This window comes from Polyangium spumosum (genome assembly GCF_009649845.1).
In the GTDB taxonomy this organism is placed as follows: Bacteria; Myxococcota_A; Polyangia; order Polyangiales; family Polyangiaceae; genus Polyangium; species Polyangium spumosum.
The window spans coordinates 115343-342866 of record NZ_WJIE01000006.1 but is presented as its reverse complement, the minus strand read 5'-3'; the positions used below and the strand labels follow the sequence as shown (position 1 = coordinate 342866).

Here is a 227524-nt window from a genome sequence, read left to right as displayed (position 1 = left end):
GGCGGCGATCGCGACCTCGCGTTCCTGCTCTTGCCCTCACGCGAGCGCGCGCTCGCCCTCGACAAGGCGTATCGGGTGATCGTACGTGCTCAAACGTTCGATCGCGGCCGCGACGCGCTGGTCCGGCCCGCGGCGAACGTGCACCGGACGATCAGGAACGGGTCCACGGCGCTCGGCGCGGCAGGTCGAATCTACACGGACGGGCGGCTGCGCCTCGAATGGTGAGGGTGCTACGCTCGGGGGCGCCATGCCCCACGACCGCCCGAGCCTGACGGCCAAGAAGATCGCCCGGTTCCTGATCCTGATCGACGCGGTGCCCCGACTCGGTCCGCTCTTGCCGGAAGGCGCCGCGAGCGCGGCCGAGGCAATCCTGCGCGCCTCGGGGGCGGTCGGACGTCGGCAGATCGACATGATGCGCGCGCCGTGGACGCAGCGGTTCTACGAGATTGCGGAGGCCTTCACGGCGCGAGGTCAGCTCGTGTGGTTCGGGCTGCGCAAGCGCTGGATGGCAGACGTGGTGGAGGAGGCGATCGCCGGGGGAGCGACGCAGCTCCTTGTGGTGGGCGCAGGGTTCGATCCGCTGGCGGCGATGGTCGCGAGGCGTCATCCGGAGGTGACGTGCGTGGAGGTGGACGCGCCGGCGACGGCGGAGCCAAAGCGAAGAGGTGTGCGTGGAGCCGGGTTCGAAAGGACGAACCTGCACATTTGCGCGGCGGATCTGTCGAAGCGATCACTCGGCGAGGTATTGCGCGGGACGCCGTGGCGAAGCGACGCCCGGAGCGTGGTCGTGGCCGAGGGGCTCTTGATGTATCTGGACGTGAAGGACGTGAAGGCGTTTTTAGGAGCGATACGCGAGCACACGACGGCCGGGAGCCACCTGGCATTTTCGTACGTGGATGGAGACGACGCGGGCCGGCCGCACCTCGGGACGCTGGATTGGCCGATCCGAGCGACGCTGCGAATCGCGGGCGAGCGGATGCGTTGGGGGATCCGGCCGCGGGAGCTCGCAGGATTCGTGGAGGCTGCAGGATTTCGGTTGGTCGGGCAAATGGACGGGGAGGCGTTGCGAAAAAAGTATCTCGCGCCCATCGGTCTGCCGGAGGAGCCGGTGGCGGCGTACGAGCATCTGGGGTTGGTGGAGACCTGAAGGGCCCATCGGCGCGGTGAAATGACCTGCGAAAATCAGCGGAGAAGAAGGGATTCGAACCCCTGGTCGAGTTTCCCCTACGGCGGTTTTCAAAAAACGAGGGTGCGGGTGGAGGGTGGTGTGAGTTAGCGGTTCGGCATCGGCACATGGCGACTGACGCCGGGGGAGCCGCCGGACCTCGCGCTGGGGAAGCTCATCCTCGCCATGGTAAGTGACCCGGCATGACGTGAATGCCGGCGGTACGAGGGGCCTCGTGTACACGCGCCGTCGCCCATGCACGCCGGCCACGCCCCCGTTGCCCATCCGTTGCCCACGCGACCGCCCCGAGGCGTCCTCCCACTGGAGGCGGCTAACGTGGAGGTAAACGCCTGGGTGATGCGCGACGCGACCGCACCCAGGCGCGCTTGCCCGAAAATACGACCGCGATCTCATGGATGGGCTTCGCGCCTCGCTCGCGCAGTTCCTGTGCGTACTCGAGCGTCTCGATCTGCAGGAGCGCGGCGTCCAACGCGGCGTCGACCTTTGCCTTGCTGGGGACCTTGGACCCCGACGCCGGCAGCACCTTGAGCTCCATCACCACACCTGGCAAGCCCGGCCTCTTCGGGATCAGCATCACGTCGTACCGCCCATGCCCGGATTCGCCGTTCGATTTTACCTGGAAAACGCGCTCTTCCAGGGTGACGAGCATTCCCATGAGAAACACGTGGTAGTGCGCTTCGACGTCTTTCGGCGCGCGGTCGTAGCTCGATAGCTTGAGCAGGAAGCCCTCCAGGAGGACGGCGAGCCGCTCCGCATTCCCCTCGAGAAGGGAGAGCTCGAGCTCGGCGAGCCCCGGCTTGCCACCGATGCCAGCCTCCATCCATCGCTTGAAGATGCGCGTGAACCTACCCCTGACCTCTCGGTTCGGGAAGGACAGCTTGCAGAGGGGCTCGCCATCTTCGTCTTCCTCGCGCTGGTCGACAGCCTCGGCCCGCAGGTAGCCGGTCATCACCAGGATGCTCCACACCGTTTCTTGGTGGTTCGTCGCGTCCCGCAGCGCGATATGGTCCTGGATGGGTTTCTCGATGACCTCTTCGCGCAAAAGCTTCTCGAAGTCCTCGTAACACTGGGTGAACCACCTGGCGATCAGCTCTTCGGAGAAGTCGCTCGGGCTCTCCCTCGCCCAGTAGTTGAGAAACCGCACGTCGCTCTGGTGCACGAAGTTCAGCACCGACCATGGATTGAAGATCGACTGCTCGCCAAACAAATACCCCTGATACCAGATTCGCACGCGTTCGAACTGATCATGCCCATCGGCGTCGCGGAGGATCTTCTTCGTCTCCTCCTCCGTGAACCCGAACGAAGTCGCGCACTCCGAACGAAGGATCGAATATGTCACGACGTTATTGAGGCCCGAGAAGATGCTCTCGTTGGAGACCCGAAGGATGCCTGTCAGGACGCCTTTGAACAGGTGGGGGTTGTCCTTGATGCCAGAATGAAGGAACTTACGAATCAGCTCGACGGTCTCGGCGAACGATTTGTGCACCTGGGACAGGTGCAGCGGCGCATCGTATTCATCCACGAGGATGACCACGCGCTTGCCATGGTACCTGTGCAGGAACCGGGACAAATCATCCAGCGCCGAGCCCAGGAGTGCCTCGTCTGCCCGACGTTCGAAGATCTCCAGAAAACGCGCTCGCTCGTGCGGCGTGAGGGCTCCCTCCGTCAGGAGATAGGCATGCGGTTCGTAGATCCGACGCACCTCCTCGCGGAGCGTCTCCCTGGCCTCCACGCGATCGCCGGCCCACACGGTCCCGAGGCGCGTGTAGATGACCGGGTATTGCTGGAAATGAGCGAGGTTGTCCTGGTCGCGCATCACCGCGAGCCCCTCGAACAGCGGCCTCCGGTCCTCCGAGCTCCGCTCGAGGAAGTACTTGAGCATCGACATGTTCAGCGATTTGCCGAACCGCCTCGGTCGAGGGAACAGCAGCACCTGCGGCGGCGCCCGGAGGACATCGCTGATGAACTCCGTCTTGTCGACGTAGTACTTGCCTCCCTCGCGCAGCGCCTTGAAGTCCGAAACCCCGATGGGGACATCAAGCGGTCGCATGGGCACCTCCAGGCACGCTCGTGCCCCGACGAACCACGGAAGTTCGCCGACGGGCAACGGAAAAACCGTATATTTCTTCACACACCCAGAAGGTGAGCGATTTCCGGCAGAATTTCGCCATGGGTCGTGCTCCTGGCGGGTTTGTCTCCAGATCCGTTTGCCATGTACGCCGGTCCGCGGTCAAACTCAAGGGGGGAACGCTCTGCCGTTCAGCCCGCACGTCGCTTTTGTTCACGTCTCCTCGGCGACGCGGAGCTTCTCGGACAGCTCGTGCAGCTTCTCCTCGTACTTCGCGCGCTCTTCCGCGCTCGCCTTGTCGACGTCACGCCGCGCCTTCTCCATCGCCTTGCGGATCGTCTCCTGCTCCTTCTCGGCCTCCTTCAACACCTTCTCGAACTCGCGCTGCGCTCGCTCTTCCTCGCGGATCTGCTCCTTGATGAGCCTCTGCTCTTCACGCTCCTCGAGCTTCAGCTCCTGCGCGACGACGGCCCAGCGCAGCTCCTCGAGCCACGCCTCCAAGTACTCGGGCAGGATCCGGGCGCCGCGGAACGTGCGTCCGTTGTGGTTCACGAGCGTGAAGGCATCGCGGATCTTCTGCTGCAGGGTGCCGTGGTTGCCGTGCCGCAACTCGGCGAGGGTCGCGTCGATTTTGCCATTGAAGGCGTCGAGCACGAACTCGATGGCGGTCGTGCGCCGGTTCGCCTTCACGTAGTCGCACGTCGCACTCGCGCGCTGCCTTGAGCCGCTGCACAGCCTCCGCGAACCCGAACTCCTCGGCGAGAGCATCGAGTAGTCCAGCGGTGGGCATCACGTAGCGGTCGCGGTACCCCTCGATGACGTTCTTCATCGCCCGCACGGTCTGCTCGAGGCGCTTCGAGTCGCGCATGGCTTCGAGGGCACCGGCAGCGATCTCCTCTGCGCGCCGGTTGGCCTCGACGATGATGCGCGTAGCATCGGCCGACGCCTGCGCCGCGGTTGCTTGCGCTGACGAACGTGCCTGCGCGTTGGTCGTCTTTGCTTCTGCGACGAGACGATCCGCCTCGTGCCGAGCTTCGGTCTTCATCTGCGTCGCCGCCGCTTCGGCTTGCGCTCGTGCCTCCGCTGCCCACGTCTCTGCCTTCGTGCGGATGGCAGCCGCAGCTTCTTCCGCGTCGATGACCGTCTGGTAGCGGCTCAGGCGCTTCACCTGCTTCTGCAAGCTCGCGATCTGCTGGCCGAGACCGGCGTTCGCCTGGTTCGCTTGCCGAAGCGCGTCGTCGGCCTTCTTCGCCTTCGACGCGAAGAACCCTACGGCCGCGAGCGCGCCGAGCAGGAGGACAACGAGAAGAATCTCCACGGGGCTCCCCTCTGCCGATGATCAGATGCCGATCCAACATCCTACCCGGAGAAGCTTCGTGAAGGGTTGCGTCCTCTGCGACAAAGGCGTAGTGGCGATCGGTGTGCCCCCCCAGTAAACTCGCCGTCCCATGCGCAACTCGCTTCTGAAAAAGCTACAGCCTGAACCTCTCTGCGCTCACATCTCGGTCGCAAGCCTCGGCCTACTTCGCGGGATTAAGGTTGGTCTCGGCGCAGGGTGGCGAGAGCAGGGCCGCGATGGTCATGGAGCTCTCCTTGTCGCACGCAGCTACCGACGCCCTCGTCGTCCACTGCGTTCCGCCCCGAGGCGCCTGCGGACCTCGAAAAACTCCCATCACCGCAGTTCTATTCAACTGTAGAACCGGCGGGCCGGGCCCACCGTGCTCCTCGGAGGGCCCTTTCCTGTGGTGGGTTGCTTTACGCAGAATAGGATTTCGCCTTCCGGAACCGGATGGCGCTCATATAGTTACTGTACTCACACCAATCACTAGGCCACACATGATCCAGATCAAGAAACATCAGATGGCTGCGTTCGAGAGGCTTGCCGCACTGGACTTCGAGGCGCGTACTGCACGGCGGCTGCGAGAGCATTTCCATGCTGCACTCGCGTCGGTCAGCGAGGACGAGCTGCGCCGGCTCATTCGACTCGGAATCGAGCGCGCGGCGGCCTATGATATTCGCTCTGATTATAACGTCTCACTTTACATTGGAGCCATGGTTCACCTCGGACGAGATTTCGATCGAGATGGCAATTGCCCTTTCTCCACGGAAATTCTCCGAAATGCGTACGTGGATGCGACGACGAAAATGGCTTACATATACGCCTGCACGTCAGGGGAGGGGTAAGCACCATGTGCGACTGCATGCAACGTAAAGAGTCGGCCCCGCGGGCGCCTCGTGTCCAATGGTTGTGGCAGGACGAACGAAACGACGAGAGGTATCGCGAGCTCCTCGCCACACTGAAAGGCAGCAGTGAGCGCCACGCGGATCGGCTCCTTCGCGGGATGTGGTTTTTTGCGGATGCCCCTTCCCTCCTCATACCTGCGCGCGAGATCTGGACGCCTCCCAGGGAGATCCACTTCGCGACCGAGGCCGAGCTAAGGCGAACGCTCCTCCAGCTTGCGGCGCTGAAGCGATTCAAGCGCGCGTCGGCCAAGGAAAACAAGACCAAAGGCAATCCCGCCACGGCCATGTGCTCCACGACCTTTTGCGGCCCCGACGTGACCGAGCAGGTCATCGCCGCGATTAATAAGACGAGGAGCCAGTTCGCCAGCTGGGACGACAATAGGAAATGGGGGGCTTGCGCCGCACTGAATTCGCTTCAGGACAATGGCAACGGGCAGAGCATGGCCTCCGTCGCGTGGGACATCGTCGAACTGCATAACCAGGGTTGGATCGCTAGGTATAGACCGGCCTGCTCGGCTCCTCCCTGCCAAAACACGGTGCAGGTCGGCGATCAGTGTTATTATGCCGGCTCGGTTAATTACGTGATCTTCGGCGTCATGTGCCAACTCTGCTCTTCGTACTACATGGGAAAAGCAGCGAGCTCGGTGTGGACGAGCGATACCTACATAAAGATCGCGATGCAATATTCACCTGCCGCCATGTACGGCATGATCCTCGCCTACAAGGGCCCGCTCCCGGGGCGGGGGGCAGCAGGCAACTATGAAGCGAGCCAGCAATGGGCGCGCGCGGGGTACGACGGCTGGCCGTCCGTGGCAGCTCCCGCAGGTGATCGGCCGAACTGTAATCCGGCCTGCCCCCAGACTTACAGCGGCGGCTCGTTCGATGTCAACTGGCATTGGCTGAATTCATCAGGAGGAGATCGCGCAGAACCCGCCCCTGGGGTCTTCTGAGCACGCACAGATCATTCGTTGACGTGAAGGAGGGTGTCATGGAAGAGGCGCTGAAACGGGTGGTGGAGTGGATTTCGAGGCAAGATCTCGAGCAAGGCCGAGTGCACGAGATCGGGCTACCAGATTCACTCGTGGGCTTGAGCCACAATGGCAAGATTTACGCTGCACACCTGCCAGACGGACGTCGATGCTTGCTGCTCAAGAAGCACGTCGGCTGGAAGGGGAACTTCGAGGGGCTATTTTTTTGCACTCGCCCACTGTTACGCGAAGAGTTCATGTCCCGAGATAACGGCGAGCGTCCCTTCATCTGTATCCAGGGATATGGGCTCTTCGAGGAGCTCTACATTCGCTCGTCGCGGGACCAAAGCGTATTCGAGGTCTATTTCGATCTGAACTGAGGAGGCATGGCTCTCAGTCCGTGGCGCTTCTCGCCGCCATCGTGCGCTTGAACCAAGAGGTTATAAGCGCCTCGCTATCTGCGGGATCGTCGCTCGATCACGCTGGCCAGCAAGCGGCGCGTATCATGCGATTTATTTGCTGCTCGCCCAGCGGCTCCAGCGAGAACGGAGCATGTCCGGCTGGCGGGAGCGATGGCCGTATGGGCGCGGCTGGACGAGGTGGCGCAGACGGCAATGATGGCGCCGGGGGGCCCGGCTTGGGCGGCGGCCTATTTGTCGCACCAAACACTCGGACTTAACTTCCCGCGGAACACTCCCTTCGTTCCTATCACGACACGACATCTCCCAGCGTGGCTCGAGAAGATGATCTCATCCTGAAGCCACGCACCCTACCACCACACGACGCGCATCCGCACGCGGACGCACCCCTGAGCGCCCTCCCGCTTGCCAGAAATTCGCCAGAACCCGCCTCCAGCCCCGTCCGCGCCTGTCCACTCCTGGCCACCCCGGCGACCGCATCAACTACCCAAGATCACTCCGAAAATCAGCGGAGGAGAAGGGATTCGAACCCCTGGTACCCTTCCGGGTACGGCGGTTTTCAAAGACGTTGCTGGGATGTCGGCACGGAGGCGGAAGATGAAGGATGTCGCGGGGTTGGGGATGGGTGGAAACCGCCGCGGGGGGTGCCGTGCCGAGATGCTGCCGAGATTCAGCCAGCACGCTGTCCTCTCAAGGACAAGTGGTCAAGGTCGAGCGGGTCGCTCTCCACGTAGTCCTGAGCGCTCATGTCGGCGAGAGTGACGACGAGGCCCTCCGCCTCCACGAGACGATCGGTCTTCTGAAACAGCGCGAGCCAACGCTGCAAGTACTCGTCCCACGGCTTTCCTGCAAAGTTGTGCTGATCTGGATTCCTGATAAACCAGAAGGTCAGCCGGACCTGGTCTTCATTCCAAGACGGTGCGGCAGTCACCCTGATCTCGCGTAATGCGCGGAGAGCTTGCCCTTCCTCAGATCCCTTATCATGCTTGTCCTTGAGGCGCTTCTGCAGAGCCTGCGATGCTTCCACGAAGTCATCGGGAAAGGCGAAGCGACCACGCTTGCGCCTCAACGCTTCGGCGAATGCTCGAGTTTCAGCATCGTTGCGGCATCCAGGAATGCGCACCCAGTCAGAGATGATGGACTTCTCGATCGTCATGACGCGATCAAGATCTGCGACCAGTCGTTCCTCCTGAAGGGCCGGAATGTGTGCATACTTCAGGAGGTAACCTCGCTCGATCTGTGGCAGCTTACTCTCGTCGACCTCAACGATTGGCGCGACCTCTACGAAGGGGCGATCGACGCAGGTCCGCACGAGATCGCACGTCTGCGTGAGCACCACGAGCCCGATCTCTTCCCCTACGAGAACCGTTGGGCCATCTCCCTGCGCCTCTCCAGCAAGCTTGGTCAGGGGACGAGCTGGATCCCCCATGTGGATGAAGTCCACGGGGCCACGCACGACATCTCCCTGCCGCCACTCCGCAAGCGCATTGTCAATGCGGGCGACTTCAGGATCTTCGGGGGTGAGGCGGTCCACGGGCTCAGGAGCGCTTCTTCAAGGGAATTGCGGCGCGGAGTTTGCTGCTTTCGCGGTGCACGCTGTCGTGAAGAGCTCCCACGAGTTCCTCCGGGGGGCGCGGTGCACGTGCACGCAGAACCTCTGGCGAAACCTTGGGTCGCTCGAAGGGCTTGATGGGAGAGGCGCCAGAAAGCACAAACTCGTCGTATTGCCCGTCACGCAGGAGGTCGAAAGGCAAGCGGGCGTTATTGTCCGGCGAAAGCAGCCAGGCGCGGGTCGCCTGGCTATCTGCAGGAAGCCGCCGTACAAGCGCCAGTATGCGTCCCAATTTTTCACGATTGGTGGCATTCATTGCTCGACCACTCGCCCAAAAGTGCACCGACCGACGATCAACCCCAAACAGATCCCCCAGCTTCTCCCAAGTGAGTCCGGTCCGTCGACGCAGTTCCATGACCAGCGCCGCTTGGTCCTCCTCGGTCGCTTCGCGAGCGTGCGCATCGGTGGGCAGGCTGCCGCGCGTCCACTCTTCAGTCCACATAGGGGACAATCCTGCAACCTTCTCGGCCAATATCGTACCAGTTCCCGGCATCGTGAGTGCCCCCGCTGCGACGATAACAAACACCTGTTTCATCGCACGAGCGCCGATGCCCGCGCCGGTAGGCATAGCATCAATCGGATTAGTGTGCTCCAGAAGCATCATACTTGGCCCCCGTAGGTCCGCAAAAATTCGTCCGTCACGCACCAGCGGAAAAACGCGTATATGGTCTCGGCAAAACGCTGGCCTCGCTCCACCACAACCGACGCATCGAATTCCGGCTGTTTCTCCACAAACATGTCCAGATCAAGAATCCATGATGACTCATCGATTTCTCGGATCGCGGTCGGATCTGTTGTCGCGCGAGGGGGAAGCAGACCCCAGCGAGCTCGTAGCTGGGCATCGTCGACGGCAAAGCTGCTTTCACAAACGGAAAAAATTAGCTCTGGGCCGAATCCGATATTGGCCACTCCCAGAACTTCAGGCTGAACCATCCGCGAGAGGTGCTCCAGTTCCGGATGGCGCACGCGGTTGACATAGCGAATGCCAAACCGCTCATAGCCGGCTGCAACCGGATCGGTGACTCTCACAAGTTCATCGAGCAATTGATGTAATCGCTCAAAGAAGTCTGCTCGGCTACTGTATTTGTTCGCCTGGAGCGAGATAGAGTTGGTCGTAAGCGCTACGCGCCAAACGTCATCTTTGTCGTGGAATCGCCAGAGCATCGTGCTCGGCTGAACGACAGGCCCGTCAACTCCAAGAAGCAGGCGCTCAGGAACTGACTCTGGTCGCAGGATCGGATAACGCCGCCTGATCGCCTCCTGAAAGGGCGCAACCGACTCTTGGCGGCCCAGTGCGAGGATGGGAGGAAAGCGCACCTGCGCGATGACCTGCACGAGCGGAGGTCGCTCGAGGTGCACCTCAGGGGGTTGAGGCGAGCGGAACGGGCTGAGCCTTGAGGTCACGAAGTAAACTTAGTGCACCCTGATCAACCTGTGAAGTAGGGTGTGAACTAATCTCAGCTGCGATGCTCAGAGGGCGCTTCGGCGGCCGATCCTGCCGATTTAGAATCGGCAAGTGGGGAACGATCGCACCAGAGCGCCCTAGCACCCACATCTCTTCTGGCTGCTGCCACCGCCCGCATGTTCCGAACGCTGCCCCCAGGCGGTCGCGTCCACCGTGCATCTCGTAGCGAGAGGGGAAGAGTCAGATGATGGACATCCCGGGAGGCGGCTGGACGGTCCGCCTCCCGGCCTCACCTCGACAAGTACTCGTGCCCCGTCGACTCCGTCGCGAACACCCTGATGTACCGCTCGGTCACGTGGATCCCCGAGTGCCCGAGCAGCACCGAGACGAGCTTGAGCGGCGCCCCCTTCGCGTGGAGGGCGCTCGCCCAGGCCCGTCGCAGGTCGTGCATCGAGAACTTCGGCAGTCCCAGGTGCGTGCGCACCTTTAGGATCGCGTCCCAGGTCGCCTTGTCGTCGAGGCGGACCATCGACCGCGTGCGGATGAACTCAAGCGCCGCCGCGCAAGTCGCCCTCGAGACCGGCACGCGCCGGCAGCGGTAGTTCTTCGGCTGCCAGCCCTCCTTCGGCGTGACGTGCAAGTACCCGCGACGTTCATCGACGATCTCGACGTCCTTCTCGTCGAGGTGACGCGCCTCATCGATCCGCACGCCGCTCCCCGCGACAAGCCCGATCAGCGACGCATGCCCCCCAGGCAGAAGCTCACGTGCCGTGCGCACGACGGCCTCGACCTGCTCGGGAGCGAGCGTGATCGCGTTGGGCCTCGGCTGCGGCTCTTTGAGCTTGAGCTCGCCGAAGTCCTCGCCGCGGAAGGGGTTTGTCGTCATGAGCCCCTCGCGCTTCGCGAACGCGAACATGCGGCGCACCGGGAGCAGATCCCGGTTCACCGTGCGCGCCTTGACCTTCTCGCTCCGGGCGCGGACGTAGGCGGACATCAGCTTGAAGTCGATCTGATCCGCCCTCGTCACGCCGCGCTTCTCGCACCACTCGACCCACATCGTCACGCGGTTCGCGTAGCTCGCGGCCGTCTTCCTCGTGACCCTCGGCGGCACGAGGTGCTCCGCGTAGCGCGCCGCCAGCTCGCTCAGGAGGGGCGGCGGAGGCGCCGCAGGTGCTCGCGCAGCTCGCTTGCGTTCTTCGGCCAGCTCGAGGAGTCGACGCTGGGCCTCGACGGTGTCGGCGGTGCCGAGCGAGACCTCGCGGCCGTCGAAGAGCGCGGACCAGATCTTGGCCTTTCCGCGCTGCCGGAAGAGGTGTGGGGCTCCGCGGATGTACTTCTTTCGCTTCCTCCCTGCCATGTTTGATCCCCAGGGGAGGCGCCAATGCGCGACGCCTCGATCAGACGCGTCACGCTCGAGGCGTCGACGCGCACGACCTTCGATCCGATCCGGTGGGCGACGAGCAGACCCGCCTTGATCCAGCGGCGAACCGTCTTCGTGGTGACGCGCAACGTGCGCGCGACCTCCTCCACCGAGAGGAGCTCCGTGCCCTTCAGGTCGTGCGCTTGATGCACGGGATGGCCGGATTCCTCGCTGTTCTTATGCCCGCCGTAGCCTCTCGTTTTGTCGGTGGGCTCGTCCGCATCCACGCACTGCACGTGTTCGCCGCGCGCCGGTTCTTCGGCATCGACGAGAAGATCTGAACGAGACGTACGGCCTTGCATGGTGGTGCCCTTGCGTGACGCCCACGATGCCGCACCCTTGCTACATCCTCGCGATAGCGCTGATAGGGGTGGGGGTCTCAGCGCTCCGCAGGTTTCACGGGAGCTCTGTCTCGACCGATGGCATCACGCAGTCGACCGCCGCGCGCGGCGTCTTCCACCCGCAAGAGCAGGGCTCGAAGCAGCGCCCCAGAAGCGACCAGAGCATCCTCACCTGGCCCGGACGACCTCGCGCGGCTCATCCGAGACCCCGACGAGCCCCTCTCGTTCTTGCCCGAGGAGCACCGCAGCGCGGCGGCTCAGCGGCGTGTCCTCGAGCAGCTCGTGAAGCTCTTGAACGTGCTCAACGAAAGCTCGAGCTACGTCGGCGTCGACCTCCGCCCGACGTTCCTGACGATGGTCAACGTCACGGGGGCGATGATCGCCATGGCACGCGAGCGGACGGCTGATCCCCCCAGGAAGGCCGTCGCGGAAGCGGTCCGCGTCCTCGAGCGCGGAGCTCTGATGGTGATGAAAGAACTGGCGTCCGACGACGTCCCCCTGCTGCCGTCGACGCACTACGACCTGGATGCGAAGTACAGCCTGAAGGGCAGCAAGCGGGTCTTTCTCGACGTTGTCGCCGATGCGCTCGAAGGTCGCGTGCACCCGGACGAACGGGAAACGGACGGCAAGTTCGAGCCGCGTCTTCTCGATGAGGCCCTGGCGACCAAGACCCCGAACGATGAGGCCGGCAAACGCGCCAAGAAGATCGCCCTGCGCATCCTCTTCCCGCTCGTCACGAACGCGGCGTTCGCGAAGCTCCTCATGCGTCCGGCGGTTTACATGCGTATCGTCGAAGATCGCAGGCGTCTGGCACGTGCCATCCGCAGGCTCATGAAGTTGGGTAACGCCACGGTGGTCCAGGTGGCGCGCGCGGTCCTGTACGTCTTCGGCGCGAGCACGAAGAGCTTGAAGAACAGCTTCAGCCCAAAGTTAGTCGAGGAGTGGGAGACGTCGCGGAAAGGCGGCGTGCGTCGTAGCGACACGTCGAACCCGGCCTGAGCTGACACCCCCTGGGGTCTCAGCCGTACGCAGGGGTGGCGCCCGCATGCCCGCATCCTGCGCGCATGAAGCGCACTCGCTCAACACGAACTCGACACCCCAGCACGCCACCGTGGAACGCGCATCAGCTCCGGCTACTCGCCGTACACGCGGGCGTTGATCCTCGAACCGCCAAGCGCTGGCTGGTCGGCGACCCCCTCTCCTCCACCTGCGCCGCACGTCTCGATGAGGCGTGGAAACGGCTACACGGCGAGGGCGCGCTGCCCGCCGCTCCCGGCAAGGGGAGGTCGTGACCATGGCCGCCTCCCCGATCCCGATGCCAGCGGCGGAACTCAAGCGGGCGCTGACCGAGGTGCCAGCGATCTGCAAGGAGCTCGGCCTGCACAACGGCGCGCGCGTGCAGCAGCAAGGGCTGCTCGTGCTCTGCCCATGGCACGCTGAGAAGAATCCCTCCTGCTCGGTCACGCTGGCGCCCGATGGCTCCGTGCGCGTGAAGTGCTTCGCCTGCGGTGCGAGCGGCGACGTCTTCGCCCTCATCGCGCAGGTCCGAGGCCTCGACGTGACGAAGCAGTTCGGCGCGGTGCTTGCCGAGGGACGACGGATCGCCGCGGGCGCCACAACCGCGGGGACCACGACCAGAACGGAGGTGTCCGATGCTGACGATGCTGACGGTGCTCGCGCTCGGGTCGCCAAGACGCTCCTCGAAGCCTGCCCGCTCGCAGCGGCTCTCGATGCGTCTGCCTACCTGACCACCCGTGGTCTGCTCGACGAGGCGGTGACCGATGGCTGGGGAGCGCTCCCGGAGCCAGTCGAGGACGCCGTTCGCATCATCAACCGGGTGATCGTCGCGCACGGTCTCGAGGACTGGCAGAAGAGCGGATTCGTCACGACGCCAGGTGGCCTGACGTGGCCTGATCACCGGGTGCTAATCCCGTGGCGGGATCCCTCCGGCCGCATCACCACGCTCCAGCGACGACTCGTTCGCTGCGCGGAAGACGAGGTGCAGAAGTACGTGTTCCCGCGCGGCGGCGCAGCTACGTGGCCCTACGGGATCGAGACGGCTGCCCGCGTGGACAACCCCGCTGGCATCGTCTTCGTCGAGGGCGCGTTCGACGTGCTCGCCCTGCGTGCGCTTTACAAGAAGCACGCGGTCCCGCGCGTCGTCGTCGGCGTGCCAGGCGTAGCCAACTTCCGCCGCGCGTGGGCCGAGTTCGCTCAGGGGCGAACGGCTTTTGTGGCCTTCGATCGCGACGAGGCCGGCGACCGCGCGGCCGAGCGGGTCGCCTCCAAGCTCTACACCGCGGGCGCGGCTCGCGTCGTCCGCATCCGCCCCGCCAGCGGGAAGGACTGGGCAGAAGCCCTCCTCCAGGAGGCGTCATGAGCCAAGAAGAACAGGTTTTGTCCTTCGAGCTCTCGGAGGAGATCCCGATGCCAGCCGAGGGCAACGGCGCCACCGAGCCGTCGAGCGGCAAGGGCTCCAAGAAGGGCAAGGGCCCCTCGATCGCGACGCAGCTCGTGGAGCTCGCGAAAGATGTCGAACTGTTTCACACGCCTGACGGCCGCGCGTTCGCGACGATCGAGGAGAAGGGCCACAAGGAGAACTGGCCGGTCCGGAGCAAGCAGTTCTCGCGCTGGTTGGTACGACGGTACTTCCACCACACCGCCAGCGCCCCGAACACGCAAGCCCTGCAAGAGGCCCTGTCGCTCCTGGAAGCCCGTGCCCAGTTCGAGGGAGACGAGGAGCCCGTGCACGTGCGCGTCGCGGCGAAGAACGGCGCCGGGTACCTCGACCTCGGCGACCGCGACTGGCGAGCTGTCGAGATCACGTCGAGTGGTTGGCAGATCGTTGCGAACCCGCCCGTGAAGTTCAGGCGGCCCCGGGGCATGCAGCCGCTGCCGGTGCCCGTACCCGGGGGGAACGTCACCGAGCTGCGCCCCTACGTGAACGTCGGCTCCGACGAGGCGTTCTACCTGCTGGTGTCGTGGCTCGTCGGCGCGATGAAACCACGCGGCCCGTACGTGATCCTGGCCCTCCAAGGCGAACAGGCGAGCGCGAAGTCCACCACGGCGCGCGTGCTCCGGCGTCTCGTCGACCCATCGACGGCGCCCCTGCGCCGTGCCCCGCACGACGAGCGCGACCTCATGATCGCGGCGCAAAACGGGTGGGTGATGTCATTCGACAACCTCTCCGGGCTGCCGGTCTGGCTCTCCGATGCGATCTGCTGCATCGCCACCGGCGGCGGACTCTCCACCCGGGAGCTGTTCACGGACGATGATGAGATCCTCTTTAGCGCGAGCAGGCCCGTCATCCTGAACGGCATCGACGCGATCGCTGTGCGCGCAGACCTCGCGGATCGCAGCATGGTGTCGACCCTCCCGCCGATCCCCGAAGACAGACGGCAGGACGAGGCCACCTTCTGGACCTCGTTCGAGCAGGCCTCACCGCGCATCCTCGGCGCACTCCTCGACGGGGTGAGCACCGCCCTCCGGAACATCGGGAGCGTGACGCTGCCGTTCAAGCCGCGGATGGCCGACTTTGCGCTGTGGGCGACGGCGGCCGAGCCCGCGTTCGGCTGGCCGCGCGGCACCTTCATCAAGGCGTACTCTGGCAACCGAGCCCAGGCCGTCGACCAGTCGCTCGAGGGCGACGTCGTAGCCATGGCGGTACGCGAACTGCTCGCGCGGCAGCCAGACGGCATCTGGGAGGGCAGCGCGACCGAGCTCCACACCATGCTGCGTGAGTTCGTGCCGGTACACGTGCTGCACACGCGCGACTGGCCGCAGGCTGCCAACACCCTGACGAATCGGCTACGGCGTGCTGCCCCTGCCCTGCGGGCGGTGGGGATCACCTACGAGGACCTGCCTCGGAGCGGAAAGGTCGGGGTCCGTAGGCTGCGGCTCATCCGCACAGCGCCGCAAGGAATCGTCAGCATCGTCGGCGTGGCAGGAACGGCGGCCAGCGGGGCTGTAACAGCCGCGCATCAGGCTGACGGTCCGATGTCCACGACCGGCGATGTGGATGGCCTCGAGCGTCAGCCCTGGATGCCCCTTCACGAGGCTGATCATGACGATGATCTCGCCAAGGCAGACGGTGCTGACGATGCTGACGGTCTTCGCGCGGCAGGTTTTGGCGGCACTTCTCCGGCTGTCCTGATCCACCGCGACACGTCAACCCTCTCGGCCCTGGCTGCGGCCATCACGGGGGCCGGAAAGGTTGGGCTCGCCGTGCTCACGACGGGCCCCGACGCGCCGCTCGAGATGACTCGCGTGGTCGGGATCGCCCTGCCCAACGGGGACGTCCACGTCATCGACGTGCGCTCGACGGACGGGCTCGGAGCCGTAGCAGATGCGCTCCGCGAGGTCCTCATCGTGGGCCACGACCTCAAGCCGACGCTCGCGCGTCTCGCCTCGGACTTCGAGGTGGAGACCCGCGCACACTTCGACACGATGATTGCGCGCAAGCTCCTCGACGGCGGCTTGCACCTCGAGGACGAGCGGTTCTTCACCCTCGCCAGCACGTGCGAGGCTGCCGGCGTGCCGCGTCTGGTTGGCGATCCCGTGGCTGCGAGCGAGCCCGCCTTCGATGCGCGGTTCGGTGAGCTCGTGCGAGATGTGAAGCCGCTGCTGGCGCTCGAGGAAGCGATGCGCGAGGCGCTCGAGGCCGACGAACTCGAAAAGGTTGCCGCGCTGGAGAACCCGTTGCTCCCCGTGATCAGCGGCATGGAACTCGTGGGGGTTCCGGTCGACCTTGATCGCTGGGAGCAGGTGGTGGCGGCATGGACCGGAGAGGCGCAGAGGCTGCGCACGCATCTCGCCCTGGTCCTCGGCGTTCAGAACGTTGACAACGGCGCCGAGGTGCTCCTGGCGCTCAGGCGGCACGGCATCCCGGTCGAGCGCACGAAGAGCGAAGATCTAGCTCCTTACATGCACATCGAGCCGGTAGCCCAGCTCGTGCGCTACCGCCACATCAACGGCTTCGTGGTCGGTGCGGGCAGAGGTGTGCTTCGCTCCCTGGGCCAGTTCATGGACGGGCGCGTCGTTCCTGCACTGGACCAACTCGGGGCCTCATCGGGACGTTTCTCCTGCCGTACTCCCAACCTCCTGGGTCTGCCGCGCGAGCCCGAGGTGCGCAGGTGCATCCGGGCGACACCTGGGAACAAGATCGTCGTGAGCGACTACGCCGCCATCGAGCTCCGCGTCCTCGCCGACCGGATCGGGGAGAAGAAGCTGATCGACGTTTTCCACGCGGGCAGCGACCCGCACCGGCTGACGGCCTCGCTGCTGATGGGCGTGCACGAGGCGGCAGTCACACCGGAGCAGCGGCGACGCGCCAAGGCCGTCAACTTCGGCTTCACGTTCGGCATGGGCGCGGAGTCGTTCGTGGCGTACGCACGCAAGAACTACGATATCGAGCTGTCGATCAGCGAGGCGGCAGAATTCAAGGAGCTGTTCCTCGCAGCCTACCCAGGGATCGCCGAATGGCAACGACGCATGCAGGAGGAGATGCCATTCATCGTGCGTACCGGCAGCGGCCGGCTCCGATACTTCCCCGATCAGGACGATGAATACGGCGGACGACTGAGCCACGGCATTCAGGGAACGGCCGCGGATGGCATGAAGAAGGCGCTGGTCCTGCTCCACAACCATCCACGCTTCCGGGAACTCCGCGGCAGCATCCTGCTCGTAATCCACGACGAGCTCCTCGTCGAGGCCCCCGAGGAGCACGCGGAGGAGGTGCGGGAGATCGTGGTGGCCTGCATGGTCGAGGGCATGTCGACCTTCGTGAAGGCCGTGCCGATCGTCGTGGAATCCGAGGTGCGCGACACCTGGGCCAAAGAAGCCGGCAGGGGATGAGCGAGGAAACCATGCATGCACGGGACGAACGGCACCATGGGCACGTGCGCGAGTGGCGGGCGCAGGATCTTAGGTGCGGCGTTCAACCCCCCCTCCCCCCGGTCCTTGTCCGCCGATGCGGTGCAACTACCCGCAAAGGTTGGGCTTTCCGCATGACGAAGCCCGTTCTGGCTGGCAGGGGCTTCCCGGTTGTTCTGCGCGTCGTCCCTATGACTCCCTCGGGACCAGGCACCTGGACGTTTCGTTGGGACTTGAGCCCCAGACCTCGTCCGGGCCGGCAAGTGGCCGGAAAGCCGAGGTTTTGCTCTCCAGGGGCCCGGGACCGACGCGGGCCGCGTTGGGGGAAACGCGGGGGCCGAAGCGTCCGCATCCCGGTCGTGACGAGACGAGTAAAACTCGGCTCGCGGGTCCTTGCGCGAGGATGCCGAGAGCGCCCGGTATGCAAGCGGTGCTCTGGCCCAATCCGGTGCGTAGGTGTCATGGGCTCGATCCAACTTGACTCGAGCTGAACGGGAGAATATACGCCCAGACAGGCGGCTACCCACGCCTCACTCCGCTCGGCCCACCCCCGCGGGGCCCTCGCGCCGGAGCGAAGGGGATCATGTCCTCGGGTAGGCGTGGTCGTGTTCTCACAGCTGCAGGTTCCAGGCGGGGGCTGAGTGCTTGTGGCGCGTGGAGAACCGAGATGACTGCGCAGAAGAACCTGAAGCGTCGCGTTCGCGAGCACATGGAGAAGACGGGCAAGAGCTATCAGGCTGCCCTTCGGGATGTTCGAGTCGCTGCCGGGGTGACCGTCGACTCCCCGCACACGGAGGCCATGTCCATCGACCTGCCCCATATCGCCACGCTTCCGGCATTCGATGCAGAGTGCCAGCTCAGGTACGCGATCGAGCGGCTACCCCCTGGATCGGGCCAGCCAGGAACACGCGCCAAGGTGGAGTATCCAGATCTCGAGTACGTTGATACCAGGATGGAGCCCGGCAAGCCCATCACGGTCGTCGAGCCCACCTACACGGAGTTCCGCTGGGATCACACTGTGTACAAGGGACGCTCGATCACGGCTTGGATTTGGGATGGCGTGCTCGAGGTCCAGGAGTGGGAGGTCGAAGCTGCCGGGGGGATTGGTCGGCTTCCGGAGCGGCTCCGAGAGCAACTCGGTACTGCCTGCATAGCCGTCAAGATCCACCGCCGCGAAAACAACCTCACATTGGTGACCGTCCTTGCGCAGAGCCGCGCGCTCGACCGCCAGGTGAAGTCGGTGATTCTCGAGCACGTGCATGAGTGGGTAGATGCATTGCGGCTGCCCAGGTCCGCCCGGGACCGCCTCATGAGTGAACTGCACGCTGCCATGCTGCACCAGTTCAAGGACGGGACGTGGGAGATCGTTCTGCCCGGCTTGAAGCACCTGGACAAGGGTGCCTACCTCGACTGGCCAGACCTTCGCATCCGAATCGTGGGCGAGCTAGGAACTGGCGACCTAAATGCGGGCAAGGTGATTTTCACTGATCCGGAGCCGCTTGGCCGCTCGCTCTCCTGAAGGGGGCGAGCATCGAGACCCGGCATCGTGGTGCTTGCTTGTCCGGGTTGAAGCGAAAACATGTATGGCGTTAAAAGAACGGGCTTTACCCGTTCTCCGCGGCATCACGCCGCGCGCCGTGCCCACCGGGAGGGCCGGTCTCTCTTGGTGGAGACCGGAGCCGGCGTCTTCCTGGGCCGGCCCCGCGTCTTCGCCCGGACGCCGCTCTCCGGAGCCGGCTCCTCGCTCGCCTTCGCCCGCTTGAGCTGCCTGCGATGGACAGCGGCCGGCATCCCGGCGTGCTCGGCCAGGAGCTCGCCGAGCGCCTTGACCCTGCGGCAGACCGCGACCCTGTCCATGCCGAGCACGGAGCCGATCTCGTCGAGGTCGTGCCCGGCGGCGCGCAGCTCGATGAGCAGGCGGTCCCGCGGGGCGAGCGTCGCCAGCCACTCGTTCAAGCTGATGGCGCTGATGATCCGACCCGTCGGGTTCAGGCTGTATGCCCGTGCCCTGCCGACATCCGCGTTCGACTCCACGTTGTCGATTTGCGGGTTGTCCTCGAACTCCACGACGTACTCGCCGAGGCCCAGAACCTCGACGCGGCGGCGGTTGTAGTTGCGCTGGTCGAAGACGTCCTTGAGCCTCTGGGTCCGATCGCCGGAGGCGAGATGACGGCTCAGGTCGATGGCGCGTAGACGGCAGGCGTGAACGAGCAGGGCGTCGTCGAGGATGTCGCCCGCCTCGGCATGCCGCTTGTAGAGCGCCCAGGTGAAGCCGAGGGCTTCCTGCATCCGCTCCTCGCGGATGTTCTCGTGCAGGAAGCGCGCGACGGGGTTGAAGATGCCGCGCCGGATCTTCTTCTCGAACTCCTGGCGAATGTTCTTCGGAATCGTGGTCGTCACGGGGTCCTCCATGGGAGCGCGCACACGGAGGCCCTCACCTCACATGACGCGCAGGAAAGCGCGCCACGAAGGCGCGGTAGACGAATGGATCGATGGGGGTCTTCCCCTGTATTCTTATCCCTTCGTTATGGCGGTCCTTGCTCCTCCTGGAGGACCGCCTCCCGAGCGTTTCTTCCCCGGTTCATGTTCGCGGACGAACCCGGGTGCTCCGCGATCCTCCCTCGACGCCGGCCGGGCGCAGGGGCATGACGTGAGGCAAGGAGGCCCCATGTCCCTTCGCCGCTTCGTCGCCGCGTGCGCGTTCGCCCTGCTTCTTCCGGCCTTCTTCGTCTTGCCCTCATGCAGCGACCCATCCTGCGCGGACGGGGGCGAGGGGTGCCCGTGCGAAAAGGCCACCGACTGCGGCGACTTTCCCTTCTGCACGGGCTGGATGTGCGACGGCACCTGCCACCGCTTCAACGAGCGCGTGGGGTTCCGCTGCCGCATCGAGCCGTGCGCCAGCGGCGAAAAGTGCCCCGGCGTGTGCGACGGCGCGGGCACGTGCATCGGCTGTCTGCAGGACGCGGACTGCCAGGCCGGGCACACGTGCGAGACCGGGAAGGTGTGCTCGCGCTGTGATGATGGGGTGAAGAACGGGGACGAGATCAGCGTCGACTGCGGCGGCTCGTGCCCGCTGTGCCCGGGGACGTGCAACGTGGATGCAGACTGCCCCGGGGGCTACTGCTGGGAGGGTCTCTGCGCTCGGTGCAACGACGGGATCCAGAACGGAGACGAAACCGGCATCGACTGCGGCAAGGCCTACGGGCACTGCCCCGTTTGCTTCGGCCCGTTCTGCAAGACGAACGCCGATTGCGCGAGCGGTGCATGTGAACTCGGCCTCTGCTGCACGAAACCGTGCCCACTCTGTTACAATTGCGGATTCGATACTGGTGAATGCATACCCCGCCCTTACGGAACGTATGATGGCGACAACGCTGTCGATCCAGACGTGATCTGCGCCGGGGACCACGTCTGCGACGGAAACGGGCGCTGCGCGTTGGACTTTGGCCAGCCCTGCACGGAAAACGCTGCCTGCGCTTCCGAGGTTTGCCTCAACGGCTTCTGCACGTAACGAACTGCGCCGGCTCGGTGGCCATCACGGCGGCGGGACCAGATCCGGGACGCAGCAGTAGGTCACGGGCACCTCGGTCAACGGCTCGCCGATGATGTCGCCACCGCTCGGCTGGCAAGCACCAAGGGTGCTCGAGAGGAGTTCGGCTGTTTTCCCGGCAAGCGCGGTGCCGCTGGTCAGATCGACGCACTTGCTCCCCTCGCTCGACGTGAGCACGAGGCTGCCCCGCTCGTTGCCGCATGCATCATCTGCGTACGCCTTGACCCGCACCTCGCAGAAGCCTCCCTCGGGAAGCCCGCAGGAACACGGCGAGCAGAACCGCTTCTCCTCTACATTCTTCCAGCCGTCGTGCCGCTCCGGCCACGCCTCGGGACAGGTTTGGGCGGCCAGGGGCCCATAGGCCACGAGGCAGAGCCGGTAGCCTGGCGGGGTCTTCATGATGCACCGATCGATCCCACCCTCGCAGGCCCCGATCTGCGCGGGCGAGTACTCGATGACCTTCGTTCGCACGGGCAGGGGCAAAGGGTGGCCCTCGGGCGGTATGGCCGGCTCGGCCACGCATGGCGCCACGACAGGCGGCTCTACGCTCAACGAGCGGACACACGGCCCGCCCTCGCACATCGCGCCTCCCGGGATCGGGTTTGCCGCCGTGCAAGATCCGTCCCACCCGATCGGTGCGTCGAAGGGCGTGGTGTAGGGCGAAGGTAGGTCTTGACAAACGGTCGAGTTCGCGCTCCACGAACTCGGCATCGTGCAGCTGACATCTGGCGGCACGCACGAGCAGACCGGGCAAACCGGCTCGGCGAACACGACATCGACCCACGTCACCCAGGCCATGCCGGGCAGCGGAGGAGCCGGCGTGTCCGTCTCCTTGCCCATCCAGACGAACGACGGGGTCTCGCCCCAGCCGCCGCCGCCCGCAGGCACGCACTGCCCGGGGCAGACCAGAGAAGACGCGTCTGGGCCCGCTTCTGGGCCTCCATCATCATCGCCGGCCTCCGCCCCGCCGTCGTCTCCACCATCGTCACCCGCGTCCGGCGGACACGCGTACTTCTTACCAGGCGGCCCGCAGCAAGGGACGACGCGGTCCTCCTCGTCGGTGCACTTCGTGGTGAAGTCGAAGTACTGAGGGTCGCCGCAGCTCGCGAGCCCGACACCGAACAGCGTCCCCAGAAAAACCACGACCGCGACGCCTCGCATGGTAGAGGACGATAGTCCTTGATCCCGGCAACGACAATGCGCCGGTTCCGAGGGACAAACGCACGATGCGCGTCGTCCTCCCGCTCCACCGGACGGCCAGCGGCCTGTTTGTCGCCGCCGTCCTCGGGTTCGTCGCTCCCGCGAGAGGGGAGCCGTCGAAGGTGCCGCCGTGGCGTCTCGAGTACGTGCGTGCCCCTGGGGCCGAGCTCTGCCCCGACAAGAAGGAGCTGCGCCTCTCCGTCGCGTCGCGCATGGGCTACGACCCGTTCAACGACGCGGCGACGCGGACAATCTCGGTGACGGTGGTGAACACGCCGAAGCAGCTCGAGGCGCTCATCGAGGCGCGCGACGAGAAGGGGCAGATCGTCGCGACGCCGAAGGCTTGGGCGCCCTCGTCCCGGTGTGACCACCTCATCGAGAATGCGGCTGTTTTCCTGGTCGACATCGTGGATCCCGGGACCGTCCCGCAGCCGCCCACGGCGGCCCCACCGCCGGCCGCGACGGCGCCGACCGACTTGCCGCCGCCCGCACATCCTGTGGAGCCGCCGCCGGCAGCGCACGCGGCCCATCGTGAAGACCCCCCGCCGCCGCGTCCTTCTCCAGCTCGGTCGCCATGGACTCCGCAGCTCATGGTCTCGATCAGCGCGGGAGTCGCGTTCATGGCTGCGCCGGGGGTCGCCCCGAGCTTCACGCTGGGGGCAGGGCCTCGGTGGTCGCTGTTTTCTGCATCGTTCGAGGGGCGGTACGATCTACCAGGCCGTGACGGAACGCGGGTCGCGTCGCAGCTCGGCGTCGCCCTTCTGCCCTGCGTTCATCCGCGCCTGTACGGGGCCCGCTTGCTGCTCGAGGCCTGCATCTCCGGCCAGATCGCGCACTTCTGGTTGGAAGCCGCCGGGACGAACGAAACCCGGTTCACCGATGTCGCGTTTGGCGTGGGCCTGCGGGGCGGTCTCGAGATGCGGCTTGGCCCGGTGAGGGCGCGGATCGGGGTCGACACGATCCACTACGATCGGGCTGCGATCATTCGGCTGGATGGAACCGAGAGCTGGAAGATGTCATCGGTCACCGTCGTCCTACGCGGCGGCATCGTGGGCGTCTTCGACGTCTTCTGAAAGTTTGTTGGACGCCCGGCCAGGGTTGGCGCGTGTATCTGCGTGTGGGCCGGATTCATCGTGGTGCCTCCCCGCAGCTCCGCGCTTTCATGGTGCTCTACGACAAGCACCACCAGGCGATCGTGCGCCGGATCCGGAAGCTCGGCGTGCGCGCGGCGGACCTGGAGGACATCGTCCAGATGGTCCTCATCAAGGTGTACAAGGGCATTGAAAAGCTCCCGGTCGAGGAGGACGGGGTCGAACCCTGGCTTTTCTGCATCTGTGCGCGGGAGGCCGCGAGCCATTATCGGCTGCGACGCCACTTATACGAGGTGCCGGAGCCGAACGCCGGGGTCCAGGTTGCCGACGAGGCGAGCCTGCATGAGCGCCTCGAGGACGTCGAGCTCGTCGCCGATGTACTCGAGCAGATGAAGCCCGAGCTGGCTAAGATCCTGCTCCTCCACGAGCTCGACGAGAAGACGCTGCCGGAGATCGCCAAGGAGCTTGGGATCTCACGGAACACGGCCCAGGCGCGCCTCGCTGACGCGAAGGAGACCTTCCAGCGCAGGGTGGAGCGGAGCCTCACGCCGAACACGCCTGCGAGGCGGCGCAGGCTGGCGCTGCTGCCGTTCGGGCTGGGGGCCTTGTTCTCCGCGGAGGGCGATGCTGGCACGCCCCCCTCGGGCGAGCGGCTCGTCGCGCTGAGGGCACCGTCTTCTTCTCGCGCATCGCTGGCGCTCCGTCGATCTGCGAGGCCGGTGCTCGAGCGGCTCTTCAAGAACCCGGCCTTCTGGGGCGTGACCGGCACGCTCGGAGGGCTCGTCGGGGGGTTCATCGGTGGGATGTCGGTGCCGAGGGGGACGACGAAACCCGCCCGAGAGGTCCGGCCCATGGTGACCACCGTCGTCATCGAGGTGGAGCGGGCGGGCCGGGAAGCTTCTAGGGACGCGCCGCCGCCCGTGACCCCGAGCGTGTCCGCGTCGGCGTCCGCGCCCGCGTTGGCCGTCCCCGCAACCACCTCGAGCCCGTGGACCTTCTCCGGCGTGCCTCCCGAGCGGAGGGGCATCGAGCACGCTCGGCACGCCTTGCAGCAGGGCAACTTCGCCGAGGCGATCAGCGTGTTGCAGCGGCACGAGCGCGAGTACCCGGACAGCCAGTACATGGCCGTGCGGACGAGGTATCTGGCTGAGGCGCGGCGGGGCATGGACGGCAGCCCTACCCAGCCAGGATCTGGCTCTCTCCCTTGATCAATCTGCGGGCTGACATCGACCGCTAGTTCAAGATCCTCCGGACCTCCTCGTCGGCCTTGTCGCAGCACGTCTTTACCGTGACCTTGCCCTGCTTGAACGCACCGTCGATGGCTACCGTCACAGTCGCTCCCGTACCGTGCTCCGGGCACCGGAAACCCCTGAGCTTCTTCTCAAAATCCTGACGTATTGAGTCTGTTGCCTGACCGCGAACATCCTTCATGATCTCGTCGGCGAGACGATTGGATTGGATCGTACGGCCATTCTTGGTGATCTTCAGCATCTCTACCTCGCGTAAGTCCTCGTCTGTCACGCGTGCCCGTGGAGAACCCTGACGGACGCACGCACGTTGCCCTTGTAGCCACCCAGATCGATTGCCACGTACCACCGGCCGGAATGAGGCGCGCGTAAGTGGAACGGCGATTGTTTCGCGAGCCCTCCGATACAGCGGTGCGACGCTCCCCGCCGATATCGCTGGAAATTTGCGGAGTCGAGAAGCCTGACGTTGGCCTGGCTGCTCAGCGTGACCTCGATGATGTCGTCAGGGCCCGCGTCGAGCTCGTACTTGAGAAAGTCCATCCGGTCTCCAGGGGCGCCCCGGGTTGAACACGCGCACGGGGGCGCACGTGCGCGCCACGGCCGCGAGGCACGGAAGCGCGGCTGGCAGTCCGCGCTTCCGTGCTCGAACAGATCCGATCCGATCAAGAGCATCCGCGCTTACCAGCGAGTGCCCCCGCTTCGCTCGGGAAGTGCTGCTTCCCAGGAGTCGGGTTCTCGGCGGTCGACGTGGCGTGCTCGTGTGATCCAATCTACTTCTGGACCCGTTGTTCGCGACTGATCGCGCGATCCATCAGCCACATCTAGAACCGCTCGTCAAGCATCAATTTCGCCAACCGAACATCGTCAGCATTGCTGACGTCAGCAATACTTGACAGACCCTGGGGTGTTAGGCGATGACCGCAGCGTGCCCACTTCCATCGAACCGTTTTACGCGGAGGTCGGCCGGCGTCTCCATGCGCTGCGCACGGCGGCCGGCATGACGCAGGACGCGCTGGGGGCACGTCTCCAGCCTCCCATGACACGGGCGTCGATCGCCAACATCGAGACGGGAAAGCAGCGGCTCCTCGCCAAGACCCTCGTCGATCTGGCCGAGGCTCTTGGGAAGGACGTCACGGCACTGTTGCCGCAAAAGGCTCCCGTGGCCAAACAGGCTTCCACCCCGATACGCGCCGAGCTGGAAAAGGAGCTCAAGCTCCCGCAAGAGGACTTTGAGCGACTGATGGCGCAGATCGACGACCAGCCGAGGAGGGGACAATGAGAATCGGCTTCGCGAGGTCGCAAGGAGAACAGCTCGCCGCGCGCTTGGGTGGGTCCGCCCCTCCGATCGACGTCAAAAAGGTTGCCGAGCACTTGGGTTTACGAGTGGTGGAGGAGCATCTCGGTGCCGACGTGTCGGGCCTCCTCATAACAGGTCGTGCTCAGCCGTGCATTTGCGTGCAGAAAGACGACTTCCGTCCAAGGAAGCGTTTCACCATTGCGCACGAGATCGGCCACCACTACCTTCGCCACCAATTCGAGGGCGGCGCACATGTACATGTCGACCGTGGGAACTTCATCAGCCAGCGAAGCCTGCGCTCGTCAGAGGGCGTGGATCCGAAGGAGATCGAGGCAAACCAGTTCGCCGCAGGCTTGTTGATGCCTTCCAAGCTTGTACGAGAAGCGGTCGCCAAGATCGGGGGGCCGCTTCATGATCACCACGTCGCGCAGCTCGCGCGTGACTTCGAGGTGAGCGAGCAGGCAATGACCATTCGGTTGACTACGCTCCGGCTCCTGTAGAGCAGCCCCCACGGCCAGCTACGCGACCACGCGCAGGGACCTCCTCGGCATCTCATCCCACGTTCGGCCTTCGAACTCGCGCCCAGCCTTCTTCTTGTTCTTCCCGCTCCACTGCTTTAAAAAAACCCGGCATACCGGCCTGACGGCACTGGTTCCGGATGTCGATGACTCGCGCCAGCTCTATTGCGACTGCGTCGCTGGGCCGATTGATGGCCGACCCGCGCGCCGTTCCCCCGCCATTCGATAAAAGTGGGTCGGTTACTCCAACCCGATCACCGACTGGTACTTCCGCAACGGGAGCCCCAAGATAGTTCCTTCTCGCTCGTCGCCCCGCAACACCATCGACACGATCTGCCCGTTCCCATCGGCAATCGGTGCGCCACTCGCCCCCCTGTAGTACGCATGGCCCTGATGCTCCCGAGCTAACTTGAAACGGTAGAGGCCGCTCGAGTCTAGGCCGACATACTCCATGTAAAGTTCGTATGATGGTTCCCGACGAAGGGCTCCAATGGGCCGATGGTACTCCATCTGACTCGACGCGGCGAACCCATATATGCCGCTCGAGGTGGGTTCGACATCAAGTGCACGGCGATACGACTTGAACGCCCAGGATTGACCTTTGATTCGTTCATCGCTGCGCAATTGCTCTTCGAGCTTGTCAAGCTCCAGCTCGACCCAGGCGAAGTCCACCTCCGTCACATGGGAATCATCATCTGCTCGGATCTCGATTTGCTGCAGATGCCATATCGGCTGGAGCGGGATAGTCAGGACCTCACGGTTTCTCGAGGTCAGGGTTGTTTCCAGGTACCAACCATCTCCGCGCAACCCGTGACCGGCGGACAGCAGAAAATGCCGACTGCCTCGCTCGATCACGAAGCCGCTACAGCCATTGGTGGGCAGCCGCGTCGACGGGTCAAGCCGCACGAGGTTCAACGTGGCACCCAGCATCATATCAATGAATGCGCGCTCGGCTTCTTCGTCTCTTTTCGTCCGGCGTCCCATATCTCCGCTCTCGCTGATCGCGAAGCGCCATCGCTCCATCTCGGTCCAGGATGTCGGATGTCCGACGCTCGTTGGCGCCACGATGGTCTACCTGGCCGTAGGGTTCGTGCAACCGCTAGCCGTGCCGAGATCCGTGCCGAGATCCGGGTCCCCATGGGGGTCCTGGAGGGCTCTCCTGTCCCTCAGCCCGACCACCCCAACCCACGCACAACCCCACGATCTTCCTCAAGAACTCAGCGGAGGAGAAGGGATTCGAACCCCTGGTACCCTTCCGGGTACGGCGGTTTTCAAAACCGCTGCCTTCGACCACTCGGCCACTCCTCCCGAACGGACGCCGAAAATCTTCGGCTTTTTCTGCCTGGTTTGTCAATCCCCTGCCGGTCGGTCCTCCCTCTCCTTCCTCCTTCGCTTCCGTCTTGGTGGCCCTTCCCGACCGGCGTCTGGGCGGGGGGCTCGGGGAGGACTACCACGCCTCGGCCCTCGTCGCACCTCCTCGCCGCGCGCCTGGCGTGCGATGCTCGGCCGTGAGAGGTGCCATGAACACGCCTGCCTTCGTCGTTGATACCTGGATCCAGCATCCTACGGGCCCATTTCTGCGCGATCCCCTCTTTGCCACCCTGCGGCGGTGGATGGGCCTCGCCGAGCATCAGGTGCCGGACGTCATTCCCGACGCGTTCACCCTTGGCGCGCTCGAGGCGGCTTCCGTCTCGGTCGCGCTCGTGTCGGCCTGGTGGGGGCCTTCGGGCGCCATGCTCGACAACGATTTTGTCGCCGCGTTCGTCGGTCGGTATCCGGATCGGCTCGTGGGTGTCGCGTCCGTCGACCTCGCTCGGCCCATGGATGCCGTGCGCGAGCTCCGGCGCGCCGTCCGCTCCCTCGGCATGCGCGCCCTTCGCGTCCTGCCCTGGCTCTGGGGCTTGCCCCCGAATGACAGGCGGTATTACCCCCTCTATGCCGAGTGCATCGAGCTCGATGTGCCCTTTTGCCTCCAGGTCGGCCACGCCGGGCCGCTCCGGCCCAGCGAGCCTGGAAGGCCCATTCCTTATCTCGACGAGGTCGCCTGCGATTTCCCCGAGCTCCGCATCGTCGGCGGGCACGTCGGTTACCCCTGGACGAACGAGATGATCGCCCTCGCCACCAAGTACCCGAACGTCTACATCGACACCTCGGCGTACAAGCCGAGCCGCTATCCCCCCGAGCTCGTCTCGTTCATGCGCGGGCACGGCCGGCGCAAGGTGCTCTTCGGGAGCAACTGGCCCATGCTCTCACCCGTGGATTGCCTTGACAAACTAGATACCCTCGGGCTCGACGACGAGGCGCGCGCCGACTTTCTCGGCGAGAACGCGCGGCGGGTGTTCAATCTACGTTAACGCAGCCATTCGCGGGTGAAGTAACGGTCCCAGCTATCGGCCAGGATCGCGACCACCGGGCCCTGCAGATCGCCGCTCGCCGCCACCCGCAGCGCCGCGACCACGGCCGCGCCCGAGGAGGCGCCCACGAAGAGGCCCTCCTCGCGGATCAATCGTCGCGTCATGAGGAACGCGTCCTCGTCGCTCACCGTGATCGCCTCGTCGATCACCGTCCGATCGAGCAGCTCCGGGGGCCGGCTCGCGCCGATGCCCTCCATCCGGTAGGGTTCGTCCGGGCCGATCTCGCCCGTCTCCGCCCAATGCGCGAGGACCGAGCCGCGCGGGTCGGCGAGGACGACCCTCACCCCGGGCGCGAGGCGCTTCAAATATCGGCCGACGCCCGTGATCGTGCCGCCCGTGCCCGCGCCGGCCACGAATGCGCCGATCTTGCGGCCCATCGACACCAGGATCTCCGGGCCCGTCGTCTCCTCGTGCGCCCGGACGTTCGCCGGGTTCCGGAACTGGTCGGTCAAGAACCAGCCCTCGGTCTTCGCCAGCCGCTCGGCCACGTTCCGGAAATTATCGGGGCTGTCCGGCGGGTCGTTCGGCGTGATGAAGAGCCGCGCCCCGAGCGAGGAGAGCGCGGCGCGTTTGTCGAGGCTCATCTTCTCGGGCATCACGCAGACGAGCTCGTAGCCCCGCACGGCCGCCATGAGGGCGAGGCCCATGCCCGTGTTGCCCGCCGTGGCCTCGACGAGCGTCGCGCCGGGCTTGAGGCTGCCGCGCTTCTCGGCGTCCTCCACGATCGCCCGCGCGATGCGGTCCTTGATGCTGCCGCCGGGGTTCAGGTGCTCGCATTTGACGTACACCGGCACGGGCAGGCCCTTGCCGATACGCCTGAGCGGCACGATGGGGGTATGGCCAATCTCGTCGAGGATCGTCCGCGTCTTCGTCATCGTCCCGCGCGGGTGCTGCCCGCCTCGCCGTTCGGTGGTGCGGCCTGCCAAACCTCCCCCAACCACGCGAGTGCATCGGCGCAGCCCCCTCGCGCCCGCGGCTTTCCCCCATTCCTCTCGTACGGGCCCGCGACGAACGTGATGTCCCGGCCGCGCGCGTCCCACGCGGCGGGGCCGAGGGTGTCACGCTCGCGGCAACCCTTGCCATATTTACGCTCGAACAGCGCCGCGACCTCGGCCGCGTCCGCCACGGTATCCATGCGGAGCCGGAAGGCCACGGCGAAGAGCCGCTTCTCCCCCTCCTCGCGCGCGGCCACCACGAATCGATCCCCGCCCCAGCCAGCCGCGCCGCGTTGTGCCTCCGCGCGGCTGCCGACGTCCTCGAGCAGGATCCGCAGCCCCTGCTCGCCCACCACGTCGTCGACGAGCGGCTTGTACCCCTGCCGCCCGAGCGCGCCGAGCACCGGCGGCGCCACGTCCTCCGCGGGCTCACGCGCGAGGAGTTTGTCCACGTGTAACAATTGCTCCGTCGTCTCCGGCATCGCCCGCCAGACCTCGTCGACCGCGGCCCAGTCGCCGCGGCGGCGCAGGGCCTGGATGAAGGCGAAGCCGTCGATGTAAGGCGCGACGAGCGAGGCGGTGATGGCGCGCGGGGTCTTCTGGCCGACGTCGCTCATCGCCGTGGCGGCGACGAACGCGAGCCGCACCGCGTCCTCGGTCATCTTGAAGGCCGAGCCGAGCGTGACGTCGAGCATCGCGCTCGTCGCGTCTCCCTCGATCACCGAATGCACGGCCGAGAGGCGATCCCCCTTGCCCGGCGCGTAATCGACCATCGGGGCGAGCGGGAACGTCTGATCGGCGAGGGCGTGGGCGAGCTCGTGGGCGAGCGTCTCGGCGGCCTCGGCTTCGTCGAGGTCGTCGGCGAGGTACATCGCGCCGTCGTCGGGATCGTAAAACCCCGCGACGCGCCCGCCGAGCAGGGCGAAGGCGCCGGCGACGAAATCGTAATCGGAGGGGACGAGGTCGAGCGCGGCGAGAAACTCGCCCTGCGCGACGAGCGCGTCCTTTGGCGTGTCCTCCTCGACCGTCTCGCGAATGCGGCGCAGCATCGTGTCGCGATCGAGGACCTTGCCCGGCACGGCCCGCTTGATCGGCAGGCCTCTCGCGCGCGCGACCCGCTCGAGCATCACCTGCACCGCCGCCGAGCTCTCGGCGTCGGGCGGGCCCTGGCTCTCCTCGTCCAGGTTGATCTCGCGCGGCGGACTCGGGGGCGGCTGACTCGAACGCGCGGGTTCTGGCGCGCGGGAAGGCGCAGGCGAGGGGCCGCAGCCACAGGCGAGCGCGAGGGCAAAAGCGCCGAGCAGAGCGCGCTTCACGCCGCGGCTCCTGCGCCCTTTTCCGCGTCCTCGCGCAGCGCGCGGATGGCCGCGGCGTAACGCGCGACGCGCTCGTCGAACGAGAGCTCCCCGGCGCCTGCGGCCGCGTTGAAGACGGCCGAGCCGGCGACGAGCACCCGCGCGCCTGCGCGGACGACCTCACGCGCGGTGCCGACCGCGACGCCGCCGTCGATCTCGAGGTCCACGGCGAGGCCCTCCTCGTCGATCACGCGGCGCAGCGCTTCGAGCTTGGGCAAGGCGCTCGGGATGAACTTCTGTCCGCCGAAGCCGGGGTTCACGCTCATGACGAGCACGAAGTCGCAGTCGGGCAGCACGTAGCGGATCGCCTCCTCCGACGTGCCCGGGTTGAGCACGACGCCGGCCTTCTTCCCGAGGGCGCGGATCTGCTGGAGGGTGCGGTGCAGGTGCGGCGAGGCCTCCACGTGCACGCTGATGAGGTCGGCACCGGCTTTCGCGAAATCCGCGACGTACTTCTCGGGCTCGACGATCATGAGGTGCACGTCGATCGGCAGCGTCGTGGCGGCGCGGACCGCTTGCACGACGAGCGGGCCGATCGTGATGTTTGGCACGAACCGCCCGTCCATGACGTCGACGTGGATCCAGTCGGCGCCGGCGGCCGCGACGGCGCGGACCTCCTCGGCGAGGCGACCGAAATCTGCGGAAAGTATCGAGGGTGCGATGCGGATCGCGCCGAGGCTCACGGTGCTACGGCTAGCATGTTTTTGATGTGGGGTCCCCGGGTCGAGTGCGGCTAGGCTGGGGGTGCCCGAGCCGGGCTCATGAAGGAGGCGCCGTGGAGCTGACGACGAGACCTCTCAAGAAGTCCGACTACGACGAGATCGTACGCGTGATCGACCGCTGGTGGGGCGGCCCCACGAGCGCGCTCGCGCACCCGATCTTCTTCTACGAGCTCGGCAAGCTCGCGCGGGTGGTGGAGCACGACGATCAGCTCGTGGGCTTCCTGTTCGGGTTCATCGCGCCCGACGGGCCGGTCGGGTACGTGCACATCGTCGGCATCCATCCGGACTACCGGCGCCGCGGCGTCGCGCGCCTGCTCTACACCGCGTTCGAGGCCGACTGCCAAGCGACGGGTTGCCGCATGATGAAGGCGATCACCACGCTCGGAAACGAGGGCTCGGTGCGCTTCCACGACGCCCTCGGCTGGACGAAGGCCCAGGTCGAGGACTACGCCGGCCCGGGCAGACAGCGGATCGTGTTCACGAAGGAGCTCACCGCTCGTTGATCTTTCGCCAGACCGCGTCATCGTGAGCACGACCTAGGGCGTATGTCTCTGAATCTCGGCTTCCAGGGTACCGAACGGTTGCGGGAGATCGGCCTCTTCGGCGGGCTCGGCGACGAGGTCTTGAACGACCTCTCGGGCTCGCTCGGGATGATCGAGCTCACGCCTGGATCGGTGGTGTTCCGCGAGGGCGACAGCGGTCGCGAGATGTTCGTCTTGCTCGACGGCGAGATGGAGGTCTTGAAGCACTCGAAGCGCAAGCACGACACACGCGTGGCCGTGCTCGGGCCCGGCGACTGGTTCGGCGAGATGTCGATCCTCGACGTGCTGCCGCGCTCGGCGACGGTGCGCGCCGTGGCGCCTTCGAGGCTCTTGCGGATCACCGCGCACGACCTCGACTCGCTCTACCGGCGCGACCTGCGCGCCTACTCGCTGCTCGTGCTCAACATCGCGCGCGAGATGTCGCGTCGCCTGCGGGTCTGCGACAACCTGCTCGCCGAGCTCGTGGCGAACGTGATCGACGAGTACACGCGGCCAAACCGGAGCTGACTCCCGCGCGGGAGCCAGCTCCTTCGGCTTCGACGACGCGCCGCTACTTGGAGCCGGAGCCACCTTCGCCGCCGCCGGCGCCACCAAAACCACCGGCGCCGCCGCCGCCACCAGCGCCGCCGGCGCCACCTTCGCCGCCGCCGCCGCCTTCGCCGCCAGCGCCGCCGCCCTCACCGCCGCCCCCGGAGCCGGGCAGGCCGCTGTCGCCGCCTTCACCACCGGTGCCCGGACCTGCGTCGCCGCCGTCCGTCGAGAAGCCGCCCGCGCCGCCTGCGCCCGTCGCGTTGCCCCCGCCCGCGCCCGCGGTGCCTGCGGTCTCGTTGGCTCCAGGCGGATCCGGCTGCGGGTTGAAGGTACACGCCGAGATGGCGAAGCCCGTGACGACAAAGAGGACAAAAAGCTTTCGCATGGCTGAGGACGTTGTGCCGCAACCATCATGCCACGTCGAGGATCGTCGTTTCCACGATGGAACTGGGCTCGATTTCGGCACAGCCTGGCACGTCCCCGGACGCCCGGATCGCGCTCGCGTCTGGCACAGGTCCGCCGCTCGCGAGGGGCGGGAGGCGCGGTATCGTGAGGCCCCGTGAACGAGCAAGACGGCACGATCTCCACGCGCCTCGCCGCCGTACGAGCGCGCATCGACGAAGCAGCGATCCGAGCTGGGCGGAGCCCGACCGCCGTGCGCCTCGTCGCGGTGTCGAAGACCAAGCCGCCCGAGGTGATCCGCGAGGCGTACGCCGCCGGTCAACGCGACTTCGGCGAGAACTACGTGCAGGAGATGGCGCAGAAGGCCGCGCTGCTCGCGGACCTCGCGGAGCTGCGGTTTCACTTCATCGGCGCGCTCCAGCGCAACAAGGCGAGACAAGCGGCGAGCGTGGCGAGCGTGATCCACACGGTCGACCGCGAGGAGCTCGCGACCGAGCTCGATCGACGCGCGGGCGCGCTCGGGCGGACGCTCGACGTGTTGCTCGAGGTGAACGTGGGCGGCGAGGCGTCGAAGGCCGGATGCGCGCCCGAGGCCGTGCCTGCGCTGCTCGAAGCGGCGCGGCGCGCCGAGCATCTGCGGGTCGTGGGGCTCATGGCGATCCCGCCCTACCTCGAAGATCCCGAGGCCGTCCGCCCGTACTTCGCGCGGCTGCGCGCGCTGCGCGACACGCTCGAGGCCCCCGCGCTCTTGCCCGAGCTCTCGATGGGCATGTCCCACGATTTCCACGTGGCGATCGAGGAGGGCGCGACGATCGTCCGCGTGGGGACGGCCATCTTCGGCGCGCGATAGCCTTCTCCGGAGAGGCGACCTAGAGTCTCCCATCATCATGCGCGGCTGCCTTCATTTCAGCCTGTTCGCTCCTCGCGTGTTCGCTTGCGTGGGGGCGATCGGCCTCCTCGGTTGCGCGCCGGCCCTGCCTGCGTCGATGGGCCATCCGCTGCTCGGCGCGGCGTCGCCGCCGTTCCACGAGACCGCGATCGACGAGCGTTCGGTCGACGTGCCGGGCACGCTCCGCACACACGTGACCGTGATCGACTTCTGGGCGTCGTGGTGCGGCTCGTGTCAGCAGACGATGCCCGCGCTCGAGGCGCTGTATCAGGACAGGCGCGCCGAGGGGCTCGTGGTCGTCGGCGTGAGCGTCGACGACCACGAGGAGGACGCTGCGCGAGGGGCCGAGGCGTTCGGGGTGTCGTTCCCGATCGTCTACGACTTCGGGCATCGGCTGCAGTACGCGTTCGACGTGTCGAGCGTGCCCATCACGTTCGTGGTCGACAGATCGGGCACGGTGCGCTTCGTGGGGCGTGATCCGTCGAGCATCCGGCGCGCGGTGATCGCGCTGATGGACCGGTGAAGCATGACGGCGCGGAGGAGCAGCCGCGGCGACAAGGAGGCCGGCCCGACGCTCTTCGAGGCCGCGCTGAAGCGTGATCCGAAGCTCGCCGAGCTCGTGCCGCTGGCCGAGCGGATGCGACCACGCGCGCTCTCGGACCTCGTGGGGCAATCCCACCTCGTCGGCGAGGGCAAGCTGCTCGCGCATGCGATCGCCGCCGATCGTGTGCCGTCGATGATCCTCTGGGGGCCGCCGGGATCGGGCAAGACGACGCTCGCGCGGATCGTGGCGGAGTCGACGCGCGCGCGGTTCGTCCCGTTCAACGCGGTGCTCGGCGGCATCCCGGAGCTACGCGTCGTGATGGCCGCGGCGAAGGAGGCGCGCGCGTACGAGGGCAAGAGGACGATCCTCTTCGTCGACGAGATCCACCGCTTCAACCGCGCGCAGCAGGACGCGTTTTTGCCGCACGTGGAGGACGGGACGATCACGCTGATCGGCGCGACCACGGAGAACCCCTCGTTCGCCGTGAACGCGCCGCTGCTCTCGCGCTGCCGCGTCTTCCGGCTGAACCTGCTCGACGAGAAGGGGATCACGGAGCTGCTCCGCCGCGCGCTCGAATCGCAGGAGGGTCTCGCGGGATCGATCGGCGCCGACGAGGAGGCGATCGAGGCGATCGCGAAGCTCGCGGGTGGTGATGCGCGCAGGGCGCTGACGACGCTGGAGATCGCGGCCGACGAGGCGAAGCGTGAAGGGCGTGCGAGTGTCACGCGTGAGGACGTGGTGCAGACGAGCGGGCAGAAGACGCTGCTCTACGACAAGGCGGGGGAAGAGCACTACAACGTCGTCAGCGCGTTCATCAAGTCGATGCGCGGCTCGGATCCGGACGCGGCGATCTACTGGTTGATGCGCATGCTCGAGGCGGGCGACGATCCGCTGTTCCTCTTGCGGCGCATGATGATCTTCGCGAGCGAGGACGTGGGCAACGCCGACCCGCGCGCGCTCGACGTGGCCGTGGCGGCGGACGCGGCGTTCCAGCGGGTGGGGATGCCGGAGGGCATCTACTTCCTCTCGCAGGCGGCGATCTACCTGGCGTGCGCGCCCAAGTCGAACGCGTGCAACGCCGCGTGGAAGGCGGCGCAGGAGGTCGTGCGCGAGCGGGGCAGCCTTCCCGTGCCGATGAAGCTGCGCAACGCGGTGACGGGCCTCATGAAGCGCGAGGGTTACGCCGCGGGATACCGCCACGCGCACGACGAGAGCGGCGGCGTCGCGTGGGGCGAGACGTACCTGCCCGACGCGATCGCCGGGACGCGCTTCTACGAGCCCACCGAGCGCGGCTACGAGAAGGTGATCGCCGAGCGCGTGCGATGGATCCGCGCGCAACAATCTCCTCCCCTCTCCCGAGAGGGAGAGGGGATGGGGGTGAGGGAGTCGTCCGACGAGAGGAAAGAGAGCGCAGACGGCTCTGACGAACCGAAGCCTCAGTCGTCGTCGAGCGCCGACAAAGCCGACTGAATCTCCGACAGCGCGTGCGAATCACCCTTGGCGCGCGCCCGCGTGACGCCCTCCTCGAGCCACTCGCGCCCTGCGTCCACGCGCCCCGCCTTCACGAGCATCTGCCCGCACATCAGGTACTGCGGCACGTAGCCGGCATCCATGTCGCGCAGCGTGGTGAACGTGCGGAGCGCATCGTCGATCCGATCGGCCCCTGCGTACTCCAGCGCGAGCGCGTACCAGGCGAAGGGATCCTTCGACCCCTTCTGGATCATGCTCTCCAGGGCCGCGAGGCGCTTGCTCACGACGACGACTCCACGAGGCCGATATACGGCAGGTTGCGGTAACGCTCGGCCCAGTCGAGCCCGTAGCCCACGACGAACTTGTCTTCGATCGTGAAGCCCAGGTAGTCGATCGGCACCTGGATGCGCGTGCGCGCGGGCTTGTGCAGGAGCGAGCAGACCTTCACGCTCGCGGGCTTGCGCGTGCGGAGCAGGTCGAGCAGGTGCGCGATCGTGAGGCCCGTGTCGACGATGTCCTCCACGACGAGGACGTCGTCGCCCTCGACGGGCTTGGTGAGGTCGTGGGTGATTTGCACGACGCCGGAGGACTTGGTGTCCTCGCCGTAGCTGCGCACGCCGAGGAACTCGACGCGCATCGGCAGATCGATGTGGCGCACGAGGTCGGAGGTGAAGACGAAGCTGCCCTTGAGGACGCAGACGAGGACGAGGTTGCGCCCGACGTAGTCGCGCGTGATCTCGGCGCCGAGCTCGCGGACGCGCTGGGCGATGCGGTCGGAGTCGATCATCGTGGAGACGTTGGTGGCCATCGAGGGCGCGAGGTAGCACCGGCAGAGCGGGGCGCCTAGGTGGACGTGGGGGGAGCTCGCTCCCGGTGGGTTCTTCGGAGCGTTCTCTTGCCGGAGCTCGATCTCGGGCTACTCCAGAGCTTCCTCGAATCGCCGAGCCAGAGCCAAGCCGTGCGGGCGTTCCGGGAGGCGTTGCGAGGATCGATGGGCGGGTGACAACGGGGCTTTTTCGGGATGACGAGACCGGTCATCCGTGATGACGACCGCGTCCCGACGTGATGACGAGACCGCTCTCCGTGATGACGACGGCGTCCCAACGTGATGACGACCGCGTCCCGACGTGATGACGACGGCGTTTGCCGATGGCCTCCCGGCCGGATGACGATGGCCTCCAGGCCGGATGACGATGGCCTCCCGGCCGGATGACGATGGGCATTCGCCGCCGCCGGCGAGGCCCCGGGGCGCCGCGGCGCGTGCCTTTACACCCTGCCCCCTCCCATCGTACCGTCCTCCGCCCCTCTCACCCTCCGGCGACCCTTCATGCACCCGCCGCCGGCCGGCAACGTCTTGTGATGGCCGCCCCCGACCAAAAACAGCCGCCCCCCGCCCACCTCACGAGCCGCATGACCCTCTCCGTCCGCTTCTGCGAGACGGACCTCATGGGCATCGTGCACCACGCCAACTACCTCACCTACTTCGAAGCCGGCCGCGTCGACTGGCTCCACCGCCGCGGCATCTCCTACGAGAAGTGGGTCGAGATGGGCATCCACCTGCCCGTCGTCGAGGCCAAGCTCCGCTACCGCAAGGCCGCGCGCTTCGACGAGACGCTCGTCGTGGAGACGACGTGCGCCGAGGTCTCGCGCGTGACCGTGCGCTTCAGCTACCGCATCGTCCGCGGCGCCGACGTGATCTGCGAGGGCGAGACGCTGCTCGCGTGCGTGGGCAACGAGCTCGCGCCGAAGCGCTTGCCGCCCGAGATCGCCGCCGTGTTTCGTAGCCCCGAGACGGTCTAGTTCGAGGTCCCGCCCGCGTCCGGCGCGCCCGCGTCCGGCGCCTCGCCGAACGAGAGCCGCGCCGGCATGTCGATCGTGCTCGACGGGCCGATGCGATCACCGAGGAACGTGCGCCACTGGATCACGTAGCGGCCCCGCGCCGTGCCGATCACGTAACGCTGATCGTTCGGCGGGACCGCCACCACGGGCACGCCGTCCACGAGCACGTACGCGAGCATGTCGGACGCGTTCACCGCGATGAACCCCTCACCCGGCGCGAGCGGATCCGTGCTCGGACCAAGGCCCTGCGGCACCCCGGTGCGGAACGCGGCGACCTCGTCGCGCGTGAGGAACACGCCGCCCGGCGAGGTCGGAAGGCCACTCGCCTGGTACGCCGATCCAGGCGGCGGCACGAGCGTCTCGTTCGTCGGGATGTCCGTGCGGCGCGTCAACGTCGTGACCTCGAAGTCGATGCCGCCGCCGTCCTGCCACGTGTACGCCGCCGCGAGCGGCACCTCGCCGCTCTGACAAACCGACGTGCGCGGATCGACGCCGACGATCTCCACGAGCGCGCGGCAGAGAAGCGCGCCGCCCTCGCCGATCTCCGCGGACTTGCCGAGCTCGAGCCGCACCGAGCCGAGGCTCGAGGTGATCTCCACCTTGCGCGTCGCGAGCTGCAGCCGCTTGCCGTCGCCGAGCGGACGCGCGACGCCGGGCGAGAGCGGCGTGACGTCGACGCGTCGCTCGCCGAGCACCGTACGAAGCGCCCCGGGCGGCACGACGCGGTAGTCGGTCGCGTCGGGCCAGAGCACGACGTGGCCGTACCGATCGGCGCGCGCGCGGATCTCCGAGCGCTTGGGCAGCGGCATCGCCCGCGAGGCGAACTCGATCCGCATGCGGCCCGTGTCGGTGAGGTCGATCTTCCACTTCGGCGCCGTGAGCTCCGCCGCGGCCTTGATGCCGTCCTGCGAGACCTCGGGCGCGCGGGGCGCGGGCGGGACGTCGCGCAGGCGGAAGACGGCCTCGAGCGTGGCGCCCGCGAGGTCCTTCGAGGCCGGCGCCTCGGCGGCGATCGCCTCGTCGCCGCGCAAGACCCCCGGCGGCGGCGGGCCCGCGTCCGGCACGATGAGCCGGCCCGAGGGGTCGGCCAAAAGGCCGATCGGCGCGCCGTCAGGCGGGCCAGCGTCCGTGGGCTCGTCGGCCTCGGTGGCGAGCGGCGCGGGCAGGATGCTCGCGTTCGGGCTCGCGGCGTCGGACGCGGACGTGGACGAAGAGGACGAACCCGGCGGCGCCTCACAAGCGACGAGGGCGGCCGGCAGGAGCAGGGCGAGCGCGACGGGCAGTTTCATGGCTCGAGCTCGAAGGAGTGGATCACGTGGACGCGTGGATCGAGCGGCGGCGGATCGGGGGCGTATTGCGTGTCCACGAAGACCGCCGTCGCCGCGGGGTGGATCTCCAGGAACAGGTTACAGTTCGCCGGCTCGTTGTCGAAGACCGCGACGACCTCGCCGAGCCGAAGGAGCGCAGGCGCGACCTCTCGCTTGAAGACGGCGTCGGGTGTATCGAAGTCGGGCTTGACGACGAGCTCGGCGCCGACGACGCCGATGGGGAAGCCGAGGTCGCGCAGGCTCGCGAAGGAGCCGAGGGCCATGTTGGGCAGGTCGCGGCCCGTCAGGTACACGACGATCGCGCCCGCGTCGTAACAGGCGCGCACGAAGGCGCCCGCCCCGGGGGTCTCGGTGTCGTGGCGAAGGTGCGGGTCCTGGAAGAAGCGCTCGCGCCAGAAGCGGAAGCCCTCTTCGTGGAGCGTGGGTTCGCTCACGCCGATGCGGCGCATGGTGTCGACGATGCCGTAGACCACGTCGTCGACGGTGGCGGCGGCGAGCGCGGTGGCCTCGTTCGGGTGCCGCGCGCGCCAGACCTCGGCGAGCTCGTGCAGGATGGCGACGACCCGCGGCCGGTTGTCCATGATCGTGCCGTCGAGGTCGAAGACGACGACCTTCGCGCACCCGGACGGATCCCGCACCCGGTCCAGCACCTCGCGGAGCAGCCGCTTGCGTTCGACCTCACCGAGCCTGCGATGCGTGAAGAGCTCTCCCACCGGCGGTAGCCTTTGCGCAGGTCGAGGGCGCTTGTCCAGCCCCCTCGGGTGGTGTCCGTGAGGGACGCACCTTCAGCGCGGCACATTGTCGCCTGATCTCCTACATTTGTTGGCCCCTGGATCCAGGCTCCCTTAACGTTTGGACCAGCCGGCGGACCTGGCGCGCGCGTGGAGAGCGCGGCTTTGGGTCGTCGGCCGGAGGCCCATGCGTTTTTCCAAGAAGACGGCCCTCGCCCTTTTGGTCGTCGCCCTGTCTGCGTCGGGTTGCGGCAAGACGCCGAAGGACCGGCTGCAAGGGCGATGGCTCGGAGAGTCGATCGAAAACGTGCCGGAGCCGCACCTCGCCAAGGCCATGGGCTGGGTGAAGGGCACGGCATTCGAGTTCGCCGGGAGCAAGGTGACCGTGACGATCCCGGCCGAATCCCCGCGCACCGGCGCGTTCCGCGTGACCGAGGCGAACGGCGACCGCGTGCTCGTGAGCTTCCTCCGCGAGGAGGGCGGGCGCGACGAGGCGGAGCTGCAGCTCGTCGGCGAGGGGCAGATGCGGTGGAAGATCGGGGACGGTCGGGAGATCGTGCTCGTGAAGGCCGTGCGGAACTAGCTACCGCCGCACCCGCTCCCGCCGGACCCGCAGCCTCCGCGGCTTCTCCCCTTCCCCCTCCGGCACGAGCGTCAGCACCACGTCCTCGGCGAGCGGCCCCGAGATGCGCCTTCGCGCGTCCTCGATCGTCCGCACCTGCTTGCCGTTCACCTCGAGCAGCTTGTCCCCCGGCTCCACGCCCGCGAGCTCGGCCTCGCCGTTCGGCGGCACCATCACGACCACGATCACCTTCGCCCCGCGCTCGGTCCGCTCGCCGAGCGTCAGCGCGATGCTGCCCGCGCCCTTCGCCTCGCCGCTCGCGCTGCCCTCCCCCGGCAGCGTGATGTCCACGCGTGACGTGCTCCTGCCCGCGCGCACTTTCACCGTTGTCGCAGCGCGCCCGAGATCCGACGAATACGCCTCGATCGTCGCCTCGCCCTCCGGCACACCCGCGAGCTTGAACCGGCCCTCGCGATCCGTGCTGACGACCCCACGCGGCAGCGGGCCGAGCGGCAGGTACGTCGGCACCATCCCGAACGCCACACGCGCGCCCACGACGGGTTCGTCGTTCGGATCGATCACCGTGCCCTCGACCTCACCCGCCTCGGCGAGGTCCACCGCCCCGAGATCCACCTCGCGGCTCGGCGCGGGCGCGACCGTGGTGATCTTCTCGCCGGTCGCGAAGTCCGCGTGCGACGCGACGATCCGCACGCGGCCCGGCGCGAGGTCCTTCACCTCGAACGCGCCCTCGGCGTCGCTGCGCGCGCGGCGCACGCCCGCGTCCGTGTAGACGACGACCTCGGCCCCCTCGACGCGCTCGCGCCCGTCGCGCCCCGTGACCTCGCCCTTCGCCGTGATGCCCTCGGCGAGCTCGTACGTGAGTTTGGCCGGCGTGATCTCGACCTCCTGCACGAGCGGCGCCTTGCTCGGCCGCGAGAGCACGAAGCGCAGCGGCAAGCCCGCGGCGTCGGGGATCTCCACGTCGCCGTCGTCGTCCGTGAAGAGCGTGCGCCGGAGCGGGACCGTGGGGTCGAGCGAGACGGCGCGCACCTCGACGCGATCGAGCGCATAACCGCGATCGTCGGTGACGTGCACGAGGACGGCGTCGCGCTGGCGCGGCAGGACGATCTCGACCTCCTTGCGCTCGTTGTCGGGGATCTCGACGATGAGCCGCGCCGCGACGTCGGACGGCGTCTCGGGCCGCGCCACGCTGATCAGGACCTCGTCCGGGACGGCGCCAAACGCGAAGGTGCCGCTGTCGTCGGTGTACGTGACGCGCTCGAGCGTGCCCACGGCCGCGGCGAGCTCGACCCGCGCGCCCGAGACGGGGCGGTGATCGGCGTCGACGACGCGGCCTTCGAGCGAGCCGCCTTGATGCAGCACGACCTTCACGCGCGCCTCGCCGCCAGAGACGATGGTGACGGTCTCGCTCTCGGCCTCGACGTAATCGGGGTGGCGGACGATGGCGTGTACGCGGCCGGGCGGGATGGGCTCGGCGCGGAACTCGCCGTCGGATCGCGTCACCCAGGGGTCGCCGCCACTGCCGAGGGAGGTCGCGGCGAAGCCGCCGGCGCGTGGCAGGTCGGGGATGGGGCCCGGCATCACGCCGAGCTCGCCGATGGGCAGGAGCGGCAGCGGGCCGGGCAAAGCGAGGTCGAAGTGATCCTCGCGGAACTCGGCCATCGCGCTGGTCTCGTCGATCGGCATGCCCTCGATGTCCACGCCGACGACCTCGATCGTCGCGCCGCCGACGGGGAAGCCTCGATCATCAACGACCTCGCCGACGAGCGCGCCGCCGCGCAGGAGCGAGACGCGCACCTCGGTGGCCTCATCGTCCACGGGCACGGCGCTGCGAGGCACGAAGCCCGGCGCGCGCGCGCTGACGGTGGCGTAGCCGAGCGTGATCGGCCCGAGCACGACGACGCCTTTTGCGTCGGTGCGGCCGTGGATCGGGAACGGGCTCAGCCCCTCCTCGACGAGCACGACGCTCGCCTCTTTCACGGGTGGCGCGTTCTCGCCCTCGCCGTCGGTGACCGTCACCGTGATCCGCCGGCCCGGGCCGAGGACGAGCTTCACTTGTTTCTGCGCGGCCCGCTCGATCTCGACGCCGAGCTCGGTCTGGCTCACGCGCTCGCCGAGCTCGGCCTTGAGGTCGTACCCGCCGCGCCGCAGGCCCACGATCCGCGCGATGCCGTTCGCGTCGGCGACCGTGCTGCGCGCGGGCCAGAGGCTCGCGCCTCCGCAGAGCACGCGCGCGTAAGGCGCGGGGGAGCCGTCGGCGTTGACGACGAGGACCTCGAACGCGCCGAGGCGCTCGAGCTTGATCCGCACGGGGATCGGGCCTGGCATCACGCCCGTCCGCACGACGTCGTCGTACCCGCGGCCCGACGCGCGCACCGAGAAGGGACCTTGTCCCAGCCGATCGATCCGCGCGCGCCCATCCGCGCCGGTGACGGCGACGTAGGGGAGCGGATCTGCGCCCGTGACGGTGATCTTCGCGCCGGGGAACGGTTGTTCCGCCTCGTCGACGACGACGACATCGACGGCGGCGGCTGGCTGGAGCACCAGCCTGACGACACGCTCGCCGGGCCCGAGCACGACCCGAACGGACCCTCGGGCGCGCCCCTCGCCGTACGCGAGCAGCCACGCTTCGCCGCGCGGCATGGCTTCGAGCGAGGCGACGCCGTCCTCGCCTGCGCTCGCCTCGCCAGCGAAGTAGGTGGTGCCGTTCTGGATCGAGAAGAGGCGCACGAACGCGCCTGGCAGCGGTTGATCGTGCTCGTCGACGAGGGCGACGCGCAGGTCGGCGTCGCGGGTGGTGAGCGCCGCGGGAAGCGCGGGCGCCTGCATGACGAGGTCGAGGCCCGTGAGCCGCGTATCGAAGAGCCCCGCGACGTAGAGCAGGCTCACGAGCGCCGCGAGCAGCGCGACGATCCGCGCAGCGCGCGTCGGCCTCGGAGCGGGGGGCAAGGAGCTCACGTCGCTTTTTGCTAGCGCGGGTGGCGGGAGGGGACCAGCGGCAAAGGGCGGGGGTTATGGGAGGACGCAGGTCCCGCCACCTCCCCGATCGATGTTCCACATCGTCCCCGAAGGTCCCGCGACCTAACGCGCCTTCATCTCGTCGACGACCGCCAGGATCTCCTCGTCCGAAAGGATGTGGCTCGACCCCTTGGCCTTCTTCAGGATCGCCTCCACGAGCTCCTTCGACGGCTCGATCCTCCGCTGCCGCAGCCAGAAGTTCACGTTGCTCGCCCCGGACATGTAGCCCACGCAGATCTCCTGCTTTCGCCCGAACATCCCCGCGGGCACGCCCGAGTAGATCCGGTCCGCGAGCCACGCGTCGCCCTTGCCTTGCGCCTTGATGATCGCCGCCGCGTGTACACCCGTCGCCGTGCGGAACGCGTCGCGGCCCACGAGCGGGTAGTTGATCGGGATCTGCCAGCCCACCGCCTCCGCCGCCGTGTTGCAGTAGTCCAGCATGTGCGTGAGGTCCTGGTGCTCGAGCAACCCGAGCAGCTTCAGGTTGAGCAGGATGAGCTCCATCGCCGCGTTGCCCACGCGCTCGCCGATCCCGAGCGCCGTGCCGTGCACCCGGTCCGCCCCGAACTCCAGCGCCCAGAGCGCGTTCTCCAGCGCGAGACCACGATCGTTGTGCCCGTGCCAGTCGATACGCACCTTCCCGTCCGCGCCGTGGCCCGCGATGATCGACTTCGTGAACGCGATCAGGTTGCGCACGCCGTCCGGCGTCGCGTGACCCACCGTGTCGCAGAGGCACAGCCGCGACGCGCCGTGATCGATCGCCATCTTGAACAACGTCGCCAGCATGTCCGGCCGCGAGCGCGTCGTGTCTTCCGTGACGTACGCGACGGGCAGGCCCGCCTTCACCGCGACGTCGATCGCCTCGGCGCTGCGCTTGACGATCGTGTCGAGGTCCCAGTCCTCGGCGAGCTGGCGGATCGGGCTCGAGCCGATGAAGCAGTAGACCTCGACCGGGATCCCGGCGCGCTGGGAGATCTCGATCATCGGGGTGATGTCGGAGACCACGGTCCGACCCGCGCACGCCACGCCGAGCGGCAAGCGGTTGTCCGTGATCTCGCGGCACATGCGCAGGACGTCGTCGAACGCGCGCTTGGAGCTGCCGGGCAAGCCGATGTCCGCGACATGAATGCCGATCTTGGACATCAGGTGAATCAGCTTCAGCTTTTGCTCGATGTTCGGGTCCGCGACGGAGGGGTTCTGCAGCCCGTCGCGCAAGGTCTCGTCGAAGAACGTGACGTCCCGGGGAATCAGGCGCCCTTTGCGGCCGATCTCGTTCCAGTCGTAGATGAGGTCGTCGGATCGGAAGTCGGGCGTGGCGCTCATGCGCAAGAGTATAAGCGCGTTCGCTCCCGTCGGACGAGGGGACGCGTATTTGCCGCCGCGCGTCGTCTCGGTCGCTCTCCCCCATGAAGCGCCGACGAGGCGTCCTCGGGAAATAGGGCGCGTCGACGTGGCCCCCGGCGCGTGGCCGGCCTAAGCTCTGGCCCCCGCCATGTCGATCTGGCAATCGCTCCCCGAGTTCGGAACCGGCGTTCTTTACGCCATCCTGATCGCCGCGGCGTACACGTTCGCCGTCGCGCTCGCCTCGAGCACCGGCAGGCCGCGCCTGCTGCAGGCCGCTCGGCTCGGCGCGTACGGCACCGTCGCGCTCGTCGGCCTCTCGGTCCTCGTCCTCGCGTTCGCCTTCGTCAGCCACGATTTCCGCATCAGCTACGTCGCTCGATACAGCGACCGCTCGATGACCACGCCCTACCTCGTCGCGGCCCTCTGGGGCGGGCAGGACGGGTCGCTCCTCTGGTGGCTCTTCCTCACGTCCGGCTTCACCGCGGGCTGCGTGGTCTGGCTCCGGCGCAAATACCTCGCGCTCCAGCCCTTCGTGATCGCGACGCTGATGACCATCATCGGCTTCTTCGCGATCCTCATGATCTTCGCGGCGAACCCCTTCGCCACGAGCGCGGGCGGCGCGCCCGTCGACGGGCAGGGGCTGAACTACCAGCTCCGCAACTTCTACATGATCATCCACCCGCCGAGCCTGTACGTCGGGTTCACGAGCTCGGCGATCCCCTTCGCCTTCGCGATCGCGGCGCTCGCCACCGGCCGGCTCGACAACGAGTGGATCGTGGCGACGCGCAAGTGGATGCTCTTCGCCTGGCTCTTCCTCTCGATCGGCAACGCGCTCGGCATGCTCTGGGCCTACGAGGAGCTCGGCTGGGGCGGCTACTGGGCCTGGGATCCCGTGGAGAACGCGGCGTTTTTGCCGTGGCTCACGGCGAGCGCCTACGTGCACTCGACGATGATCCAGGAGCGTCGCGGGATGCTGAAGGTCTGGAACGTCTTCCTGATCTGCGCGACGTTTTTCCTCACGATCTTCGGCACGTTCCTCACGCGCTCGGGCCTGATCTCCAGCGTGCACTCCTTCGCGCAGTCCGGCATCGGCATCTTCTTCGTCTGGTACATGGGCGTCATCGCCGCGACGAGCCTCGGGCTCATCGTCTACCGCCTGCCGAAGCTGCGCAGCGACGGCGTCTTCGAGTCCGTGCTCTCGCGCGAGACCGCGTTCGTGCTGAACAACTGGGGCCTCCTGAGCCTCACGATCTTCATCGCGACGGCGACGACCTGGCCGCGCATCAGCGAGTGGCTGCTCAACCAGGAGTCGACGCTCGGGCCGACGTTCTACAACACCTGGATCCCGCCGCTCGCGCTCGTGATCTTCTTCCTCATGGGCGCGGCTCCGCTGCTCGGCTGGCGCAAGACGAGCCCGGAGCTCTTCCTGAAGAGCTTCCGCTGGCCCGTGGCGGTGATGCTCGTCGTCGGCGTCTTGCACCTCGCGCTCGGCAAGCGCGTCGGCTACCCGGCCTTCTACGACGCCGCGCCGATCTACGAGGGCACGCTCGGCCGCGTGCTCGCCTGGACCTCGGGCAAGCTGCCGTTCATCACGGTGATGCTCGTCGCGTTCAACATCACCGTGGTCGTGCAGGAGTTCTACCGCGGCGTCGCGGCGCGGCAGCGGAGCAAGAGCGGCGAGGGCCTGTTCAGCTCGCTCTTCAACCTCGTGGCGAAGTCGCGCCGTCGGTACGGCGGCTACGTCGTGCACGTGGGCATCGCGCTCATGTTCCTCGGCTTCACGGGCCGCTCGTGGGGCGTCGACAAGGAGCTCAGCATGTCGCCGGGCGAGTCGGCCCAGGTCGAGTACTACGACATCAAGTACCTCGGCACGCGCATGGAGGTCGACAACGAGAAACGCGCGATCTTCGCCGACCTCGAGGTGACGCGTCAGGGCAAGCCGATCGGCCGCGTGACGCCGGCGAAGTTCATCTACAAGACCGGCGCCGATCAGCCCTCGACCGAGGTCGCCAAGCACATGACCATCCGCGACGATCTCTACGTGATCGTAGGAATGGTCAACCCGACGACGAAGGTCGCGGCGTTCCAGTTCCACGTGAACCCGCTCGTGAACTTCATCTGGATCGGCGTGGGCATCCTGATCCTCGGCGCGATGTTGTCGATGTGGCCCGACGTCGCGCTGGAGGAGGCGGGCGCGTTCGGCTACATCCGCGCCGCGGCCTCGGTCGCGACCTCGGTCATCTTCGCCCTGCTGCTCGCGGGCGGCCCCTCGCTCGCCTACGGCGGGACAAACGGCTCGCGCGCCCCGCCCGCGCCGACGATCGAAGCGCCCTCCCCCGCGCCTGCCCTCGGCGCCGCCCTCGCTCCCGCCAAGTAACACCGAATGACGACTCGACGAACCCCGCTCCACCTCGCGCTCCTCACCGCGGCGGCCATCGCCGCGGCGTGGCTGACCTTCGTCCCGCAGCTCGCGCACGGTCAACACACGGGCGGCACCGGGACCGTTTCGATCCAGAACGAGACCGAGCGCCAGCTCTTCTGGAGCCTCATCTGCACCTGCGGCTGCCCGCGCGAGACGCTCGGCACCTGCCCCTGCGACATCGCCCATCAGCGCCGCACCGCGCTGCGCGAGCTGCTCGCCGAGGGCAAGACCGTCGAGCAGGTGCAGGACATCTACGTCTCGCAGTACGGCTCGAAGTCGCTCGCGGTGCCGCGCAACCAGGGGGCGAGCCGCGCGCTCTGGGCCGTGCCGGTCGTGTCGATCGTGGGCGGCGCCGGGCTCGTGTTCTTCGTCCTGCGCCGCTGGCAACGCCGCGGCCTCGCAGCCGCGCGCGCGGGCGCGAAGGGCCCGATCAAGAACGAGAAGCGTGACGCCTACGACGACAGGCTCGATCAGGAGCTGAAGGACCTCGACGACGAATGAGCTCCGAGACCAAGACGGAAAAACGCGCCGGAGCGGAGCCCCCGAGCGTCGACCAGGATCTCGAGCGCAAGATCGCGGACGCCGTGAAGCTCGGTCTTCCGGCGGTGACGGTCTTCCTCGCGCTGCTCGGTGGCCTGTTCGTCGACGTGTCCACGGCGTTCCTGGTGCTCGCGGCGGGCGTGCTCGTGACGGTGATCGCGTCGTTCTGGGCGAGCTTGCGCACGCTGCTCGGCGAGACGCCGCTCTCCGGCGCCGACGCCTACGCGATCGGCGCGCCGCCCCGCGCCGAGGAGGAGCAGAAGCGCGCCGTGATCCGCGCGCTGAAGGACCTCGAGTTCGAGCGCAGCGTCGGCAAGATCAGCGAGGAGGACTATCGCACCCTCGTCGCGAAGTACCGCGCCGAAGCGAAGCGCCTGCTCCAGGCCCTCGACCAGCAAGCAGCGCCCGGCCGCGAGCGGGCCGAGGCGCTCGTGCAAAGGCGCCTGAAGCAGCTCGGCCTGCTCGACGTCGAGCAGGACGAATCCGACGACGAGGACGAGGCCGAGGCCGAGGCGACACACGAGGCGGCCGAGACCGACGAGGTCGCCGAGGCGCCGGAGCCGGTGAAGGAAGAGGTCGTCGAGGCCCCGCGCAAGGCGAAGAAAAAGAAGAAGGCGAAGAGGCCCGCGGCGGCGAGCGACGACGAGGCGGCCGCCGAGCGCGCGTGTGACGCGTGCGGCACGATGAACGACGAGGACGCATTGTTCTGCAAGAAGTGCGGGGCGCGCGTGGCCGCGCCCGAGCCCGCGGGAGAGACAAGCGAGGCGAAGAAGGCCGACGAGGAGGCGGAGGCGTCGTGAGCGCGATTCGACGAAAGCGCCTCGGGATCGTCGGCCTGGCCCTGACCGTCGCGACGGCGGCGATCTCGCTGCCCCACGTGGCGACGGCCGCAGGCGGGGACAAACCCGACGCAGGCGCGAGTGACGCGGGCGCAGGTGACGCGGGCGCAAGCGACGCGGGGAAGGCCGCCGGGCCGCTGCCGGAGGGGCATCCAGGCGTCGGCGAGCTGCCGCCGGGGCACCCGAGCGTCGGCGAGGGCGCGGAGGCGGATCCGCACGATCACGGCGCGAATCCGCACGGGGCGAACCCACATGGAGAGGCGCGCCGCGGCAATAGCGGGTTCTTCGAGCCGCCGCCCGACACGGCCGTCGAGGATCAAGCGCTGCCGCCGGGGACGATGGTCTTCACGATCAAGGACGCCGAGGATCGGCCGATCCCGAACGCGACCGCGATCATCGGCATCCTGAAGAGCAGCGTGGCCCAGGGCGACAAACGCGAGCGGCGCGAGGTGACGACCGACGCCGAAGGCTCGGCGCGGCTCGACGGGCTCGCGGTCGGCGCCGGGACGAGTTACCGCGTGACCACGCAGCGCGGGCTCGGGACGTACGCGACGCAGCCCTTCGCGCTCTCCGACAAGGCAGGCAAGCGCGTCGTCCTGCACGCGTACGAGGCGACCGACGACGTGAACAACGCGCTCGTCGGCAAGCAGGCCTTCGTGTTCGTGTCGCTGCGCGAAGGCGTGTTGCGGGTGGAGCACCTGTTCAACGTGTTCAACATCGGCAAGGTCGCGTGGGTGCCGGGCAAGGGCGCCGCGCAGGTGAATTTGCCCGAGGGTTACGAGGCCTTCCGCATCCCCGACGGCATGACCGACGTCCGGTTCGTCGACGAGGCCGGCAAGGGCCCGTGGCTCAGCGGCACGATCGCGCCCGGGAGGCACGAGGCGTCGTTCAGCTACCAGATCCCGCTCGAAGGCAAGGACCGACAAACCTTCCGCGTGGAGCTGCCGCCGCGCGTCGGCGAGGTGCGGATCTTCTCCGAGGCGAACAAGACCATGGGCCTTCAGGTCGCCGGCTTCCCCGAGGCGCAACGCCAGACGGGTCGCGACGGCCGCAAGGTGATGGTGACGATGCGTCAGGCGATGCAAGGCGAGCGCGGGATCCGCGCGCTCGACGTCACCATCACGGGCCTGCCCGTGCCGAGCATCACGCGGTGGATCGCGCTGCTCGTCGCGCTCTCGGCGGCAGGGCTCGCCGCGGCGTACACGATCCGGCAGCGCGCCGAGGGCGCGGTGCCCGACGAGGCGAAGGACGATCTGATCGAGGCACGCGAGGCGCTGCTCGGCGAGTTCGTCGCGCTGGAGAAGGCGCACAAGAAGGGCGACATCGGGCCCAAGACGTACGGCCGGCTCAAGGCCGCGTTGCTCGACGCGCTCGCGCGGATCGAGGCGCGCCTCGACGAGGTGAAGGCCGCGCGCGCCGAGATGCGGAGGCGCGAGCGCGGCGAGGCGCGACGACCGAGGCCGGAGGCCCGCGGCGAGGGTGGCTCGGCCTGAAGCGCGCAAGGCGAGGCCGTTCGTCCGGACGATCGGCCTCGCCGCCCTCTCGATCGGGCTCGCCCTCGCCGTGGTGATCGTGGCGCGGGATCGAAGCGCGCCGCCGGCCCGGTGCGCCAGAGGGATGGTCCCGCTCGGGGCGCGGTGTTGCGGCGAGGGACAAACGCTCGCGGGCGATCGTTGCGTGGGCAAGCCGGCGCGGTGCGCCGAGGGGCTCGTCGTGACGGAGGCAGGGTGCGTCGCGCGCCCGCGGGCGACGCCGATCGAGGCGGGCGTCTTGCGGATCGGGCCGAGTGACTGGGAGGCGCAAGGTCAGGTGACGCCGCGCGTGGTCACGATGGAGGCGTTCGCGATCGACGCCTACGAGGTCACGGAGGCGCGTTATGCGGCCTGCGTGGCCGCGTCCGCCTGCGCGCCCGTGCCGCTGTCGGAGGAGCCTGGCCGCGCGCTCTCGCGGGTCACGCTGGCCGAGGCGCGGGCGTTTTGCGCCTGGGCCGGGGGCATGGTGCCGACGCCGGAGGAGCTCGCCTTCGCGGCGGCCGGCGCCAAGGGGCGGCGGTACGCCTGGGGCGACACGGGGGCGGTTTGTCGGCGGGCGGCGTGGGGGCTCGTGGGCGGGCCTTGCGGCGCGGGCGCGACGGGGCCCGAGGTCGCGGGCTCGCACCCGGACGGCGCTTCCCCCGAGGGCGCGCACGATCTCGCCGGCAACGTGGCCGAGTGGGCCGCGCCGAGGACGAGCGAGGCTGTGGGGCCAGAGCTCGCCGAGGCGCGGGGCGGGTCGTTCGGGGACGGCGCGGCGAGCGCGCTCCGGAGCTGGAATCGCCTGGAGATCGCGGCGAGCACGCGATCGGCCGAGGTGGGCTTCCGGTGTGTGTATCCGTTCGCGGCGGCGGCCGAGGGCGGCGCCCTTGCGCGCTGAATCGTGCTCCTTTCGCGATCATGGGCCTCGTCAAGGGCACGTGATGGGATAGAGTGCATGCCCCCAAAATGACCGCCGCGATTCTCTCGATTGGTACCGAGCTCACCCGGGGCGAGATCGTCAACACGAACGCCGCGTGGCTCTCCGCGGAGCTGACGGCCGCGGGTTTTTCCGTGGCCGTGAACGACGCGATCCCCGATGACCTCGAGCAGATCGTCGCGACCCTGCGCGCGCTCGCGCAGACGCACCGGCTGGTGGTCGTGACCGGCGGGCTCGGGCCGACGACGGACGACCTCACGGCGGCCGCAGCGGCGAAGGCCGCGGGCGTGTCGCTCGTGCGCGACGAGAGCGCGCTGCTCGCGATCCGGCGGCGCGTGGAGTCGCGCGGCAAGACGATGAACGCGGGGCACGAGAAGCAGGCGGATCTGCCCGCAGGCGCGGATGTCCTGGCGAATGCGGTGGGCTCGGCGCCGGGGTTCTCGATCCCGATCGGCGACACGCCGCTCTTCTTCCTGCCGGGCGTGCCGCGCGAGATGAAGCGCATGTTCAACGACCAGGTGCTGCCGCGGATCCGGCCCTCGGCGCCGAACAACACGTTCCAGGTGCGGCTCCGGACGTACGGGCTCGGCGAGAGCCTCGTGGGGCAGGCGCTCGCGGGCATCGAGGGCTCGCACGCGGGCGTGACGCTCGGGTATCGGGTGCATTTCCCCGAGGTCGACGTGAAGGTGAACGCGCGGGGCGCCAATCGAGAGGTCGCGCGGGACCTGGCGATCCGGGCGGCGGCCGAGGTGAAGGCGCGGCTCGGCGACGTGGTGTACGGCGAGGGCGACGAGGCGTTCGCCGAGATGGTGGGCCGCGCGGTGCGGAGCCGCGGCTACCGGCTGGCGCTCGCGGAGTCGTGCACGGGCGGGCTCATCGCGCACACGCTGACGCGATACCCGGCGAGTGATTACCTCGTGGGCGGCGCGGTGACGTACGCGAACAGCGCGAAGACGCGGCTGCTCGGGGTCTCGGAGGACACGCTGCGCGGGCACGGCGCGGTGTCGGCCGAGGTGGCGGCGGAGATGGCCGAGGGCGTGCGGCGGGTCTGCGAGACGGACGTGGGCCTGTCGGTGACGGGTATCGCGGGGCCGACGGGCGGGACGGCGGAGAAGCCCGTGGGGCTCGTCTACTGGGCCGTCGCGCATCCGGGCGGCACGGTCGTGCGGAGCAAGGTTTTTCAGGGCGAACGCGAGGAGGTGCAAATCGCCGCGGCGTACGCCGTGCTGGACCTCTTGCGCCGGATCGCGCTCGGCTTGCCCGAGCGGGCGCAGTAACGAGCGTTCGGCGCGAACGCGAACGAGCTGCAGAAACAAAAACCCCCTCTCCGCTGCGGAAAGGGGGTTTTCGTTTTCCGGGCGAACGAGCGATTACTTCGCCATCTGCCTGAGCACGTACTGGAGAATGCCGCCGTTCAGGTAGTAATCCGCCTCGTTCGGCGTGTCGATGCGGGCCGTGACGGTGAACTTCTTCGTCGTCCCGTCCGCCTTCTTCGCGACGACCTCGAGCTTCTTGAAGGGCGTGACGCCCTCGGCGATGCCCTTGATGTCGAAGGTCTCGCGCCCGTCGAGGCCGAGCGATTGCGCGTCCTCGCCCGCGGAGAACTCGAGCGGGAGCACGCCCATGCCGACGAGGTTCGAGCGGTGGATGCGCTCGAAGCTCTTGGCGATGACCGCGCGCACGCCGAGGAGCTTGGTGCCCTTGGCCGCCCAGTCACGCGACGAGCCCGTGCCGTACTCGACGCCCGCGAGGACCACGAGCGGCACCTTCTCCTCGGCATACTTCATCGCCGCGTCGTAGATGCTGAGCTTCGTGCCCTCGGGCAGGTGGAGCGTGTTCGGCCCCTCCTCGCCGCCGAGCAGCGCGTTCTTGATGCGGATGTTGGCGAAGGTGCCCCGCATCATGACCTCGTGGTTGCCGCGACGCGCGCCGTACGAGTTGAAGTCGGAGGGCTTCACGCCGTGCTCCATGAGGTAACGCGCCGCAGGGCTCGTCTTGGCGATGTTGCCAGCCGGCGAGATGTGGTCCGTGGTGACGCTGTCGCCGAGGAGCGCGAGCACACGCGCGCCCACGATGTCCGTGAGCGGCTGCGGCTGCTTGCCGAGGTTGTCGAAGAACGGCGGCTTGCGGACGTAGGTGGACTTGTCGTCCCAGGCAAACGTCTTGCCCGCCGGGACGTTGAGCTTCCGCCAGGCGACGTCGCCGACGAGGGCATCGTCGTAGCGGGTCTTGAACTGCTCGCTCTTGACGGCGGCGCGGATGGTGCTTTGGACCTCGTCGTTCGTCGGCCAGATGTCGCGCAGGTAGACGGGCGTGCCGTTGCGATCCTTGCCGATCGGCTCGGAGTACGGGTCCCAGTCCATGTCGCCGCGCAGGGCGTACGCGACGACGAGGGGCGGCGACATGAGGAAGTTCATGCGCACGCTCGGGTTGATGCGGCCCTCGAAGTTGCGGTTGCCGCTGAGCACGCTCGCCGCGACGAGGTCGCCCTTCTTGATCGCGTCGACGATCGAGTCGGGCAGCGCGCCGGAGTTGCCGATGCAGGTGGTGCAGCCGTACCCGACGAGGTGGAAGCCGAGCGCCTCGAGGTACGGGAGCAGGCCCGAAGCCTCGTAATAATCCGCGACGACCTGCGAGCCAGGCGCGCAGGAGGTCTTCACCCAGGGCTTGACGGTGAGGCCCCGCTCGACGGCCTTCTTCGCGAGGATCGCCGCCGCGAGCATGACGGCCGGGTTCGAGGTGTTGGTGCAGGAGGTGATCGCCGCGATGACGACGGAGCCGTGGCGGAGGTTGTACGAGGTGTCGCCCTCCTCGACGGCGACAGGCTTCAGCACCTTGTCGCGGACGAGCATACGCGCCGCGATGGACTCGTCGGTGGGCTTGTCCGCGCTCGGCTCGTCGCACCACTTCGCGACAGACTGCGCGTCGACGTCGGCGAAGCTCTTCTCGATCATCGCGTGCAAGCTCTTGCGGTAGCTCGTGCGCGCCGCGGCGAGGCGGATGCGATCCTGCGGGCGCTTGGGGCCGGCGATCGAGGGCTCGACGGCGCCGAGGTCGAGCTCGAGGGTGTCGCTGAAGACGGGGTCGGGCATGCCCTCGGTGCGGAAGATGCCCTGCTCCTTGCAGTACGCCTCGACGAGCGCGACCTGCTCCTCGGAGCGGCCGGTGAAGCGCAGGAAGTTGATGGTCTCGCCGTCGATGGGGAAGAAGCCGATCGTGGCGCCGTACTCGGGCGCCATGTTGGCGATGGTGGCGCGGTCGGGCAGCGAGAGCGAAGCGAGGCCAGGGCCGTAGAACTCGACGAACTTGCCGACGACCTTCTTCTTGCGGAGCATCTCGGTGACGGTGAGGACGAGGTCGGTCGCGGTGGCGCCCTCGCGAAGGCTGCCCGTGAGCTTGAAGCCGACGACCTCGGGGACGAGCATGGTGACGGGCTGGCCAAGGAGCGCCGCCTCGGCCTCGATGCCGCCGACACCCCAGCCAACGACGCCGAGGCCGTTGATCATGGTGGTGTGCGAGTCGGTGCCGACGAGGGTGTCAGGGAAGGCGCGGCCCTCGGCGTCGGTCATGACGGCGCGGGCGAGGTACTCGAGGTTGACCTGGTGGCAGATGCCGGTGTCGGGCGGGACGACGCGGAAGCTCTCGAACGCCTGCTGGCCCCAGCGGAGGAAGACGTACCGCTCCTCGTTGCGCTGGTACTCGAGCTCGGCGTTACGAACGAGGGAGTCGCGCGTGCCGAAGTAGTTGACCTCGACCGAATGGTCGATGACGAGGTCGGCCGGAGAGAGCGGGTTGATGCGGTTGGGATCGCCGCCCATGCCCGCGAAGGCCTCGCGCATGGCGGCGAGGTCGACGACGGCCGGGACGCCAGTGAAGTCCTGGAGGAGGACACGCGCGGGGTGGAAGGAGATCTCCTGGGATGGCGCGGCCTTGGGATCCCAGCGGAGGACAGCCTCGACATGCTCCTTGCGAACGACACGGCCATCTTCATGGCGGAGGAGGTTCTCGAGGAGGATCCGCAGGGAGACCGGGAGGCGCGCGAGGTCGGCGTCACCCGCGAGGGCCCTGAGGCGGTAGATCGTGTAGGACTTGCCGGAAACCGAGAGGGTGCTCTTTGCACCGAAGCTGTCTGCCATGGGGGTCACCTTGGGGAGCGGCACAGGGTGAGACAAGGGATCCGGAGGCCGCGCGGCGGAAGGCTTCTCAGGAAATAGGGCAGAGAGCAAGAGGGGAGAGACGGAAGAGAAGGGTGCGGGGGTTTTGTCGGAGGGTTTGTGCCTGGGGCTGAAGGGGCGACGGCGGGCGGCTCCTTTTGGGGGGCGGGGCGGTCCCCCCCAAAACGGGCCCCCCCCCGGGGCCCCCCCCCCCCCCGGGCCCCCCCCCCCCCCCCCCCCCCCCCCACCCCCCCCCCCCCCGCCGAGGGCGCGTTCCGTTCAGGCTATCGGCCCAGGAAGCGCATGAGGAAGGTGATGGGGTCGACGGAGACCTGGAGGCGGAGTTCGTTGTGGCCCGCGCCCGCGATGGAGCTGTAGATCCATTGGTGGGCGACCTCGGCCGCGATGCCGCCATTGTAGAGCATGAGGACGAGGCTCGAGCGGGGGCCAATGGCGAAGCCGCCAGCGACGTCGCCAATGACGAGTTTTTCGAGGATGCCGATCGAGGTCTGGTTCGTCCCGAAGAGGGGGCCGGCGCCGGCGGCGACGAAATGGCCAGGGCCGAGGGTGTCGTAGGAGTAACCAGCCTCGGTCCAGACGGAGGTGTAGGAGGCGACGCCGAAGCGGACGCCGAGGCCCGCGTCGAGGGCAAAGGCAGGCTGGGCCGAGCTGCCAGGGACGAAGTGAAAGCTGGCGCCCGGGGAGACGCGCAGGGTGAGCTGGGTCTTGGGCTTGCGTGAATTGCTTTCGATGTAGTTCGGCGCAGGGCCGTAGGCGCCAGGATAAGGCTGCTGGTAGGGGTTCGGCTGCTGGTACGGGTAGGGTTGTTGATAAGGATAGGGTTGCTGATACGGGGAGGGTTGTTGATAGGGATAAGGCTGCTGGTAGGGGTAGGGCTGGGGCGGCGGGTAATACTGCGCCGCGGCGACGGTCGCCTGGAGCGACACGAGGAGGACGGCGGCCGCGGCGAGGGGCTGGGGAGGGACACGTTTCATGGCGAGGAGGTGCGCCGTGCAAGCGGGAGGCCATCGGTCGAGCCGCAGGGTTCGCCCACGAAGGGAGGGCGCCGAGAACGGCGAAACATACGGGCGTGGCAGAAATGTCAGGGGGACGGGGCCCGCTACGGGGCGTCGCAGTAGCCGAATCCAGGGCCGAAGAGGCGCTCCTCTTTGCAGTCGAGGCCCGTCGGGCAATCCAGGTCGTCGCGCGCGTAGCGGCAGAGGGGGTGCCCCACGGCGTCGCAGGAGCTCGTGCACTCGACGGCGGTGTACACGAACGCGGCCTCGTCCCACAGGCCACAACAAATGCCGCCGACATGCGCGCAGTCGTCCGGATCGTCGCAAGGGACGGTCAACGCGAGGCAGGCGTCCGGGGAGGTGCACGCGCTCGTGGGTGTGTCGCCCTGATCGATGCAGCAAATCTCGGAGGGGCCGCAGACGTCGTCCCCACAGTGGACCTCGCGGGCCGACGGCGTCGGGCCGCCGCCTCCTGCCTGGCCCGATGGCGGCTCGTAGTCGCCGAGAAAGCACGCGCTCGCCGCCGAGAGGAGGCCCACCAGCATCAATCGAAGGAGGATCCGGGTGCGCACCATGCCACGACAGGATGGCACGGCAGAGCACGACCGCGAAGTTCACAGGGACCGTCGATCACGCTTTCACGCGCGGCTCGCCCTCGGCCGGCGTTTTCCAGGGATCTCGCGCGAGCCCGTCGAGCAGGCGCCCATGCACGAGGTCCGACACGGCGCGCACGTCGGACAGGCCAAACGGCGCGAGCGCGCCCGACATCACGAGGACGGCGAGGCCCTGGTGCATTGCAAAGGCAGAGATCACGCAGGGGAGCGGCTCGCCTTCGCCGAAATACCCCGCCGCCTGCGCCTCCGCGATGTACCGGTACAAGAGGCCGACGCTGCGCTCCCGGCCGGCCACGACCGCAGGGTCGTTCGGGTCGGCGTCAGCCGCGAACATGGCCTGGAAATAACCCGGGTGGTCGATCGCGAAGCGCACGTAGGCGTGCGCCCCCGCGAGGAACCGCGCCCGAAGGTCGGGCCCCGCCGCCGCGAGCGCCGCTTCGACCGCGTCCGCGAGGCGATGCGCCCCCTCGGCCGAGAGCGCCGTGAGCAGCGCCCGCTTGTCGGCAAAATGCCGGTAGGGCGCCGCATGCGAGACGCCCACCCGCCGCGCGAGCTCGCGCAGCGTGAACCCCATCGGCCCACGCTCCTCGATGAGCGCGAGCGCGCCCTCCCGGAGAGCCCGAGGCAGGTCGCCATGGTGATACGGGCGAGGCGGTCGGCGCGGCACGAGACCCATCCTACCACGCGCGTCCGGGGCGAATGTAGACGAACGCAACATTCGATGTTGCCGGTGGAAACTTTGGCATGTTGGCGATGTCTACATGGGCAGGAGGAGAGCTCATGACGACGATCCGAACCCGAACCGACCTCGAAGCTCGCTTGCTCGCGTCCGTCGCCCGGGTGCGCCCGATCGCGGAGGCGCACGCGGACGCATCGAACGAGGCGGCCACGCTGCACCCGGCGGTGGTGGAGGTGATGAAGCAGGAGGGGCTGTTCGCGCTCGCCGCGCCCAGGGAGGTCGGCGGGCAAGGGGCCGACGGGCGCACGCAGCTCGTGGTCTACGAGGCGATGGCACACGCGGACCCGTCCGCAGGCTGGGCGCTGATGATCGGGGCGATCATGAACGGGATGATGGGCGCGTATCTGCCAGAGGCGGCAGCGCGGGTGATCTTCGCGGAAGGAATGCCGACGTCGGCGGGGCTGCAGGTGCCGACGGGGAAGGCGCGGCGGGTGCCGGGGGGGTTCGAGGTGACGGGGCGATGGGCGTTCGGGAGCGGGATCCGGCACGCGAGCTGGGTGTACACGGCCGCGGTGATCGAGGGGCCGGTCGAGGGAGGGCCGCCGGCGTTCCTGCAATTCGCGGTGCCCGTGAAGCGGGTGACGATCGAGGATACGTGGAACACGGCGTTTTTGCGGGGGAGCGGGAGCAACCATTACCGCATGGAGGCGGTGTTCGTGGAGGAGGCGTTCACGTGTCCGTATCCGGCGGCGCCGCGGAGGCGGGGCGGGGCGTATTTCGAGCTGCCGTTCATCGCGATGGTGACGCCCGGGCACATCGGATTCGCGCTCGGGGTGGCGCGGCGAGCGCTCGAGGAGATCACGGCGATCGCGCCGCGCCGGATCAAGGCCTGGCACGGGGAGGCGCTCGCCGCACAATCGAGCTTCCGGGTGGAGCTCGGCCGGAGGCGCGCGGCCCTCGACGCCGCGTGCGCGCTCGCCCGCGAGGTGGTCGAGATGTCGATGCAAAAAGCCGAGGCAGGGGCGCCGCTGTCGCCCGAAGATTGGGCCTCGGTGCGGGCGGCGACGACGTATACGACGGAGGTCGCCGCGGAGGTGACGTCGTTTGCGTTCCGGGCAGGTGGGTCGAGCGCGATTTACGCGGGCACGGTGCTCGAGCGGTGCTTCCGGGACATCCACGCGGCCGCGCAGCACATCGCCGCGACGGACGACGCATACGATTACGCGGCGCGCGTGAGGATGGGGGAGACACCTTCCAATCCGCTGCTCTTGCCGCGGGGTTTGGCCTAGAAACCAGCGCCGAAGCTGATGTACCCGAAGGGCAGGACGCCGACGGCGGTGGGGTCGTCTCCGAAGACGTTGAACCCGGGACCGATGAGCGCCATCGCGCCGACGCGGAACTGGAAGCCCGCGCCGTCCACGGGGTGCAAGCGATAGCCGACCATGGCGGTGCCATACGCGCCGACGCCCGAGCCCGAGGCGCTCGAGCCGAAGCTGTTCGACGCCTGCGCGGTCGCATACGTGATCGAGACGCCGCCGCCGGCCTCGAGCGCGTGCTTGCCACTTCGAAGGCCGAGGTAGCTGGCCGTGATGGGGAAGGTCAAGAGGCTCGCGCTCGCGCTCGACGACCCCGCCCCCGTGTCGATCGAGGCCCCGATCGAGATGTAGCTGATGCCGACGCGCACGCCGAGGTCGTCGATGACGCGGCGCTCGTAATTGAGCGAGTACCAGAGGCCGGCCCCGAGGCCCTCGGCGTAGACCGAGTTCGGCGCGGGTTTGTCCTTGGTGTCTTCCTTGGGCTCGGCCGGTGCCGCAGCCGGCGGAGGCGCAGCCGGCGGAGGCGCGGCCGCAGGCGGAGCCTCGGCCGCAGGAGGAGCGGCCTGGCCCTCGGGCGCGGGCGGCGCCGCCTCGCCCTCCTGCGCGAACGCGACGCTTGGTGTCAGGAGAAGAAGGGCGCTTGCCGCAATGCAATAGGACGAAATGGTGGCCATGGGACCTCCCTGAAGAAATGGGTGAAGCCCCAAAGCACATGAAATGGTCCGCTCGGTCAAGCGAAAAAGCCCGTCCAGGACGTGGTAATTCCACTGCTCAGTCAATCGAGTGCGAATCCGGTTGCGCGCTTTTTACCGCTACGTATGGAGGCTGGGTTTATTCAAGGTTCATTGCACAAAAAAGAAGCGCGGCGGGCCCCCCGACCCGCCGCCTCCCATTGCTACCCCCGCGGGTGGCGGCCCCCCCGAGCCGCCACCCTCGTCGACCGCGACCCGCGCAGAGGACGGCCCCCCCGAACCGTCACCCCACGATTGCCGCGTCCCCCGATGGCGGCCCCCCCGAGCCGCCACCCCCGATGCATGACGAGGCCTGGCCTAGCCGCGCGCGCGCTGCTTGCGCGTGGCCGTCACCGCCTGACCACGCGCGCCGCCACGCGCCATCCCCTTCTGTCCACCACGCACGCCGCTCTGGCCACCACGCGCCGCGCCGCCGCTCTGCGACTGCGTCCGCGACGCCCCCTGGCCACGCGCCGCCGGGGCCTTCTGGGTGCTCGCCGCCTTGCGCGACTGCGTCCGCGACGCCCCGCCCGCCGCCGCGCCGCCGGTCCGCTTCTGCGCCGCCGCCGCGCCACGCTTCGCCGGGGCCGCCTTCGCCGCCCCGCCACGCTTCGCCGCCGCGCCGCCACGCTTCGCCGCCGCGCCGCCACGCTTCGCCGGCGCCGCCGCGCGCTTCGGCATCGCGCGCTTCGCAGGCGCCCGCTTCCGCGGCGCCGCAGCCTTCTTCGCCCCGGGCGCCTGCGCGGCCACCTGGCGCGCCGCGATGCCCAGGCTGCGCTCCAGGATCGGGCGGTGCCCCTCGGCGAGCCGCTCCGTGAACCGCGACTGGAGCCGGTCGCCGAGCTGCTCGAGCTGCTCGCGCTCCATCTCCCCCTCCGCCTGGGGCAGGAGCTCGCTCTCCTCCTCCTCGACGTGGTTCATCACGATGTCCTTCAGCGCGCCGAGCTTGGCCGAGAACGTCTCGTCGCCCACGCTGACCGACATCAGCCGGTAGAGCGCGAAATCCGCCACCGCGTGCTCCTCGAAGGCCTCGCGGATGCGACCGCTCGGGCCGAGCACCTCCATCGCCGCCGGGTAGAAGATCTCTTCCTCGATCGAGGTGTGCGCGGCGAGCGCGTTGGCCAGCTCCTCGCGCAACGAGGCGCGCTCGTCCTCGTCCTCGGCACCCTCGATCTCGCGGAACAACTCTTCGACTTCGCGGTGATGTTGCTTGAGTAGGTCGGTCGCCTTCATGTCGAGCTCCTCAATCCGTTCCTTCTCGGCGCGTCGCGCCTCGCCGAGGCGGCGCCCTTCGTTCGTGCTCGCGGCTCCTTGCGCGTGGCATGCCAAGCTCGAAGGGCCCCGCCAAAAAGCGAGGGACGGACGCGCCAAAGCCCCAGGACGGTTCCCCCGAACCGAGGCCAGGACCCACGCAAAAGCACGCGCAAAACGAGGCAACGAGCCGAGGCGGAGGCCAGGGCCGCGTGTCTCCGGCGAAGGCCCACGCCCCGCTCGTCCCGCGCGCCGGCACACACGCCTCGGAGCAGCGTGACCGCGCGCGGCCGGCGCAGTTGATCCCCGGGGTGGCACGGAGATGCGCACACGCGGATCACGCGGCGCGCGCGCACGGGCAACAAAGGAGCAGACGGCTAGAGCGCGGGCGGCGCCTCGCCCTCCACGAACACGAACGACGGGGGGTGGGTCGAGACCATGCGGATCACGACGGCGTCATGGTCACGCGCGCCAGGCCCGATCACGAACGGATCGAGGCCCTCATCGAGCGCGGCGCCAAAATCCACCGCGGAAAACCAGGACGCGACGTCGAACCGGACCTCGAGCCGCGAGGTCGCCTCGGTCACCGTTCCCTCGACCTGCGTGGTCGGCACGGCGCGCTGGCCCCGAAAGAGCGGGACGACGTCGATGTTGGCCTCGAACCGGACGGACGTGCCCGCGCGGCTCGCCACGCCCCGCACGCGCGCCGAGTGCCCCCCCGGCGCCTCGGGCGCCGCCGCGGCCTCCTGCTGCGGCAAGAACCAGTGGATCCCGTAATCGTACGAGGCGCTCCGCACGTCCCCCGCGAACCCCTCGTACGTGCCGAGCGGCGCCTCGGCCATGGCGAGGGCGTCGACGGCCGTGACGCGCCGGATCTCCCCGATCGCCGCCTCGCAGAGGGTGGCCGAGCCCGAGGCGCTGGCGCAAAAATACGCAGGCCCGAAGGCCACACGCGCCTCGTCCAGCGTGACGGTGACATCGTCCACGACGAATTCGTTCGTCGCAGGAGAGGTAAAAACCGCCGGGAACGAAACCTCGGGCTGTCCGGTGCCGGACCCGCAAGCGGCGAGGACGGGGACAAACACGAGGAGCGAGCGCAGGAGACGTCGCATGGCAGACCTCGGGCTCAGAGGTGAAAGGTCAGATTGCCGAGGATCGTGAGCGGCGATCCGGCGGAAATGTGGCGCGCGGGCAGATGCGAGGGGATGTCGCTCGTCCGCCAGTCGGAGACGAAGACGTACTCGGTGTCGGCGTAGCGGGCATTCAAGAGGTTCGTGGCGTCGACGCCGATCTCCACGAAATCGCGGCGCAGGCCGAGCGAAGCGTCGACGACGAAGACGGCGCGGGCCTCCTGGGCATACGGGAGCGGGCGCGGCGAGAGGAAGGTGGCGCCGTAACCCGCGCGGCCGACGAGGGGTTTGCCGAGGAGCTTGGCGAGCGGGCGTCGATAGGAGACGTCGGCCCGGACGACGACGGGCGGGACGAAGGGGAGCGATTGTCCCTCGACGTAGGGCGGCGTGGGGTTCTCCGGGGTCGGGGGCGGCGGAGAATCGAGGGTGGCGCGGACGAACGTGGCCGAGAGGGAGGCATTGAAGCCGCTGACGGGGCTCGCCTGGAGGTGGGCGACGAGGCCACGGCGGGTGGTCGGGCCGATGCGCTCGAGCCGGCCTTCCTCGGGGTCGAAGGCGAGGTCGTAGGAGAGGCGGGTCTCGTAGGCGACGAGGGTGGTGGTGATGCGGGCGGGCTCGTACGTGAAACGGGCGCCGGCCTCGTAGCTGTGGACCTTGGCGAAGGGCGCCTGCTCGCCCTCCTCGAGCTGCCGGGCCTGCGGGGAGCGATACCCCTGGCCATACGCGGCGAAGAGGCGCAAGGAGGGCAAGGGGTCGACCTCGAGCGTGGCGCGCGGGCCCCAGGCGATGCCGGCGGCGGTGCGGCGATAACCGACGAAATGGGTCTCCTCGCGGGTCGAGGGAATCCGGTTGCCGAGGCGGTCGTCGATGTCGAAGGAGATGAGGTCGGCGCGCAGGCCGCCGCGCAGGCGCGCCCAGCGGGTGACGGTGAAGAGGGCGTCGGCGTAGGCGCCGGCGCGGAGCGAGCTCAGGCTCGTGTCGACGCGGCGGTCCCAGGTCTCGTTTTGCGGGGCCTCGAGGAGGTTCTGGGCCTGGTCGATGGAGTGGATCTCGGCGTCGCCGCCGAGCGTGAGCTGGGCCTTGAGCCAGGAGGCGGCCTCGTAGCGGCGGGTGCGGTAGGAGGCGCGGGCGCCGAAGCCTGCGTCGGCGTTCGATTGCTCGATGAGGTCGCCGCGGCCGGCCCAGGTGGGCCGCTGGCGCGAGCGCTGGGTGTAGCCGGTGAAATTGAGGCGACTGCGGTAGGTGGCGTGGGCGCCCCAGAGGCCGAAGGAGGCCTCGGAGCCGTCGTCGCCATTGCGCTGGAGGGAAAAACTCGCCTGGGCGCGGGTGGCCGCGGCCGACTGCGAGCGGGCGGAGGTGTCGGGGTAGGCGCCATAAAAATCGACGATACGATTGTCGATGTCGGCGCGGCGGAGGACGCCGGCGACGCCGGAGCGGGCGCCGTAGGCGGAGACGTGGACGAGGGCGGAGAGGTCGCCCGGGAGCTCGAAGCGGTACTGTCCGGTAAAACCGCCGGAGAGGCCGCCGCGCGTGCCGTCGCCGAAGCCGTCCGTGGTGCGGACGACGGCGGCGCCGAAGGTCTCCTCGGATTGGCCGGCGGGCGCGAAGACGGCGACGAGGCGCTTCGTGTCGAAGGAGCCGTACGTCGCGGTGGCGCGGACGCCGCGCTCCTCGACGCCGAGGTCGAAATCGACGCTGCCCGCGACGGCGAAATCGCCCTGGTGCGGATCGTAGACGCCCTCGAGGACGCGCACGCTGCGCACGGTCTCGGGGATCAGGACGTTGAGGTCGGCATACCCCTGGCCGTGAATATGGGAGGGTTGATTGAGGGGGACCGTGCCGGCGAGGGTGAACTGGATGTCCTGGCCATGATCGGCGTCGAAGCCGCGGAGATAGACGCGCTGGGCGACGGCGTCGCCCTCGGGGCGCATGACGTGAATGCCAGGCGCGGATTTGAGGATGTCGGCGGCCGTGGGGCGCGGGGCGCTGTCGAGGACGGCGCGGCCGATACGAAAATCGGAGGCGCCGCGGCGCGGAGGGTTCGGCCGGCCCTGGACGTGAATCTCGATGGGTTTGCCCGGCTCGGCGACGGCGTGAGGTAATGCGAGGCCGGAGTCGAGCTCGGCCGGATGGTCGTGTTTGTCGGGGTGGTGTTGGTCCGCGGGGTGGGATTTGTCCGCGTGCGTGGGCGCAGCGCCGTCCGGGGGCGTCTCGGCGGGGGCGCCGGGCGGGACGGGGACGGGCGGATGGGGCTCGGGGGCGAAATGGAAGGGGACGCGGATACGAGCCCGGATGGGGACGCCGTCGCGGGTGGCCGGGCTGAAGCGCCAGCGGCGGACGGCGGCGAGGGCGGCGGCGTCGAAGGCCTCGCCGCCGGAGACGGCGATCTGCGCGTCACCGACGGTGCCGTTTCGCTCGACGGTGACGAGGACCTCGACGTTGGTGTCGATGCCCTGGGCGAGCTTGTCCGGGGGATACACGGCGTCGACGTGCTCGACGACGGTGGGAAGGGTGACGTTGGCCGGCGCCGCGGGGGCCTTGGGGCCGGGCGGCTGGGCGGACGCGGGGCGCGCAGCGAGGAGGCCCGCAGCTAGGGCGATGGCGTGTGACCATCGAGACAAAACGCTCCTCAACCGATCCTCCGTCGGGCCCCTTCGGATGGGTGCTTTACACGGGGAGGGCGGGGAGAGGAACGCGAAAATCGCGCGGGGATGCGGATCTCACTCGATCGTCCCCCAGACCCGCATCGCCGCCGCCGTGTCGGGGTCGAGCGTCGCCGGCTCCCGCTTTTGCCACTCCGAGCGGGTGGCCTGGTCGCGCGCCATGATCCGGCGGAAGAGGGCCATGGCCGCGTGGGGGAGGGTCTCGCGGCGGTTGAAGGCGCAGGTCGGGTCGATCTCGAGGTCGCAGAGGAACGGCGCGGCGTCGTAGCGGCCCGTCATGATGAGGTCGCCCCAGCGGGCGGAGAAGCGATCGTCGAGGGTGGCGATCTGCGGCTCGAAGGAGCTGTCCTCGAGGCCCGAGGCGACGGCGGAGAGGTCGCGGCCGAGGCCGGGGCGCGAGAAGGAAATGCCGAGCGCAGAAAGCGTGGTCTGGCTCAGGTCCCAGATCTCGGTGGGCAGGTTGACGTGGGCGCCGCCGTAGCGGGCGTCCGGGAAGCGGACGTAGAGCGGCAGGGTGAGCAGGGGCTCGGCGAGGTCGTCGCCCTCGGCGTAGAGGGCGGAGGCGCCGGAGGCGACGTCGCCGGTGACGACGAAGACGGAGCTCTCCCAGATGCCGGCGGTCTTGAGGGCGGCGACGAGGTTGCCGAGGGCGCGGTCCTGCGCGGCCATGGCGGTGGCCTCGAGGGCCCGGACGCGCTCCTGATCCTGGGCGGAGAGGACGTCCTTCTTGTTCTTCCGTTTCCGCAGGATCGCGAGCTGCTGGGCCCCGCGGCGTGGCTCGATGATGCCGGTGTAGTTGCTCGGCGGGAGCTGGGCCTGCTCCTTGGGCGAGACGTCCCAGGGCGGATGGCCGCCGCGGGCGTGCACGACGAGCAGCAGGCGGGCCTCGGGCGACTGGCGGAGGACCTCGGTGAGCCAGGCGGCGGCGTCGTCGAGGGGGGCGGTGGCGGGGTCGTTGCCGTAGGGCGGATACTGGACGAAATGCTCCCAGCCCTCGCCGAACCCGAACGATTTGAAGGTGGCGGGGACGCCGGTGAACATGGCCGCGCGGATGCTGGCGTCGTGGGCGACGGCGCCGAGGGTGGTGTTCGAGGCGGGCAAGCGGGCGCCGAAATCGGTGAAGGTATGGGCCCGCGGGGGCATGGCCGTGAGCAAGGAGGCGACGACGCTGCCCGGGAAGGTGGTGGGGGCGCGGTGGCGGTTGAAGGTGGTCGCCGTGAGGGCGAGCTCGGAGAGGGTGGGGAGCTGCGGCGTGGGGCCCGCATGCCAAGGCGGGAGGCTGTCGCGGTCCATGCCGTTCATGACGACGAGGACGACGGCGCGGGCCTTGGAGGTGGCCGGAGGCGGGGCCGCCGGCAGGACGATGACGGGGTCGCCGAAGAGGACGCGGGCGCCCTGGGAGGTGCCCTCGGCGCTGAGCTCGAGGGTGGCGAGGGGGCCGCCCTGGAGGTCGAGGGGGAAGTCGAGGTCGGTCCAGGTGGCCTTGTCGCCGCCGGTGAGGTGCTGGGTGAAGAGCTCGACGGGCTTCTGTCCGTCGCGGAGGAGGCGGAAGACCGCGTCGGCCTCGCCGGGGCCGAGGACACCCACGGAGGCGCGGAGGCGCGCCCCCGGCGGGAAGCGGAGGGTGCAGCGGACGGCGCCAGGGCCGCGGAGGGCGATCGAGCGGTGCGGGACGGCCGAGAGGGCCGCCCGGGGGAGGATGACGTCGCGGAGGGTGGGCGGGCCGTAGGTGGCGGTGCTCTCGTCGGGGACGCCGATGCGGATCCAGTCGAGGTCGGCGAGGGGATCGCCGGACCGAGCGCGGCCCATGAAGCGGAAGGTGAGGGTGTGGAGGCCGGGATCGACGGGGAGGGAGGTGGCCCCGGTGGTGGCGATGCGGATCTGGTCACGCTGGAAGTTGAGGGTGCCGAGGGGCTGGCCGTCGAGAGAGACGGTGGCCGCGCGGGCGCCGAAGCCCATGGAGCGGGCGGCGACGAAGATGGGGCTCGCCTCGGGCTGGACGAAGGCGACGCGGAGGGTGCGGTTCGAGACGCGCATCCAGGTGGATGCGTCGTGCTCGATGATATCGATGCCCCGCGGGGCGGTGCCGGTCCAGGCGAAGCGGCCGATCATGGCCTCGGTGCCGGTGTCGAGCAGCAGGCCGCGGTGCTCGAGGTCGCAACCAGGGACCAGGTCGACGACGTCGGCGATGGTCCGCGCGGGTGAAGGCGGCTGGGGCGCGGCGGCGCTGGCGCTCGGCGCTGGCTTGCCGTCCTCGCGGCTCGCGCCGGGGCTGCATCCGCGGCCACAAGCGCTCGCGCCGAGCGCGAGGGCGAGGAGGGACGAGAGGACGAGCGGGGCAGAACGGGTCAACGCGACCAGGGTGGCGCGATGCGCAGGCGCGTCAAGCGGGGTTGTGGGGGTTCTTGTTGTAGATAGCTCACCAAAAAAGCCCTCCGCGGGGGTCGCGAAGGACGTTCGTTCCGGCCTCGGCGCCTCCGCGGCGGTCGGGAAGGCGTCGCGGAAAATCGAGTCGCGCCCGCGGGTCCCAAGACGCCGCCAAAACGGCCACGAGAGTCCTTCGCGGGCCCCCCGACGCCGCCAAAACGGCTACGAGAGTCCTTCGCGGGACCCGCGACGCCGCCAAAACGGCTACGAAATCGCTTTGTGAGCGCCGCGGAGGCGCGCCGTAAGTTACGGAGCGGCTTCGCGACCTGCCCGAACGAGGCCCCATCGGACCGTCAACGTGACCAGGGGGGCGCGATGCGCAGGCGCGTCAAGCGTCCTTCCTTGACGAGGGCGAACCGGACGCGCTCCTCGCCGCGGAGGCGGACGCGGATCTCGTACGGGTCCTTCTTGGGGGCGAGCTTCGCCTGGACGACGGGCCCGGTCCCGACGAGCTGGCCGTCGACGTGGACCGAATCACTCGGCCCGACCACGACCTCGAGCAGGCCCTGGCCGGCAGGGACCTTGTGCTCGGCGCGGAGGGGGAGGTCCTCGGGCATGACCGGGAAGTCGGCGGATTCACCCTCGCGCCGATCGCCGGGGGCCGCCGCGGTAGCCTCGGGCTCGGGGGCAGGCGCGGTCGCGGCAGAAGGCGGCTCGGCGGAGGCAACGGCGGTCGGCGCGGCGAGCGCAGCGGGCGCGGGCGCCGGAGCGACGCGCTGGTTCGCGATGCGGCTGCCGACGGCGAAGACGGTGCCGGCGACGGCGAAGAGGATCCAGGCGCTCAGGCGGGTGCGGGAGCTGCCCTCGCGGCGGGAGGGCGGCGCCGAGTCGCGGCTGACCCGCTCGTTGCGACGGAAGCGGCTCGGGCGGCTCTCGCTGTCGGGATCGAGGGTGCGCGCGGCAGGCGCGTGGGCCGAGGGCAAGGACGCACGCGGGGGCGGCGGGAGATCCTCGACCGGCGGGGGGACGAGGGTGCCAAGGGAGGTCGGGATCGGTCGAACAGACGCGACCGAGGCGGCACGCGGGGCGGGAGCAGGCGCGGGCGGGGCGGGGGGCGCGGCGGCAGCGACGGGCACAGGCGTGGGCGACGGCTGCTTCACGTCGACCACCGGGCGGCGCACGTCGAGCGTCGGCTCCTCGGTGGGCATGTGCGCGAGGTCGAGGACCGATCCGACCTCGACCGAGAGGACCTCGTCGGGCTGGAGCGAGAGGACCGACAGGGCCGGCGAGGCCTCCTCGCGAGCGAAGACCGGGCCAGGGGTCGCCGACCGGTCGATGATCGCCGAGATCGGCTCCGGCGTGCTCGGCGCGGGCTCGGGCAGGATGTCCGCGAGCGCCGGGACGAGCGTCGGCGGAGGCGGACGACGCACGCCGCGGAGCCGCTCGGTCTCGCGATGCACGGCCGGCGTGAGCAGGTCCGCGCCGGCCTCGCCGACGACGGCGGTGATCGCGCCGTGGGCGGCCGCGTCGCAGAGGACGTCCTCGACGAGGTGCGCGGCGGCCTTGCCGTTCGCGACGAGCGCGCGGGGCGAGGCGCCGGCGGCGATCGAGCGCAGGAGGGAGCGCAAGGGCTCGGGGGTCGCGTGCTCGGCAGCGCCGAGGAGGTCGAGGTCGATCTCCACCCGCGTGGCGTTCATGAGGGACGCGCCCGAGAGCAGGCGTTGCGCCGCGCGCGCCGAGGCGATCGGCGCGATGAGCTGCTCGGCGAGCGAGCCTTCGAGGTCGGGGCGGGCCCCCGAGAGGCGCGCGGTGTCGTCGTCGGCAGGCGCGACGACGAAGCGACCCGCGCCGAGGCCGAGGAGGCGCGCGAGCACGCCGGGGCCTCGCTCGAAGGAGCCGTCGGCCGTGGTGCGCGTGGCGCGCACGGGGCGGCCGTCGCGGATCTCGACCTCGTAGAGGTAGATCGCGTCACGCACGGTGAGCGTGGAGGCAGGCCGGTGGGCGCAGGCGAGCGCGAGCAAGGTGCGAGGCGTGAGGCCGTCGAGGCGGCCGCGGACCTCGCCGCCTTGCGCGAGGCGCTCGGCGACGCGCAGGCGGGGGCGCAGGATCTCGCGCAGGCGCTGCACGATCGCCGCGGCGCTGGCTTCCTTGCGGAGGTAGCCGTCGGCGCCGACGCCGAGCTCGCGCACGCGCTGGAGGAGGTCCTCTTTCCACGAGAGGAGCACGACGGGGACGTCACGGAGCGCGAAATCCCGCTTGAGCGCGCGGCAAAGGGCGAAGCCGTCGAGGCCGGGCATGACGATGTCGCTGACGACGAGGTCGGGCGAGACCTCGCACGCGAGCTCGAAGGCGCGCTCGCCGTCGTGGGCCTCGTACACGGTGGCGCCGGCAGCGCGGAGCACGCCCGCGAGGAACCAGGTGACGGCGGCGTCGTCGTCGGCCACGACCACGCGCAGGCGATCGAGCGAGGGCACGCGCGCGCCGCGGGCCTCGCCGAGCGCGCGCACGCGGGTCGCCTTGCCCGACTGCTCGGGGCCGCCGAGCCACGGCGCGAACGGGAGCGCGCCCTCCGGCCCGCTCGGCGAGAACCGGACCTTGCCTTGCGACTCGATCGTGACGAGGTCCCGGATACGCGCGACCGCGCCCCAGAGCGCCGCGAGCACCTCGCTGCCCTCGCCGAGCTCGACCCGCGTCGCGCGAGCGCGCGCGTCGGCCGCGTCGCACAGGCCGCGGCGTAGCTCGTCGGCGAGGCGCGCGCCGAGGTCGTCCAGCGTGACCTCGCCGATCGGCGCGCGCGCGATCTCGCGGCGCACCTGGCTCGTGATCACCTCGGCGCAGGCCTTGCGCAGGGCATCGGGGGAGACGGGCTTCGGCAGGGTCCGCGTGACGCCGAGCGCCGCGTAGAGCGCCGCGTCGTCGGGCCGGGAGAAGCGCCCGAGCAAGACGAGCGGGACCTCTTCGATGAGGGGATCGGCGAGCAGGGAGGCGACGAGCTCTCGCGCGCCGGGCCTGTCCGCGTCGATGACGATGACGTCGGGCGCGAGCGCGCGCGCGAGGTCGGGCGCGGCGGCGATGTCTTCGGTGCGCTCGACCTCGAAGAAGGAAGCGGCCTCCTCGGCGTGATCCTTCGCGAGGGAATGGGCGAGCTTCTCGGGTCCGACGAAGAGCACGGTCTGCGGGATGCCCGAAGACGCGCCCGGCGCCCTCTCGCTTTCGGGGCGCTCGGCCGAGGGCAACGTGCGTGGACCGCTGCTCGCCGATCGCGGCGCGGCGTCGCGCTCCGGCTGGAGGAGCGAGGCCTCACCCCAGGCGAGCTCGGGCAGACGATCGAGCAGGCTTCGCAGCTCTTTCCACTCGTCGTCCGTGAGCCTCCCGCGCTCGGCGATACGGTCGACGAGGGCCTCGCCGCTCTTGAGCTCCTCGGCGAGTTTGTTGAACCGGAGGAGCCTCGCGGCTGCGGCGAGGGCGTGCACGCGCCTGCGCAGATCGTCGCGGCGCGCGGGGGAAGCTGGCTCCTCGGCGAGCTTGGTGACGGCGGTGCGGAGCTCGACGACGCGGCGGCCGAGGGTGGCCACGAAGTCGGCGCGCACGCCGCCGAGCCGCTCGGGAGAGGGCGCTGGCCGAGCCTCCTTGGCCGCCTCGGGGCGCCGCTCGGGCGTCAAGGGCGGAGCGATGCCCTCGAGCGTGATCACGCCCATGGCCTCGGGACGTCCGCCTTCAGTTCGGTCCAACGCGGTAGCTTGCGCGCCCATTGGTTGGGGCCGTATCACGGGTCGGCGGGGCAGCTCCAATTTGTGGCGATGCACGCGGGGGGCCTGATCGCGATCGGCCGTGCGATTTTACGCAACTGCCGGCCCCCTCGCGTCGACGTAGCGTTTGTGGAGCCGTTACTCACGCGCCGAGGTATGCTGCGTCGCATGGTGGCATTTGCGATGGCAGACGTGCTTCAGCCGGGACCGATGACGCTCGAGCAGTGGGCCGACATGGACGAGGACGAGCCGGGCGAGCTCGTCGACGGCGTGCTGGTGGAGGAAGAGGTGCCGACGAATTTGCACGAGCTCATCGTTGGATGGCTCTTGTACGAGCTCATGACCTGGGCGAAGCAAACCGGCGGGCGCGTGCTCGGCTCCGAGCACAAGCTCGGCGTGGCCCCGCGCCGTGGCCGCAAGCCCGACGTGGCGGTGTACGCGCCCCGCACAAGGGTGAACTGGCAGGCGCCACTCTCTCGGGTACCTCCGCTCCTGGTGGTGGAGGTGATCTCCCGGCGTGCGCGCGACGTGCGGCGCGATCGCGTGGAGAAGCTCGGTGACTACGCGTGCTTCGGCGTGCGCTGGTACTGGCTTCTCGACCCTGATGCGCGGCTCCTCGAGATCCTGGAGCTCGGCGCGGATGGGCGGTACACGATCGCGCGGCAAGCCTCGGACGAGCGCATCACCGTGCCCGGATGCGAAGGGCTCGAGCTCGATCTGGCCGACCTCTGGAAGACGGTCGACGACGCTAGGGCGGAGGAGGGCGACTACGGCGAGGAGGGCGACGACGGCGAGGAGGCGAACGACGAACGCGGGAGACACTGAGGCGCCAGGTCACCGCGTCCGCCGCTGGCAGCACCATCCATCGTGCCTACAGCTCCCTCGCCACCCGCTCGCGCACCCACGCCGCGGCCGCGCGTGTGCCGAGCGTGCCGCCCACGTCCACCGTGCACGCCTTCTCCTCGATCGCAGCCGCCACCACCCGCTCGATCCGCCTCTCCTCGTCCGGCCAACCCAGGTACGTGAGCATCATGCCCACCGTCAGGAGCGCCGCGAACGGGTTGGCGATGTCCTTGCCCGCGAGCGGCGGCGCCGAGCCGTGCACCGGCTCGAAGAGCGCCACGCGCCCCGGATCCGAGGCGTGCACGTTCGCGCTCGCCGCCATCCCGAGCCCGCCCTGCAGCGCCGCGCCGAGGTCGGTCACGATGTCGCCGAAGAGGTTGTTCATCACCAGCACCTCGAACTGCGTCGGGTCCTGGATCACGAGCAGGCAGAGCGCGTCCACGTAGAGGTGGCGCGACTCGATCTCCGGGTACTCGCGCCGCACCTCGTCGAACACGCGTAGCCAGAGCTCGTGCGCGTGCCGCATCGCGTTCGACTTGTCCGCCATGCACACGCGCTTGCGCCCCGTGCGCTTCGCGTACTCGAACGCCGCGCGCACGATCCGCTCGACGCCCTTGCGTGTGTTGAGGTCCTCGTTGATCGCGACCTCGTCGGGCGTGCCTCGCTTGAACTGCCCGCCCATGCCGACGTAGACGCCCTCGGTGTTCTCGCGGAACACCACGATGTCCACGTCCTTCGCGCCTCGACCCTTGAGCGGCACCAGGCGATCCGAGAGCGCCTTCACGGGCCTGACGTTCGCGTAGAGGTCGAAGCCGAAGCGCATGCCGAAGAGGATGTCCCGCGCGTGCTCCATGCCGGGCACGCGCGGGTCCCCCAGCGCCCCGAGGAGGACCGCGGCGCACTCGCGTTGCACCGCGATCTGGATCTCCTTCGGGAACGTCACGCCGTCGCGCAGGAAGCGATCGGCGCCCAGGTCGAGCTCCCAGAGATCGAGCGGCAAGCCCGCCTTGTCTCGGTAGACCTCGAGCAGAAGCTTCGCCTCGTGCGTGACGCTCGGCCCGATCCCGTCTCCCCCGATGATGGCGATCTTCTTGCGCTGCGATCCCACGGCTCTCCCTTTCCGCTCGGATCAGCCGAGCGCGCGCTCCGCCGGCACGAAATCGAGGTTGTGCGCCTGCGCCACGGCGTCGTACGTCACCGCGCCGCCGAACGTGTTCAAGCCGAGCAAGATCGAGCGATCCGCGCGCGCCGCCGCCGCCACGCCCTTGTCCGCGATCGCGAGGCCGTACTGCAGCGTCGTGTTCGTCAGCGCCCAGGTGCTCGTGTGGCTGACCGCGCCCGGCATGTTCGCCACGCAGTAGTGCACGACGCCGTGCACCTCGTAGGTCGGGTTGTCGTGCGTCGTCGGGCGGCACGTCTCGATGCAGCCGCCCTGATCCACGGCCACGTCGACCACCACGCTGCCCTTCTCCATCTCGGTGAGCAGCTTCTCGGTGACGAGCTTCGGCGCCTTCGCGCCCGTCACGAGCACCGCGCCGATCACGAGGTCTGCGCGCGACACGCACGCCTCGATGTTGTCCGCGTTCGAGTAGAGCGTCTCGATCGCCCCGCCGAACACGTCCTCGAGGTACTCCATCGTCTCGCCGCGCACGTCGAGCACGGTCACCTGCGCGCCCATGCCGACCGCGATCGTCGCGGCGTTCTTGCCGACCACGCCGCCGCCGAGGATCACCACGCGCCCGCGCCGCGTGCCGGGCACGCCGCCGAGCAGGATGCCCTTGCCGCCGTGCTCCTTCTGCAGGCACGCCGCGCCCACCTGCACCGCCATGCGGCCTGCGACCTCGCTCATCGGCCGCAGGAGCGGCAGCGACCCGTCGGGCAGCTCGATCGTCTCGTACGCCACGCCCGCGACGCCCGTCTCGACGAGCTTCTTCGTGAGCTCGGGCTCGGCCGCGAGGTGCAGGTACGTGTACAGGATGAGGTCTTTCCGGAAGAACCCGTACTCCGCGGCGAGCGGCTCCTTCACCTTCACGACCATCTCGGCGCCCCAGGCATCGGCTGCCGTCGGCACCATGGTCGCGCCGGCGCGCACGTAGGCCTCGTCCTTGATGCCGCTGCCTTCGCCGGCGCCTTGCTGGACGAGCACCTTGTGCCCCCGGCCCACGAAGGCGCGGACGCCTGCCGGCGTCATCCCGACGCGATACTCCCTGGTCTTGATCTCCTTCGGAACTCCGATGAGCACGATGCTTCCTCCCGATCTGTCGACGCTTGGGCGCCGCGATGGCGCGCGCGACGATAGCAGAAGGCGGGAGGTCGGGAAGGGCTTCCGCGAAACGACGCGACGCGGCGAATGGCGGGGATGTCCGGATTTTCGTGGCGCGGTGCGCGACCGCGGTGCGTCAGCCGTCGGCGTTCGGTTTGGCGCTCGGGGGCGTCAGCTTGGTGGCAGAGCGGCAGAGCTTCTGCGCCATGCGCATTGCATCGATATTGTTGACGCCATCCTCGATGAAGCAGCGATACGACGTCCCGTCGACGGTCACCTGGCTGTAGTACCCGATCCTCTTCTGAACCTTGCCATTCAGGAAGGAGTAATACAGGTCCCAGCCGTTCTCGAAGGACTCGGATTCTCCGAGCGAGAAACCCGTCGAGGCGGTCCTGAGCTCCGTGAGCTTGGTCTCGGCGTCCGGGCTGGGATCCTTCTTGTCGATGACCACGTACATCCGGGATGCGCCCCAGAAGACGCGGACGTACCCTTCCTCCGCGCCATAACGATCGATATCCTTGGGCCCTCGAACCTGAAGACCGAGGTTCTCCAGCGCCACGGTCCGGGTCCCATCGGAATGCTCCTCGAGGGTGGGGAGCTTGCTCTCCGGGGAGCCAAAAAGCATCGCGCATCCGCTGAGCGCGCCGGCGAGGAGCAAAACCACACCAAAAGCTCCAGCGCCGCGGCTCCGCGCTTCTGCAATGGATCGTACACGATTGAACACCACCGTCTCCAATCTCATCTCGTCATCGAGCAAACGCTCGTGCTCGACTTGGGGGAGCCGCCAGTAACACCTCCTCTCGCGTATTGTCCAGACCTCGTATCCGTGCTCCGCAGAAAAATTCGACCGTTACGTAACAACCTCTCGCCCGAACGAATGCAGCGCAAAAATGCTTACGCAGGTCGTCGGTATGCTCGGGTGCACGCAAAAGATTGTATGCCGTGATGTGCTGGAGTAGAGGGGGGCTGCTTGCTCAGGCGACGTACCCACACCGAGACGGATGACTTCTGATGCGTTGCGATCCTTGTGTTCTTCGCTTCGACGAGGGAATGAGCCTCCCCCTCGAACAGCTCGGCGAGCGGCTCGCGCCGTGTGAAAGCTGCGACGTCGTGAAGCGCTCGCCGGAGGTCCGCCACCTGCTCGAGCGGCACAACGAGCTCTCACGCGCGCTCCGCAAGGCCGAGCAGCAGGCCCGGCGCTGGGAGAACCGTTATCGAGAGCTCGAGGAGGCCACGCAGGAGCAAGACGCGCGGATCGGCACGCTCGAGCGGATCCAGGAGACCGGCATGAGCGAGCTCGAAGCCGAGCTCCGCACGAAGATCGCGCTCATCGAGGAGCAACGCCGCGCGATCCACCTCCTCTCCGTCCCCCTGCTCCACGTCGGCCCCCGCGCCCTGGCGATCCCGCTCATCGGCGTGCTCGACGACGAGCGAGCCGCGCGGCTCACGGAGCGGCTGCTCCAGGCGATCTGCGAAAAGGCCATTCGCTTCACGGTCGTCGACCTGACGGGCGTCGAGTCGCTCGACGAGCGCACCGCTTGCCACCTCGGGCAGCTCTTCCAGGCGGTGCGCCTGCTCGGCGGGGCGGTCGTGATCACGGGGGTCCAGGGTGACGTCGCTCGTGCGATGATCCGCGAGGGCATCGACCTCACGGGCGTCCGCATCGAGCGGCACCTGCGGGATGCGCTGCGGTGGTGCCAGCAGAAGGAGCGGGAGGGTTCATCACGATGATCGAGGCGAAGACGATATCGATCCAGCACGACGACGCGCGGGAGGCGGGGGCGCTCGCCTGGGGGGAGCTCTCCGATGGGCTCGGAAGAGCGCCCGACTTCGTGCTTTTGTTCATCGCGGGCCACCTCGACGCCCACGTCGTGATGGAGGGCTTCGGCCGCGACCTGCCGGCGCGGACGCGGGTTGTCGGCTGCTCGACGTTCGCGGAGATCGGCGAAGAGGGAGGCCTCTCGCGCTCGGTGACGGCGATGGGCCTGTGTCTCGGCGGCGGCGTGGAGGCCGAGGGGTTTTCCGTGGAGGACCTCGCGGGCCGGGAGCGGGAGGCGGGGCGCGAGCTCGGCGAGCGAGCAAGAGCCTTCGGGCCGAAGCTGCTCGTGTTACTCGCGGACGGCCTCGTGAACACGGACCGGCTCATCCAGGGCCTGCAGGACATTCTCGGCGCGACCTTCCCGATCGTGGGCGGCATGGCCATCGACGACGGTCGGTTCGAGCGGGCGTACGAGATCCTCGATCGCCGGGTCCTCTCGGGCGGCGCGGTGGCGCTCGGGTTCCGCGGGCCGGTGGAGCTCGTGGCGGGCGCGAAGAGCGGCTGGGTGCCGATCGGCGCGACGCACATCTGCACGCGGGTCGAAAACGGCAACGTCGTGCTCGAGATCGACGGTCGCCCCGCGCTCGACCTCTACCTCGAATACCTCGGCCCGCGGGCGGGCGAGATGCCGTCCGTGAGCGCGGACTTTCCGATCGGGATCGTCGACGCGCAAGAGGCCATCGCGCTCCTGCGCTCGGTGAAGGGCGTGGACGAGGCGCGCCGGGCGCTCGTGTTCGGCGGCGACATCCCCGAGGGCGCGCGGATTCGTATGACCCGGGCGACGCGCGACGACGTGATCCGAGGCGCGAACGAGGTCGGGGCGAAGCTCGTCGCGTCGATGCCGGAGCCGAGCCTCGCGCTCTTCTTCGATTGTGGCGGTCGGAAGATGGTGCTCGGCCCGCGGTATCGCGAGGAGCTGCGCGAGACGTTCGCGCGGCTCGAAGGCGTGCCGAAGGTCGGGTTTTATTGCGCCGGCGAGTTCTCGCCCGTCGACGGGGTGACCATGCACCACGACGAGACGTTCACGATGGCGCTCCTCCGGGGCTGACGTCCCCGCCCTACCAGGCCCCCGCCGCCGACTCGAGCGCCGACCGCAGCAGCGCCGCGAGCTCCGCCGGGATCGTCGCGTCGAACGCCCCGATGAGCCCGTCGGCCTCGAGCAGCATCACCTCCACCGCCTCGCAATGTGCCTCGAGCGCCGCGCGCTCCGCGTCGCCCACCCGCACCACCGCCGCCGTCCCCGGCAAGGACAGCGCCCACGTCGGCGCCATCGTCTCGTCCGTCGGCAGGCCGATCACCGCGACCTCCACCCCTTCCCCGAGCCGCATCGTCCCCAGCGGGCGCGGCAGCGGCGCGCGCGCCGTCGGCTCCGGCGCCACCGCCACGTCCGTGATCCGCCGCATCGAGTAGGCCAAGACCCCCAGCCGCGACGCGCTCGTCGCCAGGACCAGCCGCGGCGGCGCCGAGAACCCCGGCCGCACCAGGCGCGTCGCCAGCGATCGCAAGATCGGGATCTGCTCCGGCGTCGCCAGCGGCGTCGTCAACGTCGCCAGCGGGATCATCTTGATCTTGCCGCTCTTCTTGAGCTGCCCGAGCGCCTCGAGGATCTCGAGGTCCGGCCCGTCGATCTCGTCGAGCAGCTCGTCGATGCTACGCGGCATCTGCAGGAGCTCGAAGATCCGGCCTCGCATCGACGACGGATCCGGCATCGACTCCGGCCCGTCGAGCAGCCCCGACAGGCTCGCCAGGTCCGACAGGGCGAACACCTCGCCCTCGGGCGCCAGGGTCGCGCGGCGCTCGTTGAGCTCGTCGACCTGCCGCATCGCCTCCATCAGCAGCATGTTCGTCGAGGCCTGGATGCGGCGCGCGCTCGACGGCTCGCCGGGCGAGAAGGCGAAGCGGCCCCGGCGCTCGGCGAGCAGCCGGTAGAGCGCGCGCTCCCCCGTCCGGCGGCTGAAGCTCGCGTCGACGATCTGCCCCTCGACGAGCTTCACGTCGCCCGGACCTCGCGCCGTCGTGAGGCTCAAGGTCCCCGTGCGACGGTTCATCGCCAGGAGCTGCAACATGTCCACGAGCGGCACCTGCTCCAGGTCGCCGCGGATGTCCGCCGGCAGCGGCGGGCGCGACACCCGGCGCGACACCTCCGAGATACGCGAGACGATCTGGTCGACGTCGACCCGCATCACCTCGTCCGGCTCGAGCTCCCGCGCGCCGAGCTTGTCGACCAGGAAGAGCACCGGGATGTCGGCGAACTCGGCCTTCTCCTTGAACGCCGCGCGCACGTTGCCGCCGCGATCGACTTGCCGCGCCGCGAGCACCACGTCGGGCCGGCTCTGGTAGGCCTGCTCGAGCGCGCTCTCGGCGCTGTTCGCGTTCGCCACCCCGAGGCCCATGGCCCGGAGCTGGGAGGCCAGCGCGCCGAGCGCGTCGACATCGGAGTCCACGAGGAGTACGCGTCGCGACATGGCCTTCCCTTACCCGATCACCCGCACGCCCGCGGCCCGGCCGAGCCTCTCCGCCAGCACGTCGGCGAGCAGCGGGTCGGCCGCGTGCGCGCCGCGCAAGATGCCGTCGTCGTGCCGCGCCAGAAGCGCGTAGGCCCCGTGCTCCGCGATCACCGCCAGCGCCTCGATCCGCTCGCAGCCCGGCACGGCGCGCAGGTCGAGCGCGTGCAGCGCGACGTTGTCGACCTCGTGCCCCAGCGCCGAGCGCACCGCCGCGCCGAGGCACAGGCCCGCGTGGTGCGCCACCACGATCGTCGCCGCCCCGCCTCGTTGCGCGTCCGCCACCACCGCCTGCGCGAGCGCCTGCGCCTCCGCCGTGTCGAGCTCGATCGGCCGCACCGCTGACGTCTGCCGCGCCGGCGCCGCGTTCACCGTCTCCCAGATGAGCATCTCGAGCAGGTCCGGCACCGTGTTCGAATCCGGGTCGAGCCTGTGCACCACCGACGACTTGCTCGCCTCGGCCCGCGCCCGCGCGACCCGGAGCAGCTTGCCGAGGTCCTGCCCGTCGTGCGGGAACGCCGCCGCGCCGACGAGCAACGCGCGGCTCGCGGCCGACTTCTCCCCCGTCCCGAGCCGCGCGATGCGCCGACGCACCGAGTGCGCCCCGAGCCCGCTCGTCTCGGGCAGCAGCAGGTGGAACTCGTTTTCGTCCACGCGCGCGAGCACGTCCGTGTCGTGCACCGTCGCGAGCATCCGGTCGGCGAACTCGGTCGCCGAGAGCGACGCCTGCCCCGGCACTGGCTCGTACACCATCGTCACGATCGAGAACCGCCGGCCGTACCGCCGCGCGCGCCCGATCTCCCGACCGGCCACGTCCACGTAATACGCGAACGAGTACGCGCTCGACGTCGGGTCCTTGATCGCCGCCCCGCCCCGCGCGGCCCGCTCGCGCTCGCCGAGCATCGCGATCGCCGTCGCGGCCACGTTCGTGAGCAGCCGGATGATCCCGTCGATGGGCGGATCCGCGCTCGGCCCCCCCTCCCCTGTCCGGGGCTTCTCCTCCTCCAGCAGCACGTACCCGGCGGCCACGTTGCGGGACCCGAGCGGCACGGCGAGCAACCGCCGCGGCGTGGCGAACGTCTCCAGGATACGCTGCTCGGTCCCCGCTGACGGCGCGCCCTCCAGGCTCGGGCTCGCCGCCCCGAGCACGAGCTCCTGCGGCGTATCACCGGCCAGGTACACGGCGCCGCCCTTCGCGCCCGTCACCTCCACGAGGATCTCCACGAGCTCCTTCGCGGCGCTCGTCCGGTCCGGGGCCTCGGCCACCTCGGCGATCCGGGCGATCCAGCCCGTCGCGCGGGCGCTCACGGCGGCGGCGCGCTCCAGCCGGTCGCGCTCGGCGCGCTCGACGAGCCGCTGCTTGATGCCCCAGACCGAGCTCAGCACGTCGTCGCCCGAGAGCGGCATCAGGAGCAGGCCCGACGCGCCGAGCGAGAGCGCGTTCGCGGCGGCGTCGAGGTTCTTCTTCGTCGCCAGCGTGACCACGCTGATGTCCGGCACGAGCGCCTTCAGGTGGTGCACGAGCGACAGCCCTGCCCCGTCGCCGATGCCGAGCTCCACGAACGCGATGTCCGGCGCCTCGCTCGTGGCCATCATGAACGCCTCGGAGAAGTCGGCCGTCACGAGCACCTTGTCGAAGCGCAAGACACGCGGCAGGAGCTCGCGCACGGCGGCGTCCTGCGCGATGCAGAGCACGGTGAGCGCGGGCGCGCCGCCCCGATCGAGCGGCCGGCGGCGGGACGCGGGGATCGGCGGCATCGAGTTCATCATGGCGTGCTCTCGCCGGCCCACGATGCGGGCGTCGTGCGACCTTCGCCAAGGTCGAAGCTCGATTCCCACGTCCCTCGGAACACCCTCCGCGCCGGCCCCTTCATCTGCAACCCGCGCGCCTCGTCCACCGTGATCTCGAGCGCGCCGCCCGGCAGCACCACCTCGATCGGCGCCGCTCGCGCCGCCCGACCCTCCTCACAGGCCGCCGCGGCCACCGCGCAGGCCCCCGTCCCGCAGGCGAGCGTCCGCCCCACCCCGCGCTCCCACACCGTCACGGCGATCCGCGTCCGCGCTCCTTCATCGAGCACCCGGCAGAACTCCACGTTGATCCCTCCGGCCGGCGCCGTCGCCACCTTCGGCCCCAGCCGATCGACCTCCGCCTCGGCGTACGGCTCGAACGTGATCGCGTGCGGGTTGCCCACGTCCACCGTCGTGAACCCGTGCCGCTTGCCCTCCGCCTCCACCTCGAGCCGCGGGCCCATCGTCGCTCGACCCATGTCCACGGTCACGTCGTAGAGTCCCGGGCCCCTTCGCTCGATCACGCACGCTTTGTCCCCTGCGTCCGTGCCGATCATCATCGACAACCCCTCGGCGCCGCCGCGCTCCGCGAGGAACGCGGCCACGCATCGCAGCCCGTTGCCGCACATCTCGGGCCGCGACCCGTCGGCGTTCAGCACGACCATACGCGGCGTCCCTCCCCCGATCACCAGGAGCACCCCGTCCGCGCCGATGCCTCGATGCCGATCGCAGAGCAGGCGCGCCTGTTCGGGCGACACCGCCTGCTCCGAGCTCACCTCGACGACGACAAAATCGTTGCCGAGCCCCTCCCACTTCTCGAACGCGAGCGTGCTCATCGCTTCGCCTTGCTGAACTGCTCGCGCACGGTCGTCGAGCTCGTCCCGTTGATCTCCAGCAGCTTGCTTCGGCTGCTCACGCCCACGAGGATGTTCACGTCGGCGCGGCGCACCTCGAGCACCTTCGAAAGGAGCTTGCGCAGCTCCTCGTTGGCGGCGCCTTCGGCGGGCGGCGCTGTCAGCGCCACGTCGAGCGCGCCTTCGCGCACCCCGAGGATCGAACATCGGGACGACCTCGGACGCACATGCACGGAGAAGCGCACGGCGCCGGCGCGCTCGCTCATCTCGAGCCGCGCCCATTCCCCGGGGATCTGGTTCGTTGCTTTCGACATCGCGCGGTAGGGCGCATCCTAGCGCAAACCGAGCCGTCCATACGGTTCATCAATTCAATCTTTCGAGCGATCCTTTTGCGTCCCGCCTCCGTGGGCTAGCGTGTGGGCATGGCGCGACTTCGTTGGATGACGGCGGGTGAATCTCACGGACCTTCCCTCACGGCCATCGTCGAGGGCATCCCGGCGGGTTTGCCCCTCCTCTCGGAGGACATCAACCACGACCTCGCCCGGCGTCAGCGCGGCTACGGCCGTGGCGGCCGCATGAAAATCGAGACCGACCGGGCCGAGCTCACCGGCGGCGTCCGGGGTGGCGAGACCCTCGGCGGGCCCATCGCCCTGCGCATCAACAACAGCGACCACGCCAACTGGCAGGGCCGCATGGGCCCCGACCCCTTCCCTGCGCCGCCCGAGGCCCTCACCCGCCCCCGCCCCGGCCACGCCGACCTCGCCGGCGGCCTCAAGTACGACCGCAAAGACCTGCGCGACATCCTCGAACGCGCCAGCGCCCGCGAGACCGCCTCCCGCGTCGCCGTCGGCGCCGTCTGCCGCAAGCTCCTCTCCCTCCTCGGGATCGACATCTTCGCCCACGTCGTCTCCATCGGCCCCATCACCGCCACCCTCCCCGACCTCCCCCTCCCCGACCTCCGCGCCCGCGCCCGCGCCTCCGACCTCGCCTGCGTCGACCCTGCGGCCGAGGCCGCCATGCGCACGGCCATCCACGAGGCCTCGCATGCCGGCGACACCTTGGGCGGCGTCTTCGAGGTCATCGCCACCGGCCTCCCGCCTGGCCTTGGCAGCCATGTCCAGTGGGACCGCAAGCTCGACGGCCGCCTGGCCCAGGCCCTCATGAGCATCCACGCCATCAAGGGCGTCGAGCTTGGCCTTGGCTTCACCGCGGCCACCCTGCGCGGCTCCCAGGTCCACGACCCCATCACCTACGACCCTGCCCACCACTTCGACCGCCCCACCAACCGCGCCGGCGGCCTCGAAGGTGGCATCACCAACGGCATGCCCCTCCTCTGCCGTGCCGCCATGAAGCCCATCGCCACCCTCAAGAAGGCCCTCCCCTCCGTCGACGTCCACACGAAAGAGCCCTTCGACGCCGCCCACGAGCGCAGCGACATCTGCGCCGTCTCCGCCGCCTCCGTCGTGGGCGAAGCCATGGTCGCCATCACCCTCGCCGATGCCCTCCTCGAGAAGTTCGGCGGCGACAGCCTCGGCGAGCTCCGGCGCAACCTGGAGACCTACCGCGCCCAGCTCGCCGCCTACTGACCGGGACGTTTCACGTGAAACATTGGTGCTGGGGGGGCAGACTCGGCTCACCCGGAACACCCTCACCCCCAACCCCTCTCCCTCCGGGAGAGGGGCGGACGCCGACCACCTTCGCTCCCCCTCAACCTTCAGCGAAGCTGGTCCCTGACCGACTTCGCTGCCCCTCGACCCCCGGCGAAGCCGGTACCCGCTCACCTTCGCCCCCCTCAACCCTCGGCGAAGCCGGTCCCCGTTCACCTTCGCCCCCCTTCAACCCTCGGCGAAGCCAATCCCCGTTCACCTTCGGCTCCTCCTCCTGCTGAACGGGAGCATCGTGTTGTGGGCGCTGGGCGGCGTGTGTTCGGGGGGGCTGGGGGGTGGGTCCTGTTGTTTGAGCGAGCCACGCCTCCCCTTCCGCAACCACAACCCCTTCCCCTCACCCCTGTGACCTAGCCCGTCGCCCCCCTCCATACCCTCCGTGGTCTTGCCCAAACCTCGAACCCCCATCCGGTCCGGACCGGCGTGGCTCGCGAGTTCGGGGGGACCCCCCAGCCCCCCCGAACACACGCCGCCCGGCGCCCCCTCCCCTGAAGCGCTCCCCCGGACTCGACAAATCCCCTTTCCCATCGAATCGTAACCCCCATGCCTCCGCTCCCTCTCCTCCTCAGTGGCCTCATGGGCTCAGGCAAATCCACCCTTGGCCCCCTCGTCGCATCCCGCGCCGGAGTCCCCTTCCTCGACCTCGACGCTGTCATCACCCAGACCACCGGCCACTCCGTGCCCAGCCTCTTCGCCGAACGCGGCGAACAAGCCTTCCGCGCCCTCGAAGCCGACACCCTGCGCCGCCTCCTCGATTCCCCCGAGCCTCGCGTCATCTCCCTCGGCGGCGGCACCCTCCTCGACCCCGAGCTCCGCGCCTTCGCCCTCGCCCACGCCCACGTCGTCACCCTCACCGCTCGCCCCGACACCCTCGCCGCCCGCACCTCCGCGCCCGGCCGGCCCCTCCTCGACGAAGCCCCCGATCGCCTCCAGCGCCTCCGCGCCCTCCTCGCCACCCGCGCCCCTGCCTACGCCGAGGCCCATGCCCACGTCCGCACCGACGATCGACCTCCTGCCGAGCTCGCCGATGCCGTCCTTCGCGCCTGGCTCGACCCCACCCTGCTCGTCCCTCTCGGCGCGCGCTCCTATCCCGTTCGCCTCACCCACGACGCCCCGCACACCCTCGCCGAGGTCGCTCGCCACCTCGCCCCCTCGGCCGTCTTTGTCGTCACCGACGAGAACGTCGCGCCCCTCGCCCTCGACCCGGTCCTCGAGGCCCTCCGCCACGCCGGCCTGCGTGTTCCTGCCACCGTCGTCCTTGCGCCCGGCGAGCCACACAAGCAGCTCCCGGCGGTCGAGCGAATCCTCGCGGCCCTCGTCGAGTCCGGCGCCGACCGCGAGGCCCTCGTGGTGGCGCTGGGGGGCGGCGTCGTCTCCGATGTGGCCGGGTTCGCCGCGTCCCTCCTCCTGCGGGGCGTCCGGTGGGTCGCCATGCCGACGACCTTGCTCTCGATGGTCGACGCGGCCGTCGGCGGGAAGACCGGCGTCGACCTCGGGCTCGCCAAGAATGCCGTCGGCACCTTCCATCAACCCTCGGCCGTGCTCATCGACCCTGCGCGGGTGCAGAGCGAATCGGCGCGCGCCTACATCTCCGGCCTCGCCGAGGTCGTGAAGGCTGCCGCCATCGCGGACACCTCCCTCTTCGACCTGCTCGTCCGTGAGCGTGAGCGTGTCCTCGCCCGCGACCTCGACCTCGTTCGGGAGATGGTCCTCGGCGCAGTCCGGGTGAAGACGGCGATCGTCACCCGGGACGAGCGCGAGTCCGGCGATCGGGTCCTGCTCAACTTCGGCCACACCCTCGGCCATGGGCTCGAGGCTGCGGGGGCGTATACCCGCCTCACGCATGGCGAGGCCGTCTCCCTCGGCATGATCGCCATCTTGCGGGTCGGGCGTGCCCTCGGCGTCACCGAGCCCGAGGCGGCCGCGCGGATCGAGCGCCTGCTCGCCGACCTCGGGCTGCCGACGGACCTCTCGCGTGAGCCGCTCGACGAGGCGCTCCGGCTTGCTGCGCTCGACAAGAAACGCACGGCTTCGGGCATCCGGACCGTGTTGCTCGAGGGGCTGGGTCGACCTCGGATCGAGCTGCTCTCGCTCGACGCGCTCGGGCGATTGTTACGAGCGGGCTTGCAGGCGGGCGCCGTCTGAACCCTGCGGTTCTTTGCCGGCTCGTGGACTTTCCCGATACACTGGTCGTTGACCTCGGGTGTCTCGGGAGGCTCCTTGACCATGAAGATCCAGCGTAGGCATGTCGGCGGATTGACCACGCTTCTGGCCCTCGGCGCTGTGCTCGGCCCTGGCTGCGCCGAGAACGAGAGCAGCCTCTTCGTGCGCGGGGTCTTGAAGTTCGACGAAGACACCTGCGAGATCGACGCCGACCCCTCGTCCCCGGTCCTCTTGCGGGGCGTGCTCGACGTCGCGTTCGCCACCGAGTACAGCGCGGCGCTGCTCGTGGGCAACCAGATGGTCCGGCGCGGCAACGCGGCGACGCTGCGCACGGAGACCTCCCGGGTGGTCTTCGAGAGCGCTGACGTGCACACCTTCGACGCGGCGGGCAACGAGCTCGGCGCCTTCACGGCGCCGGCCACCGGGTTCGTCGATCCATCGACGGGCGCCGAGCCCGGATTTGGCTTCGCGCATGTCGTGCTGGTCGACTCGGGCAGCTCCGCGGCAGCCCTCGGCGACAGCAACACGCCCGTCGAAGTCGTCGCCCGCGTCATCGTGCGTGGGCACACGCTGGGTGGCGAAGAGGCCGCCACCGGCGAGTTTCAGTGGCCGATCGACATTTGCCGCGGGTGCCTCGTGTTCTTCCCCCCCGAAGCGGACGACCCGACCATCGCGGGTCCGGATTGCATGAACCGGACGGATGGCCCCACCTCCGCGTGCCGGATCGGGATGGATGGCTTCGTGGACTGTCGAGTCTGCCCCGGGCTCGCGGTCTGCACCCCCTGAGCCCTCACCCGCCGGGGGCCGACCGCCCTTGACGTTTCACGTGAAACATCTCCCCCGACCCGTCACTTCACGGGCCTCGTCGCGGGCGACCCCCGGAACGCGTTCACGAGGATCTGGAACGGCAAGCTCAAGGCCACGAGGTCGAGCTGCGCGCTGACGACGATGGAGGTCTCGCGCGACGGCCCGAGCCCGTAGCGGAACTGCGCGAGCAACCCGGCGGCCATCACGTAGTTCGCGTGGAAGTTGTAGCTCCGGCTCCCCCAGAACAACGCGCCCGCGACCCCAGGCTCCACCCCTTGCAGCGGGGCGTAACGGCCATACCCGCCGACCGACGCGACGATGGGCAACGCCTGCAGGACGGGGAACAACGTCGAGAACCCCGCCCCGAGCTGCACCTCGTCGAAGGCGTGTGTCGCCACCTCGGCATAGGGACCAAACCCGAAGTCGGTCACCTTGCTCCGACCAAACAACACGTCCCCCCGCAGCCCCAGATGGAAGACCGTCTGGTCCCATATCCTCCGATCGAACCCTCGCCCAGCGACCCCGATCGTCAACCCAGCCGTCCCCTGCGGCTCGGCCCGCGCTTCTCCCGCCCCGAGGAGCAACACGCCAAACGCCAGCACCCCGAACACCCGACCCAACCGCAAGCCCGCCCGGCTGCCTTCCATCCTCTTCCCTTCGCCCACCCTCCCCCGCGGGGTCAAGCAAACCCATGTTTCACGTGAAACATCTGCGGAGCGGGGCGCTGCCCCGCGCCCCGGAAGGGGGCTGTCCGCCCCCCTTCACCCCCGGACCAGGCACGGCCTGGACCGAGGGCGACAGCGCGCTAGCGCGCTGTCGACAGGGAAACCGTCGCCACCAGGCACCGGCTGCGCTGCAGTTTCCGCTGGCAAGGTGGTTGCTGGTCTTGCCACGGGCCCGTGGGATGAACTGCGCGTTGCGCAGTTCATCCCCCCTCGGTCCAGGCCGTGCCTGGTCCGGGTCCAGGGGTGGACAACCCCTGGTCGGGGTCCGGGGTGGAAACCCCGGCGGCGACGCTACCGGATGAGCCGCCCTCCATTTCATGGTACGGTCCCGTCGTCATGGGTGGCCGTCAGGTCCAGCTCCGCATTGGCGGCCAGACGTATCGTGTCGTCACCTCCGCGTCGGACGACGAGCTCCACCGCCTCACCCTCATGGTTGAGGACAAGCTCACCCAGGTTGCTGGACCTGGCCGCATGGTCAACCCGCAGGCCCTCCTCCTCGCCGCGCTCGCGCTGGCGCACGACCTCGAGGAGGAGCGCGCTCGCCACAACGACCAGCTTGCCCGCACCCGTGTCGCTTTTGGTCGCATGCTCGAGCGGGTCGATGCGGCTCTTGGGGCCCTCGAACCTGGGGCGGAGCCCCCGGCTGACGAGGATCACCGATGACCGAGCTCGGCGCCCTCCGCCACCTCGCGGCGGAGATCGAGGCGCTCGAACAGGCTGGGCTCCTGCGCAAGCCGAACGCGCCGCCGCCTGCGGGATGCCTCGTCCTTTGCTCGAACGATTACCTCGGGTACGGCACCGATCCCTGGCCTGCGTCCTCGGAGACCACTTCCGGCGCTGGTGCTTCACGCCTCGTCAGTGGGCATCATGCCGAGCATGCGCTTGCCGAGCAGACGATCGCGGAGTGGCTTGGCTTCGAGGCGGCGCTCCTGTTTTCGTCCGGGTATGCGGCCAACGTGGGTGCCATCGCGGCGCTTGCTCGGCCTGGGGACGTCATCGTCTCCGATGCGCTGAACCACGCCTCCATCATTGATGGGTGTCGCCTCTCCGGCGCCACGGTCGTGGTTGTGCCCCATCGGGACGCCGACGCCGCCGAGGCTGCGCTCGAGCGGGCGCGGGGGGCGCGGCGGCGCTGGCTCGTCACCGAGTCGTACTTCAGCATGGATGGCGATTCGCCCGACCTCGTTCGGCTCAGGGCTGCGTGTGATCGGTGGGATGCGGCCTTGTTCGTCGACGAGGCGCACGCGGTGGGGACCCTCGGGCCGCGGGGTCGTGGGGTCTCGGCGCGGGTGGGGGTTCGGCCGGATGTGCTCGTGGGGGCGCTCGGGAAGGCGCTTGGGCTTCAGGGTGCGTTCGTGGCGGGGCCGATGGTGCTTCGCACCTGGCTCTGGAATCGGGCGCGGAGTTTTGTCTTCTCCACGGGGATCAGCCCGACCCTCGCGGCGGCCGTCCGCCATCGGGTGATCCGGGTGGCTGCCGATGACGAGGGGCGGGCTCGGCTGGAGAGGGTCACCGAGCGCTTGCGGGCGGGGCTCGCCTCCATCGTGGGGGATGCGCTCCTCCCCTCGCACGGACCCATCCTCCCCTGCCTCGTGGGTGCTCCCGAGGATGCTCTCCGCGTCTCTGCTCGCCTTCGCGAACGTGGGGTCCTCGTTCAGGCCATTCGCCCGCCGACCGTTCCCCCGGGCACCTCGCGCCTTCGCGTCACCGCCCACGCGCGCCTCACCGACGCCGAGCTCACCCGGATCCTATATGCCTTCATGGAAACCGTCATGGAGACCTGGAACCCGTGAGCCGCATCGTCATCGTCGGAACCGGCACCGGCGTCGGCAAGACGCATGCGGGTGTCGCCCTCGTCTCGGCGCTTGGTTCGGCCGGCGCCTCCGTCGCGGGCCTCAAGCCCATCGAATCGGGTGTCCCGTCCGAACCCTCGGAGGCGGCGACCGACGCGGCGGCGCTCGCTGCGGTCAGCACGTTTCACGTGAAACATCCCCCGCCCTACGCCCTGCCGGATCCGGTCTCGCCGCACCTCGCCGCGCGTCGCGTGGGGACTCGCATCGACCTGGAGCGCGTGGCCGCGTGGGCCGACGCGTGTGCCGAGGCGGAGGTGCTGCTCCTCGAGACCGCGGGTGCGCTCTTGTCGCCGCTCGGGCCGGGCGTCTTCAACCTGGACCTCGCGCGTGTGCTCCGGCCCGACCACCTCCTGCTCGTGGCGCCGGATCGGCTGGGCGTGCTCCATGATGTCGCGGTCACGCTGCACGCGCTCCGCACCCTGGCCGCGGACCTGCCGGCGCCGGTGCTCCTGCTTCAGCCCCCGGCGGTGGCGGACGCGTCCACCGGGACGAATGCGGAGGAGCTCGTCGGGTTGGGGATCGTTTCGAAGGTGTGGGGGTTCCCCCGGGCCACGCCGACCGCGCCGGAGGTGAGGACGGCGGCGCGGTCTCTGCTCGAGGCGCTCGGCTTCTAGAACGCGTACAGCAAGCTCCCGCCGAACCCGGGTCCGCCCGACGTCGACCTGCGCGCCTGGTAGCCGCCTCGCACCTGCACCGAGAACCCGCGCCCGATCGTGATCCCCACCTCGCCGAGCAGACGCACGCCGTACGCTTCTGCGTTGGGCATGTCCGTCACCTCCACGATCGGCGAGACCATCACCCGATCACCGGCGACCAGGTCGAGCCGGCTGTAGAACCGGTTCCCAAACGGCGCGCTGTCGCCGAGGCCGATCGACTCGAACCCGAGGATGAGCTTCGAACCGTACGGATCGCCGATCAACGTCGAACCCCCGATACCGACCGAGAAGCCGATCTCCGTCACGCTCGTCAGGAGCTCCGTCTCCACGTGCCAGAGCTCGAGCAGCCGGAAGCGGATGCGGGCCGCGCCGAAGTTCAGGCCGACCTTGTACCGCTCCTCGTCGAGCTCCGACAGCGACACCAGCGATCGACCCCGCACCAGCCCGAGCCGGAACCCGAACTCCGCCACCGTACGCAGCGGCCGATACGTGTACGTCGCCTCGACCCGGTAGTATTGCTCGTCCACCGAGGGCACCACGTCCTCCCCTTGCGTGCAGGTCGGCTGACCCGCCGCGCACGGGATGGCCCGCGTCGCCGTCGTCGTCCCGAACCCCATGTACTCGCCGGCCACCCCGACCACCGAGCGACGCCCGCCGAGTCGGCTGAGCGCGGCTCGCTCCTGCGCGTCCGTTCGGTCCTCGATCACGCTGACCGGGTGGAGCTGCTTGCGCGAGGCGAACGCCGAGAAACGTGTCCCGTTCGTCTGCTCGACCTCGATCGTGTAGCCGATCCCCGGCGCCTTGAGCGCCTCGGCCGGGATGACGGCGACGTAACCTTTGTCGCCCCCGCGCTGGAACGGCACGGCCTTCATCTCGCCGAGCGACGTCTGGTAGACGGCGAGCACGTTCCGGAGGAGCTCCGGGTGCTCGAACGACGCCTCCAGCACGAGCTTCTTCGCCGGCTCGGCGCTGGCGATCGGCGCGTGGTGGATCCGCGGCGTCCTCGGCGCCGGGGCCTCGGCGCGGCTCGGGTCTTCGGCTTTTTGCGCCGCGGCCTCGTTCACGAGCGCGAGCGAGAGCGCGGCCGCCGAGAAGGCAACGAGGGTCCTCGCGAAAGAGCGCGTCACCATTCGTACCCCACGGCTCCGCCGAAGCCCGGCCCTGCATGGTTGATGGTTCGGCCCTGGAACGACACGCGCGCCGCCACGACGAACCCCGGCGTGATCCGGTAGCCCACCTGCACGATCCCGCGCGCGCCGACCTCGCCTTCGTTCGTCGACTGCGTTGGCTGTCCGTCCTCGTCCGGGGGCGACGAGAGGCTCGACCCGGCGGGTTGGTTCGTCACTTCGGTCCGGATGAGGATGGGCACGCGCTTGAAGGTGTTCAGCTCGAGCTGCGTGAAGCCGCGGGTGCCCACGCCGCCGAGCAGCTCGCCGCCGAGCACCAGGTTCGTCTCGCGGTCGTTGCCGATGCGGACGAGCACCTGCCCGCCGCCCGAGATCCCGTCGTCGAGCAGCCCGATCGCCGCCCTCCCGATCACCGAAAACAGCCGGTGGAAGGCCACCTCCGTCTCGAGGTAGCCGTAGGTCAGCCCCACCGGCCGGCCCGAGAGCCCGAGCACGTCGAGGTCGTTGAGCGAGCCGCCGACGCCCCGATAGACGCCGAAGCCCGTGCGCAACGCGCGCACCCCCGTGTCGCCGTACCGCAGCCCGAACGTGCCCTCCGTCTGCCAGACCCGATCGTCGCCCTTCAGCCCGTTGTAGTCGGCAAAATCCGTGAGCAACATCGCTGAAGCGATACGTTTTTCAGGTCGCGTGATCCTGGGCGCGCTCTCGATCTGGATGCGCTCGGGCGAACCTGGCAGGCCCACGACGGCCTTCGCGGCGCCGCTCTCCATCGTGGCTTCGATGAAGTACTCGATCTCCGGGGTCACGAGCCGGTCGCCGGGCACGGTCGCGGTCCAGTAGCCGGGGCCGGCGCTCGCCATGACGAGCGGCGTGTAGGTCGGTCTCCCCTTCGAGCGCACGTGCAGGATCGCGCCCGTGGCCAGGTCGTCGAGCTCCACCGCGAGCGCGAGCGGCGTGCCGGAGACGGCCGCCTTCGGCCGCGAGAAGCTCACGAGCGTGGGCTCGGTCCGATCGACCTGGGCCTTTTTGGGCTTCTTTGGGCTCGGTTTGCCGTCGGCCTCGAGCAGCCGGCGGAGCGAGGCCGCTTCTTCGTAGAGCACCCGCGCATACCGGCCGTTTGGTTTCTCCCGGACGTAATCCTCGTACGCCTTGATGCGGGTCACCAGGTCGGCGCCTTCGAGCTTGCTGAACATCGTGGCGATGACGAGCGCCTCGGGGTCGCCGCCGGTCGTTTCCCCGCCGGCGGGTTTGTCCGGCTCCTCGGTCGGGCTCTTGGTTTCGGGCGCGGCCGGCTGGTTTTTTTTGCGCAGGATCACGAGGTCGCCCTTCTCGGGGGTCCGCGTGAGGGTGCTGCTCGCCTTGGCGATCGACATCGAGGGGCGCACCTGCCCGAGCTCGAGCGTCCCGATCTTGAATCGGTCCGAGATCACCTTCCCGGTCACGGGGTGCTTGAGCTTCAGCGGGCGCCAGATCTCGACCGTCGCGCCTTCCGTCGCTCCTTGGTTCGCCCCGAGGTCCAGGATCAGCTCCTCGCCTTCCTCTTCGAGGGCGAGCACCGTTCCCGTGATCTCGGCAGGCTCCGCCGCGCCCGGGGCCGACGTCTTCGTCTGCGCGAGGGCGCCCGTCCCGATCCCGAGGAGGCAAAACGCGGCCACGACCCCCAAGCGTCGCGCCCTCCGCCTCCCTCGGTTCAATGCATTTTCAGGATCGAACACGCTGCGTTCGATCTTTATCGAAGGCATTGCAAAAAGAAAAGAAAATAGCGCAGTGACGGAAATTGGACACCCGCGCGTTATGCGCTTTTCGCGCGAATACGTGTTCGCGTTCATTGCCACCGCGCATTCGCGGCGGCGAATCCATTGAGGTTTTTCCCGAACCGTCAGGCGCGCGCGGCGCTGGTCACGGAGGAGACCACCCGGCCCCGGTCGAGCACGAGGCGCGCGCCGGCCCGCTCGCGGAAGAGCTCCGGCTCGTGCGAGACGACCACCACGGCCGCGCCCCGCGCGACCTCCTCGTCCACCACCGCGAGCAGGCGCGAGACGCCCGCCTTGTCGAGGCCCGTCGTGGGTTCGTCGAGCAAGACGAGCGAGGGCTCGTGCGTGAGCGCCCGCGCGAGCGCGATGCGTTGCCGCTGCCCCCGCGAGTAGGTGCGCACCGGCCGCTCCGCGAACGCCCCGAGCTCGAAGCGCGAGGCCGCCCGCGTCCACGCCTCGCCCGCGTCGAGCCCGACGAGGCGCGCCGCGAGCTCCACGTTTTTCCGACCCGAGAGGTCCGGATACGCCATCGTCTCGTGCGAGACCCACCCGACCTCGGCCCGCACCGCGAGCAGATCGTCGCCGAGCGGCTGGTAGTCGACCCGCCCCGCGGTCGGTTTGATGACGGTGCCGAGGATGCCGAGCAGCGTCGACTTGCCCGAGCCGTTCGCGCCTTCGATGACGAGCAGCTCGCCGAGCTCGATGGTGAGGTTCACGCCGCGCAGGGCCACGGTGGGGCCGTAGGCCTTGATGAGGCCCGTGCCGACGATACGCGTGAGGCGAGGTGCTCGGCTCATTCGACCGGAGCTCTGTACCTCACGACCCCTTGCCCGGCACGGGCGGCGCCGGGAACGGGCGCACGAGCGTCGGCCGGTCGTCGGCGAACGAGGGCGGGTCGACGAGCGTGCGCTCCTCGTCGTCGTCGTCGGTCACGGGGCGCGCCGGCGGGATGGGGCGCGGAGGCGGCGGCGGCAAGGGCGGCGCGGCGGTGACGGGGATGCTCACCGGCGGCTGCGGCGGCGCCGAGGGAGGCGGCAGCGGCGCGGGCGGAGGGGGCAACCACGCGACACGACCGCCGCCCACGCCCATGCTCGTGAGCTGTCCCGCGGGCATGGTGGGCGGCGGCGCGCCCGCCGAGGAGGCGGAGGCCTGCGACGCCTGCTGCGCGGGGTGCGACGGCGGCGGCAAGGGCGGCGGCAGCGGCGCGGGCAAGGGCGCGCTCGGGTGCGGCGCGGCGGGGCCGTGCGGGGCCGTCCTGGTCGACGGCGGGCCTGCGAGGCTCGAGGGCGGGCCCGCGTTCGCGGAGCTCTGGGCGCCCTGGCGTGACGAGCGCGGCGGCGCGATGGGCAGGCCGAGGTCCTTGCGCGAGAACGAGAGCACCATCGTCTCGTCGTCCTCGTCCTCGGAGAACGACATCTTCGCGGGCTGCACCGGCGCGCGGCGCGAGGGCGGCGGCGGCTCGGGCTCGAGGGCGCGGCGCAGTCCATCCTGGAACTCGGCCGCGTGCTGGTAGCGGTCCTCGCGCATCTTGGCGAGCGCCCTGTCGACGACGCGCTCGAGCCCACGCGTGATGTTCGGACGCACCTCGGCGAGCGAGCGGTGCTTCGAGGTGAGGATCTGCACGAGCAGCGCGTTGTAGTTTCGCGCGACGAACGGGCGGCGGCCCGAGAGCGCCTCGTAGAGGATCACGCCTGCGGCCCAGAGGTCGACGCGGTGGTCGAGCCCGCGGTCGCCGCGCGCCTGCTCGGGCGCCATGTAGTACGGCGTGCCCATGACGATGCCGGGCATCGTGAGGTCGGTGGCCGTGTCCTCGTCGATCGCCTTGGAGATGCCGAAGTCGAGCAGCTTCGCCACGGGCGGCGTGCCGGGCTTGCGGACGAGAAAAACGTTCTCCGGCTTGAGGTCGCGATGGATGATGCCCTTGCCGTGCGCGGCCGTGAGCGCGGAGAGCACCTGGTGCATCACGTCCGCGACGTCGCGCTCGGGCAAGGCGCCGTCACGCTTGATGCGCTGGTCGAGCGTCTCGCCGACGAGCCGCTCCATCACGAGGTACGGCGTGCCGTCTTCGAGGCGGCCGAGGTCGTGGATCTCGCAGATGTTCGGGTGGCCGATCGATCCGGCGATACGCGCCTCGTGCCGCAGGCGCGCGACCGAGTCGGCCTGCTGCGCGTGCTTCGGGTGCAGCACCTTCACCGCGACGATGCGCCCGATCGCCAGGTGCTCGGCCTCGTAGACCGCGCCCATGCCGCCCTCGCCGAGCAGCGCCTTCACGCGGTACTTGTCGCCGATGACCTGCCCCACGAAGTCGCGCCGCTCGGGCTTGCGCGAGCTCTGCGCGCCGGCGGGTTCGGGGCGGCCAGCGGCGCCGGGGGCCGCCGGGCGAGCGTGCTGGGCGGGCGTGACCGTGGGCACGCGTGGCGAGGGGATGCCCATCGGCCGCGGGATGCTCGGCGCGGGCGGGATGAACGAACGCGGCGTGTGCATCGCCTGGCGCGGCGGCAGAGCGGACCCTGGCCCGATGGCGAGCCCCGTCGCCGGGCAGATCACGAGCCGTTCATCGTGCCGGATGCCGCAGTGGCGGCAGCGGAGTTCGCCCATCGCGAGGGCCCTACGTTCGGCCATTCCGTCGCGCGCGGCCACTGCAAAATCGCTCGCCGATCGCGTTTTCGTTCCCACGACGCGGGCCCACACGACGGGGCGCGGCTGGCGATGCGCGCCACACGCGCTCGTCCGCAGAGGGCCACGGGGCACACAGCCGAGCGGGGGGAAGCTGGGGACAACCTCCGGTGATCTCCGGGTCTCCCTTGGGGAGAGAACCGGGCCGGTCCGCCTGCCCGTAAAGGTTTCCCCGACCCGACCCCGGGCTTGCCCCTGACCTTCCACAGGCGCCTGCCCGTGCAAGTCATTGAAATTATGGGCCGATCCAGACTTTTCCCCATCGTCCACAGGCCCTACGATCACGACCTGATCTAGATCTAAGTATCTTCCCTAGATCGGAGGGGGACGCGTGGGCTTGGTCACGTTTGCCTCGGTCATCTTTTGGGCCTTCGCCCCGGCGATAACCCTGCTAAGAGGGACCGACCCGCTGCCTTGAGCCGCGGCGGAGTTGAAGGGCCATGGACCTCGTCATCGCGAAGAAAGACCTCGAACGCCTCGTCGGCCGTTGTCAGGGCGTCGCCGACAAGAAGAGCGCCATGCCGGTGCTCGCGAACGTGCTGCTGAACGCCGACGGCAACACGCTGCGCGTCGCCGCGACCGACCTCTACCTCTCGGTCAGCGGTCAGACGGCGGCGGAAGTCGTGAGCGCAGGCTCCGTGGCCGTACCCGCGAAGGACCTGCTCGACCGCGTGAAGGCCATGCCCGACGGGCCCATCCAGGTGACCGCGCGGGAAGGCGCGCAGACGGTCATCAAGGCCGTGGGTTCGCCGCGCCGCTACACGCTGCACGGCATGCCCGGCAGCGAGTTCCCCCAGCTCCCGAAGCCCGCGCCCGACGCGCCCTCCCTCGAGCTGCCCGTGACCTTGCTGTCGCGGTTGATGGAGCGCACGCACTTCAGCATCTCGACCGACGAGACACGCGCGCACGTGAACAGCGCGCTCTTCGAGTGGGCCGGCCATCGCGTCCGCATGGTCACGACCGACGGGCACAGGCTCTCGAAGATGGAGGCCACGCTCGAGGGCACGAGCGCGACGGCGACGATGCTCATCCCGAAGAAGGCCATCGAGGAGCTGCGCCGCCTGACCACCGGCGTCGACAAGGACGCGCCCACGGTCCACATCACGCAGAGCGGTCCGAACGCGTTCTTCGGCATCGGCGGCATGACCTTCTCGGTCAAGCTCGTCGACGCGCAGTTCCCGCCCTACCAGCAGGTCATCCCGAACATGAGCGACCGGAGCATCCGCGCGCCGCGGGCCCAGCTCGCCGACGCGCTGCGCGCCATCAAGCTCGCGGCGAGCGACCGCACGGGCGGCGTGAAGCTCACGGTCACGCAGCGCGCGCTGCGCATCACGAGCGAGAGCCCCGAGAGCGGCAACGGCTTCGACGAGGTGCCGATCGACTACGACGGGCCCGAGGTGACGATCGGCTTCAACGCGCAGTACTTCCTCGACGTGCTCGCGGCGATCGGCGACGACGAGGTGGTGCTCGGCGTGTCGGGCGAGCTCGACCCGGCGGTCATCCGTCCCGCGACGGAGTCGGCGGCGGAGAGCTACGTCTCGGTCATCATGCCGATGCGGATCTGAGACCCCCTCACCCCAACCCCTCTCCCCGCGGGAGAGGGGCTATCGGATCGGGGTGAGAGCACGCGCCACATCATGAATCGCCTCGAGCTCGAACGGCTGAGCATCCGTGGCCTGCGTGTCCTCGAACGCGTGGACATGGAGCCTGCGCCGCGGCTCAACGTGATCTGGGGCAACAACGGGCACGGCAAGACGAGCGTGCTCGAGGCGATCTATTTCGTCGCGACCTCGAAGAGCTTCCGCACCTCGCGCATCGGCGAGCTCGTGCGGCACGGCGAGGCGGCGGCGAGCGTGAAGGCGCGCTTCGTCGAGCGCGACGGCGCGTTGCCGGCGCTGCCGCGCGAGCAGACGGCCGCCGTGCAGGGCAAGAGCGTCGTCGTGCGTATCGATGGCAATCGGCCACGCGCGCTCGTCGAGTACGCGACGCGTTCGCCCGTCGTCGTGTTTCACCCCGAAGAGCTCACGCTGTCGAGCGGGCCCGCGCAGGGGCGGCGCACGCTGCTCGACCGGCTCGCGCTCTTCACGCGACCCGAGAGCGCCGAGGCGCGGGCGAGGTATACCCATGCGCTCCGGGCGCGGCACGAGCTCTTGCGTCGCGCTGCGGAGTCGCCGCGCGACGATACGCGTGAGCTCGACGCGTTCGAGGCGCTTTGCGCCGAGCATGGCGCGGCCCTCACGCGGGCGCGCGCGGCCGCGGCCGAGGCGCTCGTGGTCGAGCTGCAGGGCGCCTTCACGCAGATCGCAGCGCCCGACCTCGCGCTCGAGGCGCGGTATGTGCCGGGAGGCTCGGCCGACGTGGAGACCGCGCGCGAGGAGCTCGCGCGGGGTCGCAAGCGGGATGCGTTTCGCGCGTCGGCGGGGTTTGGCCCGCATCGCGACGAGCTCGAGCTCTTGCTCGACGGGCACCCGGCGCGGGTCGTGGCTTCGCAGGGGCAACATCGCGCGCTCACGCTGGCGCTCAAGGCGGCCGAGACGGCGACGATCGCCAAGGAGCGGGGGATCGAGCCCTTGCTCTTGCTCGACGACGTCTCGAGCGAGCTCGACCCGGAGCGAACGGGCGCGCTCTTTTCATTCCTCGCGCTCCATCGTGGTCAGATTTTCCTGACGACCACGCGGCCCGAGCTCATCCGCGCCGAGGACATATCGGCCGAGGGGCGGCGTGACTTCCGGGTCTTTCGCGGCGAGCTCGACGAGGGCGCGGGCTGACCTCGCGGCGGCCACTCCGCGCCGCCGGAGCGAGCGCGCGAAACGGGCGTCGATCGGGCGTGATTTCCTCACGAAAAGGGCCCCGCCACGCTTGCCCAAGAGGCACAAAAAAGCTAGATTTCCGCGACTCCAAACGGCCCCCGCGCGCGTGACCCGAAGGCGTCCGCGCTCGGCCCGAGGACATCGACGATCTGCACGGACGTGCGGGTCGGAGCACCGATCGGCCAGACGCTCGGGAGCCGAAAGCACGAGTACCGATGACGACCGAACCGACGAGCATCCAGCAAACCGAATCCAAGCCGACTGCGGGCCAGGCTTACGACGCGAACAGCATCACGGCGCTCGAGGGCCTCGAGGCCGTGCGCAAGCGCCCGGGAATGTACATTGGAGACGTGCACGACGGCTCGGGTCTGCACCACCTCGTGTGGGAGGCCGTGGACAACGCGGTCGACGAGCATCTCGCGGGGCACTGCACCGAGATTCGGATCACGGTGCACTTCGACGGATCGGTCTCCGTGGAGGACAACGGCCGCGGCATTCCGGTCGGCATGCACGCGAGGGGCGTGTCCGCGGCTGAGGTCGTGATGACCGTCCTGCACGCGGGCGGCAAGTTCGACAACGCGAGTTACAAGGTCAGCGCGGGCCTGCACGGCGTCGGTGTTTCGGCGGTGAACGCCGTCTCCGAGTGGTTGAAGCTCGAGATCAAGCGCGAGGGCAAGGTCTGGTTCCAGGAGTACGAGCGTGGTGTCCCGCGCAAGCCGCTGAAGGCGCTCGGCGAGACGGACCGGACGGGGACGAAGGTATCGTTCAAGCCGGACGTGCAGATCTTCACGGTGACGGAGTTCAATTACAACATCCTCGCCAATCGCCTGCGCGAGCTCGCGTTCCTGAACGCGGGCCTGATCATCCACCTCGAGGATCAGCGCCCGAACGGCCGGAGCGAGACATTCCACTACAAGGGCGGCATCGCGGAGTTCGTCGCGCTCCTGAACCAGGCGCAGGAGGCGATTCACGACGACGTCATCGCGTTCGTGGTGGAGGGCCAGGCCGAGGCGGGGCAGAACGGCTCCTCGAAGCCGACGCCGCCGATCGCGGTCGAGGTCGCGATGCAGTGGAGCGGCTCGTATACCGAGCAGATCTATTGCTACACCAACAACGTCCACAACAAGGACGGCGGCACGCACCTCGCGGGCATGCGTTCGGCGCTGACGAAGACCGTGAATCAGTACGGCAAGGCGCAGAACCTGTTCAAGGAGCTCAAGCAGGAGCTCGCGGGCGAGGACATCCGCGAGGGTTTGACCTGCGTGCTCAGCGTGAAGCACCCGGATCCTTCGTTCGACTCGCAGACGAAGTCGAAGCTCGTGTCGAGCGAGGTGAAGGGCATCGTCGAGCGCGCGGTGACGGACAAGCTCGCGCAGTATTTCGAGGAGCACCCGCAGAGCGCGAAGAAGATCATCGAGAAGGCCGTGCTCGCAGCGCGGGCGCGGGAGGCTGCGCGCAAGGCGCGTGAGGTCATCCGCAAAGGCTCGCTCGACATCACCTCGCTCTCCGGCAAGCTCGCCGATTGCCAGTCGAAGGACCCGGAGAAGAGCGAGATTTACATCGTCGAGGGCGACAGCGCCGGCGGCAGCGCCAAGATGGGGCGCGACCGCCATTTCCAGGCGATCCTGCCGCTCCGGGGCAAGATCCTGAACGTCGAGCGCGCGCGGCTCGACCGCATGTTGAGCTCGGCCGAGGTCGGCACGATCATCACGGCGCTCGGCTGCGGCATCAGCGGCATCCGCACGACGAAGGGCGACGGCGAGGACAAGGACGACGACGGGCTCGAGCTCAACAAGCTCAAGTACCACAAGATCATCCTGATGACCGACGCCGACGTCGACGGCTCGCACATCCGCACGTTGCTGCTGACGTTCTTCTTCCGGCAGATGCGCGAGGTGATCGAGAAGGGCCACCTCTACATCGCGCAGCCGCCGCTCTTCAGCGTGCAAAAGGGCAAGAAGACCCCGATTTACCTGAAGGACCAGCGAGCGCTCGACGAGCACCTCGTCAACCACGCGGTCGACGAGCTCGTGCTCGCGTCGAAGGCGAGCCCCGAGCGCAAGCTGTTCGGCGAGCCTTTGCGGCACATCGCGCACGAGCTCAAGCGCTTCAAGGTCGCCCTCGGCAACCTCGACAAGCGCTGCGACGCGCGTATCGTGGCCGCCGCCATCCGGGCGACCCGCCTGTCGCAGGAGGACCTCCGGGACGCGGCGAAGGTGGAGGCGGCCCGGCAGACGCTCCAGACCTACCTGGAGCGGCGTTATCCCGATCTGATGCCGCTCAAGGTCACGTCCGCGTTCGACCCGGAGCACGGCGCGCACCGCATCACCGTGACCCCGCGCCCCGGCGCGTCGAGCCGGGTGAGCGTGCTCGATTGGACGCTCTGCGGGCAGCCCGAGTACACGGATGCGCTCGGAATCGAGCGCGCCGTGGAGGATTCGCTGGGCCCGGCGCCGTGGGTCGCGATCTCGAAGGGCGACGAGGCCGAAATCGAGACCAGCGAGGCGCTGATCGAATACCTCGAGCAGCGCGGCCGGCGCGGCATCACGATCAAGCGTTACAAGGGCCTCGGCGAGATGAACGCGGAGGAGCTCTGGGAGACGACGATGAACCCGGACGCCCGCACGCTGCTGCAGGTGAAGATCGACGACGAGGCCGAGGCCGCGCGTCTCTTCGCGATCCTGATGGGTGAGCAGGTCGACGAGCGCAGGCGCTTCATCGAGGTGAATGCGCTGAACGTGAAGAACCTCGATATCTGAGCCTCACGCCCAAGCCCCCTCTCCTGCCCGCGGGAGAGGGGGTTTTTCGTTTGGCGGGGCTACTTCTTCAGCATGTTGTTCGGGCCGCCCTTGGCGCGATCCTTCGGGACGGGCCGCTGCCAGGAGGTGCCCTCGACGTTCATCCAGGAGACCACCACCTCGACGGCGGCGTCGGCCTTGCCGGCGGCCTTGTCGAAGGGACCAACCGTGATGTCGGCCGCCTGGCCGGCGTCGAGCGCTTTCGCGTACTTCCCGCTGATCATCTCGATCAGCTTGCCGTCCTTGTCGTACGCGAACGCCTTGTACTCGAGCATCTTGATCCCTTGCTCGCTCGTGTTCTTCAGCTTGCCGCTGAAGCCCTTGTCGGCGACGGCGCCCTGCTCGAACTTCACCGCGTCGGCGACGGCCTCGATCGCCGCGCTGTCGAGCTTCTTCGGCTCGGCCTTGGCCGGCGCCGCGCTGGCCTGAGGCGCCGCGCTGGCGGCGGCGGGGGCCGCGCTCGCCGTCGTCGTGGGTTTGGCATCATTGCCCTCGGGCTTGGACTCGCAGCCGACGAGCAGGAGCGCACCCAGGGCCACCGGAAAGAGGAACGTCTTCATGGCCGGGCTAGTAATCGGCCATGTCCGGTGTGTCCAGGATTTAGCGTGGTTCTGGCGATTCTGACGGGCCTCACGTGAGGCCCGCCCTCGAAATCCGTGATGGCGTCAGTTTGGCCCACCTTCACAGACACCGCTGCCTTGCGCGGTGTTGTTGTCGGTCCGGCATTCGTGCCACGCGTGCGGGGGTGATTGATCGTCGACGATCACGAAGATCGGCTTCGACCCGTCGAGCACGCCGGGCGGCGGCGCGGGGAGCGGCAGGAGCACGTCCTCGGCCTCGGCCGGGTAGAGCACCTTCGTGGTCGCCACGGGGCTGCCCGGGAGCGCGACGCCGCCATTCGCCGGGTCGTCCAGGTAAAACCCGATGTTCACGCCCGAAGGGACGCTCGCCTCGCCGATGTTGCGCACGCGCGCCACGAGCCCGTACGTCGGGCCGCCGCAGGCCGGGAAGACCGTGGCCACGAGGTCCGGCGCCGAGAACTCGCCCGCGGGCTGCACGTTTTGCCGGAAATTGTTGAGCTTCGGCTGCTTGTAATTCGGCAGCTCGACGGTCGGGATCGTCCCGTCCTCCTCGACGTTCGTCACGTGATACGCGTGCTGGTTCCACACCCGTCGCGTCCGCACCCAGTTGCCGTTTTTATCGCCGAAGATCCGCACGCCCGCGGTCTTCGAGCCGTCGGCGCAGGTGAAGCCCGAATACGAGTTCGACACGACCACGATGTCGGCCTGGCCGTCATTGTCGACGTCCGCGACGAGCGGATACTCCTGCAGCGTCCCGTTCGTGTTGCACGTCTCGTAGAGCACGGCGCCGTCGGTCCCGGAATAGACGTGCATCATCTTCTCGTCCGCGTAGACGACCTCGGCCTTGCCGTCGCCCTCGAAATCGAAGACCGAGCTGCCCGTCGAGGCGGACGAGCAATCCTGCGTCTGTCGGATCCAGAGCAGCGTCTCCGGGTTCGGGATCGCGGGGTCCATCAGCTTCTTGCCGTCGAACACCGCATAACCCACGCCGCCGGCGAGGGCCACGTCGGGCACGCCGTCGCCATTGAAGTCCGCCACCGTGGGCGGGCCGCCGCCGCGCACGTAACCCGAGCTGTTCGTGGGGCAGAGGGCCGGGTCGAGCGTGCCGTTGATGTCGATGCCCGTCCGGATGATCTTGAAGCCGCCCGGCTCGTTCGGGTCGACCCGCCAGATGCGCAATTCGTGGTTGTTGTTGTAGACCGCGATGACCTCGGGCACGCCGTCCTTGTCGAGGTCGCCGACCGCGGGGAAACTCGCGATGATGCCGGCGTCGACGAGCAACGTGCCGTCACCCTTGAAAATGCGGCTCGCTGCGACGATGTCGAGCTTGCCGTCGCCGTCCATGTCGGAGACCACGACGTTCGAGGCGTTCGCCGGGTTCAGCGTGGCCACGGTCGCGCCCGTCTTGCCGTCGAGGATCTGCGACTCGACGACGACCTCCACGTCGCCGTCCTGATCGAGGTCCGCGAGCGAGGGCATGCCGCACGTGCCGGGCGCGCTGAGCCACAGCTCCTTGCCCGTCGCGTCATAAGCGCGGGCGCGGCCCTCGGGCACCGTGCACACCACGATCTCGTTGCCCGGCACGCCGTCGATGTTGCCCGCGGCGATCGAGCGGCCCGGGTGGTTCTGGCTCACGCCCGCCTCGACGCCCGCGTTCGCCGTCCATTTCTCGACGACCTGGCCATTGATGATCGAAATGGCGTGGAGCGTCCCGTTCTCGTTGTACTTGTTCGTCTGGAACGTCGAGAACACGATCTCCGGGATGTCGCGCTCGTCCACCACGCCGTCGCAGGTGTCGTCGTCGAGCTGGACCACGATCGGCGCCATCATCACGCTGTCCTGCGTGCTCGGCGCGACCGGGTCACCCCAGGCGTACTTCAGCACCGGCTCGAACTGGCCGACGGGCGGCTTGTATTCGCATTTCGCGAGGCAGGTGATCGGGTCGTTCGGCCCGGGCTCCATGCCGGGCGCGCACTCCGGGGGCTGCGGCAGGCATTTGCCCGTCGCGGGCGTCACGCCGCCCTGGCACGAGCCGCCGCCGCCGTCGGGCATGCCGCTCGGCTCGCCGAGCGCATATTCGCAGTAGGAGCCCTCCGGGCACTCCGTCGCGTCGATACACGTCGCGCCCGGCGTCACGCATTGCTGGAACGAGCAGACCTCGTCCCCGCCGCAACACGCCGAGCCGCAGGCCTTGTCCTCGGTGCAGCAGACCCCGCCCGGCGTGCAGACGCCGCCGTCGCCGCAGGCCTCGCCCGGCGTGCATCCGGTCGTCCCGCCGTCGCCGAAGAGGTCGCCGCCCTCGCCGCCCTCGCCGCCCTGGCCGCCGCCGCCCGCGCCGCCGTTTCCGCCCGCGCTCGCGCCCGCGGACGCGCCGCTGCCCGTGCTGTTTCCGTCGCCGCACGAGGCGAGCGCCGCCGCGAGGGCGGGCACCCCGAGCGCCACGAAAGCGAAGAATCGAATCCGATGGTGTCGCATGGTCGCGCATCTTCGCCGAGGGCGCCCGTCCATGTCGATCCCCAAACCCGGAGCAGCGGAAAAGGATCCCCCAGCGTGCGAACGCTTCGGCGACCTGGCAAGGGGCTTGCTTGGTCGAGATCACGCCTTAGTTTCGCCGTGCCATGCGCATCGATAGAATGACGACCAAGGCCCAGGAAGCCGTTCGCGCCGCCGTCGACCTCGCGAGCCGGCGCGGAAACCCGGAGCTCTATCCGGAGCACCTTTTGCGAGCGGTTGTCGCTCAGGAGGAGGGTATCGGGGCGCCGCTCCTGGAGAAGGCCGGCGTCGACCCGGCCCGCGTGCTCTCCGCGCTCGACGCGAAGATCGAGACCTACCCGCGCGTCAGCGGCGGGGCGGAGCCCAACCTGTCGAGGCGCGCGCTCGGCCTGCTCCAGAAGGCCGAGGACGAGATGAAGGCCCTCAAGGACGACTTCATCTCGACCGAGCACCTCCTCTTCGCCGCGCTGAAGAGCGACAAGGACACCACGCAGCTCCTCGAGCGCGCGGGGCTCCACCACGACAAGCTGCTCGCGGCGCTCACGCAGGTGCGCGGCAACCAGCGCGTCACCGACCGCGACCCCGAGGGCAAATTCCAGGCGCTCGACAAGTACACGCGTGACCTCACCGAGCTCGCGCGGCGCGGCAAGATCGACCCGGTGATCGGCCGCGACGAGGAGATTCGCCGCACCATCCAGGTGCTCTCGCGCCGGTCGAAGAACAACCCCGTGCTCATCGGCGAGCCGGGCGTCGGCAAGACCGCGATCGTCGAGGGCATCGCGCAGCGCATCGTGGCCGGCGACGTGCCCGAGTCGCTGAAGGACAAACGCCTCGCGGCGCTCGACCTCGCGGCGATGGTCGCGGGCTCGAAGTTCCGCGGCGAGTTCGAGGACCGGCTGAAGGCCGTCCTGAAGGAGATCGAGGGCGCGCAGGGGCGGATCATCCTCTTCATCGACGAGCTGCACACGCTGGTCGGCGCCGGCGCGGCCGAGGGCGCGATGGACGCGGCGAACATGCTCAAGCCCGCGCTCGCGCGTGGCGAGCTCCGCTGCATCGGCGCGACCACGCTCGACGAGTATCGCAAGCGCATCGAGAAGGACGCGGCGCTCGAGCGCCGGTTCCAGCCCGTCTTCGTGGGCGAGCCGAGCGTCGAGGACACGATCGCGATCCTGCGCGGCCTCAAGGAGCGGTACGAGATCCACCACGGCATTCGTATCCAGGACGCCGCGCTCGTGGCCGCGGCGATGCTCTCGCACCGCTACATCACCGAGCGCTTCTTGCCGGACAAGGCGATCGACCTCGTCGACGAGGCCGCGAGCCGCATCCGCATGGAGATCGAGAGCCTGCCGACCCCGATCGACAATGTCGAGCGGCAGCTCGTCAAGCTCGGCATGGAGGAGCAGGCGCTCGGGCGCGAGCCCGACAAGGCGAGCAAGGCGCGCCTCGAGGACGTCAAGCGCGAGATGGCCGAGCTCCAGGGCAAACGCGACGCGATGCGGGCGCAATGGATGCGCGAGAAGGAGCTGCTCTCCGAGATCAAGAAGACGAAGGAGACGATCGAGGAGCTCAAGCTCGACGAGGAGCGCGAGAAGCGCCGCGGCGACCTCGGCAAGGCGGCCGAGATCCATTACGGCAAGATCCCCGAGGTCGAGAAGAAGCTCTCGGGCCTGCGTGATTCGCTGGGCAAGCTCCAGGAGAAGGGCAGCTATCTCAAGGAGGAGGTCACCGACGAGGACATCGCGGCCATCGTGTCGAAGTGGACGGGCATTCCGGTCTCGAAGATGCTCGAGAGCGAAATGCAGAAGCTCCTCCGCCTCGAGGACGAGCTACGCAGGCGCGTCGTCGGGCAGGACCCGGCGCTCGTCTCGGTGTCGAACGCCATCCGCCGCTCGCGCGCGGGGCTCGGCGAGGAGAAGCGGCCGATCGGCTCGTTCATGTTCCTCGGGCCCACGGGCGTGGGCAAGACGGAGCTCGCGCGGGCGCTCGCCGAGTTCCTCTTCGACGACGAGAAGGCGATGGTGCGTATCGACATGAGCGAGTACGGCGAGCGGCACACGGTCGCGCGGCTCATCGGCGCGCCGCCCGGCTACGTCGGCTACGAGGAGGGCGGTCAGCTCACCGAGCCCGTGCGGCGCAGGCCGTACACGGTGGTGCTCTTCGACGAGATCGAGAAGGCGCACCCGGACGTGTGGAACGTGCTCCTGCAGGTGCTCGACGACGGCCGATTGACCGACGGTCAGGGGCACACCGTGGACTTCAAGAACACGATCCTGATCCTCACCTCGAACATCGGCACGCCGGCGGCGGCGGCGATCGAGGATCGTGAGGGGCTCGAGCCACGCGACAAGGCCGAGCTCGTGCGGCGCGTGGTGCTCGACGAGGTGCGCAAGCACTTCCGGCCGGAGTTCTTGAACCGGCTCGACGACATCATCGTCTTCCGCAGGCTCGAGCATGGCGAGATGGAGAAGATCGTCGACATCCAGCTCGCGCTCTTCGAGAAGCGCCTCGGGCGGCGCGGGATCAGCGTGACGGTCGCGCCCGCGGCGAAGGCCTTCCTCCTCGAGCACGGCTGGGATCCGCAATACGGCGCGCGCCCGCTCAAGCGCAGCATCCAGCGCTTCATCGAGGACGAGCTCGCCAAGCGGCTCATCGGAGGCGAGTTCAAGCAGGGCGATACCGTCTCGATCGGACGGTCGGGTGAGGGCCTGACGTTCACGAAAGTGACGTACAACTAGAGCGCGAGTAGCTGACATCGGCGGAGGTCTCGGCTAAACCGCCCCGCATGCTGGACCTCCGCCACGTCGTCGATCACATGGACGACGTCCGCGCCGCATTGGCGCGGCGCTCGCCCGCGGCCGCGGCCGCCCTCGCCCCCATCGCCGAGCTCGGCCAGAAGCGCCGCGAGCTCATCGCGCTCTCCGAGAGCAAGGCCGCCGCGCGCAACCAGGCCAACGAGAAGATGGCCAAGGCGGACAAGAAGTCCGCCGAGTTCACCGAGCAACGCGAGGCCCTGAAGCGCCTGTCCGGCGAGATCAAGGACGCCGAGCAGGCGCTGAAGGAGGTCGAGGCGAAGATCCAGGAGCAGCTCGCCCTCGTCCCGAACCTGCCCGACCCTTCGGTCCCCGACGGCCAGGACGAGAGCCACAACGTCGTCGTGCGGACCTGGGGCGACAAACCCTCGTACGGCTTCACGCCGAAGTCGCACTGGGACATCGGCGAGGGCCTCGGCGTGCTCGACTTCGCGCGCGGGGCGAAGCTCTCGGGCTCGCGCTTCACCGTGCTCTGGGGGGCGGCGGCGCGGCTCGAGCGCGCGCTCATCAACTTCATGCTCGACCTGCACACGCGCGAGCAGGGGTATACCGAGATCCTCCCGCCCTTCCTGGTGAAGGACGCGGCCCTCTTCGGCACGGGCCAGCTCCCGAAGTTCGCCGACGACCTCTTCAAGACGCACAAGAGTGACCCCGAGCGGGCCTACGACCTCTACCTGATCCCGACGGCCGAGGTCCCCGTGACGAACCTGCACGCCGACGAGATCCTCGACGCGGACAAGCTCCCGCTCGCGTACACCGCGTACACGCCCTGTTTCCGGGCCGAGGCGGGCAGCCACGGCAAGGACGTGCGTGGCCTCATCCGGCAACACCAGTTCGACAAGGTCGAGCTCGTGCGGTTCTCGACGCCCGAGACCTCGGCCGAGAGCCACGAGAAGCTCACGCAACACGCGGAGGAGGTCCTCAAGCGCTTGAAGCTCCATTACCGCGTGTCGCTTCTCTGCGCGGGCGACATGGGTGGTGCTTCGCAGAAGACGTACGACCTCGAAGTATGGCTACCTGGGCAGGGCCTCTATCGCGAGATTTCGAGCTGCTCGAACTTCGGCGACTACCAGGCGCGGCGCGCGGCGATCCGCTACCGGCCCGAGCCCAAGGCGAAGCCGCGGCTCTTGCACACGCAAAACGGCTCGGCGCTCGCGGTCGGCCGGACGGTGATCGCGATCCTGGAGCAGTACCAGCAGCAGGACGGGACGGTGGTGGTGCCCGAGGTGCTGCGGCCGTTCATGGGGTGCGAGGTCATCAAGGGCGTGTAGCGCTCGAAGCGAGTGTTCCGCGAGCTCGCGCGGGTCGATCCCCGACGCGAGCCGCGGCGTGCTGCGCTGGCTTGTGCATGGCCGGCTGCACATCTCGCGGCATCGGTCAAGCTCGGAGTACGCCTCCACGTCGCCTGGGTGGCACACGCGCGGAGAGCCGCCCGGCAAAGTCCTCGGACGCAAGGGGTGCTCGCGCGCGTGCGGCCCACGGGTGCAGCTCGTCAGGTGACGGCCGGGAAGGCCGACTTGGCGACCGTCAGAATGAGGGCCAGTATACCCGGTAGAGCAAGAGGCCGAGCTCGCCCATGAGCGCGCATGCACCGGCAGGGCGAACTCGGCCGTCACTACTTCATGTGCCGCAGCAACGCGGGTCGGTACAGACCCGTCGTCCACGAGGCTGCAATAATACACGATTCGTGCGGCTGAGCCGGAACAGGGCCCACACGAACTTGATCAGAAAATTAGCTAATGCGCAAAACGCTTCTGCTTCGGTCTCGCTCAAGCCGATCTCCTCGACGCGAACAATCGAATTGGAGCAGTCCGGCGTTCAGGCCGGCGGTAATCGCAATAGCCTGCGGAAAGGCTCTCTTATAAGGCACGCCACGGAACGGAGCCGCTAAAGGCGCGCGATGAACCGACGATACCAGGACGCGAGCTGAAACACAACTCTCGGCACCGTCGGCCGAAATAGCGCCATGAGACGCAGACCAAGGCCCCCGAGATAGTTCCGGGAAGAGAGGGTTCCCGGATCCCGGCGGCCCCATGACCATGTTCCGACAGGTCGATGGTAACCGGTCGCGCTTCCGAGGGGTGCACACCGTAGACGCGCCGCCCCGCGTCAGAAAAAATCGTCCCAGGGACGCACGGAAACGCCCGCGAGCCTGCCCAATAGGACACGTGACGACCCCCGAGCCCGCCGCGTCTCCCCTCGGTTCGTTCGCCGACCTCTACCAGGCGTACGCCGCCCAGCTCCCGCACTGGTTCCGTTGGCTGCGGGTTCCGGCCATCAGCGCCGCTGATGCGGAGCAAGAGGTCTGGCTGGCTGTCACCGAGGCCCCCGCGAGCATCCCGACGAGCCCCACCGAGGCCCGCCGCGCGCTCTTCATGCTCGCCGTGCGCATCGCCCAGAACCACAGGCGCCGCGAGGCCCGGCGCGTGGCCCGCCAAAGCGGGGTGGTCATCGACGACCTCGAGGCCCGCGGGCCGAGCCTCGAAGAGCAAGCGGCCGTCGCACTCGCGTTGCTCGACGTGCTCGAAGAGCTCGGCGATGAAGCGACGCGCCGCATGGTCATCGCTAACAAGGTCCTCGGGTACACAGAGCCCGAGATCGCTGCCCTGTACGGGATGCCCGTGGGCACCGTGCACAGCCGGATTTCTCGGGCCTGCGTGCAGCTCGCCAAGCGGCTCCGCGCAAACGACGAGCGCGAAGAGCGGCGCGGCGTCGTGCTCCTCCCCGGCGCGATCGTCTTCGATCCGGAGATCCGCGCCGCGATGGCCGCGATCCTTGCCGTGCACGGGGGTCTCCCTTCGTTCGGCGGAGGCGGGCCCGGTGGCCCTCCGCCCCCACCTCCTCCGCTTCTCACGACCATTCCCGCAGCTCCCTGGCTCGCCTCGATCCCGACGACTGCGCCGAAGCTCGCCGCCCTGGTCGTGCTTCTCCTCCTCGGTCCTGCGTGCGTGGCGTTCCTGGTCTTCCTCTTCGTCTGGTCTCCCGAGCGCCCCGAGCTCGCCCGCAGCGGTCTCCTCGTGCCACCCGTGAGCATCGAGCTTGGCGAGGTGCAAGAGAGCGCTCCCCCGAGTCAGCCGACGAGCGCCCCGGCCTCGACGCCCGCCACGCGCGCACCACGCGCCGAGACGTTGAGCGACGACGCGCGCCGCGCCCTTCGCCTCGGTCGGCCAGCGTTCACGCACACGAGAGGCGAGGCGCACCGCCTCCCCCGTTGATCTCCACGGGCCCTTCCTGGAGCCCGGGGCGGGAATCCCGATGGCGCGCGGGCTCCTGTACTTCATCGCGCCAGCACGGTGATGCCATGTCGAAGGACGCCCAGAACATCGACGACACGACCGAGGTCTCCGAGCTGCCGACCGAGTTTGCCATCGGGAGTGACGGCCATCTGTACGTGAACGAGGAGAGCCTACCTCCCGGGGCTTTGGCCGGGCGCAAGCGGTTCGTCGGATACGAACTCACGAGCGAGGAGGCGGGGCAAGTCTGGGATGAGGTTCATCGGACCGCGTTCAACGCGACGCGCCCACTACGCGCCCGCCGATGAGCGTTCGAGGCCCCCGCGAGCGTTGGCCATGGATACGATCACGCTCCATGGCCCTCGCGCGGTTCGTGCTCGCCCTGGTCCTCGTGCTCGCCTCCGGCCTGGCGCACGCCGACGAGCACGCCGGCCCCCCGAGCCGCATCGACCAAGCCGTGCGGTTCGCCGAGCTCGTGCGCGAGGGGGACCGCGCCCGCGCCGCGGGCCGGACCTCCGCGGCCGTTCACGCCTACAGCGAAGCTCTTCGCATCCGTGACGATCCCGCGATCGTCGGCCGCCTCGGGCTCGTCGCCTTCGAAGGGGGCGCGACGGGCGAAGCCGTGAGCTACCTGCTCCGCGCCATCATCGATGGGCACGACGTCCCGCACGCCGAGCGGCGCAAGATCGTCGACGCCTACGAACGCGCCCGCCCGCAGGTCTGCCGCGTCGACATCGCGCTGAGCCATCTCGGTGCCGACGTGCTGATCGATGGCGAGCTCGAGCGCGAGGCGTCCACCGCGGGCGAGTTTTACGTGTTCACGTCGCCAGGGCGGCATGAGGTCCGCGCGAGCCTTGCCGGGTTCCGCGATGCCATCGAGACGATCGAGGCTCCCAAGGGTGGACGCGTCCGGGTCTCGCTCGTACTGACGCCCCTCCCCGCGCCGAGCTCGCCGCCCGCTCCCGAGCTGCCTGCGGCGTCGAGGCCGGCTAGCTCTGCGCCAAGCCCGAGCTCCGCGCCGAGCTCGAAGCCCCCACCGGCACCGAGCTCCCCGAAATCTGCGCCGAGCTCGAAGCCCCGGCGATGGAGCCCGGCCTTCGGGGCGACGGCCATTTATGGCGCGGTCTCGCCGCTGCCAGCGTTCGGCTTCGTCGCGTCCTCGGAATGGCCATTTGGCGAAGTATTCTCCGCCCGGCTCGACATCCGCGGGGCCAAATCGGCTCGCGAGTTGGAGGGATCGGCCATCCGTGGCGTCATCTTCGGCGCGTGGCCTGCCTTATGCGCGACAGGGGGCAGGTTTTCGGGGTGCCTGCTCGGAACAACAGGCGTGATCGAGCAATCACGGGGCACCGTCTCGATCTGGAGGCCCTACCTTGGGTTTGGCGCAGGCGGTCAAGGCAGGCTCGTTTCTATCGGCCCTGCTGAAATACGTCTGGCCGTGGACGCTGCGATCCTCCTCGACGACTACCCGATTCGCCATGGTGGTGACGAGCTATGGACCGGGCCCCAGCTCCTGACAAACCTCAGCGCGCTTGTGGTTTTTCCTAGGCATTGACCTGGGTTTGTCCTTCATGGTACGGTGTCCTGCATGCACTCCAAGCTGTCCGGTTGTGTCCTGCTCGGCGTCCTGCTCGGGGCTTTCGTGGGCACCGTCCAGGGATGCGGCTCCGAGCCGTTTGATTTCCCCTGCGAACCGGCCTTCCCGTGCCGCGAGCCCGACATTTGCGTCGACGGGCTCTGTGTCCTGCCGGATGCCGGAACGGACGCGAGCGACGCGGGAGAAACCTCAGCCATCGGCTGCACGGGCCCGTGCATCCCGCGAGGCCCCGACGGATGGAGCGATCCGCGCGCCGTCTGGATCGGCGACGCTAGCAAGGCCCCCACGTTTTGCCCCGAGAACATGGACATGGGTCTCCGTACGCGCGCCTTTGCCGATCTGGAGTGGGAGTACGGGACGTGCGAGCCCTGCGGATGCACGGCGCCCACGGGCACCTGCACGACGCTTCCGGAGACCATCGAGGTCCGCGCCGCCCTATGCGCACAGCAGGGGACCGCGCTCCCCTTCGGAGGCCCCGACGGGTGGGACGGGTCCTGCACGAACGCGAATGCGATCCCCGCGGGGGCGATGTGCGGCGGGACCTTGTGCGCGCAGTCGCTCGCCGTCTCGCCGCTCGGCCCTCCGGTCGAGGATGGTTGCGAGCCCGTCGTCATTCCCGCCGAGAAGCCACCGCACGCGGGAACGCCCACGATGAGCGGCCCCACGTGGACCTGGAAGACACACGCGATCTCTTGCTACCTCCCGACGTGCGAGGACCCGAAAGAAGCGTGCATGCGGACCTTGGCCCCGCTGCCCGAAGGTTTCGCGCACTGCGTCTCTCTCTCCGGCTTCCATGCGTGTCCCGAGACGTGGAACGCCAAGGAGCTCGTCGCCTACGACGACGACAAGGCCGGCGCGATCGACGGGCGCGCGTGCACCGCGTGCGAATGCGGCGCACCTGCCGGCGGCGCCTGCCTCGCGCGTGTGCGCACCTTCGAGGATGGCGCGTGTGCGAAGCTCATCTCCGACGACGCGATCTCGTCGTCCGTCGAGCAGTGCTCGAACGTTTCGATCGCGGGCCTCGCGATCGGCAGCAAGGAGATCACGCCGCCCGAGTACATCCCCGGCGCGTGCGCGACGAGCGGCGGAGAGCCCACGGGCGCCGTCGTCCCGAACCCTGATCGCGCGACCACGTTCTGCTGCCGAGCGCTGGACGCGTGAAGCGCTGGCCACGCGAAAACTTGGCCGACCTCCCCCCCATCCTGTAGGAGCCCCCCAGGTCACGCCGATCACCCATCTCTCGCCCCTCCGCGAGGGCTGCGGGTGGTCCGTGTTTGCTCGTGAAGGGGGCGTCTCATGCAGGCGTCGTTTGCGTCGTCGTCCATCAAAAGCAGGGGCCCGGAAGACACGATCCCTTCGGTCGTCCATCGCTCCTCCATGCTCCCGCCCGCCGAGGATCGCCCCACCGACGTGGATCCGATCCCGCCCTTCCGCGAGAGCCACCCGACCGTCCCCTACGAGCGCTCGAACCCGAAGTCCTGGTTCGCCACCTACAAGCAGCGCCGCAAGCTCGCCCTGATCGACCTCGACGAAGAGAGCTCCGAGGACGGGCGCCCCATGCCCGAGTGGTGCGTCGAGATGGGCTCGGGCCTGCTCGCCATGACCACCTTCGAGCTCTGGATGGGCCTCGCCCGCGGCGAGATCGGGGCCGACACCTCGGTCTGGCGCGACGGCATGGAGGGCTGGACCCGCATCGAGCACATCCCCGAGCTCGCCTACGCGCTCGCCGATTCGGTCTCGTTCGACCCTCCCCTCGTGACGCCCGCGCCCCCGCTCGCCGACACCTTGACCCCGCCCCGGGGCGAGGCGCGCACGCCGCTGACCTTCAGCGGAGCCGTCGCGCAGACGGGCGATCCGCCGCATGTGCAGCCGCACGAGGGCGTCGAGCCCCGCTCGGAGCCGATTTCGCTCCCTGTCCGGACCTGGCCCTTTGCCAGGAAAAGTGGGTCGCGACGGTCCTCGACACGGGGCAACGGCCTCTCGTTCGTGCTCGGGTGTGTCGTGGCCGTGGGTGCCGTGGGCCTCGCGCTCGTGCATCGAGGCATCGCGCCCGTGGCCTCGTCGGTGCAAGCGACCGGTCCGGACCGTCCTGCGCTCGTGTCCGGAGCCTCCGCGGTCGTGGCGCAAGTGGGGCAACGGACGGCCGTGACGGTCCGGCAGACGGAGGCGACCCCCGTGGCGCCCCCTCCCCCCTCGGCGCGCCACCATACCGACCCGGGTCAGCGGCGGTCGCGACGGGGCGTGCGACGGTAACGACCCTCCCCGAGGGGGGTCGCGACCCTCTCGCGGGAGGGTATCGACGCTCTTGGCGACGGTCCGGACCGCCTCCTCGGCGCGTGCCAAGGGAGGCGAGTCGCGCTAAGGTCCCGGCCCTCTGCCGCTCTGGAGTCTCTCCGGGGCGTGCTCCGGCGTCGTCTAAGGGCAGGACGGGGGACTTTGAATCCCCTAATCATGGTTCGAATCCATGCGCCGGAACCACTAGCGTCCCCCGACCGAGGGCGTTTACCGTAGCTGCGAGGAGCAGCCGGGCGTGACGAGCGACGACGAGACCGAGGAGGCCAGGTTCGTCGCGCGTCTCGTGGCGCGGGACGAGTCGGCCTTCAACGAGCTCGTCGTCGCCTACGAGCGGCGCGTGTTCGCGCTCGTGTTCCGGATGATCGGGCGGCGCGAGGAGGCCGAGGACCTCGCGCAAGAGGTCTTCGTCCAGGTCTTCAAGGCGATCGATCAGTTCCGCGGAGAGTCGAAGCTCTCGACGTGGATCTTCCGGATCGCCGTGAACCTCTGCAAGAACAAGGCGAAGTACCTGTCGCGGCGCAAGGTGGGCGAGCAGGAGGACGTCCACGAGATCGCCGACCGCGTGACGGGCGACGCCGGCAAGGGCGTCACGGTGAGCGGCGCGATCAACCGCCCGGACGAGATCCTCGAGGGCATGCAGCTCGAGCGCATCGTGAAGCGCGCGATCGAGCAAGTCGACGCGGACTTCCGCGAGGTCCTGATCCTGCGCGACGTGGAGGACATGTCGTACGACGAGATCGCGGAGGTGACGGGCTTGCCGGAGGGCACGGTGAAGAGCCGCATCTTCCGCGCCCGCGCGCAGCTCCGGGCCCTGGTCGAGAAGGCGCTCGGCGACAAGCTGAAAGGCGAGAAGAAGGCATGAGCGCGAAGCGAAAGCGAGAGGCGGGCGCGCCGGCCGACGATCCGGATCGCGTGGACGAGGGCGACGAGCTCACCGACGAGCAAGCCGCGCGCCTCGCGGCCGCAGCGGAGCGCTGGCTCGACGAGGAAGAGAAGGCCACGGCCGAGGACGACGACGAGGACGAGGACGAGGAGGAGGCGGAGGCGCCGCTCGACGAGGTCGAGGTGCGTGATCTGCTCCGGCGCGCGTTACGACCGCCGCCGGGCTCCGTCGCGCCGAGCTTGCTCGGAGGCGTGCAGAAGAAGCTGCGCACGCGCTCGCGCGGGAAGTTCTACGGCGACGGGTGGAGCACGTCGCGCTCGCCGCGCTCGACGTACCTCGTGACCAGCGTGCTGATGCTGGTGCTCGTGGCGTTCGTGTTCCTGGTGCTCGTGCCGTGGGGCGGCGGCGCGCTCCCTTGAGCTAGGCGACGAGCTCTTCGTCCTCGACGGCCTTCGCACCCGGCTCGGTCGCGCCTGCGGCGGGCAAGTGAATCAGAAACCGCGTGCCTCCGCCCTCGCGGCCGAGGCAACGGATCGTGCCGCCGTGCGCCTCCACGATGTCGCGCGTGACCGCGAGGCCGAGGCCCGTGCCGCGTTGCTTCGTGGTGAAGAACGGGTCGAAGATCGACGCGCGCATCTCCTCGGGCACGCCCGAGCCCGTGTCGTCGACCGCGAGGTCGATGCCGCCGCCGTCGGCCTTGCGGATCGACACGACGAGCTCGCCGCCCTTGCTCATGGCCTCCCGCGCGTTGCGCACGAGGTTCAGGAGCGCCTGACGGAACTGCGACTCGTCGAGGCGCGCGTCGGGCAGATCGTCGTCGGCCTCCACGCGGCTCGTGACGTTGCCGCGGTCGAGCTCGGGCTGCACGAAGGCCACGAGCTCACGCGCGAGGTCCTCGACGCGCTCGCGCTCGAGCCTCGGGCGAGGCCTGCGCGAGATGCTGAGGTACTGCTCGGCGATACGCGAGAGCCGCTCGACCTCGGCCTTGATGGCGACGACGAGCTGCGAGGCCTCCTTGTTGTCCGACGTGGCGACCTCCTCTTCGAGCAGCTCGAGGTTGAGGCCGATCGACGAGAGCGGGTTTCTGATCTCGTGCGTGACGTGCGCGGCCATCTTGCCGATGGCGGCGAGGCGCTCGGCGTTCACGAGCTCGCTGCGCGCGCGCTGGATCGCCGCGACCATGCCCTCGAACGTGGTCGCGAGCTCGCCGATCTCGTCGTTCGTGGCCACGACCTCGCGCGGCGTGAGGTCACCACGCGCGACGGCGTTCGCGCGCTCGGTGACGGCCGTGAGCGGCGCGAGCACGCGGCGCGCGTAGATCGAGGTGACGACGCCGACGAGCAAGGTGAGCACGAAGAGGCCCACGAGGAGCTGGATCGAGCGAGCCTCGCGGCGCTTCGCTTCGGCCGTGAGGAACTCCATCCGCTCCTCGACGCGTGACTTGATGGCGCGCAGGCGCTGCGCGCCCTCGGCCTCGCGCTTGAGGAGATCGTCACGCGCCTTCTCGGCCGCCTCGCGGTCGCTCACGGCGAGCGCCTGGAAGAGCTGACCGAACCGCTCGGGATCCGCGCCGACGAGCTTCTCGATCGCCGCGGCCTCCTCGATGATCTCCTGCTGGAACCTGGCGACCGAGCCGTCCTCGTCGACGAGCCCTCTCTCGGCGGCCTCACGCACGTTCGCGAAGGTGCGCGGGCGCGTGCGGCGCGCGGTCTCGATCCACTCGCGGATGTCGCCGGGGTTCTTCGCCGCGGTGATGTGGTTGAGCTGCGCGTTGAACACGTTCTGCGCGGCGAGCGCCTCACCCACGCGGAGCAGGAGCGGCGCGTAGCCGCTGCGGAGCAGCTCCGCGCCTTGCGCCGTGTCCCGGAGCGCGCGGAAGCTCCACGTCATGGTGAGCGCGAAGGCGACGAGCACGAGCACGTAACTCGCGAGCAGCCTGCTCGAGACGGTGCGCCTGCGCGGGGCCCTGGAGCTGGAGCGCGCGGAAGTCATCCTGGGCCTACGCGAGCGAACGCGCGAGCAGGGTGACGAGGTCTTGCGCCTCTTCGCCGCGGCTCCGGAAGCGCCGGAGGCTCGACGCGCACGCGGTCACGAGCAAGCCGCCGCCGCGGGCGTGATGCTCGGCGATACGCGCGTCGGCGATGGCCTCGCTCGTGCGCGGCCGCGTCACGGGCAGGAGCGCGCCGGCGCCGCTGCACTCGGCGTGCTCGCGGTCGCGCTGGAAGGTCGCGGGCTCGTGGCCGCTCATCTTCGCGAGCAGCGCGCGCGGCTCGTCGTACTTGCCGAGCCCTCGGCCGAGCTGACAGGGCTGGTGCCAGCGCACGGTCGTCTCCGCGAGCTCGGGCAAGACGCGCAATCGGTCGCGCGCGGCGTAGGCGAGGTCGACGAGGAGCTCGGGCTCGCGCGGCAGGGTGACGCCGACGCGCGCGTGCTCGACGAGCGTGGCGCGCGCGCAGCCCGGGTCCACGACGACGAAGCGCGGGACCTCGGCGACCTCGGCCGCGAGGCGCTCGGCCGCGACGCGGAAGCCCTCGCGGTCGCCCGCGTGGAGCGAGGGCAGGCCGCAGCAGGATCGGATCGCCCGCACCGGGCCGCCGACGAGCTTCGCGGCGGCGGAGAGCGCGTCCCTCGCGACGGCGGGGTTTTTCCGCGCGTACGAGCATCCGACGAGCACGCCGGCCACGACGGGCCCCTTCTGCGGCGCTTCGGCCTCGAGGGCGTCGAGCGCCGCGGCCGTCTCGCTCGCGCGTGTTTGCGCGCGCGTCACCACGTCGACGGCCGCGCGTGGCGCCGCGCCGCGCGCGAAGAAGTCGGCGCGGGACTCGACGAGCACCGTGGCGGGCTCGTTCTTGTGGTCGCACTTCTCGCGGCACGCGTGGCAGCCGGTGCAGGCCCACGCCGGCGCGGTGTGTGGCTCTTCGATGGGCACGTCGCCGCGACCCGCGAAGTAGGTGAGGCTCATCTTGCCCCACGGCGTCACCGTCTCGCTCGCCTCCGCGTTCGAGACGGGGCACGCGGCGCGGCAGAGCTTCGGGCAGTACACGCACGTCTCGAGCGCGCGTTTGTGCGTGGCGACGATGGGCAGGCGGAGCACGTCCGGAGTCTCTTCCCCCGGCGCGACGAGCGCAAGGGATCCGCGGGTTCTACGCGCTGTCCCGGCGGCCCGCGGGTGGACCCGGGTTGGTCGCGCGGCTGCGTCGGCTCGGCGGGCCTTCCTCGCCCGGCTGGCTCGCCCGCGCCGTCTTGGCCGATCCTTTCGCCTCGGGCTCCTCGGCCGCGGGTTGCGGCGAACGCGCCGTCACCGCGGCTGTGGAGGTGGAGGCCGACGTGGGGCTCGACGCATGCACGAGCGGCAACCCCGTCGCCTCGTCGATCCGCGCGCCCGCAGGCGGCGGCGGAGGAGGTGCAGGCGGGATGATCGTCGCGGTCGTTGGTGTCTCCTGCGGGATCCGGATCGTGAACGTCGTCCCGCGCTCCGACGAGTCGACCTCGATCGAGCCGCCGTGCTCGTCGACGATCTTCTTCACGATCGCGAGGCCGAGGCCCGTGCCGCCGCGCTTGCCGCTCGTCACGAACGAGTGGAACAGCCGCTCGCGGATCTCCGGCGGGATGCCGCGCCCCGTGTCGGAGACGCTGAGGACGAAGTCCGCGCCCTGGCGCAACGCGCGCAGGACGACCTTGCCTCCGCCGTGTGGCTCCATCGCCTCGACCGCGTTGCGCACGAGGTTGTGCACGACGCGCGTCATCTTCGTCTCGTCGAAGCGCGCGGTGCCGCGGTCGTCGAGCTCCATCACGAGCGTGACGCGGTTGCCCGCGAGGTCGAGCTGGAGCTGCTTCTCGAGGTCGCCGAAGAACTTCGTGAGGTAGACCTTGCGTACGAGGATGCTGCGCTCGCCACGCGCGAACTCGAGCAGCTCGCGTTGCATGGCGCTGATCGCGTCGAACTGCTTGAGGATGAGCCGCGCGTGTTCGGCGCGCGTGGCGGGCTCGCTCGCGGTCGCCATGAGCTGCACGTAGCCGCTGATCACCGTGAGCGGCGTGCGCATGTCGTGCATCACGCCGGAGAGCAGGCGGCCGATCGCCGTGAGGCGCTCGCTCTTCTCGCGCTCGGTGCGCGAGCGGAAGAGGCGCACCGCGGTCGAGGCGTTCGCCGACACGAGCCGGAGCAGCGACCTGTCGTCCTGCGTGAAGCCGAGCGCGTTCTTCGCGTTGTAGAGCCCGAGCGCGCCGAGGGACGTGTCCTCCTCGCCTTCGAGCGGCACCACGATCGCGCTCTGCAGGTCGAGGTCGAGCGACGGGTGCATGTGCGCGAGCGCGGCCTCGGCGATCGGCCCCGTGGGCGGGTCCTTCGGGCCGACGTGGATCGACTCGTTGTGCGTCATGGCCCAGCCGAGCAGGCCTTCCCCACGCTTGACGGGCAGGCGCTTGACGTCGACGTCGCGGGCCGAGACGCCGGGCGCCGAGGCGTCGACGAAGTACAGGAACACGCCGCTCTCGCCCTCGTCGACGAGCAGGCCGCCGGCGCGCGCGTCACACGCCTTCGAGGCCTCGGCGATGACGGCGCGCGAGAGCTCTTCGAGCGACGAGGCGCCGCTCATCGCCGTCTCGAGCTCGAAGAGCAGCTTCAGATCGGCGACGCGGTGCTCGAGCTGCTCCTTCGTCTCGACGAGCTGCATGTTCTTCTGGATGACCGAGAGGAACAGGCGCGAGTTGTCGATGGAGACGGCGGCCTGCGTGGCGAGCGCCGAGAGCAGCTCCTCGTCGTGCTGGGAGAACTCGCCCTTGCCGCCGTGTTTGTTGAGCACCTGCACGACGCCGATCGTGCGGCCGACGTGGTTGCGCATCGGCGCGGCGAGGATGGAGCGGGTGCGGTAGCCCGTGAGGTCGTCCCACGTGCGCTGGAAGCGTTTGTCGCGGTAGGCGTCCTTGACGCGGGCGATCTTGCCGTGCTTGGCGACGTGGCCGGCGATGCCTTCGCCGACGGGCAGCTCGATCGAGCGCACCTCGCCGCCGAGGATGACGCGCGAGAGCAGCATCTTTCGTTGCTCGTCGAGCAGGTAGAGCGTGGCCCGGTCGGCCTCGAGCAGCTCCGTGATCTTGCCGAGGATGAGCTCGAGGAGCTGGTCGAGGTCGAGCGTGGAGCCGAGCGCGAGCCCCACGTCGCGCATCGCGCGGACGGTCTTCTCCGAGCGTTCGAGCCTGGCCTCGAGTTCCTCGACCTTGGCCGTGAGCTCTCGCAGGCGGTCCGCCTTACCGGTCACGCTACGACGCTAACACGCCTGAGGCCGGCGCTACAGCGCTCCCGTAAAAACGCAACGATCGCGCGGTTTGCCCAAGGGACGGGCAGGGCAGGGGAGGGGGAGGGGAGGGGGAAGGACACGAAAGGGGCCCCCGAGAGGAGGCCCCTCCGGGCCGGACTTACTGATTCATGGATTCGAGGAACTCCTGGTTCGTCTCGGTGCGGCTCACCTTGTCGAGCAGGAACTCCATCGAGTCGATGACGTTGAGCGGGTGCAGGAGCCCGCGGAGCAGCCACACGCGCTGGAGGATCCACTCGGGCAGGAGCATCTCTTCCTTGCGCGTCGCGCTCTTGTTGATGTCGAGGCAGGGGAAGATGCGCTTCTCCATGAGCTTGCGATCGAGGTGGATCTCGCTGTTGCCCGTGCCCTTGAACTCCTCGAAGATCACCTCGTCCATGCGCGAGCCCGTGTCGACGAGCGCCGTCGCGATGATCGTGAGCGAGCCGCCCTCCTCGACGTTACGCGCGGCGCCGAAGAAGCGCTTCGGCTTGTGCAGCGCGTTCGAGTCGACGCCGCCGGAGAGGATCTTGCCGCTCGGGGGGACGACGGTGTTGTAGGCGCGGGCGAGGCGCGTGATCGAGTCGAGCAGGATGACCACGTCGTGCTTCTGCTCGACGAGGCGCTTGGCCTTCTCGATGACCATCTCGGCGACCTGCACGTGACGCGTCGCGGGCTCATCGAAGGTCGAGCTGATCACCTCGCCCTTGATGTTGCGCTGCATGTCCGTGACCTCTTCGGGCCGCTCGTCGATGAGCAACACGATGAGCGTGGTGTCCGGGTGGTTCGAGCTGATCGCGTTGGCGATGTTCTGGAGGAGCACGGTCTTGCCGGCGCGGGGCGGCGAGACGATGAGGCAGCGCTGGCCCTTCCCGATCGGGCAGAGCATGTCGATGATGCGCGTCGAGAAGCCCTTCTGGCCGTTCTCGATGTTGAACTTCTGCTGCGGGTAGAGGGGCGTGAGGTTGTCGAAGAGGATCTTGTCGCGCGCGACCTCGGGCGAGACGAGGTTGATCTTGTCGACCTTGAGCAGGGCGAAGTACGCCTCGCGCTCCTTCGGGGGCCGGATCGGGCCGCTCACCGCGTCGCCCGTGCGCAGGTTGAAGCGCCGGATCTGCGAGGGCGAGACGTAGATGTCGTCCGGACCGGGCAGGTAGTTGTAGTCGGGCGCCCGCAGGAAGCCGAAACCGTCGGGCAGGCACTCGAGCACGCCTTCGCCGTAAACGGGCTGATCTTGCGCGGCCAGGGCCTGGAGCAGCGCGAAGATGAGCTCCTGCTTGCGCAGACCAGCGGCCCCTTCGATGTTGAGCCCCTTGGCCATCTGCACGAGATCGGCCATCGACTTCTGCTTCAGTTCACGCAGGTGCATCGATCGAAAACTCCACGGAGGGGTGTCGGCCGGTCGCGGCGCGGTCCCCGAGGTCGGTAGGGTTGTGGGAAGGTCTTGCTTTTCGAGTTGACCCTTATCGGGCCGAATCTCGTGGATGCCCGCCCCTGGGAAGGGCGGTTCGACGGACTGTGAGAGGCGTCCCCAGTGAGGGGGCGCGGCCGGGCGCGAGGCCCTTCGGGCGGGGACTCTATCAAGCGATACTGCCCTGTCAATCGGCCGCGTCGCTCGCGCGTCGGCTTCTTCAGGGGCGGATCGTTCCACCACCACGCCCCCGGGGCCGATCCGACGAGGTTGCCTCACCCGCGACGTGCGAGTAGGAATCGGACGGTCCGATGGGGCTGAAACAAGTGCATCTGCACGTGAAGGGACGCGTCCAGGGCGTCTATTTCCGGGCGTCGACGCAACGCGAGGCCAAGCGCCTCGGCCTCTGCGGCTGGGTGAAGAACCGCCCGGACGGAGGCGTCGAGGTCCTCGCCGAAGGCGAAGAGGACGGCCTCAAAGAGCTCATCGCCTGGGCGCAAAAAGGTCCGAGCGCGGCGCGCGTGGAGCGCGTCGACGTTCGATGGCGCGGTTTCCAGGGCGATTTTTCCGACTTCCGTATCGTCGAATGATCGGCCCTGGAAGGGCGGCGCGCTCGCCTGTCGTTCTCGGGGGCACCGTGAATCACTTCTCGAAGCTCGCTTCGTCGTTCGTTCTGGTCTCGGCGCTCGCGCTCGTGCCCCTGCACGCGTTCGCCGCCGGGGAAATCGCAGCACCCTCGGCCTCGGCCGCCGCCGCGCCGGCCGCGCCCGCGTCGTTGCCGGAGCTGCCGAAGCTCCAGCCGATCGTGCTGCAAGAGCCCGACCCGGCGGCGCTGCAAGAGCTCGACCGCGTGCTCGAGCGCCTCACGACGGGTGATCCGCGGGCGAAGGAGACGGCGCGCGTGGCGATCGCGGAGGTCACGCCCTCGGTCGTGCCCGCCGTGCGCGCGCGCGTGCAGGAGCTACGCGCCGGCCTCGATCGCAAGGAGGCGCAAGGCCTGCTCGACGACGCCCGCAAAGCCGGCCGCAAGTCGCTGCGCGAGAAGGAGAAGGCCCAGAAGGGCGACAAGGCCGGCAAGGACACGAAGGCCTCGAAGAAGGCCAGCAAGAGCAAGGCCGACAAGGACAAGGACGACGACGGCGATTGGCTCGAGTTCGTCCTGGCGAACCCCAAGCCCAAAAACGAGTCCTGGCGCGACCTCGTGCGTCTGCTCGTGATGGAGCGGATGCTGACGGCGGCGGGCACGACACCCGCGGTGCGCGAGCTCCTGCAGATGTACTCGTACTTCGGCGAGCTGCTCCGTATCGATCTGCAGCGGCAAATCGGCAAGCTGCGCGACAGCGCCGTCCCCGCGCTCATCGAGGGCCGCCAGCACGACGCGAAGATCGTGCAGCGCTTCGCGAGCAAGCAGCTCGACCTGCTCGGCCGCGCGATCCCCGGCGAGGCCGTCGGCGTGAACGATCCGCTCGTGCTCGCCGACATCCTGCGCGCCTACGGCCGCACACGCGACGTCGACGCGGTCCGCGTGATCCTGTCGTTCAGCAACAGCGAGCGCATCCAGCTCCGCGAGGCCGCGCGCGAGGCGATCGTGGCGATCGGCGAGCCCGGCATCTGGCAGCTCCGCGACGCCTACCTCAACCAGACGGGCAACAAGGCCCCGCGCGAGTTCACCTGGGACCGCATCGCGCGCGAGCTCTTCGGCATGTTCGACCGCGCGCGGATGGCCGAGGTCTACAAGCTGATGGACGAGGGCGCAGCGCACGCAGCCGCGAGCCGCTGGGCCGAGGCGACGAGCGCGTTCGACAAGGTGCTGGCGCGTTCGCCGGTGTTCGAGCGTCGCAAGGAGATGGCGCCGGCGTACGTGGCGCACGCGAAGACGCTCGAGGAGAAGGAGCCGGCGGCGGCGCTGGAGATGCTGCGCAAGGCGCTGCGGCTCGATCCGAAGGGCGAGGGCGCGCGCAAGGTCGAGGCGGAGATCGCGTATCTGGAGGGCGTGACGCTCATCGCGAAGGGCACGCCGGACAAGTTCCCGCTCACGAAGGCGATCGAGCTCGACCCGACGAACGAGCGGGCGAAGCAGGCGCTCGCCGCGCTGGAGCAGGAGCGTATCGAGCCGCAGAAGAGCTTCCTGCACCGGTATGTGGCGGCGGGCGGCGTGGGTCTCTTCGCGCTGATCGCGATGATCTTCCTGGCGCGGCGCAAGCCCGACGCGGGCTCGTCCGCGGAGGGGCCGCCGGCGGGAGGCAATCCAGGCGGATCGAGCTCGCCGGAGGCGCCGGTCGCCGGCGCGGATTGAGCGTCGAGAGAGCGCCGCGGCCCGGACAAACGAAAACACGGACAACCGCGCGGGCGTCCGTGTTCGTTTTTCCCTTCCAAACCCGTGAACGGCGATCGGTGACCCGATCCGTCGTCCACGGGTTTGTCGTGGGCGTGTTTTATTGGTTCGACGCGGTCTCGCCGGAGCTCGTCGCCTGCGCGGTCTCGGCCGAGGCCGACTCCGCCGAGGCCGACTCGCCCGACGTGGGCTCCGCGGTCACCGCGGCGGCCGGCTCTTCGGGAGCCTGCTTGTCGGTGACCAGCGCGGCGTCGACGAACTCGATGTAGACCATCGGCGCATTGTCGCCGCGGCGGTTGCCGAGCTTGATGATGCGCGTGTAACCGCCGGGCCGGCCCTCGAAGCGCTTCGAGAGGTCGAGCATCACCTTCTCGACGATGTCGACCTTCGAGCCGTCGGACTTCACGCCGAAGCGCGGCACGTAGGCCGCGACGAGACGCTCGGCGTGCAGCCTACGGGCCTTGTCGGCCGCCGAGAGCTCGGCCTGCGCGGTATAGGCGATCTTGCCGAGGCGCGTGGCCTTGGTGATCAACCGCTCCGCGACGCGCCGGAGCTCCTTGGCCTTCGCGTCCGTCGTCTCGATGCGCTCGTGGGTGATCAGGTTCGCCGTCAAGTTGCGCAGCATCGCGCGCCGGCTCGACGTGTCCCGACCAAACTGCCTCCCCGCCTTCTTATGACGCATATCGCACCCTCTAGGCTTGCGCCTGCTGCGCCTTCCAGCGCTCGAGCAGCTGCGGCCAGTTGTCGATCTTCATACCGAGCGAAAGCCCCATGTTCGCGAGGATCTCTTTGATCTCCTTCAGGGACTTCCGACCGAAGTTCTTGGTCTTGAGCATGTCCTGCTCGGTCCGCTGCACGAGCTCGCCGATCAGGGTGATGTTCGCGTTCTGGAGGCAGTTGGCGCTGCGCACGCTGAGCTCGAGCTCCTCGACCGAGCGGAAGAGGTTCTCGTTCAGCGGCTCCTCGTCGCCCGGCACGGTCTGGTAGCTCGTCTCCTCCGACTCCTCGAAGTTGACCCAGATCGAGAGCTGCTCCTTCAGGATCTTCGCGGCGAACGCGACCGCGTCCTGGGGCAGCACCGAGCCATTCGTCCAGACCTCGAGCGTCAGCTTGTCGTAATCGGTCACCTGACCGACGCGCGCGTTCTGGATCGTGTAGTTGACCTTCCGGATGGGCGAGAACAACGCGTCGATGGGGATCGTCCCGATCGCCATCGTCGGCGTCTTGTTCCGCTCCGCGGGCACGTAGCCGCGGCCGACGTTCACCGTCAGCTCCATCGCGAGCGGGCCCTTCTTGTCGAGGACCGCGATGAGGTGGTCGGGGTTCAGCACGCTGAGCCCGTCGACGAGCTGGATGTCGCGCGCGTACACCGGCCCCGGGCCCTCTTTGTCGACGCGGACCGTGTAGGTGCGCGCGGCGGCCGCCTTGAAGACGACCTCCTTGAGGTTGAGGATGATGTCGCTCACGTCCTCGACGACGTCGGGCACCGTGGTGAACTCGTGCAGCGCCCCCTCGATGCGGACGGCCGTGATCGCCGCACCCTGCAGCGACGAGAGGAGCACGCGGCGGAGCGAGTTGCCGATCGTGATCCCGAAGCCGCGCTCGAGAGGCTCGCAGGTGAACTTCGCGTAGAAGTTGTTCGCCGACTCGGTGTCGATCGAGATGCCCTTCGGGCGGATCAGATCGCGCCAATTTCGCGCGATCATCGTCATGCTTCCGCTGGTCTGCATCGTCATCAGCGTCCTCTTTCTTCGAGGGGTTCGCGCGGAGATCTCGCCTCGTCACCGCACTCGGTGGACGAAAGCCGTCTCCTGCCCGCGTCGCGCCAGGTGGCGCTTTTTCCTGCCAATCAAAAAGCGATCGGGGCCGCGCTCCTTCGCACGCCCCCGATCAGCTTTCCGAACCGTTCACTGCAAAACCACCGAACGGGATCAGCGCGAGTAGTACTCGACGACGAGCTGCTCGCGGATCTCCGGCTCGTTGAGGTCCTCGCGCACCGGGGTCGACTTGACCGAACCCGAGAACGACCCACGGTCGGCCTCGAGCCACGAGGCGATCGGGCGCTTGTCCGCGCCGGCCACGGCGGCCGCCACGAACTTGAACTTCTTCGCGCCCTCCGTGAGCTCCACGCGATCACCCACCCGAACCACGAAGCTCGGGATGTCGAGGCGCTTGCCGTTCACCTTCACGTGACCGTGGCGCACGAGCTGACGCGCCTCGGAGCGCGACGCCGCATAACCGAGCCGGTGCACGACGTTGTCGAGGCGACGCTCGAGCAGCGCCAGCATCTCCTCGCCCGTGCGGCCCTTGCGACGGCTCGCCTCCTGGAAGTAGCCGTGGAACTGGCTCTCGAGAACGCCATAGATGCGACGCACCTTTTGCTTCTCGCGGAGCCGGACGGCGTACTCGCTGAGCTTGATGCGACCCTGGCCATGCTGGCCAGGCGGGTAGGGGCGCCGCGTGTAGGCACACTTCTCCGAGTAGCAGCGCTCTCCCTTGAGGTAGAGCTTCATGCCTTCGCGGCGGCAGAGCTTGCAGACAGGACCAACGTAGCGAGCCATGTTCGTAACCTCGAGCGGACTCCCGCGCGCGCTGCTTCAGACCCGGCGCCGCTTGGGCGGCCGGCAACCGTTGTGCGGAATGGGCGTGACGTCGCGGATCAACGTCACCTTGAAGCCGGCCGTCTGAAGCGCCCGGAGCGCGCTCTCGCGCCCAGCGCCAGGGCCTTTCACGAATACGGCCACCGACCGCATCCCGTGCTCCTGCGCCCGCCGCGCCGCCTCCTCGGCAGCGAGCTGCGCAGCGAAGGGCGTCGACTTGCGCGACCCCTTGAACCCACGCGCACCGGCCGACGACCACGCCACGGCATTGCCGTTGATGTCCGTGATCGTCACGACCGTGTTGTTGAACGTCGACTGGATGTGCGCGATCCCAGCCGCGATGTTCTTCTTGACCTTCTTCTTCTGCTTGGCCTTGCCGGCCGCCGTCTTCGGACTCGCCATAGCGTCCTCTTCCTATCGTCCCGTCACGCCTTCGACGGACGCCGCTGCAGCATGCCCTTGCGCGGACCCTTGCGGGTACGCGCGTTCGTGTGCGTGCGTTGGCCGTTCACCGGCAGACCGCGGCGATGCCGAAGACCGCGGTAGCAGCCCAGATCCATCAGCCGCTTGATGTTGAGCTGAACCTCACGACGAAGATCACCCTCCACCTTGTAGTCGGCATCGAGGATCTCGCGGATCGTCCTGACCTCTGCGTCGCTCAGCTCCTCCACCCTCTTGTTCTCGGGGATATTGGCTTTCGCGCAGATCTGCTTCGCGAGCGTGCGCCCGATACCATAGAGGTACGGAAGCGCATACGCGAGATGCTTACGACGCGGGAGGTCGACGCCAGCAATACGTGCCATGGTTGCTCCAGCTCAGCCCTGACGCTGCTTGTGGCGAGGGTTCTCGCAGATCACGCGCACGACGCCGCGACGGCGCACCACCTTGCACTTGTCGCAGATTTTTTTGACGCTCGGTCGCACCTTCATGACCTGCTCCGTTCCCTGTCCTCGCTCCGCTACTTGGGCTGCTTGGTCTACTTGTGACGATACGTGATCCGGCCACGCGTCGGGTCGTAGGGCGAAACCTCGACCGTAACGCGATCGCCGGGCAAAATCTTGATGTAGTACTGACGCATCCGGCCGCTGATGGTCGCGAGAACCCCGAGACCATTGTCGGCCTTTACCCGAAACATCGCGTTCGGGAGAGCTTCCTGCACGACGCCATCGAACTCGAGCTTGTCGCCCTTCGGTTCCTTCGCGGGTTTCGCTTGGTTCGATCGCCTCATGACTCTTCCGACTGCGCTCGGCCAAGGGCCCCTAGCACCCTCGCCGTGACCTCCTCAGGCTTGCCGACGCCGTCGACCCGCCGGAGGAGACCTTTTGCTTCGTAGTAGGGCAGGAGCGCCGCCGTCATCGCCTCGTACGCATCGAGACGCTTTCCGACGGCCTCCGGCCTATCGTCCGCCCGATGCTCTAGCTCGGCATCCGGGGGCGGCGGATTATAGACGAGATGGTAGATCTGTCCAGACCTTTTGTCGGTCCGACGGTGGATCAACCGCTCCTCCAGGAGAGATCGCGCCACATCGAGCTGCAAAACAGCATCGATCGCGAGGCCCCGACCCGCAAGCAGACGCTCGAGCGCCTCGGCCTGGGGGACCGTCCGCGGAAAACCGTCCAGCAAGAACCCGTTCTTGCAGTCCGCGTCGTCGATGCGCTTGTCGATGAGCTCGATCATCGCCTCGTCCGGAACGAGGCCGCCCGCGTCCATGATGGCGCGGTAACGAGGATCGAGCGTGCCGGCCGCCTTGGCCGCACGAAGCATGTCCCCCGTCGAGATCTGCGGGACCCCAAACTTGCCGCAGAGCACCTTCGCCTGCGTGCCTTTGCCCGAGCCAGGAGGGCCAACCAAGATCACGATCATCCGAAGATCCCCCTTCTCATCCCTCGGGGAGGCGCCGCGCACGAATGCGGCTCGCCCCAGGGCCGGTGAGCCCTTCGTAGCTGCGCGTGATGAGCTGCGCCTCGATCTGATTGACCGTATCCAGCGCAACACCCACGACAATCATGAGCGACGTCCCGCCAAACGTGATCTGCACGCGCAGGAGGTCGCCGACGATGGCCGGCACGACACACACGGCCGCGACGTACATCGCGCCGCCAAACGTGATGCGGTTCATCACGCCCTGGATGTAGTCCGCCGTCTGCTTGCCAGGCCGAATCCCAGGGATGTTCGCCTGCTGCTTCTTCAGGTTCTCCGCCACGTCGACCGGCTGGAACGTGACGCTCGTGTAGAAGTAACAGAAGAACACGATCAGGAGCGCGTAGCCGGTGTTGAACACCCAGCCTCCACCGCTCACGATCGACTGGAGCTTGTCCGCGCCCGGCACGTTCATGTTCGCCAGCGTCGCGGGGAACATGAGCAGCGAGGAGGCGAAGATCGGCGGGATCGTGCCCGCCGTGTTCACCTTGAGCGGCAAGTGCGCGTTCTGCGCGCCGTACACGCGCCGCCCCACCTGCCGACGCGAGTACACGATCGGGATCTGCCGGCGCCCGTTCTCGAAGAACGCGATCACCGCGATCGCCCCGACGACGAACGCCGCGACCGCCGCGATCGTGAGCGGCTGGATGTTGCCCGCGTTCGTCGCGAGATAGCTGCCCACCCAGCCCGGCACGCCCGTCACGATGCCCGCGAAGATCAGGAGCGAGATGCCGTTGCCGATCCCGCGCTCCGTGATCTGCTCGCCGATCCACATGAGGAACGCCGTCCCCGTGGTCAGCGTGATCATCGTCATCAGCTGAAAGCCGATCCCGGGGTGCGTCACGATGCCCGCGCCGGCATCCGAGGCCGACCAGCCCTCGACGAGCTTGGCGCTGCCATACGCCTGGAAGAGCGACAGCGCGACCGTGCCGTAGCGCGTGTACTGGTCGATCTTGCGGCGCCCCTGCTCTCCCTCTTTGCGCAGCTCGTCGATGGGCTTGTAGACCATGCCCATCAACTGGATGATGATCGATGCCGAGATGTACGGCATGATCCCCAGCGCAAAGAGGGAGAAGTTCTCCAGCGCGCCGCCGGAGAACATGTTGAAGAAGTTCAGCAATCCGCCCGACTGCTTCGCCATGTACTTCGACATGGCGGCGCGGTCGACGCCGGGGACCGTGACGAAGACCCCGATGCGGTACACGGCCAGCATCACGAGGGTGAAGATCACCCTGCGCCGGAGCTCCGGGACCTTGTGGAAGTTCGCAATTCCCGCGAGTGTGGCCATGGTACGTCGGTGTGCTGCCTTGGGGGGGCTCGGGCCGAAAGGACGTTAGGCTTGCGCCGAAGCCTTGCCAGGCGCAAGCACGATCGCCTTGCCGCCCGCCGCCTCGATCTTGGCGATCGCGCTCTTCGAGAACCGGTGCGCCGTCACGGTGAGCTTCTTCGTGAGCTCGCCGTCGCCGAGCACCTTGATCAGGTCGTAACGACCCTGGAGAAGGCGCTTGCCCTCCATCGCTTCCTGATTCACGTCCGCGCCAGCCTCGAAGATCTCGAGGTCGCCGACGTTCACGTTCGCGACGATCGCCGCGAGCGGGTTGCGGAAGCCGCGCTTCGGGAGGCGGCGCTGGATCGGGGTCTGGCCGCCCTGGAAGTGCTTCTTGCCGATGTTGCCCGTCGACCGGGCCTTCTGGCCCTTCTGGCCGCGCCCCGCCGTCTTGCCGAGGCCGGAGCCCACGCCGCGACCGACGCGGGTCTCCTTCTTGTTGGCGCCTTCCGGGGCCTGAAGCTTCGAGAGGATGTCCATGCTGCTACGCTTCCTTACTTCGACGCCTGCGCGCCGTTGCCGTCGACTTCCTCGACCGAAACGAGGTGGAGCACCTTCTTGACCATGCCACGGAACGAGGGCGTGTTGGCCACGAGCACCTCACTGCCCGGCTTGCGGAGGCCGAGGCCCCGCAAAACCTTGCGCGTGTGCTCGGTCTGGTTCGTCATGCTGCCCGTCTGCCGCACGCGGAGATGGCTCTTCACGGCGTACCTCCTTCACCCCCCTGCGGGTTGCGAGCCGGAGGCATCTGGCTGGCGCGACGACGGTTCGTCCCGCCCGTCACGCCAGCACCCTTGCGCTGCCAACCCACATCGTCCACCTGCATCGAGCGCCGGCCCGCGACCTGCTCCACGCTCGTCAGCGCCTTGAGGGCCGCCACCGTCGCGTGAACGACGTTGTGCGGGTTGCTCGTGCCGAGCGACTTCGAGAGAACGTCGTGGATGCCCGCGGACTCGACGACCGCGCGCACCGCGCCGCCCGCGATGACGCCCGTTCCAGGGCTCGCCGGCTTGAGGAGCACCTTGCCCGCGCCGACGTGCCCGAACGCGTCGTGCGGGATCGTCGCCCCGTCGAGCGGGATGCGGAAGATGTTCTTGCGGGCCTGGTCGTTGCCCTTCCGGATCGCCTCCGGGACCTCGTTGGCCTTGCCCAGGCCGACGCCCACATGTCCCGACTCGTCGCCCACTACGACGAGCGCCGAGAAGCTGAAGCGCCGCCCGCCCTTCACGACCTTGGCGACGCGGTTGATGTGGATCACCCGCTCCTTGAGCTTTTCTTCGTCGACCTGATCGAACGCCATACCGTGCCTTCTTCGTCGTCCGTGAAGTCTTCGCTATCGCCCGAGACCCGAGACCCCCGCGGGTCCGGCGCCTGCGGGGCTAGAACTCGAGCCCCGCCTCTCGCGCGGCCTGAGCGAGGGCGCTCACGCGCCCGTGATAGAGGTAGCCGTTCCGATCGAACACGACACGGTCGATCTTCTTCGACTTGCAGATCTTGGCGATGAGCGCCCCGACCTTCTTCGCCGCGTCGACCTTGTTGTCGTTGTCGAGCGTGCCCTTGAGGTCCTTCGACAGCGTCGACGCATGCGCGACGGTCTGACCCGTCGTGTCGTCGATCACCTGCGCGTAGATGTGCTTCGCGCTGCGGAAGACGGTGAGGCGCGGGCGAGCGGTCGAGCCGTTCACCTTCTTGCGAATGCGGAGCTTGCGGCGCTCCCGTCCGACGATCTTCATAGCCATGGTCGTAACCCCGTACCTGTAGGGGCGACACGAGGTCGCCCCGCTCGGTTACTTCTTGCCGCCCTTACCGCCAGCCTTACCGGCCTTCTCGCGAACGCGCTCGCCGCGATAACGAACGCCCTTGCCACCGTAGGGCTCCGGCGGACGGAAGCCGCGGATCGTCGCAGCCGTCTGCCCGATGAGCTCCTTGTCGGCGCCATTCAGGACGAGGACGGTGCCCTTCGAATCCGCAGGGATCGTCGCCGTGAGGCCCTTCGGCACGTTGAACACGACCGGGTGCGAATACCCGAGCGCGAACGTGAGCGTCGTGCCCTTCAAGTCGACACGGTAACCGGTGCCCTTCAGCTCGAGCACCCGCTCGTAGCCGTCGGACGCACCCTTCACCATGCCGGCGAGCAGCGCACGCACGAGCCCCTGCAGCCGCGAGCCATCACGCCCGGGGGCCGTCGAGGTCACGTGCACCTTGGCGCCGTCGACCTTCACTTCGACCGAGGCGGGCAGCTCGCGCGCGAGCTGCCCCTTGGCGCCCTTGACCTCGAGCTTGCGCCCCTGCACCGCCACGGTGACGCCCTTGGGGACGTCCACCGGCCGCTTGCCGATGCGCGAGGTCTTGGCGGTCTCGCTTTGTTGCGTCGTAGCCGTCTGCATCACCACACCTCGCAGAGGAGCTCGCCTCCGAGCTTGTTTTTGCGGGCGTCGCGGTCGCTCATCAGGCCGTGGGAGGTGCTCAGGATCGAGATCCCGAGCCCGGAGAGCACGCGGGGGATGCGGTCGTGCTTGACGTACACGCGTCGCCCCGGGCGGCTCACCCGACGGACGCCGTCGATCGCGCTCGAGCGGTCACGCCCGTACTTCAGCACGATCGTCAGCTTCCCAGAGTTGCTTTCACTCGGCCGCACATCCGCGATGTAACCCTCGGACTTGAGGATCTCGGCAACGGCCTGCTTCATTTTGCTTGCAGGAACCTCGGTCCGATCGTGCCGCGCAAGGGCAGCGTTCCGGATCCGGGTCAGCATGTCGGCGATCGGATCGGTCATCATGGCATCACCAGCTCGCCTTGATCACGCCCGGCAGCTCGCCTCGGAGCGCGAACGTACGAAGACAGATGCGGCAGAGCTCGAAATCGCGGTAATAAGCCCGCGAACGGCCGCACACCTTGCAACGGTTCCGGTGCCGCACGGCGAACTTGGGCGGCCGGTTCAGCTTGGCGAATTCTTTTGCACGGGCCATCGAACGTTCCTCAATGCCTGAACGGGATCCCAAGCTCCGTGAGAAGGGCTCGTCCCTCCTCGTCGGTGCGCGCGGTCGTCACGAACGAGATGTTCATTCCCTTCACGACGTCGACCTTGTCGTAGTCGATTTCAGGGAAAATGATCTGCTCGCGCAGACCCATCGTGAAATTCCCCTTGCCGTCGAAGCCCTTCGGGCTCACGCCCTTGAAGTCGCGAACGCGCGGCAGGGAGAAGCTGATCAGGCGATCGACGAACTCCCACATCCGCTCGCCGCGCAGCGTGACCATCACGCCGATCGGGAGGTTCTCGCGGAGCTTGAACGTCGCGATCGACTTGCGGGCGCGCGTCACGACCGGCTTCTGGCCCGAGATCGCCCGCATGTCCTCGACAGCGGAGTCGATGATCTTCGGGTTCCCGACGGCAGCGCCGAGGCCCATGTTGATCACGACCTTCTCGAGGCGCGGAACCATCATCGGGTTCTTGTACCCGAAGCGCTTCGTGAGCGCGGCCCCGACGGCCTCACGATACTTCTTGCGCAGACGCGGCGCGTAGTTCGGATCGACCGGCACCTCGGCGACTTCGGCCTGCGGCGCGGCCTTCGCCTCGCCCCTGCCCTTGCCGCCCTTCCCGGCGTCCTTGCCACCCTTGCCGGCCGCAGCCGCCTGCGGCTTCGCCGCCGGCTTGGCGTCCTTGGGCTTGTCGCCCTTGCCCTTCTTCTCTTCCTTCTTGTCCGCCATGGCTCAGCCTGCCGCGATCACGGCGCCGCTCTTCGCGGTGCGCTGCTTCTTGCCATCGACGATCGTGGCCTTCACCCGCGTGGGCTTGCCCGTCGTCGGATCCACCGGCATCACCTTGGAGGCATGGAGCGGCGCCTCCTTCGTGATCTTGCCGCCTTGCTGATTGCGCGGCGTCGGGCGCTGGTGCCGCGTCACCACGTTGATCCCCTCGACGACGACCTTGTCGTCCTCCGCGAGGACCTTCGTCACGCGTCCCTGCTTGCCCTTGTCCTTGCCGCTGATGACCTGCACGAGGTCACCGACTCGGAGCCGTCGCATCAGAGCACCTCCGGCGCGAGCGAGATGATCTTCATGAACTTCTTCGCGCGGAGCTCGCGAGCCACCGGCCCGAAAATACGGGTCCCGATCGGCTCCTTCTCCTTGTTGATCAGCACCGCGCTGTTCGTGTCGAACTTGATGTAAGTGCCGTCCGACCGCTGATACTCACGCGCCGTGCGCACCACGACCGCGCGCGCAGTGTCGCCCTTCTTCACCTTGGTGCCCGGCATGGCTTCCTTGATGGACACGACGATCACATCGCCGAGCCCCGCGTACTTGCGACGCGAGCCACCGAGAACCTTGATGCACTTGACGACCCGAGCCCCGGAGTTGTCAGCCACTTCGAGATGCGTCGTGACCTGGATCATGGCTACTCCTCCACCGGGCGGGAAATGAGCTTCGTCACGATCCAGCGCTTCTCGCGCGAAATCGGGCGGTGCTCCTGGATCTCCACGCGATCACCGACCTTGTACTCGTTCTTCTCGTCGTGCGCCTTGTAGCGCTCGCGAGCCCGGACGTACTTCTTGTACATCGGGTCCGGCGAGTTACGCACGACCTCGACCACGACGGTCTTGTCCTGCTTGTTGCTCTTCACGCGCCCCACGAGCTTGCGGCGGAAGCCATGCGGCTTCGCGGCCGTCTCGGCCTGCGCGGCGGGCGCATTCGCCTCGTTCGTTGCCATGGCTACTTGTTCCCTTCCGCCGCTGCCGACTCGGTGGCACGCTGCTGGAGGACCGTCTTGACCCGGGCGAGATCACGGCGCGCCTTCCGGATCGCCGCCGTGTCGTTCAGCCGGTTCGTGAAGTTCTTGAATTTGGCGTCGAACACCTCGCGCCCGAGGGTCTTCTCGAGCTCCTGCAGGTGCTCCGTCGTGCGTTCGCGCAGATCCTTCGCCTTCATCTCGAATACCTCACACGATCCCGCGAGCGATGAACTTGCACGCCATCGGGAGCTTGTGCGACGCGAGGCGGAAGGCCTCCCGCGCCATCTCCTCGGGCACGCCCGAAATCTCGTACATGACGCGGCCAGGCCGCACCGCCGCGGCCCACTCCTCCGGCGCACCCTTTCCGCCACCCATGCGGACCTCGAGCGGCTTCTTCGTCACCGGCCGGTCCGGGAAGATGCGGATCCAGAGCTTACCCGCGCGCTTGCAGTGACGCTGAATCGCCATACGCGCCGCCTCGATCTGGCGAGACGTGATGCGCGCGGGTTCGAGCGCCTGCAGACCGAAATCACCGAAGGACACGTCGCTTCCCGTGGTCGCAACCCCGCGAATGCGGCCCTTCTGCATCTTGCGGAACTTCGTTCGCTTGGGAGACAGCATCGGTCAGTTCCTACTGAATCCGGCGCGATTTGCGCTGGAGAACCTCACCCTTGAAGATCCACACCTTCACGCCGATGATGCCGACCTTCGTCCTCGCCTCGGCGAGGCCGAACTCGATGTCGGCGCGCAGCGTGTGGAGCGGAACCCGACCCTCGCGGTACGTCTCGACCCGGCTCATCTCGCTGCCACCGAGACGACCCGCGCACCGCACGCGGATGCCCTTCGCGCCAAACTTCATCGCCGTCGCGACGGCCTTCTTCATGGCGCGGCGGAACGCGATACGACGCTCGAGCTGGGTCGCGATGTTCTCCGCGACGAGCTGCGCGTTCGTCTCCGCCTTGCGGACCTCCTGGACGTCGATGAAGACCTCGTTGTCCGTGAAGGACGCGACGCCCGGGAACACCGTCTCACCCTTGCTCGCGGTGCCGACGTTGCCGCCCTTCAGCGTCTCGATGCCCTTGCCGCCCTTGCCGATCACCATCCCCGGACGCGCCGTGTAGACGATGACCTTGGCCCGGTTCGCGGCGCGCTCGATCTCCACGCTCGCGATGTTCGCGTTGTAGAGGTACTGCTTGATCGCCCGCTTGATGCGGATGTCCTCGTGGAGCCACTTCTGGTACGCGTTGCCGTCCTCGTACCACTTGCTGCTCCACGTCTTGATCACGCCGACGCGGAAGCCGTACGGATGGGTCTTCTGTCCCATGGAAGCCGTGTTCCTTTACTTGCGCTCGCTGAGCTCGATCACGATGTGAGAGACGCCCTTCACGACTTTCGTCGCGCGCCCCATCGCACGGGGGCGCCAGCGGCGGTTGAACTTGTTCGGGCCCTTGTCGACCGTGGCCTTGCTGATGAACAAAGCGTCGACGTCGGCGCCACCCTGGCGGGCGTTCGCCACCGCGCTCTCGATGACCTTCTTGATCACCGGCGCAGCCGACTTCTCCGTGAACTGGAGCAGCTGGATCGCATCCGCTGCATCGCGTCCGCGGACCAGGTCCGCAATCATGCGCGCCTTTCGCGGAGAGATCCGCGAAAACATCGCACTGGCCTTGCTTAGCATCCGAGAAACCTCGCAGACAGGGGGCCGGTCCGGCCCAGGGCGCCCGGTCGTTGGCCAACCCGGTCGACAAGCCGGCGCCTGTTCAACCGAGCCCTGCCGTCGTACGTCCCGGAACATCAACCCGACGTCTCTCGACGAGGCGCCCTCTCCGCGTCACCGGGGGGTGTCCCACGGCGGCCGAAGAGGCGAGCTGAGTCCGAAGCGCCGTTACGGCTTCGGGAGGGACGAACGCCACCGGCGATCGCCCCCAGGAAAACGGAGCGCGGTGTCTAGCAAAGCCCCACGGCGCTTGCAAGACAGATCCGCAGAAAATCTGCACGCGCGCCCTTCCGTGAGGGATCCGGCTGAACGGATCCACCGCGATCGCTGAACGGGCGTGCTGATCGTGGCTTGGATTTGAAGGTTCCGCCAGGCGTGCTCGTATACGGTGCACTTCTTGGGATCGTCCGCGCCGGAGCCCCCCCCCGGGCCGTCGGCGTCCCCCCAACTCCGGAGGACTTGGAACATGCAGTCTCGCGCTACGTTTGCTTTGGCCCTTACTTCGTTCCTCGCGGCCGCGGCCCTCGCCAGCGGCTGCATCATCGTCTCGGACCCCAACCCCAACAACACCGGCGGCAACGGCGGCAGCGGCGGCCCCGGGGTCGGCGGCACGGGCGGCACCGGCGGCGTCGGTGGTCAGGGTGGTGAGGGTGGCGCCGGCGTCGGCGGCGCTGGCGGCGCCGGTGGCGGGGGCGCCTGCGTCGGCCCGGACGACGGCACGGTCACGGTCGCGGCCTGCGACGCCATGAACATCACGCCCGCTCCGAACGGCCCCGCGGCGCAATGCCAGGGCAAAGACGAGAACGGCAACGCCTTCACCTACGATCCGCCCGGCTACAGCCTCTGCAAGCGCGGCTTCGAGATCTACACGGACGGCGCCGCCGACTACCTTCAGGGCTGCCTCGACGACATCGGGGTCGAGCCCGCCAACGCCTGCGATGACCAGCAGGTCGCCGACTGCGTGGGCAAGATGTACAACGAGGCCTGCCCCTCGGCGGACGCGGCGCTCGCGTGCGAGACGATCGCCAAGAACCTCTGCATCAACGGCGAGACCTTCGAGTCGCAGACCTGCCTGCTCCAGACGACCCCGCTCAACAACGAGACGCTGCAGGTCCTGGCCGACTGCATCTCGGAGAGCGCGATCGTCGACTGCAACGAGGCCTATAAGGACTGCTTCGACAACCAGATCAACGTCTACTGATCCGCTCCCGAACACGCGCCCGGAGCACGATCGCGCCGGGCGCGTCGCCCCTTCGGCCTCGCCCCTCCCCGCCCGATCTGACGCACCTCACATTGCGGCTTTTTCGCGCCGTGGCTGACGTTTTTCCGGGTTGCCATGGCGCTCGTCGTTTTCGTTCGTCCGAGTTGAGCCGCGCGCGGAAATCTGAGACGATGCCCCGGAAGTCGCTTCGGCCCGCTCGATCGGGGCCGCGCTCCCCGGCAGGCGCAGGCTCCGGATCCAACACGAGCGGCAGGTGCTCCACGTAGTCGCACCGCCGCTGGTCCTGGGCGGCGCCGCGCCGGCGCGTTGCTCTCGGAGGTTTCACGAATGGCTCGTTCCCTTCTCTTTTCCAGCTCGCTGCTCCTGCTCGCGGGCACCCTCGGCCTCGCGTCGTGCTCCGACGACTCCACGGGCACAGGTGGCAACGGCGCGACCGGCGGTTCGGGCGGCGCAGGCGCGGCCGGCGGCATGGGCGGCACGGGCGGCGGCACCGGCGGCGCAGGCGGCGGCACCGGCGGCGCAGGCGGCGTGGGCGGCGTCGGCGGGATGGGCGGCGCAGGTGGCATGGGCGGCGCTGGCGGCATGGGCGGCGCGGGCGGCGTCGGCGGGATGGGCGGCGCTGGCGGCATGGGCGGCATGGGCGGCGCTGGCGGCATGGGCGGCATGGGCGGCGCGGGTGGAGCCGGCGGCGGCATGGGCGGCGCGGGCGGCGGCGGCGGCGCGGGCGGCGATCCCATGTCGATCGACGCCGACAACGATGGCTGGACCATCGGCGACGGCGACTGCTGCGACAACGACATCAAGTGCGACTCGCCCGAGGGCGTGAACCCCGGCGCGTTCGAGTACCTCGGCAACGGCATCGACGACGACTGCGACCCGTCGACGAAGGACGACGTCGTGGCGACCGACTGCACGGATGCGCCGCTCGCCACGCCGACGAGCACGCTCGAGCTCGTCAAGGCCATGGAGCTCTGCCAGTTCACCCTCGAGAACGCGCCGCTCCCGCAGAGGAAGTGGGGCGTGATCTCGAGCCAGCTCGTGCTCGCGGACGGGTCGAGCGCGCAGGTACCGAAGGACGTGCAGGTCGGCGTGCTGGCGAACTACGGGCCCAACGTGACGCCGCGCAAGGGCGCGACGATGGCCGCGCTCTCCACGGGCACGGCGCGCGACGTGGACGACCCGGGCTTCGTCTACCCGCAGAACGGCCCGAACCCGGACGTCCAGAAGGGCAACTTCAAGGCGAACACGCTCTGCCCGATCCCGGCCGATTACCTCGCGGCGAACGGCGGCAAGTTGCCTTCGCCCGACGAGTGCCCGTCGTGCCTCGGCGAGAACTGCACGAAGGCGTACGACTCGGTCAACTTCAAGCTTCGCATCCGCGTGCCCACGAACGCGCGGTCGTTCTCGTACCGGCTGAAGGCCTACACCGCGGAGTACCCCGAGTACACCTGCGGTCAGTTCAACGACTTCTTCCTCGCGCTCCTGCGGAGCAACTGGCAGCCGGACCCGATGGCGGATCCGCCGCAGGTGCCGCTGCCCGCCGATCGCAACATCGCGAAGGACGCGAACGGCAACTCGATCACCGTCAACAACGCGTTCTTCGAGGTCTGCTTCCCCTCGCCGATCTCGCCCCCGGGTGCGTGCCCGGCGGGAACGCTGGAGCTCATCGGCACGGGCATGGGCGGCTGGGACGGCGATTACAAGGACGGCGGCGGCACGGTGTGGCTCGTGAACGAGGCGCCCGTCGTGCCCGGCGAGACGATCGACCTCGAGTTCATCGTCGCCGACGCTGGCGACTCGAACGTCGATTCGACGGTGCTGCTCGACTACTTCCGGTGGGGCCTCCAGGCGGCGGCCGCCGGTGTGCACAAGTGATCCGCTGCGCGCCGCGGTCTTCGGGAGCGCGGCGTGTGGCCTCGGGCTTCGGAATGTGCGGGCTCGGCCCGCTCGCAGTTTTACGATGAGGTATTGGAAATGGTGAAGCGTACGAGGCTGAGCGAGATGCGCTCTTCGCTTTCGACCCTGCTCGTCCCGGCGCTCGTCGCGTACGCGGCCGCGGCTGGCTGCGCCGCGGACGGCGGCGGCGGCTCGGCGGGCTCGACGAACGTGAACGCCGGCGGCAGCGGCGGCATGGGAGGCGCCGCGGGCGCGGGTGGGATGGGCGGCACCGGCGGCGCGGGCGGCATGGGCGGCATGGGCGGCTCGGGCGCCGGGCCCATGGGCTGCGTGTCGGACGGCGATTGCGCGAACGATCCGGGCGGCACGATCTGCGACGTGAGCACGGGCGTCTGCGTCGCGTGCCTCCCGAGCCCCGACCCGTTCCTCGACGACTGCGGCATGGGGCAGTACTGCAACCCGACCTCGAAGAAGTGCGAGGTCGGCTGCACGATCAAGAGCGACTGCCCCGGCGCGCAGGCCTGCGACACCATGATGAACAAGTGCGTCGGGTGCGTGATCGACACCGACTGCAACGCCGGGTCGATCTGCATCTCGAGCACCTGCATCCCCGGCTGCTCCGGCGTCCAGCCTTGCCAGGCTGGCTTCAGTTGCTGCGGCTCGAGCTGCTACGACCTCTCGGGCGACGAGAACAACTGCGGCTTCTGCAACAACTCGTGCAAGTCGCCGACCAATGGCACCGCGCTCTGCGACAACGGCCTCTGCGTGCTCGGCTCCTGCAAGAACGGCTTCGCCGACTGCAACCAGAACTCGGAGGACGGCTGCGAGTGGAACGTGCTGCAGGACGGCGCGTGCGCCTGCGTGCCTGGCCAGACGCAGTCTTGTTACCAGGGCGTGCCGGGGACGGTTGGCGTCGGTCCGTGCAAGGCCGGCACGCAGACGTGCAAGGAGGACGGCTCGGGCTGGGGCGATTGTGTCGGCCAGGTGCTGCCGAAGTACGAGGTCTGCGCCAACGCCATCGACGACGACTGCAACGGCGCGGCCGACGACTTCGGCGGTGATTTCGACGGCGATGGCTACAGCTCGTGCGGCGGCGGCGACTGCTGCGACTACCTGAGCCCCGGCTGCTCGAACCCGAAGGCCGTCAATCCTGGCGCCTACGAGTTCCCGAACGACGGCCTCGACAACGACTGCGACTCGACCACGCCCGACAACGAGGAGCCCCAGCCCTGCAGCGAGGCGGCGAAGCTCACCGGCGTCCTGGCCGAGGACGTGGCGAAGGCCATCGAGCTCTGCCAGTTCGTCGAGGAGAACCCGCCGGCGGGCGAGTACAAGAAGTGGGGCGTGCTCAGCGCGGATCTCGTCCTCGCGAACGGCAACGCGCCGACCGGGGCTCAGCTCACGACGCTGCAGAACAAGTCGACGGCGATCCTCCAGAACTTCGGCACCAACGTGGTGCCGCAGAAGGGCGCGACGATGGCCGGGCTCTCGACCGGCATGATGCGCGACGAGAACGACGCTGGATTCGCCGGTTACCATGTATACAACGGCATCGACAGCGATCCGCCTTCCGCCTACCTCCTGGCGAACGGCGGCAAGCTGCCGTCGTCGCAGGGCTGCAACGGCACCTGCACCTCGGGCAGCGACGCGAACGACCCGGTGAACGTGCGCCTCAAGATCCGCACGCCCACGAACGCGAAGTCGTTCACGTACAGCTTCCGGTTCTTCTCCTTCGAGTACTGGACGTTCCAGTGCACGACGTTCAACGACTTCTTCCTCGCGCTGCTCACGTCCGGCTCGCCGGGCCTGCCGCTCGACAAGAACGTCGCCAAGGACGCGTCGGGCAACGCGATCAGCGTGAACAACGGCTTCTTCGACGTCTGCGTCCCCAAGGGCTGCAACACCTGCCCGTTCGGCACGACGGACCTCGCGGGCACGGGGCTGACGCTGGACAACAGCGGCGGCGGGACGAAGTGGCTCTTCAACGACGCCTCCATCGTGCCCGGCGAGACGATCACGCTCGAGCTCATGGTCTTCGACGTCGGCGACCAGAACTACGACTCGCTCGTCCTGATCGACAACTTCAAGTGGAACGCGGCCGATCTCGGCACCGGCGTCCACGACTGAGGTCCCCCCTCACCACGAGGGCGCCTCCTCGAGCGCCCTCGTGGTGAAAACCCGTCCGTGGTCCAACGGTTGGACCTCAAAAGAACGACTCTCCGAAAACCTCCCCGACCGTTGTCAAGCGGCGAAAGCGTGGGAAGGCGACCGCGCCCGCGGGCGTTCCCATTTTTCTCCATTGCGTCTCGTCGCATCCGTAGGCATCTTCGAAGCTCGTGGCGACGAAGGCGGACGACGCAGACTGGCTCGCACCCGGCCCTCCCGGGCGGCCCCCGCGATCCAGCCTCGCCTTGCGTCCCGTCCCACGGAACGTTTCCAGCCTCATCGTGACCGCCGTCCTCGCTACGGCCGCCGTCGGCTGCGCCGCCCCGGGCGGGCTCTCGCCGATCCACGCGGCGGCGGGTGTTCCCGCGCCCGTCACGCGTGTCTCCGCCCCCGTCGAGCGGCCCACCGCGGTGCGATCCACCGAGGCGCGCGTCGTCACCACCGAGACCCGGCTCGCCGCGGCTGCGTGGCGCTCCGTCGCCGAGGACCTCGACAGCGAGATCCTCGCGAACACCTCGCGTTGCCCGGCGGAGATGGCGCTCGTCGACGGCCGCGTCTGCGTCGATCGCTGGGAGGCTTCTCTCGTCGAGCGCCTCCCGAGCGGCGAGGTGCGCGCGTGGTCGCCCTATCACCCGGTCGACGGCCACGAAGCCGACGTACGCGCCGTGTCTCGCCCGGGCGTGACCCCGCAGGGTTACATCAGCGGCGAGCAAGCGCAGCGCGCCTGTCACGCCTCGGGCAAACGGCTCTGCGCCGCCGACGAGTGGGAGCGCGCCTGCCGTGGCCCGCAACGCACCCGCTTCCCTTACGGCGACGAGCGCAAGAGCCGCGTGTGCAACGACGACATCCGCGGCGCGCACCCCGTCATCGAGGTCGCCTTGCGCCTCGGCATCCCCGAAGAGCGCCGCTGGTCCGATGGGATGAACCAGCCCCTCATCAACCAGCTCCCGGACTCGCTCTTCCAGACCGGCGCGCGCGCCGAGTGCACGAACGAGTACGGCGTCTTCGACATGGTCGGCAACCTGCACGAGTGGATCGAGGATCAAAACGGAACGTTCCGCGGCGGCTTCTACATGGACACGTCGCTGAACGGCGAGGGCTGCTCGTACCAGACCACCGCGCACGACTTCCGCTACCACGATTACTCCACGGGTTTCCGTTGCTGCATGGACCCCGATCGAGTCGAGTGAGATGCTTCGAATGACGATGGGCCCCTGGGCTCGAGCGGCCTACGCGCTCACGATCGCGCTCTCCGTCCTCCCGGGCTGCAAGAAAAAAAAAGAGGAGGCCCCCATCTCGCCGCCGCCGCCGCCGCGCGGGGCAGCCTCGCTCGCCCAGCTCTCCACGGGCCTCGGCACCGCCAAGGGCCTCGACGCGACCCTCGCGCCGCCCTCGACGCGCTTCGATCACGTGCTCGTGCTCGACGACAAACGGGCCATTCTCGCGGGGGGCGTCCCCGGCAGCGTGGCGATCGCGCTCATGACCGAGGACGCGGGCAAGACCTGGAAGGCGTTCCGCGCGGATCGCGAGACGTGGTCGAGTTACGCGTTCGGGCAGGACGGCATCTTCGCCCTCGCCCTCGGGCCGAAGGAGACGACCGCGGAGGCGCCTCCGGCGGTCGGCAAAAAGGCGCCCCCGCCGCCGCCCTTCCAGTTCTTCTTCGCGGGCCTCGACGCGCCCTCGTTCGGCACGGCGCAGCTCGTCGATCAGCCCCCGCTCGCGCGTAGACCCGACCCGAAAGCGCCCCTGCCCAAGCCGCGGCTCGCGCTGCTCGACAAGGCGACGGCTTCGCTCGTGGTCGAGCCCGCGCCGAAGAAGTATTTCGCGCGGTACGTGACGCCGGCGGGCACCGATGCGCCGGCCGAGGTCGAGCTCCCCAAGCTCGAGACCTTCGCCACCGGGCCCGTGGGCAGGCCGCCGCGGCTCTTCTCGGTGAAGGGACGTGAGGTCGTGTCGCGCAAGTGGCCCGCGCCCGGGCAGACCGTCGCGGCGCCTGCGGAGTCCGAGTACATCGACCTGAAGCTCCTGAAGCCGACGCCCACGCTCCTCGCCGAGTTGTCCGCGCCCGCGGCGTGTGACGTCGGTTCGATCTCGTACCACGCGATCACGCAACCGCCGAGCAAGCAGAATCCGAACAAGAACTACTTCCTCGTGGTTTCGCCCGATGGGCTGAAGCTCGTCCCTCGGCCTGCCGAGGCGCTCGCCGGCGCGCCTATCGGGTGCAGCGACACGAAGTTCGTCGTCGAGGCGCTGGATGCCGACAAGCAGAGCATAACGCTCCTGCTTTGTGACCTCGAAGGCAAGTGCACGACCCCGTCGCGCCCCGTATTCAAGCCCTGGATCGAGAAACACGAGCGCCAGCTCGTCGCGGTGCCGACGGCGACGGGCGCGGCCGCCGTGATCCGCGCGCAGGCCGGTGAGCGCTGGGGCCTCTACTACGCGCAGTCGACGGACGGCGGGAAGTTTTACGAGCGCGCCCGCATCATCGGCGAAGGGATCGGCGCGCGGGGGCGCGTCGATCTCGGCGCGCTCGTTTCGTTCGGAAAACGGACGATGCTCATCGTATCCGCCGATGTAACGGGTACCTCGAGGCGCGGCTACTACGTGCTCGTATCCGACGACGACGGCGCGACCTGGAGCCCGCCGTAACCGCAAAAGGCACGATTCCCTCGACCCGAGCCGCTCTCGTCTGCCGAAGAGGCATGCAAAGATGAGAGAGGAAACGGGTGCGTTCGTTCAAAAATGAACGATCGTCCCTTTGAGATGCGCAAAGGAGCGTCGAAAGCGTGGCGCTCGCGCGGCAGGGGGCGGGCGCATAAAGACGGCACATGCGAGGGCGGCTTCGCATGGAGTGAACCAAGCGGGCTCGTCGTTCGGGTTCGTCCGAGCAAGCTGGAGGGAAACGTGGCTCGGTCCGCCCGGACATACCGCGTCGCGCTCGGCTGGGGTTCGCCGTGACACACGCCTGCCTGCGCTTGCTGGGTTTGGCCGCCGGCGATCAATCGAACGGACGGCGCGATCCGGCGCGAAAAAACGTTTTGGACGTTGGTGCGTCCTCGGATGACGCGTCCATTCGTGCGTGCGGCGCGCGTCGGTCATAACGATCGATCGCGGCTTTGCCGCTCCGGTCGAGCAGGGCCGGAAGGGCGCGCGAGGTCGGCGACGCGGATTGGGTTGGTCCTTCGAAACGAACGTGCGGCCCGAATCGAGGGCGGGGTGTCTCCACCGCCTACGTCGGGCCGCCGTTTCTCAACAACCTGCTTGCAGGCTGCGGATCACTTCGCCGCGGGTTGCGCCGCGGGCGCCTGGCCACCGCCACGCTTACGGCCGCCCTTCGCCGCGGGGGCCGCCTTCTTCGCGGGGGCGCCGGCCGTCGAGGGGCCGCTCGCCGTCTTGCGCGCGTTCAGGCTCGCCTGCTCCGCCGTCTTGAGGTCGGCCGCATAGCGGGCAAAGCGACGATCACCACCCTGGAAGATGCGCTTGGCGAGCTTGAGCTCCTTGAGCGCCGCCGCCGCCCGCGTCTGCGGAATGCCGGCCTGGCGGGCCACGTCGCTGGCGCTCACGCCGTTCGACGCCTTCACGATGCGCTCCACCGAATTGAGGACCTCTTGCCGCTCCGCGGAGAGGGCCGCCGTCTTCTTCGGACGGCCGGGCTTGCGCTTCGCGGGCGCCGCCGGAGCAGCCGCGCGGCCACGCTTCGCGGGCGCCGGGGCCTCCGGAGCCGCCACGAGCGCCTGCGGCACGCGCGCCGGACGACCGCGACCCCGGGTCGCAGCCGCAGCCACGAGCGGAGCCGCCGCCGGAGCGGCGGTGACGGCCTGGCCGAGTTTATCCTTGACCAGTGCGAGAATCGCCTGGTCGGGCATCTTCCGCACAAGTTCCACAATCTGCTGCTCGAAAGCGTCGGTTGCCATGTCTTCTCCCTCGCCGAATCCCGCTCGGCGGATGGTTACGACTATGCCTTTGGAGACGGGCGGGTCAAGCGAATAAAGTGGCGGGACGGTCCTTTCGTTCATTTTTTTGGTGCGGCCCGCGCGCCTCCCAGGTTTTGCCTCCACCGCCGCGTGGCCTCGCCGGACGTTTACCGGACCGACCGACCGCTCGAAATCCCGCGCGAGACCGCGAGATGCTCGCATTGTCCAGCCAGCTCCAGCGTTTGGCGCGCGCGCGGGCCGCCAGTCGATCCAGGCTTTACGACCCGGGCTTTGCCGTGCAGAGACCCGTGTCCTCCCGGATTGGGGGCGGGGCTCTCCCTAAAGACCGGCCCCGACGTCCCTTCATTGCTGCTCCTTCTCTGCGCAGCCCATGACCGGCGGTGGCACCGGGATAACCACGTGGGCGACCTCGAGCCGAGCGCGCTTCGAGCGCGAGCGCCTCGGGACGCGTCCGCGACGATTTGGAGCGAGCCCCCCACGCGAGGCCACGCGAGGCCCGAGCGCCGATAGCGGCGCGCCAGAGGACCCCGGGACGGCGTGATGTTCACCGCAAAGCCGCGCGCCTCGGCGCCATGAAACCGACGAGGAGCGGGCGCCCGGGACTTCGGGCCTCCGGCGCGGTGCGTTCTCGCGCTCGTATAATAAGGAGAGGATGGGCGCGCCTTCCGGCCGCGTGGCGACGCGCCCCACGAAGCGAGGGTCGGCGTCTCTCTTTTCGAGCAGGCCGCTCCGCCGAAGCCATGAAGGCCGAGGCCGAGGGGAGCATGAAGAGGAGATGATGCGGTGATGTCGCGGGATGAAGAGGAGCGCGCGTGGTCAGCGCATGCGCGCGGCCGATGTCACTCGGCGTCGATGCGATACAGCTTGCCGGGCGCGCCGCCCTGGCTGTTGTCCACGATGACGTAGAGCTCGCCCGCGGTGTCCTCGCCGAACGAAGTGATGCCCCCGGAGAGCGCCGTGCTTTCGAGATCCGCGGTGATCTCGCCCTCGGCGATGACGCTGCCCTTCGACCACGCGAGCGTGTAGAAGCGCTTCGAGCAATAGTCGGCGTAGAGGTACGTCCCGACGAGCCCCGGGATCTTGCTCCCGCGGTAGACGTATCCGCCCGTCACCGAGCAGTTGCCGCCATCGTGGCTGTACTCCGCGACCGGCAAGGTCAGGCCCGTCATGTCGCAGTTGTTGGCCGGGTCGTAGCATGCAGACCCTTCCATGGTGTTCCAGCCATAGTTCTTGAGGCCTTCGCCCGGCGGCTCGACGTTGATTTCCTCGAGCACGTTCTGGCCCACGTCGGCGATGTAGAGATCGCCGGTGCAGCGATCGAAGCTGAAGCGCCAGGGGTTGCGCAGGCCCCAGTTCCAGATGTCGGCGTCGCCGTTCTGCAGGTTTCCGGGCGGCGGCGTGGGGTACGTATCGACATCGATGCGCAGGATCTTGCCGAGCTTCGAGCTCGTGTCCTGCCCGTTCTCGTCCGGATCGCCGCCGCCGCCGCCGTCGCCCGTGCCCACGTAGAGCAAACCGTCGGGCCCGAAGGCGAGCATGCCGCCGTTGTGGTTGCTGTAGCCCGGGTGCGGGATGGTGAGAATCACCTTGCCCGACGCCTGATCCGCCGTGTCCGCGTTGACGCGAGCGTACTCGGCGACGGCGATCGCCCCGCTCGGGCTCGCCTTCTGCGTGTAGTAGACGAAGAATCGGCCATTTTGGGCGTAGTTCGGGTGGAACGCGAGGCCGAGCAGGCCGCGCTCATTGGCCTGCGACTCGACGATCGCGCTGATGTCGAGGAAGGGCTCGGGCGCGAGATTGCCGCCGTTCAGGAGGCGGATCCGGCCGGGCTTCTCGATCAAGAAGAGCCGGTCCGTATCGCCGGGCGCGCCGGTGACGTAGGTCGGGCGCTGCAGGTCCGTCGCGAGCTCGGTGAGCTTGAGCTTGGGCAGCGCCGCCGCCGTGCCGGGCGCGCATACCTGCATCCCGCCGCCGCTGCCCCCGCTGCCGCCCATGCCGCCGCCTGCGCCGCCCATGCCGCCCGTGCCGCCGCCTGCGCCGCCCATTCCTCCGGCCGCGCCCGCGCCGCCGTCACCGCCTGTGCCGCCCGTGCCGCCTGCGCCCCCCTGGTTGTCGTCGCCGCAGCCCACGGTCGAGAGCGCGCCCGTGGCCGCCCCGACAAAGAAGAGAAATGCCAACCTGGTCCCGTTCGACTTCAAGAAATCCATGTCCACAACGTACGCGGATCGACCCGGGACGTCGATCCCTTCGCGGCAAATGGTGGGCAGCGGACGCGCGTACTCCGGCCTCGGAGCGGCCGTCGGAACGAAACATTGCGGCGTGGCCGCTCATGACTACGTTTCCCTGCGACACGTCCTTCACCCGAACAGCATCCAGGGAGTGCACAGCATGAACTCGTGGGACTACAGGGAGCAAACGTGGGGCGCCTCCGGCCTCACGCGTGGCGCGAGCCGCGTCGCTTTCCTGAAACGCGTCTACGGCCTCTTCACGGCGAGCGTGCTCTTTTCCGCCATCGGCGCGCTCGTGGCGCTCCACGCGGGTGTCTCCGCGTCGCAGGCCTTCGTGGCCGTGGGCGGTACGCGCGTGGCCGTACCGCCGCTCGTCGCGTTCTTCGGACAGCACTACATCATCGGCGCGATCGTCATGATCGGCTCCGTCTTCGGCGCCTCGATGGTGCGGCACGTGAAGGGCCTCAACGTGCTCGCGCTTTTTGGTATGGCGACCGTGATCGGCGTGGTCATCGCGCCGTCGCTCTTCTACGCGACGCTCGCCGCGGGCCTCGGCAAGACGCTGTCGTCGTCGCCCATTCGTGACGCGTTCCTGCTCTCCGTCGGTGGTTTCGGCGGGCTCACGGCGTACGCGCTCACGACGAAGAAAGATTTCTCGTTCCTCGGCGGCGCGCTCACGATGGGCCTCTTCGTGATCATCGGCGCGGGCCTCTTGAACCTCTTCCTCGGCAGCTCGGTCCTCGGCCTCGCCATCGCGAGCGTGTCCGTGTTGCTCTTCGGCGCGTACGTCCTCTACGATACGTCGCGCTTGCTCCGGGAAGGCGAGGACGACGCGGTGGGCGGCGCGATCTCGCTCTATATGAACTTCCTGAACATCTTCCTCGCGCTCTTGCGCATCCTCTCGTCGCGCCGCGGAGATTGACGCGGACGACGACTCGGGCCAAGCAACGGCGCCCGATGCGACACCGCGTTTCCACGGCCCTCTCCCTCGTCGTCAGCCTTTCCCTCGTCGCTTGTGAAAAGAGCGGCGGCGAGGGGGGAGCGCCTCCCGCCTCCTCCGCGTCTCCGGGCGCCGCCGCGTCCGCCGTTCCTCCCGGAAAAACCGCCGACGTCGCGCCGAGCGCCGCCGCGCCGAGCGCCTCCGCGCTCGCCCCCGCCGAGCCGCCGGGGCTCGTCGGGACGTGGGAGGGCCGCTACGACGCAAAGAAGGGCGAGGTCGAGATGCCGCCCAAGGTGAAGGACAAAGTGCGGACGAAGGACGACGGCAAGGCGTCCGTCGGCCCGGGGACGCTCACGATCACCATCGGCACGGACGGCGAGCTCAAAGGGAAAACCGAGGGCGCGCTCGGCGCCGCGGGCTTGAGCGGAAAGGTCGAGGGGGATGACGTGCGCGCGACGTTCTTCCCGGAAGACGCTCTTTCGAAGAATGCGATGTTCGGCATCGTCCAGGGCAAGCGCAAAGACGACAAGATCGTCGGGCGCATCCGGGTGGCGAGCGGGGACGCGTCGGTCGTGCGCGAGGCCGAAATCGAGCTGAAGAAGAAGGACTGACGTTTATCGCGGCGAGAGCGCCGAGAGCGCGGAGGGCGGGGCGCCGGGCTGCTCGAGCACGCTCCACACCTTCGCTTCGATGAAGACCCGCACGAGGTCGGCGTCGACGTGCCCGTCTTTCACCTCGAAGCCGAGGATGTCGAGCGCGCGGTCGACGGGGACGGCCTTCTTGTAGGGCCTGTCGCTCGCGGTGAGCGCGTCGAAGATGTCGCTGACGCTCATCATCTTGGATTGGAGCGGGATCTCCTCGGCGCGGAGCCGGTGCGGATACCCCGTCCCGTTCAGCCGCTCGTGATGCGAGCCGGCGATGACGGCGACGCGGCGGAACTGCTTGCCCCAGGGGATCTGCGAGAGAAACTGGTAGGTGTGGACGACGTGGTTTCGAATCTCCTCGATCTCCGCGGGCGTGAGCGAGCCACGCGCCACCGACAAACACGCGACCTCTTCGGCAAGGAGCAGCGGCACGACGTCGCCCGAGAAGTCGGTGAACGTCTCGCGGGCGATGGCCTCGATGCGCGCGAAATCGCCGCCTTTGAGGACCGAGGGCTCGTTCGCGGCGCAGATGGCCGCATACGCCGCCTCGAGCTCGGCCTTGCGCGCCGATAACTCCTGATCGAGCGCCGCGAGCTCCTCGGCGCGCGCGCCGCGCTGCACGAGCCGCAGCTTGCGCTCGAGGATCTCCACCTCGTAGGAGCGCGAGGCGATCTCGATACGATGGCGGATGATGGCGAGCTCGTGCGGATAGAGCTTCTTCGCCTTGACGAGGACCTGCTCGCGCACGCCGATCTTGCCGAAATCGTGCAGCAGCGAGGCGTACTCGAGCTCGCGCAGGTCGTCCTTCGTCCAGGTGACGCCGCGATAGGGGCCGGCGGCGTCGCGCTCGAGCGCGCGCGCGAGGCCCACCGTGAGGAGCGCGACGCGCCGCGAGTGACCACTCGTCGTGGGATCACGTTGCTCGATGGCCTCGACGCTGGCGCGGACGAACCCCTCGAGCATGTGGTGGATCTCGGTATAAAGAACCGCGTTCTCCAGCGCGATGCCGGCCTGCGATCCGAGCGTGCCGACGAGCTCTTCGCTGCGCGCGTCGAAGGGGACGACCTGGTCTTCGATGTCCTCGTCCGAGCGGAGCTTGCGGTCGGCCGCGCGCTTCTTGTTGATGAGCTGGATGACGCCGATCACCTCGCCTTTGCGCGAGAGCAGCGGCATGCAGAGCATCGACTTCGTGCGATAGCCGATCTTCGCGTCGAACGATCGATCGAAGCCGTACGGCGATACCGCGGGCAGGTCGTAGACGTCGGCGATGTTGAGCGGGCGCTTGTGCAGCGCGACGTAACCCGACATCGAGCGAGGGCTGACGGGCAGGGTGAACTCGCGCGCGTCGAAGGGCACGCTGTCGTTTTGCGAGAGCTTGAAGCGCAACGTGCGGCGGAGCGGGTCGGGGTCGTCGCCCTCGACGACGTAGATGCTGCCCGCGTCGGCGCCCGTGATGAAGCGGCTCTTCTCCAGGATGAGCGAGAGCAGCTTGTCGAGCTCGCGCTCGGTGGTGATGGCCTTGGCAATCTCGATGAGCTCGCCGAGCTCGTAACGATAGCGGTTCAGCCATTTGCCGCGCGCCTCGGCGCGGGCCTTCGACTCGAGCAGCTCGCAGACGTTGTGGATGGCGACGTAGAGCTCGTCGGCGCTCGGGTCGGGGCTGACGAGCGCGCCGAGGCCGCGGTTCAAGGCGCCGGCGACGTCGCCGATCGCAGGGCTGCCGACGAGGACGAGCATGGCCTCGCCCGAGGCGAGCTTGTGCGCGAAGGGGCGGAGCACCTCGCGGGCGCGGTCCCAGATCGCGCCGGGGGCGAGCACCGCGAAGAGCCGGTCGCTGCGCACCGTGACGAGCAAAGGATGCGGCCGGACGACGGTGCGATCTTCGATTCGCGCGTCGGCCACGAGGCGCGCCTCGACGATGTTCATCAAGGTGAGCGCGTCGCGGCCGAATCGCGTCGAGCTGCGGGCGGGGTCGTTCGAACCGTCGACGAAAAAGCTCACGAGGCGGCCCCTTTTTCGCGTGGTTCGTCCGCGGAGCCAGGGTTCGTCGGGGCCGATTGCGCCGCGGCCGGCCCGTCGCGGCGATCCCGCTCGCGCTCTTTCTCCGCGCGCCGCGCCGCGACCTCCTGATCACGCTTCTCGTAGGCGACGATGATGCGCTGCACGAGGGGGTGGCGGACGACGTCGACCTCGCTGAAGTGACAGATCGCGATGCCGTCGATGCCCGCGAGCAGCTCGCGCGCCTCGGCGAGGCCGCTCCGCGCGCCGTGCGGGAGGTCGACCTGCGTGACGTCGCCCGTGACGACCGCGCGGGACGAGTAACCGAGGCGCGTGAGGAACATGCGCATCTGATCACTCGTCGCGTTCTGCGCCTCGTCGAGGATGACGAAGGAATCGTTCAGCGTGCGGCCACGCATGAACGCGAGCGGCGCGACCTCGATCTGTCCGCGGGAGACGAGGCCCGAGGCTTTGTCGGCGTCCATCATGTCGTGCAAAGCATCATAGAGCGGACGCAGGTACGGGTTTACCTTCTCGGCGAGGTCGCCCGGCAAAAAGCCGAGCCGCTCGCCCGCTTCGACCGCGGGGCGCGTCAGGATGATGCGCTTGACCCGCCGCTCGAGCAGCGCGTGCACCGCCATCGCCATGGCGAGGTAGGTCTTGCCCGTGCCCGCCGGCCCGATGCCGAACGTCATGTCGTGCGTGCGGATCGCCTGGATGTATCGCTTTTGCGCGATCGTCTTGGCGGTGATGGGCCTGCGTCGCGCCGTGACGAGCACGACGTCCTCGAAGAGCTCGCGGAGCGTGAGCGCGGGGTCCTCGCGGAGGGCTTGTACGGCGCGCACGTAATCCTGCGCGTCGAGCACGGCGCCGCTGCGCAGGAGCTGGGCGGCCTCGGCGAGGAATCGCTCGGCGAGCGCGACCGCGTCCGCGTCCCCGGCGAGGCGAATGATGTTGCCCCGCAGGCTCGCGTCGAGGCCGAGCGTCCTCGCCACGGACTTCAGGTGTTCACTCGCCGGACCGGCGAGCGAGACGAGCGTGGCGTTGTCGAGCACCTCGACGTCGGCCGTGATCCGAATGGGCGTGCTGCTGCTCATGGTTCGCTCTGTCGTCTCCTTGACCCTCTGCCTCGCGCGTGCGAGCGTCGTGCCCGCCTGTCGGGCGCGAAGCCGGAAACATTCCGCGAATGGTGCACACGAAAAGCGGGGACACGAAGCGCCTCGGGGGAGGCTCGCGCGGGAGCATAGCCAAGGCGGTGCTCTTCGGCGCGCTCGGGTGTGTTTTTTCTGTTCCGGCGCTCGCACAGGTTCCGCCGGCGCCGCCCGCCGAACCGGGAAAGACCACGCAGCCCGCTCCGCCGCAGAGGCCCCCCATCCGCCTGCCGGGGCCTCTCCCGCGGCCGAAGGTGATTCCGCCGCCGGCTTCGCCCGCCGGTCCGCCGCCGCCGCCGCCGGCTGGAAAAACGCCGCCCGTGGTGACGCCTCCGCCAGCGCCGGTGCAGCCTTTCCCGCTCGAGGTGGACGTGCCCAGCCGCACGGAGCCGCGTTTGGCCCTCGCCGGCTTTCAAGGCGGCGTTTTCCTGCGCGACCCCTCGGACGACATCCGCGTGTATGTGCGGGGCCGCCTGCACCTCGATTTCCATTCCTTCCTCGGCGGCGGCGCGGGCGCGCTCCCGGCCGAGAGCGGCGGCGCGTTGCTCACGCCGCGTTTTTTTGCACGTCGCGCCCGTATCGAGGTCGGCGCCGACCTCTTCCGCCGGTGGTTTGCCCTCATCGGGGTGGATTTCGGCGGGCAGCCCATAACGAACCCGATCGGCGAGGCCCAGCCGCCGAGCTTGCCGCCCGGACAAGCGCCGCTCTCCACGGGGTCGCGCTTCCTGCCGCCCCAGTCCGTGGGCCCGACGGCGCAGCTCGCGAACGCCTACCTCGACTACACCCTGCTCCGTCAGTTTCACGTGATGCTCGGGCAGCACCAGGCCCCGTTTTCCCTGGAGAACCGCACGGGCAACGATCTGCACCCGTGGATGGAGCGGGTGCTGCCGATTCGAGCGTTCGTCCAGCCGAACGGCAAGGAAATCGGCATGACGATCTGGGGCGACCTCAACGAGGCGCAAACCCTGAGCTACGAGCTCGGCCTCTTCGTCGGCGACGGACCGAATCGGCCGCAGGTCGACGCCTACCCCGATTTCATCGGCCGCGTCGTGGTGCGCCCCTTCGCCCGAGGCACGTCGATGGGCGACGAGGAGGCGCCCTCGGGTTTGTCCGCGGCGCTCTCGCGCGCGCACATCGGCGTGAGCGCGCAACGCGGCGCGCGAGACCCGGCGTTCGTCGCGTACGACTATCCCGCGATCACCACGGCGCAGGGGTTCGCCCTCTGGGATCCGCGCTACCACGATTCACGCGGCAGGCTCGTGCGCGTCCTGCCGTCGGGCGCGCAAAACCGCATCGGCGGCGAGCTGCGCGTGCCGATCGATCGGTACGAGCTGCGCGCCGAGGCGTACTGGGTCGACAACGGGACACGCGAGGCGCTGGACGGGCTCGCGTTCAGGTACACCGAGCGGATCGGCAACGTCGAGGGCGTGGGCTGGTACGTGCACGCGTCGGCGTGGCCCGTCGGCGACGCGTTCGTCGGCGGCGAGCCGGGTTTTTCCCGGCCACCGCGGCTCGACCTGTCGAGCGGCACGCCCAAGAAGAGCTACGACGACAGGCGCGGGCTCGAGGTGATGGCGATCGCGGCAGGCGTCCAGGCGCGTTACGACGGCGCGGCGCGCGGGGGCGACTACGACGCGGCCACGCCCGGCGCGCCGGGGCGGACGTCGAAGATCTCGGTGCTGCAGCTCGGCCTCGGCGCGACGTACTGGCACACGCGGTTCGTCCGGGTGACGGTGAACTGGCTCGCCTACCACACGCCGGGGAGCGGCGCGGGGGAGAACCTCGCGCTCGTGCCGGGGAACCTGCTCGACGACGCGGACAACCCGGCGCGATCCTCGGCGTGGATGCACGAGCTCGGCGCGCGCGCGGCCTTGAACTTTTGAGGTCCCAAGGTCGCACCACAATTTTGGCCCAGCCTCGCGCCGCGCGTTAAGGCCCGGTTAGCCAATGCGTCAGTGGATCGCCATCGGTGCCGCCGTGGGGCTCGTGGCCGTCACGCTCCCCATGTTGCGCAAGCACGACGTGGAGCTCGCCGGCCTCCTCGCGAAGAGCAAAATCGAAACGAACGGAGGGCCCGTCGTCACGCGGGAGGTGACACCACCTCCACTCACGGACGTCGATCTCACGCGCATCGACGATCGAGGCAACGTCGCGATCGCGCCTGCGCACGGCAATCGTCGGGCGGAGCTCACGGTGGTGCCGAAGTACCAGCGCGCGGCGATGGCGTTCATGCGCCAAGGGCGCGTGCCCGAGGGCGCCGTCGTGATGACGGACATCAAGACGGGCAAGGTCCTCGCGTGGGCGAGTTACGTCGACCAAGGGGCGCTGCACGACGTCGCCGCGGAGGCGACGGCGCCCTCGGCGAGCGTGTTCAAGATCGTCACGGCGACGGCGCTCGTGGAGCAAGCCGGGCTCGGGCCGAACACGAAGCAATGTTACTCGGGCGGCGAGCACTCGATCACCGCGCGGGACCTCGTCGACAACAAGAAACGCGACAAGTGGTGCGCCACGCTCGCGCAGGCGATGGGCCGGAGCCTGAACACGGTCTTCGCCCGGCTCGCGAGCAGGAACCTCGATCGAGGCGCGCTCGAAGGGACGGCGCAGAAGCTCGGCTGGGGGCAGGACATCCCGTTCGACGTGAAGCTCGCGCAGAGCACGATCTCCCTGCCCGAGGACGAGCTCGGCTTCGCCCGCACGGCCGCCGGCTTCTGGAACACGACGCTCTCGCCGTTCCAGGCCGCGAACCTGGCCACGACGGTCGCCAACGGCGGCGAGATGATCCGCCTCTCGATCGTGGACAACGTGAAGGACGAGGACGGCGAGATCTACCGGGGCCCCACGGCCCGTTTGCCCCTCAAGCGGGTGATGAGCGAGCAGACGGCGCAGGCGATCACCACGATGATGGAGCAGACCGTGGAGTCGGGGACGAGCTACAAGTCGTTCCACGACCGAGCGGGCCGGGCCTACCTGCCGAACATCCGCATCGCGGGCAAGACGGGGACGCTCACGAAGCCGACGCCCGAGGGCCCGTTCTACACGTGGTGGGTGGGCTTCGCGCCGAGCGACAAACCCGAGATCGCGCTGTCGGTGCTGGTGGCGAACGGGGCGAAGTGGCGCGTGAAGGCGACGAACGTCGCGTCGGACATGCTGCGCGTGTACTTCGCGGACAAGGACGCGCCGGGCGTGCGGAGCCCGTTCGACACGGGCTCGCGGGCGCGACGCTAGAACTCGGTGCGAGGCACGTCGCGTGGCTCGAAGCAGCCGCGGCAGCGTGCCTCGTAGCTCTCGGCGCCGCCGACGAGCACCGTCGTGGCCTGCGGGATGAGGCGCTGCGAGCGGCTCGCGGGGCCGCCGCAGACGGCGCAGACGGCGTGCACCTTGGTGACCTCCTCGGCGATGGCCATGAGCTCGGGCATCGGCGGGAAGGGGCGGCCGAGGTAGTCCTGGTCGAGGCCGGCGGCGATGACGCGCAGGCCGCGGTTCGCGAGTTTGTCGCAGACCTCGACGATGCCTCGATCGAAGAACTGCGCCTCGTCGATGGCGACGACGTCGGTCTCGTCGAGCACGCGCTCCTCGATGCTCGCGCTCGTGCCGACGGCGACGGCCTCGACGCTCACGGCCTCGTGGCTGACGATACGATGGGCGTCGTAACGGTCGTCGATGCGCGGCTTGAACGCCTGCACGCGCTGACGGGCGAGGATCGCGCGCTTGATGCGGCGGATGAGCTCCTCGGTTTTTCCACTGAACATCGAGCCCGTGATCACCTCGACGGACCCGGTCGGACGAGCAGGTACCCCGCGCACGGGCGCAGACAGACCGCGGACGGGCAAAAGAGGCAAGGGGAAACCGCAAGCGTATGCCCCGACGCCCCCCGGGCTCCGTCTCCCTTCCTCGGGAAAGGCCGGGATCTCCGGTATTTTCGGAGGTTTGGGGGAGTCGGCGTCGAGGCGCGAGACGCTGGAGCGGCGCGGTATGTGTCGCGTCGGCGGCGGATCTTCGCCGTGTGAAGCTGGACGGACGCGCGGAAATCAGGCGCCGCCCTTGTGCAGCTTGTGCCCGTCTCGCGAGTGCATGCTAGGATGGCTGCTGTGCAAGTTGTGCTCCGCAAGCTCGGCCGTGGCTCCCGCGCCGTCGTCGGTCGACTGGTACGTGCTCCGCGGAAAGGCTCTGTCGTCGTGATCGAGTTTTCCGACGGGATGCACGAATACGTGACGACACCGGTCAAGCGGGTCCTCCGGCTCGCGGGGCGGGAAGTCTTCTACATCGAGACCGTGAACTCCCGGTATCGCCTCGAGGTCCGCGGCCGTGAGGTCGCCCTCGACGGAGCGGTCAGCGGAGGCTGAAGAGGGAGCGGTCCGCCGAGGCTGACGAGCCTGCGCTTCGGCGCCGGGCACGATCCTTCCCTGAATCCTTGCGGGCGGGCCCCTTCTTGGGCAGATTTGCCGCCCGTTTTTCAGACCGAACGACGGGGCTCGCGCAACCAACGTTGCGCCGAGGCCCGCAAAAGCATCCCCCGAGGAGTCACACGCGATGGGTTACCGTGATCGCCGCAACTCGATCAAGATGAGGCGCCGCAAGGCACAGGTGAAGAAGAAGGCGCGCGCCAAGGCCCCGAAGGTCGAGCTGGCCACGCAGGAGACCGCAGCGCCGAAGAAGTCGAAGAAGGCTGCGGCTGCGGCGCCCGCTGCGGCGAGCTGATCGTTCCGGGAAGACTCCCTCACCCCCGCCCCTCATTCATCGCTTGGGGGCTACGCTCGGACAAGCCGAGCTACGCCCCCAAACCCCCGCTCGCGGGAGAGGGGTGGGTGGGGGGAGAGGGGACCTAAAAATCGTCCTTTGCGCTGCCGGCTTTGGGTTTGGCCGTGTCCGCGGGACGATCGAGAAGGGCCGTGTCGCCGCTGGCGCACTCTTCGGCGTGCACGCGCCAGCCGCTCGCGTTGCGCCACTTCTGGACGAGCTCGGTCGTGCGGAGCTCGGCCTCGTCGATGCGTTGCCACTCGACGCGCACGCGGACCTCGGCCTCGTCGCGGGCCTTCATGCGGACGTCGGAGAGCTCGAGATCAACGACGCGCACCCGACCCCCCCAGGACGCATGCCGCTGCGCCCACGCCTCGCGCGCCGACGCCACGACGTGCTCACGCGCGATGTCCATGCGGCCGAAGCGCAGGGCCGTGTTGTGGTCGTACGCGGCGTCCATGAGCTTGTCCGTCGGCGTCTGGGGCATCATGCAGCCCGAAGCGGCGAGGGCCACGAGGAGGAGGGCGAAGGTTCGGCGCACGTACCCACGAGACGCCGCGTGAAGGGTTCCGGGCAAGTTCTTGGCCTTTCTCGTCAGAACGCGCTCGAGGCGACGAAGTACGCCTGACCGCCGGGGATCGCCTTCGCGCTGAGGCCATAGGCGTAGCCGAGGCGGAGCTGCGTGTGGACGTAGTAGCCGATCGAGAGGCCGAGCCAGAGCTCGGCGCCGATCGAGGTGTGGAGCTTGGGCGCGTCGATGAGCGCGCCGTTCGAGAGGAACGAGACGTCGTCACGCGAGAGTTTGTCGAAGGCGCCGCCGTAGTCGACGAAGACGTTGCCGTCGAGGCGGCGCAGGTAGAAGGGGAGCGTGGACAAACCCCAGTCGGGCTTGGCGATCGGGAAGCGGTACTCGACGTTCTGCAGGAGGTAGGCGCGGCCGGAGGCGCTGCCAGGCGCGTAGCCGCGCAGCACGAAGGAGCCGTCGTAGATGCCCGTCGTGACCGAGTCGACGAGGCTCACGTTGTCGAGGTCGTAGCCGCCGACGAAGAAGAAGCCGTCCCGCGGGTAGGTGCCCGCCGCGATGCCGCCCGCGACGCGCAGCGCGAGCGTGTGCAGGCCGCGCCAGGGCATGGGGATGTAACCCACGGCGGAGGCCTCGGCGGTCTGCAAGGTGAAGTCGCTGCCCGTCGCCGGGCCCGCGTACTCGACGGCGAAACGCGCGGAGTAGCCGCGGATCGAGCCGGCCGCGTCGAGCGAGCCCTCGACGTTGGAGAAGCCGTAGGACGCGCGGACGGTGCCGATCATGCCGCCGAAGGGCAGGCGCGTGCGCGGGGCGTAGGGGTCGAGCCCGGGGGTTTGTCCAGCGACCTCGGCGCGGAAGTTCGTGAGCGAGTAGGAGAGGCTCAGGGTCTGGTCGGTGAACTCGCCGGGGATCCGGTAGGTCAAGCTCGACGAGAGGCCGACGCCGCGCTCGTCGTACGGGACGTCGACGCCGCTGAGGCGGTAGCCCTGGAAGCGCGGAGAGACGGCGTGGAAGAAGCGGACGCCGAGGTCGACCGGGAGCCTGCGGTACGAGTAGTCGAGGCTCACGCGCGGCGCGGGCGCGGCGAAGTCGGCGATCATCTCGGCCGAGAACTCGTGGAAGCCCGCGACGTCGGCGCCGAAGGTGCTGAGCGTGAGCGCGTTCTGGCTGTAGTTGCCAGGGCCGAAGGAGACGGCGTAGTTGCGCGGCGCGAGCGTGGAGAGCGCGCGATAGGGCAGCTTGCGCATGGGGATGCGCTCGGGCTCGGGCGGCGGGTCGGGGCGATCCGCGGGCGGAGGTGGCGCGTCGAGGAAACGCGCCGGGTCGAGCGGCATCGCGTAGAGGTCGAAGCCCTTCGAGGTGTAGCCGACGTAGACGAGCGTCCGATCGTCGGGGCTCACCGCGGGCTGGAGCGCGCCCATGCGCACGTTCGTGACCTGCTTGAGGCCGCGGCTCGCGACGTCGTAGGCGTAGATGTTCGGGACGCCGCTGCGATCGGAGGAGAAGTAGAGGGTCTTGCCGTCGCTCGACCAGACGGGGTTCGCGTCGAGGGCGCGGTCGCGCGTGATGTTCTCGAAGGCGCCGGTCGAGGCGTCGACGATGCGGATGTCGCGGTAGCCGCCCTTCGTCCACGCGCTGTAGGCGATGGAGCGGCCGTTGGGCGAGAAGCGCGGCGTGTAGGCCTGCTCGAAGCGCGCGCTCGGGACGAGGTCGCGCCGGTTCTGGACGTGTCCCTCGGGGTCGAGGTCGGCGATCTGGAGGAAGGTCGTGCCCTTCGTGTTGACGGTGAACGTGACGCGACGGCCGTCGGGGCTCACGTCGGGCGCGCCGGCGCGAAGGCCGACGGTGAGGCGGTGGCGCGCGGCTTCGTCGCCGCGCGGCGCCGTCTTGCCGTTCTCGACGCGGTAGAGATCGTCGCGGCGGTAGACGATCTTGAAGGGGCTGTTGCTCTGGAAGAAGTGATCCCCCGCGGGCGAGAACGACGAGGTCGACATGCCGCGGGTGCGAACGACGAGCTTCGATTCGGCCTCGAAGCCGTCGCGGCGCTTGGTCAGGCGCGCGCGGTAGATGCCCTCGCGCACGTTGTAGTCGTCGCGGTAGTAGACGAGCTCGTCGGCGTCGGTCGCGCGGGCGTTTCGGGGGACGAACCGCGGGTAGTGGACGTTGCGGCCGTGGCGCGTGAGGCGGACGCCTTCGCGGATCCCGCGGGCCTCGATGGCGCGCACCTGCGCGGCGTACTTGCGGCGCAGGTGATCCTTGAAGCCGTCGTAGAGCTCCTCGTACGTCCGGCCCGTCGCGCGCCGCATCGAGCGGTTGATGCCCCAGGGCAGGACGTTGTTGCCGTAGTCCGCGGCGACGGCCGTCATCGTGTTCGGGCCGTAGACGTCGCTGATCCAGCCGAGGAAACGCGAGCCGTAGAGGTACCAGATGTTGCCCTGGGGCCAGCGCAGCGCCACGGACGACATCTGATCGAGCCGGGCGATGTTGTCGTCGAGCACGTCGGCGCGCATGAACATGTCGAAGAGCGCCGAGCGCATGCGGCCGGCGCTCGACTCGCGCGACTCGTACACGGTGGCGAGGCCCTCGATGATCCAGCGCGGCTGCACCTGGTTCGGCGCGAAGCTCTTGCCGAGGATCGTGTTGATGAGCGCGGGCAGCCCCGAGATGTTGTCGAGGTGCAGGATGTGCGTGTGCTCGTGGACGATGAGGTCGTAGAGCCAGTCGTCGTAGTCGCCGAGCGGCGAGAGGTCCCCGGGCGCGGTCGCGTAGAGGCGCACGGTGTTGAAGGGCAGCGCCGTGGCCGAGCCGTTGGCCGAGTCGACGTCGTCCGTGATCACGACCTCGGTCTTGCCGCGCGGGCGGTTGTCGAGCGCGACCGTGAGGCGCGCGTGGATGAGCTCCGAGAGGCGCGCGACGCGCTCGGCGAGGGGCGTGAGCGTGGTCGGGTGATGGACGCGGAAGTGCGCCGTCTCGAGGGTCGCCCAGTCGAGATCCGGATCTCCGACGGCCTCTGCGGTGCGGGGCACGGCGAGGGCCAAGGAGAGCGCGGCGCCTACGAGGGCCGCGCGGCGCGTGGAGGAGCGCTTCACAGGTCGTCGTAGAACATCGGCTCGCGGTTCCGCGCGTAGCGGTAGACGAGCTGCCTGCCCTCGCTCCCGATCTGGGTGAAGCGCGCGCCGAAGCCGGGCTCGGAGGAGCCGCTCGCCTCGCGCGTCCATTGCACGACGGCCTTCGCGTAGAACTCGTAGTCGCCGGGCATGAGGACGCGGAGCTGGACCTCGGCGCCGAGCTTCGGGATGCGGTAGGTCGAGACGAAGATGCCGCCGTGCTCGATGACGTCGTTGCCGGAGAGGCCCTTGTAGAAGTTCGAGGTGCTGTGCGTGCCGAGCTCGACGTCGACGGGGCGCACGCCGGGCGGGACCTGCGCCTTGCCCGGCGCAGGCGTGGCCTTGGCAGGCGCGGGCGTGGCCTTCGCGGGCGCGGGTGTGGGCTGCGGATCCTTGCGCGGCTCGGCCTTCGCAGGCGCGGGCGTGGGCGCAGGCGCAGGCGCCGGCGCAGCGACGGGCGCAGGCGCAGGCGTGGGCGCAGCGACGGGCGCAGGGATGGGAGCGAGCGCGGGCGCAGCCGCGACGGGAGCGAGCGCGGGCGCGGGCTTCACCTCGACGACGCGTTGCGGCTCGACGACGGGCTCCGGCGCGATCTGGAGGACGGGCGCGGGTTTGATCACCTCCGCGACGGGCTCGGGCGCGGCGGGCTCGGGAGGAGGCTTCGCGACCTCGACGCGTTGCGGTTCGGGCTCGGGAGGTGGCTTCGCGACCTCGACGCGTTGCGGTTCCGGCTGGGGAGGAGGCTTCGCAACCTCGACGCGTTGAGGTTCGGGTTGGGGAGGGGGGTCCGGAACCACAACGCGTTGAGGTTCGGGTTGGGGAGGGGGGTCCGGAACCGCAACACGTTGAGGTTCGGGTTGGGGAGGGGGGTCCGGAACCGCAACACGTTGTGGTTCCGGTTGGGGGGCGGGCTTCGTCTCCGCAACGGGTTGCGCCGCCGGCTGGCCCGTCCCCTTGTGCTTCGCGAGCGCGTTCACCTTCGCGAGCGACGCGGCGACCGACTCGAGCACCGTGTCGACGGCGGGGTGATCCACGTCGAGCGCCTGCACGTCCGCGAGGACCTTGCGCACGTTCTTGAGCGCGACGTCGCGGCCGTCGAGCACGGCGCCGCCGCTGCGCTCGATCTTGTGCAGGATGCCCATCGTCTTCGCGATGGGCTCGGCGGCCTCGAGGAGCTCATCGGGCGCGTCGTCGGCGCTCTGCAGGGCGGAGAGCGCCTCGGCGAGGGATGCGCGCGCGATCTTTGCGAGCTGAGCGGGTTCCACGGTCCTCCTCCAAGAAAGCGCGCCAGTCGCGGAGCGCGGCGTCAGCCTAGCAAAGGCGCTGGCGCAAGAAAGAGCCGGGCGAGGGCCGAGGCGTCCGCGGGCGCGCCGTCGATCTCACCCCGCACCAGGATCACCGCGCCATCCCCGGTGCGGATCACGGCAAAACCCCCCTCGGCGTAGCCCTCGCCAGGCGCGAGCGCGCCGGGAAAATGCGCCGCTTCTCGGGCCTCGAGCACGGTCACGAGCGCGCCCGCGATCTCGGTGAAGGCGCCGGGCGCGGGCGCGAGGGCGCGGACGTGGCGGAGCACGCGATCGGTGGGCCAGGTCCAGCGGATCGCGTGCTCGTCGTCGCCGAGGGCGGGCGCGTGCGTCACGAGCGCCTCGTCTTGCGGGATCTCGGCGATCGTCTCGCCGCGCGACAGGCGCATGCAGGTGCGGCGCAAGGCGCGCAGCGAGGGACGATCGAGGGCGCGCGCGAGGTCCCAGCCGGTCCAGCGAGGATCGATCACGAGCTCCTCCTGCTCCAGGATCGCGCCGGTGTCGTACTCCGCGGCGATGCGGTGCACGGAGACGCCGGTGATCGCGTCGCCGGCGAGGATCGCCCATGTCGTCGGATCGGGGCCGCGGTGGCGCGGCAGGAGCGAGGGATGGACGCCGATGCCGCCGAGCCGCGCGCTCTCGACGAGGCGCATGGGCAGGCGCGTGGTCCAGAACCAGCTCACGACGAGGTCGGGCTGGAGGCGCGCGACGCGATCGAGCAGCGCGGCGTCCGTGACCCTGGGCTTGACGATCACGCGATCACCGAACACGCGCCGCGCGCGACGGAGGCCGAGGGCGTCCTTGCGGCAGACGGCGCAGAGCTCGATCGAGTGCCCGTCCTTCGCGAGCAGGAGCGCCGCGAGGGGCAGGCCAAAAAACGCGATGCGGAGCGGCATGACGCTCTCTCCTTACCCCAAAAATTTTCCCGCTCCGTAGGGCCCTGGTAGCAATCGCGCCCATGGCGTCATCCCCGCGCCCTTCGTTTCATCCGGCCCTGCGGTCCGGACACCGGTTCGACCCGGCTGCAGCGAGGCGGCCGATCCTGGTGTTCGAGGACGTGCACAAGGCCTACCGGCCGGACCAACCCGTCCTGCGAGGGATGTCGCTCACGATCGAGCGCGGGGAGTTCGTGTTCATCACGGGGCCCTCGGGCGCGGGCAAGAGCACGCTGCTCCGGCTCGTGCACCGCACCGAGCGCGTCGACGAGGGCCGGATCCTCTTCCTCGGCCGCGACGTGGGGCGCCTGCGCGAGGACTCGATCCCCGCCCTGCGCCGCAACATCGGCTACGTCTTCCAGGACTTCAAGCTCGTGCCGAGCTGGACCGTGTTCGACAACGTGGCCGTGGCGCTCGAGGTCGTGGGCCTGCCGCCGCGGCTCGTGCGCAGCCGCGTGGGCGAGGCGCTCGAGCGCGTCGGGCTCTCGGGGCGCGGCGACGAGCAGGCCAAGCGCCTCTCGGGCGGCGAGCAACAAAGGGTCGCGATCGCGCGGGCGATCGTGGGCGAGCCGGCGCTCATCCTCGCCGACGAGCCGACGGGCAACCTCGATCCCGAGCTCGCGATCGACATCCTCGGCCTCTTCGAGGACATCCACGAGACCGGGGCCACGGTGCTCTTCGCGACGCACGATCGGACGCTGCTCGACGTGCGCCCGCGGCGCGTGGTGGTGCTCGACGCGGGCAAGGCGACGGACGCGCCGAACGGGCTCGACATGGCAGGTGATGACGTCCCGATGAACCTCGTGGCGTAGGGAGGAGCTGCATGGCGAGCGAACGGTACGGCGTGCGAGTGCCCATGAAGGCCTGGAGACCCGGGCGAGGGGACATGCGCGTGCACGTGCAGTCGATCTTCTCCCTCGCGGTCGCGTTCGTGTGCCTGGCGGCCTCGCTGCTCGTGGTGACGAACCTCTCGGCGGTGCGTGATCGCTGGTCGCGCGCGGGTCGCGCGACGGTGTACCTGCGCGACGGCGTGGCGGATCCCGAGGTGAACGAGCTCGTCCGCGCGCTCGAGAAGACACCCGGCGTCAAGCGCGTGCGGCACGTGACGAGCGTGGAGGCGCGGCGCGAGATCGTGGTCGACGAGTCGGACGCGGCGCTCGCGTCGTTGCCGCCGGCCGCGTTCCCGGCCTCGCTCGAGCTCGGCTTCACGGACGACATCGGCGAGAACGATCTGCAGTCGATCGCGCTCAAGCTGCGGGCGTTGCCGGCGGTGGAGACGGTCGAGACCTACCAGCGCTGGACCGAGCGCCTCTCGTCGTTGCTCGGCGGCGGCGTGTCGGCGAGCGCGGCGCTCGCGGTCGTGGTGATGTGCGCGGTCTTCAGCGTGATCAGCTCGACGATGCGCCTCCTGCTCAGCCGCAGGCGCACCGAGGTCGAGGTCCTGAAGCTCGTCGGCGCGACGAACGAGTTCGTGCGTCGTCCCTTCGTGATCGAGGGCGCGATGCAAGGCGCGGCGGGCGCGGCGGCGGCGATCGCGCTGCTCGGCGGGCTCTTTTTCCTGGTGCGCGGGCGCTTCGATCACGAGCTCGCGAACCTGCTCGGGCTCTCGCCCTCGTTCTTGCCCTGGACCGTCTCGCTCGGGCTCGTGCTCCTCGGCGGCGCGCTCGGCGCGACGACGGCGCTCGTGAGCCTGCGGCGGATGGCGGCGATCTGAGATGAAGCGCCGAACGTCGCTCGCCTCCGTGTTGCTCCTGGCGCTCGCCTCCGGCGCGGCGCAGGGCGGCACGCCCGTCGAGGCGCTGCCCGCCCCGCAGGCGAGCCCGCTCTCGTCGGTCGCCGACTTCGAGCGACTCTTGAAGCGGATCGAAGAGCAGCAACGCGCCGCCGAGGGCGAGCTCGCGGGGATCGAGCCGCGCCTCGGGACCGTTCGCAAGCGCATGCTCGCGCGCGGCCGGGCCTACTACCGGCACGTGCACGCGGGCCTCTTGCCCGTGGGCGAGGGCTTCGACGCGCTCGTCGATCACGCGGCGCGTGTGGAGCGCGTGCGCCGCGCCCTCGAGCGCGACATCGCCGACGAGAAGGCGCTGCTCGAGCGCCGCGTCGAGCTCGAGGACCGTATCTCGAGGTTACGCGCCGAGCGCGCGCCGCTCGACCTGCAGCGCGAGGCCATGAAACGCGCCAAGCGCGCGCTCGAAGCCGAGGACGAGCGCAGGGCGGCGTTCGCGCGCGCCTTCGAGTCGTCGTCGCGCCCGGACTACGTGGCGATCTACGGCGCCGACAGCGGGCCTCGGGACGCGGACGCGCGCCTCGCTTTCGAGGCGCAGAAGGGGCGCCTGCTCTTCCCGGTCGCCGGCCGCGCCGAGGTGCGGCGCTCCTCGAAGCACGGCGTGAGCGGGATCGAGCTCGTCACGCAGCCCGGCGCGGCCGTTCGTAGCGTCGCCGCGGGTCGCGTGGTGTTCGCCGATCGCTACGACAGCTACGGCCTGACGGTGATCGTCGATCACGGCGACCGTTACTACAGCGTGTACGCGAGCCTCGGCGGCACGGAGCTACGCGCTGGTGATCCCGTGGCCTCCGGCGCGCGTGTCGGCACGGCGCCCGGCGCGGGGGGGAGCGACGCCGTGTCGTTCGAGATTCGCCGCGGATCCACGCCGCTCGATCCTGGCCCCTGGCTCGGGCTCTAGCGCTTCACGCGACCTCGGACGCCGCCGCGACGCCCCAGCGCGGCAGGGTCACGGTGAAGGTCGAGCCCGCGCCGGGCTGGCTCGTCGCCTCGATCGTCCCGCCGTGCGCCTCGACGATCTGCCGCGCGATGAAGAGGCCGAGGCCGAGCCCTCCGTAATGCCGGAGCGACACGGCGCGCTCGAACCGCTCGAAGATCCGCGCGCACGCCTCGGGCGCGATGCCGAGGCCACGATCGGTGACGGCGATCCGCACGACGTCGTCCTCCTCCACGACCTCGACGTCGATCGGCCGACCACAGCCGTACTTCACCGCGTTCTCGAGGAGGTTCGAGAGCACCTGGTCGAGCCGCATCGGATCCCACTGGCCCCGAAGAGACTCGCAAGCGCGCAGCTCGATCGTGCTGCCGGCCTCGTGCGCCTCCATGGCGAAGCGATCGGCCACCTCGCGGACGAGGGCGCAGAGGTCCGTGACCTCGGGCTCGATCAAGAGCTGACCTGCCGTGATGCGTGTCACGTCGAGCAGGGTCTCCACGAGCCGCGTGAGCCGGAAGATCTGCCGGGAGCAGCGCTCGACGCGCCCCGTGAGGTGCTCGTTCAGGAGCCCCGCCCGCCTGAGGGAACGTTCGAGCGCCTCGAGCTGGAGCTGCAGCGGCGTGAGCGGGGTCCGGAGCTCGTGCGAGGCGATCATGAAGAACTCGTCGCGGACGCGGATCGCCTCCTGCGCCTCGCGGTAGAGGCGAGCGTTGTCGAGCGCGATGCCGAACCTCCGCGCGAGCTCCTGGGCCACCCCGAGGTGGGTCGTGTCGTAACGACCCCGCTCCGTGCGGCGCACGAGCTCGACCACGCCGAGCCTCTTGCCGCGGAGCTCGATCGGGACGCAGATGTACGAGATCGGCCCGAGCGCGCGCAGGTGATCGAGGTCCGTCGTCCCGAGCAGGTGGGACAGGCAGTCGACGTTCTGCACCTCCTCGTGGAGGACCTTGCCGCCGTTCTGGAAGGCGTAGTCGGCGCCGAGGCGGCACGAGATCGTGCGGGAGAGCTCCGCCGTGATCGCCTGGTCTTCGGGCGCGCCGGCGGCGGCGCAGACGACGAGGATGCCCTTGTCGTTCGCGAGGTCGACGAAGCAGAGATCGCCGAGGCGCGGGACCGCGAGCTCCGCGGCTTTCTGGAGCGTGCCTTCGGTCTCGAGCGAGCTCGTGAGCAGGAGCGTGGTCTCGTCGAGGAACGCTTGTGTCTCGACGGCGCGCTCGGAGGCGCGGCGCCGGGCTTCTTCCTCGGCGAGCGCGAGCTTGCGCTCGTGCAGGATCCGATCGGTCTCGTGCTTGTAGAGCGCGATCTCGATCGCGCCGCGCAGCTCGCGCTCGTTGAAGGGTTTGACCAGGTACCCGAAGGGGCTCGTGGTCTTCGCGCGGAGGATGGTCTCCTCGTCGGCGTAGGCCGTGAGGTAGACGATGGGGACGTCGAGCTCGGCGCGGATCCGCTCTGCGGCCTGGATCCCGTCCATCTTGCCTTCGAGGCGGATGTCCATCAGCACGAGGTCGGGGCGGGAGGCGAGCACCTTCTCGATGGCGCGCTCGCCGGAGGCCGCGGAGCCGGCGACGTCGTAGCCCAGCGAGAGCAGCGTGTTCTCGAGGTCCGCGGCGACGATCCGCTGGTCCTCGACGATGAAGATCTTCTTGCGCAACGAGCTGCTCATAGCTGCGTCGGTGTGAGCGGAAAGCAGACCACGAACCTCGAACCCGAGCCCCGCACGAGCTCGATCGTCCCGTGGATCTGCTCGGTCAGGATGCAGACGAGCTTGAGGCCGAGCGTGCTCGCCTCGCGGAAGTCGAGGTCGGGCGGGAAGCCGATGCCGTCGTCCCCGACCTCGAGCACGACCTCGTCGCCTCGCCGCCGGAGCGCGACCCGCACGTGCCCGTCACGACCGGGCGGAAACGCGTGCTTGATCGCGTTGGAGACGAGCTCGTTCACCACGAGGCCGCAGGTGATGGCCGCGTCGACGCCGAGCGGCACGCCCTCGGCGTCGAGGACGAACGAGACATGCTCGGGGTTGACGCCGTACGTGTAGAGCAAGCCCGTCGCGAGGCTGCGCAGGTACTCGGCGATCTCGACGCGCGCGAGGTCCTTCGATTGATAGAGCTTCTCGTGGAAGAGCGCGATCGAGCGGACGCGGGTCTGGCTCTCCTTGAAGAGCTGGAGCGCGCGCGGGTCGGTGATCTGACCCATCTGCAGGTTGAGCATGCTGGAGACGATCTGGAGGTTGTTCTTGACCCGGTGATGGATCTCCTTGAGCAGGACCTCCTTCTCCAGGAGCGAGGCGCGTAGCTGCTTCTCGACGATCTTGCGCTCGGTGATGTCGCGGATCGCGGCCGAGACGAGCAGGCCGTCCTCGGTCTCGATGGGGCTCAGGCTGATCTCGACGGGGAACTCGGCGCCGTCCTTGCGACGGCCGTAGAGCTCGAGGCCGGAGCCCATCGGACGCACGCGCGGATCGGAGAAGAAGCTCCTGCGATGATGGACGTGGCGGTGATGGAAGCGCTCGGGGACGAGGGTCTCGATCGACTGGCCGAGCAGCTCGGCGCGCGGGAAGCCAAAGACACGTTCGGTCTGCGAGTTGCAGAGGACGATCGTGCCCTCGGCGTTGACGATGATGATCGCGTCGGGCGCGGCCTCGAGGAAGCCCCGGAACTTGGCCTGCACGCGGTTGCGCTCGGTGACGTCGCGGATCGCCGCGGTGACGAGGACGCCGCTCTTCGTGCGGATCGGCGAGAGGCTGATCTCGACGGGGAACTCGGTGCCGTCTTTGCGGCGGCCGTGGAGCTCGAGGCCCGCGCCCATGGGCCGGGGGCGAGGCTCCGCGGCGTAACGCATGCGGTGCTCGATGTGATCGGCCCGCAGGCGCTCGGGGACGAGGACGTCGATCGGCCGGCCGAGCAGCTCGTCGCGCTCGTAGCCGAACATGCGCAGGAGCTGCGCGTTGACGAGCCTGACGATGCCCTGCGCGTCCACGATCACCATGGGATCGGGGGCCGCTTCGAGGAGCTCACGGAAGCCTTCCTGCGTGGCGGTCTGCGTTTCGTCTTCAGCCAACGAGCTGCCGCTCGCGCTCGGATGCACGACTTGCACGGTTTTCGGGCTCCCCCACCCTGTGCAGACGGGCCGTCGAGCTCGACCAAGGCGGATGCGGAAACCGTTGGATCTCCGGCCCGGTCGTCCTTGCGCTCACGACGCCGTACTACTTCGGATCCATAGCGTGACGAGCGTCGAACGCTACCGATCAGTTTGGAGCGGAGGGCGTCGAGATGTGGCTCGGTTTGGCGGGCTGTGTAGGGGGGACGCGAAGATCCGCTGTGTACGCTCGGGCGTGTCGGGGGCGGATGTTGGAGGAGGGGTCAGTTGGAGGCGGCGAGGCGTTTGAGGATAGTCGCGAGTTCTTTGCTCCGGCGATCCTCGGCCTGCTCTGCGAGGCGTACCGCACGCTTGGCGATGTCCAGCGCTTCGACGCGATGGCCAAGCTGCAGCTGGATCAGGGTCTCCGCGACCTGGAGCAGTACGTCGATCTCGTCGCCGTAAAGCGCCATCGCGTAGTCCTGCGCGAGCCGCTCGATCTGCCGCTCGATCTTCACGCAGGACCGTCATCGGCGGGCACGGTACCGCGGGGCTCACACGGGCGCCAAGGAAGCGGCGGGAGGGTCTTCGAAGAGGGTCGCGACCCTCTGGACGGGCGAGCGGAGCGTCTTCGAAGAGGGTCGCGACGCTCCCGGACGGGAGAGCGGAGCGTCTTCGAAGAGGGTCGCAACGCTCCCGACGGAGGACCGGAGCGTCTTCGAAGAGGGTCGCGACCCTCTGGACGGGCGACCGGAGCGTCTTCGAGGAGGGTAGCGACCTGCTGGAGGAGGGAGCGGAGGGTGTTCGAGCAGGGTCGATGCGCTCGGAGGGGAGGGGCGCTCGTGGTTTGGACAGGGTCGAGAGAGGGTTCCGGAAGAGGACGCACGGGGGAGGACAGGGTCGAGAGGACCGCGAGGGCTGGTCACGACCGGCGCGACGGGGACAATGACCCTCCCGCTCCAGGCGGCGACCATCCATGCACACCCGACGTCACCACCTCCTCACCCTCGCGGCCCTCTCCCTCTCCGCTTGCCGCAAGCAATCCGCACCCTCGCCGGTCGCGGATCCACGCTGGAAAGACCTCTCCTTCCCGCAAGACGAGCAGCGCGCCCTCGTGCTCGCTCCGCCGTCCGCGCGCCCTCTGCCCGTGCTCGTCGCGCTGCATGGTCGGGGCGAGTCGGGCCGCGGGCTCGAGGTCGGCGCGTACGCCTGGCGCGACGATTACGGCCTCGACCGGCTCGATCGCAGGCTCGCCGCGCCGCCGCTCACGGGCGTCGATCTCGAAGGGTTTTTCCGGCCGGATCGGCTCGCGCAGATGAACCACTCGCTCGCGAAGCACGCCTACGAGGGCCTCGTCGTCGCCTGTCCCTACACGCCCGTCGTCGCGGATCGATCCGAGAAGGGAGCCGCGCCCTTCGGCCGGTTCGTCACGAGCGCGCTCCTGGCGCGCGCGCGCGCCGAGGCGAAGGCGTCCTCGGATCGCGCAGCGACGGGCATCGACGGCGTGAGCATGGGCGGGCGGCTCGCGCTCTTCGTGGGCTTCGCCCATCCCGAGGTGTTCGGCGCGATCGGCGCGCTCCAGCCAGCCTTGAAGCCCGAGGAGGCCCCGCACTTCGCCGGGCTCGCGCGCGCGGCGATGGATCGGCATCCCTTCGCGCTCCGGCTCGCGTCGAGCGACGCCGATCCGTTCCTCCCCGCCGTGCGGGCGCTCTCGGCCGCGCTCGCAAAGGTGGATGTCCCGCACCAGCTCGTCGTGACCCCGGGGCCTCACGATTACGCCTGGAACCGAGGGCCCGGCGGGGCCGAGATGTTGCTCTGGCACGAGCGGGTCCTGCGCGCCCTGCCCGCCCCCTGAGCGCAGCCGCGCACAAAGCATGGTAAGGCGTCGGCGTGGTCGACCCTTCGGCGCGGCAAGCGAGAACGCCCGGCGGCACGGACACGCCGGGCGGCTACGAGAACACCCTCCGTCCGCTCGCGCTCGCCTGGAGCCGGAAGCGCGGCGATGCCCGGCGCTTCGGCGGCAAGGCCACGAGCCTCGGCAAGCTCGTGCGCGAGGGCCTGCCCGTGCCGCGTGGCTGGGTCTTGCCAGCCGAACACTTCGACGCGCTCGCCGAGACGACGCTGCCGCGTGGCCACGATCTGCCCTCGCTCATCAAGCTCGCCGGCAGCCGCGCCGGGATCGATCGGGCCGCGCGCGCGCGTGATCGCATCCAGGAGGCGCCCCTCGAAGCGTCGCTGCAAGCCGCGCTCGAGGCGCTCTGGGCCGACGTCGGCGAGAGCGCTCCGTGGGGCCTCGCCGTGCGCTCGAGCGCGACGTGCGAGGACGGCGAGGAGACGAGTTTTGCCGGGCTCGCGACGACGCTGCTCGGCGTGCGCGGGCCCGAGGGGCTCGCCGCGGCGATCAAGCAGGTCTGGGCGAGCGCGTTCTTGCCACGCGCGATCGAGTACCTCGCGCACCACGGCGTGCGTGACGTGGCGATGGCGGTGCTCGTGCAGGTGATGGCTCGCGCCGAGGCCGCGGGCGTGCTCTTCACGGCGCCGCCGCCCGGGCTCGCAGGGGAGCACTGGGGCGAGGACGAGCGGCTCGTCAACGTCACGCTGGGGCTCGGCGCGCCCGTCGTCGAGGGCGCGATGCCGACCGACTCGGTGCGCTTCTCGAAGTCGGGCGGCGTGGTCGCGACGGTCGTCGCGGAGAAGCGGCGCGCGCTCGTCGTGGGCGAGCATGGCGTCGAGGAGGTCGCGATCCCCGAGGATCACGCGAGGCGCGCCGCGCTCTCGCTCGAGGCGATCGGGCAGCTCGGCGAGCTCGCCACGAGGCTCGAGCGAGGCGGCGCCGGGCCCTTCGACGTGGAGTTCGCCGTCGAGAAGACGCCCGAAGGCAAGGACCAGGTGCTCCTCCTGCAAGTGCGCCCGATCGGCGGCGGAGGCTTCCCCGAGGGGGGCGACGCGCAGACGGTCTGGTCACGCGCGAACGTCGGCGAGGCCTTGCCCGGCGCGGCCACGCCGCTCACGTGGTCGATCGCGCGGACCTTCAGCGAGAAGGGCTTCCGCGAGGCGTTCGCCGCGCTCGGATGTCGCGTCCCTCGTGGCGCGCACCTCGTCACCAACGTGCACGGGCGCTTCTACTTGAACCTCAGCGCGTTCATGCAGATCGCCGCGCAGGTGCCGCTGCTCTCGCCCCGCGCGCTGCTCTCGGCCTCGGGCGGCGCGGGCGAGGCGGCGATCGCGTTGCTCGAACAGCAGACCGAGGACGTCTCGAAGCGCGGCTTCCTCGCGCGCCTGCCGCTCGTGGCCCCGCGCGTGCTCGCGAGCCAGGCGCGGCTCGAGCGTGACGTCGCGAGTTACGAGGTCGAAGCCGAGCGCGCGCGTCGCTCCCTCGCCGAGATGGACCTCGGCCTCCTGCCCGACGACGCGCTCGCCACCACCCTGCGCACCGCGAGCGCGCTGCTCGATCGCACGGGCACCTTGATGCTCTCCTGCGCCTCGGCCTCGCTCGCGAGCCACCTCGCGCTCGCGCGCCTCCTCGAACGCTTCGCCGCGCGCCGCTCCTCGGCGCGGGACGATGACGACGACGCGCTCGCGATGGATCCGCTCATGCCCCGTACGCTCTCGTCGGGCGCGTCGCTCGCGCACGCCCTCGTCGGCGGCGTGCGTGAGCTCGAGAGCGCGAGCCCCGGCGTCGCCCTCGCCCGCATCGCCGTGCGCGCGCGCGAGGAGCCCGAGGCGCGCGCTCGCCTGCTCGCCGGCGAGGTCCGCACCTCGAGCGACCTGCCCGACGGCCCGACGCGACGCGAGCTCGAGTCGTTCCTCGACACCTTCGGCGACCGCGCCGTCCGCGAGGCCGAGCTCTCGACGCCGCGCTGGCGCGAGGACCCCTCGGCGGTGCTCGCCATGCTCGTCGCAGCGCTGCGCGCGCCCGACAGCGACCCCGACCGCGCCCTCGCCCGCGCCCGCGCCCTCGCCGATCGCGAGATGGCCCAGCTCGAGACGCGCCTCGGCCCGGCCACGCTCTACGCCGTCCGCGCCCTCGTCACGCGCGCGCAGCGCTTCACCCGCCTCCGCGAGCGCATGCGCATGTGGGTCACGCGTGTGCTCGGCATGCTGCGCACCATCGCGCTCGACGTCGATCGGCGCCTCATCCGCATCGACCCCACCTTGTCGAGGGGCGCCGTCTTCTTCTGCACCTACGAGGAGCTCATCCAGGCGCTTCGAAGTGGCCGCGCCGAGATCGGCCACGTCGCGCGCCTGCGCCGCGCCGAGCACCTGCGCGACGCCCAGCGCCCCGATCCTCCGCCCACCTTCATCGGCCGCCCGCCGCCCGTGCAGCTCCCGCCTGCGTTTGGCCGCCGCCTCGTGGGCCTGCCGGCTTCGAGTGGCGTCGTCGAGGGCCGCGCCCGCGTCCTCTCGCCTGGCACGGGTGGCCTCGACGCCGTTTGCGCCGGCGAGATCCTCGTCACGCGTACGACGGACGTCGGCCTCTCGCCGCTCTTCCTCGTCGCGGCCGCGGTCGTCACCGAGCTCGGCGGGCCGCTCTCGCATGCGGCGATCGTCGCGCGCGAGTACGGCGTCCCTGCGGTCGTCAACGTCCCGGGCGCCACCGTCGCGATTCGCACCGGGGATCGCGTCCGCGTCGATGGGGACCGCGGGACGATTGAAATCTTCGCGGGTGATGTCAGGTCCAAGGAGACGTGAAGCAAAGCCGCCTCTTCCTCGCGCTCGGCCTCGGCGCTGCCCTCGGCGGTGCCGCTGCGCTCTCGCTCGCCGAGCCCACGCGACGCGCGCCCGCGCCGGCCGCGCCCGAACCTCCGAGGGGCGGCTTTCCGCCGGATCCGCCGGGCAACGCGTCGAAGAAGCAGTGGGTCTTCGCCGTCTCGGTCAAGGACGGCAAGGCCTCGCTCCCGCGCGCCTCGTCGGTCCTCGTCGCCAACCCGACGCCCACCGTGCGCATGATGGGCCGGTTCGCGGTCGAGTTCTGGGTCGGCAAGGAGCTGCTCGACCGGATCCGCTTCGACGTCCCGATGCTCGATCGTGACCCCAAGGATCGCCGCCGCGGGCCGCTCCGCGGGCCCGACTTCACGCACGTCTCGACGCGCCTCACGGTGCGCATGGCCGATCATCCACGCGCCACGTTCGTCGCGCTCGTCGACCGCGCCACGGGCGACGTGCAGCGCTTCGCCTGGCCGCCCGACGCCGAGGGCCGCCTCGCCCCGCTCGGCGCTGCGGCCTCGCGTGCGCCGGCCTCTGCGGCGGACGCGGGTTCGCCGGGTGACGCCGGGGGCTCCGTGGATGCGGGGCCGAGCGACGCGGCGGCGGACGGCCGGTAGGGTTCTTTTTCGCGGAAGTTCCATGCCGTCCGAGGCTGAGGTAGGCTGCTCTCGCCATGGCAAGCCGTCTGCTCGTCGCTTCCCTCGTGACCTCTTCGCTCGCGCTCGCCGGAACGGCGTTCGGCCAGGGAGCTGGTGCTGCGGCGCCTGCGAAGCCCGACGCGGCCAAGCCCGCTGCGGGCGCGGCGGCCCCCACGGCGCCTGCGCCTGCCGCGGGGCCGATGAAGGATCCCGAGAACAAGAAGGGGATCAGCCCCTACATGGAGGCGATCAAGAAGGGCGAGGACTCGTTCGTCGCGCGTGATTTCCCGAGCGCGGTGACGGCGTTCCAGGACGCGATCAAGCTCGACGCGTCGAAGATGCTCGGCTTCTACCGGCTCGGCGAGGCGCAGCTCGCCGCGGGCAAACCCGAGGAGGCCGAGGCCGTGTGGAACGTCGCGCTGAACAAGGACGGCCCTGCGGATCTCAAGGCGAAGGTGCACTTCGTGCTGGCCGACCTGCGCGAGCGTCAACGCAAGCTCCCCGAGGCCAAGGAGGCGTGGGGCAAGTACGCCCAGTTCCTCAAGGACCAGGCCGCCGACGCGAAGGGCTACCCCGGCACGCCCGAGGAGCGGCAGAAGGTCATCGAGCGCCGCCTGAAGGACGAGAAGGACTACGCCGCCGTGAAGGAGCGCATCATCAAGCGCCAGGCCGAGCGCGAAAAAGAGGCGGCCAACAACGCCAAGAAGGACAAGCTCAACCGCTGACGCGCGCGCCGCGGTTCGTTGGTGCTCCAAAGAAAAGGCCCGCGGGCGTGATCGCCGGCGGGCCTTCGTGTTTGTCCGTATCCCCTCAGCGCTTGTGCGTGACGGGGACCGGGCCCGACTCGGTCCAGCGGTAAAACCCCTCGCCGGTCTTCTTGCCGAGCCTGCCTGCGCGCACCATCTGCCGCAGGATCGCCGGCGGTCGGAACTGCTCGCCGATCTCGCGGTGCAGGTGCTCGAGGATCATGAGCCGCACGTCGAGGCCAACGAGGTCCGTCAGCTTGAGCGGCCCCATCGGGTGGCGGTAGCCGAGCTCCATCGCCCGATCGATGTCCTCCGCCGAGGCCACGCCGCTCTCCAGCATGCGCATCGCCTCCGCGCCGATCACCACGCCGAGCCGGCTCGTCGCGAAGCCGGGCATGTCGTTCACGACGATCGGCGTCTTGCCGATACGCTTGGCGAGGGCGAGGCTCGTCGCGACGACGCCCTCGTCCGTGCCGAGCCCGCGCACGACCTCGAGCAGCTCCATCACGGGCGGCGGGTTGAAGAAGTGCAGGCCGATCGTGCGCGCGGCCGCGCCGATCCGCGTGCCGATCTCCGTGATCGACAAGCTCGACGTGTTGGTCCCGAGGATCGCGCGCTCCGGCGCGAGCGCCTTCACCTCGCGCAAGAGGCCGACCTTGAGCTCGATCTGCTCGGGCGCCGACTCGATCACGAGGTCCACGTCGGCGCAGGCCTGCGCGAGATCGGGCGTGGGGACGAGCGCGCCGATGAGCTCGCTGCGCGCCTCGTTCAGCATCTTGCCCTTCTGCACGAGCCGATCCGTCGCCTGCTTGATCGACTCGATCGCGCGCCCGATCCGCGCCGCGTCCACGTCGTAGAGGTGCGTGACGTACCCGGCGTTCGCCATCACCTGCGCGATGCCCTGGCCCATCGTGCCCGCGCCGAGCACCACGACGCGCCGCACGGCCGCGGCCTCCGTGCCCACGCTCATTTCGCCACCGGCTGCGCGGGCTGAGGCTGCGGCGCGCCGCCCGGCTGTTGCTGCTTCGCGCGGAGCGCCTCGATCCGCTCCTGGATCTGCTTGGCCTGCTCGGGCGTGAGTTGCTTCAGGCCTCCGGTGCCGAGCGGCGACGGGGCCGGGCGCGCCTGCACTTGCGGCGGCACGCGCGTGGGCTGCACTTGCGGCCGCGGCTGCGGCGCTGCGGCGGCAGGCGCGGCCTCGGCGGGCGCGGTGTCGACCTTCGTGTCGGTCTCGTCGCCGCTCGCCGCGAGGAGCCACGCGGTGCCGGCGAAGAAGAAGAGCAAGAGCCCCACGATCGGGATCCACGTGGGCGTGCGCGGCTCGTCGGCCGGGAGCTCCTGCACCGGATCGTTGTCGAAGTGGTCGTGATCGTGGGAGGCGTGGTGGCCCGCGGCGGTAGCTCCGTGGGCGTCGTGCGCTGCGCTCATGGTGGGGAGGGAATGCCCCACTTCCGGCGCGAAGTCCATGGGAAGCCCCCCGGGCGACGCGCGCGCCGGGGGGCCGGCCCGCTCACGGACCCCAGGGATTGAAGGGCCTGTCCGTGATCGGGACCAGGCGGGAGGTGAAGAAGACCCGCATCGTGCCGACCTCCGCGCGTGGACCGGTGAGCACGAAGGGCACCTTCCGCGTCTCGCCCGCGAGCTTGAGCAAGAGCTCGCCCCGCACGGGGATGTTCTGGTCCGCGCCCGACGCGCGGGCGATCTCGACCACGTAGCTGCCCGAGGTCGCGTTGACGAGCCCGATCGCCTCGGCCCGCGTGCTCGTCACGTCCCGCGCGCTGACGAGGGCTTTGCCGGCCGAGCCGAGCCACGAGGTGCGGCGGCCCTGCGCGTCGATGAGCCCGATGTCGAGGTCCACGCCGCCCGTCCACTCGGCCGAGACCTGGATGTCGCCCCGCAGCGCGGACGTGGCCGGGGCCTCGGGCTGCGCGAGCAGCTTGTTGATCGAGGCGCGCACGTTCTCGCTCGCGTCGAGCTTGAGCAGGCTCGCGAGCTCGGTCATGCCGAGCGTGTTCGCGCAGCGCACCGCGTTCGCGACGAGCTTCGCCTCGCCGGGGGCCATGTCCGCGAGCGCGATGCGGTGCTCGCAGGCGAGGGCGCGGTTGCCCGCGGCCTCGTGCAGCTCCGCGAGGCGCGTCTGCGCGGCGCGATCGCCCGGACGCACGTCCGCGAGCCCGCCGAGGATCCGGATCGCCCGCTCGCGATCGCCCTGCCGCGCCGCGAGATCCGCGCGCGCCAGGAGCGCGTCCGGGTCGAGCGCGTCGCGACCGCTCCACTTCGCCGTGAGCTCCTGCGCCTCGCCGAGGCGGCCTGCCGTCGCGTAGAGCGCGAAGAGCTCCACGGTCCTGTCGCGGCTGTCGGGCGTGCTCGCGAGGGCGTTCTCGGCGGCGAGCAGCTTCGTCGCGTTCTGCGAGGCGAGCGTGTTCGTCGCCTCGAACGATCCTTTACGCTCGAAGATTTTTCGCATCGGGACGAGGCGCTGCGGCGGCCTTCGCGACTCACGCCATCCGCGGCTCCTGTCGGCGCCGTCGTCGAAGTCGCCTCGCCATCCCCCGCCAGCCTTCGATGCGGGCTTCGGCGTGGGTGAAGCCGTCGCCGTCGGCGCGGGCAAGGCAGGCGGCGGGGCCGGCGCGGCTGCTCCGCCGCCCGGGAAGGCGCCGCCGATATTGCCGAACCCATCGGCCGGCTCCGCGGCGGAGGCGGTTTCTGCAGCCTTCCCCTTCGCGGGGCTCTGCGTGTCGAGCTCCGCCGATGCCTCCTCCTTCGCCGCCTCGTCGGGCTTCTCCTCGCCTTCGGCGTCCGCGTTCGAGCTCTGCGCGAGCTCCTCGCCCGTGAACGTGGGCGCCACGCGCGTTCGTTCGAGGCCAAACGCGTTCATCATCGCCTCGCTCTCGAGCACGAGCAGCGAGGTGAAGCGGCTCGCGACCGCGAAGCGCTTCGACAGCTCGATCGCCGCGAGTTTGCTCGCCGTGCCGCCCGCGCTCTCGAGCTCGGCGATCTTCGCGGCCGCGTAGAGCCGCGGCACGAAGGCGTTACCCGCGCTCGACGTCGCGAGGATCTTGATCGGGTACGTCTGCTCGAACCGCTCGCTCGCGACGCGGCCGCGCAGCCGGATCGCGCCTTCGAGCGAGTCGCCGCTCGACATGCGCGCCACGACGAACGTCTCGCCGCCTGCGCGGATCGGATCGAGCCGCGCGGGCGTGACCTGCGTGAGCCCCGGCGGCAGCTCGATCTCGGGCTCCCGCAGGGTCACGCCGTACGCCGCCGAGAGCACCTCGAGCGCCGCGGAGGAGACCTTCTGCCCGGGCACGTACGGAACGACGACGCCGCCGCCGCCTCGCGCGAGCGCCGCGAGCGAGGTCAGGTCCGCGTCGGCGCCCATCGCCACGGCCACGACCGATCCATCGCCGCTCGGCAACGAGCCGCGCACCGCCGCCTCGATGTGCGAAGGCCGCGTCGGGCCCACGGTCGGCGTGCCGTCGCCGAGGTAGAGGATCCGGAGCTCCTTGCCGCCGAGCGAACCCACCGAGCTGCGCGCGGCGCTCACGGCCGCGGCCATGTCGCTGCCGCCGTCCGGCTCGACGCTCCCGAGGAAACGCTCGACCTCGCCCGCCGCCGCCGCGCCCGGCGCGCTCGGCGTGGGCAAACCGCCGCGACCGTCCTCGGTCATCGGCCTGCACACGGTGTCACACGCGAGCAGCACGAACGAGTCGCGCCGATCCATCTCGCGCACGATCGTCGACGCGAGCCGCGTCGCCCGCGAGAAGCGCTCGCCCACCATGGACCGGCTCGCGTCCACGACGATCGCGTGCACGCGCTCCTTCGCCTCCTGCCACCGCGGCAGCTTCGGCCGGAGCGCGATCGCCACGTACGGCGACGAATCGAACGCGATGGCTTGCGCCGCCGCGGCCGCGTCCTTCTCCTCGTTCGTCTTCGCCTTCGCCGATGCGGGCCCGACCTTCGGCTCCTCCGGCAAGGGCGCGCTCGCCGCATCCATGCGGTACGCCCACGCCGTCGCCTCGCGGTCTCGATCGGGCAGCGCGTACTCGACCGTCAGATCACCCGCGGGGACGAACCCCGTCGCGCGCAGCGTGCGCCGCTCGGCCGAAGCGTCGCCGCCCCCGGGCGAGAGCTCGTAGCCGCGCGTCTGCACGCCGAACTCCTTGTCGTGACCGAGCACCTGCAGGTCGAGGTCGAACGCGTCGATCTTCGTCGTCCCGCTCGGGTCGTGCGCGAGCGGGTACGTGAAGCGCCGGACGCCCGCGGCCTGGTCCACGGTCTGCGTGTACGTGAGGATCACGCGCCGCGAGCCGCGCTTCGGGATCGGGAAAATTTTGAGCTCGAACCGCCCGCCGCGTTGCCACTCGAGCAGCGCCGGGTCCCGCCACGGCCCGGGCACCCAGATGATCTCCTCGCGCGGCTTCGGCGTCTTCGGCGCCGCGTTCTGGATGACCCCGCGCCAGATCGCCGCGCCCTTGTCGCGATCGACGAACGCGCCCTCCATCATCTTGCCGTCCACCTCCAGCGCGAGCCTCTCGATCTGCGCGCCCGGCGGCAGCGGGAAGCGGAAGATGCCTTCGAGCTCCTCGTCCGTGTCGTTCGTGAACGTCTCGTCCACCTCGGTCCGCGCCACCACGTCCACGATGCGCACCTTCACCGAGTGCTTCGCGAGCCGCACCGCGTGGTCCTTCTCCTTGGTTTGTCCGGGCTTGCGCGCGCGCAGCTCGCCGAGCCCCCGCAGGACCGGCGCGTCGAGCTCCTCCGGCGAGCGGTCGCTCCACTCGAGCGAGTCCGCCACGCTCGACGAGCTCACGACGAGCGGCTCGCGGCCCCTCTCGATCGTCGCCTCCTCGCCCGCGCGCACGTCGACCGCCTTGCCCGACGACGACCGCACCCGCACGACACCACGCGCGACCTCGACGCTCGCGCGGCCCTTGCCGGCCGTCATGACGAGCTTCGTCCCGAGCACCTCGACCTCGCCGTCGCCGACCCCGATCTTCGCAGGCGGCGCGCCCTTCAAGCTCGCCACGTCCGCGACGATCGTCCCCTCGGCGAGCTTCGCCTGACGCACCTTGCCGCCTTCGAGCGAGATCGACGAGCCTCGATCGATCGCGAGCTGCGAGCCATCCGCGAGCGACACGTAGGCCCGCGTGCGCGCGTCCGTGCGCAGCGTCGTGTCGTTCTTGAACGCCCAGCCCGCCTTCACCGGCTTGCACGCGCCGCTCGCGTCGCAGGCCTCGAGCCCGCCTTCCTTGTCGGCCGACGCGCGCGAGATCGAGTCGATCTTGCCCGACCACGCGGCCTCGAGCTTCGGCTCCTCCGGCCCTTGCTTCGGGCTCTTCACGTAGAACCCGACGGCGGCCGCCGCGGCCATCGCGCCGAGCACACCCGCGACGAACTTCGGGCGGCGAAAGAGCGAGACGACCTTGCCACCCTCGCTCGGCTTCGTCGTCCGCGGCGGCGCCGTGCGCGCGGCGCCCGCCCTCGATCCGCTCTTCGCCTCGGGCTCGCGCGAGCGCGGCACGTCCCGGTCCGTGATCGCCTGCGCGGGCGCGGGCGCGGCCTCGTCGTTCAGCGTCGGCGAAGGCTGCGTCGACGAAACTTTGGACACCAACGTGTTCGTCCGCGGCCGCGGAGGCTCCGTCTCCCCGACCTCCGGCTCGTTCGTCGCGCTCGCGATCTCCGTCTTCGCCGTGGCGAAGTCCGTGACCCCGACCGAAGGCTCGGCGACCACGCTCTTCGCCGTCCGCGGCGCCGACGTCGCGGCCTCCACGCTCTTCGGCGCCACGCCTGCCGGCGGCTTCAAATTCTCCACGTCGAGCCGCGCGAGCACCTTGTCGGCGAAGGCCGCGTCGACGCGAAAATCTCCGCCTGCGTGGCCCACGAACTCCGCTGCGCGCTCCGCGTCGTACCGCAGGTCCCGGCACGCGTCGCAGTCGGCGATGTGATCGAAGAGCTCCTTCGGCGCCGAACCATCCAGCACCTCGGCGATTCGCTCCTCGACCTCGCGGCAGAGCCCACCCACGTTCGTCTCGCTCGTGCTCATCGCTTCACTCCTCGCCGATCTCCGCCCGCATCTTCCCGAGCGCGCGGCTCACGCGTTTGCGCGCCGCGGCCTCGTCGATCCCGCACGCCTGGGCCACCTCGCGGAAGCTGAGCCCCGCGTCGTACCGAAGCACCAAGGCCTCCCGCTCGCTCGGCTTGAGCTTCGCGAGCGCCTCGCGCGCGCGGCTCGCCCGCTCCTTCTCCAGCGCGAGCTCCCCTGCGTCCGCGCGGCCCGACGACGTGTCGTGCACCAGCCGGAGCCGCGCCTTCTGCCGCGCCTGCGTCTCGGAGAACCGACCGCAGATGCGACGCGCGATCCCGAACAGGAACGCACGCACGCTGCCTTCCGCCCGGTACGTCGGGAACGCGTCGTACGCGGCCAGCAAGGTCTCTTGCACGAGCTCCTCGCTGTCCGCTTGCGAGCCCGTGAAGGCCATGCAAAGCCGACCGATCGGCGCTGCGTAGACCCGGGCGCACCGCGCGAGCGCCTCGCGATGGTTGCCCGCCGCGAGGAGCTCCTCGATGTCGCGCGCCTCCTCGGCGTGCGATCGGCCTTCTTTCATCTCTGCACGTGCCAGACCCGGGGCCATGGTTGCCTCTTCGCCTGCCATGTTGCTCGGAGCTCCTCTTTTGTGACCACGACCGGAGCGATCCCCCGCGAACTCCCCGAAAGCAGCGTCGCGTGGATCCGAGGCGCCCCGCCCCGCGCCGTGGTAGGATCGATCGAGATCGCCGGCCCCTCGCCGGCGGTCCGGCCGCCCACGGCGCGACCTTTGCAGCGCCCCCGTCCACGCTACATCATCGCGCGAGCGCCGATCTCGCCGACGAGCCTCGAGGAGCGCCTCCCATGACGAATTTCCCCGCCTCGCCCGCAAAGCACCCCGCTTCCGGTCACACCTACCGCGTGAAGAATCGTCAACGCTGGTCCTTGGCGGGCACGCTCGCCGTCCTCGCGCTCATGGCCCCCGCGGCCGTCTTCGCCCAGGCGCCTGCCGGCCGGCCTCTGCCGAACGCGCCCCCGTCGCGCCTCGCGCCGCCGACGTTGCCTGCGCCTCGTGCCACGCCCGCCGCGGACCCGAACGCGCCCGCCGATCCCAACACGAAAAAAGAACCCTCCGTCGAGGAGAAGGCGCTCCGCGGCATCGTCGCGATCGAGCGCGGCGGCCAGCCCGTCTCGCTCGGCGTCGCGCTCGCCGGCGACGGCCGCATCCTCGCCGCCCTCTCGCCGCTCGGCTCGGGCAACGACCTCGAGGCGCGCTTCGCCGACGGCTCCGTCGCCCGCGTCAAGCTCGGCCATCACGATCGCACCTGGGACCTCGCGTTGCTCGTCCCGCAGTCGGGGCGCTGGACCGAGGGCCTCGTCGCCTCGACGCGTGACCCGCTCCGCAACGACGCCACCATCCGCAGCTTCGCGATGGGCCCCAAGGGCAAACCCCACGCCTCGCAGATGGTGATCCGCGGCCGCCGCAACCTGCTCGGCGCCGACGACGCCACGCTCGCCAACGCCCTCGAGCTCGGCTCGCGTATCTCCCCGCTCGATCTCGGCGCGCCCATCATCGACGAGGATGGCCGCGTCGTCGCCCTCCTCGGCCGCGGCTGCGCGCCGAACGAGGGTCGCCCTTGCACCCCTGTCGCGTTCGGCATCCCCATCAACGCGGTCCGCTCCTTCTTGCGCACCGTCCCTGCGACCGCGGTCGCGCCCGCGGCTTGGCTCGGCATCCAGGGCTCCTCCGAGATCGGCTCGTTCGCCAAGGGCGTCCGTGTGCAGAGCATCCACCCGGACAGCCCCGCGGCCGAGGCCAAGCTCAAGGGCGGCGACCCTTCGGTCAGCGACATGATCGTCGCCGTCGATGGCGTGCCCGTGACGAGCCCCGAGCAGCTCGCGGAGGTCATCCGGACGCACGCGGTCGGCGAGAAGGTGCCGCTCGTGGTGTTTGGCCAGGGCAAGTATCGTCAGGTGACGGTCGTGCTTCGTCAGGCGCCCGATCCGCGCGCCGCGCCCAAGGCGCCGCCGGCGCACCCGTCCGAGCTGCCGACCCTCGGCGATGCAGCGCCGCCCACGCATGGCCGTCCCAGAGCGGACGTGCTCGAGCGCAGGAGGTGAGGTCGATCCCACTGACTTCCACCGGAAACGAGCCCGCGGACGGTCGTCTCGCGGGATCTCGTTGACACCCCGCCGAACGATCCCGACCATGACGAGCGCGGCTCTCGGCTCCCTCTCCGGGAACGAGAAACAGCGAGCCGCACGTCCCCCACATTCGGTGAACCGTGGCTCAACAGCTCCGCATCGAGGTAGCCGGCGAGACGAACGTCGGCCGCAAGCGTAATCACAACGAAGACAACTTCGCGATCATGGCGGAGTACGGCCTCTTCATCGTGGCCGACGGCATGGGTGGTCATGCATCGGGCGAGGTCGCCTCGAAGATGGCCGTCGATGCGATGCAAGAGTTCTTCGCGCAGACGCAGGAAGATCCCGAGCGCACGTGGCCCTACAAGATGGATCGCACCAAGGGCTACGAAGAGAACCGCCTCATCACGGGCATCAAGCTCGCGAACCTGCGCATCTACGAGACGGCGCAACGCGAGTCGAAGAAGCGCGGCATGGGGACGACGTTCGTCGGCATCTTCACGGCGAACGACGGCGTGTACATCGCCCACGTCGGTGACAGCCGCGTCTACCGGCATCGCGACGGCAAGCTCGAGTGCCTCACCGAGGACCACTCGCTGCTCAACGACTACATCAAGATGAAGCGCCTCACGCCCGAGGAGATCGCGAACTTCCCGCACAAGAACGTCATCGTTCGCGCCCTCGGGATGAAGGAGACCGTCAAGGTCGACACGCGCTTCGAGGTGCCTGCCGTCAACGACACCTACCTGCTCTGCTCCGACGGCCTCTCCGGCCCCGTGACCGACCCCGAGATCGCCGACATCCTCTCGCGTCACGGCGACATCAAGACCGCGACGGCGAAGCTCATCGAGCGCGCGAACGAGAACGGCGGACCGGACAACGTCACGTGTGTCCTCGTCCGCTGGACGCTCTGACCCAAGACAAACCCTGACGCTCGCATCACGCGCCGCTCGCCCTCCGCGCGCGGCGCGTGGTGATCACTTGCCCGTCGAGAGCATGATCGCCGCGACGATGGCGAAGCCGATGAGCGCGAAGAGCACGCCGCCGAGCAGGAAGGGCCAGACGCGGCGCGGCGCGGGCTGCGGGACGAGGTCGGTCGGAAGCGGCTGCGCGCCCGTCTGTTGCGGCCACGCGGCCTGCTGCGGCGGCACGCTCATCGGCCGCTGCCCGTAGGGCTGCGCGTGCTCGGGGTAAGCGCCGGGCGGCGTGCTCGGCATCTGCATCTGCGAGCCATAACCCTGCGGCGAGGGCGCGGGCGCCTGCGCCACGCCGTACGTCCCCGAGCTCGTGGCGCCCGCGTAGCTGTTCGTGTTCGTGCCGTATCCCGAGGGGCTCGGTCGCGCCGCGCTCGAGCCCGAGGGTTGCGGCAGCGGCGGCCACTGCGGGCCTCCCGCGCCCTTGTTTGGCATGAGCCGCGCGATCGGCATCGCGAGCGTCGCGGCCGCGTCGTCGGTCGTGTTCTCCGCCTCGATCGGCGGCGGCTCGGGCCGACGGACGTGTGGCTCCTGGCGCGTCACGTCGAAGGGGATCGTCCCGCGTGGCCCGCTCGACATCGAGGGCGCGTGCGAGGGCGCGTGCGAGGGCGCGGGCATCGTGTGCGCCGTGCCGAGCGCGTTTGGTTGCATGTACGGTCCTGACGAACGCGGGGAGAGCTCGCGCCACGCCGCGAGCGCCTCCTGCGCGGTCTGGAACCTCTGCTCGGGGTCCCGCGCGAGGCCCTTCGCGACGAACGCTTCGAGCCGCGGATCGATGGGGCCGTCCATGGCGTCGCCGACCCTGCGCGGCGGCGCCTTCGCCTTCATCTCCACCATCACGAGCACGTTCTTCGCGAGGTAGGGGAGCTGCCCCGTGAGCGACTGATAGATCATCGTCGTGCACGCGTAGATGTCGGCGCGCTCGTCGACCAACCTCGCCTTGCCGATCTGCTCGGGCGGCATGAACGAGAACGTCCCGAGGCTCTGCCCCATCTCCGTCAGCGTCTCGCCCTCCATCTCCTTCGGCAGCTTCGAGATGCCGAAGTCGAGGATCTTTACCCGCGCGGAGCCATCCGGACGGCGCTCGAGGAACACGTTCGAGGGCTTCAGGTCGCGGTGGATGATCTTCACGCGGTGCGCGTCCGCGAGGCCCATCCAGACCTGCTCGATGATGACGTAGAGCTCGTCGAAGGAGATCGGGCCCGTGCGCTTCAGCCGATCGATGAGGCTCTCGCCTTCGAGCAGCTCGAAGACGAGCACGATGCCGAAGTTCGTGTCCTCCTCGACGTCGAGGACCTGCGTGACGTAGTCGCTGTTGATGACGCCCGCCGCGCGCGCCTCGCGCCGGAAGCGCTCGACGGCCGAGGCCTTCGCCTTCGCGTCGGCGTGCAGCACCTTGATCGCGACCATGCGACCGGTGCGCGTGTTCTCCGCGGCGAACACCTCGCCCATCCCGCCGCGCCCGAGCAGACGGGTCACGCGGTAACGATTCGCGACGATGGTGCCGGCTTCGATCTCCAAACGCTCGCCTCGTCCTTCCGGACTAGAACGTCCCTGTGGCCATCAAGCCGCCGCCCTGCGGTGTGGCCCATGGAGCGAAGGCGAACGACTCCTTCGGCGGCTCGTCCGGCTTCTTCTCGGGCCGCAGGACGAAGAGCACCGTCGCCGCCACCGCGCCCGCCGCGGCCACGCCGAAGCACACGTCCGCGACCGTGTTCAACGTGACGACCTTCGAGCGCATGTCCTCGAGGGTCTGGAGCTCTGCCTTCGTGTTCGCCTTGCCGTTCGACGCGTCGAAGTCCGCCTTCGCGCCCGTCGCGAGCACGCCGCCGACCACCGCGCCCGCGATGCCCGCGGCGATCGCCGCGCCGCCCACGATGAACACCGTCATCGGCACGGGACGCGAAGGTCTCTCGGCGGGTTTGTCCTTCCCTCCCAGGAGGTCCTCCTCGGTGAAACCCTCGGCCGTGACGGGTTTGCCCTTGTCGAACTCGAACAAGCGGTCGTACGTGCCGCCGTTCGTGATGTCGACCTTCCACACCTGGTCGGGCGCGCCCTCGGCGCTCGCCTTGAACTCGTGCGCGCCGGGGTGGATGCCGAACTTCTGGTCCGTGATGCCGATCGTGTAGCGGTTCGTGATCGGGTAGCCGCGGGCCGGCGTGCGGACGTCCGTGATCGTCACGCCGGGGCGATCCGATTTCAGCGTCACCCACGCGACGACCGAGCGGAGCGCCTTGAGGTCCGTCTCGATCTGCTGCTTGTCCGCGGGGTCGATCTCGTCGCCCTTCGCCTCGAGGAACTGCGCGAGCAGCGAGATCGCCTCGCCGTCACGCTCGAGCTCCATCGCGCAGAGGCCCATGCCCTTCACCGCGTTGAGCGAGCCCGAGAGTTCGAACGCCTTCTTGAACTCGCGATACGCCTCCTCGCACTTGTGCCCGGAGGGATCGTTGTAGAAGGCGGCGCCCGCCTCCATGTGCTTCTTGGCTTCGACGAGCTTCGGATCCTCGGGCGCCGCGGGCTCGGCCGCAGGCTTCTTGCCGGCGCCTTTGCCCTGCGCGAGGGCCGGGCACGCGGCGGCGAGCATGGCGAGAGCCGTGATCGCGGAGAACGTACGCGTGAGCGCGGACCGCATAGGTGAAAGGCTACCGCGGGTCGCGCTGGATCGGAAAGAGAACGGCGGCCATGAAGGAGGGAGGGCGTCTTACTCCTCGTCCGAGCGGAGCTTGGCGAGCACGCTGAGATCCTCGAGGGTCGAGGTGTCGCCTGTGGTCTCGCGTCCGGCGGCCACGTCCTTCAGGAGCCGGCGCATGATCTTGCCGCTCCTCGTCTTCGGCAGCGCGTCGGCGAACCGGATCTGATCGGGCCGGGCGAACTTGCCGATCTCCTGGCCGACGTGGTTCGCCAGCGTGGTCGCGAGCTCGGGGCCGGCCGAAGCGCCGGGGCGGAGCGAGACGAAGACCACGAGCGCCTGGCCCTTGAGGTCGTCCGGCCGGCCGACCGCGGCCGCCTCGGCCACCGACGGGTGCGAGACGAGCGTGCTCTCGATCTCCGCCGTGCCGATGCGGTGCCCCGCCACGTTCAGGACGTCGTCGATGCGGCCGACCACCCAGAAGTAGCCGTCCTCGTCGCGCCGCGCGCCGTCGCCGGTGAAGTAACAACCCTCGACGTCGCTGAAGTACTGCTTGCGGAAGCGCTCGTCGTCGCCCCACACGGTGCGCAACATCGAGGGCCACGGGCGCCGCAGCACGAGCATGCCGCCCCTGTTCGCGCCCACCGACGCGCCGTCCTTGGTCACGACGTCGGCCACCACGCCGAACATAGGCAGGCCCGTCGAGCCGGGCTTCGACGAGGCCGCGCCGGGCAACGTCGTCATGAGGATCGACCCCGTCTCCGTCTGCCACCACGTGTCGACGATGGGGCAACGCTCGCCGCCGATGTTCTTGTGGTACCAGATCCAGGCCTCGGGGTTGATCGGCTCGCCGACCGAGCCGAGCAGGCGCAGGCTCGAGAGATCACTCTTCTTCGGCCACTCGTCGCCCTGGCGCATGAAGGCGCGGATCGCCGTCGGCGCGGTGTAGAGGATGGTCACGCCGTGCTTCTCGATGAGGCGCCAGAAGCGGCCCCAGTCGGGGAAGTTCGGCGCGCCTTCGTAGAGCAGGCACGTCGCGCCGTTCGAGAGCGGCCCGTACACGATGTAGCTGTGCCCGGTCACCCAACCGACGTCGGCCGTGCACCAGTAGACGTCGTCGTCGCGCAGGTCGAAGCCGTACTTCGTGGTGACGTGCGTGCCGACGAGGTAGCCGGCGGTCGTGTGCAAGACGCCCTTCGGTTTGCCCGTCGAGCCCGACGTATAGAGGATGAAGAGCGGGTGCTCGGCGTCGACGATCGTGGCCTCGCGCCTCGCGTGGCCGTTCGGATCGACGACGTGGTGCCACCACACGTCGCGCCCCTCGTGCATGGTCACGGGGCACTTCTCGCGGCCGAGGTGGCAGAACACGACGACCTTCTGCACGCTCGCCGCTTGCGGCTGCGCGAGCGCCTTGTCGACGGTCGCCTTCAGCTCGAGCACGTGTCCGCGCCGGTAGCCGCCGTCCTGCGTGATGACGAACTTCGCCTGGCAGTCCTGCACCCGATCGCGGATCGCGTCCGCCGCGAAGCCGCCGAAGATCACGGTGTGCACCGCGCCGAGCCGCGCGCACGCGAGCATCGCCACGACGACCTCGGGCACCATGCCCATGTAGATCGCCACGCGGTCGCCCTTCTCCACGCCGAGCTTCGCCAGCGCGTCGGCGAAGAGCACCGTCTCGCGGTAGAGCTGCGCGTACGTGAGCGTGCGCGTCTCTCCGTGTTCGCCCTCCCAGACGATCGCCGCCTTGTTCCGCGTCGGCGTCGACATGTGCCGATCGAGGCAGCTCTCCGAGACGTTGAGCGTCGCCCCGAGGAACCATTTTACGTGCGGGAAGTCGCCCTCGACCGTCTTGGTCCACGGCGTGCGCAACACGAGGTCCTTCGCCTCGCGGCGCCAGAACGTGTCCGGATCGTCGAGGCTCTCGCGGTAGAGCGCGTCGTAGGCTTCACGCGATCCGATACGCGCGCGCGCGGCGAACTCGGCCGGCGGCTCGAACCGTCGCGTTTCCTTCATCAAGCTGGTGATGGCTTCGTTCGACATGGGCCCTCCCGAGGCGGACGCGGAGGATACCGCCGCGGGCGAACACCGTCACCAGGCGCCGAAGCCGATCCGCGCGCCGAGGCCCAGGGTCACGCGTGGATCGGCGAGCTCGACGTCGGCCGTGTCGGTCCCGCCGAGCAGGAGCGTCTGCTGCGCGGCGAGTCCGACCAGGACGCCGCTCCAGTCGAGCTCGAAGCCCGTGTCGAGGTTGATGAAGGCCACGCCGCCGGGGCTCTCGCCTTTGCCGAGCCAGTTGTACGCGAGCCCGCCGCCGATCGACGCGACGAACCGCACCTTCCTGCCGGGGCTCATGAGCCGCACGCTGCCGCCGAAGCGCGCCGAGCTCAGGCGGACCTTGCTGTCGCCGCTGCGCGTCGCGATGGGGTTGTTCGCGTAGTCGAACATGAACTCGAGCCCGATCGGCGTGTTGATCCGGTAGCCGAGCCGCGCGCCGACCATACCCCCCGCGCCCTCTTCACCGAGCATCAAGAACACGCCGCCCGTCGCGAGCGCGTACGCGCCGCGGAGAGGTGGATCCGGCGGCTTCGCGATCTTCGGCGGCGGTGGAGGTGGCGTCGGGAGCGAGCGCGGCACGGCGATGGGCACGCCGCCGACGTCGGGGCGGACCTCCTGCGCTTTGCCCGCCACGACGAGCACCTGGAACGCGTACTCGGGGCCGCCTTGCTTGTACATCTGCACGAGGTGCGTGCCTGGCTCGACGAGGCCGGCCCACTGCCCGAGCGCGAGCGGCTGTCCGTCGATGGCGATGGCCATCTCGGGATCGTCCGTCTTCACGACGACCCATCCCTTGTTCGGCTCGAGCGCGAGCTTGACGATCTTGTCGCGGTCCCTGCTCGTGACCGTGATCGTCTGCTCGGCGTCCTCGTACCCCTCGGCGCGCGCGCCGATGCGGTGTCTCCCCGGGCCGAGCGGGATGGGTTTGTCCGAGGCGCCGGGCGGGAGCGGCTCGTCGTCGATGAGCAGCACCGCGTGGGAGGGCGAGAGCTCGACCTTCACGGTCCCGAGCAGCGCGCGCATCTCGGCGATGGCGTGCTCGGCGGCGGCTTTGTCCTCGGGCTCCATCGTGCTCGCGTGTTTGCCGAGCGCGAGCTCGAGGGCGGCGATGGCCTTCGGGTAGTGGAAGAGGCTCTTGTGGCAGAGCGCGATGTTGACGAGCGGGCTCGCGCGTGGGCTCTCGGCGTACGCGGCCTCGAACTCGACGATGGCGGCGGCGAAGTTGCCGTCGTTGTAGAGCTTCACGCCGTTCGCCATGTGCCGCTTGTAGGACGCGGAGAGCGGCGCGCTCTCGGCCGCCGGCTCGCCGGCCGCGAGGGCCGCGCTCTCGCGCGCGGCGAGCGCGAGCGCGAGGACGAGCGCCATGCGTCGAACGAAAGGCTTGTTCATTCGACCTTCAGCTTGAGCTGCGGAGCGACGCCCGGGACCTTGGTTGTCGCCGTCGGCCTCGCGCTCGCGTTCACCTGGGGCGCTGCCGTCTTGTCCGGCGCGGGCTTCTTCGGCGTCGAGACCTTGTTCGTCGTGGTGGGACGTGGCGGCGGGGTCGTCGCTGCGGGCTTCGGCTCCGGCGCTTTCGTGGCCGTCGCCTCCGTCGTGGGAGCCGCCGTGGGCGCGGGCGTGGGCTCGGGCGTGGGCTCGGGCGTCGGGGCGGGAGGCGGCGGCGGCGTCGTCATCGTCGGCGCGTCGTTCGTGCCGATCGGCTGCGCGCTCGTGGTGCCCTCGGAGGCCGTCGTCGCGGCTCGCGGAACGCTCTCGCGGCTCCACACGAGCACCGCGGCGAGCGCGAGGACGGCCGCTCCACCCGCGAGCGCGACGGGCACGATGCGCGAGCGCTCCTTGCTCGGCGATGCGCCGCCCGTCGTCGCCCAACCGACGCGCGAGGGGCCGCTCGTGTTCGTGGTCGCGGCGGGCGCCTTCGAGCTCCGACCCGTGTCGCCCGAGAGCTTCACCGCGCGCGCCGGGAGCAGACTTCCCGACGCGGCGCCGAGGGCTTCGAGCATCTCGCGCGCGTTCGCGAAGCGTTTGTCCCTGTTGCGCTTGAGGGCCTTGCCGAGGAAACGCGCCACGGACTCGGGGACCTCGGGGTTCCACGTGCGCACGTCGGGCGCGGCCTTCGTGCAGATGTTCACGATCACCTGCTCGTACGACTGCCCCTCGTGTGGCGGACGGCCCGAGAGGCACTCGTAGAGGATCGCGCCGACGGACCAGAGGTCGGTGCGCTCGTCGACGTCGGGCAGCGCCTGCGACTGCTCGGGCGACATGTAAAACGGCGTGCCGAGCACGGTGCCTTGCCGCGTGATCGTCTTCTCGGGCACGCCGCCCGTGCGGCGCACCTTGGAGATGCCGAAGTCGAGGATCTTGACGAAGTCGGTCTCGTCGTCGCGCGCCGCGAGGAAGACGTTGTCGGGCTTGAGGTCACGATGGACGATGCCCGCCTCGTGGGCGCGGCAGAGGCCGCGGAGGAGCTGCGCGACGACGTCGAGGGCGGGCTCGAGGTCGAGCCGCCCGAGGCGCTTGATGCGATGGCCGAGGTCCTCGCCGCGGAGCAGCTCCATGACGATGAAGGGTTGTCCGTCGTCGGTGCTGCCCGAGTCGAAGATCGTGACGATGTGCGCGCTCTCGACCGCGCTCGCCGCCGCGGCCTCGCGCTGGAAGCGCAGGACGGCGTCGTCGTTCCGCGCGAGCTCGGGGTCGACGAACTTCATCGCGACGCGCTTGCCGATGCTCGTGTTCAGCGCCTCGTAGACCGAGCCCATGCCGCCGCGCGCGATGAGGCGGAGGACCTTGTACTTGCCCACGTCACGACCGACGAGCGAGCCCTCGCTCGTCGAGGCGTCGGGCAGCGGAGCGTCGGCAGCGGGCATGTGTTTCCGAGACGAGCGAGCGTACCACCGTATTGACACGGCGGGCACGATCCTGACGGATCCGCGTCAGCGCGGCAGCGGGGGCAGATCCGGCGCGGGGGCCTCGCGGAGCAACGCGTCGAGCTCGCCTCGTTGATCGAGGGACGAGAGGTCCGTAAATCCGCCCACGGGGCGATTGTTGATGAAGACCTGCGGCACCGTGCGCTGCCCGGACGCCTCGGAGAGCCACCGCCGCAGGTCGGGCCGCGTGTCGACGTCGATCTCCGCGAAGGGGACGTTCTTCCGCGAAAGCAAGGCCTTCGCGCGCTGGCAGTAGGGGCACCAGGGGGTCGTGTAGATGGCGACGTCGGCCGGCATGCTGGACATTTCGGTTGTGTCAGCGGCGAGCGCAAGGGCAACGTTGTGCGCAAGGGCTCAACGAGGCGCCAAGCAGAGGTCGGACGAGGTCAGGTGAGGCGCGGCGAAGCGCCAAGCACAGGTAGGCGGAGCCAGGCAGGTGCTCGGCGAAGCGCCAAGGACGTTCCCGGTGCGCCAGGGTGGTGCTCGGCGAAGCGCCAAGGAGAGGTCGGAGGGACCGGGGCACGGCTTGGCGAAGCGCCAAGGGGAGGTCCGACGACGTCGAGCGGCGCTCGGCGAAGCGCCAAGGAGAGGGGGGAGGACCCGGCGCACGGCTCGGCGAAGCGCCAAGGAGGAGTCGAACGGCGTCGAGCGGCGCTCGGCGAAGCGCCAACGAGCCGCGAGCGGCTCCCGACGTCGCTTGGCGAAGCGCCAAGGGGATCGAGGGGCTTTCCCCCTTCATCCACGAGCTCCGCGCCGTCGCCGCCGGTGGCGCGCTCCCCTGACTCGACCTAGAAGCCCGACGCGCCGTCCTTGCGCGCGCCACGCACCTGGTGAGAAAAAGACCCATGGCCGACACCGAGGGCACGATTCACCTCGAACGCTTCACGAACGACGCTCGGCAGATCGTCGCGGGCGCGCAGGCGCTCGCCGATGACCGGAAGCACGCCGAGGTCTCGCCGCTGCACCTGCTCGTGCGCTTGCTCGAACGGGATCGCGGGGTCCTCGAGGTCTTCCGACGCGCCGGCGCCGATCCGAACGAGACGATGAACCTCGCGGAGGCGGCGCTGCGGCGTCAGCCGAAGTCGACGGGCGGCGTCGCGTACGTGGACGCTCGGCTGCTCGATCTGCTCGGGCGGGCCGAACGAGAGGCCACGCGGGACAAGGCGCCGAGCGTCGGCATCGAGCACCTCCTGCACGCGCTGGCGCAGGAGATCCGCGGCCCGGCAGGCGAGATCCTCTCGTCGTTCGGCGTCAGCCCCGGCGCCTTCCGCCCGCACCTCGCCGTGCTCGCCGAGGCCGAAGCGAAGGCCCCAGCCGCGGCCCCGAACCTCGTCACGAGCGCGGGCGGCAGCGCGGACGGGAACGGCTACACGCGCGACCTCGTGGCCGACGCGCGCAAGGGGCTCTTCGATCCGGTGATCGGGCGCGATGGCGAGGCGCGGCGGCTTTTGCAGATCCTCGAGCGGCGCTTCAAGAACCACCCGCTCGTCGTGGGCGAGCCGGGCGTCGGCAAGTCGGCGCTGATCCGCGGCCTCGCCGACAGGATCGCGCGCGGCGACGTGCCGAGTAACCTCGCGGGCGCGCGCCTCGTCGAGCTCGACACGGGCGCGCTCGTCGCAGGCGCCAAGCTGCGCGGCGAGATCGAGCAGCGCCTCAAGGCCCTCGTCGACAAGCTGCGCAGCGTGCAGGACGCCGAGACCATCCTCGTCGTCGAGGACATCGACGCGCTCTTCGGGCAAGGCGTGCAGGGCTCGGGCGTCGGTGATCTGCTGAAGCCGCTGCTCGCGCGGAGCGAGATCCGCATCCTCGCCACGACCACCCCCGAGGGCACGCGCAAGCTGAACGAGCGGGATCCCTCGATCCAGCGGCGCTTCGCGGTGGTGAACATGGATGCGCCGTCGATCGAGCAGGCGACCGAGATCGTGCGCGGCGTGGCCACGAAGTACGAGGCGCACCACCGCGTGCGGATCGGCGAGAGCGCGATCGTCGCGGCCGTGAGCCTCGCCAAGCGTTACCTCTCCGACCGCGCGCTGCCGGACACGGCGGTGGACCTGCTCGACGAGACGAGCGCGCGCAAGCGCGTCGAGGTCGACGGCGTGCCCGCGGAGGTCGACGCGATGAGCCGGCGCGTCGACGCGCTGAAGGCGCAGATCGCGGCGCTCGCGGACGACGAGGATCGGATGAGCGTGCAGACGCGGCAGCGGCTCGAGAAGGAGCTCGCCGAGGTCGAGCCACGCGCGAAGGAGAAGCGCACGGCCGTCGCGGCGCGCAGGGGCGTCGTCGCCGCGGTGCAGGCGATCCGCAAGGAGCTCTCCGCGGCGAACGAGCAACTCGCGGCCGCGCAGCGCGACAAGAACTACGCGAAGATCGGCGAGATCGAGCACGTGACCTTGCCCGAGATCAAGAAGCGCCTGGAGGCGGCGGAGCAAGCGGCGAAGGGGCAGGGCGCCGAGCCCGGTTCGAACATGGTCACCGAGAACGACGTGGCCGGCACGCTCGCCGAGTGGACGGGCATCCCGGTCGCGAAGATGCTCGAAGGCGAGTCGGACAAGCTGCTCAAGATGGAGGAGCGCCTCGCGCAGCGCGTGGTCGGCCAGGACGAGGCCGTGCGCGCCATCGCCCGCGCCGTGCGCCGCGGCCGCGTGGGCCTGCGAGATCCGGGCAAGCCCATCGGCTCGTTCCTCTTCCTCGGCCCGAGCGGCGTCGGCAAGACCGAGCTCGCGAAGGCCCTCGCCGAGTTCCTGTTCGACGACGAGCAAGCGCTCACGCGGCTCGACATGAGCGAGTTCATGGAGCGGCACATGGCGCAGCGCCTCATCGGCGCCCCGCCCGGTTACGCCGACAGCGAGCAGGGCGGCTTCTTGACCGAGGCCGCGCGCCGCAGGCCCTACAGCGTCCTGCTCTTCGACGAGGTCGAGAAGGCGCACGCGGACGTGTTCAACCTGCTGCTCCAGATCCTCGACGACGGCCGCTTGACCGACGGGCGCGGCAGGACCGCGGACTTCTCCAACACGGTCGTGATCATGACCTCGAACATCGGTTCGAAGCGGATCCTGGAGACCGACATGAAGCTCTTCGAGAGCGAGGACGGGCGCGACGCGATCCGAGACGTCCTCTTCGAGGAGCTGAAGGCCTTCTTCCGGCCGGAGTTCTTGAACCGGATCGACGACATCGTCGTCTTCAAGGCCCTCACCAAGAAGGACCTGCGCGGCGTCGTGGACATCCAGCTCCGGCGCCTCGAGCGGCTGCTCGCGGATCGCGAGATCAAGGTGCAGCTCGATGACGCGGCGAAGGACCTGCTCGTCGACATCGGCTACGAGCCCTCGCTCGGCGCGCGTCCGCTGAAGCGCGCCATCCTGAAGGAGCTGCAAAACCCGCTCGCCGAGGCGATCCTCGCCGGCGGATATGCCCCCGGACAGATCGTCCACGTCCGCGGCTCGGACGGCTCGTTCTCCTTCACGAAGGCCTGACGCGCCGCGTCGCCCTCCTGGGTCCTCCGGGGGAGGGGAGACCTGGACTCCGCGCAAACATTGACGCCGCCAAGACGACCGGAGATCCTGCGAGCGGAGGAGGCTCCGGCATGCCTGGCAGGAACGTATCGCGGCGCTTGTTCGTGGGAGTGATGGGGGGCGGTGTGCTCGCCGCACCGGTGATCGCCTCCGCGCGCCCGGAGACCACGGCCGCTGCAAACAGCGGTTCGGAAAGCGAGAAGCCGCTCGATCAGCCGACGCGGGAGAACGTCGCCAAGCTGCTGCATCCGCTCGTCGCGGGTGGCCGCCTGGCGCGATGGACGATCGTCCAGATCGATCCCGTCGTGCATGGATGCGTGAGCGTGAAGGTCCGGACGGACGATGGGCACACGTTCGACCTCGAGCTTTTGGCGCGTGATCACGGCCCGCTCGCGCAGCGGCCGCCCGCGGAGACGGAGGCGCACGCGATCTTCGTTGTCAACGGCGGCGACGGCTGGGCGCCCACGCAGGAGGAGCAAGGGCTCGCGGCGATGACGCTCGCGCAGGTCGTCGCGAAGAACGAGCGCGCGGTGCGCTTGTCGGGGCTGCTCACGCACGCCGAGCGGATCCAGAAGCACGGCCACGCGTTGCTCGTGCCGGCCGAGGGCCCGGGCTGAATCCATGGCGTTCGTCCTCTCCCTCGGAACGACCTGCAACAATGCGTGCGTCTTCTGCGCGCAAGGGGAGAGGTTCGTCCCGGTGGAACACGCGGTCGAGGGGCTCGGGCTCGCGGCGCGTGTGCGTGTCGAGAGGGGAGACGTCGTCTACGTGCAGGGGGGCGAGCCGACGATCGCGGCCGACTTGCCCGCGGTGATCCGTTCCCTCGACGAGCGGGGCGCGCGACGCATCGTCGTCCAGACGAACGGCCGGAGGCTCGCGTATCGCACGTACACGCGCGCCTTGCGCGAGGCCTCGGACAAACTCTCGCTCGACGTCTCGTTGCACGGCTCGACCGAGGTGATGCACGACTACCACACGCAGACGCCGGGCAGCTTCAAGCAGACCGCGTCCGGCGTGCGGCACGCGCGGGCCGAGGGGATCGAGGTCTCCGTGACCACGGTGATCACGCGGTCGAACTACCGTCACCTCGCGGAGATCGTGCACCTCGGGATGGCGCTCGGGGTGCGCGCGGTGCACTTCGTGAAGGCCGAGCGCCTCGGCCGCGCGGCGCGGGCCGCGGATCGGATCCTCGCGCCGGAGGAGCTCGTGCGGCCGCAGCTCGCGCGGGCGATCGCGGTGGCGTCGCGGTTCGGGATGGGCTGGCTCGCGGGCGAGAAGGCGAGCAGCGCCGAGGTGCGCGAGGGCTTCGCGGGCCTCGGCGAGGTGGAGATCACGAGGGCGGCGGTCCCGGGTTCGTCGCGTACGAACACGCCCGGCGACGAGGTCGCGGCCTCGGACAGGAACTTCGTGGAAGCGTCTCGGCTCGTCCGAGCGAAACCACCGATCGTCAACCGGAGCATTGCTTGGGAGCGGTGAGTGACAATGGCGAGCAACGTCAAAGCCAGTGACGAGCAGCAGGGCAAGCAGGTGCGACGGGTCGCCATCGCGGCGCTTCTCTTGGTGGTCGGTGGGGCCGCCGCGTCGTCCTGCGCCGAAGGCGGGAGCGTGACCTCCTCGGGCGGCATCTCGACCAGCTCGGGCACGGGCGGCGACGGCGGCCGGGGCGGCGACGGCGGCCGGGGCGGCGATGGCGGCATGGGCGGCGCGGGTGGCCTCGGCGGCATGGGCGGCGCCGGTGGCATGGGCGGCGCGGGTGGCATGGGCGGCGCGGGTGGTATGGGCGGCGCCGGCGGCATGGGCGGCCAGATGTGCGTGCCCGAGGCCGAGGTCTGCGACGGCGTCGACAACAACTGCGACGGCATCGCCGACGAGGGCTGCGACTGCGTGACGGGCGTGAAGCAGGCCTGTTACACGGGCCCCGAAGGCACGAGCGGCGTCGGCGCGTGCAAGGACGGCGAGCAGACGTGTGACGCGAGCGGCCAGTGGGGCCCCTGCGAAAACGAGGTCGTCCCGGCCGCGACCGAGGCTTGCAACGGCCTCGACGACACCTGCGAAGGCAACGTCGACGAGGGGTGTACGTGCGTCACGGGCGAGCAGCAGGGCTGCTACACGGGCCCCGACGGCACGGTGAACGTCGGCCTCTGCGCGCCTGGCACGCAGACCTGTGACGAGACGGGCAACTGGGGCCCGTGCATGGGGGACGCGACGCCGCAGCCCGAGGCGTGCAACGGCCTCGACGACGACTGCGATGGGACGATCGACGATGGCAACCCGGGCGGCGGCGGCGCGTGTGTCGCGCCGGGCCTCGGCGAGTGCAAGAAGGGCACGCTGAACTGCATCAACGGCTCGGTGAAGTGCTCGCCCGCGCCCGTGCAGCCCGAGGCGTGCGACGGCCTCGACAACAACTGCGACGGCAACACCGACGAGGGCAACCCCGGCGGCGGCCTGCAGTGCATGACGGGCTTCATGGGCCTGTGCAGCACGGGTTTGACCATGTGCGACGGGGCGAACGGCGTCATCTGCAAGCCGAACGTCGTGCCCGGTCAGCTCTCCGAGGCGTGCAACAACCTCGACGACGACTGCGACGGCCTCGTGGACGACAGCATCCCGCAGGTCGGCATGCCGTGCACGAAGCCTGGCCAGCTCGGCGTCTGCCAGTTCGGCACCTACGAGTGTCCTGCCGGCTCGCCGCAGCTCGTCTGCAACGCGCCGCTGCCCGGCACGGTCCAGGAGACGTGCAACGGCAAGGACGACGACTGCAACGGCACGATCGACGATCCGACCCTCGTCAACGGCCAGCCTTGCTCGACCGGGTTCCCCGGCGTGTGCTCGTCGGGCACCACGGTCTGCGTGAGCGGCAGCTCCACGTGTAACCCGGTGGTCTCGCCTGGAACGCAGACGGAGATCTGCGACTCCAAGGACAACAACTGCAACGGGCAGACGGACGAGATGATGCCGGGCCCCGCGTGCACCACGCAGAACCCGCAGGCGCAGTTCGTCTCGAGCTGGGGTTGCACCGCGGGCCAGTGCCAGATCGTGCAGTGCAACGTCGGTTATGCCGACATCGACGGCGCGCCGGGCAACGGCTGTGAGTGCTCGACCGACGCGTATTCGAACCAGTGCACCAGCGCGGGCGCGGTGAGCGTGCCGAAGGGCGGCACGGTCAACATGATCGGCAAGGTCGAGACCGCGAGCGGCAGCGACTGGCTCACGTTCAACTTCGTCGCGCCGGGCACGATCGGCGTGGCGTACACGCCGAAGGTCCAGCTCGTGAACGACGCGGGCGGGCAGTACGGGATGGACGTGCTGCACGACTGCAACACCGTCGCGACCTGCAACGACGGGGGAACGGGCTCGGGCGCGACGGTCTGGGAGATGAATTATCAGTACAACAGCGCCGGCAATCCCACAGGCACGAAGACCGACAACACCCCGAAGATCGTGAGCGTGAAGGTGCGCGTCTACCGCAAGAACGGTACGCCTCCGACCTGCGATCAGTATACCGTGACCGCCACGAACCCGTGAGGAGAGGCGGGACGCACCTTACGGTACGTCATCGGGAGCGAAGCACGAATGAGCGACATGTCGTTTCACTTGGGAGAGGGTTCTGTTCGGATCGAGTTCGACGAGGGCCTGTACCCCAAGGATGCGATCTACGGGGCCGCGTACGTGTTCATCGATCGGTGCTGGGTGCACCTCGATCGCGCGGGGGATCGGCGCATTCAGGTGACGCTGAAGGCGAAGAAGCCGGGCGCCGACACGCAGGCCTTCGCGGGCGAGTTCCAGAACGAGCTGCTCGGCCAGGCGTGGCGCCTCCGGATCGTCGAGGAGAACAAGAAGCTCGTCGAGGCGATCACGGCGCGCGCGCTCGGCGGCGCGGCGGGGCCGCCTGGGCTCGACGAGCTGCTCGCGATGGACATCGGCGAGGAGACGGCCTTCGAGGATCCGCTCGGCATCGCGATGAGCTGGGAGGAGAAGTACAAGAAGAAGGGCAAGGGCGAAGCGGCGAAGGCCGAGGGCGACGCGTCGGCCGACGTGTCCGGGGGCGAGAAGGCGTGATCGAGCTCAGGTTCCACGAGGAGCTCTACGACGGCTTCGCCATCGACGAGGCCGTGAAGACGTACGCGCCGTTCGCGACGACGGAGCTCTCGCGAGAGGGAGGCGCGTACGTCGTGAAGGTGACGGCGAAGCCCGAGGCGACGAGCCAGGGCGTCGACGAGCGCGTGCTCTCGGCGGAGCTCGCGAACTACGCGCTCGGCTTGACGGTTGAAAAGGCGCGCGCCGCCGGAGGTGCCGCGTGAGCCTCTCGACGCTCTTCACCGAGCTCGGCTCCGCGGCGAAGACGCCGACGGGCCTCGTGCCTTTCCGGTTCCGCGAGGTGGGCGGAGATATTTTGCTCACCAACTTTCTCGGCGACTGGGTCTTCGTCACGAAGGACGAGTTCCGCTCGCTCGCGCGCGGCGAGCTCGATCCCGGAACGAAGCTCCACGACAAACTCGCCTCGAAGAACTTCCTCCGCGACGGGCTCGATCAAGCGCAGGCGGCCGAGCGCATCGCGTACAAGAAGCGGTTCCTCAACTGGGGGCCGAACCTGCACATCGCGGTGGTCACGCTCCGCTGCAACGAGACGTGCGTCTACTGCCACGCGAGCCGCGCGAACATGGACGCGGTCCACACCGACATGACGCCGGAGATCGGCGAGAAGGTCGTGGACCTGATGCTCCAGTCGACGTCGCCCTCGGTGACGCTGGAGTTCCAGGGCGGCGAGCCGCTCGCGAACTTCTCGGTGATGAAGCACGTCATCGAGTACGCGCTCGCGCGGAACCGCGCCTACGGCAAGGGGCTCGAGTTCACCATGGTCTCGAACCTGGCGCTGATGGACGAGGAGAAGCTCGCGTATCTCGTCGATCGCAAGGTCCAGGTCTGCACCAGCATCGACGGCCCGGAGCACCTGCACACGAAGCAGCGCATCCTCGCCGGCGGCAACGCGCACCGCGAGGCCGTGAAGTGGATCGAGCGCATCAACAAGGCCTACATCGACATCGGCCTCGACCCGACGCTCTACCACGTCGAGGCGCTGCTCACGACGACACGCGAGGCGCTCAAGTACCCGAAGGAGATCGTCGACACCTACGTCTCGCTCGGCTGCCGCGCGATCTTCCTCCGCCCGATCGATCCCTTCGGCTTCGCGGGCAAGACCGCGCAGATCGTCGAGTACGATCGCGCCGCGTACCACGAGTTCTACCGCGCCGCGGTCGAGCACATCCTCGATCTGAACCGTCGCGGCGAGCAGGTGCTCGAGCGGTACGCGTCGATCTTCCTCACGAAGATCGTGGCCGACGACGACCCGAACTTCCTCGACATCCGCAACCCGAGCGGCTCGGGGATCGGCGCCCTCGCCTACAACTACGACGGCAAGATCTTCTCGAGCGACGAGGGCCGGATGATGTACGAGACCGGCGATCCTGCCTTCCAGATCGGCGACGTGTTCAGCTCGACGTACCGCTCGCTGATGAAACACGAGACGGTGCGCGCGCTCGTGATGGCGTCGATCCGCGAGGCGCAGCCCGACTGCGTGAACTGCACGTACACGCCCTACTGCGGGGTCCAGCCCGAGCACAGCTACCGGACGCAGGGCACGATCTTCGGTAGGATGCGTGAGAGCACCTTGTGCGCCGTCCACAAGGGCATCCAGGATTTTCTCTTCGACAAACTGCGCGAGAACGACCCGACGACGGTCGAGATCCTCCGGCGCTGGACCACGGTCCGGGCGCGAACGCACTTCATCCACGCGTCCTCGGCATCTTGAGGGCAACCGAACGACGCGGGCGCAACGGGACTTGGGATCAGGGAGGCCACGATGGCGAACAACGGAACAGGTGGGCTGCCGAGCTTCTCCCGCAAGCCGGGCGGCATGCTCTCCAAGACGGAGAGCGAGGTCGGCGCGAAGGCGAGCGAAGAGGCAGATCGCGCGGGCGTGATCGGTGACGACGCGGGCGGCGTGATCCCGGCGCAGCATTGCTCGCACGGCAGCCACGGTTCGCACGGCTCGCACGGCTCGCACGGCTCGCACGGCTCGCACGGCAGCCATGGTTCACACGGGTCACACGGCTCGCACGGCAGCCACGGCAGCCACGGCAGCCACGGCAGCTGGTAGACCGACCTCCCTGCGCGCCCGGAAGCACATCTCTTTTTTTCTCGCCTGGCGGGCGAAACGGCCCCGTTCGTCCGCGCTACCCACCCAACCGTTCACGCGTGTTTCCGGCCTCCCCGGACCGGCTCTTCAAGAGCCGCTGGATCCAAAGGGACGGAGACACATTTGATCAGCTTGCGGAACGGACGCGCGTCCGTATACTTCCGCTCCCTTGTTTCCCGGCGGAGTGCGCCGGTGAAGCAACTGTCGTAGGGCTCGAGGGCACGAACATGTACGCGGTCATCAAGACGGGCGGCAAGCAGTACAGGGTCTCGGAAGGCCAGGTGCTGCGCGTCGAGAAGCTGAGCGGAAACGCCGGCGACACGGTTACGTTCAACGAAGTCCTGCTCGTCGGCGGCGAGGCCACCAAGATCGGCCAGCCGCACGTTGCGGGTGCAAAGGTCGAGGCGCAGATCAAGGCGCAGGATCGCGGCAAGAAGGTCGTGATCTTCAAGTTCCGGCGCCGGAAGAACTACCGCCGCAAGACCGGCCACCGGCAGCCGTACACCGAGCTCAAGATCACCGGCATCAGCGCCTAGGAGAATCCGGCATGGCTCATAAAAAAGGCGGCGGCTCGTCTCGTAACGGGCGCGATTCGAACGCACAAAAGCGCGGCGTGAAGGTGTACGCGGGGACCGCGGTCTCGGCGGGCAGCATCCTCGTGCGGCAGGTGGGTTCGTCGCTCCACGCCGGCAAGAACGTCGGCACCGGCAAGGACTTCACGCTCTTCGCCCTCGTGGACGGCGTCGTGAAGTACGAGTGGAAGACGAACACGAAGAAGCAGGTCTCGGTTTATCCGGCCTCCTGAACCTGCAGCGTTCGTGATCGAGACGAGTCGGGCGATGCGGCGGGAAACCCCCGCCTATCGCCCTTCGTCCATTTCAGGCCCTTCGACGCCGAACCCACGCTGACGTCGAACCATCCAGGCGTGGCGAGCGACGAGGACGAACCGCGGCGATGACGTACAAGCTCCTGGCCCTCGACCTCGACGGCACCCTGCTCCGCCACGACGGCACCTTGCACGAGCGAGACCGCTGGGCGATCGAGCGGCTGCAGAGCGGCGGCGTCGCCGTGACGATCTGCACGGGCAGGCTCTACTCGGGCTCACGCGAGGCCGCCGTGGCGGCGCGGATCCAGGGGCCGATCGCCTGCGTCGACGGCAGCCACATCGTCGACGCGCGTGACGATCACGAGCACTACCACGCCTCGCTCGCAGGCGATCACGCCGCGCAGCTCCGGCGCGTGCTCGAGCGGCATCGGACCGCGAGCTTCGTGTTCGCGCACGACAGCATCGTGCACGACGCCGCAGGCGAGCCGTGGAGCAGCTACGTGCGCACGTGGTCGCCGCGCGTGACGGTCGTCGAGCGCGTGACGTCGCACCCGTACTGGGAGCACGAGCGGGGGCTGCTCGCGGTGGTGGCGATCGGGTCGAAGGAGAACGTGCACGCGGCCGCGGAGGAGCTCGAGGGCGAGCTCGGCGGCGCGGCGTTCGTGATCCGGTTCGCGGTGACGCGCGCGGCCGACACGCACGCGATGGTGGTGCGCGCCGCGGGGCCCACGAAGGGCACGGCGATCGCGTGGCTCGCGGAGTATCACGGCTGCAAGGTGAACGAGGTCGTCGCGGTGGGCGACTGGCTCAACGACGTGCCGATGTTCGAGGTCGCGGGGCGATCGTTCGCGATGGGCAGCGCGCCTTCGATGGTGAAGGAGCGCGCGACCGAGCAGCTCGACGCGTGGAGCGCCGAAGACGCGGGCGTCTCCGAGGCGATCGAGCGAGCCTGGGGGACGCTCTGACGTCCTGCTAGGACGAGCTCTTCGGCGCGCCGGACGTAGGCGCCGCAGCCGCGCACGCGCGATGCGAGGGGGGCGCGAAGCCGCGGTAGAAGAGCCGCTCGACCTCGCCGATGAGGTCCCTCATGCCGATGGGCTTGGCGAGGAAGCCCTCGGCGCCGGCCTGCGCGGCCTCGGCGCGCGCGCCGCGTTTGCCCGAGATCACGAGGAAACGACAGCCGTAGCCGCGTGAGCGCGCGGCCTCGATGAAGTCGGTGCCGCTCATCTCGGGCATGCGCTGGTCGACGACGACGACATCAACGCGGTCGAGCCGCTCGAGCGCTGCCGACGGGGACATCGTCTCGCGCACCTCGCACCCCTCGGCTTCCAGGCACATGCCCAGGAGCCTCAAGATGTCGGGGTCGTCATCGACCACGAGCACGACGGGGGGACGCGGTCGCCACGTGCGCACGATCCGGAGATTACCCATGTTTCTGCCCGCTTCCAAATGTGAAAGACGACGGGCGCGAAAATGAGCGTGGGACGGATCGCTGCGTCTGCGGCGACCGAGAGGAGATGTGGGGGAGAGGTCTGCCGGGGGCTCGACGCGTCGAGCGGAGCCCCCGTGCGAAGGGGAGAAGGGGAGGCGCGGGTTTACTTGCGCGGCTGCTGGGCCGCGGCGAGCTGCTGCTGCTGCTGCTGCAGGAACTGCGCGACGAGGCGCGAGCGCTCGATGGCGAACTGCTTGACTTCCTTGTTGGGCGAACCCGCGAGGGCGTTGAGCAGCTTCGTGACCTTCTCGATCTGGCGCGACTGGAAGAGGGCCTCGAAGTAGTTGTTCGCGATGCGCACGTCGCGGCTCATCTTCGCCTCGTGCGGCTGGAGGAGCCGGATGACGGCCTCGAGGTCGCCCTTCTGGCCGTAGAGCGCCGAGAGGCAGAGGAGCGCGAGCGGATCGTCGGGCGCGATCTCGACGCCCTTCTTGGCGTACGTGACGGCGCGGTCGCGCGTGCTGTCGTCGTTGGCGAAGAAGCCCTGCAGCGCGATGTACGGCGCGGCGCTCTTCTTGTCGGTCGCCATCTTCTCGATCTCGGCGATCGCCTTGTCCTCGCCCTCGTTCTGCTTGAGGTGCTGGAAGAGGTAGGCCCACGCGTCGATGCAGCCGATGCTGATGCCGATCGCCTTGTCGACGAACTCGCGCTCCTTGTCGGCCTCCTTCTTGAGCTGGAAGACCTTGGCGAGGTGGAGCGAGGGGTAGGGGTTGTCCTTGAGGAGGTTCTGCGCGCCCTTCAGCGTGCCCTCGGCCTTGTCGAGCTTCTCCTGCTGGAGCTGCGCGATGCCGAGCGCGAGCCAGTCGTCGCCCGTGCCGCCCTTCGCCACGACCTTCGAGAGGACCTGCTCGGCGCGCTGCAGGCGGTTGTACTTGAGCAGCTCCTGCGCGTAGATGCGCGCGCGGTTGAGGTCGTCGGGCTGCTCCTGCCAGTGCTTCTCCAGGCCGGAGAGCAGGTCCTCGAGGCCGATCGCGATCGGGCGGCCCTGCTCGTCCTGCACCTGCACCGCGGGGCCGTTGAAGCCGAGCAGCTTCCACATCTGCTCGGGCGTCACGAGCGACGGGCCCTTGTCGAGCATTTCCTTGGTCTCGTCGTCGACCTTCGACAGCGGGATCACGATGAGAGCGTTGCCAGGCACTCCGTTGGGGAATGCGCTGACGGGCGCCATGATGGCCGCGCCGCCCGTGATCTGAAGTCCCGCCGCCACTCCACCCTGCTGTCCGTTCTGCGCCATGGTCGCTCCACCCGAGGATCGCGCGGGGCGCTTCGTGCGCCCGCGGTCGCCGCTCGACGAGCGCTGTGGCGCGCGTCGGACGGGAAAGAAAATGCCGTTGTTTGAGAGGGGCGGGCAGGCTAGCAGGATGCCTCAGGCAGAGCAACGGCCGCCGCGGATCCGCGGCTCTTCGTGGTTCACCTCGAACCGACGCGTCAACCTCGACGGAGCCTGTGGGCGAGGCCGGTCTGCCGCTCCTCGCGCCGCGTCTCGGAGAGCGCGAGGCCGAGAGCTCGCCCGTCCGTGACGAGCACGACGAGCTTCTTTCCGCGCGTGACGGCCGTGTAGAGCAGGTTCCGCGAGAGCATCACGAAGTGCTGCGAGAGCAGCGTGATCACCACGGCGGGATACTCGCTGCCCTGGCTCTTGTGGATGCTCGTCGCGTAGGCGAGCACGAGGTCGTCGAGGTCGCTCTCCTCGTAGGCGACGTCCCGGCCGTCGAACGTGACCGTGAGCGTGCCGGCCTCGGCGTCGATCGCGCGGACGATCCCGACGTCGCCGTTGTAGACCTCGCGCTCGTAGTCGTTCTTGAGCTGCATGACCTTGTCGCCGAGGCGGAAGAGCTTGCCGCCGCGGGTGACCGAAGGACCGTCGGGGTTGAGCGACCGCTGGAGGGTCTCGTTCAGCGCGATCGTGCCGACGGGGCCCTTGTTCATCGGGGAGAGGACCTGCACGTCGCGCACCGGATGCAGGCCGAAGCCGCGCGGGATGCGCTCGGTGACGAGGTCGTGGATCGTGGCCGCGGCCTCGTCGGGGTCATTTCGTTGGAACACAAAGAATTCGCCGCGCTTGTCGGTCGCGCCCTCGGGCTTCTCGCCGTCGTGGATGCGGTGGGCGTTCTGCACGATGAGGCTGCCCTCGGCCTGCCGGAAGATCTGCGAGAGGCGCACCGTGGGGATCACGCCCGAGCCGATGACGTCGCGCAGGACCGCGCCAGGGCCCACGGACGGGAGCTGATCGACGTCGCCGACGAGCACGAGCCGCGCCTCGTCCGCGATGGCCTGCGTGAGCGCGTCGCAGAGCGGCAGGTCGATCATCGAGGCCTCGTCGACGATGAGCACGTCGGCCTCGATCGCGCGGCCCTTCTTGCGGAGGAAGCCACGCGCCTTCGGGTCGAACTCGAGCATGCGGTGCAGCGTCATGGCCTCGCGCCCCGTCGCCTCGCTCATGCGCTTGGCGGCGCGTCCCGTGGGCGCCGCGAGGCGCACCACCTGGCCCGTGAGGTCGAAGAGCGAGAGGATCGCCCGGACGATCGTGGTCTTTCCGACGCCGGGACCGCCCGTGATGACGAGGATCTTGTTCCGCGCGGCCTGCTCGATCGCGTCGCGTTGCGCGGGCGCGAGGGCGACCCGCGTGCGGGCCTCGAAGGCCTCGATCGCGGCGCTGGCCGCGGCCTCCGGCGGCTCGCCCCGGCGGCCCGAGAGCGGACGGCCGGGCGCGCGGAGGAGCGCGAGCAGGCGCTCGGCGAGGCGCGATTCGGCCTCGTGGAGCGACGATTCGTAGACGGCGACCTCGCCCGTGGGCAGCGTCTCGACGTGCGCGCGGCCAGACAACGCGAGCATGTCGATGGCCTGATCCACGCCTTCTTCTTCGCGCTCGAGCATGAGCGCGGCGGCGCTGACGAGGGCCTCTCGTTCGGCGTAGACGTGCCCCTTGCCCGCGAGGTCGTTGAGCACCTGCAGGACGCCGGCCTGCGCGCGCTCGGGCGCGTCCGGCGAGACGCCGACGGCGCGCGCGATCTGGTCGGCCGTCTTGAACCCGACGCCCCAGACCTCGAGCGCGAGGCGGTAGGGCGAGCGCTTGACGATGTCGATCGCGGAGGCGCCGAAGCGCTTGTAGATGCGCGTCGCGAGCGCGGCCGAGGCGCCGTGTTGCTGCAGGAAGATCATGATGTCGCGGATGACGCGTTGCGAGGCCCAGGCCTTGGCGACGGCCTCGGCGCGGCGTGAGCCGAGGCCCGGCACCTCGGCGAGGCGCTCGGGCGCTTCGTCGAGCACGCGCAGCGCGTCCTCGCCGAGCGTCTCGACGATGCGCTTGGCGAAGACGGGCCCGACGCCGGGGACCATGCCCGAGCCGAGATATTTTTCGAGGCCTTGCAAGGTCGAGGGCGCGATCTCCAGCAGCGTCTCCACACGGAGCTGGTCGCCGTGGCGACCATCACGCTCGTACTTGCCCGTGGCGCGGACGCGGGTGCCGGGGGCGACGGGCTGGAAGCGCCCGACCCAGGGCAGGGGCGCCTCGTGGCCGTCGATCGCGACCTTCACGACCCGGAAGCCGGTCTGGTCGTTCTCGTAGGTGACGCGCACGACCTCGCCTTCGAGGGTCACGGTGCCGTCCTTCGAGGGCGAGGCCTTTTGAGCTGCAAAGAGTGTGTGCTGCGCGGGCCCCGAGGGGCCGGATCGCGGGCGCGGCGGGGCGTCGTCCGGGCCTTTTTGGCCCGGGGCCCCGGCGAGCAGAGGCTTGCGTCCGCGGCGGTTCATGACGAGGGGGGCGAGGCTAGCGCGGTTTTCCCGCGGCGAGGGGCTTTGCTCGGCGGGTTTGTTGGGTAAGACTCGCCGATCGATGAGCCTCGAGCACCGCCTCCACGACCGCTGCGCGTGCGGATCAAGCCTTTCGTCCTACGCCCAATCGTCCGCCTCCGCTGCCTCCGGGCGCCCGTTCGCGCTCGCCGGCGTGCAACGCGTCTACGAACGGCCTCGGCCATTCACGGTCACGCACATCGCGCTCGACCTTCGCCTCGACGTGCCGAAGAAGTCGGTCTCGGGCGAGGCGCTGCTCGACGTGTCGCGGGTCGACGCGCGGGCGAAGGAGCTCGCGCTCGACGCCGTGGGCTTCGACCTCGCGGCGGTCGAGCTCCGCGCGGGGGACGAGGGCGGGTTCGTCGCGGCGGAACACGTCTACGACGGGCAGACGCTGCGCGTGTCGATCCCGGAGGCGGCCGCTCGCGTGACGGTGCGCGTGCGGTACAGCGCGACCCCGCGGCGCGGGCTCTACTTCCTCGCGCCGGACGAGCACGTGCGGGACCGGCCCGCGCAGGTCTGGTCGCAGTGCCAGGACGAGGACGCGCGGCACTTCTTCCCGTGCATCGACAAGCCGCACAACAAGCAGTCGACCTCGCTGCGCGTCGAGGTGCCCGAGGGCTGGTTCGCCCTGTCGAACGGCGCGCGCGAGAGCGACGAGGACGAGGAGCAGGGCGGCGTCTACCGCTACCGGCTCGACGACCCGCACCCGAGCTACCTGTTCACGCTCGTCGCGGGCGAGTTCGAGCGGATCGACGACGAGTCGGAGGGCGTCCGCCTGCATTACTTTGTGCCCAAAGGAAAAACCGACGAGGGCAAACGCACGTTCAAGCGTACGCCGGAGATGGTGCGCCGCTTCGGCGAGCTCACGGGCGTCGCGTATCCGTGGAAGAGCTACTCGCAGATCGTGGTGAGCGACTTCATCTTCGGCGGGATGGAGAACACCACGGCGACGACGATGTACGAGCACATCCTGCTCGACGAGCGCGCCGCGATCGACGTGACGGCCGACGACCTCATCGCGCACGAGCTCGCGCACCACTGGTTCGGCGATCTCGTGACGTGCCGCGACTGGTCGCACGCGTGGCTGAACGAGGGGTTCGCCACGTACATGGAGCACGTCGATCGCGAGGGGCACCTCGGCCGCGACGAGTACGAGCACGGCGTGCGCGGCGACGTGGCGTCGTACATCGGCGAGGCGCAAGGGCGCTATCGGCGGCCGATCGTGTGCCAGGACTACGAGGCGCCGATCGACATCTTCGATCGCCACCTCTACGAGAAGGGCGCGTGCGTCTTGCACATGCTGCGGCTCGAGCTCGGCGACGAGGCGTTCTGGCGCGGCGTCAACGTGTACCTCACGCGGCACGCGCGCGGCATCGTGGAGACGCGTGACCTGATGCGCGCGCTCGAAGAGGCGAGCGGCAGGAGCCTGGAGCGCTTCTTCGAGCAGTGGGTCTTCCGAGCAGGGCACCCCGAGCTCGAGGTGAAGATCGATCACGAGGGCGAGGCCCTGATCGTGACGGTCAAGCAGGCGCAGGCGAAGGACGGCAAGGAGAAGGACAAGGACGACACCGGGACGCACGTCTTCGCCCTCGACCTCGAGCTCGACATCGTGATCGACGGCGAGGTGCGGCGCGAGGTGCGGCGCGTGGAGTCGCAGGCCGCGACGTTCACGATCCGCGTGCCCAAGCGGCCCGCGTTCGTGGTGGTGGATCCGGAGCTCCGGATCGTGGGCGACGTGCGGGTCGAGTGCCCGGCCGACCTGCTGCGCGCGCAGCTCGCGGGGGCGTCCACGGCGCGCGGCCGGCTGCTCGCGGCGAGCCTGATGGGCAAGCTCGACGATCCGGCGACGACACGCGCGCTCGGCGCGGCGCTCGCGAAGGAGGACGAGTTCTGGGGCGTGCGCGCGGAGGCCGCGTCGGCGCTCGGGCAGATCCGGAGCGACGACGCGCTCGAGCACCTGCTCGCCCACGCGCGGACGGCGCACGCGAAGGTGCGGCGCGCGGTCGCGGCGGCGCTCGGCAAGTTCCGCTCGGCGAAGGCGGCCGATGCGCTGAAGGGCCTGACCCTGCGGGACGAGAGTTACCTCGTCGAGGCAGAGGCCGCGCGCGCGCTCGGCGCGACCCGGCAGAGCGCGGCGTTCGACACGCTGATCGAGGTCCTCGATCGTGCCTCGTGGGCCGACATCGTGCGCGCCGGCGCGCTCGACGGGCTCGCGGCCCTGCGCGACGAGCGCGCGCAGGCGCACGTGCTCACGCGGACCCGCTACGGGATCCCCACGCGCGGCCGGCGCGCCGCGATCATGGCCCTGCCGAAGCTCGGCACGGACCGGAAGGTGCGCGAGGCGCTGGAGGAGCTGCTCGATCAGTCGGATCCGTACCTCAAGGTGGACGTGGTGCGCGCGCTCGTCGACGTCGGCGACACGAAGTCGCGCGGGCCGCTCGCGCGCCAGCTCGAGCGTGAGCTCGACGGCCGCGTGCGCCGCCGGATCCGCGAGGCGCTGCGGGACCTCGGCGGCGCGGGCAAACGCGAGGCCGAGCGGCTGCGCGAGGAGCTCGACTCGCTGCGCTCCGAGCACGCGGAGCTCAAGGCGCGCCTCGGCAAGATCGAAGCGCTGCTCGCGCCGAAAGAGACGAACGGCCAGGCGAACGGCATCCACCGCGACGGGGACAAACCCGAGGCGGAGAAGGAGGCCGTCGAGAAGGGCAAGAAGAGGAAGAAGGATGAACGAGCTTCGCGGTAAAACGGCGCTCGTCACCGGCGCGTCGGCGGGGATCGGGCGCGAGATCGCTCGGATCCTCGGGCGCGAAGTGGGTGCGCTCGTGCTCGTGGCGCGGAGGCGCGAGCGGCTCGACGAGCTCGCGCGTGAGCTCGTGGCCGCAAGGCCCGGTCTGCGGGTGCTCGTGCGCGCGGTCGACCTGCTCGACAGGAAGGCGCTCGGCGCGATGCTCGACGACCTCGTGCAGGCAGGCGAGGTCGTCGACGTGCTCGTGAACAACGCGGGCTTCGGGGACTACGGTCTCCTGGAGAACCGCGACTGGGAGAAGATCGAGCGGATGCTCGAGCTCAACGTCGTGAGCACGACGATGCTGCTCGCGCGCCTCGTGCCGTCGATGGTCGCGCGGGGATCGGGGGCGATCCTGAACGTGGGGTCGATCGCGGGGATCTTGCCTTCACCCGCGATGAGCGCGTACGCGGCGAGCAAGGCGTACGTGAACCACCTGAGCGAGGGCCTGCGCGCGGAGCTCGCGGGCACGGGCGTGTCGGTGACGGTGGTTTGTCCGGGCCCGGTGCCGACGGAGTTCCAGGACGTCGCGGGCAGCGACGTGCGGCCCGAGTTGCCGAAGGCGATGTACGTGGACGTGGTGACGTGCGCGGAGGAGGCGGTCGCGGGGCTTCGGCGTGGTCAGGCGCGGGTGATCCCGGGCGTCGTGCCGCGGGCGATGGCGATGACCGTGGACGCGCTGCCGAAGATGATGGTGCGGCCGTTCCTGTCGCGGATGGGGAAGAAGGCGCGGGGCGGCAGCCGGTAGCTCAGGGCAAGAAGCGGCCGAGGAAGGCGTTGCCGTGCTTCGCGTCGAACGCGCCGAGCAGCGCGTCGTCGATGAGGAACGGCGCGCGGTGCTGGCCGGCGACGATCACATCACCCGTCGGCAAGAGCGCGAGCGCGAGCATCGTGTTCGTGGCGTCGATGCCTTTGCCAGCTTCGCTCTGCAGGACGCGGGACGCGACGTGCCCGCCGTCGGCGGCGAACTTGGCGAAGTACAGGTCCGCGGATTCGACGTTCGTGAGCAGCCCTCCGCCGAAGTCGATTCCGCCGGTGTAGGTGCCGACGACGACGAGCTGATCGGACGCGTCGACGGCGAGGTGCGCCTGCGTGACGAACGCCGTCGCGTCGCCGAAAGATTTCGCCGAGAGGACGACGTCGCCGCTGCTCGCGAGGCGCACCACGTAGAGCGCGCGCGTGGAGGCGTCGGCGGTCGCGACGACCTGACCGCCGAAGTCGACCTTGCCCTCGAACGCGCCCGCGAGGAGGAGCTCGCCCGTCGGGGACAAGTCTATGTCGAAGGCCTCCTGCGCCGATGAGTCGCCCCAGGCGTTGGCCCAGACCGGCGAGAGCGTGGGCGAGAGCTGCGCGGCGAAGACGTCGCGGAGCCCCTTCGAGGCGAGCGGCTGGTTGGCGATGATGTCGAGGGTGCTGTCGAAGATGCCGGTCATGTAGACCTGCCCCATCTCGCCGAGCGCGATCGCGCGGACCTCGTCGAACCCCTGCCCGCCGAAGCGGCGTGAGCCCGCGTGAAAGCCCGTCTCGTCGAGCTTCGCCACGAAGCTGTCGGTGCCGCCGGCGCTCGTGAACGTCGTCCCTCCGAAGTTCACGGTCCCCGTGAAGGTGCCCGCCAGGATGACCTGGTTTGCCTTGGTCACCTCGATCGCCCGCACCTGTTGCGTTGACGCGTCGCCGAAGAGCTTGCTCCACATCGGGTCGCCGTTCGTGTCGAACTTCGCGACGAACGCGTCATCCGAGCCCGCGCTCGTCAGCACGCCGTTGCCGAAGTCCACGGAGCCGAACACGCGGCCGCCGACGTAGATGTTGCCCATCGCGTCGCTGGCGACGGCGTACGCTTGTTGCGTGTCCGCGTCGCCGAAGCGCTTGGCCCAGACGACCTCGCCGAGCGGCGTGATCTTCGCGAGCAGGACGTCGTAGCCGCCCGTGCTCGCGAGGGGGCCCGCGCCGAGGTCGATCATCCCGGCGAACGAGCCCGCGATCACGATGTTGCCGTCGGGCGCGATCACGACGTCGTTGATGAGCTGCGCGGTGAGCGTCTCGCCGTACGACTTCAGCCAGCCGATGTCGAGCGCGAGGCACTGGTCCCCGTCGTCGCCGTTGCACGCCTCGTCCTCGGGCGTGAGGCAGTTCTCGGGCTGCGGCAGCGTCTCGCCGCCGCACTCGCCGAAGCCCGAGCCGTTCGGCAGACAAACCTGCGTGCCCTTCTTGCAGAGGCCCACGTCCTCGGTGCCGGGAGGCCCGGTGTAGCAGGACCTCTGTTCGTCGGGCGTGCACACCATGCCGCCGCCCCCGCCGCCCGCGCCGCCGCCCCCGCCGCTACCTCCCGCGCCCGTCGGCTCGAACTGACGTTCCACCGGCGAGCACGCCGCGAAGGTCATCGCCGCGAGAGAGGCGACGCCGAAGCGTCGAAACGAAAAAGCCAAGTTGCTCTGGATCCAGCGCTTCATCGCTTCGAGCATGCCACGCTCAGGGCAGGAGGCGCGCGAGAAACAGGACGGCCTCCTGTTCGCTGTTCGCTTGCAGCGGGCCACCACCGAGATCGATGGGCGCGTAGCTGATGCCCGCGAGGATGGCGTCGCCGGTCGGCATCACGCCGAGCGCGAGGACCCCGGCCGGCATGATCGTGTCGTACGTGCGAGAGCTCCTGTGTGCGCCGTCGAGCTCGAGCTGCGCGACGAAGGGGCTGACCTGCGTCTTCGAGGCCAGCGCGCCCCCGCCGAAGTCGATCTGATCGCTGAACCAGCCTGCGGTCACGATGCGATCGTTGGCCACGCCGACCCCCATGCCCCAGTCGGAGATGGACATCGGCCCGCCGAGGAGCTTGCTCCAGGCGAGGACGCCGTCCGGCGCGAGCTTCACGAGGTACGTGTTCGTCGCGTTTGGTGGTGCTTCGATCTTCGAGCCGTCCTCGAAATCGATGGCGCCCGCGAGCCGCCCCGAGACGACGACCTCGTCGCCCGGCGTGACCGCGATGCCGAGCGCCTCCTGATCGGCGACGTCGCCGAAGCGCTTCGCCCAGACCGGAACGCCGCTCGTGTTGAGCTTGGCGACGAACGCGTCGTCGCTGCCGGCGCTGGTGAAGCTGCCCGCGTTGCCGAAGTCGAGCGCGCCGCTGAAGTGGCCCGTGATCGTGATGTTGCCTTGGCTGTCGACGACGACGCCGATGAGGTCTTCGTCGCCCGTCCCGCCGAAGCGGCGCGACATCGAGTGAAAGCCCGAGCTGTCGAGCCTGGCCACGAAGAGGTCACCGTCCGTCGGAGCAGTGAGCGCGGCGCCGCCCAGGTTGATCGTGCCCGAGAATTTGCCGGCCACGACGACCTGGCCTGCCTGCGTCAGCGCGACGCTCGTCGCGCTTTGTGAGCTCGTGTCCCCGAAGAGCTTCGCCCAGACGAGGTTGCCCTCCGGATCGAACTTGGCCACGAGCGCGTCGGAGCTGCCCTCGCTCGTGAGCGCGCCGCCGCCGAGATCGATCGCCCCGATGACCATGCCCGCGAGGTAGATCATCCCCGCGGCGTCGATCGCGACGCCGTTGCCGTCCTGCGACGACGCGTCGCCGAAGCGCTTGCTCCACTTGTGCGTGCCGTCGGCGCCGAACTTGGCGAGCAGGATGTCGGAGCTGCCCGTGCTCGCGAGCGGCCCGCCGCCGAGATCGACGGTGCCGCGCAGCTCGCCGGTGATCACGATGTCGTGCGTGTTCGGGTCGACGGCGACGCTGCGCACGAAGACCTCGCTGGCGATGGAAAACCCCTTGCTCCACGCGTGATCGAGCGGCGGGCAGTCGGTTGGTTCGTCGCCGTTGCACGCCTCGTCCTCGGGCGTCGCGCAGTTCTCGGGCTGCGGCAGGACCTCGCCGCCGCACTCGCCGAAGCCCGAGCCGTTCGGCAGACAAACCTGGATGCCCCGCTTGCAGAGGCCGACGTCCTCGGTGCCGGGAGGCCCGGTGTAGCAAGCCCTCTCTTCATCCGGCACGCAGCCCTCGCCGCCGCCGGCGCCGCCCGCGCCGCTCGAGCTCGTCGTGGTGCCGAAATCGCGCTCCTCGGGCGTGCACGCGACGAGCGCCATCGTGGTGATCGACGCGGCGGAGACCAGCGCGCCGAGGTGCCGGAAAGACCAAGCCAATCCCCTGTGGATCCTGCGATTCATCGATCCGAGCATGCCACGGATCTTCGCTCCTCGGATCAGCGGCGTGACGCTTCACTCGGGGGCGAGAGGCGCACCAGAAACCCGTTCGCGTCGAGGAGGCTCGAGGTCGTGAACACGCCCCCGCCGAAGTCGATCGGGCTCGTATGGGCGCCGCCGAGCAAGAGCTCTCCGCTCGGCCCGAGATCCAGCGCGAGCACGCCGTCCGGGCCCGGCCCACCGAACACGCGCGCGCCGAGGTGCGAGCCGTCCTTCGCGAAGCGCGCGACGAAGGCGTCGACGTTGCCCGCCGAGGGCAGGGCTCCGCCGCCGAAGTCGACGACGTCGTCGAAGAAGCCCGCGGCGACGACGCTGTCCGAGGCCGGATCCACGGCGAGCGAGACGCCGAAGGACACCGACTGCGGGCCGCCGAAGATCTGGGCCCAGAGCACCGCGCCCTCGGTCGACATCCGCGTGAGGAAGAGCCCTCGCTCGCCTTTCGGGAAGAGCAGGGGCCCGTCGATGTGCAAGGTGCCCGAAGCGTCGCCGGCGACGAGCACATCGCCGTTCGGCGCGGCCGCGATCGCGAGCCCGCGCTGGTTCGTGGTGTTGCCTGCGCGCCTTGCCCAGAGGCCGGTGCCGTTCGCGGAGAGCTTGGTGATGAAGAGGTCGACGCCGCCGAGGCTCGCGAGCGGGCTGCCGGTGACGGGGCCGAAGTCGATCGTGCTCTCGAAGGCGCCCGTGAGGAAGATCGAGCCCGCGTCATCCACCGTGAGCCCGCCGAGATCGTCGAAGCCCCATCCGCCGTACCTCCGCGAGAGCACGTGCGCGTACCACCAGCGTCAGCCGCGCCTGCGCCACCTGCGCCGCCCGCGCTGCTCGTCACGGCGGGGCCGTCGGGGGAGCACGCCGCCACGCAAGCCATCCAGAGGCCCAGGAGCCCGAGCGCTTTTTGCTTCATGTCACCACGCGAGCATCGCACGACGACGAGCCCCTTTGCGCGCGCCCTCGCCTTCGCTACGCACGGCGTATGTCCGATCAATCCTCCCCCGTGAAAGTCGAGCGTCGCGGCGCCGTCGGCGTGCTCGTGATCGACCGAGCCGATCGTCGCAACGCGCTCTCTCGCGACACCCTCTACGCCCTCGGGCGCCTCGGCAAGGAGCTCGTGAGCGACCCCGACGTACGCGCCATCGTGCTCACCGGCGCGGGTGACAAGGCCTTCTGCGCGGGCGCCGATCTGAAGGAGCGCCAGGGCATGAGCCCCGACGACGTGCGCAAGCAGGTCGGCCTCTACCGCACCGAGCTCGGGGTGCTCGACCGCAGCACGAAGCCCGTGATCGCGGCGATCAACGGCGTCGCCTTCGGCGGCGGGCTCGAGCTCGCGTTGATCTGCGACCTGCGCGTCGCGGCCCCGCATGCCGAGCTCGCGCTCCCCGAGACCACGCTCGGCATCATCCCCGGCGCGGGCGGGACGCAGCGGCTGCCGCGTGTCGTCGGCGAGGCGCGCGCGAAGGAGATGATCCTGCTCGGCCGCAAGCTCGGCGCGGCCGAGGCGCTCGCGTGGGGGCTCGTCAACCGCGTCTCGCCCGCGGGCGCGAGCGTGCTCGACGACACGCTCGCCTGGATCGAGCCCATCGCCGGCGGCGCGCCGATCGCGCAGAGCGCCGCGCTTCGGGCGATCGACACGTCGTACGAGGTGCCGCTCGAGCTCGGCCTCGAGCTCGAGCGCGTCTACTACGACGAGACGCTGCGCAGCGAGGACCGGCTCGAAGCGCTGCGCGCCTTCGCCGAGAAGCGCAAGCCCGCCTTCCGCGGCGTGTAGCGACTAGATCCCGTCCGTTGGTTCTCGAAACATCTGGACCTTGCCTTCCAGCCGCTTCGAGACCCACACCTTGTTGTTCTCGTCCACCACGACCGCGCCGCAGTCCTCCTGCTCCTCGCAGATCGACAGGCCCTTCTCCGGTCCGAGGATGAAGATCGCGTCGTCGATCCCGTCGGCGGTGAAGGCGTCCTTGGCCCACACGGTCACGCTGCGGCTCTTGCGCGCGGGGTAACCCGTGCGCGGATCGATGATGTGGTGCCAGCGCTTGCCGTCCTTCACGAACGCGCGCTCGTAGTCGCCGGCCGTCGAGAACGCGTGATCGGTGACGTCGATCATCGCGAAGTAGTCGTTCGGCCCCTTCCCGCGTGGATCCCGCACGCCGACGCGGTAGGCCGAGCCGTCGGGTTTTTTTCCTCGCACGTAGAGGTCGCCGCCCGCCTGCACGTAAAACGACGCGAGCCCCTCGGCCGAGAGCACCTTCGCCGCCGCGTCGACGGCGTAACCCTTGGCGATGCCGCCGAGGCTCAGGCGCATGCCCGGCTTCATCAGCATCACGCTGCGCGCCTCGTGGTCGAGCTTGATCTTGCGGTAGTCGATGAGCGCGCGCGCCTTGTCGATCTCGGCCTTCTTGGGTACCTCCTCGACCTTGTTCTCGTCGAAGCGCCAGAGGTCGCGCATCGCCTCGAACGAGATGTCGAAGACGCCCTCCGAGCGATCCGCGACCGCGATGCTCTTCTTGATCACCTCGAACGTCTCGGGCCCCACGGCGACGGCCTGCTTGCCCGCGGCCTGGTTGATCCGCGAGATCTCGCTGTCGTCGCGCCAGGTCGTCATGAGCTTCTCGAGCCTGCGGATCTCGGCGAGCGCCTTGTCGAGCTTCGCGCGGATCGCCGCCTCGTCGAGCTCACGCGTGGTGTACGTCGTGATCACCACGTGCGTACCCATCGCCTTGTCGTCGAGCGTCACCTTCTTCGGATCGAAGGGCGCGGGGCGCGGCGCGGCGGCCGACGATCGCGGCTCGGGCGTGGGCTCGGGCGGCGAGGACGTGTTGCACGCCGCGAGGGCGAGCGCGCCGAGGAGGAAGAGCCGAGCGCTTCGCATCACGCCTCCCGCGTGATCCGCACGTAGACGTGCGACGGCGGGGCGATGCCGGTCTCGATACGCGCGGCGGGCATGCCCGGCGCGAGCGCGGCGACGAGCGCGAGCTCCTCCTCGTAGAACATGCGTCGGATCGAGGTCACGGCGTCGTAGTAGAACGTGTACGTCCGACCGTACAGGGCCCCGACGAGCGCCACGAGCCCGAGCGTCGTGAAGCTCCGCTCCCCGTCGATGAAACACGCGCCCACGCGCGCGCGCCGCGAAGCCTCGCCCATCATCCGCGCGATCATCCCCGGCGGGAAATGGTGGAGGGCCTGGGTGCAGGTGATCACGGAGACGCCCCGCGCCTCGAGCCCTCCGAGCGCGAGCGCGTCCTCGACTGAAAACGTCACCGAGAGCCCTCGCTCGTGGGCCTGCGCGCGCCCGAGCGCGAGGTACTCCTCCCGCAGATCACTCGCCTCGATCGCGACCCGATCCCCGAACCGCTCCGCGAGGACCAGCGCGAGCCCGCCGTGCCCCGCCGCCACGTCGTGCACGATCGGCCGCTCTCCGCGCGCCTCCGCCGTTGCGACCAGCGGCTCGATCGCCGCCATCACCGTCTCGTAGATCCCCGTGCAGTGGTTGAACCGATCGAGCACGTCGAGCGCGTGGGTCCGCTCGTCCTCCGGGCAGCTCGGATCATCCATGAGCTCCGGTCGATCCCGGTAGAGCTGCGCGTCCACCGTGTAGAGCAGCTCCGTGAGCCCGGACGCCGCGTCTCCGTCCAGATCCCTCGGTCGTTCGCTCCGCATCGTGGCCACGGCCTCGGCGACGAGGGCGTCGAAGCGCTCGATCGCCGCGGCCTCGCCTCGGAGCACGGCGCCTTCGAGCGGGGTGATCTGGGGCTCGAAGCGCTCGATCGTGCGGCGCATCGCGCGGCTTCGGTGGGGCGCGAGCGCGGCGCGCAGGGGGCCGCGCACGTCGTGGCGGCTCATCCTGCGCATCAGCGCTTCGAGCGCCGGGTCGAACCGGCGGCGGAGGACCTCGGACAGGATCGAGGCGCGGGGCATGGGCGGCAGCTTAACGCATCCCGGCGGCACGTCGCGCGCACGAGCGCCCCGCGCGAGGGGGCTGTATGCTGCGCCGATCAAGCCATGCAGACGATGCCCGCCGAAAGGCCCGACAGGGAGCCCATCCTCGCGGCCGCGCGTGCCGTCGCGCCGATCGTCCGTGACGTCGCGGCGCGCATCTTCGCCCACCCGGAGCTCTGCTACGAGGAGACACGCGCCGCGGCCTGGCTCTGCGAGGCGATCGAGGCCGAGGGTGTCCCCGTCGAGCGCGGCGCGGGTGGTTTGCCGACGGCCTTCCGCGCGCGCCTCGGCGACGGCGCGGGCCCACGCGTGGCGATCCTCGCCGAGTACGACGCGCTGCCCGAGATGGGCCACGCGTGTGGCCACAACCTCATCGCGGGCGGCGCGCTTGGCGCGTTCCTCGCGATCGCGCGGGCGCGCCCGCCTCTCGCGGGCACGATCGAGATCATCGGCACGCCTGCCGAGGAGGGCGGCGGCGGCAAGATCCGCCTCCTGCATGCCGGCGTGTTCGAGGGCGTCACGGCTGCGCTCATGTTCCACCCCTACGACTGCGACTTGCTCGCGCCGACGTCGCTCGCGGCGTACTGGCTCTCGCTCCGCTTCAAGGGCGTGCCTGCGCATGGAGCGATGGCCCCGTGGGAGGGCAAGAGCGCGCTCGCCGCGGCGCTCGGCACGATGCACCTCGTCGACGTGCAGCGCGTGCAGCTCCGTGATGGCGTGCGCCTCCACGGCATCATCGTCGAGGGTGGCCAGGCGGTGAACATCATCCCCGAGCGCGCGGTCGTCGACTACGCCGTGCGCGCGTCCTCCTTCGCCGAGCTCACGATCGTGCGCGAGCTCGTCGAGCGATGCGCGCGCGGCGCGGCGATCGCGTGTGGTGTCGAGGTCGAGGTCCACGAGCGTGGTGGTTACAAGGACCTGCGCCCGAACTTCCCGCTCGCGCGTCGCTTCGGCGAGCACCTCGCCGCGCTCGGCCGGCCTGCGCGTGAGGTCGACCCCTCGCGCAGCATGGGCTCGACGGACATGGGCGACATCTCGCACGTGATCCCCTCGATCCACCCGCTCATCGCGATCTGCGACGAGGGCGAGACCATGTGCCACGAGCACCCGTTCGCGCGGCATGCGGGCGGTGAGCGTGGCGCGGAGGCGATGCTCGTGGCTGCGCAGGCGCTCGCGCTCACGGCGCTCGACGTCCTCGCGGACGCGCCTCTGCGGGCGGCGTTGCTCTCGGATTTCGAGGCGAAGAAGGGGCGCTGACCTAGGCTGCGGGCGCGCGCTTGCTGTCGACGCCGGCGGCTTGCAGCTCGTCGAGCATGCCCGTCGTGCCTTCGAGCGGGATCGCGCGGGCGAGGGCCACGCGCTCGAGGATCATCGCGAGCTCCAGCATGTTGCTCACGGGTGGCAGGAGCGCGCTCGTCCCGTCCCAGAGGTCGAGCCCGATGCTGCCGAGCAGCACCGGCAGCTCCTTGTCCTTCTGCTCCGTCTTCGGGATGCGCACCTTGTCGATCTGCGACCAGCTCCACGTCCGCACCCGCGGCACGCCGAACGAGAGCAGCTCCCGCAACACGATGCCGTCCGGGTTCACCACGACCCCGCGCATCTGATCACGCAACACGCCTGCGACCGCGCTGCAGAACAGGATGATCGCGCACACGCTCGCCGGCATGATGCGGTGACGGTCGTCCTCGACGACGTACTTGAAGAGCCACGAGTTCGTCGGGGCGTGTTGCCCGTAGACGATCGCGCCCGAGATGAGCAGCGCGACGCCGAGGTAGGCGAGCCAGGGGAGGCGTTCCCGGAGCGGCGGCCCGAACGAGACCGTGCTGTCCGGGCGGTACGTCATGTCGAAGCCGGGAGGACGAGAAGGTCGCGCCATGGCCCTAGATTACACGAGCTGGGCTCGATCCTTGGATCGGACGACTCCCTCACCCCCAGCCCCTCTCCCTCGCGGGAGAGGGGAGAGGATCACTGACACTCGGATGCCTTCGTCGGATTCGCGCGGAAGTATTCGAGGCACCACGGGCTCAGCGCTGCGGTGAAGTCTGCGCACGGGATCTGATCCGGCGGCGTGCCCGAGCGATCCGTCGCCAGCGCTTCTTTGCACGACGTGCAGCACTTCTGCTTCATGTCGGCCTCGCCTTCGGGCTTGGCGTCGCCTTCTTCTGCCGGCTTCGGCGCGGCCTCTTCGCTGGCCATGTCGGCGGCGCCCGTGTCGCCCAGGGCGTCGGGCACCTCTGCCTGCTTGGGCTGGCCGCACGCGGCGACGAGCAGGGCGGACGTGACGAACAAGCCGACGAGCGCGCTCGAAACCTTCTTCATGATCCCGGCTTTATCGGAAGCGCCACCGGGAATCAAACGTGGTGTTCGTCGCGGCGCTTTGAGCGTGGCGCCCTCCTGCACTCCTGTAGCAAACTCCCCGCCATGCACGTGCACCTCGTGGGCGTCGCAGGCACCGGGATGGGCGCGCTCGCCGGGCTCTTCAAGGCCAGCGGGCATGACGTCTCCGGCTCCGACGTCGCCTTTTATCCACCCATGGGCCCCGCCCTCGAGCGCTGGGGCATCCGGCTCATGGAGGGCTTTGATCCCGCGCACCTCGAACCCCGCCCCGACCTCGTCGTCATCGGCAACGTCTGCCGCCCGTCGAACCCCGAGGCTCGCGCCGCGCTCGACGGCGGCATCCCGACGAAGAGCATGCCGCATGCGCTCGCCGAGCTCCTGCTCGTGTTTCGCTCCCCGCTCGTCGTCGGCGGCACCCATGGCAAGACCACGACGAGCGCCCTCGCCGCCTGGCTCCTGCACGAGGCCGGCCGCGACCCGGGCTTCCTCATCGGCGGCTTGCCCAAGAACTTCGACACGAGCTTCCGCGTCCCCGGCGACGTCGCCCGCGGCGGACGCCTGCCGCTCGTCACGGGGGAAGGCCTCGCGCGTCGGAAAACGCCCTTCGTCGTCGAGGGAGACGAGTACGACACGGCCTTCTTCGAGAAGACCCCGAAGTTCTGGCACTACCGCCCCGAGGTCGCGATCCTCACCTCGATCGAGCACGACCACATCGACATCTACCCCGACGAGGCCTCCTACCTCGCGGCCTTCCGCGGCTTCGTCGAGCGTGTCCCCGAGGGTGGGCTCATCGTCGCGGCTGCGGCCGACGAACACGTCGTCGACGTCGTCTCCGCCTCGGCCCGCGCCGAGGTCGCCTGGTTCGCCCTCGAGGGTGACGACACCCATGGAAAACCGCCGCACTGGCTCGCCGCGCCGGCCGAGGTCGACGAGGCGGGCCAGTCCTTCGACCTCTACGCCGGCGGCGTCTACGCGGGCCGCGCCGCGGTCACGATCCCTGGCCGTCACAACATCCGCAACGCGCTCGCTGCTGCTGCTGCGGTCGCGCAGGGCTTCGGCGTCCCGCTCTCCACCGTCATCTCCGCGCTCGCGACCTTCCAGGGCGTCCGCCGCCGGCAGGACTTGCTCTACGAAGTACGCGGCGTCCGCGTCTACGACGACTTCGCCCATCACCCCACGGCCGTCGACGAGACCCTTCGCGCGTTGCGCGCTCGCCACACGCAAGGCGCGCTCTTCGCCGTCTTCGAGCCTCGCAGCGCGACGGCCTGCCGCGCCCTTCATCAGGCGCAATACGCGACCTCCTTCGACGCGGCCGACGTCATCGTCCTCGCCCCGCTCGGCCGCCCCGAGATCCCCGAGGCCGAGCGGCTCGACCTCTGCGCGCTCGCAAAGGCGCTCGAGGCCCGGGGCAAGCGCGCGCTTTTGCCCTCGTCCGTCGACGAGATCGTCACCCTGCTCGCGCGGGACGCGGCGGCCGGCGACACCATCGCGTTGCTCTCGAACGGCGCGTTTGGTGGGATCTACGAGAAGCTCCGAGGGGCGCTCGCCCGATGAAGAGCACGACGACGGGAGAGCGCGCGCAGTTTGCCGCGATCGCGCAGCTCGTGGCCGAGGAGGCGGGCGCGCTCGTGAGCGCTGGCTTCCGCTCGCGCCCGCCCGTCGAGTCGAAGGGCCCTTTTGACCTCGTCACCGCGTACGACCGAGCGAGCGAGGACATGCTCACGTTGCGCCTCGGCTCGCTCGCGCCTGGCATCCCGGTCGTGGGCGAGGAGCGGGGCGACGGCTCCTCGCCGATGGACTTGCGCGGCGGCCTCGTCTGGTACGTCGACCCGCTCGACGGCACGACGAACTTCGTGCATGGCCACCCCTTCTGGAGCATCTCGGTGGGCCTCTTCGACGGCGACGAGCCGATCGCGGGGGCCGTGGTGGCTCCGGCGCTGGGCTTGCGCTGGAGCGGCTGGGTGGGAGAGCCCGTGAGCGTCGTGGGCAGGCCGGCCCGTCCTGGGGAGGCGCGGCGCAACGGCCAGCGATGTGGCGTGAGCCCGACGACGCGGCTCGAGGACGCGCTCGTGGCGACGGGGTTTCCGCCGGTCCGCAACGTGGCGCCTGCGAACAACTTCCACTCCTTCATGAGCGTGAAGCACGTGGTGCAGGGGGTGCGGCGTTGCGGGAGCGCGGCGATCGACTTGTGTATGGTCGCGGACGGGACGTACGACGGTTACTGGGAGCGCAAGCTCAACATCTGGGATGTGGCGGCGGGTTGCGCGGTGGTGCTGGCGGCGCGGGGGAGGGTGACGGCGCTGGATGGCGGGGTGCCGAACTACCACGAGGGTCATCTCGCCGTGTCGAATGGGCATCTGCATGATGCGCTGGTGGACGCGATCAATGCATGAGGTCGCCTGGGGGGTTGCGGGGGAACGTTATCTCTGTAAGATAGGCTCGTTCCCTCTGCTGTTCTCTGTGAGGTGATTGGCAATTGAATCCCGAGTAAGCATGAACCAGGGGCCCACAAAGCTGTCGTGGTGAGCTAGGCCCGAGAAGTCATCGGGAAGCCTGAAGCGGCACATCGGGTACCCACCTAGCCGCAAGCTAGGGGTTCAAGCGAATCAACCCACGTCTACGGCGGTAAGGAACCTTTTCGAGCCCGGTGCGAGCCGGGCTCTTTCTTTTTGTCCACGCCGTCCCGGCCCGCTGGGCTTCGGGCGCTCGGATTACCCCTCGCCGTCGGCGACATCGGCGACGTCGGCGGCGTCGAGCCCGTCGTCGGTCTTGTCTTTCAGGAAGAAGAGGTCTTGGGTCTTCTTGTCGCGGGGGAAGGCGGCCTTGATGCGATTGGCGACCTCGGCGAAGACGTCGAGAAACTCCTCTTTGGCGAGGTTCCGCGCCGAGCGCGCCTGGGCCGCGGCTTCCATGCCGAGCCTGCGTGCTTCGAGCGCCTGCTCGTACCGGACCCGGGCGGCGGTGATCTTGTCGAGCTCGTCCGAGCCCGCGGGGTAGATGGCGGCGCTCTCGGTGTAACGACCTTCGAGGGCGCGCATCTCCTTGACCTGTCTGCCGCCGACGGGCTTGATGATCGGCGTCGAGCCGTTCGGGAAGAGGACGGTGACGATCCGCCCACCGGGGCGCCCATCCTCGATCTCGGCGCGCTTGAGGGCGAGGCGCACGACCTGATCGGCGAGCCTGTTCGTGAACTGGACCTCGACGCGGACGACGATGAGCTCCTTGATTTTCTGCTGATACGCCCCCTCGCGCGCGAGGAGCGCGCTCGTGGCGCCCTCGAGCTTTCCTGCGAGGCCATTCAGGGCGGGGACGTCGGCGAATTTTTCGAGCATCGTCCTCGTGTAGAGGCTCTTGAGCTCGCAGCGGGCAGTGGGCGTCTTCGCGTTGGGCAGGACCGACATGGCAGACCTCCTGGTTGTTCGTGGAGAGCGAACAACAAGACGGAGCGCGCCTGCATGTCATGCGGCGGATTTTTGCTGCCTGGGCGGTCGCCGGGCGAGGGGCAGGGCGCGGCGAGGTGACGTACGATGGCGCTGCGTGGTGGCGGAGGGTGCGGAAACGTTGCTCGGGGCGCTGCGGCGTGGTGGCGGAGGGGGCGGCGGCGTTGCGGGACGCTCGTCGACGGCGTGGCGGAGGGTGCGGAAAGGGTGCTGGTGCGTCCGCCGTGGCGGGGAGGACGGCGCGAAAAGGGCGCCGGAGGCTCGGCCGCGGCGACGTGGAGGGGGAGGCGGCGTGGCGGGGTGGGTGGGGAGGAGGGGGAGGGGGGCCACGTCGCGTGGTTCGGCGTTTGCCGCGGAGCGGCGGCGGGCGAGGGAAGCTTGGCCTGGAAAGGCCGAACATGTAGCCTGCGCGCGTGTCGAACCTGGCATCGAGCAACGGGGACGATTACCCCGCAGCAGCGGCCAAGCATTTGGAGGACGCGCGGACTCTCCTCGACGCGCAGCGGCATGACGGGGCGGCGTACCTGGCAGGGTACGTCGTCGAGTGCTCGTTGAGGTCGGTCGTCATGATCGGCCGCCTCGCGAAGGAGGCGGAGGCGACCGCGATCGAGCTAGGGCGCAAGGGCCAGAAGGTGAACTTGAGGCGAGAGCTTCAGCCGACTGGCTCGACGCTCAGGCGTTTCAGGGGCGAGGCCCGCCGGGAGGCGCGGGAGCGAGGACGTGACCATGACCTCGGCGACCTGGCAGAGGCGACGACTGGCTACACCGCCGTGCTCGCCCCATACGTTGCGAGGTATGCGCCCACCATCAATCCGAAGAACCCTCCGTTCGGCTGGCAGGCAAAGTTCACGGACATCCGGTACCACGCGGAGGGGGCCGTGAAGGATGCCACGGCATGGGTCAAGGAGGCGGAGGCGGTGTATGTATCGACCGTCGGGGCGATGATGCGAGACGGGCTGGTCACGTCATGACGGCGAACGTTCACATCGCTGAAGCGCGCCGAAATGCGGTGCACGCTCTTTCCACGCTCGTGGAGGCCGAGGAGAGCATTGAAAAAGCGGTCCTCGGGCAGGACCTCTTCGGTCTGCTGCGCGTGATCCTCTGGTTGCGCCCCGGTGCGGAGGAGGGAGCGCTCCGGGCCCGCGTCGAGGGAGCGCTCGCAGGCTCCGGCCGGTTCTGGACCGGCCAGGTCTGGATTTCTTCCGCGAAGACCTCCCGCGCCGACAAGCTCGTCTATTCGTCGGCCTGGGACGAGGGGATCACCGTCCCCGGTATCGATAAGTTCCGCATCGACGACCGTACCCGCACCCGTACGGCCTGGCTCCCTCGCTTCCGCACACCTCCATGGGAAGCGAGCCGAAAATGGCGACCTGCCAAGGCGGAGACGAAGGAGGACGGGACGCCGGCCAAGGGGCCGCCCATCGTCGTGTTTTATTCGTTCAAGGGCGGCGTGGGTCGCACGACGGCGCTCGCCGCGTTCGCGATCCAGCGTGCACGGGAAGGCGAGCGGGTGCTCGTGATCGACATGGATCTCGACGCTCCCGGCGCCGGGACGCTCCTCGCGCCCGATCCGAAAGACCTGCCAGGCGGGGACGACGATGCTTCTCGTGGGGTCGTCGACTATCTCCTGGAGGCGCCGCTCGGCGACGTGCCATTCGGCGACTATGTGCACCGATGCAGGCGCGAATCTCTCGTCGGCGACGCCGAGGGCGCCGAGATCGTGGTCATGCCTGCCGGGAGCGTGGACGAAAGCTATCTAGCCAAGCTATCTCGGATCGATCTGGAGGTACGGGGAGAGCGCCATCCGCTGGAGGGTCTGCTCGTCCATGCGCGGGACGAGATCGAGCCCGATTGGATCCTGCTCGATTCTCGCGCGGGCCTGTCCGCGTCCGCCGGCCTCCTGCTGGACGGCATCGCGCACCTGCACGTGCTCTTCGGGACAAATAGCACGCAGAGTCAGCTCGGTTTGACGCAGGTGATCCGGAACCTCGGGGAGGAGCGGATTCGAAGGGATGGCTTGCAGGCCAATTGTTTCGTCGTGCAGGCCATGGTGGTCGACAACGTGGCGGTCGAAAAGCTGGCCCGTGCGCAATTCCAGGACTGGCTCGAAGGGACGATGCGTGATCATTATCTGGTCGCGGCGGACGAAGACCCCGGCGACGAGTTCTGGTCCGTGCGTGATATCGATACGAAGTCGGCGCCCAGTCGAGCGATAGCGATTCCTTATCGATCCCGATTCGCATTCTTTCCATCGCTCGACGATGTGGTGCCCGATCTCGTGGTCGGCTCCTACCGCGAAGTCGCTGGGCGGATCCTCGCGCAGTTTCCCGTAGGCGAGAAAGGGCCTGATCAGGGGGTCGACTGAAGGGGGGCCCATGACTTCGGACGACAGAGAAGAGCTCCTCCTGAGTTTACGTTCGGGCACCCGCAGCGCCGAGACGGCCGGACGTGCGGGGCGAAGCTTCTACCCTGTCGCGGAGCACCTGCGCGTGCTCGAGCCCGAGGTGGTGCTGGTCGTGGGCGACCCCGGCGCCGGCAAGACGCTGCTTTTCAACGTACTCTCCAGCGATACGTTGAGGGGCGCGGCGATGCGTCGAGCGTCCGGCGTGCGTGTCGTCCGCGGAGAGGCCGAGTGGCTGCGAGGGTATCCGATGGCGCGCTGGCCAAGGCCACCGGACGGGCATATTCTTCTCCACCAAGACCACGCCCACGAGGAAACTGCAGCAACGAAGTTCTGGCTTTCTTCCCTGGTTGATGCCTTGCAGCCCCACTTCGCGGGCGACCCTGCATCCGCGTTGGTCGTCCTCGAGAGCCTCGACCGGAGGCTCGCGCAAGAAGACCGTTGGGCTTTCGTGACATACGACGCCCTGGAGACCCTGGCGGGGGGGACCGTCCGCGGGTTGCTTCGTTTATGGGCCGAGCACGGTCGTCGCTGGTCGCGGATCCGTCCCAAGATGTTCCTCCGGACCGACATTTACAAATATCACGTCCGCGATATCGTCGATGAAATGATCAAATCGTACGGCGATCATGTCGAGCTTTCGTGGTCAGACAAAAATTTGTATGGCGCGATGCTCAAACACCTCGCCAACCTGAGCAATGCATGGTTCTTGTATTGTAAGCGCAGCAGCGGAGACAGAGTTCGTTTTGATTTCGATCCCGTCCTCGAGCACATACCCATCCTCGCGAGGCGGGAGGATGCGAGGTCCTTCGTGGAACGACTGGTGGGGCGTTACATGGGGGCCGCGAAGGTGAAGGGGGAGGCATTCTCGTGGCTCCTCGATCATCTTCGGGATGGGAACGGAAAGGTCTTCCCTCGGTCTCTGTTCTTGCTCTTGGAGAACGCGGCCGCCCTCGAACTCGAGAATGGGCACGCATCCGGTTCGCAAGTGCTGAGCCCCATCGCTCTTCGAAACGCCCTCGATGACGGGTCCCAAGCGCATGTCCAGGAAATTGCCACCGAGATTCGGTGGCTCCCCAAGCTGAAGGTATGTTTGCACTCGGACCCGCGGGTACCATGGGAGTCGCGGCATGTACTCGTGGCGGCTCTCGCGGCGGGATGGGACGTGTGGTCGGGTGAGGACCAGGATTCGCGTCCCCCAGCAAGCTCACCCGAACAGCTCGTCGACATGCTCCTCGACCTGGGCATCGTGCGCGACCGCGGGAATGGCAAATACGACGTCCCGGACCTGTACCTCCACGGCCTCGGTCTGAAGCGCAAGGGTGGGGTCTCCAAGGGAACGCGGCAGTCTGCACGATGATCTCCTGGAGCCGCGCATGATATAAACATTACATGCCCGACCCTCGCGCCCTCGACCCCGCGCAAGCCTCCCTCGACGCTCCCATCGACGTCGTCCCCGACGTCGCTTGGTTCGAGCCGCCCGACGTGTTCGTCTTTCGGACTGCGCGGGCGCTCGACGCCGGGGAGGCCGAGCGCATCGCGGCTTTCGTGAAGGGCGTGGCGCCGCGGGTCGGCGGGCTCTTTTCGGTGTCGGACGCCTCGGGGGGCGTCGTGTACGACAGCATGCGCACCGTCCTCGAGTTCAACCGCCAATGGGACCGCGGCGTCTTCCGCGCCTCCGCCGTCGTCGGCGCGAGCTACCGCATGCGCACGTTCGCGGAAGCCCTCAAGCGCGCCGCCAGCTTCCTCAAGTTCGAGATCGCCAAGTCCCCCCTCCGCTACTTCGACGATCACGCCGCCGCCCGCGCCTGGTTCGACGAGCTGCGCAGATCCTCCCCTTGACCGATCAATCCACGCCCTCCTGTCAAGCAA

The 227524-nt window shown here is 69.3% G+C and carries 201 protein-coding genes, 2 tRNA genes and 1 pseudogene (1 of these 204 only partly in view); 96 read left to right on the top strand and 108 right to left on the bottom strand.

Translation table 11 applies throughout. The annotated features are described in order from the left end of the window. Together GF068_RS22420 and GF068_RS22415 are read left to right on the top strand one after the other, a co-directional pair. Positions 1-225, top strand: the end of a protein-coding gene (locus tag GF068_RS22420) for a hypothetical protein (RefSeq protein ID WP_170319613.1). 1410 nt of this gene lie to the left of the window's left edge; only the last 225 of its 1635 coding nucleotides appear in the window; the start codon falls outside the window, past its left edge; its stop codon occupies positions 223-225. Between the two features lie 22 nt (positions 226-247). Continuing rightward, positions 248-1147 carry a class I SAM-dependent methyltransferase gene (locus tag GF068_RS22415; RefSeq protein ID WP_153821477.1) on the top strand — a complete coding sequence of 300 codons (900 nt, stop codon included), beginning with the start codon at positions 248-250 and terminating at the stop codon, positions 1145-1147. A 349-nt stretch (positions 1148-1496) separates the two neighbouring features. On the opposite strand, the gene GF068_RS22410 is transcribed toward GF068_RS22415, so the two are convergent. Together GF068_RS22410 and GF068_RS22405 are read right to left on the bottom strand one after the other, a co-directional pair. Then, entirely contained in the window at positions 1497-3236 is a 1740-nt protein-coding gene (locus GF068_RS22410) for an AAA family ATPase (protein ID WP_153821476.1), read from the bottom strand. A gap of 231 nt (positions 3237-3467) precedes the next feature. Further along, entirely contained in the window at positions 3468-3944 is a 477-nt protein-coding gene (locus GF068_RS22405; protein ID WP_170319612.1) for an SNIPE associated domain-containing protein, read from the bottom strand. 334 nt (positions 3945-4278) lie between these two features. Here GF068_RS22405 and GF068_RS22400 point away from each other — a divergent pair, with 334 nt between their 5' ends. From GF068_RS22400 to GF068_RS22385, 4 genes are all read left to right on the top strand, one after another. Then, positions 4279-4593, top strand: coding sequence for a hypothetical protein (locus GF068_RS22400; RefSeq protein ID WP_153821474.1), 315 nt, complete (start codon positions 4279-4281; stop codon positions 4591-4593). A gap of 497 nt (positions 4594-5090) precedes the next feature. Continuing rightward, entirely contained in the window at positions 5091-5438 is a 348-nt protein-coding gene (locus GF068_RS22395; RefSeq protein ID WP_153821473.1) for a hypothetical protein, read from the top strand. A gap of 17 nt (positions 5439-5455) precedes the next feature. Next, positions 5456-6448: a hypothetical protein gene (locus tag GF068_RS22390; RefSeq protein ID WP_153821472.1), complete on the top strand. Its 993-nt coding sequence runs from the start codon at positions 5456-5458 to the stop codon at positions 6446-6448. Between the two features lie 38 nt (positions 6449-6486). Further along, positions 6487-6846 (top strand): hypothetical protein, encoded by a 360-nt coding sequence (locus GF068_RS22385; protein ID WP_153821471.1) that lies wholly within the window; start codon positions 6487-6489, stop codon positions 6844-6846. A 709-nt stretch (positions 6847-7555) separates the two neighbouring features. On the opposite strand, the gene GF068_RS22380 is transcribed toward GF068_RS22385, so the two are convergent. From GF068_RS22380 to GF068_RS47400, 5 genes are all read right to left on the bottom strand, one after another. Continuing rightward, entirely contained in the window at positions 7556-8419 is an 864-nt protein-coding gene (locus GF068_RS22380; protein WP_206079516.1) for a hypothetical protein, read from the bottom strand. A gap of 4 nt (positions 8420-8423) precedes the next feature. Then, on the bottom strand, positions 8424-9101 hold the full coding sequence (locus GF068_RS22375) for a hypothetical protein (protein ID WP_153821470.1): 678 nt from the start codon (positions 9099-9101) through the stop codon (positions 8424-8426). After that, complete coding sequence (locus tag GF068_RS22370) at positions 9098-9856, bottom strand: TIGR04255 family protein (RefSeq protein WP_338046548.1); 759 nt, start codon at positions 9854-9856, stop codon at positions 9098-9100. The genes GF068_RS22375 and GF068_RS22370 overlap by 4 nt, the downstream gene beginning before the upstream one ends. A gap of 335 nt (positions 9857-10191) precedes the next feature. Further along, positions 10192-11040 (bottom strand): tyrosine-type recombinase/integrase, encoded by an 849-nt coding sequence (locus GF068_RS22365; RefSeq protein ID WP_420814130.1) that lies wholly within the window; start codon positions 11038-11040, stop codon positions 10192-10194. 5 nt (positions 11041-11045) lie between these two features. Next, a complete protein-coding gene (locus tag GF068_RS47400) occupies positions 11046-11432 on the bottom strand; it encodes a helix-turn-helix domain-containing protein (protein ID WP_420814129.1) in 387 nt (128 codons plus the stop codon). Between GF068_RS47400 and GF068_RS45280 the strand changes: the two genes are divergently transcribed. From GF068_RS45280 to GF068_RS22340, 5 genes are all read left to right on the top strand, one after another. Continuing rightward, positions 11352-11603, top strand: a complete 252-nt coding sequence (locus GF068_RS45280; protein WP_240807196.1) for a hypothetical protein — start codon at positions 11352-11354, stop codon at positions 11601-11603. The genes GF068_RS47400 and GF068_RS45280 overlap by 81 nt on opposite strands. 342 nt (positions 11604-11945) lie before the next feature. Continuing rightward, positions 11946-12662 carry a hypothetical protein gene (locus tag GF068_RS22355; RefSeq protein ID WP_153821466.1) on the top strand — a complete coding sequence of 239 codons (717 nt, stop codon included), beginning with the start codon at positions 11946-11948 and terminating at the stop codon, positions 12660-12662. 295 nt (positions 12663-12957) lie between these two features. Continuing rightward, positions 12958-14043, top strand: coding sequence for a toprim domain-containing protein (locus tag GF068_RS22350; RefSeq protein ID WP_153821465.1), 1086 nt, complete (start codon positions 12958-12960; stop codon positions 14041-14043). Continuing rightward, complete coding sequence (locus GF068_RS22345; protein ID WP_153821464.1) at positions 14040-17516, top strand: DNA polymerase; 3477 nt, start codon at positions 14040-14042, stop codon at positions 17514-17516. Before GF068_RS22350 ends, GF068_RS22345 begins: the two co-directional genes overlap by 4 nt. 685 nt (positions 17517-18201) lie before the next feature. Continuing rightward, complete coding sequence (locus GF068_RS22340; protein WP_153821463.1) at positions 18202-19053, top strand: hypothetical protein; 852 nt, start codon at positions 18202-18204, stop codon at positions 19051-19053. A 104-nt stretch (positions 19054-19157) separates the two neighbouring features. Here GF068_RS22340 and GF068_RS22335 read toward each other — a convergent pair whose 3' ends face one another. After that, complete coding sequence (locus tag GF068_RS22335) at positions 19158-19934, bottom strand: hypothetical protein (protein WP_153821462.1); 777 nt, start codon at positions 19932-19934, stop codon at positions 19158-19160. A gap of 268 nt (positions 19935-20202) precedes the next feature. On the opposite strand from GF068_RS22335, the gene GF068_RS22330 reads away from it, so the two are divergent. After that, positions 20203-21045 (top strand): hypothetical protein, encoded by an 843-nt coding sequence (locus GF068_RS22330; protein WP_153821461.1) that lies wholly within the window; start codon positions 20203-20205, stop codon positions 21043-21045. A 24-nt stretch (positions 21046-21069) separates the two neighbouring features. On the opposite strand, the gene GF068_RS22325 is transcribed toward GF068_RS22330, so the two are convergent. Continuing rightward, the gene (locus tag GF068_RS22325; protein WP_153821460.1) at positions 21070-22245 is read right to left on the bottom strand and encodes a hypothetical protein; all 1176 of its coding nucleotides are present in this window, start codon (positions 22243-22245) and stop codon (positions 21070-21072) included. Between the two features lie 65 nt (positions 22246-22310). Here GF068_RS22325 and GF068_RS22320 point away from each other — a divergent pair, with 65 nt between their 5' ends. Both GF068_RS22320 and GF068_RS22315 read left to right on the top strand, forming a co-directional pair. After that, positions 22311-23357 carry a hypothetical protein gene (locus tag GF068_RS22320; protein ID WP_153821459.1) on the top strand — a complete coding sequence of 349 codons (1047 nt, stop codon included), beginning with the start codon at positions 22311-22313 and terminating at the stop codon, positions 23355-23357. An 89-nt stretch (positions 23358-23446) separates the two neighbouring features. Then, positions 23447-24583, top strand: coding sequence for an RNA polymerase sigma factor (locus tag GF068_RS22315; RefSeq protein ID WP_153821458.1), 1137 nt, complete (start codon positions 23447-23449; stop codon positions 24581-24583). 25 nt (positions 24584-24608) lie between these two features. On the opposite strand, the gene GF068_RS22310 is transcribed toward GF068_RS22315, so the two are convergent. Together GF068_RS22310 and GF068_RS22305 are read right to left on the bottom strand one after the other, a co-directional pair. Beyond that, the gene (locus tag GF068_RS22310) at positions 24609-24866 is read right to left on the bottom strand and encodes a hypothetical protein (RefSeq protein WP_153821457.1); all 258 of its coding nucleotides are present in this window, start codon (positions 24864-24866) and stop codon (positions 24609-24611) included. Positions 24867-24892: 26 nt separating this feature from the next. After that, a complete protein-coding gene (locus tag GF068_RS22305; protein ID WP_170319610.1) occupies positions 24893-25162 on the bottom strand; it encodes a DUF1883 domain-containing protein in 270 nt (89 codons plus the stop codon). A gap of 385 nt (positions 25163-25547) precedes the next feature. On the opposite strand from GF068_RS22305, the gene GF068_RS22300 reads away from it, so the two are divergent. Together GF068_RS22300 and GF068_RS22295 are read left to right on the top strand one after the other, a co-directional pair. Then, positions 25548-25901, top strand: a complete 354-nt coding sequence (locus GF068_RS22300; RefSeq protein WP_153821455.1) for a helix-turn-helix domain-containing protein — start codon at positions 25548-25550, stop codon at positions 25899-25901. Then, positions 25898-26419, top strand: a complete 522-nt coding sequence (locus GF068_RS22295) for an ImmA/IrrE family metallo-endopeptidase (protein ID WP_153821454.1) — start codon at positions 25898-25900, stop codon at positions 26417-26419. The genes GF068_RS22300 and GF068_RS22295 overlap by 4 nt, the downstream gene beginning before the upstream one ends. A 258-nt stretch (positions 26420-26677) precedes the next feature. Here the strand turns inward: GF068_RS22295 and GF068_RS22290 are convergent, their stop codons facing one another. Beyond that, positions 26678-27460, bottom strand: coding sequence for a hypothetical protein (locus GF068_RS22290; RefSeq protein WP_153821453.1), 783 nt, complete (start codon positions 27458-27460; stop codon positions 26678-26680). A gap of 198 nt (positions 27461-27658) precedes the next feature. After that, a tRNA-Ser gene (locus GF068_RS22285) sits at positions 27659-27745 on the bottom strand. A gap of 212 nt (positions 27746-27957) precedes the next feature. On the opposite strand from GF068_RS22285, the gene GF068_RS22280 reads away from it, so the two are divergent. Next, on the top strand, positions 27958-28791 hold the full coding sequence (locus GF068_RS22280; protein ID WP_153821452.1) for an amidohydrolase family protein: 834 nt from the start codon (positions 27958-27960) through the stop codon (positions 28789-28791). Here the strand turns inward: GF068_RS22280 and GF068_RS22275 are convergent. From GF068_RS22275 to rpe, 3 genes are read right to left on the bottom strand one after another with little or no spacing between them, the layout of a single operon-like run. Next, positions 28788-29726 (bottom strand): PLP-dependent cysteine synthase family protein, encoded by a 939-nt coding sequence (locus GF068_RS22275; RefSeq protein WP_153821451.1) that lies wholly within the window; start codon positions 29724-29726, stop codon positions 28788-28790. The two genes, GF068_RS22280 and GF068_RS22275, sit on opposite strands and share 4 nt — an antisense overlap. Next, positions 29723-31102, bottom strand: coding sequence for a hypothetical protein (locus tag GF068_RS22270; protein WP_153821450.1), 1380 nt, complete (start codon positions 31100-31102; stop codon positions 29723-29725). The genes GF068_RS22275 and GF068_RS22270 overlap by 4 nt, the downstream gene beginning before the upstream one ends. Next, positions 31099-31824 carry a ribulose-phosphate 3-epimerase gene (gene rpe / locus GF068_RS22265; RefSeq protein ID WP_338046512.1) on the bottom strand — a complete coding sequence of 242 codons (726 nt, stop codon included), beginning with the start codon at positions 31822-31824 and terminating at the stop codon, positions 31099-31101. Before rpe ends, GF068_RS22270 begins: the two co-directional genes overlap by 4 nt. Positions 31825-31916: 92 nt before the next feature. On the opposite strand from rpe, the gene GF068_RS22260 reads away from it, so the two are divergent. Continuing rightward, a complete protein-coding gene (locus tag GF068_RS22260; RefSeq protein WP_338046511.1) occupies positions 31917-32366 on the top strand; it encodes a GNAT family N-acetyltransferase in 450 nt (149 codons plus the stop codon). Positions 32367-32408: 42 nt separating this feature from the next. Continuing rightward, positions 32409-32912, top strand: coding sequence for a cyclic nucleotide-binding domain-containing protein (locus GF068_RS22255; protein WP_153821449.1), 504 nt, complete (start codon positions 32409-32411; stop codon positions 32910-32912). A 43-nt stretch (positions 32913-32955) separates the two neighbouring features. On the opposite strand, the gene GF068_RS22250 is transcribed toward GF068_RS22255, so the two are convergent. Beyond that, complete coding sequence (locus tag GF068_RS22250) at positions 32956-33321, bottom strand: hypothetical protein (RefSeq protein WP_206079515.1); 366 nt, start codon at positions 33319-33321, stop codon at positions 32956-32958. A 174-nt stretch (positions 33322-33495) separates the two neighbouring features. Between GF068_RS22250 and GF068_RS22245 the strand changes: the two genes are divergently transcribed. From GF068_RS22245 to GF068_RS22235, 3 genes are read left to right on the top strand one after another with little or no spacing between them, the layout of a single operon-like run. Continuing rightward, entirely contained in the window at positions 33496-34188 is a 693-nt protein-coding gene (locus GF068_RS22245) for a YggS family pyridoxal phosphate-dependent enzyme (RefSeq protein ID WP_338046510.1), read from the top strand. Between the two features lie 37 nt (positions 34189-34225). Continuing rightward, positions 34226-34750: a TlpA family protein disulfide reductase gene (locus GF068_RS22240; protein ID WP_153821448.1), complete on the top strand. Its 525-nt coding sequence runs from the start codon at positions 34226-34228 to the stop codon at positions 34748-34750. Positions 34751-34753: 3 nt separating this feature from the next. Then, positions 34754-36241: a replication-associated recombination protein A gene (locus tag GF068_RS22235; RefSeq protein WP_153821447.1), complete on the top strand. Its 1488-nt coding sequence runs from the start codon at positions 34754-34756 to the stop codon at positions 36239-36241. On the opposite strand, the gene GF068_RS22230 is transcribed toward GF068_RS22235, so the two are convergent. Then, complete coding sequence (locus tag GF068_RS22230) at positions 36208-36525, bottom strand: tetratricopeptide repeat protein (protein WP_338046509.1); 318 nt, start codon at positions 36523-36525, stop codon at positions 36208-36210. The two genes, GF068_RS22235 and GF068_RS22230, sit on opposite strands and share 34 nt — an antisense overlap. After that, positions 36522-37049: a hypoxanthine phosphoribosyltransferase gene (hpt, locus tag GF068_RS22225; RefSeq protein WP_153821446.1), complete on the bottom strand. Its 528-nt coding sequence runs from the start codon at positions 37047-37049 to the stop codon at positions 36522-36524. The genes GF068_RS22230 and hpt overlap by 4 nt, the downstream gene beginning before the upstream one ends. A gap of 551 nt (positions 37050-37600) precedes the next feature. On the opposite strand from hpt, the gene GF068_RS22220 reads away from it, so the two are divergent. Continuing rightward, positions 37601-38041 (top strand): acyl-CoA thioesterase, encoded by a 441-nt coding sequence (locus tag GF068_RS22220; RefSeq protein ID WP_153821445.1) that lies wholly within the window; start codon positions 37601-37603, stop codon positions 38039-38041. Here the strand turns inward: GF068_RS22220 and GF068_RS22215 are convergent. Both GF068_RS22215 and GF068_RS22210 read right to left on the bottom strand, forming a co-directional pair. Then, positions 38038-39369 (bottom strand): hypothetical protein, encoded by a 1332-nt coding sequence (locus GF068_RS22215; RefSeq protein ID WP_153821444.1) that lies wholly within the window; start codon positions 39367-39369, stop codon positions 38038-38040. The two genes, GF068_RS22220 and GF068_RS22215, sit on opposite strands and share 4 nt — an antisense overlap. Beyond that, entirely contained in the window at positions 39366-40121 is a 756-nt protein-coding gene (locus GF068_RS22210; RefSeq protein ID WP_338046508.1) for an HAD family hydrolase, read from the bottom strand. The genes GF068_RS22215 and GF068_RS22210 overlap by 4 nt, the downstream gene beginning before the upstream one ends. 205 nt (positions 40122-40326) lie before the next feature. Here GF068_RS22210 and GF068_RS22205 point away from each other — a divergent pair, with 205 nt between their 5' ends. Next, positions 40327-40722 (top strand): hypothetical protein, encoded by a 396-nt coding sequence (locus GF068_RS22205; RefSeq protein WP_153821442.1) that lies wholly within the window; start codon positions 40327-40329, stop codon positions 40720-40722. Here GF068_RS22205 and GF068_RS22200 read toward each other — a convergent pair whose 3' ends face one another. Continuing rightward, positions 40723-43680, bottom strand: coding sequence for a carboxypeptidase regulatory-like domain-containing protein (locus GF068_RS22200; RefSeq protein WP_153821441.1), 2958 nt, complete (start codon positions 43678-43680; stop codon positions 40723-40725). A gap of 123 nt (positions 43681-43803) precedes the next feature. Next, positions 43804-45063 (bottom strand): LeuA family protein, encoded by a 1260-nt coding sequence (locus tag GF068_RS22195; RefSeq protein WP_153821440.1) that lies wholly within the window; start codon positions 45061-45063, stop codon positions 43804-43806. A gap of 169 nt (positions 45064-45232) precedes the next feature. Between GF068_RS22195 and GF068_RS22190 the strand changes: the two genes are divergently transcribed. The 6 genes from GF068_RS22190 to GF068_RS22165 all read left to right on the top strand — a co-directional run bounded on the left by GF068_RS22190 (position 45233) and on the right by GF068_RS22165 (position 52613). Further along, the gene (locus GF068_RS22190; protein ID WP_153821439.1) at positions 45233-47461 is read left to right on the top strand and encodes a heme lyase CcmF/NrfE family subunit; all 2229 of its coding nucleotides are present in this window, start codon (positions 45233-45235) and stop codon (positions 47459-47461) included. Positions 47462-47467: 6 nt separating this feature from the next. Then, complete coding sequence (locus GF068_RS22185; RefSeq protein ID WP_153821438.1) at positions 47468-48007, top strand: cytochrome c-type biogenesis protein; 540 nt, start codon at positions 47468-47470, stop codon at positions 48005-48007. After that, positions 48004-48846 carry a zinc ribbon domain-containing protein gene (locus GF068_RS22180; RefSeq protein WP_153821437.1) on the top strand — a complete coding sequence of 281 codons (843 nt, stop codon included), beginning with the start codon at positions 48004-48006 and terminating at the stop codon, positions 48844-48846. Before GF068_RS22185 ends, GF068_RS22180 begins: the two co-directional genes overlap by 4 nt. After that, positions 48843-50378, top strand: a complete 1536-nt coding sequence (locus GF068_RS22175; RefSeq protein ID WP_153821436.1) for a carboxypeptidase-like regulatory domain-containing protein — start codon at positions 48843-48845, stop codon at positions 50376-50378. The genes GF068_RS22180 and GF068_RS22175 overlap by 4 nt, the downstream gene beginning before the upstream one ends. Further along, positions 50365-51297 carry a formylglycine-generating enzyme family protein gene (locus tag GF068_RS22170; protein ID WP_338046507.1) on the top strand — a complete coding sequence of 311 codons (933 nt, stop codon included), beginning with the start codon at positions 50365-50367 and terminating at the stop codon, positions 51295-51297. Before GF068_RS22175 ends, GF068_RS22170 begins: the two co-directional genes overlap by 14 nt. Positions 51298-51365: 68 nt before the next feature. Next, on the top strand, positions 51366-52613 hold the full coding sequence (locus tag GF068_RS22165; protein WP_153821435.1) for a competence/damage-inducible protein A: 1248 nt from the start codon (positions 51366-51368) through the stop codon (positions 52611-52613). Between the two features lie 93 nt (positions 52614-52706). Here GF068_RS22165 and acnA read toward each other — a convergent pair whose 3' ends face one another. The 4 genes from acnA to GF068_RS22140 form a co-directional block, all read right to left on the bottom strand. Continuing rightward, positions 52707-55472 carry an aconitate hydratase AcnA gene (acnA, locus tag GF068_RS22160; protein ID WP_153821434.1) on the bottom strand — a complete coding sequence of 922 codons (2766 nt, stop codon included), beginning with the start codon at positions 55470-55472 and terminating at the stop codon, positions 52707-52709. Positions 55473-55774: 302 nt separating this feature from the next. Next, on the bottom strand, positions 55775-56485 hold the full coding sequence (locus GF068_RS22150; protein ID WP_153821432.1) for a hypothetical protein: 711 nt from the start codon (positions 56483-56485) through the stop codon (positions 55775-55777). A 125-nt stretch (positions 56486-56610) separates the two neighbouring features. Next, on the bottom strand, positions 56611-57051 hold the full coding sequence (locus tag GF068_RS22145) for a hypothetical protein (RefSeq protein ID WP_153821431.1): 441 nt from the start codon (positions 57049-57051) through the stop codon (positions 56611-56613). Positions 57052-57136: 85 nt separating this feature from the next. Next, the gene (locus GF068_RS22140) at positions 57137-57787 is read right to left on the bottom strand and encodes a TetR/AcrR family transcriptional regulator (RefSeq protein ID WP_338046506.1); all 651 of its coding nucleotides are present in this window, start codon (positions 57785-57787) and stop codon (positions 57137-57139) included. A gap of 113 nt (positions 57788-57900) precedes the next feature. On the opposite strand from GF068_RS22140, the gene GF068_RS22135 reads away from it, so the two are divergent. Beyond that, positions 57901-59088, top strand: coding sequence for an acyl-CoA dehydrogenase family protein (locus tag GF068_RS22135; RefSeq protein WP_153821429.1), 1188 nt, complete (start codon positions 57901-57903; stop codon positions 59086-59088). Here GF068_RS22135 and GF068_RS22130 read toward each other — a convergent pair. From GF068_RS22130 to GF068_RS22105, 6 genes are all read right to left on the bottom strand, one after another. Continuing rightward, positions 59085-59789, bottom strand: a complete 705-nt coding sequence (locus GF068_RS22130; protein ID WP_153821428.1) for a hypothetical protein — start codon at positions 59787-59789, stop codon at positions 59085-59087. The two genes, GF068_RS22135 and GF068_RS22130, sit on opposite strands and share 4 nt — an antisense overlap. Before the next feature lie 375 nt (positions 59790-60164). Continuing rightward, positions 60165-61079, bottom strand: a complete 915-nt coding sequence (locus GF068_RS22125; protein WP_153821427.1) for a hemerythrin domain-containing protein — start codon at positions 61077-61079, stop codon at positions 60165-60167. Positions 61080-61474: 395 nt separating this feature from the next. Beyond that, positions 61475-62209 carry a hypothetical protein gene (locus GF068_RS22120; protein ID WP_153821426.1) on the bottom strand — a complete coding sequence of 245 codons (735 nt, stop codon included), beginning with the start codon at positions 62207-62209 and terminating at the stop codon, positions 61475-61477. 14 nt (positions 62210-62223) lie between these two features. Beyond that, a complete protein-coding gene (locus tag GF068_RS22115; RefSeq protein WP_153821425.1) occupies positions 62224-64848 on the bottom strand; it encodes a TonB-dependent receptor domain-containing protein in 2625 nt (874 codons plus the stop codon). Positions 64849-64947: 99 nt separating this feature from the next. After that, positions 64948-67242, bottom strand: a complete 2295-nt coding sequence (locus GF068_RS22110) for a sulfatase-like hydrolase/transferase (RefSeq protein WP_153821424.1) — start codon at positions 67240-67242, stop codon at positions 64948-64950. A gap of 368 nt (positions 67243-67610) precedes the next feature. Further along, positions 67611-70988 (bottom strand): response regulator, encoded by a 3378-nt coding sequence (locus tag GF068_RS22105; RefSeq protein ID WP_240807194.1) that lies wholly within the window; start codon positions 70986-70988, stop codon positions 67611-67613. Positions 70989-71174: 186 nt separating this feature from the next. Between GF068_RS22105 and GF068_RS22100 the strand changes: the two genes are divergently transcribed. Further along, positions 71175-71831 carry a Uma2 family endonuclease gene (locus tag GF068_RS22100; RefSeq protein WP_153821423.1) on the top strand — a complete coding sequence of 219 codons (657 nt, stop codon included), beginning with the start codon at positions 71175-71177 and terminating at the stop codon, positions 71829-71831. 46 nt (positions 71832-71877) lie between these two features. On the opposite strand, the gene GF068_RS22095 is transcribed toward GF068_RS22100, so the two are convergent. The 3 genes from GF068_RS22095 to GF068_RS22085 all read right to left on the bottom strand — a co-directional run bounded on the left by GF068_RS22095 (position 71878) and on the right by GF068_RS22085 (position 74854). Next, positions 71878-72957, bottom strand: coding sequence for an isocitrate/isopropylmalate dehydrogenase family protein (locus tag GF068_RS22095; RefSeq protein ID WP_338046505.1), 1080 nt, complete (start codon positions 72955-72957; stop codon positions 71878-71880). Positions 72958-72978: 21 nt separating this feature from the next. Continuing rightward, positions 72979-74091, bottom strand: a complete 1113-nt coding sequence (gene ald, locus GF068_RS22090) for an alanine dehydrogenase (RefSeq protein WP_338046504.1) — start codon at positions 74089-74091, stop codon at positions 72979-72981. A 157-nt stretch (positions 74092-74248) separates the two neighbouring features. Continuing rightward, positions 74249-74854, bottom strand: coding sequence for a hypothetical protein (locus GF068_RS22085; RefSeq protein ID WP_170319609.1), 606 nt, complete (start codon positions 74852-74854; stop codon positions 74249-74251). Positions 74855-75162: 308 nt separating this feature from the next. On the opposite strand from GF068_RS22085, the gene GF068_RS22080 reads away from it, so the two are divergent. Next, a complete protein-coding gene (locus GF068_RS22080; protein ID WP_170319608.1) occupies positions 75163-75843 on the top strand; it encodes an STAS domain-containing protein in 681 nt (226 codons plus the stop codon). Then, positions 75840-76979 (top strand): FIST signal transduction protein, encoded by a 1140-nt coding sequence (locus GF068_RS22075; protein ID WP_153821419.1) that lies wholly within the window; start codon positions 75840-75842, stop codon positions 76977-76979. The genes GF068_RS22080 and GF068_RS22075 overlap by 4 nt, the downstream gene beginning before the upstream one ends. Before the next feature lie 10 nt (positions 76980-76989). On the opposite strand, the gene GF068_RS22070 is transcribed toward GF068_RS22075, so the two are convergent. Genes GF068_RS22070 through GF068_RS22055 form a run of 4 tightly spaced genes read right to left on the bottom strand, consistent with a single transcriptional unit; the run spans position 76990 to position 81391 of the window. Further along, positions 76990-78396 (bottom strand): DUF4388 domain-containing protein, encoded by a 1407-nt coding sequence (locus GF068_RS22070; protein WP_153821418.1) that lies wholly within the window; start codon positions 78394-78396, stop codon positions 76990-76992. Between the two features lie 9 nt (positions 78397-78405). After that, a complete protein-coding gene (locus tag GF068_RS22065) occupies positions 78406-80205 on the bottom strand; it encodes a response regulator (protein ID WP_153821417.1) in 1800 nt (599 codons plus the stop codon). After that, complete coding sequence (dapF, locus tag GF068_RS22060) at positions 80202-81059, bottom strand: diaminopimelate epimerase (protein ID WP_153821416.1); 858 nt, start codon at positions 81057-81059, stop codon at positions 80202-80204. Before dapF ends, GF068_RS22065 begins: the two co-directional genes overlap by 4 nt. Then, positions 81056-81391, bottom strand: a complete 336-nt coding sequence (locus GF068_RS22055) for a DUF167 domain-containing protein (RefSeq protein ID WP_153821415.1) — start codon at positions 81389-81391, stop codon at positions 81056-81058. Before GF068_RS22055 ends, dapF begins: the two co-directional genes overlap by 4 nt. Positions 81392-81499: 108 nt before the next feature. On the opposite strand from GF068_RS22055, the gene aroC reads away from it, so the two are divergent. The 3 genes from aroC to GF068_RS22040 all read left to right on the top strand — a co-directional run bounded on the left by aroC (position 81500) and on the right by GF068_RS22040 (position 85690). Beyond that, on the top strand, positions 81500-82663 hold the full coding sequence (aroC, locus tag GF068_RS22050) for a chorismate synthase (protein ID WP_153821414.1): 1164 nt from the start codon (positions 81500-81502) through the stop codon (positions 82661-82663). Between the two features lie 621 nt (positions 82664-83284). Continuing rightward, the gene (gene aroB / locus GF068_RS22045) at positions 83285-84886 is read left to right on the top strand and encodes a 3-dehydroquinate synthase (protein ID WP_153821413.1); all 1602 of its coding nucleotides are present in this window, start codon (positions 83285-83287) and stop codon (positions 84884-84886) included. 81 nt (positions 84887-84967) lie between these two features. Further along, positions 84968-85690, top strand: a complete 723-nt coding sequence (locus tag GF068_RS22040) for a hypothetical protein (RefSeq protein WP_153821412.1) — start codon at positions 84968-84970, stop codon at positions 85688-85690. A gap of 62 nt (positions 85691-85752) precedes the next feature. Here GF068_RS22040 and GF068_RS22035 read toward each other — a convergent pair whose 3' ends face one another. After that, positions 85753-86358: a hypothetical protein gene (locus tag GF068_RS22035; protein ID WP_153821411.1), complete on the bottom strand. Its 606-nt coding sequence runs from the start codon at positions 86356-86358 to the stop codon at positions 85753-85755. 414 nt (positions 86359-86772) lie between these two features. Between GF068_RS22035 and zapA the strand changes: the two genes are divergently transcribed. From zapA to bioD, 3 genes are read left to right on the top strand one after another with little or no spacing between them, the layout of a single operon-like run. Next, positions 86773-87099 (top strand): cell division protein ZapA, encoded by a 327-nt coding sequence (gene zapA / locus GF068_RS22030; protein ID WP_153821806.1) that lies wholly within the window; start codon positions 86773-86775, stop codon positions 87097-87099. Then, on the top strand, positions 87096-88229 hold the full coding sequence (locus GF068_RS22025) for an aminotransferase class I/II-fold pyridoxal phosphate-dependent enzyme (protein WP_153821410.1): 1134 nt from the start codon (positions 87096-87098) through the stop codon (positions 88227-88229). The genes zapA and GF068_RS22025 overlap by 4 nt, the downstream gene beginning before the upstream one ends. Next, complete coding sequence (gene bioD / locus GF068_RS22020; protein ID WP_338046503.1) at positions 88226-88903, top strand: ATP-dependent dethiobiotin synthetase BioD; 678 nt, start codon at positions 88226-88228, stop codon at positions 88901-88903. The genes GF068_RS22025 and bioD overlap by 4 nt, the downstream gene beginning before the upstream one ends. Here bioD and GF068_RS22015 read toward each other — a convergent pair. The 4 genes from GF068_RS22015 to GF068_RS46350 form a co-directional block, all read right to left on the bottom strand. Next, the gene (locus tag GF068_RS22015) at positions 88900-90075 is read right to left on the bottom strand and encodes a porin family protein (protein WP_153821408.1); all 1176 of its coding nucleotides are present in this window, start codon (positions 90073-90075) and stop codon (positions 88900-88902) included. The genes bioD and GF068_RS22015 overlap by 4 nt on opposite strands. After that, on the bottom strand, positions 90069-91727 hold the full coding sequence (locus GF068_RS22010) for a hypothetical protein (RefSeq protein WP_153821407.1): 1659 nt from the start codon (positions 91725-91727) through the stop codon (positions 90069-90071). The genes GF068_RS22015 and GF068_RS22010 overlap by 7 nt, the downstream gene beginning before the upstream one ends. Before the next feature lie 224 nt (positions 91728-91951). Beyond that, positions 91952-92623, bottom strand: coding sequence for an ATP-binding cassette domain-containing protein (locus GF068_RS22005; RefSeq protein WP_153821406.1), 672 nt, complete (start codon positions 92621-92623; stop codon positions 91952-91954). 19 nt (positions 92624-92642) lie between these two features. Then, positions 92643-94424 (bottom strand): serine/threonine-protein kinase, encoded by a 1782-nt coding sequence (locus tag GF068_RS46350; protein WP_275939210.1) that lies wholly within the window; start codon positions 94422-94424, stop codon positions 92643-92645. 518 nt (positions 94425-94942) lie between these two features. On the opposite strand from GF068_RS46350, the gene dnaN reads away from it, so the two are divergent. The 3 genes from dnaN (at position 94943) to gyrB (ending at position 100071) form a co-directional block, all read left to right on the top strand. Continuing rightward, positions 94943-96067: a DNA polymerase III subunit beta gene (dnaN, locus tag GF068_RS21995; RefSeq protein ID WP_153821405.1), complete on the top strand. Its 1125-nt coding sequence runs from the start codon at positions 94943-94945 to the stop codon at positions 96065-96067. A 72-nt stretch (positions 96068-96139) separates the two neighbouring features. After that, positions 96140-97270, top strand: coding sequence for a DNA replication/repair protein RecF (gene recF, locus GF068_RS21990; protein WP_153821404.1), 1131 nt, complete (start codon positions 96140-96142; stop codon positions 97268-97270). A gap of 257 nt (positions 97271-97527) precedes the next feature. Then, a complete protein-coding gene (gene gyrB / locus GF068_RS21985) occupies positions 97528-100071 on the top strand; it encodes a DNA topoisomerase (ATP-hydrolyzing) subunit B (RefSeq protein WP_153821403.1) in 2544 nt (847 codons plus the stop codon). Between the two features lie 59 nt (positions 100072-100130). Here gyrB and GF068_RS44315 read toward each other — a convergent pair whose 3' ends face one another. Both GF068_RS44315 and GF068_RS21975 read right to left on the bottom strand, forming a co-directional pair. Then, on the bottom strand, positions 100131-100670 hold the full coding sequence (locus GF068_RS44315; RefSeq protein WP_206079514.1) for a hypothetical protein: 540 nt from the start codon (positions 100668-100670) through the stop codon (positions 100131-100133). 105 nt (positions 100671-100775) lie between these two features. Further along, on the bottom strand, positions 100776-103166 hold the full coding sequence (locus GF068_RS21975; RefSeq protein WP_153821402.1) for an FG-GAP repeat domain-containing protein: 2391 nt from the start codon (positions 103164-103166) through the stop codon (positions 100776-100778). A 143-nt stretch (positions 103167-103309) separates the two neighbouring features. Here GF068_RS21975 and clpB point away from each other — a divergent pair, with 143 nt between their 5' ends. From clpB to GF068_RS21925, 10 genes are all read left to right on the top strand, one after another. Next, entirely contained in the window at positions 103310-105919 is a 2610-nt protein-coding gene (gene clpB / locus GF068_RS21970) for an ATP-dependent chaperone ClpB (RefSeq protein WP_153821401.1), read from the top strand. 47 nt (positions 105920-105966) lie between these two features. Next, positions 105967-107265, top strand: a complete 1299-nt coding sequence (gene serS, locus GF068_RS21965; RefSeq protein WP_153821400.1) for a serine--tRNA ligase — start codon at positions 105967-105969, stop codon at positions 107263-107265. Positions 107266-108162: 897 nt separating this feature from the next. Beyond that, the gene (locus GF068_RS45275) at positions 108163-109209 is read left to right on the top strand and encodes a sigma factor-like helix-turn-helix DNA-binding protein (protein ID WP_170319607.1); all 1047 of its coding nucleotides are present in this window, start codon (positions 108163-108165) and stop codon (positions 109207-109209) included. A gap of 86 nt (positions 109210-109295) precedes the next feature. Next, positions 109296-109535 carry a hypothetical protein gene (locus GF068_RS21955; RefSeq protein ID WP_153821398.1) on the top strand — a complete coding sequence of 80 codons (240 nt, stop codon included), beginning with the start codon at positions 109296-109298 and terminating at the stop codon, positions 109533-109535. Positions 109536-109582: 47 nt separating this feature from the next. Then, positions 109583-110782: a hypothetical protein gene (locus GF068_RS21950; RefSeq protein ID WP_153821397.1), complete on the top strand. Its 1200-nt coding sequence runs from the start codon at positions 109583-109585 to the stop codon at positions 110780-110782. Between the two features lie 33 nt (positions 110783-110815). Beyond that, positions 110816-111985 carry a hypothetical protein gene (locus GF068_RS21945; protein ID WP_153821396.1) on the top strand — a complete coding sequence of 390 codons (1170 nt, stop codon included), beginning with the start codon at positions 110816-110818 and terminating at the stop codon, positions 111983-111985. 216 nt (positions 111986-112201) lie between these two features. Continuing rightward, complete coding sequence (locus GF068_RS21940) at positions 112202-113077, top strand: DUF4339 domain-containing protein (RefSeq protein ID WP_153821395.1); 876 nt, start codon at positions 112202-112204, stop codon at positions 113075-113077. A gap of 151 nt (positions 113078-113228) precedes the next feature. Further along, positions 113229-113302 (top strand) — tRNA-Gln (locus GF068_RS21935). A gap of 52 nt (positions 113303-113354) precedes the next feature. Next, positions 113355-113981, top strand: coding sequence for a sigma-70 family RNA polymerase sigma factor (locus GF068_RS21930; protein WP_338046502.1), 627 nt, complete (start codon positions 113355-113357; stop codon positions 113979-113981). After that, positions 113978-114421: a hypothetical protein gene (locus GF068_RS21925; protein ID WP_153821394.1), complete on the top strand. Its 444-nt coding sequence runs from the start codon at positions 113978-113980 to the stop codon at positions 114419-114421. The genes GF068_RS21930 and GF068_RS21925 overlap by 4 nt, the downstream gene beginning before the upstream one ends. A 1-nt stretch (position 114422) precedes the next feature. On the opposite strand, the gene GF068_RS21920 is transcribed toward GF068_RS21925, so the two are convergent. The 4 genes from GF068_RS21920 to rho all read right to left on the bottom strand — a co-directional run bounded on the left by GF068_RS21920 (position 114423) and on the right by rho (position 120668). Then, positions 114423-115994, bottom strand: a complete 1572-nt coding sequence (locus tag GF068_RS21920; protein WP_153821393.1) for a sensor histidine kinase — start codon at positions 115992-115994, stop codon at positions 114423-114425. A 7-nt stretch (positions 115995-116001) separates the two neighbouring features. Beyond that, positions 116002-117096, bottom strand: a complete 1095-nt coding sequence (locus tag GF068_RS21915; protein ID WP_338046501.1) for a (Fe-S)-binding protein — start codon at positions 117094-117096, stop codon at positions 116002-116004. 49 nt (positions 117097-117145) lie between these two features. Beyond that, entirely contained in the window at positions 117146-119263 is a 2118-nt protein-coding gene (locus GF068_RS21910; RefSeq protein WP_338046500.1) for a GAF domain-containing protein, read from the bottom strand. Between the two features lie 157 nt (positions 119264-119420). Next, entirely contained in the window at positions 119421-120668 is a 1248-nt protein-coding gene (rho, locus tag GF068_RS21905; protein ID WP_153821392.1) for a transcription termination factor Rho, read from the bottom strand. Positions 120669-121021: 353 nt separating this feature from the next. Between rho and yccX the strand changes: the two genes are divergently transcribed. Both yccX and GF068_RS21895 read left to right on the top strand, forming a co-directional pair. Beyond that, positions 121022-121300 carry an acylphosphatase gene (yccX, locus tag GF068_RS21900; protein WP_153821391.1) on the top strand — a complete coding sequence of 93 codons (279 nt, stop codon included), beginning with the start codon at positions 121022-121024 and terminating at the stop codon, positions 121298-121300. 47 nt (positions 121301-121347) lie between these two features. Continuing rightward, the gene (locus tag GF068_RS21895; protein WP_153821390.1) at positions 121348-123006 is read left to right on the top strand and encodes a tetratricopeptide repeat protein; all 1659 of its coding nucleotides are present in this window, start codon (positions 121348-121350) and stop codon (positions 123004-123006) included. Between the two features lie 139 nt (positions 123007-123145). On the opposite strand, the gene rplQ is transcribed toward GF068_RS21895, so the two are convergent. The 24 genes and pseudogenes from rplQ to rplV all read right to left on the bottom strand — a co-directional run bounded on the left by rplQ (position 123146) and on the right by rplV (position 135299). Next, a complete protein-coding gene (gene rplQ / locus GF068_RS21890; protein WP_153821389.1) occupies positions 123146-123727 on the bottom strand; it encodes a 50S ribosomal protein L17 in 582 nt (193 codons plus the stop codon). Between the two features lie 10 nt (positions 123728-123737). After that, on the bottom strand, positions 123738-124775 hold the full coding sequence (locus GF068_RS21885; RefSeq protein ID WP_372518158.1) for a DNA-directed RNA polymerase subunit alpha: 1038 nt from the start codon (positions 124773-124775) through the stop codon (positions 123738-123740). 201 nt (positions 124776-124976) lie between these two features. Next, complete coding sequence (rpsD, locus tag GF068_RS21880; protein WP_153821387.1) at positions 124977-125606, bottom strand: 30S ribosomal protein S4; 630 nt, start codon at positions 125604-125606, stop codon at positions 124977-124979. A gap of 36 nt (positions 125607-125642) precedes the next feature. Then, a complete protein-coding gene (rpsK, locus tag GF068_RS21875) occupies positions 125643-126047 on the bottom strand; it encodes a 30S ribosomal protein S11 (RefSeq protein WP_153821386.1) in 405 nt (134 codons plus the stop codon). A 23-nt stretch (positions 126048-126070) separates the two neighbouring features. Continuing rightward, a complete protein-coding gene (gene rpsM / locus GF068_RS21870; protein ID WP_153821385.1) occupies positions 126071-126448 on the bottom strand; it encodes a 30S ribosomal protein S13 in 378 nt (125 codons plus the stop codon). A 12-nt stretch (positions 126449-126460) separates the two neighbouring features. Beyond that, positions 126461-126574, bottom strand: a complete 114-nt coding sequence (rpmJ, locus tag GF068_RS21865) for a 50S ribosomal protein L36 (RefSeq protein ID WP_136935266.1) — start codon at positions 126572-126574, stop codon at positions 126461-126463. Between the two features lie 47 nt (positions 126575-126621). Further along, entirely contained in the window at positions 126622-126873 is a 252-nt protein-coding gene (gene infA / locus GF068_RS21860; RefSeq protein ID WP_153821384.1) for a translation initiation factor IF-1, read from the bottom strand. Next, positions 126870-127508 (bottom strand): adenylate kinase, encoded by a 639-nt coding sequence (locus GF068_RS21855; RefSeq protein WP_153821383.1) that lies wholly within the window; start codon positions 127506-127508, stop codon positions 126870-126872. Before GF068_RS21855 ends, infA begins: the two co-directional genes overlap by 4 nt. A 16-nt stretch (positions 127509-127524) precedes the next feature. Continuing rightward, positions 127525-128853, bottom strand: coding sequence for a preprotein translocase subunit SecY (gene secY, locus GF068_RS21850; protein WP_153821382.1), 1329 nt, complete (start codon positions 128851-128853; stop codon positions 127525-127527). 45 nt (positions 128854-128898) lie between these two features. Further along, positions 128899-129372 carry a 50S ribosomal protein L15 gene (rplO, locus tag GF068_RS21845; RefSeq protein WP_153821381.1) on the bottom strand — a complete coding sequence of 158 codons (474 nt, stop codon included), beginning with the start codon at positions 129370-129372 and terminating at the stop codon, positions 128899-128901. A gap of 14 nt (positions 129373-129386) precedes the next feature. Next, the gene (rpmD, locus tag GF068_RS21840; protein ID WP_338046499.1) at positions 129387-129596 is read right to left on the bottom strand and encodes a 50S ribosomal protein L30; all 210 of its coding nucleotides are present in this window, start codon (positions 129594-129596) and stop codon (positions 129387-129389) included. A 104-nt stretch (positions 129597-129700) separates the two neighbouring features. Then, positions 129701-130192 (bottom strand): annotated as a pseudogene (rpsE, locus tag GF068_RS21835) (30S ribosomal protein S5); the annotation flags it as partial. A gap of 79 nt (positions 130193-130271) precedes the next feature. Beyond that, entirely contained in the window at positions 130272-130631 is a 360-nt protein-coding gene (gene rplR, locus GF068_RS21830) for a 50S ribosomal protein L18 (RefSeq protein WP_153821379.1), read from the bottom strand. Positions 130632-130679: 48 nt separating this feature from the next. Beyond that, positions 130680-131279: a 50S ribosomal protein L6 gene (gene rplF / locus GF068_RS21825; protein WP_153821378.1), complete on the bottom strand. Its 600-nt coding sequence runs from the start codon at positions 131277-131279 to the stop codon at positions 130680-130682. Continuing rightward, positions 131279-131671: a 30S ribosomal protein S8 gene (rpsH, locus tag GF068_RS21820; protein ID WP_153821377.1), complete on the bottom strand. Its 393-nt coding sequence runs from the start codon at positions 131669-131671 to the stop codon at positions 131279-131281. The genes rplF and rpsH overlap by 1 nt, the downstream gene beginning before the upstream one ends. 4 nt (positions 131672-131675) lie before the next feature. Continuing rightward, the gene (locus tag GF068_RS21815) at positions 131676-131861 is read right to left on the bottom strand and encodes a type Z 30S ribosomal protein S14 (RefSeq protein WP_136935257.1); all 186 of its coding nucleotides are present in this window, start codon (positions 131859-131861) and stop codon (positions 131676-131678) included. Positions 131862-131871: 10 nt separating this feature from the next. Continuing rightward, entirely contained in the window at positions 131872-132432 is a 561-nt protein-coding gene (gene rplE / locus GF068_RS21810) for a 50S ribosomal protein L5 (RefSeq protein ID WP_420814128.1), read from the bottom strand. Between the two features lie 171 nt (positions 132433-132603). Further along, on the bottom strand, positions 132604-132918 hold the full coding sequence (gene rplX / locus GF068_RS21805; RefSeq protein WP_153821376.1) for a 50S ribosomal protein L24: 315 nt from the start codon (positions 132916-132918) through the stop codon (positions 132604-132606). After that, positions 132918-133286 carry a 50S ribosomal protein L14 gene (rplN, locus tag GF068_RS21800; RefSeq protein WP_136935255.1) on the bottom strand — a complete coding sequence of 123 codons (369 nt, stop codon included), beginning with the start codon at positions 133284-133286 and terminating at the stop codon, positions 132918-132920. The genes rplX and rplN overlap by 1 nt, the downstream gene beginning before the upstream one ends. Positions 133287-133288: 2 nt before the next feature. Further along, the gene (rpsQ, locus tag GF068_RS21795) at positions 133289-133600 is read right to left on the bottom strand and encodes a 30S ribosomal protein S17 (protein ID WP_153821375.1); all 312 of its coding nucleotides are present in this window, start codon (positions 133598-133600) and stop codon (positions 133289-133291) included. Between the two features lie 2 nt (positions 133601-133602). Beyond that, entirely contained in the window at positions 133603-133818 is a 216-nt protein-coding gene (gene rpmC / locus GF068_RS21790) for a 50S ribosomal protein L29 (RefSeq protein WP_153821374.1), read from the bottom strand. A 10-nt stretch (positions 133819-133828) separates the two neighbouring features. Beyond that, positions 133829-134242, bottom strand: coding sequence for a 50S ribosomal protein L16 (gene rplP, locus GF068_RS21785; protein ID WP_153821373.1), 414 nt, complete (start codon positions 134240-134242; stop codon positions 133829-133831). Positions 134243-134252: 10 nt separating this feature from the next. Further along, complete coding sequence (rpsC, locus tag GF068_RS21780; protein ID WP_153821372.1) at positions 134253-134945, bottom strand: 30S ribosomal protein S3; 693 nt, start codon at positions 134943-134945, stop codon at positions 134253-134255. 15 nt (positions 134946-134960) lie between these two features. Continuing rightward, positions 134961-135299, bottom strand: a complete 339-nt coding sequence (gene rplV / locus GF068_RS21775; protein WP_153821371.1) for a 50S ribosomal protein L22 — start codon at positions 135297-135299, stop codon at positions 134961-134963. A gap of 505 nt (positions 135300-135804) precedes the next feature. Here rplV and GF068_RS44310 point away from each other — a divergent pair. The 5 genes from GF068_RS44310 (at position 135805) to GF068_RS21745 (ending at position 143271) form a co-directional block, all read left to right on the top strand. Then, positions 135805-136539 (top strand): hypothetical protein, encoded by a 735-nt coding sequence (locus GF068_RS44310; RefSeq protein ID WP_206079513.1) that lies wholly within the window; start codon positions 135805-135807, stop codon positions 136537-136539. A 348-nt stretch (positions 136540-136887) separates the two neighbouring features. After that, positions 136888-138435 (top strand): choice-of-anchor L domain-containing protein, encoded by a 1548-nt coding sequence (locus tag GF068_RS44305; RefSeq protein WP_206079512.1) that lies wholly within the window; start codon positions 136888-136890, stop codon positions 138433-138435. Between the two features lie 126 nt (positions 138436-138561). After that, positions 138562-140583: a choice-of-anchor L domain-containing protein gene (locus GF068_RS21755; protein ID WP_153821369.1), complete on the top strand. Its 2022-nt coding sequence runs from the start codon at positions 138562-138564 to the stop codon at positions 140581-140583. 320 nt (positions 140584-140903) lie between these two features. Next, positions 140904-141812, top strand: a complete 909-nt coding sequence (locus tag GF068_RS21750; protein ID WP_338046498.1) for an SUMF1/EgtB/PvdO family nonheme iron enzyme — start codon at positions 140904-140906, stop codon at positions 141810-141812. Position 141813: 1 nt separating this feature from the next. After that, the gene (locus GF068_RS21745) at positions 141814-143271 is read left to right on the top strand and encodes a sialidase family protein (protein ID WP_170319606.1); all 1458 of its coding nucleotides are present in this window, start codon (positions 141814-141816) and stop codon (positions 143269-143271) included. 626 nt (positions 143272-143897) lie between these two features. Here GF068_RS21745 and GF068_RS21740 read toward each other — a convergent pair. Continuing rightward, the gene (locus tag GF068_RS21740; protein WP_153821367.1) at positions 143898-144536 is read right to left on the bottom strand and encodes a hypothetical protein; all 639 of its coding nucleotides are present in this window, start codon (positions 144534-144536) and stop codon (positions 143898-143900) included. 860 nt (positions 144537-145396) lie between these two features. Beyond that, a complete protein-coding gene (locus GF068_RS21735) occupies positions 145397-146764 on the bottom strand; it encodes a PQQ-dependent sugar dehydrogenase (RefSeq protein ID WP_240807191.1) in 1368 nt (455 codons plus the stop codon). Between the two features lie 181 nt (positions 146765-146945). On the opposite strand from GF068_RS21735, the gene GF068_RS21730 reads away from it, so the two are divergent. After that, positions 146946-147707 (top strand): Bax inhibitor-1/YccA family protein, encoded by a 762-nt coding sequence (locus tag GF068_RS21730; RefSeq protein WP_153821366.1) that lies wholly within the window; start codon positions 146946-146948, stop codon positions 147705-147707. Between the two features lie 35 nt (positions 147708-147742). Further along, positions 147743-148336, top strand: a complete 594-nt coding sequence (locus GF068_RS21725; protein WP_153821365.1) for a hypothetical protein — start codon at positions 147743-147745, stop codon at positions 148334-148336. A 3-nt stretch (positions 148337-148339) separates the two neighbouring features. On the opposite strand, the gene GF068_RS21720 is transcribed toward GF068_RS21725, so the two are convergent. Both GF068_RS21720 and GF068_RS21715 read right to left on the bottom strand, forming a co-directional pair. Next, on the bottom strand, positions 148340-150370 hold the full coding sequence (locus tag GF068_RS21720) for an HD domain-containing phosphohydrolase (protein WP_153821364.1): 2031 nt from the start codon (positions 150368-150370) through the stop codon (positions 148340-148342). Further along, a complete protein-coding gene (locus GF068_RS21715; RefSeq protein WP_153821363.1) occupies positions 150367-151464 on the bottom strand; it encodes a PhoH family protein in 1098 nt (365 codons plus the stop codon). The genes GF068_RS21720 and GF068_RS21715 overlap by 4 nt, the downstream gene beginning before the upstream one ends. Positions 151465-151553: 89 nt before the next feature. Here GF068_RS21715 and GF068_RS21710 point away from each other — a divergent pair, with 89 nt between their 5' ends. Beyond that, the gene (locus GF068_RS21710; RefSeq protein ID WP_240807189.1) at positions 151554-153401 is read left to right on the top strand and encodes a porin; all 1848 of its coding nucleotides are present in this window, start codon (positions 151554-151556) and stop codon (positions 153399-153401) included. 64 nt (positions 153402-153465) lie between these two features. After that, complete coding sequence (locus tag GF068_RS21705; RefSeq protein ID WP_153821362.1) at positions 153466-154743, top strand: penicillin-binding transpeptidase domain-containing protein; 1278 nt, start codon at positions 153466-153468, stop codon at positions 154741-154743. Here the strand turns inward: GF068_RS21705 and GF068_RS21700 are convergent. Further along, positions 154740-155267 carry a thymidine kinase gene (locus GF068_RS21700; RefSeq protein ID WP_153821799.1) on the bottom strand — a complete coding sequence of 176 codons (528 nt, stop codon included), beginning with the start codon at positions 155265-155267 and terminating at the stop codon, positions 154740-154742. The two genes, GF068_RS21705 and GF068_RS21700, sit on opposite strands and share 4 nt — an antisense overlap. A gap of 426 nt (positions 155268-155693) precedes the next feature. On the opposite strand from GF068_RS21700, the gene GF068_RS21695 reads away from it, so the two are divergent. After that, a complete protein-coding gene (locus tag GF068_RS21695; protein ID WP_153821361.1) occupies positions 155694-155861 on the top strand; it encodes a hypothetical protein in 168 nt (55 codons plus the stop codon). 187 nt (positions 155862-156048) lie between these two features. Beyond that, positions 156049-156216 carry a hypothetical protein gene (locus tag GF068_RS21690; RefSeq protein ID WP_153821360.1) on the top strand — a complete coding sequence of 56 codons (168 nt, stop codon included), beginning with the start codon at positions 156049-156051 and terminating at the stop codon, positions 156214-156216. Between the two features lie 124 nt (positions 156217-156340). Here the strand turns inward: GF068_RS21690 and GF068_RS21685 are convergent, their stop codons facing one another. From GF068_RS21685 to GF068_RS21675, 4 genes are read right to left on the bottom strand one after another with little or no spacing between them, the layout of a single operon-like run. Beyond that, on the bottom strand, positions 156341-156796 hold the full coding sequence (locus tag GF068_RS21685) for a hypothetical protein (protein WP_153821359.1): 456 nt from the start codon (positions 156794-156796) through the stop codon (positions 156341-156343). A gap of 53 nt (positions 156797-156849) precedes the next feature. Continuing rightward, on the bottom strand, positions 156850-159867 hold the full coding sequence (locus tag GF068_RS21680; RefSeq protein WP_338046496.1) for a BamA/TamA family outer membrane protein: 3018 nt from the start codon (positions 159865-159867) through the stop codon (positions 156850-156852). Continuing rightward, positions 159864-161150, bottom strand: coding sequence for a PilZ domain-containing protein (locus GF068_RS45270; RefSeq protein WP_240807187.1), 1287 nt, complete (start codon positions 161148-161150; stop codon positions 159864-159866). Before GF068_RS45270 ends, GF068_RS21680 begins: the two co-directional genes overlap by 4 nt. A gap of 41 nt (positions 161151-161191) precedes the next feature. Beyond that, positions 161192-162085, bottom strand: a complete 894-nt coding sequence (locus tag GF068_RS21675; protein ID WP_153821357.1) for a methionyl-tRNA formyltransferase — start codon at positions 162083-162085, stop codon at positions 161192-161194. 143 nt (positions 162086-162228) lie between these two features. Between GF068_RS21675 and ftsE the strand changes: the two genes are divergently transcribed. The 3 genes from ftsE to GF068_RS21660 are packed head-to-tail and all read left to right on the top strand — an operon-like array spanning position 162229 to position 164808. Next, a complete protein-coding gene (gene ftsE, locus GF068_RS21670) occupies positions 162229-162936 on the top strand; it encodes a cell division ATP-binding protein FtsE (RefSeq protein WP_420814127.1) in 708 nt (235 codons plus the stop codon). Between the two features lie 11 nt (positions 162937-162947). Further along, positions 162948-163838 carry a cell division protein FtsX gene (locus GF068_RS21665; protein ID WP_153821355.1) on the top strand — a complete coding sequence of 297 codons (891 nt, stop codon included), beginning with the start codon at positions 162948-162950 and terminating at the stop codon, positions 163836-163838. A 1-nt stretch (position 163839) separates the two neighbouring features. Then, positions 163840-164808 carry a murein hydrolase activator EnvC family protein gene (locus GF068_RS21660; protein WP_153821354.1) on the top strand — a complete coding sequence of 323 codons (969 nt, stop codon included), beginning with the start codon at positions 163840-163842 and terminating at the stop codon, positions 164806-164808. Between the two features lie 4 nt (positions 164809-164812). Here the strand turns inward: GF068_RS21660 and GF068_RS21655 are convergent, their stop codons facing one another. The 3 genes from GF068_RS21655 to GF068_RS21645 all read right to left on the bottom strand — a co-directional run bounded on the left by GF068_RS21655 (position 164813) and on the right by GF068_RS21645 (position 168434). After that, positions 164813-166504 carry an ATP-binding protein gene (locus tag GF068_RS21655; RefSeq protein ID WP_153821353.1) on the bottom strand — a complete coding sequence of 564 codons (1692 nt, stop codon included), beginning with the start codon at positions 166502-166504 and terminating at the stop codon, positions 164813-164815. Continuing rightward, positions 166501-167898: a sensor histidine kinase gene (locus tag GF068_RS21650; protein ID WP_170319605.1), complete on the bottom strand. Its 1398-nt coding sequence runs from the start codon at positions 167896-167898 to the stop codon at positions 166501-166503. The genes GF068_RS21655 and GF068_RS21650 overlap by 4 nt, the downstream gene beginning before the upstream one ends. A 302-nt stretch (positions 167899-168200) precedes the next feature. After that, positions 168201-168434, bottom strand: a complete 234-nt coding sequence (locus GF068_RS21645; RefSeq protein WP_153821352.1) for a hypothetical protein — start codon at positions 168432-168434, stop codon at positions 168201-168203. Between the two features lie 458 nt (positions 168435-168892). Between GF068_RS21645 and GF068_RS21640 the strand changes: the two genes are divergently transcribed. From GF068_RS21640 to GF068_RS21625, 4 genes are read left to right on the top strand one after another with little or no spacing between them, the layout of a single operon-like run. Then, positions 168893-169771 carry an alpha/beta hydrolase gene (locus GF068_RS21640; RefSeq protein ID WP_153821351.1) on the top strand — a complete coding sequence of 293 codons (879 nt, stop codon included), beginning with the start codon at positions 168893-168895 and terminating at the stop codon, positions 169769-169771. Between the two features lie 35 nt (positions 169772-169806). Further along, entirely contained in the window at positions 169807-172608 is a 2802-nt protein-coding gene (locus GF068_RS47105) for a PEP/pyruvate-binding domain-containing protein (RefSeq protein ID WP_338046495.1), read from the top strand. After that, positions 172605-173240 (top strand): hypothetical protein, encoded by a 636-nt coding sequence (locus GF068_RS21630; protein ID WP_153821350.1) that lies wholly within the window; start codon positions 172605-172607, stop codon positions 173238-173240. Before GF068_RS47105 ends, GF068_RS21630 begins: the two co-directional genes overlap by 4 nt. Positions 173241-173296: 56 nt before the next feature. Continuing rightward, positions 173297-173986: a tetratricopeptide repeat protein gene (locus tag GF068_RS21625; protein ID WP_153821349.1), complete on the top strand. Its 690-nt coding sequence runs from the start codon at positions 173297-173299 to the stop codon at positions 173984-173986. An 85-nt stretch (positions 173987-174071) separates the two neighbouring features. Here GF068_RS21625 and GF068_RS21620 read toward each other — a convergent pair whose 3' ends face one another. From GF068_RS21620 to GF068_RS21605, 4 genes are all read right to left on the bottom strand, one after another. After that, on the bottom strand, positions 174072-174977 hold the full coding sequence (locus GF068_RS21620) for a 3-hydroxyacyl-CoA dehydrogenase family protein (protein WP_153821348.1): 906 nt from the start codon (positions 174975-174977) through the stop codon (positions 174072-174074). After that, a complete protein-coding gene (locus GF068_RS21615) occupies positions 174974-175435 on the bottom strand; it encodes a hypothetical protein (RefSeq protein WP_153821347.1) in 462 nt (153 codons plus the stop codon). Before GF068_RS21615 ends, GF068_RS21620 begins: the two co-directional genes overlap by 4 nt. Before the next feature lie 82 nt (positions 175436-175517). Beyond that, complete coding sequence (locus tag GF068_RS21610; RefSeq protein WP_153821346.1) at positions 175518-180053, bottom strand: VIT domain-containing protein; 4536 nt, start codon at positions 180051-180053, stop codon at positions 175518-175520. A gap of 4 nt (positions 180054-180057) precedes the next feature. Continuing rightward, positions 180058-180615 (bottom strand): RNA polymerase sigma factor, encoded by a 558-nt coding sequence (locus GF068_RS21605; protein ID WP_240807185.1) that lies wholly within the window; start codon positions 180613-180615, stop codon positions 180058-180060. 284 nt (positions 180616-180899) lie between these two features. On the opposite strand from GF068_RS21605, the gene GF068_RS21600 reads away from it, so the two are divergent. Next, positions 180900-182156 carry a S1C family serine protease gene (locus GF068_RS21600; protein ID WP_153821344.1) on the top strand — a complete coding sequence of 419 codons (1257 nt, stop codon included), beginning with the start codon at positions 180900-180902 and terminating at the stop codon, positions 182154-182156. A 164-nt stretch (positions 182157-182320) separates the two neighbouring features. After that, positions 182321-183094, top strand: coding sequence for a Stp1/IreP family PP2C-type Ser/Thr phosphatase (locus GF068_RS21595; RefSeq protein ID WP_281331384.1), 774 nt, complete (start codon positions 182321-182323; stop codon positions 183092-183094). A gap of 63 nt (positions 183095-183157) precedes the next feature. Here the strand turns inward: GF068_RS21595 and GF068_RS21590 are convergent, their stop codons facing one another. From GF068_RS21590 to grxC, 6 genes are all read right to left on the bottom strand, one after another. Continuing rightward, positions 183158-184675, bottom strand: coding sequence for a serine/threonine protein kinase (locus GF068_RS21590; RefSeq protein WP_153821343.1), 1518 nt, complete (start codon positions 184673-184675; stop codon positions 183158-183160). 22 nt (positions 184676-184697) lie between these two features. Then, a complete protein-coding gene (locus GF068_RS21585; protein WP_153821342.1) occupies positions 184698-185786 on the bottom strand; it encodes a hypothetical protein in 1089 nt (362 codons plus the stop codon). 69 nt (positions 185787-185855) lie between these two features. Then, positions 185856-187823, bottom strand: a complete 1968-nt coding sequence (gene acs / locus GF068_RS21580; RefSeq protein WP_153821341.1) for an acetate--CoA ligase — start codon at positions 187821-187823, stop codon at positions 185856-185858. 48 nt (positions 187824-187871) lie between these two features. Further along, on the bottom strand, positions 187872-189227 hold the full coding sequence (locus tag GF068_RS21575) for a hypothetical protein (protein WP_153821340.1): 1356 nt from the start codon (positions 189225-189227) through the stop codon (positions 187872-187874). After that, the gene (locus tag GF068_RS21570; protein ID WP_153821339.1) at positions 189224-190702 is read right to left on the bottom strand and encodes a serine/threonine-protein kinase; all 1479 of its coding nucleotides are present in this window, start codon (positions 190700-190702) and stop codon (positions 189224-189226) included. Before GF068_RS21570 ends, GF068_RS21575 begins: the two co-directional genes overlap by 4 nt. Before the next feature lie 66 nt (positions 190703-190768). Beyond that, positions 190769-191068, bottom strand: a complete 300-nt coding sequence (gene grxC / locus GF068_RS21565; protein WP_240807183.1) for a glutaredoxin 3 — start codon at positions 191066-191068, stop codon at positions 190769-190771. A gap of 539 nt (positions 191069-191607) precedes the next feature. Here grxC and GF068_RS21560 point away from each other — a divergent pair. The 11 genes from GF068_RS21560 to GF068_RS21510 all read left to right on the top strand — a co-directional run bounded on the left by GF068_RS21560 (position 191608) and on the right by GF068_RS21510 (position 202258). Then, the gene (locus GF068_RS21560) at positions 191608-194232 is read left to right on the top strand and encodes an ATP-dependent Clp protease ATP-binding subunit (protein ID WP_153821338.1); all 2625 of its coding nucleotides are present in this window, start codon (positions 191608-191610) and stop codon (positions 194230-194232) included. Between the two features lie 110 nt (positions 194233-194342). After that, positions 194343-194888 (top strand): hypothetical protein, encoded by a 546-nt coding sequence (locus tag GF068_RS21555; protein WP_153821337.1) that lies wholly within the window; start codon positions 194343-194345, stop codon positions 194886-194888. 4 nt (positions 194889-194892) lie between these two features. Next, complete coding sequence (locus GF068_RS21550) at positions 194893-195747, top strand: radical SAM protein (protein ID WP_153821336.1); 855 nt, start codon at positions 194893-194895, stop codon at positions 195745-195747. Positions 195748-195753: 6 nt separating this feature from the next. Then, positions 195754-197796, top strand: coding sequence for a MopE-related protein (locus GF068_RS21545; RefSeq protein WP_153821335.1), 2043 nt, complete (start codon positions 195754-195756; stop codon positions 197794-197796). Between the two features lie 57 nt (positions 197797-197853). After that, entirely contained in the window at positions 197854-198330 is a 477-nt protein-coding gene (hxsD, locus tag GF068_RS21540; protein WP_170319604.1) for a His-Xaa-Ser system protein HxsD, read from the top strand. After that, positions 198327-198572, top strand: coding sequence for an HxsD-like protein (locus GF068_RS21535; RefSeq protein ID WP_153821333.1), 246 nt, complete (start codon positions 198327-198329; stop codon positions 198570-198572). The genes hxsD and GF068_RS21535 overlap by 4 nt, the downstream gene beginning before the upstream one ends. After that, positions 198569-200080 carry a His-Xaa-Ser system radical SAM maturase HxsB gene (hxsB, locus tag GF068_RS21530; RefSeq protein ID WP_153821332.1) on the top strand — a complete coding sequence of 504 codons (1512 nt, stop codon included), beginning with the start codon at positions 198569-198571 and terminating at the stop codon, positions 200078-200080. Before GF068_RS21535 ends, hxsB begins: the two co-directional genes overlap by 4 nt. A gap of 51 nt (positions 200081-200131) precedes the next feature. Further along, positions 200132-200428, top strand: coding sequence for a His-Xaa-Ser repeat protein HxsA4 (gene hxsA4, locus GF068_RS21525; RefSeq protein ID WP_136933506.1), 297 nt, complete (start codon positions 200132-200134; stop codon positions 200426-200428). Positions 200429-200694: 266 nt separating this feature from the next. Next, positions 200695-201003, top strand: a complete 309-nt coding sequence (rplU, locus tag GF068_RS21520; protein WP_153821331.1) for a 50S ribosomal protein L21 — start codon at positions 200695-200697, stop codon at positions 201001-201003. Between the two features lie 11 nt (positions 201004-201014). Beyond that, positions 201015-201272, top strand: coding sequence for a 50S ribosomal protein L27 (rpmA, locus tag GF068_RS21515; RefSeq protein WP_153821330.1), 258 nt, complete (start codon positions 201015-201017; stop codon positions 201270-201272). A 149-nt stretch (positions 201273-201421) separates the two neighbouring features. Next, positions 201422-202258, top strand: coding sequence for an HAD-IIB family hydrolase (locus GF068_RS21510; protein ID WP_153821329.1), 837 nt, complete (start codon positions 201422-201424; stop codon positions 202256-202258). A 7-nt stretch (positions 202259-202265) separates the two neighbouring features. Here GF068_RS21510 and GF068_RS21505 read toward each other — a convergent pair whose 3' ends face one another. From GF068_RS21505 to recD2, 3 genes are all read right to left on the bottom strand, one after another. Further along, positions 202266-202724, bottom strand: a complete 459-nt coding sequence (locus GF068_RS21505) for a response regulator (protein ID WP_153821328.1) — start codon at positions 202722-202724, stop codon at positions 202266-202268. 164 nt (positions 202725-202888) lie between these two features. Further along, positions 202889-204019: a tetratricopeptide repeat protein gene (locus tag GF068_RS21500; RefSeq protein ID WP_153821327.1), complete on the bottom strand. Its 1131-nt coding sequence runs from the start codon at positions 204017-204019 to the stop codon at positions 202889-202891. A 194-nt stretch (positions 204020-204213) separates the two neighbouring features. After that, on the bottom strand, positions 204214-206385 hold the full coding sequence (recD2, locus tag GF068_RS21495) for an SF1B family DNA helicase RecD2 (RefSeq protein ID WP_338046494.1): 2172 nt from the start codon (positions 206383-206385) through the stop codon (positions 204214-204216). Positions 206386-206731: 346 nt separating this feature from the next. Between recD2 and GF068_RS21490 the strand changes: the two genes are divergently transcribed. Then, entirely contained in the window at positions 206732-209320 is a 2589-nt protein-coding gene (locus GF068_RS21490) for a M1 family aminopeptidase (protein ID WP_338046493.1), read from the top strand. After that, positions 209301-210110 (top strand): SDR family NAD(P)-dependent oxidoreductase, encoded by an 810-nt coding sequence (locus GF068_RS21485; RefSeq protein WP_153821324.1) that lies wholly within the window; start codon positions 209301-209303, stop codon positions 210108-210110. The genes GF068_RS21490 and GF068_RS21485 overlap by 20 nt, the downstream gene beginning before the upstream one ends. A gap of 1 nt (position 210111) precedes the next feature. Here the strand turns inward: GF068_RS21485 and GF068_RS21480 are convergent, their stop codons facing one another. From GF068_RS21480 to GF068_RS21470, 3 genes are read right to left on the bottom strand one after another with little or no spacing between them, the layout of a single operon-like run. After that, complete coding sequence (locus GF068_RS21480) at positions 210112-211812, bottom strand: NHL repeat-containing protein (protein WP_153821323.1); 1701 nt, start codon at positions 211810-211812, stop codon at positions 210112-210114. Positions 211813-211831: 19 nt separating this feature from the next. Continuing rightward, positions 211832-213508 carry an NHL repeat-containing protein gene (locus GF068_RS21475; RefSeq protein WP_153821322.1) on the bottom strand — a complete coding sequence of 559 codons (1677 nt, stop codon included), beginning with the start codon at positions 213506-213508 and terminating at the stop codon, positions 211832-211834. A 35-nt stretch (positions 213509-213543) separates the two neighbouring features. Then, entirely contained in the window at positions 213544-214308 is a 765-nt protein-coding gene (locus tag GF068_RS21470) for a hypothetical protein (RefSeq protein WP_153821321.1), read from the bottom strand. 206 nt (positions 214309-214514) lie between these two features. Here GF068_RS21470 and GF068_RS21465 point away from each other — a divergent pair, with 206 nt between their 5' ends. After that, positions 214515-215306, top strand: coding sequence for an enoyl-CoA hydratase-related protein (locus GF068_RS21465; RefSeq protein ID WP_153821320.1), 792 nt, complete (start codon positions 214515-214517; stop codon positions 215304-215306). Positions 215307-215309: 3 nt separating this feature from the next. On the opposite strand, the gene GF068_RS21460 is transcribed toward GF068_RS21465, so the two are convergent. Together GF068_RS21460 and GF068_RS21455 are read right to left on the bottom strand one after the other, a co-directional pair. Then, the gene (locus GF068_RS21460) at positions 215310-216407 is read right to left on the bottom strand and encodes an FAD:protein FMN transferase (RefSeq protein WP_153821319.1); all 1098 of its coding nucleotides are present in this window, start codon (positions 216405-216407) and stop codon (positions 215310-215312) included. Continuing rightward, the gene (locus GF068_RS21455) at positions 216407-217453 is read right to left on the bottom strand and encodes a methyltransferase domain-containing protein (protein ID WP_153821318.1); all 1047 of its coding nucleotides are present in this window, start codon (positions 217451-217453) and stop codon (positions 216407-216409) included. Before GF068_RS21455 ends, GF068_RS21460 begins: the two co-directional genes overlap by 1 nt. Positions 217454-217546: 93 nt before the next feature. Here GF068_RS21455 and GF068_RS21450 point away from each other — a divergent pair, with 93 nt between their 5' ends. Then, entirely contained in the window at positions 217547-218731 is a 1185-nt protein-coding gene (locus tag GF068_RS21450) for a M20 family metallopeptidase (RefSeq protein WP_153821317.1), read from the top strand. A gap of 1 nt (position 218732) precedes the next feature. Here GF068_RS21450 and GF068_RS21445 read toward each other — a convergent pair whose 3' ends face one another. Both GF068_RS21445 and GF068_RS21440 read right to left on the bottom strand, forming a co-directional pair. Beyond that, a complete protein-coding gene (locus GF068_RS21445) occupies positions 218733-219350 on the bottom strand; it encodes a hypothetical protein (RefSeq protein ID WP_153821316.1) in 618 nt (205 codons plus the stop codon). Between the two features lie 89 nt (positions 219351-219439). Beyond that, positions 219440-219793 carry a hypothetical protein gene (locus GF068_RS21440; RefSeq protein ID WP_153821315.1) on the bottom strand — a complete coding sequence of 118 codons (354 nt, stop codon included), beginning with the start codon at positions 219791-219793 and terminating at the stop codon, positions 219440-219442. 102 nt (positions 219794-219895) lie between these two features. Here GF068_RS21440 and GF068_RS21435 point away from each other — a divergent pair, with 102 nt between their 5' ends. Further along, on the top strand, positions 219896-221365 hold the full coding sequence (locus GF068_RS21435; protein WP_153821314.1) for a UDP-N-acetylmuramate--L-alanine ligase: 1470 nt from the start codon (positions 219896-219898) through the stop codon (positions 221363-221365). Further along, positions 221362-222204, top strand: a complete 843-nt coding sequence (locus GF068_RS21430; protein WP_153821313.1) for an inositol monophosphatase family protein — start codon at positions 221362-221364, stop codon at positions 222202-222204. The genes GF068_RS21435 and GF068_RS21430 overlap by 4 nt, the downstream gene beginning before the upstream one ends. Positions 222205-222522: 318 nt before the next feature. Here GF068_RS21430 and GF068_RS21425 read toward each other — a convergent pair whose 3' ends face one another. Beyond that, positions 222523-223212 (bottom strand): hypothetical protein, encoded by a 690-nt coding sequence (locus tag GF068_RS21425; protein WP_153821312.1) that lies wholly within the window; start codon positions 223210-223212, stop codon positions 222523-222525. Positions 223213-223664: 452 nt separating this feature from the next. Here GF068_RS21425 and GF068_RS21420 point away from each other — a divergent pair, with 452 nt between their 5' ends. The 4 genes from GF068_RS21420 to GF068_RS21405 are packed head-to-tail and all read left to right on the top strand — an operon-like array spanning position 223665 to position 227494. Then, positions 223665-224222: a hypothetical protein gene (locus GF068_RS21420; RefSeq protein ID WP_153821311.1), complete on the top strand. Its 558-nt coding sequence runs from the start codon at positions 223665-223667 to the stop codon at positions 224220-224222. Positions 224223-224281: 59 nt separating this feature from the next. Further along, on the top strand, positions 224282-225616 hold the full coding sequence (locus GF068_RS21415) for a KGGVGR-motif variant AAA ATPase (RefSeq protein ID WP_170319603.1): 1335 nt from the start codon (positions 224282-224284) through the stop codon (positions 225614-225616). A gap of 10 nt (positions 225617-225626) precedes the next feature. After that, positions 225627-227012, top strand: coding sequence for a hypothetical protein (locus GF068_RS21410; RefSeq protein ID WP_153821309.1), 1386 nt, complete (start codon positions 225627-225629; stop codon positions 227010-227012). Between the two features lie 32 nt (positions 227013-227044). Next, on the top strand, positions 227045-227494 hold the full coding sequence (locus GF068_RS21405; RefSeq protein WP_153821308.1) for a hypothetical protein: 450 nt from the start codon (positions 227045-227047) through the stop codon (positions 227492-227494). The last annotated feature ends 30 nt before the right edge of the window (positions 227495-227524 follow it).

Excerpts from the sequence above, each read along its gene's own strand:
- GF068_RS22415 (WP_153821477.1), top strand. The coding sequence starts at position 248 with ATGCCCCACGACCGCCCGAGCCTGACGGCCAAGAAGATCGCCCGGTTC.
- GF068_RS22410 (WP_153821476.1), bottom strand. The coding sequence starts at position 3,236 with ATGCGACCGCTTGATGTCCCCATCGGGGTTTCGGACTTCAAGGCGCTG.
- GF068_RS22395 (WP_153821473.1), top strand. The coding sequence starts at position 5,091 with ATGATCCAGATCAAGAAACATCAGATGGCTGCGTTCGAGAGGCTTGCC.
- GF068_RS22390 (WP_153821472.1), top strand. The coding sequence starts at position 5,456 with ATGCAACGTAAAGAGTCGGCCCCGCGGGCGCCTCGTGTCCAATGGTTG.
- GF068_RS22385 (WP_153821471.1), top strand. The coding sequence starts at position 6,487 with ATGGAAGAGGCGCTGAAACGGGTGGTGGAGTGGATTTCGAGGCAAGAT.
- GF068_RS22375 (WP_153821470.1), bottom strand. The coding sequence starts at position 9,101 with ATGATGCTTCTGGAGCACACTAATCCGATTGATGCTATGCCTACCGGC.
- GF068_RS22350 (WP_153821465.1), top strand. The coding sequence starts at position 12,958 with ATGGCCGCCTCCCCGATCCCGATGCCAGCGGCGGAACTCAAGCGGGCG.
- GF068_RS22345 (WP_153821464.1), top strand. The coding sequence starts at position 14,040 with ATGAGCCAAGAAGAACAGGTTTTGTCCTTCGAGCTCTCGGAGGAGATC.
- GF068_RS22340 (WP_153821463.1), top strand. The coding sequence starts at position 18,202 with ATGACTGCGCAGAAGAACCTGAAGCGTCGCGTTCGCGAGCACATGGAG.
- GF068_RS22330 (WP_153821461.1), top strand. The coding sequence starts at position 20,203 with ATGTCCCTTCGCCGCTTCGTCGCCGCGTGCGCGTTCGCCCTGCTTCTT.
- GF068_RS22325 (WP_153821460.1), bottom strand. The coding sequence starts at position 22,245 with ATGCGAGGCGTCGCGGTCGTGGTTTTTCTGGGGACGCTGTTCGGTGTC.
- GF068_RS22320 (WP_153821459.1), top strand. The coding sequence starts at position 22,311 with ATGCGCGTCGTCCTCCCGCTCCACCGGACGGCCAGCGGCCTGTTTGTC.
- GF068_RS22315 (WP_153821458.1), top strand. The coding sequence starts at position 23,447 with ATGGTGCTCTACGACAAGCACCACCAGGCGATCGTGCGCCGGATCCGG.
- GF068_RS22310 (WP_153821457.1), bottom strand. The coding sequence starts at position 24,866 with ATGCTGAAGATCACCAAGAATGGCCGTACGATCCAATCCAATCGTCTC.
- GF068_RS22305 (WP_170319610.1), bottom strand. The coding sequence starts at position 25,162 with ATGGACTTTCTCAAGTACGAGCTCGACGCGGGCCCTGACGACATCATC.
- GF068_RS22295 (WP_153821454.1), top strand. The coding sequence starts at position 25,898 with ATGAGAATCGGCTTCGCGAGGTCGCAAGGAGAACAGCTCGCCGCGCGC.
- GF068_RS22290 (WP_153821453.1), bottom strand. The coding sequence starts at position 27,460 with ATGGAGCGATGGCGCTTCGCGATCAGCGAGAGCGGAGATATGGGACGC.
- GF068_RS22280 (WP_153821452.1), top strand. The coding sequence starts at position 27,958 with ATGAACACGCCTGCCTTCGTCGTTGATACCTGGATCCAGCATCCTACG.
- GF068_RS22275 (WP_153821451.1), bottom strand. The coding sequence starts at position 29,726 with ATGACGAAGACGCGGACGATCCTCGACGAGATTGGCCATACCCCCATC.
- GF068_RS22255 (WP_153821449.1), top strand. The coding sequence starts at position 32,409 with ATGTCTCTGAATCTCGGCTTCCAGGGTACCGAACGGTTGCGGGAGATC.
- GF068_RS22250 (WP_206079515.1), bottom strand. The coding sequence starts at position 33,321 with ATGCGAAAGCTTTTTGTCCTCTTTGTCGTCACGGGCTTCGCCATCTCG.
- GF068_RS22240 (WP_153821448.1), top strand. The coding sequence starts at position 34,226 with ATGCGCGGCTGCCTTCATTTCAGCCTGTTCGCTCCTCGCGTGTTCGCT.
- GF068_RS22235 (WP_153821447.1), top strand. The coding sequence starts at position 34,754 with ATGACGGCGCGGAGGAGCAGCCGCGGCGACAAGGAGGCCGGCCCGACG.
- hpt (WP_153821446.1), bottom strand. The coding sequence starts at position 37,049 with ATGGCCACCAACGTCTCCACGATGATCGACTCCGACCGCATCGCCCAG.
- GF068_RS22220 (WP_153821445.1), top strand. The coding sequence starts at position 37,601 with ATGGCCGCCCCCGACCAAAAACAGCCGCCCCCCGCCCACCTCACGAGC.
- GF068_RS22215 (WP_153821444.1), bottom strand. The coding sequence starts at position 39,369 with ATGAAACTGCCCGTCGCGCTCGCCCTGCTCCTGCCGGCCGCCCTCGTC.
- GF068_RS22205 (WP_153821442.1), top strand. The coding sequence starts at position 40,327 with ATGCGTTTTTCCAAGAAGACGGCCCTCGCCCTTTTGGTCGTCGCCCTG.
- GF068_RS22195 (WP_153821440.1), bottom strand. The coding sequence starts at position 45,063 with ATGAGCGCCACGCCCGACTTCCGATCCGACGACCTCATCTACGACTGG.
- GF068_RS22190 (WP_153821439.1), top strand. The coding sequence starts at position 45,233 with ATGTCGATCTGGCAATCGCTCCCCGAGTTCGGAACCGGCGTTCTTTAC.
- GF068_RS22185 (WP_153821438.1), top strand. The coding sequence starts at position 47,468 with ATGACGACTCGACGAACCCCGCTCCACCTCGCGCTCCTCACCGCGGCG.
- GF068_RS22180 (WP_153821437.1), top strand. The coding sequence starts at position 48,004 with ATGAGCTCCGAGACCAAGACGGAAAAACGCGCCGGAGCGGAGCCCCCG.
- GF068_RS22165 (WP_153821435.1), top strand. The coding sequence starts at position 51,366 with ATGACCGCCGCGATTCTCTCGATTGGTACCGAGCTCACCCGGGGCGAG.
- acnA (WP_153821434.1), bottom strand. The coding sequence starts at position 55,472 with ATGGCAGACAGCTTCGGTGCAAAGAGCACCCTCTCGGTTTCCGGCAAG.
- GF068_RS22150 (WP_153821432.1), bottom strand. The coding sequence starts at position 56,485 with ATGAAACGTGTCCCTCCCCAGCCCCTCGCCGCGGCCGCCGTCCTCCTC.
- GF068_RS22145 (WP_153821431.1), bottom strand. The coding sequence starts at position 57,051 with ATGCTGGTGGGCCTCCTCTCGGCGGCGAGCGCGTGCTTTCTCGGCGAC.
- GF068_RS22135 (WP_153821429.1), top strand. The coding sequence starts at position 57,901 with ATGACGACGATCCGAACCCGAACCGACCTCGAAGCTCGCTTGCTCGCG.
- GF068_RS22130 (WP_153821428.1), bottom strand. The coding sequence starts at position 59,789 with ATGGCCACCATTTCGTCCTATTGCATTGCGGCAAGCGCCCTTCTTCTC.
- GF068_RS22125 (WP_153821427.1), bottom strand. The coding sequence starts at position 61,079 with ATGAAGGCGACCGACCTACTCAAGCAACATCACCGCGAAGTCGAAGAG.
- GF068_RS22120 (WP_153821426.1), bottom strand. The coding sequence starts at position 62,209 with ATGCGACGTCTCCTGCGCTCGCTCCTCGTGTTTGTCCCCGTCCTCGCC.
- GF068_RS22100 (WP_153821423.1), top strand. The coding sequence starts at position 71,175 with ATGGTGGCATTTGCGATGGCAGACGTGCTTCAGCCGGGACCGATGACG.
- GF068_RS22085 (WP_170319609.1), bottom strand. The coding sequence starts at position 74,854 with ATGAGATTGGAGACGGTGGTGTTCAATCGTGTACGATCCATTGCAGAA.
- GF068_RS22080 (WP_170319608.1), top strand. The coding sequence starts at position 75,163 with ATGAGCCTCCCCCTCGAACAGCTCGGCGAGCGGCTCGCGCCGTGTGAA.
- GF068_RS22075 (WP_153821419.1), top strand. The coding sequence starts at position 75,840 with ATGATCGAGGCGAAGACGATATCGATCCAGCACGACGACGCGCGGGAG.
- GF068_RS22070 (WP_153821418.1), bottom strand. The coding sequence starts at position 78,396 with ATGTCGCGACGCGTACTCCTCGTGGACTCCGATGTCGACGCGCTCGGC.
- GF068_RS22065 (WP_153821417.1), bottom strand. The coding sequence starts at position 80,205 with ATGATGAACTCGATGCCGCCGATCCCCGCGTCCCGCCGCCGGCCGCTC.
- dapF (WP_153821416.1), bottom strand. The coding sequence starts at position 81,059 with ATGAGCACGCTCGCGTTCGAGAAGTGGGAGGGGCTCGGCAACGATTTT.
- GF068_RS22055 (WP_153821415.1), bottom strand. The coding sequence starts at position 81,391 with ATGTCGAAAGCAACGAACCAGATCCCCGGGGAATGGGCGCGGCTCGAG.
- aroC (WP_153821414.1), top strand. The coding sequence starts at position 81,500 with ATGGCGCGACTTCGTTGGATGACGGCGGGTGAATCTCACGGACCTTCC.
- aroB (WP_153821413.1), top strand. The coding sequence starts at position 83,285 with ATGCCTCCGCTCCCTCTCCTCCTCAGTGGCCTCATGGGCTCAGGCAAA.
- GF068_RS22040 (WP_153821412.1), top strand. The coding sequence starts at position 84,968 with ATGAAGATCCAGCGTAGGCATGTCGGCGGATTGACCACGCTTCTGGCC.
- GF068_RS22035 (WP_153821411.1), bottom strand. The coding sequence starts at position 86,358 with ATGGAAGGCAGCCGGGCGGGCTTGCGGTTGGGTCGGGTGTTCGGGGTG.
- zapA (WP_153821806.1), top strand. The coding sequence starts at position 86,773 with ATGGGTGGCCGTCAGGTCCAGCTCCGCATTGGCGGCCAGACGTATCGT.
- GF068_RS22025 (WP_153821410.1), top strand. The coding sequence starts at position 87,096 with ATGACCGAGCTCGGCGCCCTCCGCCACCTCGCGGCGGAGATCGAGGCG.
- GF068_RS22015 (WP_153821408.1), bottom strand. The coding sequence starts at position 90,075 with ATGGTGACGCGCTCTTTCGCGAGGACCCTCGTTGCCTTCTCGGCGGCC.
- GF068_RS22005 (WP_153821406.1), bottom strand. The coding sequence starts at position 92,623 with ATGAGCCGAGCACCTCGCCTCACGCGTATCGTCGGCACGGGCCTCATC.
- GF068_RS46350 (WP_275939210.1), bottom strand. The coding sequence starts at position 94,424 with ATGGGCGAACTCCGCTGCCGCCACTGCGGCATCCGGCACGATGAACGG.
- dnaN (WP_153821405.1), top strand. The coding sequence starts at position 94,943 with ATGGACCTCGTCATCGCGAAGAAAGACCTCGAACGCCTCGTCGGCCGT.
- recF (WP_153821404.1), top strand. The coding sequence starts at position 96,140 with ATGAATCGCCTCGAGCTCGAACGGCTGAGCATCCGTGGCCTGCGTGTC.
- gyrB (WP_153821403.1), top strand. The coding sequence starts at position 97,528 with ATGACGACCGAACCGACGAGCATCCAGCAAACCGAATCCAAGCCGACT.
- GF068_RS44315 (WP_206079514.1), bottom strand. The coding sequence starts at position 100,670 with ATGAAGACGTTCCTCTTTCCGGTGGCCCTGGGTGCGCTCCTGCTCGTC.
- GF068_RS21975 (WP_153821402.1), bottom strand. The coding sequence starts at position 103,166 with ATGCGACACCATCGGATTCGATTCTTCGCTTTCGTGGCGCTCGGGGTG.
- clpB (WP_153821401.1), top strand. The coding sequence starts at position 103,310 with ATGCGCATCGATAGAATGACGACCAAGGCCCAGGAAGCCGTTCGCGCC.
- serS (WP_153821400.1), top strand. The coding sequence starts at position 105,967 with ATGCTGGACCTCCGCCACGTCGTCGATCACATGGACGACGTCCGCGCC.
- GF068_RS21955 (WP_153821398.1), top strand. The coding sequence starts at position 109,296 with ATGTCGAAGGACGCCCAGAACATCGACGACACGACCGAGGTCTCCGAG.
- GF068_RS21950 (WP_153821397.1), top strand. The coding sequence starts at position 109,583 with ATGGCCCTCGCGCGGTTCGTGCTCGCCCTGGTCCTCGTGCTCGCCTCC.
- GF068_RS21945 (WP_153821396.1), top strand. The coding sequence starts at position 110,816 with ATGCACTCCAAGCTGTCCGGTTGTGTCCTGCTCGGCGTCCTGCTCGGG.
- GF068_RS21940 (WP_153821395.1), top strand. The coding sequence starts at position 112,202 with ATGCTCCCGCCCGCCGAGGATCGCCCCACCGACGTGGATCCGATCCCG.
- GF068_RS21925 (WP_153821394.1), top strand. The coding sequence starts at position 113,978 with ATGAGCGCGAAGCGAAAGCGAGAGGCGGGCGCGCCGGCCGACGATCCG.
- GF068_RS21920 (WP_153821393.1), bottom strand. The coding sequence starts at position 115,994 with ATGACTTCCGCGCGCTCCAGCTCCAGGGCCCCGCGCAGGCGCACCGTC.
- rho (WP_153821392.1), bottom strand. The coding sequence starts at position 120,668 with ATGCACCTGCGTGAACTGAAGCAGAAGTCGATGGCCGATCTCGTGCAG.
- yccX (WP_153821391.1), top strand. The coding sequence starts at position 121,022 with ATGGGGCTGAAACAAGTGCATCTGCACGTGAAGGGACGCGTCCAGGGC.
- rplQ (WP_153821389.1), bottom strand. The coding sequence starts at position 123,727 with ATGCGTCATAAGAAGGCGGGGAGGCAGTTTGGTCGGGACACGTCGAGC.
- GF068_RS21885 (WP_372518158.1), bottom strand. The coding sequence starts at position 124,775 with ATGCAGACCAGCGGAAGCATGACGATGATCGCGCGAAATTGGCGCGAT.
- rpsD (WP_153821387.1), bottom strand. The coding sequence starts at position 125,606 with ATGGCTCGCTACGTTGGTCCTGTCTGCAAGCTCTGCCGCCGCGAAGGC.
- rpsK (WP_153821386.1), bottom strand. The coding sequence starts at position 126,047 with ATGGCGAGTCCGAAGACGGCGGCCGGCAAGGCCAAGCAGAAGAAGAAG.
- rpsM (WP_153821385.1), bottom strand. The coding sequence starts at position 126,448 with ATGGCACGTATTGCTGGCGTCGACCTCCCGCGTCGTAAGCATCTCGCG.
- rpmJ (WP_136935266.1), bottom strand. The coding sequence starts at position 126,574 with ATGAAGGTGCGACCGAGCGTCAAAAAAATCTGCGACAAGTGCAAGGTG.
- infA (WP_153821384.1), bottom strand. The coding sequence starts at position 126,873 with ATGAGGCGATCGAACCAAGCGAAACCCGCGAAGGAACCGAAGGGCGAC.
- GF068_RS21855 (WP_153821383.1), bottom strand. The coding sequence starts at position 127,508 with ATGATCGTGATCTTGGTTGGCCCTCCTGGCTCGGGCAAAGGCACGCAG.
- secY (WP_153821382.1), bottom strand. The coding sequence starts at position 128,853 with ATGGCCACACTCGCGGGAATTGCGAACTTCCACAAGGTCCCGGAGCTC.
- rplO (WP_153821381.1), bottom strand. The coding sequence starts at position 129,372 with ATGGACATCCTCTCGAAGCTTCAGGCCCCGGAAGGCGCCAACAAGAAG.
- rplR (WP_153821379.1), bottom strand. The coding sequence starts at position 130,631 with ATGGCTATGAAGATCGTCGGACGGGAGCGCCGCAAGCTCCGCATTCGC.
- rplF (WP_153821378.1), bottom strand. The coding sequence starts at position 131,279 with ATGCAGACGGCTACGACGCAACAAAGCGAGACCGCCAAGACCTCGCGC.
- rpsH (WP_153821377.1), bottom strand. The coding sequence starts at position 131,671 with ATGATGACCGATCCGATCGCCGACATGCTGACCCGGATCCGGAACGCT.
- GF068_RS21815 (WP_136935257.1), bottom strand. The coding sequence starts at position 131,861 with ATGGCCCGTGCAAAAGAATTCGCCAAGCTGAACCGGCCGCCCAAGTTC.
- rplX (WP_153821376.1), bottom strand. The coding sequence starts at position 132,918 with ATGCGACGGCTCCGAGTCGGTGACCTCGTGCAGGTCATCAGCGGCAAG.
- rplN (WP_136935255.1), bottom strand. The coding sequence starts at position 133,286 with ATGATCCAGGTCACGACGCATCTCGAAGTGGCTGACAACTCCGGGGCT.
- rpsQ (WP_153821375.1), bottom strand. The coding sequence starts at position 133,600 with ATGGCAACGAACGAGGCGAATGCGCCCGCCGCGCAGGCCGAGACGGCC.
- rpmC (WP_153821374.1), bottom strand. The coding sequence starts at position 133,818 with ATGAAGGCGAAGGATCTGCGCGAACGCACGACGGAGCACCTGCAGGAG.
- rplP (WP_153821373.1), bottom strand. The coding sequence starts at position 134,242 with ATGCTGTCTCCCAAGCGAACGAAGTTCCGCAAGATGCAGAAGGGCCGC.
- rpsC (WP_153821372.1), bottom strand. The coding sequence starts at position 134,945 with ATGGGACAGAAGACCCATCCGTACGGCTTCCGCGTCGGCGTGATCAAG.
- rplV (WP_153821371.1), bottom strand. The coding sequence starts at position 135,299 with ATGCTAAGCAAGGCCAGTGCGATGTTTTCGCGGATCTCTCCGCGAAAG.
- GF068_RS44310 (WP_206079513.1), top strand. The coding sequence starts at position 135,805 with ATGCAGTCTCGCGCTACGTTTGCTTTGGCCCTTACTTCGTTCCTCGCG.
- GF068_RS44305 (WP_206079512.1), top strand. The coding sequence starts at position 136,888 with ATGGCTCGTTCCCTTCTCTTTTCCAGCTCGCTGCTCCTGCTCGCGGGC.
- GF068_RS21755 (WP_153821369.1), top strand. The coding sequence starts at position 138,562 with ATGCGCTCTTCGCTTTCGACCCTGCTCGTCCCGGCGCTCGTCGCGTAC.
- GF068_RS21745 (WP_170319606.1), top strand. The coding sequence starts at position 141,814 with ATGCTTCGAATGACGATGGGCCCCTGGGCTCGAGCGGCCTACGCGCTC.
- GF068_RS21740 (WP_153821367.1), bottom strand. The coding sequence starts at position 144,536 with ATGGCAACCGACGCTTTCGAGCAGCAGATTGTGGAACTTGTGCGGAAG.
- GF068_RS21735 (WP_240807191.1), bottom strand. The coding sequence starts at position 146,764 with ATGGATTTCTTGAAGTCGAACGGGACCAGGTTGGCATTTCTCTTCTTT.
- GF068_RS21730 (WP_153821366.1), top strand. The coding sequence starts at position 146,946 with ATGAACTCGTGGGACTACAGGGAGCAAACGTGGGGCGCCTCCGGCCTC.
- GF068_RS21725 (WP_153821365.1), top strand. The coding sequence starts at position 147,743 with ATGCGACACCGCGTTTCCACGGCCCTCTCCCTCGTCGTCAGCCTTTCC.
- GF068_RS21715 (WP_153821363.1), bottom strand. The coding sequence starts at position 151,464 with ATGAGCAGCAGCACGCCCATTCGGATCACGGCCGACGTCGAGGTGCTC.
- GF068_RS21710 (WP_240807189.1), top strand. The coding sequence starts at position 151,554 with ATGGTGCACACGAAAAGCGGGGACACGAAGCGCCTCGGGGGAGGCTCG.
- GF068_RS21705 (WP_153821362.1), top strand. The coding sequence starts at position 153,466 with ATGCGTCAGTGGATCGCCATCGGTGCCGCCGTGGGGCTCGTGGCCGTC.
- GF068_RS21700 (WP_153821799.1), bottom strand. The coding sequence starts at position 155,267 with ATGTTCAGTGGAAAAACCGAGGAGCTCATCCGCCGCATCAAGCGCGCG.
- GF068_RS21690 (WP_153821360.1), top strand. The coding sequence starts at position 156,049 with ATGGGTTACCGTGATCGCCGCAACTCGATCAAGATGAGGCGCCGCAAG.
- GF068_RS21675 (WP_153821357.1), bottom strand. The coding sequence starts at position 162,085 with ATGCCGCTCCGCATCGCGTTTTTTGGCCTGCCCCTCGCGGCGCTCCTG.
- GF068_RS21665 (WP_153821355.1), top strand. The coding sequence starts at position 162,948 with ATGGCGAGCGAACGGTACGGCGTGCGAGTGCCCATGAAGGCCTGGAGA.
- GF068_RS21660 (WP_153821354.1), top strand. The coding sequence starts at position 163,840 with ATGAAGCGCCGAACGTCGCTCGCCTCCGTGTTGCTCCTGGCGCTCGCC.
- GF068_RS21655 (WP_153821353.1), bottom strand. The coding sequence starts at position 166,504 with ATGAGCAGCTCGTTGCGCAAGAAGATCTTCATCGTCGAGGACCAGCGG.
- GF068_RS21640 (WP_153821351.1), top strand. The coding sequence starts at position 168,893 with ATGCACACCCGACGTCACCACCTCCTCACCCTCGCGGCCCTCTCCCTC.
- GF068_RS21625 (WP_153821349.1), top strand. The coding sequence starts at position 173,297 with ATGGCAAGCCGTCTGCTCGTCGCTTCCCTCGTGACCTCTTCGCTCGCG.
- GF068_RS21620 (WP_153821348.1), bottom strand. The coding sequence starts at position 174,977 with ATGAGCGTGGGCACGGAGGCCGCGGCCGTGCGGCGCGTCGTGGTGCTC.
- GF068_RS21615 (WP_153821347.1), bottom strand. The coding sequence starts at position 175,435 with ATGAGCGCAGCGCACGACGCCCACGGAGCTACCGCCGCGGGCCACCAC.
- GF068_RS21610 (WP_153821346.1), bottom strand. The coding sequence starts at position 180,053 with ATGAGCACGAGCGAGACGAACGTGGGTGGGCTCTGCCGCGAGGTCGAG.
- GF068_RS21605 (WP_240807185.1), bottom strand. The coding sequence starts at position 180,615 with ATGAAAGAAGGCCGATCGCACGCCGAGGAGGCGCGCGACATCGAGGAG.
- GF068_RS21600 (WP_153821344.1), top strand. The coding sequence starts at position 180,900 with ATGACGAATTTCCCCGCCTCGCCCGCAAAGCACCCCGCTTCCGGTCAC.
- GF068_RS21585 (WP_153821342.1), bottom strand. The coding sequence starts at position 185,786 with ATGCGGTCCGCGCTCACGCGTACGTTCTCCGCGATCACGGCTCTCGCC.
- acs (WP_153821341.1), bottom strand. The coding sequence starts at position 187,823 with ATGTCGAACGAAGCCATCACCAGCTTGATGAAGGAAACGCGACGGTTC.
- GF068_RS21575 (WP_153821340.1), bottom strand. The coding sequence starts at position 189,227 with ATGAACAAGCCTTTCGTTCGACGCATGGCGCTCGTCCTCGCGCTCGCG.
- GF068_RS21570 (WP_153821339.1), bottom strand. The coding sequence starts at position 190,702 with ATGCCCGCTGCCGACGCTCCGCTGCCCGACGCCTCGACGAGCGAGGGC.
- grxC (WP_240807183.1), bottom strand. The coding sequence starts at position 191,068 with ATGTCCAGCATGCCGGCCGACGTCGCCATCTACACGACCCCCTGGTGC.
- GF068_RS21560 (WP_153821338.1), top strand. The coding sequence starts at position 191,608 with ATGGCCGACACCGAGGGCACGATTCACCTCGAACGCTTCACGAACGAC.
- GF068_RS21555 (WP_153821337.1), top strand. The coding sequence starts at position 194,343 with ATGCCTGGCAGGAACGTATCGCGGCGCTTGTTCGTGGGAGTGATGGGG.
- GF068_RS21550 (WP_153821336.1), top strand. The coding sequence starts at position 194,893 with ATGGCGTTCGTCCTCTCCCTCGGAACGACCTGCAACAATGCGTGCGTC.
- GF068_RS21545 (WP_153821335.1), top strand. The coding sequence starts at position 195,754 with ATGGCGAGCAACGTCAAAGCCAGTGACGAGCAGCAGGGCAAGCAGGTG.
- hxsD (WP_170319604.1), top strand. The coding sequence starts at position 197,854 with ATGTCGTTTCACTTGGGAGAGGGTTCTGTTCGGATCGAGTTCGACGAG.
- hxsA4 (WP_136933506.1), top strand. The coding sequence starts at position 200,132 with ATGGCGAACAACGGAACAGGTGGGCTGCCGAGCTTCTCCCGCAAGCCG.
- rplU (WP_153821331.1), top strand. The coding sequence starts at position 200,695 with ATGTACGCGGTCATCAAGACGGGCGGCAAGCAGTACAGGGTCTCGGAA.
- rpmA (WP_153821330.1), top strand. The coding sequence starts at position 201,015 with ATGGCTCATAAAAAAGGCGGCGGCTCGTCTCGTAACGGGCGCGATTCG.
- GF068_RS21510 (WP_153821329.1), top strand. The coding sequence starts at position 201,422 with ATGACGTACAAGCTCCTGGCCCTCGACCTCGACGGCACCCTGCTCCGC.
- GF068_RS21505 (WP_153821328.1), bottom strand. The coding sequence starts at position 202,724 with ATGGGTAATCTCCGGATCGTGCGCACGTGGCGACCGCGTCCCCCCGTC.
- GF068_RS21500 (WP_153821327.1), bottom strand. The coding sequence starts at position 204,019 with ATGGCGCAGAACGGACAGCAGGGTGGAGTGGCGGCGGGACTTCAGATC.
- GF068_RS21485 (WP_153821324.1), top strand. The coding sequence starts at position 209,301 with ATGAACGAGCTTCGCGGTAAAACGGCGCTCGTCACCGGCGCGTCGGCG.
- GF068_RS21480 (WP_153821323.1), bottom strand. The coding sequence starts at position 211,812 with ATGAAGCGCTGGATCCAGAGCAACTTGGCTTTTTCGTTTCGACGCTTC.
- GF068_RS21475 (WP_153821322.1), bottom strand. The coding sequence starts at position 213,508 with ATGAATCGCAGGATCCACAGGGGATTGGCTTGGTCTTTCCGGCACCTC.
- GF068_RS21465 (WP_153821320.1), top strand. The coding sequence starts at position 214,515 with ATGTCCGATCAATCCTCCCCCGTGAAAGTCGAGCGTCGCGGCGCCGTC.
- GF068_RS21460 (WP_153821319.1), bottom strand. The coding sequence starts at position 216,407 with ATGCGAAGCGCTCGGCTCTTCCTCCTCGGCGCGCTCGCCCTCGCGGCG.
- GF068_RS21455 (WP_153821318.1), bottom strand. The coding sequence starts at position 217,453 with ATGCCCCGCGCCTCGATCCTGTCCGAGGTCCTCCGCCGCCGGTTCGAC.
- GF068_RS21450 (WP_153821317.1), top strand. The coding sequence starts at position 217,547 with ATGCCCGCCGAAAGGCCCGACAGGGAGCCCATCCTCGCGGCCGCGCGT.
- GF068_RS21445 (WP_153821316.1), bottom strand. The coding sequence starts at position 219,350 with ATGGCGCGACCTTCTCGTCCTCCCGGCTTCGACATGACGTACCGCCCG.
- GF068_RS21440 (WP_153821315.1), bottom strand. The coding sequence starts at position 219,793 with ATGAAGAAGGTTTCGAGCGCGCTCGTCGGCTTGTTCGTCACGTCCGCC.
- GF068_RS21435 (WP_153821314.1), top strand. The coding sequence starts at position 219,896 with ATGCACGTGCACCTCGTGGGCGTCGCAGGCACCGGGATGGGCGCGCTC.
- GF068_RS21430 (WP_153821313.1), top strand. The coding sequence starts at position 221,362 with ATGAAGAGCACGACGACGGGAGAGCGCGCGCAGTTTGCCGCGATCGCG.
- GF068_RS21425 (WP_153821312.1), bottom strand. The coding sequence starts at position 223,212 with ATGTCGGTCCTGCCCAACGCGAAGACGCCCACTGCCCGCTGCGAGCTC.
- GF068_RS21410 (WP_153821309.1), top strand. The coding sequence starts at position 225,627 with ATGACTTCGGACGACAGAGAAGAGCTCCTCCTGAGTTTACGTTCGGGC.
- GF068_RS21405 (WP_153821308.1), top strand. The coding sequence starts at position 227,045 with ATGCCCGACCCTCGCGCCCTCGACCCCGCGCAAGCCTCCCTCGACGCT.